The 204615-nt window shown below is 43.1% G+C and carries 215 protein-coding genes, 1 tRNA gene, 1 riboswitch and 1 other annotated feature (1 of these 218 cut by a window edge); of the genes, 148 read left to right on the forward strand and 68 right to left on the reverse strand.

The features are described from left to right. From ACTWPX_RS14585 to ACTWPX_RS14600, 4 genes are all read left to right on the forward strand, one after another. Positions 1-234, forward strand: partial view of an AzlC family ABC transporter permease gene (locus ACTWPX_RS14585; RefSeq protein WP_443120377.1) — the 3' end only. The gene continues 507 nt to the left of window position 1, outside the view; 234 of the gene's 741 nt are visible here — the last part of the coding sequence; the start codon falls outside the window, past its left edge; the stop codon is at positions 232-234. Next, complete coding sequence (locus ACTWPX_RS14590; RefSeq protein ID WP_443120378.1) at positions 231-524, forward strand: AzlD domain-containing protein; 294 nt, start codon at positions 231-233, stop codon at positions 522-524. Before ACTWPX_RS14585 ends, ACTWPX_RS14590 begins: the two co-directional genes overlap by 4 nt. Before the next feature lie 61 nt (positions 525-585). Next, complete coding sequence (locus ACTWPX_RS14595) at positions 586-1071, forward strand: hypothetical protein (RefSeq protein ID WP_443120379.1); 486 nt, start codon at positions 586-588, stop codon at positions 1069-1071. 84 nt (positions 1072-1155) lie between these two features. Further along, positions 1156-1689 (forward strand): GNAT family N-acetyltransferase, encoded by a 534-nt coding sequence (locus tag ACTWPX_RS14600; RefSeq protein WP_443120380.1) that lies wholly within the window; start codon positions 1156-1158, stop codon positions 1687-1689. A 42-nt stretch (positions 1690-1731) separates the two neighbouring features. Here ACTWPX_RS14600 and ACTWPX_RS14605 read toward each other — a convergent pair whose 3' ends face one another. After that, positions 1732-1866: a hypothetical protein gene (locus tag ACTWPX_RS14605; RefSeq protein ID WP_443120381.1), complete on the reverse strand. Its 135-nt coding sequence runs from the start codon at positions 1864-1866 to the stop codon at positions 1732-1734. 155 nt (positions 1867-2021) lie between these two features. Beyond that, positions 2022-2891 carry a cation diffusion facilitator family transporter gene (locus tag ACTWPX_RS14610; RefSeq protein WP_443120382.1) on the reverse strand — a complete coding sequence of 290 codons (870 nt, stop codon included), beginning with the start codon at positions 2889-2891 and terminating at the stop codon, positions 2022-2024. A gap of 354 nt (positions 2892-3245) precedes the next feature. Here ACTWPX_RS14610 and wrbA point away from each other — a divergent pair, with 354 nt between their 5' ends. From wrbA to ACTWPX_RS14625, 3 genes are all read left to right on the forward strand, one after another. After that, entirely contained in the window at positions 3246-3851 is a 606-nt protein-coding gene (gene wrbA, locus ACTWPX_RS14615) for an NAD(P)H:quinone oxidoreductase (RefSeq protein WP_443120383.1), read from the forward strand. A gap of 400 nt (positions 3852-4251) precedes the next feature. Further along, on the forward strand, positions 4252-4488 hold the full coding sequence (locus tag ACTWPX_RS14620) for an IDEAL domain-containing protein (RefSeq protein ID WP_443120384.1): 237 nt from the start codon (positions 4252-4254) through the stop codon (positions 4486-4488). 279 nt (positions 4489-4767) lie between these two features. Beyond that, a complete protein-coding gene (locus ACTWPX_RS14625) occupies positions 4768-5595 on the forward strand; it encodes a M15 family metallopeptidase (RefSeq protein ID WP_443120385.1) in 828 nt (275 codons plus the stop codon). Positions 5596-5639: 44 nt separating this feature from the next. Here the strand turns inward: ACTWPX_RS14625 and ACTWPX_RS14630 are convergent, their stop codons facing one another. Further along, complete coding sequence (locus ACTWPX_RS14630) at positions 5640-6260, reverse strand: NAD(P)-dependent oxidoreductase (protein ID WP_443120386.1); 621 nt, start codon at positions 6258-6260, stop codon at positions 5640-5642. Positions 6261-6361: 101 nt separating this feature from the next. Here ACTWPX_RS14630 and ACTWPX_RS14635 point away from each other — a divergent pair, with 101 nt between their 5' ends. Then, complete coding sequence (locus ACTWPX_RS14635) at positions 6362-7657, forward strand: MFS transporter (RefSeq protein WP_443120387.1); 1296 nt, start codon at positions 6362-6364, stop codon at positions 7655-7657. A 162-nt stretch (positions 7658-7819) separates the two neighbouring features. Here the strand turns inward: ACTWPX_RS14635 and ACTWPX_RS14640 are convergent, their stop codons facing one another. Further along, positions 7820-8734, reverse strand: coding sequence for a zinc dependent phospholipase C family protein (locus ACTWPX_RS14640; protein ID WP_443120388.1), 915 nt, complete (start codon positions 8732-8734; stop codon positions 7820-7822). A 291-nt stretch (positions 8735-9025) separates the two neighbouring features. Here ACTWPX_RS14640 and fumC point away from each other — a divergent pair, with 291 nt between their 5' ends. From fumC to ACTWPX_RS14655, 3 genes are all read left to right on the forward strand, one after another. Then, positions 9026-10417 (forward strand): class II fumarate hydratase, encoded by a 1392-nt coding sequence (gene fumC / locus ACTWPX_RS14645; RefSeq protein ID WP_443120389.1) that lies wholly within the window; start codon positions 9026-9028, stop codon positions 10415-10417. A gap of 126 nt (positions 10418-10543) precedes the next feature. Beyond that, entirely contained in the window at positions 10544-10753 is a 210-nt protein-coding gene (locus ACTWPX_RS14650; RefSeq protein WP_128523709.1) for an alpha/beta-type small acid-soluble spore protein, read from the forward strand. Positions 10754-10817: 64 nt separating this feature from the next. After that, on the forward strand, positions 10818-11051 hold the full coding sequence (locus ACTWPX_RS14655; protein WP_443120390.1) for a hypothetical protein: 234 nt from the start codon (positions 10818-10820) through the stop codon (positions 11049-11051). Positions 11052-11094: 43 nt separating this feature from the next. On the opposite strand, the gene ACTWPX_RS14660 is transcribed toward ACTWPX_RS14655, so the two are convergent. From ACTWPX_RS14660 to ACTWPX_RS14670, 3 genes are all read right to left on the reverse strand, one after another. After that, entirely contained in the window at positions 11095-11247 is a 153-nt protein-coding gene (locus ACTWPX_RS14660) for a hypothetical protein (protein ID WP_443120391.1), read from the reverse strand. A 255-nt stretch (positions 11248-11502) separates the two neighbouring features. Next, positions 11503-12600 carry an ABC transporter ATP-binding protein gene (locus tag ACTWPX_RS14665; RefSeq protein ID WP_443120392.1) on the reverse strand — a complete coding sequence of 366 codons (1098 nt, stop codon included), beginning with the start codon at positions 12598-12600 and terminating at the stop codon, positions 11503-11505. A gap of 130 nt (positions 12601-12730) precedes the next feature. Next, positions 12731-13627 carry a PucR family transcriptional regulator gene (locus ACTWPX_RS14670; RefSeq protein ID WP_443120393.1) on the reverse strand — a complete coding sequence of 299 codons (897 nt, stop codon included), beginning with the start codon at positions 13625-13627 and terminating at the stop codon, positions 12731-12733. Between the two features lie 112 nt (positions 13628-13739). Here ACTWPX_RS14670 and ACTWPX_RS14675 point away from each other — a divergent pair, with 112 nt between their 5' ends. Continuing rightward, the gene (locus tag ACTWPX_RS14675) at positions 13740-14021 is read left to right on the forward strand and encodes a metal-sensitive transcriptional regulator (RefSeq protein ID WP_128523702.1); all 282 of its coding nucleotides are present in this window, start codon (positions 13740-13742) and stop codon (positions 14019-14021) included. Between the two features lie 396 nt (positions 14022-14417). Here the strand turns inward: ACTWPX_RS14675 and ACTWPX_RS14680 are convergent, their stop codons facing one another. Beyond that, positions 14418-14591, reverse strand: a complete 174-nt coding sequence (locus tag ACTWPX_RS14680; RefSeq protein WP_443120394.1) for a hypothetical protein — start codon at positions 14589-14591, stop codon at positions 14418-14420. Positions 14592-14704: 113 nt separating this feature from the next. On the opposite strand from ACTWPX_RS14680, the gene ACTWPX_RS14685 reads away from it, so the two are divergent. The 4 genes from ACTWPX_RS14685 to ACTWPX_RS14700 all read left to right on the forward strand — a co-directional run bounded on the left by ACTWPX_RS14685 (position 14705) and on the right by ACTWPX_RS14700 (position 18057). Further along, entirely contained in the window at positions 14705-15115 is a 411-nt protein-coding gene (locus tag ACTWPX_RS14685; protein WP_443120395.1) for a ferritin-like domain-containing protein, read from the forward strand. A gap of 218 nt (positions 15116-15333) precedes the next feature. After that, entirely contained in the window at positions 15334-16470 is a 1137-nt protein-coding gene (locus ACTWPX_RS14690) for a DUF445 domain-containing protein (protein WP_443120396.1), read from the forward strand. Between the two features lie 84 nt (positions 16471-16554). Then, positions 16555-16914: a YlbF family regulator gene (locus tag ACTWPX_RS14695; protein WP_443120397.1), complete on the forward strand. Its 360-nt coding sequence runs from the start codon at positions 16555-16557 to the stop codon at positions 16912-16914. A 372-nt stretch (positions 16915-17286) separates the two neighbouring features. Next, a complete protein-coding gene (locus ACTWPX_RS14700; RefSeq protein WP_443120398.1) occupies positions 17287-18057 on the forward strand; it encodes an enoyl-CoA hydratase in 771 nt (256 codons plus the stop codon). Positions 18058-18134: 77 nt separating this feature from the next. Here ACTWPX_RS14700 and ACTWPX_RS14705 read toward each other — a convergent pair whose 3' ends face one another. Next, positions 18135-18320, reverse strand: coding sequence for a YhzD family protein (locus tag ACTWPX_RS14705; protein WP_443120399.1), 186 nt, complete (start codon positions 18318-18320; stop codon positions 18135-18137). Between the two features lie 335 nt (positions 18321-18655). Between ACTWPX_RS14705 and ACTWPX_RS14710 the strand changes: the two genes are divergently transcribed. The 7 genes from ACTWPX_RS14710 (at position 18656) to ACTWPX_RS14740 (ending at position 27231) form a co-directional block, all read left to right on the forward strand. After that, complete coding sequence (locus ACTWPX_RS14710; RefSeq protein ID WP_443120400.1) at positions 18656-19555, forward strand: ABC transporter ATP-binding protein; 900 nt, start codon at positions 18656-18658, stop codon at positions 19553-19555. Then, the gene (locus ACTWPX_RS14715; RefSeq protein WP_443120401.1) at positions 19548-20801 is read left to right on the forward strand and encodes an ABC transporter permease; all 1254 of its coding nucleotides are present in this window, start codon (positions 19548-19550) and stop codon (positions 20799-20801) included. The genes ACTWPX_RS14710 and ACTWPX_RS14715 overlap by 8 nt, the downstream gene beginning before the upstream one ends. 810 nt (positions 20802-21611) lie before the next feature. Continuing rightward, positions 21612-21764: a hypothetical protein gene (locus tag ACTWPX_RS14720; RefSeq protein WP_164908446.1), complete on the forward strand. Its 153-nt coding sequence runs from the start codon at positions 21612-21614 to the stop codon at positions 21762-21764. A 278-nt stretch (positions 21765-22042) separates the two neighbouring features. After that, positions 22043-23335 (forward strand): metallophosphoesterase family protein, encoded by a 1293-nt coding sequence (locus ACTWPX_RS14725; RefSeq protein ID WP_443120402.1) that lies wholly within the window; start codon positions 22043-22045, stop codon positions 23333-23335. Then, on the forward strand, positions 23322-26240 hold the full coding sequence (locus ACTWPX_RS14730) for an AAA family ATPase (RefSeq protein ID WP_443120403.1): 2919 nt from the start codon (positions 23322-23324) through the stop codon (positions 26238-26240). Before ACTWPX_RS14725 ends, ACTWPX_RS14730 begins: the two co-directional genes overlap by 14 nt. A gap of 85 nt (positions 26241-26325) precedes the next feature. After that, on the forward strand, positions 26326-26886 hold the full coding sequence (locus tag ACTWPX_RS14735; RefSeq protein ID WP_128523683.1) for a GbsR/MarR family transcriptional regulator: 561 nt from the start codon (positions 26326-26328) through the stop codon (positions 26884-26886). A 147-nt stretch (positions 26887-27033) separates the two neighbouring features. Beyond that, complete coding sequence (locus ACTWPX_RS14740; RefSeq protein WP_443120404.1) at positions 27034-27231, forward strand: sporulation YhaL family protein; 198 nt, start codon at positions 27034-27036, stop codon at positions 27229-27231. A gap of 41 nt (positions 27232-27272) precedes the next feature. On the opposite strand, the gene ACTWPX_RS14745 is transcribed toward ACTWPX_RS14740, so the two are convergent. From ACTWPX_RS14745 to ACTWPX_RS14755, 3 genes are all read right to left on the reverse strand, one after another. Then, positions 27273-28211, reverse strand: coding sequence for a peptidylprolyl isomerase (locus ACTWPX_RS14745; protein ID WP_443120405.1), 939 nt, complete (start codon positions 28209-28211; stop codon positions 27273-27275). Between the two features lie 173 nt (positions 28212-28384). Next, positions 28385-28567 carry a hypothetical protein gene (locus tag ACTWPX_RS14750; protein ID WP_128523678.1) on the reverse strand — a complete coding sequence of 61 codons (183 nt, stop codon included), beginning with the start codon at positions 28565-28567 and terminating at the stop codon, positions 28385-28387. A 134-nt stretch (positions 28568-28701) separates the two neighbouring features. Continuing rightward, positions 28702-29253, reverse strand: coding sequence for a DUF3267 domain-containing protein (locus tag ACTWPX_RS14755; protein ID WP_128523676.1), 552 nt, complete (start codon positions 29251-29253; stop codon positions 28702-28704). 228 nt (positions 29254-29481) lie between these two features. On the opposite strand from ACTWPX_RS14755, the gene ACTWPX_RS14760 reads away from it, so the two are divergent. Further along, positions 29482-29814 (forward strand): DUF1878 family protein, encoded by a 333-nt coding sequence (locus ACTWPX_RS14760; RefSeq protein ID WP_443120406.1) that lies wholly within the window; start codon positions 29482-29484, stop codon positions 29812-29814. Positions 29815-29889: 75 nt separating this feature from the next. Here ACTWPX_RS14760 and ACTWPX_RS14765 read toward each other — a convergent pair whose 3' ends face one another. Continuing rightward, complete coding sequence (locus tag ACTWPX_RS14765; protein ID WP_443120407.1) at positions 29890-30462, reverse strand: HTH-type transcriptional regulator Hpr; 573 nt, start codon at positions 30460-30462, stop codon at positions 29890-29892. Between the two features lie 424 nt (positions 30463-30886). Beyond that, positions 30887-31411, reverse strand: a complete 525-nt coding sequence (locus tag ACTWPX_RS14770) for a GbsR/MarR family transcriptional regulator (protein ID WP_443120408.1) — start codon at positions 31409-31411, stop codon at positions 30887-30889. Positions 31412-31696: 285 nt separating this feature from the next. On the opposite strand from ACTWPX_RS14770, the gene proV reads away from it, so the two are divergent. The 3 genes from proV to ACTWPX_RS14785 all read left to right on the forward strand — a co-directional run bounded on the left by proV (position 31697) and on the right by ACTWPX_RS14785 (position 34746). After that, positions 31697-32899 (forward strand): glycine betaine/L-proline ABC transporter ATP-binding protein ProV, encoded by a 1203-nt coding sequence (gene proV / locus ACTWPX_RS14775; protein WP_443120409.1) that lies wholly within the window; start codon positions 31697-31699, stop codon positions 32897-32899. Then, positions 32883-33728, forward strand: coding sequence for an ABC transporter permease (locus tag ACTWPX_RS14780; protein ID WP_443120410.1), 846 nt, complete (start codon positions 32883-32885; stop codon positions 33726-33728). Before proV ends, ACTWPX_RS14780 begins: the two co-directional genes overlap by 17 nt. Before the next feature lie 73 nt (positions 33729-33801). Continuing rightward, positions 33802-34746 carry a glycine betaine ABC transporter substrate-binding protein gene (locus ACTWPX_RS14785; RefSeq protein ID WP_443120411.1) on the forward strand — a complete coding sequence of 315 codons (945 nt, stop codon included), beginning with the start codon at positions 33802-33804 and terminating at the stop codon, positions 34744-34746. Positions 34747-34938: 192 nt separating this feature from the next. Here ACTWPX_RS14785 and ACTWPX_RS14790 read toward each other — a convergent pair whose 3' ends face one another. The 3 genes from ACTWPX_RS14790 to ACTWPX_RS14800 form a co-directional block, all read right to left on the reverse strand. Then, a complete protein-coding gene (locus tag ACTWPX_RS14790; protein WP_128523663.1) occupies positions 34939-35346 on the reverse strand; it encodes a YtxH domain-containing protein in 408 nt (135 codons plus the stop codon). 144 nt (positions 35347-35490) lie between these two features. After that, positions 35491-36045: a tryptophan transporter gene (locus ACTWPX_RS14795; RefSeq protein WP_443120412.1), complete on the reverse strand. Its 555-nt coding sequence runs from the start codon at positions 36043-36045 to the stop codon at positions 35491-35493. Between the two features lie 124 nt (positions 36046-36169). Further along, positions 36170-36598: an HIT family protein gene (locus ACTWPX_RS14800; RefSeq protein ID WP_443120413.1), complete on the reverse strand. Its 429-nt coding sequence runs from the start codon at positions 36596-36598 to the stop codon at positions 36170-36172. A gap of 141 nt (positions 36599-36739) precedes the next feature. Between ACTWPX_RS14800 and ACTWPX_RS14805 the strand changes: the two genes are divergently transcribed. The 3 genes from ACTWPX_RS14805 to ACTWPX_RS14815 all read left to right on the forward strand — a co-directional run bounded on the left by ACTWPX_RS14805 (position 36740) and on the right by ACTWPX_RS14815 (position 40114). Then, positions 36740-37483: an ABC transporter ATP-binding protein gene (locus ACTWPX_RS14805; protein ID WP_443120414.1), complete on the forward strand. Its 744-nt coding sequence runs from the start codon at positions 36740-36742 to the stop codon at positions 37481-37483. Continuing rightward, the gene (locus ACTWPX_RS14810) at positions 37476-38690 is read left to right on the forward strand and encodes an ABC transporter permease (protein ID WP_443120415.1); all 1215 of its coding nucleotides are present in this window, start codon (positions 37476-37478) and stop codon (positions 38688-38690) included. The genes ACTWPX_RS14805 and ACTWPX_RS14810 overlap by 8 nt, the downstream gene beginning before the upstream one ends. Positions 38691-39412: 722 nt before the next feature. Continuing rightward, positions 39413-40114 carry an EcsC family protein gene (locus tag ACTWPX_RS14815; protein ID WP_443120416.1) on the forward strand — a complete coding sequence of 234 codons (702 nt, stop codon included), beginning with the start codon at positions 39413-39415 and terminating at the stop codon, positions 40112-40114. Here ACTWPX_RS14815 and ACTWPX_RS14820 read toward each other — a convergent pair. Both ACTWPX_RS14820 and ACTWPX_RS14825 read right to left on the reverse strand, forming a co-directional pair. Continuing rightward, positions 40111-41292, reverse strand: coding sequence for a M20 metallopeptidase family protein (locus ACTWPX_RS14820; protein ID WP_443120417.1), 1182 nt, complete (start codon positions 41290-41292; stop codon positions 40111-40113). The genes ACTWPX_RS14815 and ACTWPX_RS14820 overlap by 4 nt on opposite strands. A gap of 206 nt (positions 41293-41498) precedes the next feature. Continuing rightward, positions 41499-41936 carry a ferritin-like domain-containing protein gene (locus ACTWPX_RS14825; protein WP_128523647.1) on the reverse strand — a complete coding sequence of 146 codons (438 nt, stop codon included), beginning with the start codon at positions 41934-41936 and terminating at the stop codon, positions 41499-41501. 224 nt (positions 41937-42160) lie between these two features. Here ACTWPX_RS14825 and liaF point away from each other — a divergent pair, with 224 nt between their 5' ends. From liaF to ACTWPX_RS14850, 5 genes are all read left to right on the forward strand, one after another. Continuing rightward, complete coding sequence (liaF, locus tag ACTWPX_RS14830) at positions 42161-42919, forward strand: cell wall-active antibiotics response protein LiaF (protein ID WP_443120418.1); 759 nt, start codon at positions 42161-42163, stop codon at positions 42917-42919. 14 nt (positions 42920-42933) lie between these two features. Then, entirely contained in the window at positions 42934-43995 is a 1062-nt protein-coding gene (locus ACTWPX_RS14835; protein WP_443120419.1) for a histidine kinase, read from the forward strand. Beyond that, positions 43996-44625 carry a response regulator gene (locus tag ACTWPX_RS14840; RefSeq protein WP_128523641.1) on the forward strand — a complete coding sequence of 210 codons (630 nt, stop codon included), beginning with the start codon at positions 43996-43998 and terminating at the stop codon, positions 44623-44625. Positions 44626-44896: 271 nt separating this feature from the next. Next, positions 44897-45313, forward strand: coding sequence for a disulfide oxidoreductase (locus ACTWPX_RS14845; protein WP_443120420.1), 417 nt, complete (start codon positions 44897-44899; stop codon positions 45311-45313). 6 nt (positions 45314-45319) lie between these two features. Beyond that, on the forward strand, positions 45320-45817 hold the full coding sequence (locus ACTWPX_RS14850; RefSeq protein ID WP_443120421.1) for a thioredoxin family protein: 498 nt from the start codon (positions 45320-45322) through the stop codon (positions 45815-45817). A 37-nt stretch (positions 45818-45854) separates the two neighbouring features. Here the strand turns inward: ACTWPX_RS14850 and ACTWPX_RS14855 are convergent, their stop codons facing one another. Then, positions 45855-46361, reverse strand: coding sequence for an antibiotic biosynthesis monooxygenase family protein (locus ACTWPX_RS14855; protein ID WP_443120422.1), 507 nt, complete (start codon positions 46359-46361; stop codon positions 45855-45857). 68 nt (positions 46362-46429) lie between these two features. On the opposite strand from ACTWPX_RS14855, the gene ACTWPX_RS14860 reads away from it, so the two are divergent. The 5 genes from ACTWPX_RS14860 (at position 46430) to ACTWPX_RS14880 (ending at position 52610) form a co-directional block, all read left to right on the forward strand. Further along, on the forward strand, positions 46430-48619 hold the full coding sequence (locus ACTWPX_RS14860) for a transglycosylase domain-containing protein (RefSeq protein ID WP_443120423.1): 2190 nt from the start codon (positions 46430-46432) through the stop codon (positions 48617-48619). Between the two features lie 103 nt (positions 48620-48722). Continuing rightward, entirely contained in the window at positions 48723-49760 is a 1038-nt protein-coding gene (gene hemE, locus ACTWPX_RS14865; protein ID WP_443120424.1) for a uroporphyrinogen decarboxylase, read from the forward strand. Between the two features lie 13 nt (positions 49761-49773). Further along, on the forward strand, positions 49774-50703 hold the full coding sequence (hemH, locus tag ACTWPX_RS14870; RefSeq protein ID WP_443120425.1) for a ferrochelatase: 930 nt from the start codon (positions 49774-49776) through the stop codon (positions 50701-50703). Between the two features lie 7 nt (positions 50704-50710). Continuing rightward, positions 50711-52117, forward strand: coding sequence for a protoporphyrinogen oxidase (gene hemY / locus ACTWPX_RS14875; RefSeq protein ID WP_443120426.1), 1407 nt, complete (start codon positions 50711-50713; stop codon positions 52115-52117). 217 nt (positions 52118-52334) lie between these two features. Next, positions 52335-52610: a hypothetical protein gene (locus ACTWPX_RS14880; protein ID WP_443120427.1), complete on the forward strand. Its 276-nt coding sequence runs from the start codon at positions 52335-52337 to the stop codon at positions 52608-52610. Between the two features lie 114 nt (positions 52611-52724). Here ACTWPX_RS14880 and ACTWPX_RS14885 read toward each other — a convergent pair whose 3' ends face one another. Then, positions 52725-53666: a nucleoside hydrolase gene (locus ACTWPX_RS14885; RefSeq protein WP_443120428.1), complete on the reverse strand. Its 942-nt coding sequence runs from the start codon at positions 53664-53666 to the stop codon at positions 52725-52727. A gap of 183 nt (positions 53667-53849) precedes the next feature. Between ACTWPX_RS14885 and ACTWPX_RS14890 the strand changes: the two genes are divergently transcribed. Then, entirely contained in the window at positions 53850-54863 is a 1014-nt protein-coding gene (locus tag ACTWPX_RS14890; protein ID WP_443120429.1) for a LacI family DNA-binding transcriptional regulator, read from the forward strand. Positions 54864-55566: 703 nt separating this feature from the next. On the opposite strand, the gene yhfH is transcribed toward ACTWPX_RS14890, so the two are convergent. Next, positions 55567-55695, reverse strand: coding sequence for a protein YhfH (yhfH, locus tag ACTWPX_RS14895; protein ID WP_128523625.1), 129 nt, complete (start codon positions 55693-55695; stop codon positions 55567-55569). A 121-nt stretch (positions 55696-55816) separates the two neighbouring features. Between yhfH and ACTWPX_RS14900 the strand changes: the two genes are divergently transcribed. The 5 genes from ACTWPX_RS14900 to ACTWPX_RS14920 all read left to right on the forward strand — a co-directional run bounded on the left by ACTWPX_RS14900 (position 55817) and on the right by ACTWPX_RS14920 (position 61746). Further along, the gene (locus tag ACTWPX_RS14900) at positions 55817-56548 is read left to right on the forward strand and encodes an MBL fold metallo-hydrolase (RefSeq protein ID WP_443120430.1); all 732 of its coding nucleotides are present in this window, start codon (positions 55817-55819) and stop codon (positions 56546-56548) included. 67 nt (positions 56549-56615) lie between these two features. Continuing rightward, the gene (locus ACTWPX_RS14905) at positions 56616-57617 is read left to right on the forward strand and encodes a lipoate--protein ligase (RefSeq protein ID WP_443120431.1); all 1002 of its coding nucleotides are present in this window, start codon (positions 56616-56618) and stop codon (positions 57615-57617) included. Between the two features lie 246 nt (positions 57618-57863). Next, entirely contained in the window at positions 57864-59402 is a 1539-nt protein-coding gene (locus ACTWPX_RS14910) for a fatty acid--CoA ligase family protein (protein WP_443120432.1), read from the forward strand. A 255-nt stretch (positions 59403-59657) separates the two neighbouring features. After that, complete coding sequence (locus tag ACTWPX_RS14915) at positions 59658-60593, forward strand: hypothetical protein (RefSeq protein WP_443120433.1); 936 nt, start codon at positions 59658-59660, stop codon at positions 60591-60593. A gap of 406 nt (positions 60594-60999) precedes the next feature. Continuing rightward, positions 61000-61746, forward strand: coding sequence for an SDR family NAD(P)-dependent oxidoreductase (locus ACTWPX_RS14920; RefSeq protein ID WP_443120434.1), 747 nt, complete (start codon positions 61000-61002; stop codon positions 61744-61746). A gap of 118 nt (positions 61747-61864) precedes the next feature. Here ACTWPX_RS14920 and ACTWPX_RS14925 read toward each other — a convergent pair whose 3' ends face one another. Beyond that, positions 61865-62329: a DUF3939 domain-containing protein gene (locus ACTWPX_RS14925; RefSeq protein ID WP_443120435.1), complete on the reverse strand. Its 465-nt coding sequence runs from the start codon at positions 62327-62329 to the stop codon at positions 61865-61867. A 319-nt stretch (positions 62330-62648) separates the two neighbouring features. Here ACTWPX_RS14925 and ACTWPX_RS14930 point away from each other — a divergent pair, with 319 nt between their 5' ends. After that, positions 62649-63173, forward strand: a complete 525-nt coding sequence (locus ACTWPX_RS14930; protein ID WP_443120436.1) for a competence protein ComK — start codon at positions 62649-62651, stop codon at positions 63171-63173. Here ACTWPX_RS14930 and ACTWPX_RS14935 read toward each other — a convergent pair. Next, positions 63097-63510 (reverse strand): hypothetical protein, encoded by a 414-nt coding sequence (locus tag ACTWPX_RS14935; protein WP_443120437.1) that lies wholly within the window; start codon positions 63508-63510, stop codon positions 63097-63099. The two genes, ACTWPX_RS14930 and ACTWPX_RS14935, sit on opposite strands and share 77 nt — an antisense overlap. Positions 63511-63726: 216 nt before the next feature. Here ACTWPX_RS14935 and ACTWPX_RS14940 point away from each other — a divergent pair, with 216 nt between their 5' ends. The 5 genes from ACTWPX_RS14940 (at position 63727) to ACTWPX_RS14960 (ending at position 72627) form a co-directional block, all read left to right on the forward strand. Further along, on the forward strand, positions 63727-64374 hold the full coding sequence (locus ACTWPX_RS14940; RefSeq protein ID WP_128523609.1) for a TVP38/TMEM64 family protein: 648 nt from the start codon (positions 63727-63729) through the stop codon (positions 64372-64374). Positions 64375-64428: 54 nt separating this feature from the next. Then, entirely contained in the window at positions 64429-64968 is a 540-nt protein-coding gene (gene lepB / locus ACTWPX_RS14945) for a signal peptidase I (protein WP_281975433.1), read from the forward strand. Between the two features lie 168 nt (positions 64969-65136). Then, a complete protein-coding gene (gene addB, locus ACTWPX_RS14950; RefSeq protein WP_443120438.1) occupies positions 65137-68637 on the forward strand; it encodes a helicase-exonuclease AddAB subunit AddB in 3501 nt (1166 codons plus the stop codon). After that, on the forward strand, positions 68637-72356 hold the full coding sequence (addA, locus tag ACTWPX_RS14955) for a helicase-exonuclease AddAB subunit AddA (protein WP_443120439.1): 3720 nt from the start codon (positions 68637-68639) through the stop codon (positions 72354-72356). The genes addB and addA overlap by 1 nt, the downstream gene beginning before the upstream one ends. After that, complete coding sequence (locus tag ACTWPX_RS14960) at positions 72340-72627, forward strand: HNH endonuclease (protein ID WP_443120440.1); 288 nt, start codon at positions 72340-72342, stop codon at positions 72625-72627. The genes addA and ACTWPX_RS14960 overlap by 17 nt, the downstream gene beginning before the upstream one ends. A gap of 474 nt (positions 72628-73101) precedes the next feature. Here the strand turns inward: ACTWPX_RS14960 and ACTWPX_RS14965 are convergent, their stop codons facing one another. From ACTWPX_RS14965 to ACTWPX_RS14990, 6 genes are all read right to left on the reverse strand, one after another. Beyond that, the gene (locus tag ACTWPX_RS14965; RefSeq protein WP_128523600.1) at positions 73102-73320 is read right to left on the reverse strand and encodes a spore germination protein; all 219 of its coding nucleotides are present in this window, start codon (positions 73318-73320) and stop codon (positions 73102-73104) included. Between the two features lie 63 nt (positions 73321-73383). Then, on the reverse strand, positions 73384-73752 hold the full coding sequence (locus ACTWPX_RS14970) for a spore germination protein GerPE (RefSeq protein WP_128526819.1): 369 nt from the start codon (positions 73750-73752) through the stop codon (positions 73384-73386). Continuing rightward, positions 73745-73948, reverse strand: coding sequence for a spore gernimation protein GerPD (locus ACTWPX_RS14975; RefSeq protein ID WP_443120441.1), 204 nt, complete (start codon positions 73946-73948; stop codon positions 73745-73747). The genes ACTWPX_RS14970 and ACTWPX_RS14975 overlap by 8 nt, the downstream gene beginning before the upstream one ends. Further along, positions 73945-74499 carry a spore germination protein GerPC gene (gerPC, locus tag ACTWPX_RS14980; RefSeq protein WP_443120442.1) on the reverse strand — a complete coding sequence of 185 codons (555 nt, stop codon included), beginning with the start codon at positions 74497-74499 and terminating at the stop codon, positions 73945-73947. The genes ACTWPX_RS14975 and gerPC overlap by 4 nt, the downstream gene beginning before the upstream one ends. Positions 74500-74542: 43 nt before the next feature. Then, on the reverse strand, positions 74543-74770 hold the full coding sequence (locus ACTWPX_RS14985; RefSeq protein ID WP_128523594.1) for a spore germination protein GerPB: 228 nt from the start codon (positions 74768-74770) through the stop codon (positions 74543-74545). Positions 74771-74781: 11 nt separating this feature from the next. Continuing rightward, entirely contained in the window at positions 74782-75003 is a 222-nt protein-coding gene (locus ACTWPX_RS14990; RefSeq protein WP_443120443.1) for a spore germination protein, read from the reverse strand. Between the two features lie 87 nt (positions 75004-75090). Between ACTWPX_RS14990 and ACTWPX_RS14995 the strand changes: the two genes are divergently transcribed. From ACTWPX_RS14995 to ACTWPX_RS15005, 3 genes are read left to right on the forward strand one after another with little or no spacing between them, the layout of a single operon-like run. Beyond that, positions 75091-76281, forward strand: coding sequence for a DUF418 domain-containing protein (locus tag ACTWPX_RS14995; protein WP_443120444.1), 1191 nt, complete (start codon positions 75091-75093; stop codon positions 76279-76281). 18 nt (positions 76282-76299) lie between these two features. Continuing rightward, a complete protein-coding gene (locus ACTWPX_RS15000) occupies positions 76300-77499 on the forward strand; it encodes a DUF2157 domain-containing protein (RefSeq protein WP_443120445.1) in 1200 nt (399 codons plus the stop codon). Continuing rightward, the gene (locus ACTWPX_RS15005) at positions 77496-77999 is read left to right on the forward strand and encodes a GDYXXLXY domain-containing protein (protein WP_443120446.1); all 504 of its coding nucleotides are present in this window, start codon (positions 77496-77498) and stop codon (positions 77997-77999) included. The genes ACTWPX_RS15000 and ACTWPX_RS15005 overlap by 4 nt, the downstream gene beginning before the upstream one ends. 91 nt (positions 78000-78090) lie before the next feature. Here the strand turns inward: ACTWPX_RS15005 and ACTWPX_RS15010 are convergent, their stop codons facing one another. Continuing rightward, on the reverse strand, positions 78091-79287 hold the full coding sequence (locus tag ACTWPX_RS15010) for an ornithine--oxo-acid transaminase (protein WP_443120447.1): 1197 nt from the start codon (positions 79285-79287) through the stop codon (positions 78091-78093). Between the two features lie 157 nt (positions 79288-79444). On the opposite strand from ACTWPX_RS15010, the gene ACTWPX_RS15015 reads away from it, so the two are divergent. Together ACTWPX_RS15015 and asnB are read left to right on the forward strand one after the other, a co-directional pair. Beyond that, the gene (locus ACTWPX_RS15015; RefSeq protein WP_443120448.1) at positions 79445-79804 is read left to right on the forward strand and encodes a YisL family protein; all 360 of its coding nucleotides are present in this window, start codon (positions 79445-79447) and stop codon (positions 79802-79804) included. A gap of 318 nt (positions 79805-80122) precedes the next feature. Beyond that, the gene (gene asnB / locus ACTWPX_RS15020) at positions 80123-81967 is read left to right on the forward strand and encodes an asparagine synthase (glutamine-hydrolyzing) (RefSeq protein WP_443120449.1); all 1845 of its coding nucleotides are present in this window, start codon (positions 80123-80125) and stop codon (positions 81965-81967) included. A gap of 149 nt (positions 81968-82116) precedes the next feature. On the opposite strand, the gene ACTWPX_RS15025 is transcribed toward asnB, so the two are convergent. Further along, entirely contained in the window at positions 82117-83514 is a 1398-nt protein-coding gene (locus ACTWPX_RS15025) for a sodium:solute symporter family protein (protein ID WP_443120450.1), read from the reverse strand. A gap of 546 nt (positions 83515-84060) precedes the next feature. Here ACTWPX_RS15025 and ACTWPX_RS15030 point away from each other — a divergent pair. After that, a complete protein-coding gene (locus ACTWPX_RS15030) occupies positions 84061-85473 on the forward strand; it encodes an alpha-amylase family glycosyl hydrolase (RefSeq protein WP_443120451.1) in 1413 nt (470 codons plus the stop codon). Between the two features lie 189 nt (positions 85474-85662). Here the strand turns inward: ACTWPX_RS15030 and ACTWPX_RS15035 are convergent, their stop codons facing one another. Further along, positions 85663-86544 carry a DUF4349 domain-containing protein gene (locus tag ACTWPX_RS15035; RefSeq protein ID WP_443120452.1) on the reverse strand — a complete coding sequence of 294 codons (882 nt, stop codon included), beginning with the start codon at positions 86542-86544 and terminating at the stop codon, positions 85663-85665. A gap of 103 nt (positions 86545-86647) precedes the next feature. Continuing rightward, on the reverse strand, positions 86648-87508 hold the full coding sequence (locus tag ACTWPX_RS15040) for a DegV family protein (protein WP_443120453.1): 861 nt from the start codon (positions 87506-87508) through the stop codon (positions 86648-86650). Positions 87509-87691: 183 nt separating this feature from the next. Between ACTWPX_RS15040 and ACTWPX_RS15045 the strand changes: the two genes are divergently transcribed. Both ACTWPX_RS15045 and ACTWPX_RS15050 read left to right on the forward strand, forming a co-directional pair. Next, positions 87692-88540, forward strand: a complete 849-nt coding sequence (locus tag ACTWPX_RS15045) for a YitT family protein (RefSeq protein ID WP_443120454.1) — start codon at positions 87692-87694, stop codon at positions 88538-88540. A gap of 59 nt (positions 88541-88599) precedes the next feature. After that, entirely contained in the window at positions 88600-89511 is a 912-nt protein-coding gene (locus ACTWPX_RS15050) for a BsuPI-related putative proteinase inhibitor (protein WP_443120455.1), read from the forward strand. 99 nt (positions 89512-89610) lie between these two features. Here the strand turns inward: ACTWPX_RS15050 and ACTWPX_RS15055 are convergent, their stop codons facing one another. After that, a complete protein-coding gene (locus tag ACTWPX_RS15055) occupies positions 89611-89874 on the reverse strand; it encodes a NifU N-terminal domain-containing protein (RefSeq protein WP_128523567.1) in 264 nt (87 codons plus the stop codon). Positions 89875-90003: 129 nt separating this feature from the next. On the opposite strand from ACTWPX_RS15055, the gene ACTWPX_RS15060 reads away from it, so the two are divergent. Both ACTWPX_RS15060 and ACTWPX_RS15065 read left to right on the forward strand, forming a co-directional pair. Next, positions 90004-90831 carry a DUF2785 domain-containing protein gene (locus ACTWPX_RS15060; RefSeq protein ID WP_443120456.1) on the forward strand — a complete coding sequence of 276 codons (828 nt, stop codon included), beginning with the start codon at positions 90004-90006 and terminating at the stop codon, positions 90829-90831. 16 nt (positions 90832-90847) lie between these two features. After that, on the forward strand, positions 90848-91273 hold the full coding sequence (locus ACTWPX_RS15065) for a hypothetical protein (protein WP_443120457.1): 426 nt from the start codon (positions 90848-90850) through the stop codon (positions 91271-91273). Between the two features lie 225 nt (positions 91274-91498). Here ACTWPX_RS15065 and ACTWPX_RS15070 read toward each other — a convergent pair whose 3' ends face one another. The 3 genes from ACTWPX_RS15070 to ACTWPX_RS15080 all read right to left on the reverse strand — a co-directional run bounded on the left by ACTWPX_RS15070 (position 91499) and on the right by ACTWPX_RS15080 (position 92775). Next, the gene (locus tag ACTWPX_RS15070; RefSeq protein ID WP_443120458.1) at positions 91499-91711 is read right to left on the reverse strand and encodes a DUF3813 domain-containing protein; all 213 of its coding nucleotides are present in this window, start codon (positions 91709-91711) and stop codon (positions 91499-91501) included. 2 nt (positions 91712-91713) lie between these two features. Continuing rightward, positions 91714-91860 carry a hypothetical protein gene (locus tag ACTWPX_RS15075; RefSeq protein ID WP_164908487.1) on the reverse strand — a complete coding sequence of 49 codons (147 nt, stop codon included), beginning with the start codon at positions 91858-91860 and terminating at the stop codon, positions 91714-91716. A gap of 96 nt (positions 91861-91956) precedes the next feature. Further along, positions 91957-92775: a Cof-type HAD-IIB family hydrolase gene (locus ACTWPX_RS15080; protein ID WP_443120459.1), complete on the reverse strand. Its 819-nt coding sequence runs from the start codon at positions 92773-92775 to the stop codon at positions 91957-91959. Between the two features lie 181 nt (positions 92776-92956). Between ACTWPX_RS15080 and ACTWPX_RS15085 the strand changes: the two genes are divergently transcribed. The 5 genes from ACTWPX_RS15085 (at position 92957) to moaD (ending at position 95418) form a co-directional block, all read left to right on the forward strand. Further along, entirely contained in the window at positions 92957-93721 is a 765-nt protein-coding gene (locus tag ACTWPX_RS15085; RefSeq protein WP_443120460.1) for an alpha/beta fold hydrolase, read from the forward strand. Between the two features lie 104 nt (positions 93722-93825). Then, complete coding sequence (locus ACTWPX_RS15090; RefSeq protein WP_128526818.1) at positions 93826-94110, forward strand: metal-sulfur cluster assembly factor; 285 nt, start codon at positions 93826-93828, stop codon at positions 94108-94110. A 101-nt stretch (positions 94111-94211) separates the two neighbouring features. Next, positions 94212-94736 carry a molybdopterin-guanine dinucleotide biosynthesis protein B gene (gene mobB, locus ACTWPX_RS15095; protein WP_443120461.1) on the forward strand — a complete coding sequence of 175 codons (525 nt, stop codon included), beginning with the start codon at positions 94212-94214 and terminating at the stop codon, positions 94734-94736. Next, positions 94733-95188, forward strand: a complete 456-nt coding sequence (locus ACTWPX_RS15100; RefSeq protein ID WP_443120462.1) for a molybdenum cofactor biosynthesis protein MoaE — start codon at positions 94733-94735, stop codon at positions 95186-95188. The genes mobB and ACTWPX_RS15100 overlap by 4 nt, the downstream gene beginning before the upstream one ends. Further along, positions 95185-95418, forward strand: a complete 234-nt coding sequence (moaD, locus tag ACTWPX_RS15105) for a molybdopterin converting factor subunit 1 (protein ID WP_128523553.1) — start codon at positions 95185-95187, stop codon at positions 95416-95418. Before ACTWPX_RS15100 ends, moaD begins: the two co-directional genes overlap by 4 nt. Before the next feature lie 255 nt (positions 95419-95673). Here the strand turns inward: moaD and ACTWPX_RS15110 are convergent, their stop codons facing one another. Together ACTWPX_RS15110 and ACTWPX_RS15115 are read right to left on the reverse strand one after the other, a co-directional pair. Continuing rightward, positions 95674-96483, reverse strand: a complete 810-nt coding sequence (locus tag ACTWPX_RS15110) for an undecaprenyl-diphosphate phosphatase (RefSeq protein WP_443120463.1) — start codon at positions 96481-96483, stop codon at positions 95674-95676. A 164-nt stretch (positions 96484-96647) separates the two neighbouring features. After that, on the reverse strand, positions 96648-96821 hold the full coding sequence (locus ACTWPX_RS15115; protein ID WP_281975419.1) for a YjzD family protein: 174 nt from the start codon (positions 96819-96821) through the stop codon (positions 96648-96650). Positions 96822-96955: 134 nt separating this feature from the next. Between ACTWPX_RS15115 and ACTWPX_RS15120 the strand changes: the two genes are divergently transcribed. After that, positions 96956-97477: a hypothetical protein gene (locus ACTWPX_RS15120; protein WP_443120464.1), complete on the forward strand. Its 522-nt coding sequence runs from the start codon at positions 96956-96958 to the stop codon at positions 97475-97477. Between the two features lie 94 nt (positions 97478-97571). Then, positions 97572-98513: a BMP family ABC transporter substrate-binding protein gene (locus tag ACTWPX_RS15125; protein ID WP_241655987.1), complete on the forward strand. Its 942-nt coding sequence runs from the start codon at positions 97572-97574 to the stop codon at positions 98511-98513. 109 nt (positions 98514-98622) lie between these two features. Here the strand turns inward: ACTWPX_RS15125 and ACTWPX_RS15130 are convergent, their stop codons facing one another. Further along, positions 98623-98805 (reverse strand): hypothetical protein, encoded by a 183-nt coding sequence (locus ACTWPX_RS15130; protein WP_128523546.1) that lies wholly within the window; start codon positions 98803-98805, stop codon positions 98623-98625. 214 nt (positions 98806-99019) lie between these two features. On the opposite strand from ACTWPX_RS15130, the gene ACTWPX_RS15135 reads away from it, so the two are divergent. Together ACTWPX_RS15135 and fabF are read left to right on the forward strand one after the other, a co-directional pair. Then, entirely contained in the window at positions 99020-99958 is a 939-nt protein-coding gene (locus ACTWPX_RS15135; protein WP_128523544.1) for a beta-ketoacyl-ACP synthase III, read from the forward strand. An 18-nt stretch (positions 99959-99976) separates the two neighbouring features. After that, positions 99977-101218, forward strand: a complete 1242-nt coding sequence (fabF, locus tag ACTWPX_RS15140) for a beta-ketoacyl-ACP synthase II (protein ID WP_128523542.1) — start codon at positions 99977-99979, stop codon at positions 101216-101218. Between the two features lie 40 nt (positions 101219-101258). Here the strand turns inward: fabF and ACTWPX_RS15145 are convergent, their stop codons facing one another. Further along, a complete protein-coding gene (locus ACTWPX_RS15145) occupies positions 101259-102257 on the reverse strand; it encodes an LCP family protein (protein WP_443120465.1) in 999 nt (332 codons plus the stop codon). A gap of 157 nt (positions 102258-102414) precedes the next feature. Between ACTWPX_RS15145 and ACTWPX_RS15150 the strand changes: the two genes are divergently transcribed. Together ACTWPX_RS15150 and ACTWPX_RS15155 are read left to right on the forward strand one after the other, a co-directional pair. Further along, positions 102415-102615, forward strand: coding sequence for a hypothetical protein (locus ACTWPX_RS15150; RefSeq protein ID WP_443120466.1), 201 nt, complete (start codon positions 102415-102417; stop codon positions 102613-102615). Positions 102616-102704: 89 nt separating this feature from the next. Next, complete coding sequence (locus ACTWPX_RS15155; protein ID WP_128523538.1) at positions 102705-103466, forward strand: YjbA family protein; 762 nt, start codon at positions 102705-102707, stop codon at positions 103464-103466. Between the two features lie 80 nt (positions 103467-103546). Here ACTWPX_RS15155 and trpS read toward each other — a convergent pair whose 3' ends face one another. Both trpS and ACTWPX_RS15165 read right to left on the reverse strand, forming a co-directional pair. Continuing rightward, positions 103547-104545, reverse strand: coding sequence for a tryptophan--tRNA ligase (trpS, locus tag ACTWPX_RS15160; RefSeq protein ID WP_443120467.1), 999 nt, complete (start codon positions 104543-104545; stop codon positions 103547-103549). Between the two features lie 58 nt (positions 104546-104603). Next, positions 104604-104802: a binding site (T-box leader), on the reverse strand. A gap of 50 nt (positions 104803-104852) precedes the next feature. Beyond that, positions 104853-105218: a DUF3899 domain-containing protein gene (locus tag ACTWPX_RS15165; RefSeq protein WP_443120547.1), complete on the reverse strand. Its 366-nt coding sequence runs from the start codon at positions 105216-105218 to the stop codon at positions 104853-104855. Between the two features lie 415 nt (positions 105219-105633). Between ACTWPX_RS15165 and ACTWPX_RS15170 the strand changes: the two genes are divergently transcribed. The 9 genes from ACTWPX_RS15170 (at position 105634) to spxA (ending at position 114869) form a co-directional block, all read left to right on the forward strand. Beyond that, positions 105634-107325: a peptide ABC transporter substrate-binding protein gene (locus ACTWPX_RS15170; protein ID WP_443120468.1), complete on the forward strand. Its 1692-nt coding sequence runs from the start codon at positions 105634-105636 to the stop codon at positions 107323-107325. Positions 107326-107503: 178 nt separating this feature from the next. Further along, positions 107504-108430, forward strand: coding sequence for an oligopeptide ABC transporter permease (opp3b, locus tag ACTWPX_RS15175; protein WP_443120469.1), 927 nt, complete (start codon positions 107504-107506; stop codon positions 108428-108430). A gap of 6 nt (positions 108431-108436) precedes the next feature. Further along, positions 108437-109567: an oligopeptide ABC transporter permease gene (gene opp3C, locus ACTWPX_RS15180; RefSeq protein ID WP_443120470.1), complete on the forward strand. Its 1131-nt coding sequence runs from the start codon at positions 108437-108439 to the stop codon at positions 109565-109567. A gap of 16 nt (positions 109568-109583) precedes the next feature. After that, the gene (locus tag ACTWPX_RS15185) at positions 109584-110642 is read left to right on the forward strand and encodes an ABC transporter ATP-binding protein (RefSeq protein ID WP_443120471.1); all 1059 of its coding nucleotides are present in this window, start codon (positions 109584-109586) and stop codon (positions 110640-110642) included. Next, positions 110639-111577, forward strand: coding sequence for an ABC transporter ATP-binding protein (locus ACTWPX_RS15190; protein ID WP_443120472.1), 939 nt, complete (start codon positions 110639-110641; stop codon positions 111575-111577). Before ACTWPX_RS15185 ends, ACTWPX_RS15190 begins: the two co-directional genes overlap by 4 nt. A 193-nt stretch (positions 111578-111770) precedes the next feature. Then, on the forward strand, positions 111771-112991 hold the full coding sequence (locus tag ACTWPX_RS15195; protein WP_443120473.1) for a putative glycoside hydrolase: 1221 nt from the start codon (positions 111771-111773) through the stop codon (positions 112989-112991). Positions 112992-113007: 16 nt separating this feature from the next. After that, entirely contained in the window at positions 113008-113145 is a 138-nt protein-coding gene (locus tag ACTWPX_RS15200; protein WP_443120474.1) for a hypothetical protein, read from the forward strand. Between the two features lie 448 nt (positions 113146-113593). After that, the gene (locus ACTWPX_RS15205) at positions 113594-114190 is read left to right on the forward strand and encodes a GNAT family N-acetyltransferase (RefSeq protein ID WP_128523519.1); all 597 of its coding nucleotides are present in this window, start codon (positions 113594-113596) and stop codon (positions 114188-114190) included. Positions 114191-114473: 283 nt separating this feature from the next. After that, positions 114474-114869, forward strand: a complete 396-nt coding sequence (spxA, locus tag ACTWPX_RS15210) for a transcriptional regulator SpxA (RefSeq protein WP_128523517.1) — start codon at positions 114474-114476, stop codon at positions 114867-114869. A 160-nt stretch (positions 114870-115029) separates the two neighbouring features. Here spxA and ACTWPX_RS15215 read toward each other — a convergent pair whose 3' ends face one another. Continuing rightward, complete coding sequence (locus tag ACTWPX_RS15215) at positions 115030-115695, reverse strand: TerC family protein (protein ID WP_443120475.1); 666 nt, start codon at positions 115693-115695, stop codon at positions 115030-115032. Between the two features lie 296 nt (positions 115696-115991). Here ACTWPX_RS15215 and mecA point away from each other — a divergent pair, with 296 nt between their 5' ends. The 3 genes from mecA to pepF all read left to right on the forward strand — a co-directional run bounded on the left by mecA (position 115992) and on the right by pepF (position 119803). Further along, a complete protein-coding gene (gene mecA, locus ACTWPX_RS15220; RefSeq protein WP_443120476.1) occupies positions 115992-116687 on the forward strand; it encodes an adaptor protein MecA in 696 nt (231 codons plus the stop codon). A 92-nt stretch (positions 116688-116779) separates the two neighbouring features. Next, positions 116780-117928, forward strand: a complete 1149-nt coding sequence (locus tag ACTWPX_RS15225; protein WP_443120477.1) for a competence protein CoiA — start codon at positions 116780-116782, stop codon at positions 117926-117928. 66 nt (positions 117929-117994) lie between these two features. Continuing rightward, the gene (pepF, locus tag ACTWPX_RS15230; protein WP_443120478.1) at positions 117995-119803 is read left to right on the forward strand and encodes an oligoendopeptidase F; all 1809 of its coding nucleotides are present in this window, start codon (positions 117995-117997) and stop codon (positions 119801-119803) included. Positions 119804-119843: 40 nt separating this feature from the next. Here pepF and ACTWPX_RS15235 read toward each other — a convergent pair whose 3' ends face one another. The 4 genes from ACTWPX_RS15235 to ACTWPX_RS15250 all read right to left on the reverse strand — a co-directional run bounded on the left by ACTWPX_RS15235 (position 119844) and on the right by ACTWPX_RS15250 (position 122109). Continuing rightward, positions 119844-120020 carry a hypothetical protein gene (locus ACTWPX_RS15235; RefSeq protein ID WP_164908486.1) on the reverse strand — a complete coding sequence of 59 codons (177 nt, stop codon included), beginning with the start codon at positions 120018-120020 and terminating at the stop codon, positions 119844-119846. A 170-nt stretch (positions 120021-120190) separates the two neighbouring features. Beyond that, entirely contained in the window at positions 120191-121078 is an 888-nt protein-coding gene (locus tag ACTWPX_RS15240) for a ClpXP adapter SpxH family protein (RefSeq protein ID WP_128523506.1), read from the reverse strand. Beyond that, complete coding sequence (locus ACTWPX_RS15245) at positions 121075-121473, reverse strand: globin domain-containing protein (protein ID WP_443120479.1); 399 nt, start codon at positions 121471-121473, stop codon at positions 121075-121077. Before ACTWPX_RS15245 ends, ACTWPX_RS15240 begins: the two co-directional genes overlap by 4 nt. Before the next feature lie 54 nt (positions 121474-121527). Beyond that, complete coding sequence (locus ACTWPX_RS15250) at positions 121528-122109, reverse strand: CYTH domain-containing protein (protein ID WP_443120480.1); 582 nt, start codon at positions 122107-122109, stop codon at positions 121528-121530. A gap of 132 nt (positions 122110-122241) precedes the next feature. On the opposite strand from ACTWPX_RS15250, the gene ACTWPX_RS15255 reads away from it, so the two are divergent. The 3 genes from ACTWPX_RS15255 to ACTWPX_RS15265 are packed head-to-tail and all read left to right on the forward strand — an operon-like array spanning position 122242 to position 124584. Next, positions 122242-122880, forward strand: a complete 639-nt coding sequence (locus tag ACTWPX_RS15255) for a GTP pyrophosphokinase (protein ID WP_443120481.1) — start codon at positions 122242-122244, stop codon at positions 122878-122880. A gap of 14 nt (positions 122881-122894) precedes the next feature. Beyond that, positions 122895-123701: an NAD kinase gene (locus ACTWPX_RS15260; protein ID WP_128523499.1), complete on the forward strand. Its 807-nt coding sequence runs from the start codon at positions 122895-122897 to the stop codon at positions 123699-123701. Continuing rightward, positions 123685-124584, forward strand: a complete 900-nt coding sequence (locus tag ACTWPX_RS15265) for an RluA family pseudouridine synthase (protein WP_443120548.1) — start codon at positions 123685-123687, stop codon at positions 124582-124584. The genes ACTWPX_RS15260 and ACTWPX_RS15265 overlap by 17 nt, the downstream gene beginning before the upstream one ends. A 110-nt stretch (positions 124585-124694) precedes the next feature. Here ACTWPX_RS15265 and prpE read toward each other — a convergent pair whose 3' ends face one another. Further along, positions 124695-125426, reverse strand: a complete 732-nt coding sequence (gene prpE / locus ACTWPX_RS15270; RefSeq protein WP_443120482.1) for a bis(5'-nucleosyl)-tetraphosphatase PrpE — start codon at positions 125424-125426, stop codon at positions 124695-124697. 310 nt (positions 125427-125736) lie between these two features. Between prpE and mgtE the strand changes: the two genes are divergently transcribed. Beyond that, positions 125737-127101, forward strand: coding sequence for a magnesium transporter (gene mgtE, locus ACTWPX_RS15275; protein ID WP_128523495.1), 1365 nt, complete (start codon positions 125737-125739; stop codon positions 127099-127101). 16 nt (positions 127102-127117) lie between these two features. Then, entirely contained in the window at positions 127118-128980 is a 1863-nt protein-coding gene (locus ACTWPX_RS15280; protein ID WP_443120483.1) for a monovalent cation:proton antiporter family protein, read from the forward strand. 44 nt (positions 128981-129024) lie between these two features. Here the strand turns inward: ACTWPX_RS15280 and ACTWPX_RS15285 are convergent, their stop codons facing one another. Further along, positions 129025-129177, reverse strand: a complete 153-nt coding sequence (locus ACTWPX_RS15285) for a hypothetical protein (protein WP_443120484.1) — start codon at positions 129175-129177, stop codon at positions 129025-129027. Positions 129178-129528: 351 nt separating this feature from the next. Here ACTWPX_RS15285 and fabI point away from each other — a divergent pair, with 351 nt between their 5' ends. Both fabI and ACTWPX_RS15295 read left to right on the forward strand, forming a co-directional pair. Continuing rightward, on the forward strand, positions 129529-130308 hold the full coding sequence (gene fabI / locus ACTWPX_RS15290; RefSeq protein WP_128523491.1) for an enoyl-ACP reductase FabI: 780 nt from the start codon (positions 129529-129531) through the stop codon (positions 130306-130308). A 371-nt stretch (positions 130309-130679) separates the two neighbouring features. Beyond that, complete coding sequence (locus ACTWPX_RS15295; RefSeq protein ID WP_443120485.1) at positions 130680-131210, forward strand: CotO family spore coat protein; 531 nt, start codon at positions 130680-130682, stop codon at positions 131208-131210. A gap of 110 nt (positions 131211-131320) precedes the next feature. Here the strand turns inward: ACTWPX_RS15295 and ACTWPX_RS15300 are convergent, their stop codons facing one another. Further along, a complete protein-coding gene (locus ACTWPX_RS15300; protein ID WP_443120486.1) occupies positions 131321-131830 on the reverse strand; it encodes a CotY/CotZ family spore coat protein in 510 nt (169 codons plus the stop codon). Between the two features lie 190 nt (positions 131831-132020). On the opposite strand from ACTWPX_RS15300, the gene ACTWPX_RS15305 reads away from it, so the two are divergent. The 5 genes from ACTWPX_RS15305 (at position 132021) to ACTWPX_RS15325 (ending at position 134201) form a co-directional block, all read left to right on the forward strand. Beyond that, positions 132021-132242 carry a hypothetical protein gene (locus ACTWPX_RS15305; RefSeq protein WP_443120487.1) on the forward strand — a complete coding sequence of 74 codons (222 nt, stop codon included), beginning with the start codon at positions 132021-132023 and terminating at the stop codon, positions 132240-132242. Between the two features lie 101 nt (positions 132243-132343). Continuing rightward, a complete protein-coding gene (locus ACTWPX_RS15310) occupies positions 132344-132673 on the forward strand; it encodes a DUF1360 domain-containing protein (protein ID WP_443120488.1) in 330 nt (109 codons plus the stop codon). Further along, a complete protein-coding gene (locus tag ACTWPX_RS15315) occupies positions 132666-132881 on the forward strand; it encodes a hypothetical protein (RefSeq protein ID WP_443120489.1) in 216 nt (71 codons plus the stop codon). Before ACTWPX_RS15310 ends, ACTWPX_RS15315 begins: the two co-directional genes overlap by 8 nt. 82 nt (positions 132882-132963) lie before the next feature. Beyond that, positions 132964-133263 carry a hypothetical protein gene (locus ACTWPX_RS15320; protein WP_443120490.1) on the forward strand — a complete coding sequence of 100 codons (300 nt, stop codon included), beginning with the start codon at positions 132964-132966 and terminating at the stop codon, positions 133261-133263. 26 nt (positions 133264-133289) lie between these two features. After that, positions 133290-134201 carry an MBL fold metallo-hydrolase gene (locus ACTWPX_RS15325; RefSeq protein WP_443120491.1) on the forward strand — a complete coding sequence of 304 codons (912 nt, stop codon included), beginning with the start codon at positions 133290-133292 and terminating at the stop codon, positions 134199-134201. Here the strand turns inward: ACTWPX_RS15325 and ACTWPX_RS15330 are convergent. The 4 genes from ACTWPX_RS15330 to ACTWPX_RS15345 all read right to left on the reverse strand — a co-directional run bounded on the left by ACTWPX_RS15330 (position 134181) and on the right by ACTWPX_RS15345 (position 136685). Continuing rightward, positions 134181-134858: a DUF421 domain-containing protein gene (locus ACTWPX_RS15330; protein ID WP_443120492.1), complete on the reverse strand. Its 678-nt coding sequence runs from the start codon at positions 134856-134858 to the stop codon at positions 134181-134183. The two genes, ACTWPX_RS15325 and ACTWPX_RS15330, sit on opposite strands and share 21 nt — an antisense overlap. A 117-nt stretch (positions 134859-134975) precedes the next feature. After that, the gene (locus ACTWPX_RS15335) at positions 134976-135401 is read right to left on the reverse strand and encodes a GNAT family N-acetyltransferase (protein ID WP_443120493.1); all 426 of its coding nucleotides are present in this window, start codon (positions 135399-135401) and stop codon (positions 134976-134978) included. 4 nt (positions 135402-135405) lie between these two features. Beyond that, a complete protein-coding gene (locus tag ACTWPX_RS15340; protein ID WP_443120494.1) occupies positions 135406-135921 on the reverse strand; it encodes a YjcG family protein in 516 nt (171 codons plus the stop codon). A gap of 35 nt (positions 135922-135956) precedes the next feature. Further along, positions 135957-136685, reverse strand: coding sequence for an alpha/beta hydrolase (locus ACTWPX_RS15345; protein WP_443120495.1), 729 nt, complete (start codon positions 136683-136685; stop codon positions 135957-135959). A gap of 251 nt (positions 136686-136936) precedes the next feature. On the opposite strand from ACTWPX_RS15345, the gene ACTWPX_RS15350 reads away from it, so the two are divergent. The 18 genes from ACTWPX_RS15350 (at position 136937) to ACTWPX_RS15435 (ending at position 158744) form a co-directional block, all read left to right on the forward strand. After that, positions 136937-137009: transfer RNA gene (locus ACTWPX_RS15350), tRNA-Val, on the forward strand. A gap of 572 nt (positions 137010-137581) precedes the next feature. Further along, complete coding sequence (locus tag ACTWPX_RS15355; protein WP_443120496.1) at positions 137582-138718, forward strand: GntR family transcriptional regulator; 1137 nt, start codon at positions 137582-137584, stop codon at positions 138716-138718. A gap of 404 nt (positions 138719-139122) precedes the next feature. Next, complete coding sequence (locus tag ACTWPX_RS15360; protein ID WP_443120497.1) at positions 139123-140277, forward strand: family 43 glycosylhydrolase; 1155 nt, start codon at positions 139123-139125, stop codon at positions 140275-140277. A 51-nt stretch (positions 140278-140328) separates the two neighbouring features. Beyond that, complete coding sequence (locus tag ACTWPX_RS15365; protein WP_443120498.1) at positions 140329-141384, forward strand: arabinan endo-1,5-alpha-L-arabinosidase; 1056 nt, start codon at positions 140329-140331, stop codon at positions 141382-141384. A 363-nt stretch (positions 141385-141747) separates the two neighbouring features. Further along, positions 141748-142440, forward strand: coding sequence for an L-ribulose-5-phosphate 4-epimerase (gene araD, locus ACTWPX_RS15370; protein ID WP_443120499.1), 693 nt, complete (start codon positions 141748-141750; stop codon positions 142438-142440). Positions 142441-142461: 21 nt separating this feature from the next. After that, positions 142462-144162, forward strand: a complete 1701-nt coding sequence (locus ACTWPX_RS15375) for a ribulokinase (RefSeq protein ID WP_443120500.1) — start codon at positions 142462-142464, stop codon at positions 144160-144162. After that, positions 144149-145624: an L-arabinose isomerase gene (gene araA, locus ACTWPX_RS15380; RefSeq protein WP_443120501.1), complete on the forward strand. Its 1476-nt coding sequence runs from the start codon at positions 144149-144151 to the stop codon at positions 145622-145624. Before ACTWPX_RS15375 ends, araA begins: the two co-directional genes overlap by 14 nt. Positions 145625-145894: 270 nt before the next feature. Further along, complete coding sequence (locus ACTWPX_RS15385) at positions 145895-147226, forward strand: ABC transporter substrate-binding protein (protein WP_443120502.1); 1332 nt, start codon at positions 145895-145897, stop codon at positions 147224-147226. Between the two features lie 427 nt (positions 147227-147653). After that, positions 147654-149165, forward strand: coding sequence for an arabinosylfuranosidase ArfA (gene arfA / locus ACTWPX_RS15390; RefSeq protein WP_443120503.1), 1512 nt, complete (start codon positions 147654-147656; stop codon positions 149163-149165). Between the two features lie 116 nt (positions 149166-149281). Next, entirely contained in the window at positions 149282-150163 is an 882-nt protein-coding gene (locus ACTWPX_RS15395; protein ID WP_443120549.1) for a carbohydrate ABC transporter permease, read from the forward strand. Continuing rightward, positions 150164-151003 (forward strand): carbohydrate ABC transporter permease, encoded by an 840-nt coding sequence (locus ACTWPX_RS15400; RefSeq protein ID WP_443120504.1) that lies wholly within the window; start codon positions 150164-150166, stop codon positions 151001-151003. A 96-nt stretch (positions 151004-151099) separates the two neighbouring features. After that, positions 151100-151738 carry a YesL family protein gene (locus tag ACTWPX_RS15405; protein WP_443120505.1) on the forward strand — a complete coding sequence of 213 codons (639 nt, stop codon included), beginning with the start codon at positions 151100-151102 and terminating at the stop codon, positions 151736-151738. A gap of 217 nt (positions 151739-151955) precedes the next feature. Beyond that, positions 151956-153440, forward strand: a complete 1485-nt coding sequence (locus ACTWPX_RS15410; RefSeq protein WP_443120506.1) for an alpha-N-arabinofuranosidase — start codon at positions 151956-151958, stop codon at positions 153438-153440. Positions 153441-153499: 59 nt separating this feature from the next. Continuing rightward, complete coding sequence (locus ACTWPX_RS15415) at positions 153500-154681, forward strand: sn-glycerol-1-phosphate dehydrogenase (protein ID WP_443120507.1); 1182 nt, start codon at positions 153500-153502, stop codon at positions 154679-154681. After that, positions 154671-154931: a DUF6171 family protein gene (locus tag ACTWPX_RS15420; RefSeq protein WP_443120508.1), complete on the forward strand. Its 261-nt coding sequence runs from the start codon at positions 154671-154673 to the stop codon at positions 154929-154931. The genes ACTWPX_RS15415 and ACTWPX_RS15420 overlap by 11 nt, the downstream gene beginning before the upstream one ends. After that, positions 154928-155983 carry an aldose epimerase family protein gene (locus tag ACTWPX_RS15425; protein ID WP_443120509.1) on the forward strand — a complete coding sequence of 352 codons (1056 nt, stop codon included), beginning with the start codon at positions 154928-154930 and terminating at the stop codon, positions 155981-155983. Before ACTWPX_RS15420 ends, ACTWPX_RS15425 begins: the two co-directional genes overlap by 4 nt. Before the next feature lie 2 nt (positions 155984-155985). Further along, entirely contained in the window at positions 155986-156807 is an 822-nt protein-coding gene (locus ACTWPX_RS15430; protein ID WP_443120550.1) for an HAD-IIA family hydrolase, read from the forward strand. Continuing rightward, on the forward strand, positions 156807-158744 hold the full coding sequence (locus tag ACTWPX_RS15435) for a glycoside hydrolase family 127 protein (protein ID WP_443120510.1): 1938 nt from the start codon (positions 156807-156809) through the stop codon (positions 158742-158744). The genes ACTWPX_RS15430 and ACTWPX_RS15435 overlap by 1 nt, the downstream gene beginning before the upstream one ends. A 719-nt stretch (positions 158745-159463) precedes the next feature. On the opposite strand, the gene ACTWPX_RS15440 is transcribed toward ACTWPX_RS15435, so the two are convergent. Continuing rightward, entirely contained in the window at positions 159464-159709 is a 246-nt protein-coding gene (locus ACTWPX_RS15440) for a DUF2164 domain-containing protein (RefSeq protein WP_443120511.1), read from the reverse strand. Between the two features lie 111 nt (positions 159710-159820). Then, positions 159821-160006, reverse strand: a complete 186-nt coding sequence (locus tag ACTWPX_RS15445; protein ID WP_443120512.1) for a Spo0E family sporulation regulatory protein-aspartic acid phosphatase — start codon at positions 160004-160006, stop codon at positions 159821-159823. 854 nt (positions 160007-160860) lie between these two features. On the opposite strand from ACTWPX_RS15445, the gene ACTWPX_RS15450 reads away from it, so the two are divergent. The 3 genes from ACTWPX_RS15450 (at position 160861) to ACTWPX_RS15460 (ending at position 162393) form a co-directional block, all read left to right on the forward strand. Next, positions 160861-161424, forward strand: a complete 564-nt coding sequence (locus ACTWPX_RS15450; protein ID WP_128523466.1) for a hypothetical protein — start codon at positions 160861-160863, stop codon at positions 161422-161424. A 137-nt stretch (positions 161425-161561) separates the two neighbouring features. Further along, positions 161562-161852, forward strand: a complete 291-nt coding sequence (locus ACTWPX_RS15455) for a hypothetical protein (protein ID WP_443120513.1) — start codon at positions 161562-161564, stop codon at positions 161850-161852. A 208-nt stretch (positions 161853-162060) separates the two neighbouring features. Then, positions 162061-162393 (forward strand): DUF4257 domain-containing protein, encoded by a 333-nt coding sequence (locus tag ACTWPX_RS15460; protein ID WP_128523463.1) that lies wholly within the window; start codon positions 162061-162063, stop codon positions 162391-162393. A 303-nt stretch (positions 162394-162696) separates the two neighbouring features. Here the strand turns inward: ACTWPX_RS15460 and ACTWPX_RS15465 are convergent, their stop codons facing one another. Next, entirely contained in the window at positions 162697-163962 is a 1266-nt protein-coding gene (locus ACTWPX_RS15465; RefSeq protein ID WP_443120514.1) for a DUF2254 domain-containing protein, read from the reverse strand. A gap of 252 nt (positions 163963-164214) precedes the next feature. Between ACTWPX_RS15465 and ACTWPX_RS15470 the strand changes: the two genes are divergently transcribed. Continuing rightward, on the forward strand, positions 164215-164394 hold the full coding sequence (locus tag ACTWPX_RS15470; RefSeq protein ID WP_128523460.1) for a hypothetical protein: 180 nt from the start codon (positions 164215-164217) through the stop codon (positions 164392-164394). Positions 164395-164570: 176 nt separating this feature from the next. Here ACTWPX_RS15470 and ACTWPX_RS15475 read toward each other — a convergent pair whose 3' ends face one another. Next, positions 164571-165059, reverse strand: a complete 489-nt coding sequence (locus ACTWPX_RS15475; RefSeq protein WP_443120515.1) for a hypothetical protein — start codon at positions 165057-165059, stop codon at positions 164571-164573. Between the two features lie 169 nt (positions 165060-165228). After that, positions 165229-166092 (reverse strand): SDR family oxidoreductase, encoded by an 864-nt coding sequence (locus ACTWPX_RS15480; RefSeq protein WP_443120516.1) that lies wholly within the window; start codon positions 166090-166092, stop codon positions 165229-165231. A gap of 192 nt (positions 166093-166284) precedes the next feature. On the opposite strand from ACTWPX_RS15480, the gene ACTWPX_RS15485 reads away from it, so the two are divergent. From ACTWPX_RS15485 to ACTWPX_RS15520, 8 genes are all read left to right on the forward strand, one after another. After that, positions 166285-167757, forward strand: coding sequence for a CoA-acylating methylmalonate-semialdehyde dehydrogenase (locus ACTWPX_RS15485; RefSeq protein ID WP_443120517.1), 1473 nt, complete (start codon positions 166285-166287; stop codon positions 167755-167757). A 312-nt stretch (positions 167758-168069) separates the two neighbouring features. Next, on the forward strand, positions 168070-168960 hold the full coding sequence (locus tag ACTWPX_RS15490) for a nitrilase-related carbon-nitrogen hydrolase (protein ID WP_128523450.1): 891 nt from the start codon (positions 168070-168072) through the stop codon (positions 168958-168960). A 335-nt stretch (positions 168961-169295) separates the two neighbouring features. Continuing rightward, the gene (locus tag ACTWPX_RS15495) at positions 169296-170669 is read left to right on the forward strand and encodes an NAD(P)-dependent oxidoreductase (protein WP_443120518.1); all 1374 of its coding nucleotides are present in this window, start codon (positions 169296-169298) and stop codon (positions 170667-170669) included. 27 nt (positions 170670-170696) lie between these two features. Continuing rightward, positions 170697-171983 (forward strand): NAD-dependent dihydropyrimidine dehydrogenase subunit PreA, encoded by a 1287-nt coding sequence (gene preA, locus ACTWPX_RS15500; protein WP_128523446.1) that lies wholly within the window; start codon positions 170697-170699, stop codon positions 171981-171983. Positions 171984-172002: 19 nt separating this feature from the next. Beyond that, positions 172003-173418 (forward strand): dihydropyrimidinase, encoded by a 1416-nt coding sequence (gene hydA / locus ACTWPX_RS15505; protein WP_128523444.1) that lies wholly within the window; start codon positions 172003-172005, stop codon positions 173416-173418. Positions 173419-173530: 112 nt separating this feature from the next. Continuing rightward, complete coding sequence (locus tag ACTWPX_RS15510) at positions 173531-175024, forward strand: NCS1 family transporter (RefSeq protein ID WP_443120519.1); 1494 nt, start codon at positions 173531-173533, stop codon at positions 175022-175024. A gap of 18 nt (positions 175025-175042) precedes the next feature. Beyond that, positions 175043-175279: a hypothetical protein gene (locus ACTWPX_RS15515; protein ID WP_443120520.1), complete on the forward strand. Its 237-nt coding sequence runs from the start codon at positions 175043-175045 to the stop codon at positions 175277-175279. A 183-nt stretch (positions 175280-175462) separates the two neighbouring features. Next, positions 175463-177055 carry a PucR family transcriptional regulator gene (locus tag ACTWPX_RS15520; RefSeq protein ID WP_443120521.1) on the forward strand — a complete coding sequence of 531 codons (1593 nt, stop codon included), beginning with the start codon at positions 175463-175465 and terminating at the stop codon, positions 177053-177055. A gap of 71 nt (positions 177056-177126) precedes the next feature. Here ACTWPX_RS15520 and ACTWPX_RS15525 read toward each other — a convergent pair whose 3' ends face one another. Beyond that, positions 177127-177654 carry a GNAT family N-acetyltransferase gene (locus tag ACTWPX_RS15525; RefSeq protein ID WP_443120522.1) on the reverse strand — a complete coding sequence of 176 codons (528 nt, stop codon included), beginning with the start codon at positions 177652-177654 and terminating at the stop codon, positions 177127-177129. 229 nt (positions 177655-177883) lie between these two features. Between ACTWPX_RS15525 and ACTWPX_RS15530 the strand changes: the two genes are divergently transcribed. From ACTWPX_RS15530 to ACTWPX_RS15540, 3 genes are all read left to right on the forward strand, one after another. Next, positions 177884-179224, forward strand: a complete 1341-nt coding sequence (locus ACTWPX_RS15530; RefSeq protein ID WP_443120523.1) for an aspartate aminotransferase family protein — start codon at positions 177884-177886, stop codon at positions 179222-179224. A 20-nt stretch (positions 179225-179244) separates the two neighbouring features. Then, on the forward strand, positions 179245-180375 hold the full coding sequence (gene ald / locus ACTWPX_RS15535) for an alanine dehydrogenase (RefSeq protein WP_443120524.1): 1131 nt from the start codon (positions 179245-179247) through the stop codon (positions 180373-180375). A gap of 567 nt (positions 180376-180942) precedes the next feature. Beyond that, complete coding sequence (locus ACTWPX_RS15540) at positions 180943-181191, forward strand: hypothetical protein (RefSeq protein ID WP_443120525.1); 249 nt, start codon at positions 180943-180945, stop codon at positions 181189-181191. A gap of 225 nt (positions 181192-181416) precedes the next feature. On the opposite strand, the gene ACTWPX_RS15545 is transcribed toward ACTWPX_RS15540, so the two are convergent. Further along, positions 181417-181608: a hypothetical protein gene (locus ACTWPX_RS15545; protein ID WP_443120526.1), complete on the reverse strand. Its 192-nt coding sequence runs from the start codon at positions 181606-181608 to the stop codon at positions 181417-181419. A gap of 438 nt (positions 181609-182046) precedes the next feature. Between ACTWPX_RS15545 and ACTWPX_RS15550 the strand changes: the two genes are divergently transcribed. Next, positions 182047-182199 carry a hypothetical protein gene (locus ACTWPX_RS15550; protein WP_443120527.1) on the forward strand — a complete coding sequence of 51 codons (153 nt, stop codon included), beginning with the start codon at positions 182047-182049 and terminating at the stop codon, positions 182197-182199. A 329-nt stretch (positions 182200-182528) separates the two neighbouring features. On the opposite strand, the gene rlmN is transcribed toward ACTWPX_RS15550, so the two are convergent. Next, the gene (rlmN, locus tag ACTWPX_RS15555) at positions 182529-183614 is read right to left on the reverse strand and encodes a 23S rRNA (adenine(2503)-C(2))-methyltransferase RlmN (protein ID WP_281975397.1); all 1086 of its coding nucleotides are present in this window, start codon (positions 183612-183614) and stop codon (positions 182529-182531) included. 441 nt (positions 183615-184055) lie between these two features. Here rlmN and ACTWPX_RS15560 point away from each other — a divergent pair, with 441 nt between their 5' ends. Then, positions 184056-184535, forward strand: coding sequence for a site-2 protease family protein (locus ACTWPX_RS15560; protein WP_443120528.1), 480 nt, complete (start codon positions 184056-184058; stop codon positions 184533-184535). A 51-nt stretch (positions 184536-184586) separates the two neighbouring features. Here the strand turns inward: ACTWPX_RS15560 and ACTWPX_RS15565 are convergent, their stop codons facing one another. Both ACTWPX_RS15565 and ACTWPX_RS15570 read right to left on the reverse strand, forming a co-directional pair. Then, a complete protein-coding gene (locus ACTWPX_RS15565) occupies positions 184587-184859 on the reverse strand; it encodes a hypothetical protein (RefSeq protein ID WP_443120529.1) in 273 nt (90 codons plus the stop codon). Between the two features lie 59 nt (positions 184860-184918). After that, the gene (locus tag ACTWPX_RS15570; protein WP_443120530.1) at positions 184919-185779 is read right to left on the reverse strand and encodes a thermonuclease family protein; all 861 of its coding nucleotides are present in this window, start codon (positions 185777-185779) and stop codon (positions 184919-184921) included. Positions 185780-186019: 240 nt separating this feature from the next. Here ACTWPX_RS15570 and ACTWPX_RS15575 point away from each other — a divergent pair, with 240 nt between their 5' ends. Both ACTWPX_RS15575 and ACTWPX_RS15580 read left to right on the forward strand, forming a co-directional pair. Continuing rightward, a complete protein-coding gene (locus tag ACTWPX_RS15575) occupies positions 186020-186259 on the forward strand; it encodes an indolepyruvate ferredoxin oxidoreductase subunit alpha (RefSeq protein WP_128523421.1) in 240 nt (79 codons plus the stop codon). Positions 186260-186477: 218 nt separating this feature from the next. Continuing rightward, the gene (locus ACTWPX_RS15580) at positions 186478-186657 is read left to right on the forward strand and encodes a hypothetical protein (protein WP_443120531.1); all 180 of its coding nucleotides are present in this window, start codon (positions 186478-186480) and stop codon (positions 186655-186657) included. 524 nt (positions 186658-187181) lie between these two features. Here the strand turns inward: ACTWPX_RS15580 and ACTWPX_RS15585 are convergent. Further along, the gene (locus ACTWPX_RS15585) at positions 187182-187298 is read right to left on the reverse strand and encodes a YjcZ family sporulation protein (protein ID WP_128523417.1); all 117 of its coding nucleotides are present in this window, start codon (positions 187296-187298) and stop codon (positions 187182-187184) included. Positions 187299-188014: 716 nt separating this feature from the next. On the opposite strand from ACTWPX_RS15585, the gene ilvE reads away from it, so the two are divergent. From ilvE to ACTWPX_RS15645, 12 genes are all read left to right on the forward strand, one after another. After that, positions 188015-188917 carry a branched-chain-amino-acid transaminase gene (gene ilvE, locus ACTWPX_RS15590; RefSeq protein ID WP_443120532.1) on the forward strand — a complete coding sequence of 301 codons (903 nt, stop codon included), beginning with the start codon at positions 188015-188017 and terminating at the stop codon, positions 188915-188917. Positions 188918-189315: 398 nt separating this feature from the next. Next, entirely contained in the window at positions 189316-191031 is a 1716-nt protein-coding gene (gene ilvB, locus ACTWPX_RS15595) for a biosynthetic-type acetolactate synthase large subunit (protein ID WP_443120533.1), read from the forward strand. Further along, complete coding sequence (gene ilvN / locus ACTWPX_RS15600; protein ID WP_128523409.1) at positions 191028-191549, forward strand: acetolactate synthase small subunit; 522 nt, start codon at positions 191028-191030, stop codon at positions 191547-191549. Before ilvB ends, ilvN begins: the two co-directional genes overlap by 4 nt. 23 nt (positions 191550-191572) lie before the next feature. After that, positions 191573-192604 carry a ketol-acid reductoisomerase gene (gene ilvC / locus ACTWPX_RS15605; RefSeq protein WP_281975393.1) on the forward strand — a complete coding sequence of 344 codons (1032 nt, stop codon included), beginning with the start codon at positions 191573-191575 and terminating at the stop codon, positions 192602-192604. Continuing rightward, entirely contained in the window at positions 192591-194135 is a 1545-nt protein-coding gene (locus tag ACTWPX_RS15610) for a 2-isopropylmalate synthase (protein ID WP_443120534.1), read from the forward strand. The genes ilvC and ACTWPX_RS15610 overlap by 14 nt, the downstream gene beginning before the upstream one ends. Positions 194136-194153: 18 nt before the next feature. Next, complete coding sequence (gene leuB, locus ACTWPX_RS15615; RefSeq protein WP_443120535.1) at positions 194154-195260, forward strand: 3-isopropylmalate dehydrogenase; 1107 nt, start codon at positions 194154-194156, stop codon at positions 195258-195260. Between the two features lie 23 nt (positions 195261-195283). After that, a complete protein-coding gene (gene leuC / locus ACTWPX_RS15620) occupies positions 195284-196702 on the forward strand; it encodes a 3-isopropylmalate dehydratase large subunit (RefSeq protein ID WP_443120536.1) in 1419 nt (472 codons plus the stop codon). After that, on the forward strand, positions 196702-197307 hold the full coding sequence (gene leuD / locus ACTWPX_RS15625) for a 3-isopropylmalate dehydratase small subunit (protein ID WP_443120537.1): 606 nt from the start codon (positions 196702-196704) through the stop codon (positions 197305-197307). Before leuC ends, leuD begins: the two co-directional genes overlap by 1 nt. Before the next feature lie 14 nt (positions 197308-197321). After that, positions 197322-198281, forward strand: a complete 960-nt coding sequence (ilvA, locus tag ACTWPX_RS15630; RefSeq protein ID WP_443120538.1) for a threonine ammonia-lyase — start codon at positions 197322-197324, stop codon at positions 198279-198281. Positions 198282-198688: 407 nt separating this feature from the next. Continuing rightward, entirely contained in the window at positions 198689-199111 is a 423-nt protein-coding gene (locus ACTWPX_RS15635) for a DUF1801 domain-containing protein (protein WP_443120539.1), read from the forward strand. A 189-nt stretch (positions 199112-199300) separates the two neighbouring features. Beyond that, on the forward strand, positions 199301-200113 hold the full coding sequence (locus ACTWPX_RS15640) for an STAS domain-containing protein (protein ID WP_443120540.1): 813 nt from the start codon (positions 199301-199303) through the stop codon (positions 200111-200113). Between the two features lie 230 nt (positions 200114-200343). Then, the gene (locus ACTWPX_RS15645) at positions 200344-201171 is read left to right on the forward strand and encodes an STAS domain-containing protein (RefSeq protein WP_443120541.1); all 828 of its coding nucleotides are present in this window, start codon (positions 200344-200346) and stop codon (positions 201169-201171) included. 478 nt (positions 201172-201649) lie between these two features. On the opposite strand, the gene ACTWPX_RS15650 is transcribed toward ACTWPX_RS15645, so the two are convergent. Then, on the reverse strand, positions 201650-201946 hold the full coding sequence (locus ACTWPX_RS15650; RefSeq protein ID WP_128523388.1) for a hypothetical protein: 297 nt from the start codon (positions 201944-201946) through the stop codon (positions 201650-201652). A 91-nt stretch (positions 201947-202037) separates the two neighbouring features. Here ACTWPX_RS15650 and ACTWPX_RS15655 point away from each other — a divergent pair, with 91 nt between their 5' ends. Both ACTWPX_RS15655 and ACTWPX_RS15660 read left to right on the forward strand, forming a co-directional pair. Next, the gene (locus ACTWPX_RS15655; RefSeq protein ID WP_443120542.1) at positions 202038-203045 is read left to right on the forward strand and encodes a glycerophosphodiester phosphodiesterase family protein; all 1008 of its coding nucleotides are present in this window, start codon (positions 202038-202040) and stop codon (positions 203043-203045) included. Between the two features lie 182 nt (positions 203046-203227). After that, positions 203228-203331: riboswitch (purine riboswitch) on the forward strand. Between the two features lie 203 nt (positions 203332-203534). Continuing rightward, a complete protein-coding gene (locus ACTWPX_RS15660; RefSeq protein WP_443120543.1) occupies positions 203535-204425 on the forward strand; it encodes a 5'-methylthioadenosine/S-adenosylhomocysteine nucleosidase in 891 nt (296 codons plus the stop codon). Positions 204426-204615 lie beyond the last annotated feature (190 nt).

A 204615-nucleotide genomic window follows, 5' to 3' on the forward strand; every position in this document is an offset into this window, starting at 1 on the left:
TCCAGGCTGAGTGATAGTATGGGAATTGCGCTTTATGCTATGTTCATCGGTTTGCTTATTCCTTCAGTTAAAAAAAATGTCCGCATTGCATTGATAGCCATTTTAGCGATGTTGATTAACTTTATGTGTCAGACTTTCGGGATGAACCAGGGTTGGGCGATTGTAATTGGAACTGTTGTCGGAGGGTTCAGCGGGATTTGGATCTTAGATGATGGAGAGGAGGTTGAGGGATGATTATTTGGATGATCATCGGAATGGCTGTTGTTACCGCGATTCCCCGTTTGGTTCCTGCGCTGATAGTGGATTTCATTACATTCCCTAAGTGGATGGATCGGTGGTTGAATGCTATTCCTTATGCTGCTCTGGGAGCTTTAATCTTCCCGGGGATCATGAGTGTAAAACCAGATGCCCCCCAAATAGGTGTGATGGCTGGTTTAGTGACGATTTTTTTGGCTTGGTTGAATATTCATATCATTTTCGTCGTTCTTGGTGCCATCGGCTCTGTTTTTTTTCTGACGCTGTAATCACACCTGCCTATGTGGTGCATATCGTATAGGGATACTTCCGAGAAAGGAATTGATCGTTATGGACCGACAGCAAGGATTTCCTTTTGGGCAGATATGGCCTGGGCAAGGACCGCCATTCGGGGGAGGCCCTGGCCGACCACCGCAAGGACCGCCATTCGGGGGAGGCCCTGGCCGACCACCGCAAGGACCGCCATTCGGGGGAGGCCCTGGCCAACCGCCGCAAGGACCACCATTCGGAGGAGGGCCTGGCCAACCGCCGCAGGGACCCCCACCCGGAGGAGGACCAGGCGGACAATTGCCGCCACCTCCAACATCGCCACCACAAGCACAAAATGCTACGCTGTTTGCCGTGGATCCAGGGTCATTATTCGGATGTTTGTACCGGTACACATGGATTCGTCTTGAAAATGGGCGTTCATTCTGGTTCTATCCGACATTCATAGGCAGAACTTCGGTAGCAGGGTACCGCTGGCAACGGCGACAACGCCAGTGGATATACACAGGGTTTGACACACGCCATATCTCCAGTTTTCAATGTAGATGAACAAATGGGTGAAAAGATGATGCCATACGAGCATCGTCTTTTTTTGTTACAATATAAAAAAAGAGGATGGAAGGGAAGAGGGAAATGCCTGAAGTAAGAGTTGCCCATTTTGAAGATGCAGAAACCATCGCTGAAATTCATGTGAAAAGCTGGAAATCCACTTATAAAGATTTGATTGATGAAAGAGACTTAAGCAACACGACAGTAGAACACCGGATTGCATTATGGGAAACGGTATTGCGGACGCCTGTGAATGGTCAAATCGCTTTCGTTATCGAAAACGATGAGAAGGAAGTCGTCGGTTTCGTCTCTGGCGGAAAAGAGCGCACGAAAAACTATGGATTTGATGGAGAAATCTATGCGATTTATTTATTGGATGAGTATCAAGGTCAAGGGTATGGTAAGCAGTTATTAAAGGTGTTTGCAGAAGGAATGGAAAAAGCGGGTTATGAGTCACTACTTGTATGGGTGCTTACCCATAATCCTTCCAGCAGGTTTTATATAAAGTATGGAGCAGATCCGATTGAAGCTGAAACGGTGACTATCGGGCAAGGAACCTATGAGGAAACGGCCTATGGTTGGAATGACCTGAAGGAACTGATACATAAATTCTCCTGATTAAAAAATGCCATTTCTAGCGAGACCATTGAAAAGCCCTTTTCAATCTAGTGGAGCTGTTAAATTTTGTTGTTGCTTCTCACGAATCACCTGTCGGTTGATGCTTGCTGTGGGTATGCGTGGACAAAGGAGGTTGGCGATATTCACCATCAATATCAAACGATAAGTAAAGCTCATGGAGGAGTAAGACCCCAAATGTCTCATCGAAATGATAAAAGAAGCCGAGTTGCACTATAAAATCGTGCAACTCGGCTTCTTTATTTGCTGCATAGCTCAAAAGTTGCGGTTCTTCAGTGGCATCCTTCTAGCAGGTGCAGTTTTTTGTGGTTTTTTTATTTTTCATAGGGTTCAATATGAAGGTGGGCGTAACCGATGTTCTGTTCTTTTTCAAGAAGCTCTTCTACTTCATCAGTAATATCATGCCCTTGTTGGATGGTAATGTCTGGATTGACATGAATAGTCGCTTCCACAAGTGTCTGGTTCCCTTGCATTCTCGCTTTGACATCTTTCACAGACCATACACCAGGATGGGCAGCAATAGTTTCCCGGATATGTTCAATTTCTCCTTCATCGAATCCATCTGTCAAACTGTGTGTTGATGTTTTAAAGATGTCCCATGCTGTCTTGCAAATTATCAAACCTACCACCAATCCTGCTAAAGGATCCAGCCAGAAGACACCAAATTGAGCACCGAAAATTCCAATGCTTGCCCCAATACTTACCAAGGCATCCGAACGGTTATCCTGAGCAGCGGCGTAGATAGCACTACTGTTGATTTTTTTCGACAAATTCAAGTTGTAACGGTAGACGGCATACATGACAAATGCAGCCACTAAAGCAGTCCATGCGGTCACCATGGCCGGTTCTCCAGCACGCTGGTTGATAATATCTTGCACCGTTCCGATAATGACCTCGATTCCAACTGTCATCATAATGAAAGCGGCGATTAAAGAAGCGATGGTTTCTGCGCGGAAATGTCCGTAATGGTGGTCTTCATCCGGTGGTTTTCTCGATATTTTCAATCCCACTAAAACGGCCACAGAGGCGATGACATCGGTAGTATTGTTAAGACCATCTGCACGCAGTGCCTCTGAATTTCCGAAGGAGGCGATAATCAGTTTAGCCGTTGCAAGAAGCAAATAGGCAATAATACTGACCCAGGCTCCGCGTTCCCCCATTTTCAAATTTGAATATTCACTCATCCAAGTACCCCCGAATAAATCAAATAAAAGCAAATCTAAGCTTATCAGACAGGCTTTCAGTAAGTCTAGAGAAAAAAAGCTTTCCTTATTCATATAGCTTGGTGCAGGTAATCATAATTGCCCATGGTCAAAAAAGGTAATCCTCATGAAGATAGGACGAGAATATGAAAAGTGGATCAATTTTGAGTATTATGTTTTGAATAGAAAAGTTTTCTCATATATCTCGAATTAGAGAATCTTTTGTTTGAGTGTTATTTCTCACGGGTATATACTATTTGTGAATCCAAAACCTACTCTTTGGCAACAATAATGGAGGAATCGTAGGTGGAAAAGGAACGAAAAGGAGAGATGAATATGGCAAATGTAAAATTAGCGATTATTTACTACAGTTCGACAGGTACGAACTATCAAATGGCTCAGTGGGCAGAAGAAACGGCCAAACAAGAAGGAGCAGATGTGAAATTAGTCCGTGTTCCTGAATTGGCTCCAATGGAAGCGATTGAACAGAACCCTGCCTGGAAAGAACACTACTTAGCAACTAAAGATGTAGTAACAGAAGCGCAAGTAGATGACCTGGATTGGGCAGATGCTATTCTTTTCAGTATCCCGACTCGTTTCGGTAATGTGCCCGCACAAGTGAAACAGTATATGGATCAAGCAGGTGGGCTATGGTTCCAGGGTAAGCTTGTCAATAAAGTAGTAAGTGCCATGACTTCTGCACAAAACCCACATGGTGGTCAAGAATCCACTTTATTGAATTTCTATACGACGATGTTCCACTGGGGCGCGATCGTTGCTGCACCTGGCTATACAGATGATGCGATTTTCGCTTCCGGAGGTAATCCTTATGGAACAAGCGTAAGTGTTGATGGTGAAGGTAACATGCAAGAGGATGTCGAAGGTGCTGTTCGTCACCAAGTGAAACGTACTCTTGATGTTGCAAATAAATTTGTAGAGTAACAAAAAAGCAGTTCCCTCTTTTAAGGGAGCTGCTTTTTTTGGTCAAGAAAATCATTTGACCAAGTGGATCTTCGGCTCGCGCTGTTCCCAAAGGCGTCACCACTGAACGCCCATCGTGGAATCGACAGTGGCTCATCTTTTCTTTGATTTATAAATGTCTTATCGAAATAAAGTCGACCGGAAAAGAAAGGTTATTGGAAATAGACTACAAATGTCTTTACCAGAAAACTCACTATTAAAATTTACATATTCATTAATCCGCTTTATTTCCCTACATAAGAAGGCTTAGCAGGTTTAAAAATCTTAAAAACGGGAATCATATAACTAAATATTCAGAAAACTTGTTGCGAAATTCTATTAAATCCTGCATAATGAAAAAAAGCATGAAGGGGGTATTCTCATGAGAAAGCAAAAGATTGATTATGTTATCCGTCGCGACCCCGAATACAAAGGGAAAGAGATTACGGCAAAGAGAGAATTGTCCTTTGGAATCCAGCTAGCCTCACGTCTGCTTTTAGATCACTTGAGTTATCAATTTAATAAAGAACGTCTTGATGAGAAAATTAATCTGGCTATTGATAACGGTGATCGTGAAGAATTTGAACGTTTAAGTCAACTGTATCAATCCTACTCATAGGAATAGATGATAGAGCCACTGCCGCTGCAGTGGCTTTTTATTGTGATTAATACCACTCTGTCATCGACGTTATTGTCATAGTAGAACGCTTTACAGCCCCTGCAAGAGAGTAGAGAGGGATTTGCTCTTGATCAAAGTTCATTAGCTCAGCAGATTTTCACCAACATCAAAGAATCAAGTGAAAGAAAAACGGCATCTTGATTTGATGTATCAATATACAACATCTTCCTGAAAATGTTATAGTGATGGTAACAACATAGATTTAGGAAGGTAATTAAATTGAAAAAAGCACTTTTATTAACATTATTAAGTCTTTTATTAGCTGCTTGTTCTCCCGGGTCATTTTCTGCGGAAGAGCCGGAGGAAGAAGTGCCAGCATCATCTACGGTCGACGATGAAGAAGTGAAAGAAAAAGAAAGTACAGAAGCAGATCAAGAAACTGGAACTGAAGAACAAACTGGAGAAGAAGGCGCAAATGAACAGAAAGAAGAAAAAGTCACAGAAGATGGATTGATACAAGTAGATAAGCCGGAGAGCATGACGGTTGTCGTCAATAAAAATCGTAAATTACCTGGTGAATATGTACCACCTGATTTAACTGTGCCTGATGTACCTTTTTACTTCAACGAAGATCACCCAAAAAAACAAATGCGAGAAGAGGCAGCGCGTGCCTTGGAAGAGCTTTTTGCAGCAGCTGAAAAGGACGGATTGGATTTAGTAGCCGCTTCTGGTTACCGCTCTTATGATCGTCAGAAGGAAATTTACGAGCGTAACGTAGAAATATATGGGGAAGAAGAGACGAATACTTTTTCTGCTAAGCCTGGGACGAGTGAGCACCAAACCGGTTTGGCCATGGATGTCACTTCAGCTGAGATGTCTTTTAAGCTAGAGCAATCCTTCGGGAATACGTCAGAAGGTGAGTGGCTTGCTGAACATGCCCATGAGCATGGTTTCATCATCCGCTATATTAAAGGGATGAAAGAAGTGACAGGTTACATGTATGAGCCATGGCACCTCCGCTATGTCGGGGAAGAATACTCCACAGATGTGCATGAACGAGAAGTGACGTTAGAAGAATTTTTCGGATATTATCCATCAGATGAATAAAAAAACTTGAAGCCATTTCTCTTCTGCAAGAGAAATGGCTTCTTTTAATAACAAATTCCTACACGATGGTGTAAGAAACGTTTATGAGTAAGTTCCTCAAAGGCAAATTGGGCTGTATCTTCCACGGTGACTTTTTTTCCGCCTTCTGGTAATAAATCTATTTCATATCTGAGGTTGGTGTGCTGGTCACCGTCTGGTAAATAGGTGGGGCAGACGATGGTCCAATCCAAGTGACTGCCACTGAGGAGCTGGTAGACCTTCACGTGTTCCTTAGCTGCAAATGTCTTCCTCCTTTTCGATTCATCTGTCTCGTACCGATACTTCCCTTGCTCATATCGACTATTCAAAATTCCGGCTGTTCCTATTGTGACGATTCGGCTGATTTGCTGCTTTTTCATTTCGTTGATGATTTTTGGGTACGCGTTTGATAGTGTATCGGTTTTATCTGTACTTAATCCGCTGAAAACCATATCACAGCCCTCGAGGGTCGCGCTGATATCTTTCTCATTAGTCACATCACCGATCACATGCTCAGCTTCAGGAATCACTTCTTCTGCTTTTTTTCGATCTCTGACGAGTACTTTCACTTGCATTTTATTGCTTAAAGCTAACTTTACAACGCTCGATCCGACTCTTCCGGTACCACCGAATACAGCTAGTTTCATGAAATCACCTCTGTAAATTTTTTATAAAATATTGACCGTTTTGAGAATGGTTTGAACATCTTCTGATATGCTTACTTCAAAGGGTGAATGGGGGGAGATATATGAAAAAGAAACCAGTATTGAGTTGGTTATTCTATGATTTTGGTAATTCAGCCTTTGCTACGACGATCATGGCAGCCGTGCTGCCTGTCTTCTATTATGATGTGGCTGCCAAAGGTGTACAGGAATCGTTAGCAGCCAGCTACTGGGGATATTCCCAATCGATCGCTGTTTTAATCGTTGCCATACTTGCACCAGTGTTAGGTGCAATCAGTGACTATTCTGCAGCAAAAAAGAAGTTTCTAATGTTCTTTGCATACATGGGCATGGTAGCGAGTGTGCTGCTAGCTTTCGTTGGTGAAGGTGATTATCTATTCGCATCCCTTTTATTAATCATCGGTACGATTGGTTTCTCAGGGGCGAATGTGTTTTATGACGCTTTTTTACCCGAAGTAGCGGATGAAGACAATATCGACCGGGTTTCAGCGACTGGATTCGCCTTTGGGTATATCGGCGGAGGAGTTCTGTTAGCTATCAACTTACTAATGATCATGAAATATAACTGGTTCGGACTGCCGAATAGCTTAGTCGGTACTCAATTGGCCTTTGTTTCCGTAGGTCTATGGTGGTTTGTCTTTTCCATTCCATTAATCAAAAATGTCGTAGAAGAAAAGAAAGTCCAGCCTGGGAGAACGCAGTCCTATGTAAAAATCGGCTTCAGTCGTCTTGGGCGGACATGGAAAGAATTAAAACACTTCAAACATTTACTTCTGTTTTTGTTAGCCTTTTGGCTATACAATGATGGGATTTCTACGATAATAAAAATGGCTACCATTTATGGACGTGATATTGGCATAGATAGTTCTTCATTGATCATAGCACTTCTGATCACTCAGTTCGTCGGGATTCCTTGTACTTTCTTTTTTGGGTGGCTCGCAGGTAAGATCACCGCTAAACGGGCCTTGATCATTTCCTTGTTCATATACTTAGCCATCATAGGTTTAGGATATTTCATGACAACAGCGTTGCATTTTTATATTTTAGCGATTTGTGTTGGCTTCGTCCAAGGAGGGGCGCAGTCATTAAGCCGTTCGATTTTCGGACGGATGGTCCCGGGCGATCGTCATGCAGAGTTCTTTGGGTTTTATGGTATTTCTTCCAAATTTGCAGCTATTTTCGGACCTTTTGTCTTTGCACTCGTCGGTCAATTGACTGGCTCCAGCCGGTTAGGGATTTTATCACTCATTGTATTTTTCGTGATCGGAATCATCCTTTTGTTTAAGCTGGACGTTGAAAAGGGTGTAGAACAAGCGAAAGCCCATACGAATCCGAATGATGAACCGGTCATCCGATCGTAAGGGTTTTGAAGTGTTGATTGCCGTAACTTCCCCAGTGTGAAAGAAGAGGGGGACGGGGAAACTTTACATTATCCATATTCCCGATCCCTCTCCAATCTTTATAGAAACGTCGATGGAATGCAGCAGTATCGATCAAATACTCAGTAAGTGCAACTCTTTAAATCAAACGATTGGGCGACTGTACTTGTTGGTCAATTTTTTATCCAAAGTTTCTCCTGTGTCATAAGAAACATTGCCGATGATTTCTTGAATCTTAAACCAATGTGCTTCCTCGAGGGTCTCCCAATAGTTGAAAATTTGTTTGAAAAGCATTTCTCCTTCGTCAAGCGCCTTTTTATAAAGGTCCAAAAAAGAGTCATCGCGAACTTTGTTAGTAGCCGGGTGATTCCAGTCTGTACGATTTTCATTCAAATAATCTTTCGGCTGACTGATCGGTTGATGGGAGAAGGAGGATACGAGCGGACCGAAGCATTTATTTTTCCATTTCCAAGGGTCATACAAAACCCGTTGTGCGGCTTGTATATGCTGCAAAGATCGTGTGACAAAGGAAGGGGAATACGCTTCCACAATGCCTGGATAATGAGTATCAATCAATGTATACATCATGTCGGCAATCGCTGTGGTGTTTTTTTTGATTCTGATTTCTTTATGGACAGGGGTATGCCATGATTTCCTATTACGTTCACGCTGAAGCATCAATGTATCAATGATCACCTCAAGTTTTTGGTGCTTATTTCCCTCATAGCCAGCATGATAATGGATGTAAGGGTGTGTATGCCGGTCGAGGATATGGTGACTGACGAAGCCTAAAATATAGGCTTGTAAATGATGCTTTGATTGACTCCCGATCTTAATCATATCCAGTAAAAAGGGTCCGCAATTTTCTGTGTGCAACTGCATTCCTACCTCAGCGACTTTTTGATCTGGAAGAAAGGGCAGAAAATTATGATAAAAAAACGGATCAGGACCTTGGGCTCCCATATGAAGGGACGCATAAGAAGTGTCCAACAAAGCTTCGTGCCCGAGATCGTGACAAAGTGTGTCGACGAAAATGATATGGGTCCAAATATTCGGCATACCGATTACCTCCGTATTTTTAGTTGAATAAATTTACAGCGAAAAAAAAAGAGCCCATTAAAAGGCTCTTTTTTTTACCACTTTATACCCAAATGAGAGATCAAGCAATGTCAGATGATATGTACAAGTTGCTTGATAGACTTATTATACATAAATATCAGAATAATGTAAATAATCAGAATCGGGAAAGTGGGGGGGATTTGTCAAAATTAAAAGAGCTGTTAATGATTGTTCAAAAGATTCTTGATACAATGAATAAGGAAACAATGAACTGATAAAGGGAGGATTTCTATGGATTACCGTATTGAAAAAGATACTATTGGTGAAATCAAAGTTCCAAGTGAAAAATATTGGGGTGCTCAGACACAAAGAAGTAAACAAAACTTCCCGATCGGTGATGAGAAAATGCCGCGAGAAGTAGTGGAAGGGTTCGCCATTTTGAAAAAGAGTGCAGCCAAAGCGAACGCTGCTTTAGGTTTATTGGAAGAAGAAAAAGCGGAAGCCATCGCATTTGCTGCTGATCAAATTCTTGCTGGTGAATTGGAAGAACATTTTCCACTGGTCGTTTGGCAGACAGGGAGTGGTACCCAATCCAATATGAACGTAAATGAAGTCATTGCTTATGTTGGAAATCAGTGGTTGACAGAACAAGGAAAAGAAACACGTCTCCATCCTAATGATGATGTCAATAAATCGCAAAGCTCCAATGATACGTATCCGACGGCCATGCATATTGCATCTGTAAGAAAGATAGAAGATGTCGTCTTGCCAGCTTTGATTCAGTTCAAACTAACTTTGAAAGAAAAAATGGAAGCGTTTAATGAGATCGTCAAAATCGGCCGAACCCACTTGCAGGATGCAACTCCTTTGACACTAGGTCAGGAAATCAGTGGCTGGCACCGTATGTTGGAAAAAACAGAAAAAATGTTGATTGAAAGTACGGAATATGTAAAAGAGCTGGCCATTGGCGGTACCGCTGTTGGGACAGGGTTGAATGCACACGAAGACTTTTCAGAGCAAGTAGTGGCTCAAATTAATGAAGCTACAGGTAAAGGCTTCGTTTCTGCCCCGAATAAATTTCATGCGCTTACCTCTCATGATGAGCTTGTCCATACACATGGAGCATTGAAAGCCCTTGCTGCGGATGTAATGAAAATTGCAAACGATGTCCGCTGGCTTGCAAGCGGTCCTCGTTGTGGCATTGGTGAAATAACGATTCCAGCCAATGAGCCGGGAAGTTCTATTATGCCAGGTAAGGTCAACCCTACTCAAAGTGAAGCTGTAACCATGGTAGCTGCACAGGTCATGGGGAATGACGCGACCATTGGTTTCGCAGCAAGTCAGGGGAACTTTGAATTGAATGTATTCAAACCTGTCATCGCTTATAACTTCTTACAGTCTGCTCAACTTCTTGCAGATAGCATCGTTTCCTTTGATGAGCGCTGTGTAAGCGGACTTGAGCCGAACCACGAGCAAATTGAAAAATATTTGCGTGATTCCCTGATGCTTGTGACAGCACTTAATCCACATATCGGATATGAAAATGCAGCAAAAATCGCGAAAACCGCATTTGAAAGAGACCAGACCTTAAAGGAAACCGCTGTTGAACTTGGTGTTTTGACAGAAGAAAAGTTCGAAGAATACGTTGATCCTAAAGCAATGACGAAGCCGAACGCGAAATGATTTTATTGTTGTTAGCCAAATTAATTGTCTTATAAAAAAATCTCCATTAATTTCCACTAATTTTTTTGACATAAAAATTAAAGGTCCGACCCATACTACAATTACACAGGACAGGAGGTGAGACACATGGCTAACAACAACAGTTCAAACGAGTTGGTTGTACCTGGTGTACAACAAGCTCTAGACCAAATGAAATACGAAATCGCTCAAGAATTCGGCGTAGCACTTGGTGCTGATTCTACTTCCCGTGCTAACGGTTCTGTAGGTGGAGAAATCACTAAGCGTCTTGTACAAATGGCTGAACAGCAGTTCGGTGGACAACAACAAAAACGATAAATATTGTGAAGAAGGAGAAAGGGTGCGCCCTTTCTCCTTATTTTTTTGAAAGAAGTGGCTTTTTATGCAAGAATGTGGGTTGTGCAATGGCTGGGCTGAATCTGAGCGCCATTGCCCAAGATGTAATGGAACGATGATGGACCAGGGGCGTGTAACAGATTTTCTTGATGATTACAGCCCCTATTTGGATCAGAAATACACAGATCTTGTTGATGGAGAGTCATATTCGTCTGTGGCGGAGCAATGTGTCCATTTATTCGTTTGCGAAGACTGTGGATTTAATGACATCCAAACATGATGAAAATAACGCAGCCTCGAGGGAGGCTACTGAAAAACCCTTTTCAATCCAGAGTAGCTGTTAAAGTTTGTAGTTGCTTCTCACGAATCGCTTGTCGGTGGATGCTTGCCGCGGGCACGGCCTCAGCTAACTTGGTCAAGAAGGTCACTTGACCAAGTGGATCTTCGGCTCGCGCTGTTCCCGCAGGCGTCACCACCGACCGCTCATCGTGGAATCTGCGTGTACAAGGGCAGGTGGCGATATTCACCGTCGATATAAATCGAATGCTAAAGCACCTGGAGAGGAAGCCGCCCGAATGTTTCCTCGAAATAAAGAAGCCGAGTTGAACGATAAAATCGTCCTGCTCGGCTTTTTCTTTGATCCATGACCTCAATAAGTTGCAGTTCTTCAGTATCCTCTCTCGAGGGGCTGTGTTTTTCTGATTTATTCTGGGTAGATCATCTGAGTTCAATTATCGGATGCGTAATTCAGATTCTTTATCAAAGAAGTGGACTTTGTTCATATCAATCGCCAATTCAATGCGATCTCCACCTTTTACATCTGAACGAGAGTCGACCCGGGCAATGAATTCTTGATCGTTAAGTTTGGAATATAGATAAGACTCTGAGCCCATCAATTCCGCTACTTCAATATCTGCTGTGATTTTTTTATCTTGATTTGCATCAATGAAAACCGGCTCATCATGCATATCTTCCGGTCTTACACCGAGAAAAATATCTTTCCCGATATAGTTTTGTTCGCGTAATGGCTTCATTTTTCCTTCAGGGACTGCCAGCTTGATCTCACCTAGTTCGATGTGGCCATCCGCTAATTTGCCATTAAGGAAGTTCATAGCAGGGGAGCCGATGAAACCGCCGACGAAAACATTTTCCGGCTTATCATACACTTCTTTTGGTGCTCCTACCTGTTGGATGATTCCATCTTTCATAACGACAAGACGTGTAGCCATCGTCATCGCTTCTGTCTGATCGTGTGTAACGTAAATCGTCGTTGTTTGCAGACGCTGGTGCAATTTTTGAATTTCAGCACGCATTTGTACACGAAGTTTGGCATCAAGGTTGGATAAAGGCTCATCCATCAAGAAGACTTTTGCATCACGCACGATAGCACGTCCAAGTGCGACACGTTGTCTTTGTCCGCCTGACAGAGCTTTAGGTTTACGGTCAAGTAATGCTTCAAGACCGAGAATTTGGGCCGCATTGTTTACACGTTTCTCAATTTCACTTTTGTTCATTTTCCGGAGTTTCAAACCAAATGCCATGTTGTCGTAAACGTTCATGTGAGGGTAAAGGGCGTAGTTTTGGAAGACCATTGCGATGTCACGGTCTTTTGGTGCTACATCGTTCATACGTTTCTCATCGATGGTAAAATCGCCGCCTGTAATTTCCTCCAAACCGGCAATCATCCGTAACGTAGTAGATTTACCACACCCGGATGGTCCAACGAACACAACGAATTCTTTATCATTGATATGCAAATTGAAATCATCAACCGCTCTTACATTTTTATCATAAACCTTTTCAATGTTATTCAGTTTCAATTCTGCCATATAAATAGCCCCCTATGTAAATTTTGAAATCGCTTTCTTGATTGATTTAAGTGTATCGAAGTTCACTATTCCGGTAAATGGACAAAGTGCACAAAAGTAGCTTAGAGGCTTTGTGCACTTTGTCGAAAGATCAGTGATCCATATTCAATAATGCGAGATAGGTAATGACTGCACCTTCAAATTGTTTCACATCCAGACCTGTCTTCTCAATGAACTTATCCACCCGGTATTGCAGGCTGTTGCGGTGCATATACAGCTTCTTAGCGGCAAGTGTGGTATTTGATCCAGATTCAAGGAAAACTCGGATCGTCTGCAGTAAATCAGTTTCCTGCTCGATCCCTTGAAAAACAGAGCGCTTGATATGCTGCCACTTATCCACTGAAAGAGAATCAAGGTAAATATAAGGCATGATATCAATATACGTGACAACGGAATCCAACCGACGTTCTTTTGCGAGACGCGCCCCATCTTCCGACCATTCCAATATGAAAGGAGCATATTTCACATCTGAGGAGAACTCACTGATAAAGAACTGTATTTTCGTATAAAAATCACTCATTAATACATCAGGAATTCCTTCAAATGACAAAGTTTCCTGTTGTTCTGAAAAAACCTCTTCTATAATGAAGCCATCTCGATCAGTTTTCCATAAAATCGGCATTTCTTGAGGGAAAAGGGATTGGAATGCTTCTTGGACGATTTCTTTATCTGTCGATGAGTCTTCAATGGAAAACAACACGAACCGATAAGAGTCAGGAGATTCGATTTCACCGTTCCATTGACCTTCCTGAAGTAAAGAAGACCAGTTTTTTTCCCGGATAGTCATTGCAGGCTGGTCCAAAGAGACGGGCGTCAAAAACACGGAGAGCAGCTCGGTAGAATGGGCATCCAATTCCTCATGCCTGATCCCGATAGTCTCCATCTCATTAGTCTCAAACCATACATAGTCGGAAAATATTTTGTGGTCCTCAGGCTTCCTGGTAATGATTGATGGGTACATTTGTTTTAGCTGGTCTATGACTGTCATGAATCTCTTCCTTTTTGGTAGGATATTTACTATTATAGTAGTACAATGTAGAAATTCCGCAAAGCGGTGTATGTATAGAAATTTGTGCGTACAGGTGAAAGGGGTAAATAAATTGGACCATGTAAAAGATCAGAGCATTTATGGACCAGAAACGAAAAACCGCCTGAAACGAATTGAAGGACAAGTCCGAGGCGTTTTAAAGATGATGGATGAAGATAAAGATTGCAAAGAAGTCATCACTCAGCTTTCAGCAGCCCGTTCAGCCATGGATCGTGCCATTGGATATATCGTAGCAAAAAACCTGGAAGGTTGTATCCGGGACGCTCATGAAGAAGGCGAATCCGCTGAAGAATTGATCAACGAAGCAGTACAAATGATAGTTAAAAGCCGGTAGTATTAAAAGCGGATGCACCCGGAAAGCCCCGACAAGCTTAAGAACAAACGTGCAGGGAAGCGGCCTCCTTCCCGCAAGGTTTGGACTTAAGACCTCGAGGGGCTGGGTGCAGGAGCTGGATAGAATAAAAGCGGATGCACCCGGAAAGCCCTGACAAGCTTAAGAACAAACGTGCAGGGAAGCGGCCTCCTTCCCGCAAGGTTTGGACTTAAGACCTCGAGGGGAGTGCCCTATCCACCTAAACCAAGTTCTGGCACCTTTTAATAGAGCTTATAAATAGTAGAGGGGATGCCTTCCATTAACAATCAAATGACAAAGTTGAAAAGTATGAAAGCTGTCTCTGCAAGTGTCTGATCGACCATGCGGAGACAGCTTTTTATATAACTGCCAATGGCTTTATTGGTATCGGTTACTATCTTCTTCAGGTATTTTATGGCCTTCCCCGATTTGCTCTCTTCCATAAACCGGTTTTACAGTTCCTCCAGCCATTCCTTCATTGATCATGCGATCGACATCCACCTCAAACTTATCTTTTCCCTCCGGTGCCTGGTGCTTCTTCTTTTTAGGCATGTCTTCACCTCCTTTTTTCTCATTTTGCCCTGAATATTGAAAAAGATGAGAGAAGAACATGTCATAAACTTGTCTCTCCCAAACATATTTATAAGAATAGAGGAGGGGATTGAATGCAAAATCAAAATCAGTCTTTTATCCAAATGTTAGCACAGGCGATTGAAAATGAATGGAACGCCCATGACTTTTACAAACGTTTAGGCGGGGACACAAGTAATCGTCTATTCCGTGATTACATCAAGCATGCAGAAGATGATGAGTTGAATCATTATCAAATGTTCCAGCACCTTTATTTTCAACTGACAGGTCAATACCATGAATTCGAGCCCGAGCCTGTTTCCTATCGTTCATTTGAGGAAGGTGTCATTAAAGCACAAAAAGATGAGTTTGAAGCAGCAGAAATGTACAGACAAATGTTGTTCATAATTCCGACTCCGTTGGCCTACCAGCCTTTGTTCATAGCGATGACCGATGAGATGGAGCATGCAACCAGATTTGGAACGATATATGGACGCTTAAAATGAGCGTAGGGAGGTCCTAGATAAATCTGGACCTTTTTTTGTTTTTCTGAGTTGATCGTCATGAAAGACCAACAGTAGCTTACTACTGCTTAAGATGCTTTTGTTGAATGTGGATTAGTTTTATCCAACTCATGCAATCAGCTATTATAACTGCCTGTTATTGGCACAACATTATTATTTCAATTATACTTGGTACACAAAGATCAGAAAGAGGTTGTATCATGAATCCAGTTATGCTTATATTACTTATGGTTGGGGTCGGTGCACTTATTGGCGGATTAACCAACTCGTTAGCGATTAAAATGTTATTCCGTCCATACAGGGCGATTCATATAGGGAATTACCGGCTCCCATTAACACCGGGGCTGATTCCGAAACGACAAAAGGAATTGGCTCAGCAATTAGGGAAGATGGTAGTCAATCACCTCCTTACGCCTGAAGGGATCAGGAGAAAGCTTGCTCACCCGGATTTTCAAAACCAAATGACAGGTTGGGCACAAGAAGAAGTACGAACAATGATTCAGCAAGACAAAACAATCGAACATTTATTAGAGTCCTTTAATATCGAGGTTACTTCAGACAAATTGAAAGCCAATATAGCCGAGTGGGTAGAAGGCCGCTATCATTCTTTTATTAAGGACTATCGCGGAATGAAAGTGGAAGAACTTTTATCTCCAGAGTGGAGAGAAAAGTCGGACGAGGGAGTCGATCTAGTTGCTGATCATATTCAGCAGAGTATCGAACAATATTTCCGGAGCACGGAAGGTAGAGAGAAGGTGGCTGCCTTAATCGACAACTACCTGGATAACCAGGGGTTTCTAGGTAACATGCTTACTTCCTTTATGGGTTCTGATGGCTTGACCGAACGAATTTATCCGGTTATTCTCCGTTATGTCTCAGATCGAGAAATGAACGAGTGGTTGAAAACGATGCTCCATACAGAAAAAGACAAGCTTATGCAGCAACCCATCGGCTTTTTTGAAGAAAAAGTAGGGGCTGAAAACATCAGTCATGTACTTGGACAAGCAGTAGCTAAATCACTGCCTGTCGAGGAATGGATGTCTCGATCCGTCGCTGAATGGTCGAAACCCTATGAGCAAAAAATCCTGCAACAATTTGTGCCACTTATCGTTAAACAGTCAAGCGAAGTACTTTCATCAAAAATTGAAAATATGATGAGTACTATGCGATTATCTGAAATTGTCCAAGAAGAAGTGGAAGCATTTCAGGTCGAACGTCTCGAGGAAATGGTACTTGGCATTTCCAGGCGGGAGTTCAAGATGATTACTTATTTAGGGGCTCTATTAGGTGGTATGATCGGATTTCTACAGGCTATTATTGTGCTATTTTTCGGATAATGACCAATTCCTATACAGAGCTAGGTGAGTTTGTTATAGTGGGGGAGGAGTAAAAGAACGAAATCTTAGGAGGTTCTAATCTTTATGGCAAATCTATATGATTACGCGTATGATCTAGAAAAAGCAATCCGTAACAGTGAAGAGTTCAACGGGTTGAAGGAAGCATATGAAACAGTTATGAATGACGAAGCTGCGAAGAAAATGTTCGACGATTTCCGTCAAACACAAATCACACTTCAGCAAAAACAAATGCAAGGTGAAGAAATTTCTGAGGAAGAAGTAGAAGAAGCACGCAAAGTCGTTGAACTTGTACAACAACACCCAGAGATTTCTAAGCTTATGGAAGAAGAACAGCGCCTTAACACAGTGATTAATGATGTAAGCAAAATCATCACTAAACCACTTGAAGAACTTTACGGTACCCCTGAAGAACCACAGCAATAATAGAAAAGTGAATGCGCCTTGCGTAAGTCGGGCGTTCCTGAACGACAAGAAAACCACCGGGATTCCGGTGGTTTTCTTGTCGTTCAGGAAATTTAAAGATACAAGTCTAAAAAGATGTTGTGCATGAGACATAGGATTCTTTCACTGGCTAAATTCCACCTGATCCGTTTATGGAAATTGCTTCACGATACGTTTGTTCTTAAGCTTGTCGGAAGGGTCCGAGTCGCTTATGTTTGTCCAGCAGTGATTGTATTTTCTTTATGTCATTGGTATAGGCGGAGTGTATATTTTTTTGTCGAGGCATGCAGGAAAGTGCCCTGGATTTGACGAAAGACAACAAAAGAATAATTTTTCCATTAAAGGGGAATGAACATGAAGCATTTTATTATCGAAGAAAAAGAGAATGTCGTCCACTTAAGGATAGCTCGTGGTGAAAAATATAATGCCTTGGATGGAGAGCTGTTGGAAGAGTTTGCTTCCGTACTTGAAACAGTAAAGGAAACAGACGCCCAACTCCTTGTATTATCTGGGAAAGGAGAAGGGTTTTGCGCTGGCGGAGATCTCAGTATGATGAAAGATTTCACAGACAGTCAAAAATATGATCAAGTGATGGATCATATAGAAAAAATTGTTACGACGATTTATACAATGCCGAAAGTCGTCATTTCTGCACTTCATGGTCCTGTAGTAGGTTTGGGCTTGAGTATCGCCTTGGCTGCGGATTATGTAGTAGCCGAACCTGATGCCACCTTATCAATGAATTTCATCGGGATCGGGCTCGCACCAGACGGTGGGGGGCATTTTTGGCTGCAGGAGCGTTTAGGGACTCATCGAGCTAAACATTTTGCATGGGAAGGTCAGCAGATGAGAGCCAAAGAAGCTTATGATCATAAATTGGTGGATATCGTAGTCAACGGTTCTGTTTTTGAAGAAGCGGATCAAATCGCCCAAAAGTGGAGCAAACGTCCATTGAAATCTATGATCGCAACGAAACAGATTTACCATCAATATGGACTGGATCGATTGTTACAGTATCTGGCGAAAGAAAGGCAGGCTCAGTGGCAGTTGCGCCAAACCAATGATCATATGGAGGGAGTGCAAGCGTTTTTAGAGAAACGAACACCTGATTTTCGAGGAGAATGAAGAAAGGTCGCGCAGTGTTGGCGCGACCTTTTTCAAAGTCAAAGAAATTTAAGACGATTGTACAATGGTTCTATCAATTATCTGTGGAACAAAACGAGGTGGCCTTCAGGAGCGGCACATCGATGTGTATGCTCACCGTAACCCTTTTCTTCCAGTGTTTGAAAACCTATTTTTTTAGCTTCGTCGTCATTTTCAGCTTCGAATGATTCATCAAGTACATTTGTCCCGTCTTTTTCGAATACAGTTAAGTAGTATTTTTTCATCGATGTTCCTCCTTGAATGAATAGGTGTTCATTACACTACTTTTGTCATGAAAGGTAGAAAATCCTGCAAAGAATCAAATCTTTTTATTGAAAAACTTTTTAGACGTTGGTGTTTATATGTTCACTTTGTGATTTCTTCAGTTTTACAGCAGTTTTCTGTAAGAGTTGGTTTCGAGGTTCCAAGGATAATTCTGGATGGAGGATAAGCGAATTATTCTCCATCCAACCTGCGCTCTTATACTTTAAAGGGCCTGAATAATCTTGAAGCTCAAAAAAATGAAACGGACCACTGTTATAAGTCGTATAAGAGATGGTAAGAGAAGGGAGAGGAAAGAATGACGTTACGTTTAAAAGAAGTAACCAAGAAGTTCGGATCGTTTACAGCAGTAGATCACCTGTCTATAGAAATTCCTGAAAAACAGATTTTCGGCTTCTTAGGAGCGAATGGTGCTGGGAAAACGACAACATTTCGGATGATCCTGGGTTTACTTGACCAAACAGGAGGAGATATTTCCTGGAATAATGGAAATATCGGATATGGAGAAAGTCATCTTATCGGTTATTTACCTGAGGAAAGGGGGCTCTATCCAAAGCTGAAAGTTCAGGATCAGCTCGTTTATTTAGCAAAGCTGAGAGGGATGAAGAAAGCGGATGCCCTGAAAGAAATAGATGGGTGGCTTGAGCGTTTCAAAGTTCCTGAATATAAGCATAAGAAAGTAGAAGAATTGTCCAAAGGGAACCAACAGAAAATTCAGTTCATTTCTGCTGTTCTACATAAGCCGAAATTACTGATTTTGGATGAGCCGTTTTCCGGCCTGGACCCTGTCAATGTAGAAATGTTGAAGAAAGCAGTGGTGGACCTTAAAGAGGCAGGAACATCGATTGTGTTTTCTTCTCACAGGATGGAGCATGTTGAAGAGCTTTGTGAGCATTTATGCATTTTACATCATGGGACCCCTGTGGTTCATGGAAGGTTAAAGGAAATCAAAAAGTCTTTCGGCAAAAAGAATATCCGCGTCCATGCTGACTTTGATACTTCCTACCTTGAAAACATCAGTGGGGTAACGAAGTATAAACCTTTATCAGAAGGATGCGAACTCCAGATTGAATCAGAGGAGATCGCTCAAGATATATTCGGAGAACTCCATGGAAAAGGGTTTGTACGAACTTTTGATCTCGAAGAGCCGACACTGAATGATATCTTTATCGAGAAAGTGGGGGCTTCTTATGAATAAGTTTTTCATTATGATGGCGCATACTTATAAAAACCGCGTCAAATCCAAATCGTTTATCATTACTACCATCATTACGATTGCTCTTATTTTCGGGTTATCCAATTTACAATCCATCATAGAAACGTTCAGTGATGGAGAAGACGAAAAGAAAGTTGCCGTCATAACGGAAAATGAAGGCTGGCTCCAATCTTTACAGCAGATACTGGCTACAAATGATGATCTGTCTATTGAAGCCTATGAAGGCAGTTTGGAAGAAGCAAAGGCTTCAGTAGAAGAAGAAGAGCACAGCTCTGTAGTGCAGATAGAGGAAGGAGAAGAAGGGCTTCCTCAAGCGACTTATTATGCAAATCAAATTGCCAATACAGGGGATAGTGAACCTGTCCGCCAGGCTCTACAGCAACTGAAGGCTCAACAAGTGACACAGCAGGCGGATGTTGATCAAGAGACTCTCCAACAGATCTCTGCTCCTGTCAATTTCGAGCTGGTCGCATTGGAAGAGAGTGCTAAGACCGCGGAGGAACTGAACCAAACACGTGGGCTTGTCTATATTATGTTATTTTTCATGTACTTTTCTGTCATCATGTATGGCAATATGATTTCAACAGAAGTGGCCACAGAAAAATCAAGCCGCGTTATGGAAATCTTGATTTCCAGTGTGTCACCAGTCTCGCAAATGTTTGCGAAAATCATCGGAATCGCCTTTTTGGGCTTAACCCAATTTGCCATTTTCATTTTAGTCGGATATTTCGGCATCCAGCAGAGTATGCAGTCAGGCGAGGGGTCCATGCTTGAAGCATTCGGACTTACAGAAGTTCAACCATCTACCGTTGTATTTGCCGTTGTCTTCTTCTTGCTGGGGTACCTGTTATTTGCAACGTTAGCCGCAACCCTCGGCTCTCTAGTCAGCAGGTTGGAAGACGCTCAGCAAATCGTGGCACCGATGATGATGTTGATCATCGCAGCTTTCCTTATTGCCATGTTCGGACTGGGGATGCCTGAAGCTAAATTCATTACGATAAGTTCCTACTTCCCATTCTTCACTCCTTTAATCATGTTCCTGCGGGTAGGTATGCTTGATATTCCTGTCTGGGAGATCGCTTTATCCATAGGAATTTTAGTCGCTTCTATTGCTTTGCTCGGATGGCTGGGAGCCAGAATTTATCGCGGAGGGGTCCTCATGTATGGTAAATCATCGTCTTTGAAGGACTTGAAAACTGCATTGCAGCTATCTAAAAAAGAAAAATGATGATAACGTTTCTGGCTATTCCTTTTTGTATTCGAGTACAAAAATAAAATGATCGACCACTTCAGCATTCCAACCGATGTTCCGGTTGGAATGCTTTTTTAAAATGGCTTTGTTAAAGGTTGTTTTTCATATGAGAGTTATTCATTTATATGGCAGGATTCTTGAAGACACGATTTCGAGATGTTTGTGAGATTCTAGGGGCTGCGGGAAAAGGTTCGCGTTCCATGGGGCGGGCGCTGAGCCTCCTCGGACTTCGTCCTGTGGGGTCTCAGCTGTCCCGGCACATCCCATAGGAGTCTCACCGTTTCCCTCCGCCCCTTAGCCGTATTAAGCATCTCGAAATCGATTTGTACGCTATCTGACTGATAATGGAAAAAAGTGAGAAAACCTTCTTGTAAAGCCTTTTCATTATAGATCCCTGTGCTGTTCGTCCGGCAGTTTCGACATACTCATTGAAGTAATGGGGGATGGGAAGCTGCGAGACTCCTGCGGGAAAGGATAGACTGGCGAGACCCCACAGGGCGCAGGGAGGCCACTGAAGAACTGCAACTTTTTGAGTTATGCAACAAATAAAAAAGCCGAGTTAGACGTTTTTATCGTTCAACTTGGCTTCTTTTATAATTTCGATGAGACATTTGTGCTCTTATTCTTTGAATGCCTTCATTTACTGTGTAAATCATCTTGCGTACAGATTTAGATCGGTAGCGAAGTACTTCTTCAGGAGAAGAATGATTATAGCGATATTCTTTAATAAATTAAAGAAAATCACTCTTTTTAGATGGGCCTCGTTGATTCCACGATGAGCGTTCGGTGGTGACGCCTGCGGGAACAGCGCGAGCCGAAGATCCACTTGGTCAAGTGATCTTCTTGACCAAGTTAGCTGAGGCCGTGCCCGCGGCAAGCATCCACCGACAAGCGATTCGTGAGAAGCAACAACAAACATTAACAGCCCCTCTAGATTAAAAGGATTTTTCAGTAGCTTCTGCGTTAGCCCGAGGAGGCTTGCCGCCTTCCCCGCGGAAAGCGAGTAGCTTCCAAGACCCCATTCGCACTTCCAGATATCTCGAAACTGAGTCTTACACAATAGGGAGCTTATATCAAAAAATCAACACTGAAATTTAACAGAGCCTTTATAATAAGTGTCTTTTTTTGTGGATATCATTCTGATTTATAAGTGAGCCTTATCGTCCAATATAATTTAGTAAGTTACGAACGTGCATTCGATTGAGGGGTTTGTTAAAATGAAGAAAACGAGAACGGAGGTGGGCCACATGAGCTCAGCAATAAGGTTTATTCATAGTGCTGACTTGCATTTGGACAGCCTTTTCAAAACAAAAGGAGACTTGCCTGCAGCCTTACTGGAGAAGCTCCGTGCCAGTACTTTCGAGGCTTTTGATAGGCTCATAGAGGCTTGTCTCTATCATGAAGTCGATTTTCTATTGATTGCTGGTGATTTATATAACGAAGAAATGAGGAGTTTGAAAGCACAAGTGCATCTTCGGCGTGGGTTTGAACGCCTCAAAGAGAAAGGCATCCACGTCTTTATGTGCTATGGAAATCATGACTACACCAAAGGAGCAAGATACCCGATTACTTTTCCTGAGCATGTTCATATTTTTTCCGGGGAGACCGTGGAGTCCTTTGTTTATGATAAGAAGGGCGAACAGCTGGCCCGCATTTATGGCTTCAGTTATGAGAATAGAGAAGTCCGAGGGCGTAAAGTGCAGGAATACCAGCCTGTGGGAAACTCTTATTATCATATCGCCATGCTGCATGGAAGCCTTGAAACGAATACAGACCATGATGTATATGCCCCTTTTTCGATGGAGGAATTGAAAAATAAAGGGATGGATTATTGGGCGCTCGGCCATATACATAAGCGCGAATCTTTATCTGAGGATCCTCCGATCATCTATCCAGGGAACATCCAGGGACGTTCAAGGAAAGAGCCAGGAGAGAAAGGGTGTTACTTGATTGAACATCAAGAAGGCAGCTGGACAACTGAGTTTCTTCCTCTTCACAGTATCACTTACGAGACAGCCAGAGCCTCCTGTGATCATATTGAAGAACCACAAGAGCTTGAAGGGGTACTGGAAGAAATAAAAAAACGTTTCCTAAAAACAGAGACCGCAGTAATGCTCACCATCACCTTGAGTTCGAAGGCAGGGAAGTTGAGGTACTGGTGGATGGAAGGGATTGTCCAGGAGTGGATGGACCTTGTGAATGAAGCAGAAAATTTAGATCGACAGGATTGGGTGTGGATGGAGCAAATAATCATCGAGGACCGTCCTGCATGGAATGAGGAAGAATTGGTAAATAGCCATCACTTCACTGGTGAGCTATTACGAACAGTGAATCAAGTCGATGAGGAGCAATTGGAAGAATGGCTTACTCCTTTATTTTCTCATCGGAAAGTATCGAAATATGTGCAGCCATTGTCTGAAGAGGAAAAGCAGGAGGCGATCGATATGGCCAAGTCGCTGACTGTCGAGCGTTTATTAGGCAGTGAGGGGGGAAATCTTGAAAATAGCTGAGTTAAGAGTTCATGGTTTTGGAAAGTGGAAAGATTTTTCTATATCACCAGCCGCTAACAAGGTAAACCTTCTGATTGGTGAAAACGAAGCGGGAAAATCGACATTGTACCAATTCATTCTGTTTATGCTTTTCGGGATGTCCCCGAAGCAAAGAGAGTTTTATCTACCTAAGTCCGGTGGTGCGCTTGGTGGGCGAATCCTCTTGAAAACCGAAGATTATGGTGATGTTTGGGTGGAACGGCTCCATGACCGTTACAACGGCCGGGCAGTATGTCGTTTAGAGTCGGGCGAAGAGCGTGAGGAAGAATGGCTGCACCACCTCTTAGGAAGCACGGACAGGAAAGTGTATGAATCCATTTTCAGTTTCAGTGCAGACGATTTGCTGCGCTTACAAAATCTTACTGGTGACGAATTGGGAGAAGTACTACTCAACATCGGTTTGACAGGATCTGATCAGATTTATCAAACAGAAAAATGGCTTGAAAAGCATATGGATGAACGGTTCAAGCCAAAAGGGAAAAAGCCTGAAATTAATGAACAAATCGAACGTGTTGAACGTTGGCACCAAAAGAAGCTCGCAGTGGAAAATGATGAAGAAGACTATGAGAGGTTGCAAAAGGAAAAAGAGGAATGGATTCAAGATCTTAAACAAATAGAGAAAAATGCTACCGAAAATATCAATCGACTTCACAGGACTCAGCAAATGCTGAAAACAAGACCCGTCCTCGTTCAATATCACCAAATGAAAGAAGAGGCAGAGAGCGTCGACTCCTCTTTGATATTTCCTGAGTCAGGCATAGAACGATGTCAACAAATGAAAGAAGCGATTCTTCCATTAGAATCTGAGAAAAAGATGTTAGCGAATAATCTTGATGAATGGCAGCGCAAGTTAGAGAAGCTTCGAGAAGAATTGGACAATGAGGAAGAAGAAAATGCCCGTCTTTTGTTGAATAAAAAAACGGACTATGACCAGGACGCTAATGAGTCAATTCAACTCACTAAGCAGGCTGAACGGATCCGGGAGCAATTGCAAAAGGACTTGAACCATATGGATGTTCCTATCGAAGAAGATGATTTGGATGATTATCCGCTTCCTTTCTACATAGAAGAAACGTGGAGGGACTTGAGAAGTGAATGGAATAATGTCAATCGCGAAGAAGAACATCTCCACGAACAGGAACTGGATATAGGCCGGGAGTTCGAGAAAATCGAAGCACAGCAGGCTTCAATAGAACATGAACAAATCAGTGAAGAACAGGTAAGAGTTTATGAAAGGCAAATAGAAGATGCATATCAGTCGGCAACAGCGCCTTCAGACCGTCAAATACGAACTTCCAGAGCAGATATGATAAAGCGTAGGAAGACCGGGGCAGCGGGGGCTGTCGGTGCTCTTGTACTAGGTTTGATATTCCAGTCCTTCCTGCCTGGAATAGAAGTGGTCTTACTTACAATTCTTGCTACGGTAGTTTTTGCAGTACTAGCGTATAAAAGTCATAAAACACTACAAGCACACACAAATTCTCAAGGAACACAAAAAGATGATCATGTTTCCTATCAAAACCTGGACAAGGCACGTAATCAGCTGCAAAAGTATGAAAAGCTTAAAACGGAGTTGGAACATCTTCATGATCAATGGAGACAATTAAACCAGGAAGAAATACGTCTGGAAGAGAAAAGGAATCATTTGAACCAAAGGAAGCTCAGATTTGAATCAGCAAAAGCTGAACAGGAAAGTCTTTATCCATTTCTGAAGTCGTTAAAAATCGATTATTGGGAAAAGTTATATCATTTATTAACACAAGCAAGGGAAAAGCGGTTGGAACACCATCGAATCGTGCAGGATCTTGAATTACACCAAGCCAGGTCAAATACGATTATAGAGGAAATGAAAGGGTTTTACCTACGCAACAATTGGGAATTCTATAAACGGAACGTAGAACTTCATTGGCGTGCCTTAATGAGCTGGCTGAACGGACAAGACAAAAAGAGAGAGCAATGTAAACAAATCAAAGAGTCTTTACGTGAGATAAGTCGACACGCCAAAGAAAATGAGATGAAACTGCAAACGTATATAAATAAGAGAGAGGACCTTTTTTACGAAGCCGGGGTGACTACTGAAGGTGACTTCTATCAGAAAGCACGGCAAGTGGAAGAAAAAGATCGTACCTTGTATGTGCTGAAGGATCTCGAACAACAGCTGAAGGGGATGTTATCAGAGGAAGAACAAGAAGAGTTCGGTGTGTGGGAGCGAGTGGCGGATGAATCGGACCTCCAAGCCCAACTTGATCACATTAAGAAAGAAAGGCAGCATCTGGAAGAAAAAAGAAGCAAGGCTCAGCAGTCTTTAGCGGATGTTCATAGCAGCATCAGCCGCTTGGAAAATTCAGAAGAACGATCTGAAATCACTCATCGTTTTCAAATGGAAAAGGAACGCCTTCAAGAACAAGCGAAGGAATGGGCTAAGTATAGAGTTGCCCTCCAAATTTTAAGAAAAACGAAGCAAACGTACAAGAAAAAATATTTACCTCAAGTCATGAGTGTAGCCGAAACGCACTTCCTGAAGTTGACAAAGGGAAATTACACCCGAATCCGGCTGTTGCCAGAGAGTGAACGAATCATCGTAGGGCACCATGATGGTACGATCTATAGCCCTGAAGAACTTTCACGCGGGACGAGGGATCAGTTGTATGTGGCTTTCCGGTTAGCTTTAGGAGAAACGATGGCAGAATCCATGCGCCTTCCATTTCTAGTAGATGATGCATTTGTCCATTTTGACCAGACACGCCTTCAAGTGATGTCAGAGATATTAGAGGAAGTGTCGACTCGCCATCAAGTGATATTATTTTCTTGGAGAAGCGACCTGCCTTCATTGTTTCAAAGCCCACAAGTACAAGAACTTCAATAAAATGATGGATAAGGTCGCAAATTATAAGCTTTAATGATAAAATGTTCTAAGATTACTTGAGGAATAAGCAAATGGAGGGTTTCCATTGCAACAAGCACACAAAGAAGATTGGACCAAATATGAAGAGACAATTGAACAATTCATCCAGGTGATTGCTAAAAATATGAATTTGTATGGGGTGACCCCTTCCATTGGGCGTCTGTACGGAGTGTTGTATTTTTCTGAAGATCCGATGACTTTGGATGATATGAGAGAAGCATTGGAAATGAGCAAGACCAGCATGTCGACAGGGGTACGTGCTCTGTCAGATATGAAGATGGTGGAACCTTCTTTTAAGAAAGGTATACGTAAAGACTTATACAAATCAGAAGAGGATTGGTATAAATCCTTCACGTCCTTGTTCGGCAGTCGCTGGAGACATCATACTGAAACGAATATCGAGGAAGCAGATGAAGCTATCCAGGAGCTGTTAGAATTAAAAGAAGAGACTGCTGATGATAATTTGAAAGAAAAAATCAATCACGACATTGAGCGGTTAGAATATGCGCAGAACTATTATCGCTGGTTGATGAAATTCATTCATGTCGTTGAATCCGGTGAAATCTTCCAATATGTACCTAAAGTCGAACAACAAAAGAAAAAATAAAGAAACTGTTCCTAATTCCAGACGCGGGCGCGCTATGTTTGGCCGTTGTTGGAAAGGAGCAGTTTTTTTGTGTTCCATGGAGGCTTGTTCATATTTCTACGTTACTTCTCATAAGATAGTTACAAATGGAGTAGGGAGGATGCATCCATGATATTCGGTCTGCCGGTTTGGGTTTTCTTTTGTATCGTATTCATATTTGTTAGTGGGTATATGGCGATTCGTGCGATGAGAGCGGAACATCATTTAGAACAGGAGTTTATAGAACGTGAAGGACAAGTGTATTTGAAACGGATGGAGAAAGAGAAAGAACTCCGCGGAAAAAGAAAAGCTATGATGTCAGAATAAAAGCCAGGTGAGTGGCCTCACCTGGCTTTTTATATACTTGATTATTTTTCTTCTTTGCTTTTTTCTTCTTTACTTTCTTCTTCTTTGCTTTCTTCTTCAGCAGGTTGTTCGCCTTCAGCAGGTTCACTGCTGAAAAGATCTTTGAAGTCTTCATCTTTCACATCAATTTCAGCATCCTGCATCAATTGATCCATTTTACTTTGAAGTTCTGCCTGATCGATCTTTTGGCTGATCAGTGTACGTTTGATTTCTTCTTTCGCGTCTTCATATGACTCTACATCTTCTGCATCGCGCTTATCTGTCACTTTGATGATGTGGAAACCGAACTGTGTTTGAACAGGATCACTCACTTCACCAGCTTCAAGACTGTAAGCTGCATCTTCGAATTCCGCAGCCATTTCGCCAGGTCCGAACCAACCGAGTTTACCACCTTGTTGGGCAGAACCGTCGGAGGAGTATTCACTAGCTAATGAAGCGAAGTCCTCACCATCCTCCAGCTTCTGTTTCACTTCTTTTGCTGTTTCTTCGTCTGAAACTAGAATATGACTTGCTTGAACCTCCGTCTTCATGCGTTCGTAATAATTTTTCATTTCTTCTTCAGATATTTCAATATCTTCAGAAGCTGCTTTTTCTTGCAGCAGGCTTAGGCGAATAGTCTCTTTGAATTCCTCTTCATTAGAAAAACCGCTTTGTTGAAGGACCATTTCGAACTGGTCTCCATACTGCTCTTTTAGGGATTCTACTTCTTTATTCACTGCTTCATCAGAGACCTCGTATTTATCAGAAAGGACTTCTTTCATTACGAGTTGTTGAAGAATCTGCTCCCCATGCTTGGCCTTCAATTCTTGATAGAACTCTTCTTTCGTAACTTCTCCACCACTAGTCTCGACAACCGCTTCTGATTCATCTGCATTCGATGAACAAGCAGATAGTGTGAATACGCTTGCTGCAAGTGCAGCTGTAATGACCAATTTTTTCATATTCCTGACACTCCTAAACCTTATTGTATTTTACATGACGTAGAGATTTATTTAACAGCCCATGAGTTAATATAACATATTTTGCCTCGTTTGTTCTATATTGTCCTGTGGAACCAGATAAAGTTAAGGAAAAAAACAGGCCGGTTTAGGAGTTTGGCAACCGGCCTGTTCGCTTAAAGTGTATTAAGGACTTCCACGTATGATGAAATGAGTAAAATCGTAATCAGCACATTTATAGTTCGGAAGACACGTGTTTGCTTTTCAGTCGACATTTTCGTTTTTGAGCATAAGGAATGTGTGAGTAAGTTAAACACAAATAAAATGACGAGAGCGTACAAGCTGAATCCAAATGCCATGTTGAAGAACCTCCTTTATTCCCTATGAAACTACTCTATCAAAATTTAGGTGAATTGAACAGAAAAACATCGTCCCTATGAAAAAACAGCGCTCATCGGAATGAACGCTGTTCAAGAAATAGTTTAATCACAATCTAAGCTTTTGGTTGGTGGATCAAGATATCGTAACCCTCTTTTGCATTTTCGATCAAGCATCTTTTCGGTGCTTTGGCAAAATAGTTCAGATAAAGGAAATCTGAAAAAGAAAGACCGAGATTCACTGATGCAAAGAGTACGAGATAGGCAAAATAGTTAGGGAAGACATAGCCCATGACGAGTGCTGGGAGAGTGATCAACATTGTCGGCGCTAAAGCCATTAAGATCGATGTCTTCTTAGAAAGTTTAGATTTGCATTGGTAAGTGAACGTTGGTACAAAACGCTTTCTGAAGTTGAACTTCACGCGCAGCCGTTTATAACTAAGCATCAATGGAAGCATATGCATTAGTCGATGCATCGCTGGCAGGAAGAACAAAATAATCAACAATGGAAGGAACCCGTGATCTTTCATGTCGTGCGTTCCATGGAGCATTGAAAACGGAACGTACAGAATCAAAAAGGATAGCAATCCTGTTAAAAAAGACATAAGATAGATACGATTCAGACCGAATTCTTTATTGATGTTGACTGTTTTCCAGCAGTTCATCATAAGAATCCCCCCTCACTACAAAAAATACTGTAAATTTATTTAGAATACCGATATGATAGTAGTACATTACAAGTTTGAATTGGTTGGCACAAGAGGAATAATAGTATGTTTAACAGGAAAAAGCAATAGGTTTTCTGTAAAAAAAATATTTGTATCGTAAACTTCTGGGAATGGGAGAAGAAAACCTTGATATGACAAGGGTGATGCCCTGGCAATGGGGGGAAGATTTTGAAGAAGGAAAATCAATGTGAACAGTATTCATTTCAGCTCAAGCTTTTGATGAATGTAGAGGAAATGAAGAAGTATCCATTTACAAAAATGGTCATAGAGAATGGCATGACTGAGCAGGAGTACAATGAAACCCTGAGCCTGTTAGAATTATTGGATGATACATATAAAGAGGAGCTTGAATATGGCTTGATCGACCATTCTTCGCTGTTGCTCCATTATGCGGGGATGTTGTGCAGCAAACTACCTGTGGAAGGTTCTCTGCAAGCGTTGGAGGGAGAGGGGCTTTATCCAGAGCTCGCAAAAAAATTATTACAGCTGAAAGACATATAAAAAACCCTTTCCGAATGGGCGGCCACGGAAAGGGTTTTAGTTATTCGTTAACAAATTGGTCTTCCGTTAATGATATTAGGAAGATTTTGTTTTCTTTTTATAACTTTCAATATCAGTCGGTTGACTGATAGTAGCTTCTTCTTCGATGTTTTCTAACGAGCGTTCAAGGATTTCCATATATTCGTCTCCATAAATCTCTTTGATAAGGGCAGATAAGTCCAAAAACTCAGGTAATTTTCCGTACATTTCGGTCATAGGCATGACTCCGCGCAGCACTGAATTATCCTCAGGGTTATATTCATTCAGCGTTTCCTCTAACAATTCAACCCCTGCTTCAGTCAGCTCAACATACGTGTTTCTTTTGTCGTTTTCACGTTTGGAAAATTGAAGAAGACCACGGGCCTCCATCTTTTTGGAAAAATTGAAGGCAGTAGATACATGCATGACTCCATATTTAGAGATTTCTGAAATGCTCGCACCCTTCAGGTGGTACGCAATCCATAAAATATGGTGTTCATTTATGTTCAACTGGAAAGGTTTAATCCATTCTTGCCAATCTTTTTCGATGGCTTTCCAAAGCGCTTTCGATAACTGGGCCATTTTATGGCTATAGAAAATAGCATCTCGCTTGGAAATCTTATCCTTCATTTCATCTCACCTTCTTTAGGTTTTGTCTTACTTCCCATTGTGACAGGTTTACCTAGAATATGAAAGGATTAAAGCGTTTATAATCAAAGTTATTCCTGCCTGCTGACTGTAATATGAACCTTATTAACATTATCAAGAAATAATTTCCTGGAATAATAAAGATAATGTTCTTAAAAAACAGGGCTCCTTTCCCCGGACATACGCGTTCTTAATAATGGAAGAAATGGGAAGGGATTTGTGAGGCATCTAATGGTTGAGCCTAAGGAAATAGTGAAGAAAGTTTCAGGGTCTCCGAGGGTGAGAGGTAGAATCACCGGGAAATAGGAGTGGGATAAGCATAACGTGTTTGCATATGGCCGTGCTTTATAATAATCATAATTAATGAAAAACGGATGTACCTAACTAGGCGCATCCGCATAGGGGGCTACTGGGTTGAAGAGTGATGGTCAGGGTCTAATTCATAAAAAGCTTTTGCAATCATTTCGTGGAACTGGATCATATCTTCCATTCGTCTATATAAATCATTCGCCAGCTGCATCTGATTATCTTTCGTGAAGTCTTTGTATTGGACTTCCAACTTATCCTCCATCGATTTCAACGTTTCTTTTTGTTCATCTGCAGCGATTTGCCACTTCTGTATATAGGAAGACATGAAATTCTTATATAAATTTTCATTTGCTTGATAGAGGTCTTTCCGGAATCCTTTTTTCCACACCCGTTCCACTAACCCTTGTTCCAGAAGCCCACGGACTCCAGTGCTCATGGAGGTTTTACTTTTTCCTAAAGCTTCACTCATATCATCTAATGTCATTGGATCTTTATGGAGATACAACGTGACGAATAATCGTGCATCTGCTGGTGTAAGGCCGAACATTTCTAGGGTTTTGGAAAACTCATGCATGACTTTTGTATGGATATCTTCGAATGTGTGGTGATCTGTTAATACCATAAGATCCTCCTTCTATTTGTTGCTAAGACAACATTACTATAAATGGAATTTTTATAAAAACAGAGGAAAGGGTAGAGAATTGTCGCTATTTAATGAAAAAATAAGCATACTATCACTTTTATTCTGTACAGTTTAAACTGTACGTAAATTTTATTCTTAAATTTAAGTATTTATCGTTTGAACTTTGTGTTACAAATGAGTTACAGTATGTAAGGTGATTGATTGAGTGCGGAAATAAAAAATACAAAACGTACCATAATAAACAAAAAAGAAGAGGTGAGAGACGTGCCGATCATTCAAGTGGAAAACTTGTCTAAAATATTCGGAAAGAATGCCAGGAAGGCAACCAAATATTTAGATGAAGGTTTATCAAAAGATAAGATATTAGAAAAAACAGGAAATACAGTCGGAGTAAACCGCGCGTCCTTTGATGTAGAAGAAGGAGAAATCTTCGTAATCATGGGACTCTCAGGAAGTGGTAAATCCACGCTTGTCCGATTGATCAACCGATTGATCGAACCAACAGAAGGCAGTGTTCTGATAGATGGACAAGATCTTGCGAAAATGGATAAAAAGAGTCTTCGGGAAGTCCGTCGTGAAAAACTGAGCATGGTCTTCCAACGCTTCGGTTTATTTCCGCATCGTACCGTGCTGGAAAATGCTGAGTTTGGCTTGGAAGTTCAGGGCATTGATAAGGAAAAGCGCGGAGAAAAAGCGAAAAAGTCTCTGGAAATGGTTGGATTAGGTAATTATATCCACCAATTTCCCGGGCAGCTCTCCGGTGGTATGCAGCAGCGTGTCGGTTTGGCCCGAGCTCTAGCCAACGACCCTGAAGTATTGCTGATGGACGAAGCGTTCTCTGCATTGGATCCGCTGATTCGTAAAGAAATGCAGGATGAACTTCTGGAGCTTCAAGAGTCAATGAAGAAAACGATCCTGTTCATCACACATGACTTGGATGAAGCTTTGAGAATAGGTGATCGAATCGCCTTGATGAATGATGGACGTATCGTACAAATTGGTACTCCTGAAGAAATTCTAGTGAATCCAGCAAATGATTATGTTGAGAAATTCGTTGAAGATGTGGACCGTTCAAAAGTCTTGACCGCAGAACATGTCATGAAGCGTCCTGAAACAGTGGATGTTGAAAAGCATGGACCAAGAACAGCTCTTGAGCGTATGCGTAAAGAAGGCCTTTCAAGTATCTATGTAACAGACGCGAAACGTAACCTGCATGGTTTCGTAACCGCAGATGACGTCTCGACTGCTGCGAAACAGGAAGTGAAGGATCTTAAAGGTATTCTGCGTACAGATGTACCTAAAGTACAGAAAGATACACCAATGCAAGAGATTTTCGATATCATTCATGATGCTCCGGTCCCAGTAGCGGTCGTAGAAGATGGCAAGCTGAAAGGGATCATTGTAAGAGGAGCAGTAATCGCGGCATTAGCTGGAAATGAGGTGAATTTAAATGGGCTTGATTCCTAAAATTCCTGTAGCAAAATGGATTTCTGATGCAACAGAGTGGACGACAGATACTTTCGGGTTCTTATTTGATTTTATTAAAAATGATTTCGGTGATTTCATTGAAATCGTAGCGGAAGACTGGTTGATGAATATACCGATCTGGTTGTTCATCTTGGTTATTGGTGTGCTCGCCTTTTTCGTATCTGGTAAAAAGCTTGGGCTGACCGCGTTTTCTGTAATTGGTCTATGGTTCATCGCTAACCAGGAACTTTGGAGCGAGCTGATGAACACATTTACCCTCGTTATATTTGCCAGTTTGATTTCCGTGATCCTCGGTGTTCCATTCGGAATTTGGATGGCTAAAAACAAGATGGTGGAAAAAATTCTCACTCCGGTGTTAGACTTCATGCAGACAATGCCGGCCTTTGTTTACTTGATTCCGGCTGTTGCGTTCTTCAGTATCGGTATGGTCCCGGGTGTATTCGCATCTGTCATTTTCGCAACACCGCCAACCGTCCGTTTTACAAACCTTGGAATTCGTCAGGTCGCACATGAATTGATTGAAGCATCTGATTCATTTGGTACAACAGGGACACAGAAATTGTTCAAAGTTCAGTTACCGATGGCTAAGAAAACTATCATGGCCGGCATCAACCAAACGGTCATGCTCGCCCTTTCCATGGTTGTTATTGCATCTATGATCGGTGCGAAAGGTTTAGGACAAACGGTAATTACCGGTCTGCAACGTGCCGAAGTAGGTACAGGCTTCGTAGCTGGACTGGGAATCGTAATCTTGGCAATCATTATCGATCGTTTTACACAAAACCTGAATACTCAACGCGGGGAATAATATGACTCGTTAGAAAAGGGCTGACATGGTCCTTTTACTATAAATATATATTTATCAAAGGGGAGAGCTTTACATGTTTAATTTAAACTGGAAACGTTTCGGCATGGTTGCTGGACTTTCTTTAACACTGGTAGCTGCAGGGTGTGGATCATCAGATGATGAAGGGAATGAAACCACAGGCGATAGCGAAGGTGGAGATTCTTCTTCTGAAGAAGTGAACTACGGGGAAGAACTTAATTACGAAATTACTGGAATTGAAGCAGGCGCCGGTGTTGTAGCTGCAGCAGAAACTGCTGTAGAAGAATATGAAAACTTGAGTGGTTGGGAAGTTTCCACATCATCCTCAGGTGCGATGGCTACAGCATTAGGCGAAGCGGTTGAGAATGAAGAACCGATTGTTGTTACAGGCTGGACGCCACACTGGAAATTCGCCAAATATGACCTGAAATATCTGGAAGATCCAAAAGAAGTATTCGGTGGTGAAGAGCAAATCAAGACAATGGTCCGTCAAGGTCTTGAAGAAGAAAAGCCGAACGCTTATAAAATCTTAGACCAGTTCAACTGGACAGCTGCTGATATGGAATCTGTAATGCTTGAAATCGCAAACGGTACAAGTGAACAAGAAGCAGCACAAAACTGGATTTCTGAAAACCAGGACAAGGTGGATGCTTGGACAGAAGGTACAGAAGAAGTTGACGGTACAGAAGTTGAACTTGTTTATGTAAACTGGGATTCTGAAATTGCTTCTACAAACGTAATTGCAGAAGTGATGAGAGAGCAAGGCTTTGATGTAACGATTACACCACTGGACAATGGCCCAATGTGGGAATCAGTTGCTTCCGGTGAAGTTACAGGTATGGTAGCTGCATGGTTGCCAGGAACTCACGGTGATCTTTACGAAGAACATAAAGACAGTCTTGAAGACCTTGGTGCAAACCTTGAAGGTGCGAAAATCGGTCTTGTCGTTCCAGAATACATGGATGTTGATTCCATTGAAGATCTGAAACCAGCTGAATAACTTATACAAAAAACGAGCAGGGGATCCTCCCTTGCTCGTTTTTTTATTACCTGACTATGGATTGAAAAATTATTTTGCTCTGAGTATAAATAGACTAGACTTAAAGTGACATATAAGAGGGGATAGCGCATATGGTTTTACAAGGACAACCATAAAAAAACCCGCACAACGGCGGGTTTTTTTATGAATCATTTATTGGTGATTGATTACTTCATGGTTCGGCTGGGTGTTATGATCCTTCTGTTCAGCTTTTGCTTTCTCTTCAAGTTCTTTTAGGCTTTCTTCAATCTGTTCCAAGTATTTTTGGATGTTTTTTTGGTGGGGTTCCACGGTGCTCTTCCAGCTTTCAATAGAGCTTTTCACATCTTCAGAAAGCTCTTTAATAAGCTCTGCACCTTCTTTGGATGTTTGGGCAATTTGATCTTTCAGCTGCATGCCGTCTTCTTTCAAACTGAGGACAGTATTTTTCAAATTCTCACTTTTCAGTTTGGCATTTTCTCTGAAATCACGTCCTGAAGAAGGAGTGCTCAATAAAGTGTAGGCTGCACCTGTGACGCCACCTACAATAAACCCTAATACTAATGATTTTCCGTTTGGCATAACCAATCTCCTTTCGAATCCATCTCATATTTGTATTTTCTCTTAATATGTATGAATCAAACCTCAAAAACAATAAAAAATGATTTTCAATTGGTAAAAGTAAACCAAAGGCACTACAGTTTTGTAGTGCCTTTGGGGTGGGTTTCAATCAGCTTTTGTGGCAACCGCCGGAGCAGGCTGGGCCACTTTCGCTAAGGATGTTCGTTGCAGTATTTTGCTTGCAATTGGATACATGATGGCTACGAAGATGAAGTTGAACGCTGCTGCCGGTAGAACTACCGTAGCGAACATGACACCGAAGCTTGCTTCCATCAATCCGATGATATATAAAACTACGCTTAAGAATATGGAACCGCTGATCATCGTACCGATTGCAGCTAATACAGGCTGGGTGAATTTATATCGGGAAAGCTTCTTAGTCAACAGAACAAGTCCGAAAAAAGCGAAGGCTGTCAAAGGCTTGTCTATGATATTTGCCAGTTGCCCTCCCGGAACGGTCGTGGTCAATGCAGCGATGAAACCTGTAGCTAATGATAATAACAAAACATAAGGTGCCTTAGGGAATAGTGTAATTCCTAAGAACATCATCGCAAGCATCATATCCGGACGCATTCCAAAGAAGAATGGGGGTGCGACAGTGTGAAGAACTGCTCCAATCCCTACTAACAAAGATAACATGACTAATACTCGAATATTCATTTTATATCTCTCCTCAACTATACTGGGCTCTACTGAATTTACGTTCCAAACGTGCCCTCATGACCGTTTGCGGACGCATAAAGATATTATAGCAAAACTTCCTTCATAAAATCAAAACAATCGGTCATCCGGGAATGTTTTGATGAATCTCCCCTGCGATGGCTTGTAGATCTTCAGGAGAATATTCATCAGCATGAACTTCCCACTTCGGATTGAATCCATCCTGATTACCATATCGGGGAATCAGGTGGATATGTAAATGGAAGACAGACTGTCCAGCTGGTTCCTCATTGTTGTTCAAAACATTCAAGCCTATTGGTGCATAGGTCTGTTTAATTGCATTGGCGATTTTAGGAACTTTTGCAAATAGTTTCTCTGCCGTTTCTGGATGTGTGTGATAAATGTCTTTAGAGTGCTGTTTCGGTATCAGAAGTGTGTGTCCCTTGGTCACTTGGCTGATATCTAAAAAAGCATATACCTCTTCGTCTTCGTAAACTTTCGCTGAAGGTATTTCACCATCAATGATTTTACAGAAAATGCAATCCTCTGCCATACTCAAACACTCCTTCCTCTTTATTAGCATTGTACCATAATAGACGAGGGGAACTCGATGATCTTGTCCTTCTAAAAAGTGTATCCGAGGTTGAAATATGATAAAATTTAAGAATGGATGTTCAAGAAAAGAGGGGTAAACATGCAGTCTTTATTACATATCGAAGATCTCCACGGGGGATATACACATAAAAACGTCTTACACGGAATATCGTTCGATGTTCAGCCTAAAGAGATTGTCGGTTTGATCGGCTTGAATGGTGCAGGTAAAAGTACGACAATCAAGCATATCATCGGCATGATGCAAGCGAAAAAAGGCAAAGTGTCGATCAATGGCACTTCTTTTGAAGAGAATCCGGAGGTCTACAGACAACAGCTCGGGTATATACCGGAAATGCCGATTTTATATGATGAGCTGACTTTATACGAACATCTTCATTTGACAGCAATGGCCTACAACATACCACAAGAAGTATTTAAAAAGCGGTTGGATCCTTTATTAAAAGAGTTCCGCATGGAGAAGAAGCTAAAATGGTTCCCGGTTCATTTTTCCAAAGGGATGCGGCAAAAGGTAATGATCATGTGTGCTTTCCTCATTGAACCTGAGTTGTATATCGTAGATGAACCTTTCGTAGGGTTGGACCCACTAGGGATTCAGTCGTATTTGCAGATGATGGATGATATGAAAGAAAAGGGTGCCGGAATCCTGATGTCTACCCACATCTTAGCGACCGCAGAAAAATATTGCGACCGCTTCATCATTCTCCATGATGGGGAGATCCGGGCAAGGGGGACGCTTGATGAATTACGTCGTTCTTTTGGAAAGCCAGGAGCTTCGCTTGATGATATTTATGTGCAGCTGACGAAGGAAGAACACTATGATTAATTCCAGAGATTTTTGGACACGTCGGTTTTCCGAACATATGAAAGAGACAAGCCGTTATTTGAAGTATATTTTCAATGGTCACATCGCGGTGGCTATGCTTTTCTTTATATCAGCGCTTGCTTACTATTATCAGCAATGGCTGCAGGATTTACCAGAGGACTTTCCAACTGCGTGGATCATTGCGGCCGCATTCGGATTTATGGCAAGTTACAGTCCTGTAAGAACTTTACTGCAAGAACCGGACTTAGTTTTTTTACTGCCAGCGGAATATCAGCTTGGTGATTACTTTAAACGGTGTCTGTATTACAGTTATGTCGTTCAACTTTATGTGATTTTTCTTATTTCGGCGGCGTTGGGCCCGCTTTATTTCGCCTCCTACCCACAGCTTGGGACACAGCATTACCTCATGATGATCGGGATTGTTCTCATTGTGAAGGTTTGGAATATGATTTCGAACTGGTGGATGCTGAAAGAGAGAAATCCACGTACACGTTTAGTGGACCAAGTGGTCAAAGCTCTCCTGAATATTGCTATTTTTTACTTTTTAGCACAAGGGGAGTGGATTTTTGCTAGTATTATTACGGTTCTTCTGGTCGGTGTCGTCATGTATACGTACACACTGGCAAGGCGAAAAGCCGGACTAGCCTGGGATTTACTAGTCGAAAAAGACCAACAGCGAATGAGGACGTTTTATCGTATTGCTAATATGTTCACAGATGTGCCGCATTTAAAGAATACAGTCAAAAAACGTCATGCTCTTGTTACCGCCCTTGTCAAGGGAATGACGTATCGCCAAGACCAGACTTTTGCATATTTATATAGAATTACTTTCATACGCAGCAGTGACTATTTAGGGATGTACCTAAGGTTAATCGTGATTGGTGGACTCGCGATTTGGTTTGTGCCTAACATATGGGTTAAAATTTCATTTGCAATTTTATTCCTATATCTAAGTGCTTTCCAAATGATGACGTTATGGAATCACCACCGTACGATCGCTTGGCTTGATTTATATCCTGTGAAGAATGAGTGGAAAAAGAAAGCATTGCTTACATGGCTGCAACAAATCATGTTTTTCCAAACTTTCTTGTTCGGACTGCTTTTTCTTGCCCAGTGGAACTTGCTTGGTCTTGTAATCGTTTGGGTCGGTGGTAGTGTGTTCAGTTATTTATTCATTCAAAGCTATGTGAAGCAGAAATTGACTTGATAGAAATATCAGGGGAGGCTGGATGATCAGCCTCTCTTTTTTATAAAGGCTTTGTTTAAGGTTGTTGTTGCTTTCATGTGAGAGTTATTCAGTTATAACAGTATTATGGAAGACTCGATTCCGAGACTTTTGTGTAAGTGGATGGAGCTGCGGGGAATGGGTCGCTTTCCGCGGGAGCGCGGTGAGCCTCCTGTAATGAACGAAACTGGCAACCCCTTACCATGTGAGTGTCTCGAAACACTTCTGGAATAAGCTGCTTTTCACTCAAAGTAAATGTGGAGGGATATAGACTTCCGTGGCCGCTATTCTGGATGTGAAAGCTTGATATAGAGCGTTTTATGTCCGCTTCCGAGTGGGGGTGGAAGACCGCCCATCTTGGTAAAGGGAGTCGTTATTCTTCTGCATGTAATGGGGTGGTTAGGAAGCTGCGAGACTCCCGTGGGAGAAGGAGATAGGCGAGACCCCGCAGGACGGCAGTCCGAGGAAGCTCGGCGCTCCCCCACAGGAAAGCGAGTAGCTTCCCAACCACCCCGACTCCAAATACGGCAACGAATCCCGAGAACATCTCGAAACTGAGTCATACACAATAGGGAGCTTCAAAAAATCAACACTGACATTTATCAGAGCCTTTATAAATGGGCGAAATTAACTCTAAATCCATGAAAGCACCCAAAACGAGAGTTCTTTACTTTTGCAGAATCAATCAATAAGGAGGAAGATTCATGACATATGAAGAGACAGCGAAAAAAGAAGCATTACGCTGGAGTAAGTCATTAGATAAGCGGGCTTCAGTCATACAGCGAACGTCTAAAAGGTTTCAAACATCGCTTAATGAAAAAATCCCGGATCGCGTGCATGGGGTGGTGACAGAAAGTGTTCGTTCTATGGTAGAAATAGCGTTAACTTCATCTGAATATATCAGGCCGATTGAAGTGGACCCTTCCTGGACATTTGAACAACGTGAGGAGAAGGTGAGGGGACTTATAAAGCAGTATAAGCGTACGGCTTCATTTGAAGGGGCTGGAACTGGGCTTGGTGGATTTTGGTTAGGTTTAGCAGATTTTCCTCTTCTTCTTAGCATTAAAATGAAGTTTTTGTTCGATGCAGCACAAATCTATGGTCTTAACGTGCACTCTTACCAAGAGCGTGTTTATGTATTGCATGTATTCATGCTTGCTTTCTCGAGTGATGAAGCACGTGGCGGTGTGAAAGAGAAGGTGTTGAATTGGGAAGAGCTCTCTGTTTCTGAGAAAAATGTAGACTGGAAGAAGTTACAAATCGAATATCGGGATACGCTGGACTTCGTGAAGTTATTCCAGCTCTTACCGGGGATTGGAGCCGTTGTCGGCTATGTCGCTAATGGAAGGTTACTAGGACAATTAGGAGAGACGACAATCCAATCTTGCCGCCTCCGTTTTCTTTAAGAGATCATATGCTTTTCTTGGTAACTGATGAATGCTTGCAGCAGTGTTTTTGCTGCATGCGGAAGAGCTTTTTCATCAAAGTCAAACTTAGGATGGTGGTGAGGGTAGTAATGATCAGGAATTTGAGCGCCTGTAAAATAGAAGGTACCAGGCTTTTCCAATAAATAATAGGCAAAATCTTCACCGGCCATCACGGGCTCGATTTCTTCGGTTCTCAACGAAGGGTCCGCGTGGTGGGCGTTTTTTAAGATCAACTCTGCCTCTTCGGGGTGATTTTCCACTGGTGGATATCCTTTTTCATACAAGAAGTCATACTCCGCATCATGCCCCGTGCAAGTTCCTTTGATGATCTTCTCCATCTCATCCATGATTAATGTTTGTACTTCAGGATCGAATGTGCGGACGGTTCCTGTCAATTTCGCAGAATCTGCAATAATATTGAATGTCTGACCAGCTTCGAATGTGCCGACTGTCACAACAGCTGTCTTCAAGGGATCGATTCTCCTGCTGACCACTTGTTGAAGTGATGTGACCAGTTGGGAAGCGATGACGATAGCGTCTTTGGTCTGGTGAGGCTGGGCGCCATGACCTCCCTTCCCTTGGATAGTAATTTCAAAGCGGTCAGCGCCTGCCATGAAAGGACCTTTAGCAGTCTGAATCACTCCTGTAGGCGCATTCACCCATAAGTGAGTACCAAAGACGGCATCCACATGACTCAATGCTCCGGATTCAACAATTGGTTTAGCCCCTCCTGGTGCATATTCCTCTGCGTGTTGATGTAAAAAGACGACTGTCCCGGGAAGTTCCTTTTGAAACGGGAGCAGTGCTTCTGCTAAACCGAGCAGGGAAGCTGTGTGTCCATCATGCCCACATGCGTGCATGGCTCCATCATTTTTTGAGGCGTAGGAAACTGTATTCTCTTCCTGAATCGGCAAGGCATCAAAGTCCGCTCTCAGTGCTACTGTTCGACCTGGTTTTCCGCCTTCCAAAGTAGCAATTACGCCGTTTCCTCCCACATGGCTTTCATATGGAATGCCCAGCCTTTCATATGTATCGGTGATGAAACGGGATGTTTTTTCTTCATAAAAAGAAACTTCCGGATATTGGTGTAAATAACGTCTGGTTTCTACCATCTTTTCGTACTGCTCATCAATTGCTGCAAAAATATCCTGCCACATTACTACATTCCTCCTGCAATTCATTTTGTTTTATAAAGTGTAATACACCCTTCAGTAATTCTCAAACATATACGACTATTCAGAAAAAAAGAAGATCCCCCTAACGAAACGAAGGAGCGCAAGGGTTTGAACGATCAGGTTATTTTAAATTCACCGGGCAAGACCACAAAAAAAGCCTCTGGAGCTCTTCCAGAGGCTTTACGTATTCAGTCTTGTAAGCGGGAATCTTGTAACAAGCGCCCGATTTCTTCCATATGGCCAGTTTCATCTGCAATCATATCGTCCAGTTTTACTGATAATTCAGTGAGTCCCAGTTCTTCTGCTTGTGTTTTGCGTTCTTCATATCGTTTAATCGTTTGTCTTTCAGCTTCCTTAGCTTCTTCCAGCATAGGTCTTACTTCTTTTAACTGCTTCACTTCAGCGGGAGTTGTCGTCGGTGTACCGCCTAGAGTACTGATTTTTTCCGCTAAGTAAACGGCATGTTCCTGCTCATCCGTTACTTCACTTTCGAAGAAGGGTTTGAGTACAGAACGATATAAACCAGTTACGACTGCTGCATTATAAGTGTACATGATCGAAGCGGCATATTCATGAGCCAAGTCTTCATTGAGTCCTTCAATTAATGCTTTCATCTTTTCATCCATACAACAACATCCTTTCTTTATCCTAGTCACTTTATCAATGTTCCCTGCTATTAGCTCTTTAAACATGATTTCTCCGTCTGGAGGCGGAGAAGATTCCCACCCGAGGGTTGTTCCTCCTTTTCGGAAAGACAGGTAAAATAGTGGTAAGAGATTGGAAACGAAAAGGGGTTCATAGGACTTTTGTCGAATTGTATTTATGTTAGATACGAAAAAGGATGAGTGTAATGAGAAAGAAAGTATTTCATATAATATTAGCCGTACTATTAGTAGTTGTCGGGGTTGTTCTGCTTTTGTCGAATTTGAACATTATTTCCCTGGAAATGAAATTATCCTGGGTTAATATTTACCCTGTTATTTTTATTATTCTTGGCTTGAAAATCTGGATGGATGCAATTTTAAAGCAGGGTGGCAGTTGGATTTTCGGTTCTTTTCTGACAATATTCGGCGGCCTGCTTTTCTTAGACAGGTTGGATGTATTCGGTTTCAGTTTCAGCCAAGTATGGCAGCTGTGGCCACTTCTCTTCATTTATATCGGTTTCAGTATTTTTCTTGGGAGGAGTAATAAGAAGTATATTTTTGAGTATGATTCAGGCACCTCCCACTCCCGAGGGCGTAACAAATCAAAACGGATGTTCGTCGGTGACCATTCCTTCAATCAGGATAATTGGAAGGTCGAACCGATGAGTTTGTGGAATGGAGTCGGGGATTATAAATTCGACTTCACACGCGCCTTCATTCCTGACGAGGATACACCAATCGCTGTCCGGGGGTGGGTAGGGGATGTGAAAGTCATCATTCCTAAGCATGTCCCATTTCGTGTGGAAGCTGTAATCAAAGTGGGAGACATTAAGGTAGTTGGTCACAATGCAGAAGGAGTGAATCGGACATTACAATATGAGACAGAAGACTATGCCTTAGCCACACGTCGATTGACATTCCAGATCGATCTTGGTATCGGCGATATTAAAGTAGTTCAGGTGTGAAGGGTGGAAGGCACATGTTGAAACAGTTGAATAGTATTCGTTATATGTATATCCGCTCTCACTTATATGGATTGATATTGAATACTTTTATTTTAGCCGCCATCATACTATCTATATATGTATGGTTCCAACCGGCCTGGTTGAGCGCTGGAGCCATTCTACTTTTCATCATGTTATATCTGGGGATAGGTTTTTTCATGGCGATTTATGCAGGGTTCAAATCCAGTGGTGATTTGAAGCAGCGGATGGATTATATCTCAAGTATGATTACCCAGCTGGCACGTGGTAAATTTTCTGCAAAGATTTATTTCAATGAAAATGATGAAATAGCTGGACTTGGTGATGAGTTGAATGAGTTGGGAGAAAAGCTGCAACAGCAAAAAGAATCGCTCTTGAAATTGGCTGATGAAAAAGGGGAGCTTGCCCGAACCGCCCATAAAGCGGCGACAATCGAAGAAAGGCAGCGACTTGCACGAGACCTGCATGATGCTGTCAGTCAACAATTGTTCGCTTTGACAATGATGGCACAGGCAACAGAAAAAGTGTTTGAAAAGAACCCGTCACACGCAAAGGAGCAACTTCGGGAAATTACAGAAATGGCCCTGCAGGCACAAACGGAAATGAGGGCACTGCTTCTTCATCTCCGACCTGTCCACCTTTCTGGAGAGCCTCTGACAGAAGGTATTGCCTCTCTCGTGGAAGAACTGAAGAAAAAATGTCAAATCGATTTTGATCTTCAGATGGAAGAAATTCATGGACTTTCCAGAACGATCGAGGAACAACTATTCCGCATTATACAAGAGGCGCTATCGAACATCCTGCGTCATGCTAATGCGACAGAAGTGAAAGTGGAGGTTTCCCGAGGAGGCGAAGAAGTGTTTTTACATATCGCTGACAATGGGGTTGGATTCAATACAGAAGAGAAAAAAGGAAATAAGACGTCCTATGGTTTGAAAACTATGAAGGAACGTTGTGAAGAAATTGGTGGTACATACGCCTTACGTTCACGGCAGGGAGAAGGGACGCACATCGATCTTCGCGTGCCCATGCAAGTGTCTATGAAGGGGGAAGAATAGATGATACGAGTGGTAGTCATAGATGACCATGATGTAGTTCGGAAAGGAGTCATCACTTATTTGAACACTGAAGATGACCTGGAAGTTGTCGGAGAAGCTTCCAGTGGCTTTGATGGGGCAGCGTTGGTAAAGGAAAAACAGCCGGATGTCGTTTTGATGGACTTGATTATGGAGAACGGTACAGGAATAGAAGCGACTGAAGAAATCATGAAGACAGAAACCTGTAAAATAATCATTTTAACTAGTTATTACGATGATGAAAAAGTGTTCCCGGCTCTCGAGGCAGGAGCCTTCAGCTATATGCTGAAAACATCTTCAGCTGATGAAATTGCTGATGCGATAAGAAAAGCAGCGCGGGGAGAGAATGTCATCGAATCAAAAGTAGCTACAAAGATGATGTCCCGCTTCCGCCAAGAGAAGAAGCCGCATGAAGAATTGACGAAGCGGGAGTTGGAAGTGCTGAAGTGCGTCGGTGAAGGGATGACAAATCAAGAGATCAGTGATTCTCTTTTCATCGGTGTCAAAACGGTGAAAACCCATGTTAGTAATGTTCTGGGCAAACTAGGTGTTCAAGACCGGACACAGGCTGCTGTTTATGCGCATCGGAACGGATTACTAAAAAAACTATGATTGGTTTGAGCTGCTCTTTTAAAGGGCAGCTTTTGTTCTGTCTATGAAAAACCGTTATCCTGTTCTTTGGCTGTGACAAAAAACAGTTCAAAATTTGTGGAAGCTTGTCAGGCAGGAGGCATGTGTTCGTTTCTCATATTCAAGGCTCAACTTGATTGATGAAGAAAGTATTTCTCCGGCTTGAAAGACATTTCATGACTATTAAACTACTTTGTTTTCAAGACAATTCCTAGTATAATGGCAGAAGAGAGAGGTAGAAAGGATTTAACTTATGAAGAAGAATATTGAATCATGGCTATTTCTGTTATGGGCAATATCGCTCGTAGCGACAGCTGGAAGTTTGTTTTTCTCTGAAGTGATCGGTTATGAACCGTGCGAAATGTGCTGGTATCAGAGAATATTGATGTATCCGCTTGTCATCATCTATGGTGCCGCTCTATTGAAGAAGAACATGGATATCGGACTGCCAGCACTTATTTTAAGTGGAATCGGAGGGATGGTTTCTATCTATCATTACTCTGTCCAGAAAATTCCCGCTCTTTCATCGGGGGATGCTTGCGGACTGGTGCCTTGTAATGTCCAGTATATCAACTTATTCGGTTTTGTAACGATTCCGTTTTTGGCGGGAACAGCTTTCATTATCATTTTCATCGTTCATTTGATGTTATTTAAGAAAGAAAGGAAGTAAAGGTTCATGAAAAAGAATATGATCATCTTCGCAAGCGTGCTTGCTATACTTATTGTTGTACTAATTTTTGTTGTGAATTATCAGACTTCACAAAAAACCGCAGATAATCCATACGGGAAAGACAATCTTGATCCAACGACCGTCGAGCAGTTGGACAACCCGGATTATCAGAATCAAATTCAACCAGATGAATTGGAAGACCAGATTCAGTCTGGTGATCCGACTACTGTTTATTTTTATGATCCGAACTGTGCCCATTGTCAAAGAGTCACACCAATCTTAGTTCCCATTGCAGAGGAATTCGAGGTCGATATGAAAAAGATGAATTTAGAGGAATTCAAAGATCAATGGGGCAAGTATGGAATAGAAGGGACCCCGACACTTGTCCATTATGAAAACGGAGAAGAACAGGCCCGTATAGCTGGTGAACAATCTGTCACAGCTTATGATGAGTTCTTTCGCAGTGAAGTGTTGGATGAGGCCCCTGAACAAGAAGAAGAATAAAAAAGGTGAGCGGCTCAGGCCGCTCACTTTTCCTATGCTATTCTTCTAACTGTATCGTTTGGTATTTCGTAATGTACGCGTCTCCATCTATGAAAGAAGGCTTCTTCTGATGTTTCGGTCCGGATTTTTTGTGAGCGTCTTCGAAGGATTGAGAGTTTTTCCAGTCTTCAAAGTCCTGCTCACTTCTCCATTGGGTGAAGACGACGTAGGTGTTGCCTTTTAAGGGACGTAAAATACGGATCGCTTGGAAGCCTTCACGGTTTTCAACGTTTCCGGCGCGATTTTTGAAGCGATCTTCAAAAACCGGTCGACCTTCGTCACTGACAGGGATATTGTTCATAACCACATATCCTTGGGGCTGGATGGTGCCGACGTGGTCCACAGTTTCGTACTCCCGTCCTTCTTCAAAAATGGAGGTATCTTCCCCCTCATAATAGGCGACGGTTTTGTCTTGGTCCTGCAGTAAGAACAGAGATGCTTCTGGATGCTGCTTCTTGAGTTTTGATAAGTAATTCAATGTACCATTCGTCATCGATACTTTCATAGCCAATCTCTCCTTTCCTTCCATACATTCAGTTTATCAAGAGGAAATCATTGGGGGCAAGTTTGAAGGTGACGGACAGAAAGGATGCACGATACTTGAACATCAAAGAATTATCTAAACGGTTACCGCCCTGGACGAAACGTTTGAAATGGCCGGGTATTGTCATAATATCGCTCACTTTATTGGCTTTGATCAGCTTTTTGGTGATTATCTTTGGCGGGCGCTTTGTGGTGGATGAAGAAGATTTGATTTTAGATGAAATGACGACAGTTGAAACAGAAGAAGGAGAAGTCATCGAGAGGATCTACACGAAAAATCGAAAAGTCGTGCCGATTTCATCTATTCCGGAACACGTGCAAGATGCATTTATAGCTATTGAAGATGGGCGTTTCCGTGAGCATTCCGGTGTTGATTTCAAAGGGATCATGAGAGCAGTCTACAAGGATATCATCGCGATGAAAAAGGTTGAAGGTGCAAGTACGATCACCCAGCAGTTAGCGAAAAATTTGTTTTTGTCTAATGATAAAACGTGGATGAGAAAGACGAAAGAAGTCATGGCTGCGATTTATTTGGAGCGGAACTATACAAAAGATGAAATATTAGAGCTTTATCTGAACCGAATTTATTTCGGGGAAGGAACCTATGGAATTGAGGCAGCTTCCCAGCACTATTTTCAACTCTCTGTCGATGAATTGAGCGTGGCTCAGGGAGCTTTGCTTGCAGCCATGCCGAAAGCGCCGAATACGTATTCTCCTTTTGAAAATCCAGAAGCGGCTGAACAAAGAAGAAATATCGTTTTGTCTCGTATGTATGACATGGGCAGCATTAGTGCTGAAGTGATGAAACAAATGCAGGGATCGACTCTTGCCGTGGAACGGGCAGAAGAAAGCGCTGATACATGGTCTAACAGTTATGTGGATCTCGTCATTGATGAAGCCGCTGAGGAGTATCATATTTCCCGTGACGAATTGAAGCGGGGAGGATACAGGATCGTTGTTGAAATGGATCCCACTATCCAACGCATTGCCGCTGAGGAGATGAAAAACGGAGAGTTTGTTCCAGGAACAAAAGGACCTGTCGAGGGAGCTTTTACATTGATGGAACATGATACTGGAGCGCTCGTTTCTGTTGTCGGCGGGCGGGATTTTAAGCATGGTGATTTCAACAGGGTCAAGGCTAAACGTCCACCGGCCTCTGTCATTAAACCGCTTGCCGTGTATGGACCAGCGATGATGAGCGGGGAGTATGATCCTTTTTCTTTGCTATCTGATGAACAGCAGGTGTTTGGTAAGAAAGATTGGAAACCATCGAATCATGACGATCAATATGACGGACAAGTGTCGATGTATCAAGCTTTGATCGAGTCGAAAAATGTCTCTGCTGTGTGGTTGCTCGACAAAATAGGGATCAATTACGCAAAAGATTACCTGGATAAATTAGGGTTGACGACTGATGATAAAGGATTGGCGATAGCTCTTGGAGGGCTTTCAGAAGGCTACACCCCCCTTCAGCTGGCAGAGGCTTATGGTACATTCCCTCAAGGAGGAACAAAAAAAGACAGCTATACAATCCGTCAGATTTTTGACCGTCATGATGAGGTTATCCACGAGCATGAAGTCAACGAGACGGAAGTGTTCGATGCCCAAACCTCCTGGTATATGACAGAAATGCTCAGAACGACAGTCGAAGAAGGTACAGCAAAGGCGGGCACCTATAATAAAGCATTGGCAGGGAAAACAGGGACGAACCAAAACCTGGATGTCTGGTTTACAGGTTACACACCTCAATATGCTGGTGCGTTGTGGATGGGCTATGACCGCTCTGGCAATGAAGGAGCGGAGCTTGAAGGAAGCAGTGTTTATCCGACTCGGTTGATGAAGTCGATTTTGACACGGATCGATCAACAGAAGGATTTACAAACAGCTTTTGAGAAGCCAGAAGGAGTCGAAAGCCTCCCGGAACCGGTGGATCTCCCAGTGATCACTAACGCCCGTGGAGATTTGGATTTGACTGGCCTCGCTTTGTTACGAGGGACGATCAGCTGGTCAGCACCAAAAGATGAACGCATCGTCTACCGTATTTTTAGAGAAGAAGACGGAGAAGATGTTAAAGTCGGTGAAGTTACGGGAAAAGGTGAATTTAAAGTAAGTGCTTTCAGTATTTTCGATCAGACGAAATATTATATTGTTCCATATGATCCGCTGACCGGTAAAGAAGGAACACCTTCTAATACGGTGACTTTAGAATGGGACCTGTAAAAACGCACAAAAACGTGACAAATGAATCATTATTCTATACAGAAGAACGATTAATCGTTATAGTGGAAAGCGGATGAATGAACGTGATAAAGGAGCCTTAATGATGAACAAAATTGAGAACGATACGATACTCAGAGCTTTTCGAGGTGAGGAAACAGAGCATACACCCGTCTGGTTTATGCGTCAGGCTGGAAGGTCACAGCCGGAGTACCGCAAGCTGAAAGAGAAATATTCCTTATTTGAAATTACTCATGAACCTGAATTATGCGCATACGTCACACGTTTACCTGTAGAACAATACGGTGTCGACGCAGCGATTTTGTACAAAGACATTATGTCACCACTGCCGGCACTCGGCGTGGATGTCGAAATTAAAAAAGGCATTGGACCTGTCATCCATAACCCGATTCGCTCAAGAGCGGATATTGAAAATCTAGGAACAATCGATCCGGAAACAGATGTTCCGTATGTACTTGATACGATCCGGCTGCTTACAAAAGAGCAGTTGACTGTGCCGTTGATCGGTTTCAGTGGGGCGCCATTTACACTGGCTAGCTATATGATCGAAGGGGGACCTTCGAAGAATTACAACAAGACGAAATCTCTCATGTACAGTGAACCAATGACTTGGTTTGCTCTGATGGATAAACTTGCGGACATGGTGATCAGCTATGTAAAAGCACAGATTTCGGCAGGGGCGAAGGCGATTCAAATATTCGACTCGTGGGTCGGATCTTTGAATGTTGAAGATTATCGTACTTTCATCAAACCGGTCATGCAGCGCATTTTCTCTGAATTGAAAGAAGAGAATGTACCATTGATCACTTTTGGTGTAGGTGCTCGTCATTTGCTTAACGAGTGGGACGAGTTACCAGTAGATGTCATCGGTCTTGACTGGCGGACTTCCATTACAGAAGCGAGAAAAGCCGGGATTACGAAGCCGCTTCAGGGCAATCTTGATCCTTCCACTTTGTTAGCAGACTGGGATGTAATTGAAGAACGGGCAAAACGTATCCTTGATGAAGGAAAACAGCATCCAGCACATATTTTCAACCTTGGGCATGGTGTAACACCAGATATCCAGCCGGAAACCCTGAAGAGGTTGACCAGTCTAATTCATGATTATTCAAAAAAGAACTAAGAGGTGAATGAACATGGCGAAAAAACAAATGGGACTCCTTGTGATGGCATACGGCACACCCTACAAAGAAGAAGATCTGGAAAGGTACTATACTCACATCCGCAGAGGGCGTAAACCATCGGATGAAATGCTGCAGGATTTGCGTGATCGTTATGATGCAATCGGCGGTATTTCTCCACTAGCCAGAATTACAGAAGACCAGGCAGAAGCATTGAAAGATACACTGAATGAAAAGCAAGAGGACATTGAATTCAAAGTTTACCTTGGTTTGAAGCATATCGAGCCATTCGTGGAAGATGCAGTAGCTCAAATGAAGGAAGATGGAATTGAGGAAGCGGTAACGATCGTTCTTGCTCCCCATTACTCGACTTACAGTGTGAAATCCTATAATGGACGTGCGAAAGAAGAAGCGGATAAACATGGCATCTCGCTCCGTTCGGTTGAAAGCTGGTACGATGCTCCCGGTTTCATCGATTTCTGGAAAGAGGTCATCAATGCAGAATATAGCAAAATGGATGAAGCAGAAAAAGAGAAAGCATGCTTGATTGTTTCTGCCCACAGCCTTCCTATGAAAATTTTGGATGGTGGAGACCCTTACCCTGATCAGCTTAAAAAGACGGCTCACCTCATTTCCGAGGCTACTGGCATATCACAATATGAAATCGGCTGGCAAAGTGAAGGGAATACACCTGATCCCTGGATTGGACCGGATGTCCAGGACCTGACGAGTGAACTTTACAATGAGAAAGGTTACCGCAGCTTTGTTTACGCGCCGGTAGGTTTTGTTTCCGACCATTTAGAAGTCCTTTACGACAATGACTATGAATGTAAGGTTGTCTGTGAGGAAGTCGGAGCGAATTACTATCGACCAGAAATGCCGAACACAAACCCGAAATTCATCCAAACACTCGCCGATGTTGTTTTGGATAAAGTGAAAGAGTAGGGATTCTATGACTGAGCGAAAACGAGTCATCGTCATAGGTGGGGGCATTTCCGGTCTGACATCCGCCTATTACTTGCAAAAAGAAGCTCGGGAAAAAGCTCTGGACTATGATGTCCAGCTCCTTGAATCAAATGAAAGTCTCGGAGGCAAAATCAGTACTATACAAAAAGATGCTTTTACAATTGAGCGTGGACCTGATTCCTTTTTAGCACGGAAAGAAAGTGCAGGAAGGCTGGCCCGAGAAGTCGGACTAGGCGACGATCTGGTCCCGAATGGTACAGGGCAATCATATATATTAGTAGACGGTAAACTGCACAAAATGCCGAGTGGCTCCTTTATGGGGATTCCTACTCGTATCCGTCCTTTCTTATTCTCTGGCTTGTTCACCCCTCTAGGAAAACTGAGGGCAGCGTTGGATTTGGTCAAATCGAAGAAAACGGTGGAGGGTGATCAATCACTCGGATTGTTTTTCCGGCGTCGTCTCGGTAATCAGGTAGTCGAAAATTTGATTGAACCTCTTTTGTCAGGTATTTATGCTGGAGACATCGATCGTCTCAGCTTGCAATCCACCTTTCCGAACTTTTATGACTTGGAACAGGAACACGGAAGTCTAATTAAAGGCTTGCGTAAGACCTATCCGATCAGGAAGCCGAAAAAAGGCGAGAAGAAGCCAAGCATGTTTCGTACGCTCAAACATGGACTGAGCTCTCTTGTCAAAGCCATTGAAGAACAATTGGAACCTCGTTCTATAAGGACAAGTATCCAGGTCGATCATATTGAAAAGAAAGAAAATGGCTATCATTTACTGTTGAGTGACGGGACCGTTGAAGAAGCGGATGCCATCATAATGGCAACCCCGCATTTTGCTGCTCAACGTATGCTTTCTCAATACGAGTTCTTAGAAGCATTTAAAGAAACGAATGCAACATCTGTAGCAAATGTTGCGATGGCATTTGATGCTTCAGCGATCAAAAAAGATATCGACGGCACAGGCTTTGTCGTGTCGAGGAATAGTGATTTTCGAATTACAGCCTGTACATGGACCCATAAAAAATGGCCCCATTCCACACCGGAAGGGAAAGTGTTGCTTCGTTGTTATGTAGGTAAGCCATCCGATCAAGAGGTGGTCGATATGTCTGATGAAGAAATTCAAGAGATCGTATTGAAGGATTTGAACAAAACGATGGATATCACTGCAAAACCCGAATTTTCCGTAGTGACTCGCTGGCATGATGCCATGCCGCAATACAAGGTAGGCCACAAAGATCGACTTAATGAAATCACTGAGCAAATGGAAAAGGAATTACCCGGTGTTTATCTGGCAGGTGGCTCTTATCGTGGGATTGGTTTGCCTGACTGCATAGATCAAGGGGAAGCCGCTGTTCAAAAAGTTTTACAATATTTGAATCAATAATAGGAAATGGGCCTTTAGAAACATGTGAAATTTTTCGAGTGCAGCATGTAAAGAATAAAGTCGGAGTTCTGAATCGGGTGCGATTCAGAACTCCGACTTTTGTTATTACGAGATGATTTGCGACGGAGAAAGGTTAGGGAAACACTAGTGAGTTGAAATGGAATAATATGTTAAAATGAAGTTGTCAGAACTAGTAATGGAGGTGGGAGATTCGGCAGTGCTAAATTCAATTCGAGCAGGAATCGGACTGCAAGCAATCTTTTTTATATTATTTTTCGGAACGCTCCTACCAAGAATGAATAATGTAATCGGTGCGATTATTTGTTTGACTATTGGTTTATTAAGTCTTTTCATTGGTATAAAATCTTTTTTACATCAAAAAGAAGCCGTTCTTCCCACACTAATTATAGGTACTTCCGTTATTATTATTGCATTTACGATTTTTGCTTACTTTATGGGGGAAGGTGGCTACCTTCCATTAATATTGCAATAATTCTAGAGCAAAAGGTGGAGGGATTCATGCCTTTTTTATGCTTTCCCCATTTATTTATGAGCTGATTTCACTTCACTATAAGGAGATCGCAATACTAAAAGTAGTGGACATTTTTTATGAAGTGGTCGACATGATTTCAATGAAATCGTCGATGAATGCCTCGATGTTAAAATCGATGATGATTTGGTGCATTGGATAATTTTTAATATACTCTGGATTGGGGCGGAAATCCGCATAGGTTAAGCCTTTTGAATGCCCGTCGGTAGTGATCAGTACTTGACGGTCAACCACATGGAACAATTCCGGTTTCATCAAGTAGGAAAATAGGGTGACATCATGTAATGGTGCTCCATTAATAGAAGGGAGAAGGGTTTCATATTGTTTGGAATAGTAATTCATAATCGGTTGAATGATCTTTGAAAAAGGGGTGTCGTTTTGCGCTACAATTTTTTTCGTCACTTCCGGGGAAATGACTGCATGGTTACTTATGTTCAGTGGAACAAATGTGACTTGCCCCCCGTAGGTGGCTATGATTTTTGCAGCTTGAGGATCCCCATAAATATTAGCTTCAGCCACAGGGGTCCGATTCCCAGGGACGAAAAAAGCTCCTCCCATGACAAGGATCTGCTTTACTTGCTTGATGTTGGTTTCTGCCTGAATGAAGGTTAGGGCTAGCGAAGTAAGGCGTGACAGGTTGATGATAGTAAGGTCCCCCTCATGCTCTTCGATCAGTTGATAGACCATCTTGAAGGGGTGGATATATTCGGGAATTTCTATCGCTGGCACGAGATCTCCTAATCCATGCAGGCCATGGATATTATAAAAAAACTCCGGAGGGGCTGCGGTGAGAGGGGAATCTGCACCAAGAATAAGAGGAATATCATTTCTTCCTGCAAGACCTAACAAGTAAGTAGTATTCTTTAAAGCGATGTCTTGACTCACATTCCCGTATTCGCATACGATCCCGAGAATTTCTATTTCGGGGTGAAGAAGGGCGTACATAATCGCAAAAGCATCATCAACGCCAGGATCTGCGATAATCAGTACTTTTTTCAAAACATCGACTCCCTTAATTTTCCTTTTTTTTATAGTTTATTATAATAAATCCACTCATATCACTGCATTTAAATAAAAATGGTAAGATTCATACAGGTTTATGAAAGGGCTTGCAAGAAGGAGGGAGGATTAGTATTATTAGAATTGGAAACGTTTTCAAGATTACATCAAGGGGGAGTACGAATGGCTACGATTGAAGATGTAGCAAAGCTGGCTGGATTGTCAAGAACAACGGTGTCTCGAGTCATTAATGACCAGCCTTACGTGACGGAAGAAAAGAGACACCGAATCATCCAAGCCATGAACGATCTCGGTTATGTCCCCAATTCTTCCGCTCGTCGCCTACGCAGTCAACGAACAGAAACAATCGCCGTCTTGCTGCCTCGCCTGACGAATCCTTTTTTTGGCAATTTGATTGAAGCAATGGAAGAAAAGGCATCCGAATGGGGCTACCAAGTGATTGTCTGTCAAACACATGATTCCAAGAAAAAAGAACTGGACTATTTGCAGTTGCTGAAAACCAAGCAGGTTGATGGCGTCATCATGGCATCATTGGTCAACGATTGGGAAGTAGTGGAGCCTTACCTCGAGTCTGGTCCGATCGTTTTTTGCAATGAATATATGGACGAGTCCTCCATTCCTATGGTTCACATGGATCATAAGCAAGCAGCATATGAAGCGACCGTTCATCTTTTAGAACAAGGGTGTAAACAAATCGCCTATGTTACCGGGGGGCAAGAGAGTCATTTATCAAAAGAACGCAGAAAAGGATTCACTTCAGCCCTTTCCGAGTATAACCTGCCTTTTATAGAAGAGATGACAATTGACTGGGCTATGGACGTGAGTGATGGACAAAAAGTTTTTCATATGATCAGCAATGAGTTCACGCAAGTCGATGGGATATTTACAGGTTCAGATGAAGTCGCGGCAGGATTGATCTATGAAGCTGCTTCTTCTGATTGGAGTATTCCAGATGACTTAGCTGTAGTCGGTTTTGATAACCAAATGCTTTCACTGTTGATGGTCCCATCTGTGACAACGATTGAACAGCCAGTCAAACAGATGGCGGATAAAACCGTAGAGGTTCTCATTCAACAACTGCTTCATCCTGGAGCGTTACCAGCACAGAAATATGTTTTTCCTCATCAGTTGTTGATTCGGAATTCTACAAAAAGAAAAAAACTAACCATCCAGTAGAGACTTCTACCGGATGGTTTTTTTATGTAAAGTTCGTCAACAAACGTGCAGGATATTTGAAGATATGATTTCGAGGCTTTTATTGAGATTATAGGGCTACGGGGAACAACTCGCTTTCCGCGGGAGCGCGATGAGCCTCCTCGAGCTATACGCTCTGCGGGGTCTCATCCTGCACTCTTGTCCCTCAGGAGTCTCCTTGTCCCCCTCCGCCCCCCTGCCATATAGTGTTATCGAAATCACATTAGGGAGCTCCTGCGCTTGGATGGAGGGGGAGTCCTGTGAAAACGCAAAGTTCTAGCCCATCCAGGTGCATAAACGCTGCTATAGAACCATCCGGAAAAGGTTCAGGGTAATCCTCTATCCCTATAGAAAGGTCCTTTCACCAAGTTAAAGATGGGTTGGCTGGTAAAATGACGAGACTCCCGCGGGAGAAGGAGCCAGGCGAGACCCCACAGGGAGTGTGAATGAAGCGACCGAGGAGGCTTGCCGGTTCCCCCGCAGGAAAGCGAGTTGTTTTCCAGCCGACCCACACTCTTATACCGTAAAGGACTTACTCGAAGCTGAGTGAAGCAGATATGGGGTATTGAGTGGGGATACCAATTTATTTTAGCAGGGCAAATCTAAAAAAACACAAAAAATAGCAGCCTGTGACAGCTGCTCCAAATTTCATGTTCTTTCAATTGATTTTTGTGGAATACTAGAATTAGCGTGCGGGATGGTCGCAGTCGTCACAAACGTTACCGTAGCAGTCAGCTTTTTCCTGAATGACATTTCCGCAGCTGGAGCAGTGTTTTCTCGGAAGGTTACGAAAGAATTCAAGTACGTTCATCATTTGTAAATCGCCTCCAATTAATTTTTAATGTAAAGCCATTGTATTATAACAATATTCAGAAATCAACAAACTGTTATAAAACAATGATAAAATAGGAAAAAAGATACAGGGAGTGAAGGAAATGAAAGTTACAGTAATTGGCTATTGGGGTGCATACCCTGCTGAAGGAAGTGCTACATCTGGCTATTTATTCGAAAAAGACGGTTTTTCAATGCTTGTAGATTGTGGCAGTGGGGTCCTGTCACGCCTGCAGCAATTCAAAAAGGTCAATGACATCGACGCTGTCATTCTGTCGCATTACCACCATGATCATTTTGCAGATATCGGTCCACTGCAATACGCCTGGTTGGTACAGAATACGATTGCTGAGACTGAAGAAACCCTTCCAATTTACGGACATGAGGAGGATAAAGGGAAGTTTAAAGCGTTGACGCACCAATATACAGAGGGGGTCGCATATGATCCTGAGCAATCTCTGCAAATCGGTCCTTTTACCATCGATTTTGAAAAAACACTCCATCCGGTCCCATGTTATAGTATGCGTATTACAGACGGAGATGCGACTATTGTTTATACAGCGGACACGAGCTATTTCTCCGGTTTGTCCAACTTCGCGAAGGGGGCAGATCTTCTTATCACAGACACTAACTTTTATAAAGGGATGGATGGCGAGGGCCCCGGGCATATGACTAGTCCAGAAGCGGCAACGATTGCAAAGAATGCTGAGGTTAAGACATTATGGCTGAGTCACCTGCCTCATTTCGGGAAATTGACGCTTTTGCGTCAGGAAGCGGAAGATGTATTTGAAGGCACCATTCAATTAGCGGAAGAGGGGTTATCATGGAGTAAATAGATTGTCTATCCATGTCGAAACCATTACAATATAGAGTGGAGACAACGGACTAGAAAGGATGAGAAGAATGCTGTTTATCGATCATGAGGGGATCAATGACCCGCGAATCAATTTAGCGATCGAAGAGTATGCGTTGAAAAACCTCGATATCAACGATACTTATTTACTGTTCTATATCAATAAACCATCTATCATTATCGGAAAAAACCAAAACACGATTGAAGAAATTAACACGAATTATGTTGAGGAAAATGGTATTCATGTTGTACGTCGCCTGTCTGGCGGGGGAGCGGTATATCATGACCTTGGAAACTTGAATTTCAGTTTCATTACGAAAGATGATGGAGACAGCTTTCATGATTTCGCCAAGTTCACCCAACCGGTTACAGAAGCGTTAAGTAAGTTGGGCGTCAATGCTGAGCTTTCTGGGCGGAATGATATCGTCGCGGAAGATGGACGAAAAATTTCCGGGAATGCTCAGTTCACTACCAAAGGGCGGATGTTCAGCCATGGAACGCTCATGTTCGATTCTGAAATTGAGAATGTGGTTTCCGCATTAAATGTAAAAACAGAGAAAATAAAATCGAAAGGGATCAAATCGATTCGCAGTCGTGTAGCGAACATATCAGAATTCCTTGAAGAAAAAATGTCAATGGAAGATTTCAAAGAGTTGGTCTTACGCTATATATTTGATGTGGAAGATGTGAAAGATGTCCCGCAGTACAAGTTGACTAAACAAGATTGGGAGAATATTCATGAGCTGGCTGACGAGCGTTATAAGAACTGGGATTGGAATTATGGGAAATCTCCGAAGTTCAATATCCAGCACACTAAACGCATTGAGGGCGCTGGCAGCTATGATATTCGTCTGGACGTTGCAAAAGGATATATTAAGAACGCGAAAATCTTCGGAGATTTCTTCGGTATCGGTGATATCAATGAGATAGAAGAGAAGTTGATTGGGACAAAATATGATCGTCAATCCTTGTCGGAGGCTCTTGGGGAGACAGATATCCCTCATTATTTAGGAAAAATCAATAAAGAAGATTTCCTTGATATGTTGTACTAGTTAATAGAGGCCGATCCAACAGCTGGCTCGGTCTTTTTATATTCGGTCCCAGCCCCTCGAGGTCTTAAGTTCAAACTTTACGGGAAGGAGATCGCTCCCCATAAGGATTGTTCTTAAGCTTGTCGGGTCTCCCAGGGCACTTGCGCTTTTATTCTACAAATGTTGCTAATTAATTGTCAGTATTTTATAATTAGAGTGAAAATTATAATTATGAATGATTATTCATTCATAAAAGGGGGAGCATTCATGAATTTAAGCGAACAATTGTCGCTGACGGCGCAGCAGCATCCTGCCAAAGTGGCCTACATATTCCAGGGTCAGCAGGTAAGTTACCGTGAGTTTGATGCGTCAGTCACAAAATTCGCTTCAAAATTGTCTGAGTTAGGCTATGGTAAAGGGGACCATATTGCGCTTGTAAGTGGAAATAGTCCATTATTCATGATCGGCTTATATGGTGCGCTGCGAGCTGGGGCGACGGTTATACCGGTCAATCCTACGTATACGGTTGATGAAATGAGCTATATTTTGAAAAATGGCGATGTCAAAGCAGTTATGACGATGGATGTCTTAATGGAGAAATTCGAGCATATGGACGGGATGCTTGGGGTGTACCATTATTTTGTCGCTGATACTGGCATGGGAATCGATCTGGAGAAATCTTCACTCTACTTAAAAATGAAATCGTTTACAAAGACTGTAGCTGAAGGAGAGCTTGTATATGAGGCAGCACCGATTGATGAAGAAGAAATCGGGGTGATTCTATACACCTCTGGGACGACTGGCAAGCCTAAGGGAGCCATGCTCACCCACAAAAACTTGTATTCCAATGCTACAGATGTTGCCGAATACTTACAAATCAATGCAGATGATCGTGTGATTGCTGCATTACCGATGTTCCACGTGTTCTGTCTCACAGTCTGCCTGAATGCTCCTGTCATGAATGGGGGAACAGTCCTTATCGTTCCTAAATTCTCACCTCAAGAAGTGTTTGCAACAGCCGAAGAACATCAAGCGACTGTGTTTGCCGGGGTTCCGACGATGTACAACTATCTTCTGCAAACTGGCAAAGACCAAGTTGAGACCTTCCGCCGTATCCGTTTGTGCATCTCAGGTGGTTCTTCCTTGCCTGTCGCTCTGCTTGAATCTTTTGAGAAGCAATTCAATGTCCGGGTTTCTGAAGGTTATGGATTATCCGAAGCTTCTCCGGTAACCGCATTCAATCCCCTTGACCTTCCTAGAAAAGCCGGTTCCATCGGGCGGAATATCAAAAATGTGGAAAACAAGGTAGTTGATGAGCTTGGTGAAGAAGTGCCGGTCGGAGAAGTCGGGGAACTGGTCGTTCGTGGTCCGAATGTTATGAAAGGATACTACAAACTTCCTGAAGAAACCGCTGTCACGATTCGTGATGGATGGCTTTATACAGGTGACATGGCCCGGAAGGATGAGGACGGATATTTCTATATTGTAGATCGCAAAAAGGATATGATTCTGGTCGGTGGATACAATGTATATCCGCGCGAGGTCGAAGAAGTCTTGTATAAACATGAAGACGTGACAGAAGTAGCTGTAGTCGGTGCTCCTGACCCGGAGCTGGGAGAGACGGTAATCAGTTTTGTCGTGTCGAAAAACCCGACTTTGAATGAAGCGGCACTCGTAGAATATTGCCAGGATCGGTTAGTGAAGTATAAACTTCCTACCCGAGTGGAGTTCATGAGTGAATTGCCGAAAAATACGACCGGTAAGATTTTAAGAAAGAATTTAAGAGAACAATTAACTCAATCATGATGAAAAGCGCTCAGTGCCCCTGAGCGTTTTTTCGTTAAGCTTGTCGAGGCTTCCCAAGGCGCTTGCGCTTTTGTTTCATCCAGCTCCAGCGCCTAGCCCCTCGAGGTCTTAAGCAAGCCCTTTGCCGTGGCAAAAACCCACCACTTCAAAGGTTTGCTTAAGCTTGTCGGGGCTGACCAAGGCGCTTGCGCTTTTGTTTAAAAACTTTGAAACGTAATGCTTTTTCGTCCGTAATGATAGGAGGGGGATTGATATATGATGAAAAAATTACATGAGTCTCTTCTGGAAGCCAGGAAAAAGGTGTTGGAGCAAAATCGATTGCACAGGGAGTTAAGCCAGTTAGACACTGAAAGAAAGGCACTACAGGATAAAGAGCAGGTATTTTTGAAGAAATTGAACGAAGAAAAAGAAGATGTTGAAAAGTTGAAGCGTATGAGCTTGACGAATATTTTTGTCACTCTCACAGGTAAGAAAGAAGAGCGGATAGAACAAGAAGAAAGAGAAGCTGTTGAAGCACGTTTGAAATGGCTTGAGGCTCATAACTCAATCAAAGACATTGAGCAGGAAATGGAAGCGATACAGTCACGGAAGCGGGAACTTGGAGAAACTGAAGTAGAGTATGAAGCCCTCTACCGTAGAAAAAAGCAATACATAATTCAAAATGGGGAAGAGAAAGGGGAGCGGTTGCTTGAGATAAGTGAGCAGCGCTCCCAAATCCAGGCGGAACTTATAGAATTGGAAGAGGCAATAACAGCAGGTAAGGAAGCGAAGTCGTCTCTTGAGGATGCTTCTAAGTCTCTGAGTTCAGCAGAGAATTGGGGAGCACTTGATATGGTGGGTGGGGGTTTGCTGACAACAGCAGTCAAACATTCGCGTATCGATGATGCGGACTCTGCCATTCATAACGCGCAACGCCATTTGCGGAAGTTTGCAAATGAGATTGAAGATCTTGGTGACCATTATCATGTAGAGGTTGAAATTTCCGGAGGATGGACGGTTGCTGACTATTTTTTTGATGGGTTGATCGTCGACTGGTTTGTGCAGAACCGCATCCAATCTTCCCATGAAGAAGTACGTGAAATCCGTGAGAAAACCCATCAAGCACTTTTGGATTTAGAATCCTTGCAGCGGCAATTTAATAAGGAAGACGAAAATTTAAAAGCGATTCAGGATGAAATGGTAGGTGTGTGATGAAGAAAACGCAGGAGAGGTAAGTATGTCATTTAATAGCAATTTCGCAACCTGTTGCGGTTCTCCGCAACTTTTTTTCGGTGAAGGTAGCCGGAGAATATATTACAATAGAAACAGATAAGCGGTGATGCTTATTTATCTCAATACTATTTATGATTGGTTGTCATAAATAGTTCAGTAATTTTCATTACTGGTGAGTGTAACAGTTGAAAAAGCATCTTTCCTCTCAGAAGTGTTTTTTCAAGCAATTTATTCCCTCACTCAAAAGTTAACCAGTCGTCTCTTTTGGCCAATGCTCAAAGTAGCATTGGCACTTTTTTTGTGTCTATAAATTTACGGCGGCTTTGTCAAGATTGCCTTTATCTATGGTAAAGTAGGCATACAAAGATGTTGAAGGAGAGAGAGTATGGCTGGTTTAGATAATAAAGTCATCCTGATCACAGGAGCGAATAGAGGCCAGGGGAAAGCTATTGCTGAGCACTTGGCTTCTTTAGGTGCAAATGTGGTGGTCGGTTCCCGTAGTTACGAGCAAGCGGAAGAGGTAGCCGGTCAGATCGGTTTGGCGCGGGCTTTGCCTGTGAAGCTGGATGTTACGGTGGAATCTCAATGGACCAATGCAGTGGAAAAGACGATTCGGAAGTACGGAAAAATAGATGGCCTCGTTAACAATGCCGGAATTCTAAAGCGTAAACCCTTCACAGAAATTACGGCCGAAGAGTATCAACAGTTGATTGATGTGAATCAAATCGGTGTGTTCACTGGAATGCAATCCGTCATACCATATATGGAAAAGCAGAAAAAAGGATCGATTATTAACAATTTATCGATTTCAGCATTCGCTCCTATCAGTAAATCTTCTGCCTATGCTGCAACGAAGGCATCCGTCGTAGCGATGTCTAAAGCGGCGGCGATTGAATTGGGACCAAAGGGTATACGTGTCAATATGGTGCATCCAGGCGGAGTGGAGACAGAAATGGCTACAGAAGGCAAAGGTGTTCCTGATTTTTATGACACGATCCCACTTGGACGGATCGGTCAGCCGGTAGAAATTGCCAAAGCTGTAGCGTTTCTCGCTTCAGATGAAAGCTCCTATTGTACGGGGACAGAGATTATTGTAGATGGTGGTATGACTTTAGGGACAACTGATCAATAATGGATGGAAGTCTTAAATATGAATACGTGCTCTCATAGAAAAAGCAAGCGGCCTCTCCGCTTGCTTTTTCATTATGTCGTTATTGAGCCGAGACTGTTTCAAACCTTAGATCTGGATACTACTCAGGTTTTTTATAAGTGATCATGAATTCCTCATTCGTGAGGTAAAAGTCACGGCTTGGTCTATTTTGTAACAAATGGAGGCGCTCGAGCTTATAATAATTTATCCGCTTATAAGGATCATTGTCTATGATAGGGGGTTCCTTGGTCTGTTTCATATACTGATCGACGGCATGCTGCACAAGGTCGATCTCAATGGCTAAATCCCGGTCCTGTTCCTCGAACAATTCATACGTTTCACGGGACATATAGAAGGGCTGCTTCGGGATGGCTTGTAAATAAGGGGCGAGGAGGTCATAATCGAGCGTTAAATCTTTTTTTATGAGGACGCTGAGAGGAACTTCTCCTGGTTTGTCATCTGCATAGGAGTGGATCGCTTTCCGAACATCATGAATCGACAGGTCGCGGATTTCTAAAGGTTCTTGATCTTGGTTGTTCGATTTCTTCTTTTTGCGTTTCCACACATTCATTCCTCCTTAAAGTAAAAATCATAATCGTTGAAGAGGTGTTTCTATATGAAAAAAAATCCTATACCTCAGCCTGAACTTGAGTTTTTCACTTTACTCAATCCGGATTTCGGTCAGGAAGACCAGATAAAAGCAGAGAGTGATAGTAAAAAAGAAGGGCAAGTGTAACTGTAGTATAGCAGAATTGAGAAAATTGTACATTTTTTAAGAATGTTTAGACTTTTTGCGTGTCTTTTGGTAAATTAAAGAAGATGAGCGGTTAGTTCGACCTAGAGGGAGGGCTGCCGCCACATGAAAGGAAAGGATGTTGAAGTGGATGACCTATGTTCAAAATAAAGAATATGAAATCAACCCGCAGACGATGGCGCTTGTGGCTAAGCAAGGAGAAAGAGGACAAGTTTTCACTGAAGTGATTGAGCGCATTGAATCTTTTGAGCTTCCGAAATGTCCGAGTGAAGTCGTCGATGATTCGTGCCGCTATTTTGCCAGCAGTTTGGACGGGCGTCTTTCTGGTACGAAGCAAGTGACCAGTTACACCCATAAACCTCCGATTGTCATTTCTGAAGCTATGGGTATTTATTTCTTCCCGATCATATCTCCGAAACGTAAAGACTGCTCCTGGATCGCCCACAAATATATCCGCTCTTACAAAGGTGAACCGGATAACACCACAACTGTCCAGTTTGCCAATGGGACTTCCATCAATTTTCCTGTCTCCGATGGGATGTTTGCCAATCAAGTCCAGCGGACAGCCCATTTGCGGGTCATTCTTGAAGACCGCTTCCATTCGTCTCCAGTTGTGGATGCTCGTGGGGAGCGTGTTGCTGAGACCTTTTCATAAGCTCGAATAGAATGTTTTCCACCTTCTTCCGGATGGCGGGATTGAAGTAGTTGCGTTTTTCTTCATATCCTTGAGCTAAAAACAGGAAAGAGGTGAACGAATCATTTCTTCCTGATTCTACAACTTGCAGCTTCAATTGATCCATCTGTTGCCTGAGCTCCTTCCGCTCCTTACGTGCCTCGAGCTCCATCTTTCCGAACATCTCCATATATGGTTCCTTGATTTTGAATTTCCCCTGCTCCATGTGCTTACGGTCTTGCCGGATGACGGCGATGGCCATGGATAAAAATAAATAACGGGAAGCGAGATCCAATTCTTTTTGTTTTAAATACCTCATGTCATTCCCCTCCGAAATACGAACGTTTGTTCTTGTTGTTATTATATCATGGAACTCCCTTCTTTATGCAAGGAAGTTTTGGGAAAAGGTTAAAAGTGGCAAAGAGGGGAAAAGATAGCCATAAGAGAAGCTTCTGGTAGGCAGGGGACTGGATTATCAGTTAAAATAGAGGAAAAGCGATGCACTGGGCCAGCAGTGTACATAAGGAGCCGCATCATGGATTCAGTGACAGGAAAAATCGATCAATGGCGCAGTATGGCTGAAAATGATCAGCTATTTGATTATGCAATCAGACAATTGGAAGACTTGGAACGCTTTGGACCATTGCCGGGGATTTTGCTTCCTTTATTGGAGGCATTTTTGCCGATTCTGCCTTTAGTTGCTTTCGTATTGGCGAACTCCGTCGTATATGGCTTGTTCCGTGGTTTTCTCTACTCCTGGATAGGAGCGGTGGTAGGGGCGATTGGTGTTTTTCTTATCATCCGCCGTCTAGGGGACAAGCGTTTTTTTCAGGCGATCACTAGACAGAAACAGGTGAAAAAGGTGATGGTGTGGGTAGAGGAGCATGGATTCGGCCCGCTATTCCTGTTGATGTGCTTTCCTTTTTCTCCTTCTTCTATCATCAATATTGTCTCCGGCTTATCTAATGTCAGCCGCCAGCAGTTCATTCTAGCCGCTCTGCTCGGAAAGTCGGTGATGATTTTCACCATCGCATATGTAGGGTCGAGTATAGCATCATTCGCTCAAAACCCGATTAAATCCATAGTCGTAGGGATTTGTATTTTGCTGTTTTGGATGCTCGGTAAATATCTTGAAACACGGATACAGCGAAAGGCGGAACGGAAAGCTTATAGTGAGGATTAAGTTTGTCCCGGGAAGGGTAGAATGGTGATAGAACCAGACCTGGAGGATTAAACAATGAAAAAAAAATATCGCAGAGCTATCCGGACCATCGTGCTCGCTTTATTGTTAGCTTTCGTATTCCGTTCTTACTTGTTTGCTAGTTATATCGTGGATGGAGAATCAATGGAACCGACTCTTTATGACGGGAATCTATTGATGGTCAATAAAGCCGTCTACGATTGGCAGGACATCAATAGACAGCAGGTGATCGTCTTTCATGCCAATGAAAGAGAAGACTATGTGAAACGCGTGATCGGAGTCGGTGGAGATGAGATTAAGGTGAAGAATGATCAATTATATATTAATGGAAAACTTATGGATGAAAGTTATCTCGATCCCTTACGTCCAAATGACGGTCTCCCTTTTACTGAAGATTTCACACTTGAAGAAATGACAGGGGAATCCACTGTTCCTGAAGGTCATTTATTCGTAATGGGGGATAACCGACGGGACAGTTTAGACAGTCGTTACTTCGGTTTTGTGCCGGTAGAAAGTGTTGTCGGGAAAGTGGATGTCCGTTATTGGCCATTCAACCAATTAGGTGTCCAGTTTTAAGTGAAGAGAAGTCGTCCTGGAATGGGCGGCTTTTTTTATGGTGTTTTTGAGGTGGGAAGGCACTGAATGGTGATGGGGGTTCTGCCACCATGGAGCATATCAGCCCGCATATCCTGCTGAAAGATGATAAAATGTGAAGTAAACGAGAGATAGAAAGGAGCGACCGGTATGGGCATGCGCTTTTTGCTTGGACGTTCAGGAGCAGGAAAAAGCAGTCGCTGTTTAGATGAAATCGAAACGAAATTGAAAGATGATCCGAGAGGTCCGGCGATTATGTATATCGTTCCTGACCAGATGACGTTTCAGCAGGAATATGGTTTGTTGAAGCGTGAAGGCGTTGAAGGGTCGATCCGTGCGCAAGTGTTCAGTTTTTCAAGGTTGGCATGGCGTGTTCTCCAGGACACGGGAGGCGGAACGAAGAAGTTCATCACTTCTACTGGTGTACAGATGATGTTGCGCAAAATCGTTGAAGAACGTACCTCGGATTGGCGGGTTTTTCAAAAAGCGGTAGAAAAGCAAGGGTTTACTGAACAATTGGAGGGAATGATCACTGAATTCAAGCGGTATCGTATTACGCCTGAGGATCTGCATTCACAAATGGATGCCCTCGATCAGTTTGTCCATTCCACGAGTCAAGAACAAGGGTTACGTGAGAAACTTGATGATTTGGCATATATTTATGATCGTCTGGTAGATGCCTTGAGAGAACAGTACATAGATAGTGAAGACCAGCTGCAACTGTTGGCAGGCAAAATTCCGGATGCGGCTTTTTTAGAAGAAGCTGAAGTATATATTGATGGGTTCCACAGCTTTACACCACAAGAGTATGAAGTGATTGAAGCCTTATTGAAAAAAGTGAAGACAGTGCACATTACGTTGACAACCGACTTGCCTGAAGATGACCAAAACCCCGAGTTGGACCTTTTCCACGAAACGAAGCAGACGTATTTGGATTTGAAAAAGGTCGCAGAAGAAGCAGGGGTTACATTCGATGGGGCGGAAATTCTCGACCATACGCAAGGAAGGATGAAGCAACAACCAGCTTTCCTTCACTTGGAGAAGTATTTTGATGAGCGCCCGGCCCTTTCGTATCCAGGAGATGTCCCGGTACAAATTGCAGAAGCGGTACACCCGCGTGCTGAGGTCGAGGGAATGGCGCAGGAGATTTTGCACCTCGTCCGTGATCGGGGGTACCGTTTCAAGGATATCGCCATTTTAATGCGGGAACCAGAGGTATATCACAGTTTAATTGAAACATTGTTCGAAGACTATGAAATCCCAGTCTTCATTGATGAGAAGAGGACGATGCTGAACCACCCGATGATTGAACTTGTCCGTTCAGGGCTCGATGTGATTGAAGGGAATTTCCGCTATGACGCAGTGTTCCGCTTATTGAAAACAGGTTTTATCCCGGCATCGGACCGAAAGTATCCCCTTACTGAAGATGCGATCGATGAACTGGAAAACTACGTGTTGGAATATGGGATCCGAGCCCGCACCCAGTGGTTTTCTGACCAACCATGGATCTACCAGCGCTTCCGCGGTTTTGAACAGTCGTCTCAAACGGATGAAGAAAAAGAAAAGCAAGTGCGTATCAATGCTTATCGTGAGCAGGTCCGGCATGTGCTGGAACCCTTTGATGCACATCTGCGTGAAGCGGAAACGATTGAAGAGCGGGCCCGGGCGATTTATCTGTGGCTTGAGGAAATGCGTGTGCCGGATCAGCTAGAGACGTGGCGTGATTTTTATGATGAAAAAGGAGAAATCGAACGTGGGCGTGAGCAGGCACAGGTGTGGGATGCATTCTTGCAATTGCTCGACGAAATGGTCGAAATGGCCGGTGAAGAAAAAATGTCGCTCCAAGTGTTCCGGAATACAATCGATAGTGGTCTGGAATCGCTGACTTTTGCTCACGTGCCGCCAAGTATGGATCATGTCATCGTCGGGAGTGTCGACAGGTCCCGTGTGACAGGCATCAAAGCAAGTTTTCTCCTTGGTGTGACAGATGGAATGTGGCCGATGAAACCGCCAAGTGATGGGATGATTTCGGAACAGGAACGGTCTTTGCTGGCAGAACACGGTTTGCAATTGGCAGATGGCAGCAACCGTCAATTGTTGGACGATCGTTTTTATGTGTATCTGGCATTGACGATGGCGTCAGATCAATTGTGGATCAGTTACCCGCTCAGCAATGAGGAGGGGAAGTCGAAAGTGCCCGCAACACTCATTCAGCGGCTAGAAGAACTTTTCCCGGCGTGTCAGGAACACGTCCTGCTCCAGGACCCGGATGATCTCCATGATGCTACACGCTTCATTACGAATCCCTCAAAAACGAGATCTGCACTCACGGCTCAGTTTGCCCGCTATTTGAAAGGGTACATGATGCAGCCGGTCTGGTGGGAATTATTGAATTGGTACATTGAACACGAACCATCCAATGGGTTGACGAACCGCGTGCTGCACAGTCTCTTTTATAAAAACAAACCAGTCGACTTATCGGCGGAAACGACAGGAAAGCTGTTTGATCAAACGGTGAAAACGAGTGTGTCACGGTTGGAAACTTATCACCGTTGTTCTTACCAATATTTCGCGCAGCACAGTCTGAACTTGGATGAGCGCCGGACCTACAAGCTGGATGCACCGGATATTGGACAACTGTTTCATGAAGCGTTGAAGCAGATTACCGAATGGGTACAAGCAGAAGGACGCGACTTTTCCCAATTGGCCCGACAGGACACGGACCAGTATGCAGCCAAGGCGACGAATGAATTGGCACCGATTCTGCAAAATCAGATTCTCCACAGCTCGAACCGTTATCAATACATTCAAAAGAAGCTGCAGCAAGTGATTGCACGGGCAACGTTCGTGTTGAGTGAACAGGCGCGAAAAACAAATTTTTCACCTGTTGGACTTGAACTTGGTTTCGGCACAGGGGATGATGCGAAGCTGCCGCCATTATCGCTGGATTTACCGAACGGGTATGAATTGATGCTGCGGGGGAGAATCGATCGTGTCGACAAAGCTCTATCGGAAGAGGATTTGTTTTTGCGGATTGTCGATTACAAATCAAGCAGTAAAGGGTTGAACCTTGTTGATGTATTTTACGGTTTATCTTTGCAGATGCTTGCTTATTTGGACGTCGTGCTGACGAATGCCGAACAGTGGCTGGGCATGAATGCATCTCCAGCAGGTGTGCTTTACTTCCATGTCCACAACCCGATGATCACAGGCAAACAACTGCTCCAAGACGAACAAATCGAAGAGGAGATTTTCAAGAAGTTCAAGATGCAAGGCTTGCTGCTTGAAAATGAGCGTGTCGTTCAAATGATGGATACAGGACTGGATAAAGGATACAGCCAAATCGTACCTGCTGCTCTTAAGGCGAAGGGTGGTTTTTATAAGGGTTCTAAAACCGCCGATGCGGAAAAGTTTGACCAGTTGAAACAATACATTCGCGGGTTGATGACCGAAGCGGGGACGAAGATTACGGATGGGAAGGTTCATTTGGATCCCTTCCAGAAGAAACAGCAGGTCGCCTGTGAGTTTTGCTCCTACCGATCGGTCTGTCAATTCGATCCGACGCTTGAAGAACACAATTACCGCAAGTTGCAGGAACTGAAAGATGAAGATGTACTCAATCGATTAGCTGAAAGGGAGGGGGATGTGTGATGGTCAGTTGGACGAAAGAACAGGAGCGAGCAATCTACTCACATGGATCGAATATACTGGTCGCAGCGGCAGCAGGCTCAGGGAAAACTGCAGTACTTGTCGAACGGATCATCCAGAAGCTTTTGCACAAAGACGATCCCGTCGATATCGATTCGTTACTTGTCGTGACATTTACGAATGCAGCAGCCCAGGAGATGCGGAACCGTGTCGGCCAGGCGCTTGCAAAAGCTCTTGAGGAAAATCCAGATTCTCATCATTTGAAAAAACAGCTCTCATTATTGCAAAACGCTTCCATTTCCACTCTGCACTCATTTTGTATGGAAGTCGTAAGGCGCTATGCTTATCTGCTGGACCTTGATCCAGGATTCCGGATCGCTGATACGGTCGAGGCGGATTTGATTCAACAAGAAGTGCTTGAGGAATTGTTTGAGGACTGGTACGGCAAAGAAGGAGAAGAGCAGCAGCGATTTTTTGACGTGGTCGAACGTTTTTCCAGTGATCGCAGTGATTTGGATGTTGAAAAATTAGTGCTCGATCTTTATACTTTTGCGACCCAAAACCCCTGGCCGGATGCTTGGCTCGATCAAATGGTCGAGATGTATAATGTGGCACACGATGCAGAGGAGGCGGACTTGCCCTGGTTAGCGCTCCTCAAGCACGAAGTGTCAAGCCAATTAAAAGCGATGGAAGCGGAAGCACGGCAAGTGCTCGATCTCACCCGTGAACCAGATGGACCATACGCTTATGGGGAGACGGCAGAAGCTGACCTGGAGTTGATCCAGCAGGCCCGGGGCGCGATTGCTCATTCCTGGTCGGAAATGCAGTCGTTCATGAATGATCAGAAATTTGCTGTGTTATCCCGTAAGAAAATGGAATGCAATGAAGACAAGAAAGAAAAAGCGAAAAAAATCCGCGATCGCTATAAAAAGCGGTGGAATGAAGTACGGGACGAATGGTTTTCCCGTTCCTTGAACAGCTATTTAAAAGACATGGTGGATTTACATCCCGTGATGGAACAGTTGGCAAAAATCGTCAAAGATTTCAAACAACGTTACGAACAGTTGAAGAAAGAAAAAGCGATCGTCGACTTTTCTGATTTGGAGCATTATTGTTTGCACATTTTGCTTGGTGAAACAGCTACCCCGGCTGAACTGGTCCCTTCCAATGTAGCGGAAAGTTTCCAGAAGCAGTTTTCCGAAGTGTTGATTGATGAATACCAGGATACGAACCTCGTGCAAGAAACCTTGCTCCGTTTGCTGACAGATGGAAAAGAGGCGGGCCATTTGTTCATGGTCGGTGATGTGAAACAGAGTATTTACCGTTTCCGCCATGCAGAGCCCTCGCTGTTCTTGAATAAGTACAAAATGTATGGGACAGAAGAAAGTGAAGGGGAACGCATCGATCTAGCCCGCAACTTCAGGAGCCGCAAACAAGTCCTGGATGCGACGAACTATATTTTCCGTCAAGTGCTAGATGAAGAAGTGGGAGAAATGGAATATGAGAAAGAGGCTGAACTCATTTACAGTAACAAAATTTATGATGAACTGACGTCAGAGGATGCTGACGCAGAGCTTTTACTCATTGACAGGGAAGCTAAAGAGGACGAGTCGGAAGAAGATGAAGCCTACAAAGATTTAGAAAAAGCGCAGCTAGAAGCCCGGGCATATGGCAAAAAGATCCGCAAATGGCTTGGGTACGATGGAGATGAACCGCTGCAAGTCGTCGATAAAGAAACAGGGACAAAGCGTTCGCTTCAATATCGGGACATCGTCATTTTGATGCGTTCGATGACATGGGCTCCCACTATCGTTGATGAACTGAAGCAGCAAGGGATCCCTATTTATGCTGAGCTTTCCACTGGATACTTTGAAGCCATCGAAATCAAAGTGATGCTTAGCTTTTTGAAAGTGATCGACAATCCGATGCAGGATATTCCACTTGCGTCTGTGCTGAAATCACCGATTGTAGGATTGAATGAAGATGAACTTGCCCAAATCAGGCTTGCGAAGAAGAAAGCCACTTATTATGAAGCCATGAAGGCTTATGTGGTGAAAAATGAGCTCGGGCGTAAAGTCGATGCCTTTTTGGAACAGCTGAAAAGCTTCCGTGAACGTGCAAGACAAGGGGCGTTATCTGAACTGATCTGGGATATTTTCCGTGAGACCGGTTATTACGACTTCGTCGGAGGCATGCCGGGCGGCCGGCAGCGTCAGGCCAATTTAAGGGCATTATACGACAGGGCACGTTCCTATGAAACGACCTCATTCCGTGGCTTGTTCCGGTTTTTGCGGTTCATCGAACGTATTGAAGAACGCGGCGATGACCTTGGTGCGGCCCGGGCCCTCGGGGAACAGGAAGATGTCGTCCGCATCATGACTATTCACAAGAGTAAAGGACTTGAGTTTCCTGTTGTGATTCTCGGAGCGATGGATAAACAATTCAATATGATGGATTTGAAAAATCGTTATCTTTTGCATAAAGATTATGGGTTCGGTTCACGATACATCAATCCAGATAAACGAATCATGTATCCGACTCTTGCCTATCACGCCCTTAAACAAGCAAAACGAAGAGAACTGTTGGCTGAAGAAATGCGCGTTTTATATGTAGCATTGACGAGGGCGAAAGAGAAGCTCGTCATGGTTGGGAACGTGGCCTCATTCGAGAAAAAACAGGAAAAATGGCAAAATTACGTGGAGACGCGTGATTGGGTGCTCCCACCTCATGAACGTCTGGAAGCAAAATCGTACTTAGACTGGGTGGGTCCGGCACTTATCCGTCACCATCATACCGGTGACCTTCGTGGGGATTTGGAAGTGATGACAGCTGAAGAAATCCAATACGATGAATCACAATGGAGAGTGAGTATTGCCCATGGAAGTGAGTTTGCTATTCTTGATGAAGTGAAAGAACAGCGCGATGAACAGTTACAGGAAGCAGTAGAAGAGTGGAAGACTGTCGAGGTGGATGCAGAGGTCGATGATCATTATGTACGACGTCTGGACTTTGTTTATCCACACCGACAGGCTGCCTATACGAGAGCAAAGCAAACCGTTACCGAAATCAAACGCCAGCGAGAGACGAAAGATGAATATTCGAGTGATCAGCTGCTAATTCCTTATCGCGCCCCAATCGTGAAGCGACCGCGATTCATGCAGCAGGAGAAAGAATTGACTGCTGCTGAACGAGGGACAGCGATGCATACCGTCATGCAGCATCTTCCTTTTACAAAAGTATGGACTGCGAAGGAAGTAGAGGAATATGTAGAGCATCTCGTCTTGAAAGAAGTCCTTCTTCGTGAAGAAGCGGATCTCATTGATTTTTCTGCAGTGGCCGATTTTTTCCAAACGTCAATTGGACAGTTTGTGCTTGAAGCAGGTCATGTCGAGCGGGAGGTGCCTTTCAGTTTGACGCTCCCTGCGCATCAGGTATATGCGAATTGGGAAGCAGAAACTGATGAGCAAGTGTTCATCCAGGGAGTCATCGATGCCATGGTTCCTTTTGAAGACGGATGGATGATCCTTGATTATAAATCTGATGCAATACCGGACGGTGGAGAAGACGTGGAAACACAATTGACCGACCGTTACCGCACACAACTGAACTTATACCAAGTAGCTCTCGAAAAGATATGGAAGCAACCTGTCCGGAAAAGCTGTTTGTATTTCTTCAGTGGATCGCTCGTTGTGGAGGTCGACACTCATGGGGAAGACCTGTGATTTATGCAACCGGTCCCCTGTGAAAACGACGGAACATCATCTTATTCCAAAGCAATACGGTGGTGTGGAAGGGCCGACGGTAATCCTTTGTCATGCATGTCATCGCCAAATCCACGCCTTGTTCACAAATGAAGAGTTAGCGGGGTTCTACAACACCATGGAACGCTTGCAAGATCATCCGGAGATAAAGAAATATTTGCACTGGGTGAAAAAGCAGGATCCCGAGAAACGGATCAGCACAAGTAAACCAAATCACAGGAAAAGGAAATAAGGTATATAGAGGCCCATTAAAAAAGAGTGATTTTATTTGATTTATAAAAGAAGCCGAGTTGAACGATAAAATCGTCCAACTCGGCTTCTTCATTTGATCTCCACACTTCATCTGTCCGGTTCCAGCGTCCAGACACTCGAGGTCATAAGCAACATCGCAATGTGACAAAGAACGCCACTTTGCGATGTTGCTTATGCTTTTCGTGTCTCCCAGGACGCTTCCACACTTCATCTGTCCGGTTGCGAGGGGCAGACCTTCGCGACATAAGCCAATCATTTACGTGAAGATAATTCGCTTCACTTCAATGCTTGGCTTATGCGTGTCAGGTCTGCCAGCCCCTCTCCACACTTCATTAGTCCGGTTCCAGCGTCTAGCCCCTCGAGGTCTTAAGCAAGCTCTTTGTTGTGGCAAAGGGCGCCACTACAAAGATTTGCTTAAGCTTGTCGGGGCTGCCCAAGACGCTTCCACACTTCATTACGCATTGGCGGTTATATTCTGATCGGCAATATCCGGGTCGAATGGGTTGGTGGAGCTTAATCCGTTATTTGTTATGATCCAGTTGCCTGTGTTGAGTGCTCCTGATCCTGCGTTGGTTTTCGAGGTGCTTTTCGGGGAGAGATAGAATGAATCTCCAAAGTTTACAACTCCGCCACCTACACTGTTGATACTGATGGGACCGACGATAGCCGGCATCGCAATCGCCTCCTTTGTGGTGCGATTCTAGCATTATAATTACAACCTATGCGGGCTGGGCCATTATTGTTCATCTTCCAGGAGTCGGAAGTGTTTGGTATAGTTGAGGGAATCAATATGATCAATGCCTCCCATTTGCACTACTGCAGCAGTGGAGGCTCCTATGATCCGGACATCATCAACTTGAATGGGGCGGTTTTGGTAAAAGAAAGATTCAACGTTAACAGGAGCCAGGGGCGGGGTGGGTTTCAATGAAAAAATAGGATAATCTTCAAAGTTGAATGTATCAGACACGAAATTGGCTCCTTCTTTTTGGACAGCCAGAACTTTGGAAAAAGGTGCCGCCCGGTGAACATCCCCAATTTCAAATGTCGACGCAATAGCGATGGATTGTACTTCTACGTTGTCAACGTAAACCATTCGTTTAATCATTCGGGACCACGTCGACTTGGCCATTTTCCTCTACATCTTCAAAAGGGCCGATGATCAATGATTCTGGCGGAGTGTCGAAGAATGAGTGCATCCGGATGGTTTTATTATCACCAATCAGGAAGACGGAAGAAGAAGAAACGCCTGTCACGCGAATACTTCCTACGTGCAGGCCATAGTTGTGGACAATATGATTCATCGATCATCATCTCCTTGAAAAGTTTCAAAGTACTGCGCCATGGAATGCTGGACCTCTGTTTTGATTTGGTGGAAAAGGGTTTCCGGCGGTGCCTCCGGATTTTCATGGCGGTAATATTCCATGCGGTGAGGCAATTGTTTGCGAACATCTTCAATCATTCGTTCTTTATGGGTGTCACTGACCTGAATGTCGTGATCGCGAACATATTGATTCATCCAGGATGGAACATCAGATGTCATGTATTCTTGTAACGCATGCAGTACTTGGTCATCATTCTTAGGCAGTTGCTGTCCTTGGTTGCTATATAAATCTCCGAGATCAGATAGTTCGGAGCCATTTGGTGTGAGTCCGATTTGCAGGGTTCCTTCGAGCGTCTCGATTTTCAATTGATCGAAATGATACTCGATTTTTTCTATGACGGTTTTGGGTGGGTGCTCCGTCGTCTGCAGCCGATCGATTTTTTTTTGCAACTGTTCAATCATTTTCTGCTGCTGCTCCATCTGCTGCATCATTTGTTGGATCCACATCTGCCATGATTGATTGTAATTCAAATGCGCTCACCCCCTATCTTACTTTATGAGAAGCAGGGGCCGTCTATGTTATCGAAAGTGGAACAAGCGAGGCTGTTCCAGGTTCAGGAATAATGATTTCACCATCTTTCGGTTGTGCTTCTGGAGCAGGTTTTTTGTAAGCCCCAGTATTTAGAAGGTCGGATTTCGCTTGAATGACCCCGGAACTTCCTATTTGGACAATCGACGAATTGGCAACAGTTCCGATCCGCAGGACGTGAATGTAGATCGACTGATGGACGGTGAGATTCATTTGTACCCCTCCTATGCATTATTGATCAGGGATTGATCAATAAGTTCTGAATCATTAACGAACGTGTCAGCTCGGTTCAGATTGATTCTGATGCCATCTCCTGTATTGAAAGATCCACCTCCAGCAAAAGTTTTGGCAGACGCTTGCGGAGCCATGTTGTACACATCACCTATATTGAAAATGCTTGAAGTGGAGAGGGATATGACTTTGACGGCTCCCACTTTTGCTGGCATATGAAAAAACTCCTTTCTACATCTTATGAAACTTGATTGTCTAAATGACGTAAGAAAAGTAAAATAACTATCATAGGGGGAATACATATGAAAATGACTGCTTCACCTCTGGGTGAATCGGAACGGCTTGATTGGGTCGACGCAGCACGCGGTCTGGCTATCCTTGGAATCTTCATGGTGAATGTGCCAGCCTTCAATGCTCCATATTTTATATATGGAGGGGAAGAGATGTTCTGGCCTTCTTCTCTCAGCCATAATGTACAAATGATGATTGATATATTTTTCCAGGCCAGCTTCTATACATTGTTTTCTTTCATGTTCGGTTTCGGCATCCAAATGATGAAGGATCGGTTAGTTGAAAAAGACATACCGTTTCGACCGGTTATCTTCAGAAGGTTGCTCGTGTTGACAGGATTCGGCTTCATTCACGCTTTTCTGATCTGGCATGGAGATATTTTATTATCATATGGTGTGCTTGGATTGATTTTACTCGCTTTTTTCCAAACGTCGCCCAAAACTTTACTGGCATGGGCTTACGGGATGTTAGCCTTTCTAATAATCCCTCTCACCTTTTCGATGTTTGTGATGCGAGGCCAACTGCAGGGAGTTGTAAATCATCAAGCGATTGAAGGTGCTATCACTAACTACAGCCAGGGGACGATTCTAGATATATGGTCGCAAAACTTGGCTGATTGGAGCTATGCCAATTATTATATGAACCTTCCACTTCTAGCGTTAAGTTTAATCCCGATGTTTTTATTCGGGATGTACGTCTGCCGGAAACGTTGGCTTCATGAACCATCCCAGCATTTGAAGCCGATTAAGAAGATTTGGGTAATGACAGGTTTGTTGTTTCTTGTATTCAAAGCAGGGCCGCACTTATATGGCAATCCAGAGTGGTTCCAATTAGCGCAGGACAGTGTCGGCGGCACGGCATCTGCCATCTTTTATGTGTTGTCGATCACTCTATTATTCAGAACCGAAGTTGGTGCGCGGATTGTTCATCCATTGACATGGGTGGGAAGAATGTCGCTTTCCAATTACATTTTGCAGTCGATCTTTTGCTTTATCCTCTTTTACTCTGTCGGATTCGGTTTTTACGGTGAGGTACCGCCGATTGTAAGCGTGCTGATTGTGGTAACTTTCTATACGCTGCAGGTGATTTTAAGTAAAGCGTGGCTGAAGCGGTTTCGATATGGACCGCTTGAGTGGTTATGGCGGACATTGACATATGGCAAGAAGCAGCCATTGAAACGAAAGAGTAAGGCTGCTTCATAATTGAAGGGGGCGGGGATCTTGAACCGTGATCAACTCATCAAGGAAAGTGAAAAATGGGTGGACGAAGCAATAATTACTGAAGCTCAACGGGAACAGCTGCTTGGAAGATACCCGAAAAAGCAGAACAAACCGATGCTGCTGAGTTTTGCGGCTATCTTCATCGGGTTAGGTTTTTTGACTTTTGTTGCATCCAACTGGTCGTACTTGACTGATATCGGACGGCTGGCCATTCTTCTGACTTCGTTTCTGAGTTTTTATATCATTGGAGAATGGGTATACCGTAAGCGTTCAAAGCGGGTGGGTGTCAGTTTGATTCTGATTGCGTTGCTCGTATTCGGTTCAAGCATTTTTCTCGTCGGTCAAATGTATCATTATACAACCTTCAGTGCGTTTCCTTTTTTCCTTTGGTCTTTAGTAGGCTTCGGGTTGTATATGATTCTCAAGGAGACCACATTTTTTCACGCTACACTCATTATCATGACCGTCGGACAGTTGTATAGTGGTATCGTCTATCAGGATTTCCATTTATGGCTGGGCTTATTATTCATACTGGGGATGGGAGCTGTCGTTAAACAGACAAGAGCTGTCCCTCACATCATGGCGTTCAGTATCAGTTACGTGCTTCAAGCGGTCATCCTTGTGTTCAGTGAAGGGGTGCCATCCTATTGGCTGATTGCTTTCTTCCTGCTGCTTTATGTTATGGATGACTTTTTGATAGAAAAAGGGAAGCGCCGTATTTTCAAGACATCAAGCATCCTATCCATTTTTACGATGCTTTTATTACAAGTCTTCTTTCTCGGCAACGAATATGTCGGCGAACTGACGGAATCCTCTTTGTACTTTTTCTTGGCCTGGGCGATTTTGTTCGTTTTTGCAGTCATTCGTTCTGCGATGAGCTCGACCAATTATTACTGGATTGATCTGCTATTGTTCGTACCTGTGTTCCGGTTCGAATTCGGGGATGTACTGTCACTGGTCATCTTATTCTTGTATGCATTGCTGTGGCTCGTCTCCGGCTATCAACAAGAAGTTACCCGCTGGATCAATAAAGGGACCGTCGCTTTTTTATTGACGACATTCGTCGCCTACTTTCAGCTTGCCTGGGACTTTATGAATCGCTCGCTCTTTTTCTTCGTCGGCGGATTGCTTTTGTTTGTACTCAGTTATTTTCTGGAGAAGAAAAGACGTACGTTCCATAAAGGAGGCGAGGACAAATGAAAAAGCGCTGGGTATTTTACACACTTGTGAGTTTGCAAGTCCTATTCATTGTTTTGATGTCCGTTTCCTATTATGCAATGGACTTATGGGGGAAATCGATTACATTACAAACAGCCCCTGTCGATCCCCGCGATCCATTCTATGGAGATTACGTAACACTCTCCTATGAGATAGAGGAAGTCCCGGAGGACAAATGGACGGCAGAGACGGAGGTCGATCGTGGAGAACGTGTCTTTCTTTTGTTAGAAGAAAATGAAGAAGGAATCCACGAGCTTGTAGAAGCTTCAACATTGTTTCCGGAACCAAATGGAGAACAAGTCGTGTTGACGGCTAAGCATAACTGGTCAGATCCATCTACCGGACAGCATAGGGTCGAAATCGGCTTGAATCGATACTATATCGAAGAAAATACCGGGTTGGACTGGGAAGAGAGGAGAGAAGGACTTGTTGAGATTGTCCTGGCGCCATGGAAGCAGAAAAAAATTGTTTCTTTGAAGTGAACAGAGGCAGACGGTCGTTCGATGAAACATGTATCCATTTAAAAAAGGTGCTGTTCCTCAAATGAGGAAGCAGCACCCTTTTTTAAATAATTCAGCTCAAGACTTCTTTGATCTGGGCGATGGCCCAGTCTAGATCTTCTTTTTCAATGACAAGTGGTGGTCCAAAGCGAATGACGTTTTCGTGTGTTTCTTTACAGAGTAAGCCTTTCTCTTTCAACTCTTCGCAATAGCTGCGAGCAGGCTCAGTCATTTCTACGCCTATAAAGAGCCCTTTCCCGCGAACCTCTTTGATTTTCGGATTGTCAATAGATTTAAGCTCTTTCATCATGTAGTTTCCAAGTTCTAGAGAACGGGAAGCTAATTTCTCTTCTTCCAACACCTCCAGGGACGCCACAGAAACGGCACATGCAAGTGGGTTTCCGCCAAACGTACTACCGTGGGATCCAGGGTTGAAGACGCCGAGTACATCTTTGTTGGCGACAACACAGGAAATCGGAAATACACCGCCGCCTAATGCTTTACCAAGAATAAGCATATCAGGGCTGACATTTTCCCAATCGCATGCGAACATTTTTCCGCTGCGGCCTAGCCCTGCCTGGATTTCGTCTGCGATGAATAAGACATTCTCATCTTGGCAAACTTCGTAGGCTTCTTTCAGGAAACCTTCTGGAGGCATGACGATTCCTGCTTCTCCCTGGATAGGTTCAAGCAGGAAGCCTGCTGTATTTTCTGTGATGGCTTCCTTCAGGGCATCGACATCTCCGTATGGAATCAATTTGATACCAGGAAGCATCGGGCCAAAACCACGTTTATATTCTTCTTCAGAAGAAAGAGAGACGGCTGTCATCGTCCGGCCGTGAAAATTGCCGGTACAGGCGATGATTTCCGCTTGATTCTCGTCCACTTTTTTGACATCATAAGCCCAGCGTCGAGCCGCTTTGATTGCTGTTTCGACAGCCTCTGCCCCCGTGTTCATCGGAAGTGCCATTTCTTTGTTGGTCAGTTTACAGATTTTTTCATACCAAGGACCGAGCTGATCGTTGTGAAAAGCACGGGAAGTGAGCGTTACACGGTTGGCCTGATCGTTGAGGGCCTGAATGATTTTCGGATGACGGTGTCCCTGGTTAACCGCTGAGTAAGCGCTTAACATATCCATATAGCGATTCCCTTCAGGGTCCTCTACCCAGACGCCTTCCGCTTTTGCGATGACGATCGGAAGTGGGTGATAGTTTTTCGCTCCGTATTCTTGCGTTTGGTCAATAATGTTCTGACTGCTGATTACAGACATGCTATCCCTCCAATTTCATTTCAATCTTTGTTTATTATAACAGGTTTTGTTTTCATTTTCTCACTATTAAAAAAATAGGGTGGTAAGCTTTTGATAGGAATCAATCATTCAATCGTGGTATCATATTCGTAGATTCATTTGAAAAGGAGGAAACATTTTGGCACACTTACATATCACTTCATGGGTTATCGCCCTCATTCTTGTTGTCCTTGTTACATCATTTACAAAGAGCGGAAAGGAAAAAGCAGCGAAAATCTTACACATGATCCTTCGTCTGTTTTATTTGCTCATCCTTTATTCCGGAGGTTCGTTGTTTGCCAGCTATAATGAATATGGCGTACTCGTCATCATCAAGCTGCTGATCGGGCTCTGGGCAATTGCTGCAATGGAAATGGTTGCAGTGAAAACCAAGAAGAGAAAACCAGTGGGCATATGGTGGGCGCAGTTGATTATAGCTGTAGTCATTGCCATGATTCTCGGTTTCGGATTTTTAGGCGCGGGTATTTCACCGGCATAAAAAATGCTGCATGCGGACTTCCGCATGCAGCATTTTTATGTTGAAAAAAGGGGGGCTGTATTTTCTGTCTGATGTTCTGTCCGTTACTTGGGGGATAACGGTGATAACTATTTTCAATTACAATGATAATCATTCTCAATCGAAAAGTCAACACATATCTCTGCTTTTTTTCATATGGAAAATAAGACCGTCATATAGTGAGTCATGATGGGTTTTTTAACGTAAGCAAAGGCATGGATGAAAGGCTTTCTCATAAAAGTGGCATCCAGCCTGGGAGTATGGTTTGCGTATTTGCTATGAAAAGGATGGTGAAGGCAGATGTGTGGAATTGTGGGATGGATCGATCATACTCAAAGATCAGAAAAGAAGGCTTCCATACTGGATCAAATGGCGGACACGTTAAAACATCGTGGGCCGGACGATTATCAAAAATGGATGGATGGGCCGGCTGCATTCGGTCACCAGCGATTGATCGTTGTCGATCCTGCTGGAGGCAGACAGCCGATGATCCGGAAAGCCCGGGATGAAGAATACATCTTGTGCTACAATGGAGAACTTTATAATACAGACGAAGTAAGAGACAAGTTGAAGGCTGAAGGATGGACCTTCGATTCCCATTCAGATACAGAAGTGGTCCTTGTCAGTTACATGGCGTGGGGCAGTTCATGTGTCGATCATTTGAATGGAATCTTCGCTTTCAGCATTTGGGAGAAAAATCGGGAGCGATTATTTTTGGTACGTGATCGTCTGGGAGTCAAACCGCTTTTTTACAGTGACAGAACTGATGGGGTTATGTTTGCTTCTGAGATGAAGGCTATTCTTGCCCATCCCGATGTAGAGCCGACAGTGGACCTTAATGGAATTCATGAAATCCTCTCATTAGGGCCATCACGTACACCTGGAGAAGGGGTGTTTAAAGAAATTCATGAACTGCGCCCTGGCCACCGGGCCGTTTGGGAAAAAGGAAAACTGTCGATCGATCGGTATTGGAATGTCCAAAGCACCCCACATGAAGATGATTTTGTTGAAACGGTCGCTAGGGTCCGCGAATTATTCATGGATGCTTCTCAGCGCCAGCTTGTTTCAGATGTGAAACTCGGGACGTTCTTATCCGGGGGAGTTGATTCAAGCGCCATTACCGCAATTGCTGCTGAGCAATATGAACAAGAACAAAAGGGAGCGTTGCAGACGTTCTCGATTGATTATAAAGACCAGGAGAAATTTTTTAAAAAGAATGCCTTCCAACCGGACCGGGATGAAGCTTTCATCAAACTGGTCAGCGATCAAAATCAAACCCACCATCTTATAATGGAAGCAAAAACCGAGGATTTGGTCAGTCGCTTGAAGCGGGCGGTTGAACTCCGTGATTTACCGGGGATGGCAGATGTCGATTCATCCCTGCTCTGGTTCTGTGAAGAAATCAAAAACCATGTGACCGTAGCTTTATCAGGGGAATGCGCCGATGAAATCTTCGGAGGCTATCCGTGGTTTTATAGGAAAGAAGATAAAGACAGGAAAGGCTTTCCCTGGATCCGCTCCTTGAATGAACGGGTAACTCTTGTCAGGGATGATTTAAAAGACGACATCGATATCGAATGGTATATGCTGAAACGTTATCAGGAAACGGTGGCAGAGACACCACTTCTGGATGGAGAAGATGAAGACTCAAAAAAACACCGGCAAATGTTATATTTGAATATGAACTGGTTTATGCAGACATTGCTCGAGCGGAAGGACCGGATGAGCATGGGAGCGAGCTTAGAGGTCCGTGTCCCATTCAGTGATCATCGGCTCGTGGAGTATGTGTGGAATGTACCTTGGAGTATGAAATTCCATAACAACCAGGAAAAAGGATTACTGCGAGAGGCGTTGCGTGGCATTCTTCCGGATAAAGTGCTGTTCAGAAAAAAGAATCCTTATCCCAAAACGTTCCATCCTGATTATACCAAAGCCGTCTGTACGTGGATGAATGAGATCTTATTCGATCCAAACGCACCGCTGTTCGATATTTTTGACCGTGAACAAGTGAGGAAATTGAATGCATCTGAAGGGAAGTCTATTGATACGCCCTGGTTTGGTCAATTGATGACAGGTCCTCAATTGATTGCCCACCTTTGTCAGATTGACCATTGGCTGCGTACGTATAAAGTCAAATTGTTATGAAAGCTGCCTTAACGGGCGGTTTTTATTTCAGGAATGAAAAGAGGATAGATCAAAGTTACCCATAAAAGTCATAAGAATAGGCTTCAAAAAAGGGTGCGTCTCCTTAGTTGGGAGCGCACCCTTTTTTGAAGCCTAATTCGGACTGTATGTTATGCGGTGGAGTGAGAGTTATTCTGAGTCATTAGTGTAACGATGATTAATACTAGAACCGCAACAGGCAAGGCAATTACAACGCTGTTCAAATCGAACGGTTTTGCTAAAGGGATTTCCCAAACCAGTGTGGTGACCACTCCGGCAATCATCGAAGAAAGTCCCCCGGCTTTATTGACTTTTTTCCAAAAGAATACGGCCAGTAATGCAGGGGTGAGTCCGGCTCCATATACTGTGTAAGCATACATTTGAACCGATAAGACAGTTGGGAAATAACTGATTAGGAGATATGCCAGAACGCCTAGCACGATAATGAATATTTTGGTCATCCTTAGCAGCTGCTTATCATTTGCTTCTTTATTAATGTATTCGCCTATTATATCGTAAGTCACGTTGGTCGCTGCTGATAATAGGTAGGAGTTACCTGTGGTTACGATGAACGCCGTGGCTGCAGCCAACAAAATCCCGCCGACTACTGTCGGCATAGCCAAAGTTGTGGCCATGAGTGCCATACCAGGGTCGATATCTGGAAACATTGATAGAGAAGTGAAAGCGATAAATGATATCGCGGGAGAAATAATCAACATACCCACGAGCCATCCGATTTGCGCTTTCTTAGACGATTTATCGCCACTGGAAGACGCCAGACGTTGATACATGTTCTGGTCTCCAAGCAGTAAAAACAATGAAGGTAAAAGAAAACCTAATAATTGGATGGTCGATAAAGAACCGGTAGCTGTCAAATGATCGGCAGGAACGTTTGAGGTGATGGTGTCCCAGCCACCAGCAATGACAATAATCGTCGGAAGTGTTATTAATAGAGCAGCAATCGCGAGGAATGCGCTCAAAGCATCCGTTGGTGCTACAGAGCGTAATCCGCCTATCGAAGCAAGAAAAATAATCATTACAGCTCCAATGATCGTGCCGGTTTCCACAGAAATTCCTGTCGTCAGGTTTAAAATGAATCCAAGACCGGTCATCTGATAAGATACAATACCGACAAAAGCGAGAATGATGATGATGCTGGCAATTGTTCTTGATGTCTTCCCGTACTTTTCTTCTAAAATACCTGAGACTGTGTATTTTCCAAATTCACGAATTTTAGGTGCTATTAAATAGAGGATGGCAATACCTACAAGAGTAGGAAGCATCATAAGCAGAGCGGGGATAATTCCATAGCTGTAGGCCATTGAAGTTTCTCCACCTGAAATACTTCCGCTGCCTGTCCAGGTAGCGAGGAGTGTCCCTGTTAACACAAATGTACCCAGCCCTTTTCCAGCCAAAATGAAATCTTCGCTGTTTGAAATCTTTCTGGAGAAATAAATGCCCATCAGAATCATAATTACACCATATATCCCTACGTACCACAGTAGGGTTGGATTATGTGTTAATTCCATAATGTGAAACCTCCTAAATGAATTTCTTTTTGATTAGTGTGGACTTAATCAAATTACTTATCCATTTTAGGCGGCCTTTTAGATATACATGGAAGCATGCATCATCGCTTAAATGAATTTAATGCATTAGAGCCAGAATAGAGTCCAGTGCTTAATCCTGTCGGGTCAACCCAAGGCGCTTCCACACTTGAACTATCCAGTTCTGGCTCCCAGACACTCGAGACATAAGCAATCCAGCTTTGTGACAAACCCCGTCACATCGCTGTTTTGCTTATGCTTGTCGTGTCTATCGGGTCGCCGCCACATTTAAATTATCCAGTTCCAGCGCCTAGCCCCTCGAGGTCTTAAGCAATTCGTTTACGTGAAGAAAGTCCACTTCACTGCAACGCTTTGCTTAAGCTTGTCGGGGCTTCCCAGGCGCCTCCACATTTAAAACTTGTGTCAATTTTATGGATGTTTTTTAAAAGTGCTGGATTGAATTGACGGCTGAGGGTTTGAAGGGATACTCTAGAAGGGTTACCACATTATCAGTAAGGAGGACGGATGATGAGAAAATCAGTGATAGGTCTCATGGTCATCCCGTTCTTTCTTTTATGCAGCTTTTCGGTAAGTGCAGCAGAAAGAGAAGAGCGACAATGGCAAGATGAAAGCATTTATTATATAATGATCGACCGTTTCATGAATGGGGAGATGGGCAATAACGAAGGGGCGAACTTAGAGGATCCAGAAGCTTATCATGGGGGAGATATTAAGGGTATCATTGAACAGCTTGACTACATAAAAGAGTTAGGATTTACAACGATACAACTTTCTCCGATTATGGCCAATGAAGATGAAGGTTTTCATGGTTTTCGAATCTCTGATTTTCAATCAGTTGAAGAACACTTTGGTACAATCGCCCAGGCTCAGACATTAGTGGAAGAGGCGCACGCAAGAGATTTAAAAGTCATTTTTGATCTGCCGGTGGGTTTTACTGGAGAAAACCACTCTTGGCTTGATGAACAATCGAAAGGCGATTGGTTCGCTGAGGGTCAAGTAGCAAGTGAACTCAGTTGGATTGATGGTATGCCGAAGCTTGATACATCGAATACAAACTTACAGCAGTATTTCCAAGAAACGATGGACTTTTGGCAGCAGGAAACAGGGGTTGATGGATTCCGTTTGGTTTCTTCTTCTCAAGTTCCTGAGGAATTACTACAGACAGCTAGCGGGGATAGGATCATCATTGCTGAAAATCTTTCAGATAAGGAAACCTTTCGTACTCAGAGCCGTGAAATTTTCAGTGAGGCGGGTAATCCGTTAGATGAGTTAGTAACACAACAAAGCGTTGAGGAAGTCAATCGATTGGACGGCTTTGGTGTTGGGCGGTTCACTCATCTAGCTGTAGAAAATGGTCAAAACCCAATTACAAGGTGGCAGCTTGCCTTGACGTATCTGTTTACGGCACCTGGTATTCCACAACTTTACTATGGTTCGGAAATTCCACTTGATGACGGTGGAAATCTTCACAACCTGCCAATGATGAATTTCAAGGCAGGGGATGAAAAGTTGAGAAAACGAGTAGAAAAGCTGACTTCTATGAGAGAGCAGTTTCCTGCCTTGACACGCGGCAACTATGAAGAATTGTACAATCAAGAAGGACTTGCTGTGTTTAAACGGACAGAGCAGGAGCAAACGATGATTGTTGCGATAAATAATGCGGAAGAAACGAAAACGATGGAGATTGAGAATTTGGAAGATGATCATCAACTGAGAGGATTACTGCATGATGGTCTTGTCCGGCAACAAAATGATGGTTCTTATCGCCTCGGCATGGAACGCGAGACAGCAGATGTTTTCATTGTCGAACAGAACAGTGGGTACAATTGGATGTTCATCGGTTTTGTAGGCGGCGTTTTAGGCTTGTTCGTTCTAGCTGTAATCATGATCAGTTTGAAAAATCGTAAAGAAAAAAGTTGATGAACAGAAGCCAGCCCCTGTGGTGTCAGCACCCAGGGCCTGGCTTTACCTATGTGGATCTTAAAGGTGCTTTCAAGCATAACTGTTCAATATCAGCTATAAGAGAGTGAACATCACAAGGTAATTAACAGGTTGAAACGTTTTTGAATTATGAAAAACATTCGAAAGCGTAATCTTTGAGAGACTAATTCAGGACTCTGAACCAGCTTTTTTCTTTCTTCTCCACCAGAATAATGCCGCGATGAGCAGGATGGGCAAAAGGACCGGAGAATATCCGATGAAGAATATCGCTAACCATGAGAAAAAGCTGTTGATTCCATTGATTGAGGTAAAGAACGCTTGCTTCGTTTTTCCCCAAGTATTTAAATCTTGCTGATCGACTTCCGGGACGACGACTTTCGTTTCTTTAATGGAAAGGGTTATAGTGGAGAAGTCACTTTGGTTCGATAAATAATTCATTTCGCCTTTAATGGTTTCAATTTCTGATTGGACTCTTTCTAAGTCTTGAGAGATTTTAATTAAATCTTCCGTGGCCTCTGCTTCATCCAGAAAGCTGAGAAGACGTGCTTCAATTTCCTCTTTCGCTTTTAAGCGTGATTCAAGATCGACAAAATCTTTCGTAACATCCCGACTGTTGATGTTTCTGGACTTGATGTTATCTGTAATGTCCTCAAACCCACCAAGGAGGGCGTCAAAATTCGGCTGGGGAACCCGGAGGCGAAGATGACCTTCGCGGTTGCCGCGCTCGGTCTTATGGATGTTGGTTTCTACCATATAAGCGTCATACTCATTCATTCGTTTTTCTAAACTTTGATAGAATTGGTCATAGTCATCTGTTTCCAATTCGATATGCGCCTCATAGATCATCATTTTTTCTGTCTGGTTATCCTGGGTTTCTTCGGCAGCGTCATTTTCTGCTTCAGGTGTCTCCGATAAACCATTTGTCTTGCTTTCCTGTGTGGTTGATGCATCCTCATTACTTTCCGTGGATTCCTGACTGTCTTCATTGCTGCAAGCAGCAAGAAAGAAGATTAAAATGAGTACTCCCAACCATGTACTTTTTTTCCGCATAAAAAGACCCCCTCTAATTAGACTTATAAAACGGCGCAGGATGTTCCCGCCTTTCTTTATAAGTCGTAATTAGGGGAGTAGGGTTACACTTTATTGGGAATATTTATTTATAACTGTCATTCAAAAAGAATAGGGCTATAGTTCCAGGTCCGGCATGAGCGCCAATGGTAGCGCCGACAAATTCGATTTGGATTTCTTTAGTGCCATGTTCTTCACGGATCATTTCGGCCAGTTTTTCAGCTCGCTCCTGGTCATCTCCGTGACTGATGGCAATTCGTTGGTTTTGCAGGTCTGTCCCGCGCTCTCCCATCACTTCAAGCATTCGTTTCAATACTTTTTTCGTCCCGCGGATTTTTTCTAATGGGACAAGTTTTCCGTCTTTCATATGTAGAAGAGGCTTGATTTTCAGCATTCCACCAACGAAGGCTGCGGTACGGCTTACCCGGCCTCCACGTTGTAAGTAAATGAGGTCATCAACAGTGAAGATGTGTTCCATATGAGTGGCATGATACATACCAAGCTTGAGGATTTCTTCAAAACTTCCTCCAGTTTCAGCGAGTTCAGCCGCTCTCTTCACTATCAGGCCTAAACCTAGAGAGGCTGCTTTCGTATCAATGACTTCGAAGCGGGCATCTTCATATTCTTCTTTGATTTCCTGCTCAACCATTTTGGCTGTCTGGTATGTTCCTGATAGTTCAGAAGAGAAAGCGAAATAGATGAAGGGCTGACCGTTTCTCGCAAACTCAGAAAATGCATCACGAAAAGCCTGGGGAGAAACCTGAGCCGTTTTCGGCGCTTCTCCCTGACGCATACGGTCATAAACCTGTTGAGGCTTGATGGTAAGACCGTCTTCATACTCTTCTTCATTCATGATGACTTTCAAAGGAAGTGAATGGATCGAATGTCTTTCTAACGTTTGCTGATGCAGATCGGATGCTGAATCACAGACGATTTTTACATTCATTAGCGTCACCTACTGTCTTTTGGATTGTACCTTAAGTTTAGGCACATTCACACAGATAGTCAAAACAAATCGAACGTCCTGTGAGATTCGACATATATTTACATGAATCTTCCATCTTTGACTTGATTTTGCCATCGCCCGGTGATAAAAATGAATAGACGATATAGGTAAGGAGGTTGGCATGTGTTTACAGTTGAAATAAAGCGTATATTAATCGTTCTGTTAGGGGCGATTTTAAATGCGATTTCCCTTAATTTATTCTTGATTGAAGCAAATGTTTATGCAAGTGGATTTACAGGGGTAGCACAATTACTCACAAGTATTTTAAATGACTTTGCCGGGATACCCGTGAGTACAGGTTTGCTCTTATTCGTACTTAACATACCAGTAGCTATTTTAGGGTGGTATAAAGTAGGCAGAGGCTTTACCGTCTACAGCGCGATTTCTGTCGCCTTTACTACTCTTTTCCTTGAACTAATACCGGTCCAGCAATTATCCACCGATATCATACTGAATGCCGTATTTGGTGGCGTGATTGGTGGGATGGGCGTCGGTATTACATTGAAGTGGGGTGCATCCACGGGTGGTCTCGATATTATAGCCATGGTCCTTTCACGGATGAAAGACCGTCCGATCGGCATTTATTTTCTTTTCATCAATAGTGCGATCATCGCTATCGCGGGTCTTTTGTATGAACCGGAAAACGCACTTTATACTTTGTTGACATTGTATGTGACGACAAGAGTGATCGATGCGGTTCATACTCGCCACGAGAAACTTACGGCTATGATTATAACGACAAAGGCAGCCGATTTGGAGAAAGCCATCCACGGGCACATGGTGCGTGGTATCACGACCCTGCCTGCTAAAGGTGCTTTCACCCAACAGGATAAAAACATGCTCGTCATGGTCATCACACGTTATGAGCTTTATGATCTGCAGCACATCATCCAAGATGTAGATCCTCAAGCGTTCACAAACATCGTGCAAACGACTGGGATTTTCGGATTCTTCCGAAAAGATGATAAATAATGTAACGTTTTCCATTCGAAGGCGACTCATTAGATAAATAGAAAAAGAGGAGTGGCGAAATGAAAAAGTTCTTAGCCATTATGATGGGGGTCATGTTGCTTACCTTAGCTGCATGCGGAAGTGATTCAGAAACCGGTGAAGCAAGTGGTGAGGAAAAGGAGGATCAGGCGAATGAAGGAACGTCAGAAGATCAAGAGGCTGAAACTGATATGCAATCATTGATTGATCAATTGAAATTGGATGCCACAGTTGATGCGACTTCAGAAGCGGCTGCATTCAACTTTTCCATTGAAAATACCGGAGAAGAACAAGTCAATCTAGGTTTTTCTTCAAGCCAGAAATATGAAATCAAAGTAGAAAATGCAGATGGTGAAAATGTGTACACCTTCTCAGCAGACAAAATGTTCACTCAAGAACTGACATCTGAAGAACTGGATGCTGGAGAAGCTTTTGAAGCAGAAGAAACGTGGACAGGAATTGAAGAGCCAGGAAAATATGAAATGACAGTAACAATGCTAGTGAAGACGATCAATGATCAATCTCTAGAAGAGAATCCATTCCAAGTGACGGAAAGTTTCACAATTGAAAGTGAAGAAACGGATGAATCCTCAGAGTCGGATGAAGAAGCATCTGATGTTGAAAAGCACGAAGGTGATGGACAGGCGTTCCGTGAGATCGAAGTGACGGGTGAGAACGGTCAATACGTCATTAAAGGGGAAGCGCGTGTTTATGAAGGCAGCTTCCTATACCGTGTCGAAGATGGCCACAACGTTCAGGTAGAACCAACGGTCGTCCAGGTGGATGAAGGCGCTCCTGCGTGGTCAACATTTGAAATCGAACTCGATATTCCTGAAGAAGATTTACCGCAGTTCGGTACATTGACTCTATCCCTGTATGAAGAAAGTGCAAAAGACGGGAAAGAGACAAATGTGAATTATATTCCACTAGAAAGCTTCCAAATGGAAGAGTAAAACATAAAAAATCCTCTCTACACATTGTAGAGAGGATTTTTTATTTACAATGATAAAGCATAAGCTAGTCGGGTCTCCCCGGACGCTTCCACTTTTATATTAATAACCGTATTCTTCTAATGTGCTTTTTACTTTTTCGGAAAGCTCGTCCCAATCTGCTTGGGGGAGTTTGTTGACTGTTATGAAGTTTTGGAAACCGAAGACGTTGTCAACGCCGTCCAATTCCATCAGATCGTTCATGATTTTATGTTCACTGGTTTGACCAGGCATGACAGAGACACTGCCTTCTCCTTGGAAAATCATTGATTCTGTTGTGAATTTACGTGCATTCGGGTTTGGTGTTTCTTGTACTTGTATAGTCATATTATTATCCTCCTCTTTTACATCTCTTCTTATTTTACCAAAAAAATGCGCCTATCAAAACTGTAATCTCTTCTTTACATGAGGAATGGAAAATTGTGATACAATGAATACAATTTTAGGAGGTGTGCTATGGAGTCGAGATTGATAGATGTGTTACAGCCGATCAAAGACAATGATTATATATTGCCGGAAGGCCAGAACCTACAAGAGCTCACCACGATGATGCTCCAAAAAATCGGGTCAGTCCATCCCGTTTTGAGGGATGAATTGATTCATATGATTTTTACGACATTCATCGAACGTGGTCACTATACAAATGAACAATTGAAGAATATCCTCCAATCAATTTTAAATAAAAATTACTTATTTTACCGTATTGGAATGTCAAAAAACGAAGAAGATGCCGTTTTTAAGCGGAGCTTTTCTGTATTGCTGATTCCACCCATCATGCAAAAACATAGGAAATCTCCTTTTTTGAAAGAAGAAGAAATCCACCGAGTATGGAAAAACCTGAAAAAATATATGCAGCAAGAGAAGGATCACCGCGGGTACGTAAAAGAGAAAGGGTGGGCGCACGCGATGGCCCATGCGGCAGATGCAATCTACAGTGTAGCTGCTTGTGAAGAAATAACCAAAGAAGAAGTGCTCGAGATGTTACCAGTCATCAGACAACAGTTTATGATTGATCAGCCATATCTTTTCGATGAAGAAGAGCGGATGGTGACAGCAGTGCTGATGATGTTCAGAAAGATTGAGCATGCGGAGCGTATTGAATGGCTGGAAACATTGCTTTACATTCGTGACAGCTGGCAGGATCCTGATGAAGACATCATCATCAACAATAGTAAACACTTTATGAGAGCGATGTACTTCCGTATGATCGAAGGGGATTATCGAGAGCTTCGCCAGGTTTTAGAAAATTTGCTGAGGGAACTTAGAAAACAGGAAGCCTACTAAAACCTGGAGGAAATTTATGATTCGATGGGGTCTTTTCATTGGAACATCCTCGGGAATCGTTCTGGGACTTTATATGTGGTATGTGGAAATGGTTACAGGAAAGAAAGTTTATACACTTCTGATGAACGTCGATTTCATACCTATTATTGGAGGAATCGATTGGCCGGTTTCACTGGAATGGTTTTTCCACTTAGTCATTTCCTGGATGATCGGAATTCTTTACGCTTATGTGTTCATGCACAAGTGGAAAGAGACGAACCGTAACCGTTGGTCGCTCGCCATCGTTTTGACAGCCATTGCAGCATCCACCTACGTTCCACTGACGATTTTTGCGATTAAAGAAACGCCCGCTCTTACGGATGGGACGGCGATTCTTTATTGGTTAATCGGTCATGTGCTTTACGCGATTACTTTGAAAAAATCATATGATCGATTTTACTGAAAAAGCCGGGGAAACGTCTTCGGCTTTTTCTTAATCCGGGAAATTTTGATACTTATTTATGGTGAACATTTCAAAAAACAAAGAAGCGCCCGATTGTGCACTCAATCAGGCGCTTCTTTGTTTTAGAAAATCATTAGGGGGTTACTTACTATATACCCAATTCATCAAAAAGATAACGTAAAATAGAAAAAAAGATCAGGCCGGAATTTCCGACCTGACTTTTTGTTATCGCAAATTGTTGTGATGAGATTCAAGCTCTTGTTCCAATTGCTGTAGCTGTTGTTTCTCCTGTTGTGAACATTGGCTATAGGCAGATTGGATTGCTTGTTTAGCGGCTTGCATATCTTCCTGGTTCGCCGGGGCTTGTCGGCCCTCACCACGATTTTGAGTGAAACGGTTGACTGCTTCTCGCGCGTTTTCAAAAAGGTTTCTCTTCATAGTTAAAACCCTCCTACCGTATGCTGATCAGCTTCGATTTCTTTACGTTTCGCTTCTGAAAGCCTTTTGGGCTCCATCTCGCTTTCGTCGAACCTTCGAACTTCTGTCCAGCTTTTGTCTTTGCGATTGGTTTTCTTTTGCTGCTCCATGACAAGACCTCCTGTCATAAAAAAGCCTGAACGAACGCTTTCACGTTCAAGCTTAGTATGGCAAGAGCCTTCTTTTTTACACAAGGAAAAAATTGTTTATATAGCCCGTTGGTTGATTTTTAAATAATCATTTAAAAATTCGCCGATGCCGTTTTGTTCATTTGTATGAGTGACATGATTGGCAATATCCTTAAGTTCGTTGATCGCATTGCCCATAGCAACACCGACACCAGCATATTCAATCATTTCAAAATCATTGTCCTCGTCTCCAAATGCGATGACACGGTCCTTTGGTATATGGAAATAGCGGGCGATTTTATCCAAGCCGACAGCTTTGTTCATCCCCGCCCGGACTATCTCAATCACATGCCATGGTGCACCCCATTTGCGGTGATCGATTAATGATGCATGTTCATCAAGCTGTGCACGAAGCTGTTTGATTTTTTCTTCTTCAGGATGGATCAAGATAGATGTTGGATCTTCCTTTAAGTTTGCTTGTAAACGACCAACTGTGATGGTGTTGTTTTCTGTGTGGAAAATGCTCATGATTTCTTCATCATACTGATCTAAGTAAACCTCATCCATTACCTCTGCCAGGATGTTTTTCACTCCGAGTTCTTGGCATGTATGGATGATTTTATGGGCGGTACGGATACCTAGAGGAGAATGGACTGCATCCCACCGCTGGTCTTTCGGATGGTGGATCAAAGCCCCATTGAAATTGACCATTGGTGTTTCCAAACCGAGATCATGGTAAAAGTCGATACTCGCCCTGTGAGGCCGACCTGTCGCAATTACGACAATGTGTCCTTGCTCCATAGCACTCTTCACTGTGTTTTTCGTCTTCTCATTAATTATTTTTGCATCGGTTAGAAGGGTTCCATCTAAATCTAATGCGATTAAGTGTTGCTTCATTTTCTTCACCTCATTTGTATGTATAGTTTATCGGGAAGGCATGTTAATTGTAAAGAATTACCCGTTCTATTACCTAACTCTTTCCAATCGATATTGGCAGTGTTACGATGAGTATTATATAAAATTAATATGAAGGCCATTTAAAAAGCAAGTAAAGATATTAAGAAAGGAAACAGAAATAATGATTGGCATTTATCGGAATACCTTGAAGAACATCCCCGTACTGACAGTAGTCGACGCTGCAAAACAAGAAGAACCACTTCCAGTTTTTATTTATTTCCATGGTTTTACATCAGCGAAAGAGCATAACCTGCCCCAAGCGTATTTACTCGCTCAAAAAGGTTACCGGGTCATCTTGCCGGATAGTGCTTACCATGGGGAACGAGAAAAAGAATTGTCCAAACAGGATTTGAATTTTAAATTTTGGGATATCGTGTATCAAAACTTAAAAGAACTCCAAGATATGAAAGATGAACTTGATCGAATCGGTTTAATCAAAGATAGAAGGTTCGGTATTGGTGGAACATCGATGGGAGGGGTCACTGCAAGTGCTGCCCTGACGATGTATCCATGGATTCAGGCGTCCACGATCATGATGGGTTCACCTAAACCGGTGGATTTCGCAAAAAAACTTATCAAAGATGTGGAACAAACCGGTATCGTACTCCCGATTGACCAAGACGAGTTGGATGAACTCTTCAATTCGTTGGAATCAATCGACCTCTCCAGGCAAATCGATAAACTGTATGGTCGACCGCTCTTCTTTTGGCACGGGGATGCCGACCCTGTTGTCCCATTTGAACATTCATATGATTTTTATAATACAGCTATTGAGCATTATAAAAATCCAGAGAATATACGTTTCCTGCGTGAAGTCGGTAAAGATCACAAAGTAAGTCGTTTTGCCGTGATCGAAATGGTCAATTGGTTGGAATTAGTATTGTAATAAAGGGGAATATTTTATTCTCATTGAATTTTTGTTTATAATAGAGTTTGAAGAAATGTGAAGGGGGAACTAATGTGAGTACAACTGCACTTGAAGAAAATGCAATGGGCGCCCTTGAAAATGTCATTGACCCTGAACTCGGCATTGATATCGTAAACTTAGGTTTGGTTTACGGCGTCGATATAGATGATAATGGCGATGCTACAGTGACGATGACATTGACAGCAATGGGCTGCCCACTAGCAGGTCATATTGAACAAGACGTGAAGCGTTGCATGGCCGACCTTCCGGAATTAAATGAAATAACAGTTAATATCGTCTGGAATCCGCCATGGACGAAAGATCGTATGAGCCGTTACGCGAAGATTGCTCTTGGTATCCCAGATTGATTTTGTTCGATTATTTGTAAGAGATGCCCCTGCCGTTTCACTGCGGTAGGGGTTTTTATATAACTAAAATCAGGTAACATTCAGGAAAAGAGGGGAGAGTCATGAGCCGTGCACCAGTATTTCAATTTGTCGGTTATAAAAATAGCGGGAAAACCTCACTATTGTCAGACTTGATCGCTTACGGCGCCGAAAAAGGCGAACGTGTAGCAGCAATTAAACATCATAGCCACGAAGAACCTTTGAAGGTGATGCATCTGGAAACTGACAGTTACCGATTACATGAATCAGGTGCATTTTTGACGGGCGTCGATAGTCCAAGAAGATTTCAACTGGAATTGTCGCATGAGGATGACTTCCCACTAGAGGAACTCGTCTCCATTTATCGTCATTTTTCACCGGATTTAATAGCTGTCGAAGGTTTTAAAGAAGAGGAGTATCCGAAAGCTGTCATCATTAAAAGGGAAAAAGATTTGCCATTACTTAATCAACTGTCAAATATTCAACTTGTGATCACTTGGGATGAAGTGCAGACAGGTCATGTCACTTACCCGGTAATCAAACTGGATGATTGGAGAGAACGTTTGCCTGAAGTGTTTGAGATTGCCAAAGGAGGCGCAGGAAGATGAAGAGATGCTGGATAACAGACAAGCCGCTCGAGGTGTCCTCGATGGTTGATCTCGTTACGAGAAGAGAAGCAGGGGCTATCAATACATTCATCGGAACAGTCCGTGAATTTACAGAAGGAAAACGGACCCTCTTCTTGCAATACGAAGCCTACACATCCATGGCAGAAAAGAAACTTGAAGAAATAGCTGAAGAAATCGACCGGAAGTGGCCTGATGTCAAAATCGCTATCGCCCATCGGATCGGCCGTCTTGAAATCTCCGATATTGCTGTGATCATCGCTGTTTCCACTCCCCACAGGGACGACTCTTTCGAAGCAAGCCGTTATGCTATTGAACGGATGAAAGAAGTCGTGCCTATCTGGAAGAAGGAACATTGGGAAAATGGGCAAGAGTGGATCGGTAATCAAAAAGAAACAAAACAAGGAATACCCAGGGAGGAGGAGATTCGGTGAATCGTGTGTTGTTTTTCGCAGGTTTACGAGAACGTGTCGAAAAAGAAGAACTTGAAATTGATGTGACTGGCCGCACGGTTGGAGAGGTAAAAGAGCTGGTTAGTGAAAAGTACGGCCTGGACCAAATCCAGTCGTGTATGACGGCGGTCAACGAAGAGTTCGCATTAAATGACATGAAAATCGAAGAAGGCGATACCATCGCTTTCATCCCGCCAGTTAGTGGAGGATAAATCGCCCTCATATCCAGAAGGATTGATTTCGAGATGTTTTTTGAGTTGAACAGGGCGGTGGGGAATGGGTCGCTTTCCGCGGGAGCGCAGTGCACGCCCACGGAAAGCGACTCCTTCCCCAAAGCCCCTTTCTCTATCCAATATCTTGAATCGTTCAACAATGTTAAAAAAGGCACTTATTTGGCTCCAAAAATATCCTCATATATAAAAAAAAGGGAACGATATCTTAGACGATTTCGTTCCCTTTTTAATCAATTATAGAAATAGGATGACAAGGCCACCGACGATGAAACAATAAAACGCGAAATACTTCAGGTTTCCTTGAGCCATGATGTTCATGAACCATTTCAAAGAGAAATACGAAGCGACGACAGAACCAGCAAGTGCTATAGCATAGGCGGCCCATATGGTAGCAGAGGTGGCATTTGCGATTACTTCTTCAATTGAAAGAAGCATTGTGCCAAGACTGACCGGTATGAAAAGCAAGAAAGAGAAGCGCAGGGCGGTTTCTTGTTTCATTCCTAAAAACATAGCAGCGACAATAGTCGCTCCGGAACGACTGATCCCTGGAATTAAAGCGACGGCTTGTCCAATCCCTACGATCAAGGCGTCTTTCCAAGTCATTTGACTATCGCCTTTTCTTCCCCGCATATTGCGGATCAACCATAAGGCGATCCCGGTAATGATGAGGGTGATTCCAACGGTTTGTACAGTAGATAAACCTTCAATAGCATCGCCCAGTAATATCCCTAGTACACCTGCAGGGATTGTTCCGATAATCAAGTAAATGATGAAGTCAAAGTCATCTTTTTGGCGTTCATCACGGCTCAATAGGTACCCGGTCCCGTTTTTGACCAGACGAATCAAGTCGTCCCTGTAAATGATCAAGACAGCGATCAGAGAGCCGAAGTTGACGAGTACTTCGAAGCTCAGCCCTTTCAGATTCAAATCCAATAATTCTTGGGCAATCACTAAGTGACCGCTGGATGAAATCGGGATCGGTTCTGTAAACCCTTGGAAAATCCCAAGAAATAAATATTTGATCAATAACCATAATTGTTCCATTTAAAATCCTCCTGCTCATGCGAACTAGCTTTCCTAAATATATCGTTGATTGATTTTTATGTACAATAAGCCAAGTTATTCATTTTATCAAAGAATAGTCCAGTTTTGTGAACAAATGAAAAACGCTGCCATCGCTAGATAGCAACGTTCCATGTTAAAAAGGCTTAGGCTTCCTCTTTTATGAGTCCGTCTCCAAGTACCACGGCGGCCAAAGTGAATAGGATGGTCATAGTGATAACTTGGGAGAAAGCGAAACTGCTTCCTGCCATATTACTGACTACATAAGCGGTCATAAAGCTCAATAGAAAGGCCCAAATGATTGTCCAAATCATTCGCATCGTTACTCACCTCATTTATACGCAATCTATTTCTATATTAGCAGAACTGGGAAGAAAAAGAAATATGAAATCGCTTCATGATTTGTTTTGATTATGAATAAAATATAAGAAGTGATGAAGGAGGGGGAGGTCCTATGATGGTAACCGTTCATCCGTGTTTCCATTGGATCGGGTATCATATCAGTACTGGTCTTCTTCAAGAAGGGGTTGAAGTGGTCGGTATCGATCCGATTATCGATGAGCGAAGTGATTTATTATATATGTACGTCGGAAGGAATAGTAATTTTCAGCACTTTTTTCGGAAAGAGGAAAAAGAAAATCATGTACAGCAGAAAGATGATGAAGTCATGATTGAATTTGTGGAAGATTGCATACTGATCAAAAGAAATGATAGAGACAAAGAACTTGTCAAATTACCTCCGCTTTACGGGGAATGGATGAACTTTGAACGGTTAGGGATCGGGGATAAAGAGAGCCTCCAACAATGGGTGGAAGAGCATGAAGCCGTTTATATAGAAGATTTTCTGAAAGAGCTATTACCTATTGTGCTGAGAGATGAGGGTTTTTACTGGACGGCAACAGAGCAGGGAGAAAGTGTGTTGAAAGAAAGGTTGGAGGAGATCTGGCGTTGCCAGCGTTTATTGGCAGAGGCATAGTGCTCTGATATCAGTATATTTACTTTTTTACTGAAAAACATGTAGAATAAAGGAGGATACAAGTAGTGGTAGTTTAGGAGTGCTTAGTGTGAAAATGAGATTCATCATGATATTATCTCTAATTTTTTATCTAGCAGGATGCCAGGCGTTTCCCGGCTATGATCAAGAAACCCAAGTGGGGATGCTTGTGGAAACAACCATTCATGATCAAGCATGGGGGCAGCAAGGATATAAAGGACTGCAGACGATTCAGGAGGATTATGGTGTAGATATTTACTTTAAAGAAGGTATCAAGAACTATACCCAGACTGCTGAGGCAGTAGAAGATTTAGTTAATAAAGGTGTCGATGTCATATTCGGGCACAGCAATATCTATGGCAACCATTTTCGTGAAATCCATCAGGCTTACCCTGAGGTGGATTTCATTTATTTTAATGGAGAATTCTCTGCGGAGAATGTAACCAGTTTAAATTTCAGTGCAAGAGCCATGGGCTTCTTTGCTGGAATGGTCGCGGGGGAAATGACAGAAACCAATCGTATCGGCCTGATCGGTGTTTTTGAATGGCAGCCCGAAGTGGAGGGTTTCTATGAAGGTGTGATTCATCAAAATCCTGAGGCTGATGTTGATATAGCTTTGACAAACAGTTGGGAAAATACCCAGATGGCGCTTATGTTTTATGAAAACATGAGTGAAGAGGGGGCGGATGTATTTTACCCGGCGGGTGACATTTTTAATGTACCTGTCATTGAACAGGCGCAAATCGATGGAAACTATGCCATCGGGTATGTGCAAGATCAATCTTCTGTAGCAGAAAACACAGTATTGACAAGCACAGTGCAAAAAGTGGATGAAGTATATAGGATTGCAATGGAAAGATATATGAATGACAATCTGCCAGGAAAAGCATTGATGTTTGATTTTCAAGAGGGGGCCATTGAAATGGGCGAATACAGTCCTGCTGTCCCTGCTGATTTTCAAAAAGAAATGAGGGCAGCAGTCGAACAGTATATAGAAACAGAAGAGCTACCCAATTGAAAAACTCTTGAGCCTGCGTTTGGCTTCAGAGTTTTTATTTGTAGAAACCCACCATTATATGGTGGCCCCAAGTTTGCAGGTCCTGCCCCGCCCTCAGTAAAAGTGAATGTTACTTCTTGAAACGATCGATCATCGGTTTGATCATCGGAGACACGGATTTCCATGTTTTTGATGCTTCTTCGAACAATTCCGGCCATTTTGGTTGTGATGATCCCTCTTCTTTCTCCTTGCGATCTTCCTGTTGATTGAATCCCCAGAAATTATCGAAAGGAGAAGACTTTCTTTCTCCCATACCAGAACACCTCCTGTACTACCAATTTATGATACTAAAGCCTGTTTTCTGTGGGCTGTCTACAGGAAACTTTTCAGTTGTATGGCCATTTGCCTATAAGAGACTGACTCGTTTACTACCTATTCGAAAACTTGCAGAATGAAACAAGATGAATTAAAATTAGTACCAAGTCATAAGAATTGATATTAGATATTACCTTTAAGGGGATGAATATATGAACGCAGGATTCATTGGCGTAGGACACTACGCACCGGAAAAAGTTCTGACTAATCAGGATTTAGAGAAAATGGTGGATACCAGTGATGAGTGGATCCGGACGCGTACAGGGATAGAAGAGCGCCGGATTGCAGCAGATGACATGGATACTTCTGATATGGCATTCCGTGCAGCTGAAGAGGCGCTGAAGGATGCGAATCTTGAAGCGAAGGATTTGGATATGATCCTTGTGGCTACAGTCACTCCTGATACACCTTTCCCTTCCGTTTCAGCAATGCTCCAACATCGATTAGGAGCAAACAAAGTGGCTGCAATGGATGTAAGTGCTGCCTGTGCCGGATTCATGTATGGTGTCATTACTGCGAAACAGTTCATTGAATCCAATGATTATAAAAACGTTCTAGTAGTCGGTGTAGAAAAACTTTCTAAAATCACGGACTGGGATGACCGTAATACCTGCGTACTCTTCGGAGACGGAGCAGGTGCAGCAGTCATCGGGCCAGTCAGTGAAGATAAAGGAATTCTTTCATTCGAACTCGGTTCAGATGGAAGTGGAGGGTCTCACCTTTACCAGAATGAACTTGATAAATTATTTATGAATGGTCGTGAGGTTTTCAAATTTGCGGTCAGACAAATGCCGGAATCCTCTGTCAATGTCGTTAAGAAAATTGGTCTAAGTGAACAGGATGTTGACTACTTAGTACCACATCAGGCGAATATAAGAATAATGGAAGCTGCAAGAGAGCGTTTAGGAATTTCTGAAGATAAAATGTCAACCACCATCAAACGGTATGGCAATACATCATCAGCTTCGATTCCAATCGCTTTGTCAGAAGATGTGAAGGCAGGTAAAATAAAAGATAATGATCTAGTCGTTCTTGTCGGATTCGGTGGCGGACTCACTTGGGGAGCCGTTGCCCTTCGATGGGGGAAGTAATCAAGGAGGAATACAATGATGGATAAACGTCGTGTCGTCATTACGGGTATGGGGGCTGTGACCCCTGTCGGTAATTCAGTAGAAGAAATGTGGAAAAATATTAAAAGTGGTGTTTCAGGTGTAGGAGAAATCACCAAAGTGAATAAGGAGGATTATCCTGTTCATGTAGCAGCTGAATTAAAAGATTTCGATCCCTCTGGTTATGTAGATCGAAAAGATGTGCGTCGGATGGATCCTTTCGTGCAATACGCAATGGTCGCTTCTCACATGGCGGTCGAGGACGCCGGACTTGATATTAATGATGACATTGCTAATCGTACAGGTGTTTGGATCGGTTCTGGCATCGGTGGAATGGGCACATATGAATCTCAGTTCGAAACGTTCCAGAAAAAAGGCTACCGTCGTGTCAGTCCGTTTTTCATTCCGATGATGATTCCTGATATGGCAGCAGGGCAAGTTTCTATTTCACTTGGTGCGAAAGGAATCAACTCTTGTACAGTTACCGCTTGTTCATCTGGGGCGAACTCCATCGGGGACGCCTTCAAGGTTATTCAGCGCGGCGATGCAGATATTATGATTGCCGGTGGTACAGAAGCGCCCATGAATAAGATGTCATTCGCTGGTTTTGCTGCCGCTCGTGCTCTTTCTTTAAATGAAGATCCAAGCACAGCGAGCCGTCCTTTTGACAAGAACCGTGATGGTTTCGTCATGGGTGAAGGTGCAGGAATACTGATTATGGAAACACTTGAATCAGCGAAAAAACGTGGAGCGAAAATCTACGGTGAGTTGACTGGTTATGGTTCAACAGGAGATGCGTACCATATTACCTCTCCAGCACCAGAAGGGGACGGAGCTGCAAGAGCGATGAGACAAGCCATTGATGATGCTGGAATTCAACCTGAAGACATTGATTACTTGAATGCTCATGGTACTTCCACAGATCTAAATGATAAATTCGAAACTCACGCAGCGAAAACGGTTTTCCAGGAGCATGCGAATAAGCTTGCGATTTCATCTACAAAATCGATGACAGGTCATTTGCTGGGGGCTGCAGGAGCGATTGAAGCGGTTATTTCCTTGCGGGCAATCAACGAAGGAATTATTCCTCCAACCATTAATTACGAAACGCCAGATCCAGAATGTGACTTGGATTATGTACCGAATGAAGCACGTGAGCAAACGATCAGCGCCGTCATGAGTAATTCTCTCGGCTTTGGTGGTCATAATGCCAGTCTTATATTCCAAAAATACGAAGAATAAAACGAATCCCCCGATGGCCACTTTGGTATCGGGGGATTTTTTATTCTTCATTATCAAAAAACTGTTGTAAAGTGTTTCTTGTTTGTTCTTCATCATGGTTGAGAACAAGACCGATCGGGTAAGCTTTTCTTTCGTCCCACACGTTATCCGTGGTAGGTATACTCAACATGTCAACATCTTCCATAGGATTCATGAGGAGTTCTTTCCCTAACTGTAGAATTTTGCTTCCGCCAATGTTGGTATCAATATATGGTTGTAATGTACCGATCAAACGCGGTGCTTTCAAGACACCTTGGAATGAGACGAGTTCATCTTTCAAAATGCCGATCACTTTTTGCTGGCGTTCCACACGAGCGAAGTCGCCGCGAGCGTCCCCGCGAAAACGCACATAACCAAGTAAGTCCTCACCGTCCAATGTTTGATTTCCTTCCTTCAGGTCGATGTTAGTGTCTCCCCCACCTGATACGTAGTGCATATCCTTTTCAATATTCATTTCTATCCCATCAGGAGAGAGGGTGTCGATGATATGTGTAAAACCTTTAAAGTCGATAATTGAATAGTACTCTGCTTCAATTCCGAAATTCTCAGCAATTGTTTCTCGCAGGAGTTCAGGACCTCCAAGGGCGAATGCAGCATTTAACTTGTTATAGCCATGATCCGGAATGTTTACATAGGTATCTCTCATTAGAGAAGCGATTTTCGTGCTTTCGGATTCAGGGTCGTACTCGGCAAGCATGATCGTGTCGGTCCTGGCAAGCTCTGTTCCTCTTTGGTCGATGCCCAGTAATAACACCATCATTCTGCTATCTCCATTGTCCTTTCCTTGGAAGGTATCTTTGTAAGGACTTGCGGCGGCTTCGATGGAAGAGCCGCTTTCTTCTGCCGAAGCCTGGTTATTCATAGCTTGATGTTTACCAAGTAAATATTCATATCCAGCATATCCGAGGACTATTAGAAAAAATAAGCAATAAAGTGCGATAAAAACCTTACGTTTTCTGCGCTTTTTCTGCAGTTTACGTACAGAACGTTTTTGGGACAACAATCATCATCCTTTCAATGATAAAGCTTGTACTTTATTTAATGTACCTGTATTTGGAAAGGAAGTAAAGAGTAGGATTTAAAGGCAATTCGCCGCATGTCCAAGCGTGCAGTTTCATAAGATAACAATAGGAGGACAAGCCGAAGGGGATATGCTTATGCGGTATTGGCTGCTGCTTTTGACAGGTTTCGGGTTCGCTGTCGCAGGGGGAACGGTGACGATCACTTACTTGAATCTTGTCCCTGCTGGGCTAACGTGGATAGAATTTATCATTTTTATTAGGACAAGGTTAGAGTGCTACTTATTTCCAACAGGTATTTTGATGATCACAATTGCTTTGATTCTCATGGAAGATTAATTTTCTAAATTATGGATTGAAAGAATAAAAAAGCCAGTAATGGTCATAATGTAACCAAAAGAGATCACGAGTGAAAGTGAGGGTCCGAAATGTTATACATGCATGATCTGTGGGTGAACTGGTTTGAAGGTGAAGAGAATGGGTATAACGTGTGTCGTTTTCATGAATGGCGCAAAGAGGATGGCATTGAGTTGGTTGATCAAATCCCTTTAATTCTAGTGAGTGAAGAAATGTTTAATTTTATTGAAAATGATTTGCAGGATCTGCCGGCATCATTACTCCAGGACATACATCGAAAAACGTATATAAAGAAAAACCAGGAGCGTCACACTGTTGAATACGCAGCAGTTGTCACTGATGGAAAAGATGTCATCGTATTTGATACTATCGGTTACACACTTCCGGTTAAGAAAAGCCGCCTGATACCAAGACAGGAACGGTTAGTATATGAAATGGTCCAAGGAAAGCAGCCAGAAATCTATTTAATAGAAGAAAGTGTTACAAAAGAACACCATATCCTTTCGCTTGAACCTGATAAAATGTCTGGATTGACGCGAAGAGAAAGACAATTGAAGCAGTTGTTAATGATGGTGCTCGATCAATTGAAGCATTCCGACCATCCAGAGGAAATTCGTTACTGGTTAACAGAATGGGATCCGGGGCAATATTCGAATATCAAGCAATTTTCAAATGGAGAAGCATGGGACCGTTTATATGAAGGAACATGTCATGGATGGTCTAAAATGCACGAGGAATTATGCAAGAAAATGGTGAAAGGGCAGCCATTCTTTGAGACGATTTGGCACGGAGAGAATGAGCGTGTCTCAGAACATATGAAAAGCCAGAATTGAGAAGTGAATCTCAATTCTGGCTTTTTCATTGTCTGGGTTATATAACGGCCGGACAGTTTTTTCGCGTTTGTTCTGACCAGTTATTTTTTCTTTACCCGGCCAAGACCCATGGCTTTTTTCGCTTTGCGCAGCATTTTGTTTGCTTCAAAAGAAGCTTTTTCTGCGCCTGTATCTAAAATATTATCGAGTTCCTCAGAATCAATTAACGTTTTGTAACGTTCCTGGATTGGTTTTAATATATTGATGACTGCTTCTGCAACTCCTTGTTTGAAGTCCCCATATCCTTTACCTTCATATTTTTGTTCCAACTCATTGATTGATAGGCCGCTACATGCTGATTCGATAGTCAGCAGATTCGAAACTCCAGGCTTATGCTCTTTATCATATTTAACGATGCCATCCGAATCGGTTACTGCACTCTTGATTTTTTTCAAAATTTTCTTCTCATCATCCAACATAGAAATGAAGGCTTTCTGGTTTTCATCGGATTTGCTCATTTTCTTAGTCGGATCCTGAAGGGACATAATGCGGGCGCCTTCTTTGGGAATACTCACTTCAGGTACAGTAAAGATGTCATTGAACTTGTTGTTGAAGCGCTGGGCAAGGTTACGTGTCAACTCTAAATGCTGTTTTTGGTCATCTCCGACCGGGACGATATCAGTCTTATATAAGAGAATATCAGATGCCATCAATGGGGGATAAGTGAGAAGGCCTGCTGAAACCCCTTCTTTTTCTCCACCGGCTGACTTCTCTTTGAATTGAGTCATACGTTCAAGCTCGCCAATATAACTGACACATTGTAACATCCACCCTAATTGGGTGTGGGCACTGACTTCGGACTGGATAAACAAAGTGGACTTCTCAGGATCGATTCCTGAAGCTAAGTATAGAGACGCCAACGAACGAATGTTGTTCCTTAAAGCCAGGCGGTCCTGCGGGACGGTGATCGCATGTTCGTCTACGATGCAAAAATAGCAATTGTTATCCTCCTGCATTTCTGTAAAATGTTTCATAGCTCCAATGTAGTTTCCTAATGTCAATGTACCACTTGGTTGAATTCCGGAAAAAATTGTCTTCATCACAATCACCTCATTTAATATTTTCACACAAAAAAAGATCATTCATCGCTTCCAAAATGGAAGGGACGAATGATCCGCGGTGCCACCCTTGTTACTCTCGACTAATACGAAAGTCAACTCTACATCGTTAACGCCGATATACGTCCGAAGAAGCTCCGAAAGCCCAATTCCGTTTGAGGTTCTTAGCTGTTCACAGCAAACACAGCCTCTCTGAGAAGAACTCATCAAACGTACTTATCTTTCATCTCTGCCTTTCGTTCAATAGTAGTAATTTTGTATTATAAAGTATTCTTATTTTACTTGCAAGTTATTTAAGTAAGTAATAGAGCAGTAGTAAGACCAGTAAACCAATACTTAGCACCATCCCATGATATAAAAAGAACTTGGGGACTGAGCTTGATATGTTCTTGGAAGGCAGCGGCTTCTCCTTCCAGTCATCCAGATAATCTTTCTGTTTGGACATCTGGTTTGTAAATCTTCGAAATCCGTATGTAATCCCGTCGAAAAATCCTCCGCGGACGACCCACATGATAATACCGAAGAATAAGTAGAAGTACGCAACGTAAAATAATTGATTTATGTAATGAAACAAATCGTAAACAGGTGCCAAAACAGCAAATAGCAGCGTTACGACAGCTATGTTGATAAGGATCATTACCCATTTGTTTCTCATGATGCTCAAACCATCTCCACCTTTCGTCAAAAACTGTATATATTATAGCATGTCTTAAGCATCCGAGGAATTGTTAACACAATCAAATAAACTGAAAATTCAACATTGAAAAAATATTGAATAGCCTATGCAAACACTTTAACGGATAAACGCGATAAATAACATTCTTAGAAAATACCAAATCATTTTTATGCATAAACGCTTATAATTAATAAAATATAAACAGTAAATTTGTAAAATAAACTAGGTAAATAGTCACATTTTATGTTACTGAAACGTAATAATGATGGGAATCCTGAAATTATTCAGAAAAAAAGGTAATGCAAAATAGTTAGAAAACTTGTATAATTCGATATGTGGACAAAGTGCCACAACAAATTTTTTTAGAAAATAATTAGGGGAGGTCATTTTCTACATGAAAAAGACAAATTGGTTACTGCTGGTACTTGCACTAGTACTCAGCATGTTCCTCGTAGCATGTTCTGGTGGATCAGACGATACATCTAATTCCACAGATGATGCTGACTCAGAGGACACATCAGACACTGAAGGCGAAGCTTCAGGAGACAGCGAACAAGTACTTAATCTTATCGACAGTGCAGAAATTCCAACAATGGATTCATCCATGGCCACGGATGCTGTTGCATTCCAATGGTTAGGTTCGACAATGGACGGTCTTTATCGTCTAGGTGAAAATGGACAACCTGAAGCAGGAATTGCAAAGGATCACGAAGTGAGTGAAGATGGACTCACATGGACTTTCAACCTTCGTGAAGACGCTGTTTGGTCAAACGGCGATCCTGTTACAGCAAACGACTTCGTTTATGCATGGCAGCGTGCGGTTAACCCGGATACTGGTTCTGAATATGGCCCTTACATGATGGGTGGCATCATCAAAAACGCTGCTTCCATCGCAGAGGGGGAAACACCAGTTGAAGAGCTGGGTGTAACAGCAACTGATGATTACACATTAGAAGTTGCACTTGAAAAACCAGTACCATACTTCGAATCTCTGACTACATTCGGTACATTCTTACCATTGAACCAGGCTTTCGTTGAAGAACATGGCGATCAGTATGCGCTAGAAGCTGACACACTGCTTTCTAATGGTCCATTCGTTATGACTGAATGGAACCATGGAGAAGGATGGAAAGTGGAAAAGAATGAAGATTACTGGGATGCAGAGAATGTAAAACTTCAGCAAATTAACGTTAAAGTCGTTAAAGACACGGCTACAGGCGTAAATCTATATGACACTGGTGAAACCGATCGTGTTAATCTTTCTTCTGAATTCGTAGACCAATACCGTACATCTGAAGAGTTCCAAATCAATGAAGAACCAACATTGTTCTACCTTAAGATGAACCAGGAAAATGAAATCCTGTCTAACGTAAACGCTCGTAAAGCGATTCAAATGGTGATCGATCGTCAAAGCATGGTAGACGTTATTTTGAATAACGGGTCTCTACCTGCTGTCGGTGATATCCCGCAAAACTTTGTATCTCACCCTGAAAGCGGGGAAGATTTCCGTGAACTGAATGGCGATCTTGTCGAGTACAATGTAGAAGAAGCGCAAAAACTTTGGTCTACTGCTAAAGAAGAACTTGGTATTGAAGAAGCTGAACTGAACTACCTTGGTGGGGATACTGAAGTTGCTCAGAACCTTGATGCTTATATCAAAGACCAATTACAGCAGCTTGAAGGCTTGACTGTAAACGTTCAATCTGTACCTTTCCAGGAGCGTCTGGACCGTGACACAAACATGGAATATGAGCTTCAAAACTCTGGTTGGGGTCCTGATTACATCGACCCGAACACGTTCTTGAACATGTGGGTTACAGATGGTGGAAATAACAAGACTGGCTACTCTAGTGAAGAGTATGACAGCATGATCGAAAAAGCGAATACTGAGCTTGCTCAAGAGCCAGTTGAGCGTTTCGAATTGTTCCTTGAAGCAGAGAAAATGTTGATTCAGGATGATGCTGTTCTAGCACCTCTTTATCAGCGTGCAAGAGCTCAGCTTTGGAAGCCATACCTTAAAGGTGTAATCGTCAACCCGATGGGACCTGACTACACTTACAAACATGCTTATATTGAAGGTAAATAATTGAACTGACCAATTCCAACCACATATAGGCTTGCTTTATAGGGAAGAGAGTATATGTCCAACGTGTTGGCGTATGCTCTCTTTTTCCCTGCAATCAAAATATTCTAATTATAGACAAATTTCTGTCAATTTCAACAATGTATAGTGACATAGGGTTTAAACAAACGGAGGTGTTAGTGTGACACGTTATATACTTCAACGACTAGTTTATATGCTTATAACGATGGTTGTGATCGCTACCGCTACTTTCTTCTTGATGAAGTTTTTACCAGGTACTCCCCTAAGTGCTGCAGATAAATTATCAGAAGAACAGCAGGCGGTTGTTTTAGAGAAATATGGATTGAATGATCCGGTTCCTGTGCAATATTTCAATTATATGGTCAACCTGACTCAAGGTGATCTTGGTATCTCGTTCCAATTCGACAACCGTGAAGTTACGGATATCATTATGGGGCGTATCGGTCCATCTATGCAGCTTGGGGTTCAGGCTATGGTGATCGGGACGATACTCGGGATGCTGTTAGGATTGGTTTCTGCGATATATCATAATGGACCATTGGATTATACATCGACATTTCTTGCGGTATTGGGACAATCGATCCCTTCATTCGTATTTGCAGGTCTACTCCAATACTACATCGGTGTGAAGTTAGGCTGGTTCCCAGTTGCCTTGTGGGAAGGTTGGGAGTATACGGTATTACCAACTGTTTCGTTGGCGATCTTCCCACTTGCAATTGCAGCCCGCTTTATGAGAACCGAAATGTTAGAAGTTATGGGATCAGATTACATCGTTACGGCTCGAGCGAAAGGAGTCAACAAATTCGGTGTTGTCTTCAAACACGGTTTGCGTAACGCTTTGATTCCATTGATTACAGTCTTAGGACCCTTAGCAATAGGTCTAATGACAGGTACTTTAGTAATTGAGAACATTTTTGCTGTTCCTGGAATTGGTGAACAGTTCGTTAAAGCAATTAACGTCAATGACTTCCCAATCATTATGGGTACAACATTACTGATTTCTTTCCTATTTATTTTCATCGTACTGGTCATTGATTTGCTATATGGAGTCATTGATCCTAGAATTCGACTGGCAGAAGGAGAGTAATCATTTATGGATAACAATAAACCATCGAAAGATTTATTCGTACCGGTAGACACGAGCAGCAATGATAGTGAAAAGATAGCGAGGCCGAGTCTTTCCTTCTGGCAGGACTCTTTCATCCGCCTTCGTAAAAATGTCGGTGCGATGATCGGTTTGGCTGTATTAATTATATTGGTTATCATGGCGGCCTTCGGACCGTACATGAATGAATATGGCGAATTTGAACAAGATTTGTCCAGAGCTAAAATGCCGCCTAAAGTAGAAGCACTTAGCTGGTTAGGCATGGACGGAACTTTGACTTCCGTACAAACGGCGGATTCTTTGGAGAAAGCAGAGCAGAATGCCTTGATGCGCTTCAACAATCAAGAGGATTATATTAAGACAAAGGTTTTAAACGATGGTTCTAATGGGGAGCCGGCGAAAGTAGAAGCTACGTATGATGCTTATGGAGCGAAAAATATGGAAGAGAATTTCTGGTTCGGTACAGACGGACTTGGGCGTGATTTATGGACACGTACCTGGATGGGAACAAGGGTTTCTCTTTACATTGCTGTTTTAGCTGCAGCCATTGATATGTTGTTCGGTGTCGCTTATGGCGGTATTTCTGCTTACTATGGCGGAAGAGTCGATAACATCATGCAGCGTATCATCGAAGTCATTGTCGGTATTCCGAACCTTGTTCTCGTTATCTTGATGATCCTGATCCTTGAGCCGGGAATACTCTCGATAACCATAGCATTAGCGATAGCCGGCTGGATTGGAATGGCCAGGATTGTCAGGGGACAAGTATTGAAACTGAAGAACCAGGAGTTCGTCCTCGCTTCTCGTACATTAGGTGCCAAGGATAACCGTATTTTACGTAGACACTTGATTCCGAACGTCCTAGGTTTGATCATCATTAATACGATGTTCTCAATACCTGCGGCGATTTTCTTTGAAGCTTTCTTAAGCTTTATCGGTTTAGGTCTGCCGACACCACTGGCATCACTAGGTACGTTGATTAACGATGGATTTAATTCACTGCAGATCTATCCACACATTTTGTTATTCCCGGCAATTATAATCTCTCTAATCATGATTGCTTTTAATGTCTTAGCTGACGGTCTTCGTGATGCATTCGATCCGAAGATGCGCGAATAGGAGGTAGGTGTACACAATGGAAAAACTTCTTGAAGTCAAAAATATGCACGTATCCTTTGACACCTACGGTGGTGAAGTGAAAGCTGTACGTGGGGTCAACTTCGATGTGAAAAAAGGGGAAACACTTGCCATTGTCGGAGAATCAGGTTCCGGGAAATCTGTAACGACGAAAGCTCTTATGCAATTGATTCCTAAGCCACCGGGTCGAATCAAAGAGGGAGAGATCCTTTTTGAAGGACGCGATTTGGCAAAAATGACTGAAAAACAAATGCAAAAAATACGCGGTAAAGAAATTTCGATGATTTTCCAAGATCCGATGACATCATTGAATCCAACGATGAAGGTCGGTAATCAGATCATGGAAGGTTTGATCAAACACCAGAAAATGAGCAAAACACAAGCGAAAAAACGTGTTTTAGAGCTTTTAGAACTTGTTGGAATACCAGATGCAGAAAACCGGATCAAACAATACCCACACCAATTCTCTGGTGGGATGAGGCAGCGTGTTGTCGTTGCGATAGCTCTTGCTTGTAATCCGAAGCTGTTGATTGCAGATGAGCCGACAACAGCTTTGGATGTTACCATTCAAGCACAAATTCTTGAGCTTATGAAAGATATTCAGAAGAAAACGGATTCTGGTACGATTTTCATTACACACGACCTTGGTGTGGTTGCGAACGTAGCAGATCGAGTAGCTGTTATGTACGCGGGTAAAATCGTAGAAGTCGGTACCGTTGATGATATTTTCTATAATCCTCAACACCCTTATACATGGGGACTGCTTGGCTCAATGCCTTCTTTAGATAGTGCAGATGAAGAGCTTTTTGCGATTCCTGGTTCGCCTCCAGATTTGCTGAACCCGCCAAAAGGGGACGCCTTTGCCGCTCGTAATAAATATGCTATGAAAATCGATTTAGAAGAAGAACCACCGATGTTCAAAGTTAGTGATACCCATTACGCAGCTACTTGGCTGCTTCATGAGAATGCACCGGCCATCGACCCGCCAGCGTCTGTCAAGAAGCGTATGGAAGGTATGGCGAATGCATCCAGCAGTTCGGAAGGTGATCGCAAATGAGTCAAGAAAAATTATTAGAAATCAAAAATTTAAAACAACACTTCAAAACAGGGCGGCATAGTGTCGTGAAAGCAGTAGATGGCTTGAACTTCGATATATACAAAGGAGAAACGTTCGGTTTAGTCGGTGAGTCCGGTTGCGGAAAGTCGACAACTGGCCGTACAATCATCCGTTTGTATGATGCAACAGAAGGTGAAGTTTTCTTCGAAGGCGATAATGTCCATGGGAAGAAAAGCCGTGATCAGTTGAAAAAATTCAACCGTGAAATGCAAATGATTTTCCAGGATCCCTATGCTTCTTTGAACCCTCGTATGAAGGTTGAAGATATCATTGCAGAAGGTATGGATATTCATGGTTTGGCAAAGGACGCAAAAGCTCGTAAAGCTAAAGTCCATGAATTACTGGAAACCGTGGGATTGAACAAAGAACACGCTAACCGTTATCCTCACGAATTCAGTGGCGGACAGCGTCAGCGTATCGGTATTGCACGTGCGCTAGCTGTAGATCCAAGCTTCATCATCGCCGATGAGCCGATTTCAGCGCTGGACGTATCGATTCAGGCACAGGTTGTCAACTTGCTCAAAAAGTTGCAAGAGGAAAAAAATCTGACCTATTTGTTCATCGCCCACGACTTGTCGATGGTCAAATACATCAGTGATCGTATTGGTGTCATGTACTTCGGTAAAATGGTGGAGCTTGCGGATTCAGAAGAGCTATACAAGCATCCAATCCACCCATACACACAATCGCTGCTTTCTGCGATTCCTCTTCCTGACCCGGATTATGAGCGTTCCCGTGAACGGTTCACGTACGACCCGAGTCACCACGATACGAGTGAGGAGCCTGAGTTCCGTGAAGTGCGCCCAGGACATCATGTTCTTTGTACAACTAAAGAATTTGAACAATATCAAAGAGAACATGGTACAGGTGAATAATACGTAATTATAGAGAGGCCCTGTTTCAAAGCAGGGCCTTTTCTTTTTTTGGAAAGGTTGTTTGTGGCTTGAAAATAGGTAAATGGTAACGATATGCAAATTCATAGGAAAAAATGTATTCCAAGACTGTTATATCATGCCAACCTCTTTTATAATGAAGAAGAAGAAAATAGGAATAGGAGTAGGATGTATAATGGGGGAAAAACAACTTTGGATGCTGGTCTTCACTGGTATTCTCCTTTTAGGTATGGCACTACCATTACATAATGTTAAAGCTGAAGAAGGAGAAGGAACAAAAGATGCAGGAATCATGACGAAGAAGCAACTGGGACTTAAGGAGTTGGTAATTCCGAGCCCGGCTGCTCGTTTTACTTATAATTCCGGATTGAACTTCGAATACCCGGATGCTGTCAGAGGAATTTATGTCACTGGTCCATCAGCTGGTGGAGCTAAAATGGCCGAATTGACAAAGCTTGTAGAAAATACAGAGCTTAATGCGATGGTGATTGACATTAAAGAAGATCATGGAAACATTACATTTGAGCCGGAAGAGGGTTCTCCTTACGCTGATGTAGCTGAACCGTTCATTGATGATCCGCGTGCGATGCTGGAAGAATTAGAAGCGAAAGGAATTTATCCTATTGCTCGGGTCGTCGTTTTCAAAGATACTCTTCTAGCTGAAAAGCGTCCTGATCTTTCTTTCACGAAAAATGGACAAGTTTGGAAGAATGGCAAAGGAGAAGCTTTTGTCAGTCCATTCTCAGAAGAAGTTTGGGAATATAATGTGGAGCTTGCGAAAATAGCAGCGGAAATGGGATTTGAAGAGATCCAGTATGACTATGTCCGCTTCCCGGAAGGCTTTGACAGCCGTGATGACGTCTTGGAATATGACCAGGGCAAATATGCAGATTTAGAAAAGAATAATGTACAAAAGCGTGTCCAAGCGGTTACGGATTTCGTAGAGTATGCTCGGAATGAGCTGGAGTATTATGGGGTGGATGTTTCTGTAGATATCTTCGGATATGCCGCAACAATTCCTGAAGCTCCGAACATCGGGCAGAACTTCTCGAAGATTTCTTCAAACGTTGATGTCATTTCCTCTATGATTTATCCAAGTCATTGGGGGCCATATTTCGGAATTACAAAACCGGATACAGAGCCATACCGTCTTATTGATGAGTATGCGAAGGTAGAGAATGAAGTATTGAATAAGCTTGAGAATAAACCGACTTCCCGCCCCTGGTTACAGGATTTTGAAGCACCATGGCTATACTCGGGTGCTACCAAACAGTATGGGAAAGCAGAAGTAGAAGCTCAAATTCGTGCTTTGAATGAGAATGATATCAATGAATTCCTTCTTTGGAATGCTGGAAATAATTATACGAAGAATGTTGATTATACACCGATGAATTAATGAAAAGAGTGTTGGGATGCCGAGGTCACTAAAAACTTTTTTTCCCCACCTAGAGGAACTGTTGAAGTTTGTTGTTGCTTCTCACGAATCGATTGTCGGTGGAGGCTTGCCTGCGGGCACGGTTTCAGCTAACTTAGTTAAGAAGATCACTTGACCAAGTGGAGGAGGAGTAAGATCCCGGATGTCTCATCGAAATAAAGAAGCCGAGTAGAATGATAAAATCGTTCTACTCGGCTTTTTCTTTGATGCATAATTCAGAAAGAATTTTTTTGATGGCTCTCGCATGGTTTTATTCGTTTAGTGGTCATCAGTGTGTGGAAAACTCATTTACGAGATGTCAGGGCTCCTTACCGTATGGCTGGATGGTTGTTGATTGAAAAAAACTTCCTGCGCAGGCTGAGGCCTTGTTGAACACTAGGCGGATAGTTGAATTCCGGAAGGTCCCAGCCAGTGAAGGTGGTGTCAAAGTGGATAAATTCATATTAATTTCATATCCTATGGACAACTGCAGAAGCAGGGGAATATCTCCTGTAAAGAATAGATTTAACAAGTGAATCAATATTCGGTATAATAGAAGTGACTAATGATAAGGGAGTAGATCAATGAATTGGTATGAGAAGTTGAACGAGTACTTTCCTGTAGAGGAAATGAAATCAAAAGAACACATGGAAGCACTATTGAAAGAGAAAGGTGACGTATATTATAAGGATGAAGGCGAACATCATGTATTAATGTATGCGGAGTTCGATGCTTTCATTTTCATTGATTATGTATACGTTTCCACTGCTTCACGTGGTCAGGGACTTGGTCATAAACTCATTGAAAAAATGAAGGCGAAAGGAAAACCGATCATCCTTGAAGTAGAGCCGGTCGATTATGAAGATTCGGACTCTGAAAAACGGCTGCGCTTCTATCAGCGTGAAGGCTTCAAGCATGCTCTTTCCATCGGCTACACGAGACGATCTGTTGTAACGAATGAAATGAATACGATGGAGATTCTTTTTTGGTCACCAGAGGATGCTTCTGAAGAACAAATTTATGAACAAATGAAAGAGATGTACACGGAAATCCACACCTATAAAGACGAACAATTTTATGGAAAATCCTATCAGCCTGTCGACGAGGTGCTCTCAAGGGATGAAGATCGTGATGATACCGAAGACATCTTGAACGAATTGGATAAAATAAAAAATTCTTAATTTACATACCCACCGTGCTTAGGTGGGTATTTTCAATCAAACAGGCATAGTTGAAAATAGAAAAAATTAAAAGAATTGTTTTCTTTAGGTTTGAAAAGGGTAAAAAAGAGGTATTGATATACGGAAACGATAAAACGATTGCTTTGTACAATGATTGTCCAAGTTACCATAGAAATTTCTTGACAGTTGTGTTATAGTAGAATCATGGTTAGATTATATTGATTACAAATAAATAAGTAATTGAATTTTCACTATAAATTATATCGAGGAGTGAAGTTTCTGTATGGTCACACTTTATACCTCACCAAGTTGTACATCATGTCGAAAAGCAAAAGCTTGGCTTGAAGAGCACGATATACCTTACACAGAACGCAATATATTTTCTGAGCCATTAACGTTGGATGAGATCAAAGAAATCCTTCGCATGACAGAGGATGGAACTGAAGAAATCATTTCCACACGTTCAAAAGTATTCCAAAAGTTGAAAGTGGATTTCGATCAGCTGCCAATGCAGGACCTTTTCGATTTGATTCAAGAGAATCCTGGTTTGCTCCGCCGTCCAATCATCATTGATGATAAACGTTTGCAGGTAGGATACAACGAAGATGAGATTCGTCGTTTCTTACCGCGAAGTGTACGCACCTTCCAGTTGAAGGAAGCGCAGCGTCTGGTCAATTAATACAAATAGAAAGCTGTGACGGGGTTTCCCGGTCGCAGCTTTTTTCATTTTTTTAGAAAGTTGAGGTTTGTTTCACATGTCCGCTTGGTGTGGCTGCAAAAGTGTGGAGATAGATCGCCTAAGCCAGCTATTGTTACTTCCATAAGGTTTATTCTTTTAGTTATAACGCCGTGCCTTTTTTCTTATTAAATAAATAACCTAATGTAATGACTACGATTACCATTACAACTGAGAACCACTGATGGATGATAGGGTAGTCCTCTATATACTGAAAGAAGTAACGATCTTCCATGATCATTTCCGCTGCTGTATAGGCTAAGATTCCGGCTCCGAAATAGATGAGAAGTGGATACTTGTCCATGAGTACAAGGATGATACGACTGCCCCAGACAATAATCGGTACGGACACGAGCAATCCGATGATGACAAGGATGATATTGTTATGAGAGGCTCCAGCGATGGCTAACACATTATCGAACCCCATTACAATATCAGCGAACACAATGGTTTTTACTGCAATCGCTAAGCTGTCACCTGCTTTAATATTTTCTGTTTCGCCGTTGTCTGTCAGCAGTTTCATCGCGATATAGAAAAGAAGTAGTCCACCGACTAATTGAAGGAACGGAATTTGGAGAAGATAAAGAGCAACCATCGTCAACAGAACTCTTGCTGCAATTGCCAGACCTGTCCCGAGAATTATCGCTTTGTTTCTCTGCTCAGGAGGTAAATTGCGGCTGGCCAGGGCAATGACAACGGCATTATCTCCCCCTAGAATGATATCAATACTGATGATGATGAGTAATGGCTCAAGCAAGTCCCAATTCATTGAAAAATCCTCCTGCTATGTAGTGACAAACCTTAGGGAATAAGCTAAAATGAGAACTCAACCACCCTGATTCGGGGGCCTTTCTCCATAATATTCAAGTCCTGAATGGTTATATGCTGAATTCAAGCAATTTGTTTTCCATTTAGAGTACACTGTCATACAATAGGAGTACATCAACCCCTACTTCTACACAACATGACGGTTGAAGCTTAGGCCTAACGGGTAAGGTTCTATAAGCGAAAAAAGGGTGAGTGTTCCCTTCCCCCTTAAAACATGACAAGAAGGGAGAGAAATGTATGGAAATCGAAAGAATAAATGAAAACACCGTTAAATTTTACGTAACATATCAAGATGTAGAACAACGAGGATTTGACAGAGAAGAAATTTGGTATAATCGTGAACGCAGCGAACAGCTTTTCTGGGAAATGATGGATGAAGTCAATGACCAGGAAAACTTTCAGGCGGATGGACCGCTATGGATTCAAGTTCAAGCGATGGATAAAGGACTGGAAGTTATAGTCACGAAAGCACAGGTTTCCCAAGATGGCCAAAAGCTTGAACTGCCGGATGAAGAAGGTAAGGCAATTGATGTACCAGTAGACGAGAAACTGGAATCACTGCTTGACGATAAATTCCATGATTCTGAAGAAAAATCCAAAGATGACGATGATGAGGATCAGGAGGAGTCAGACGAACCGTTGACATTTACACTTAAATTCAATGATTTCGAAGACATTATTCAACTTAGTCACTATGTTTCACCTGAGGACTCTATGGAACAGCGCTTATTCCATTTCGAAGATCGATACTATTTATATATTCAGTTCACTGATGAAAATATGAGTGATGAAGTACAAGAAAATATTCTTAGTCAATTGATGGAATACGGGCATGAATCTTCTTTAACGATTCACCGTTTAGAAGAATATGGTAAAGTGATCTTTGCTGAACAAGCTTTAACTTCTGTGAAAGAATATTTCCCCGTTGAGTAATCAACGAGCACACAATCACGTGTGCTTATTTTTTTGTTTGTGCAGGAAAAATATGGATTTTTGTCGAATGATAAAGAGGAGGTGATAGTCTGGTGTTGTATGCTCTTAATACCGAAGGAAAATTACAGTCCCTATATCAAATGTCTAAGCAGGAGATTTCAGCTATCAAACGGCAAATGTTTCGTTGCCCTACATGCAATGAACCACTGCAAGTCCGGGCGGGTTTGAAGGTGATTCCTCATTTTTCCCATCCTCCCAAAAGTGATTGTGCCTCTATAAAAAAGGGAGAGAGCTTGGAGCATGAAACAGGGAAATGGGCGTTATACGAATGGCTTTTCGAACAAGGATACGAGGTTCATCTGGAGCCTTATATTGAAGAGATTCAACAAAGAGCTGATGTTTTGATGAAGCATAATGGTAAGAAGCTTGCCCTTGAATATCAATGTTCGACCATCCCTATCCGTGAAGTGCGCAAAAGGACCGCAGCCTACAAGAAAATAGAAGTCTTCCCTTTATGGATCCTCGGTATGAAACACTTCCAGCGATCCGGCCCCGAACAAATTCTCCTCAATGATTTCATCCGTTCCTTTCTTTACTACTGGCACAATAGTTATCACCTGCTGTTTTTTGATACCTCCTCTAAAAGAATAATCCGCGTGTCACATATAAGAAGCATAGGTATGCGTCAAAATTATGGTTCCATCCACTCTACACCGATAAGTGAAGCATTATTCCCTCAATTTTTATCTCCAGACAACTCTTCAGATACATTAAATTTATTTTTTGATTTAAAGCAGAAATGGTTCGAAAACCGTACCGTTTATAGGAAACAGGTTGGTTCTGAAGAAAGAAAGTACCGCCAATATCTTTATTTGAACGGGTATCATTTTTCCTTGATTCCAAGTGTGTGTTTCCTTCCATTAGCTGGACAAGTACAGTTGATGACAAAGCCCTATATATGGCAGACCCGCTTGTTGATCGATCATTTTATATCTCTTCCCATAGGAGCTTTCATCAGCTTTCCTGAAATAAAAATCCAATCTACTATCAATGGATACACCCCATCTCTTTCAACCCAATATTTAAACTTATTGGCCAAATTAAATATCGTTGGAAAAACAGGGAATAATACATGGGTGAAAAAGAAACAGGTCTCTTTTCATAAGCGGATGGAAGATGGGCTGGAGGATGACCGGAGAACGTTGGCACAGTTGAAAAGTTTACAAAGAATTAAGATTTAGGAAGGGATTATCACACAAACCGAGAAACTTTTAGGGTGACGAATTATTTTGAAGGAGGATGTTTGGATGTCGTCTACGAAAGAACTGCCAAAAAGAGAAGAGGTACCTGTAGAAAAGACGTGGGATCTGGAGTCCATGTTTGCTACAGATGAAGCTTGGTATCAAGAGTTAGAAGAAACGAAAGAGTTGCTTCCTGAATTAGAAAAATATCAGGGGAAATTGGGCGAATCTGCCGAGCAGCTTTACGAGCTGCTTTCTTTTCAAGATAAAATATCTAATAAAATCGGTTTACTTTATACTTATGCACATATGCGTAATGACCAGGACACGACCAATTCCCATTACCAGGAATTGAATGCGAAAGCGGAAACATTGTACACGAAAATCGCTTCGGCAATGAGTTTTGTCGTACCTGAAATTCTGGCGCTTCCTGAAGGAAAAGTGAAAAGCTTCATTGAGTCGTATGAACCGCTTGAACTCTATGAACATACGCTTGATGAGATTACACGCCAGCGTGCACACGTCCTGAGTGAAAAAGAGGAAAAACTTCTTGCGGGATTCTCGGAGATTGGTTCAAACCCTTCTCAGACATTCGGCGCTTTGAATAATGCTGATATTACTTTCCCGACAATTAAAAACGAAAAAGGGGAAGAAGTGGATCTGACCCATGGCCGTTACATCAACTTTTTGAAATCTGATGATCGTGAAGTTCGCAAGGCAGCATTCAAAGCTATGTACGATACATTCGGTTCGTTCAAAAACACGTTTGCATCAACGCTGAGCGGCCATGTGAAGAAAAATAATTTCAATGCGACAGTAAGAAAGTACGACCGGGCGCGCCAAGCCAAGTTGGACAATAATAACATTCCAGAGTCGGTTTATGACAACTTGATCGATGCTGTAAATGATCGCTTGTCCCTTTTGCATCGCTATGTAGAGTTGCGTAAGGAAGTATTAGAGCTTGATGAAGTCCATATGTACGACCTTTACACACCACTAGTGAAAGAAGCTGAGATGGAAGTAACTTATGAAGAGGCGCAGGAGCTCGTCGTGAAAGGTTTAGAGCCACTTGGTGAAGAGTATGTGAAACTACTGAATGAGGGCTTTGAAAACCGCTGGATTGATGTAGTGGAAAACAAAGGGAAGCGAAGCGGTGCGTATTCTTCCGGACATTATGGCACGAATCCTTATATCCTAATGAATTGGCAGGATAACGTCAACAATTTATTCACCCTTGCCCATGAGCTCGGACATTCACTGCATAGTCACTACACTCATGAAAACCAGCCCTATCGCTACGGTAACTATTCAATTTTCGTCGCTGAAGTGGCCTCCACTTGTAATGAGGCCCTGTTGAATGATCATATGCTGAAAAATACCAACAGTGATAAAGAGAAACTTTATCTGCTCAATAACTTTTTGGAAGGGTTCCGCGGCACTGTCTTCCGTCAGACGATGTTCGCTGAATTCGAGCATGAAATCCATGTCCAGGCCCAGAACGGTGAAGCGTTAACCGCCGATAAACTGACTGAACTCTACTACGGCCTTAACAAGAAATATTTCGGCGAGAATATCGTGGTGGATGATGAAATCGGGCTTGAATGGGCGAGAATCCCACACTTCTACATGGGCTACTATGTTTATCAGTATTCCACAGGGTACGCGGCGGCTCAAGCTTTAGCCGGGCAAATCCTTGAAGAAGGCGAGCCTGCTGTGGATCGTTATAAAAGTTTCTTGAAAGCGGGGAGCAGTGATTACCCGATTGAAGTATTGAAGCGGGCTGGCGTCGATATGACATCAAAAGATCCAATCCTAGCTGCTCTGGATGTGTTTGAGGAGAAACTGGATGAAATGGAAGCCTTGTTGAAAAAATAATCATAACAAATGCCCACGTGGAAACTCTCGCGTGGGCATTTTATTTGAAGCCGCGGAATGTCTTTTTGTAAGAAGTAATCGATAAACCCAGATAAATGGCGATGAAAAGTAAGGGAGAAGTGATGTATAAAGGATAGAGATGCATAAGGGCGAACAGATGGAATAAGCCAAGGATAATGATTAAAAACAAGCAGGTTAGAATTGACCAGACTTTCATTTTAAGCTGCCCCCTTTTTGTACAGTTTATGAAAGGGAGAAGCTGAGCATGACTTTCACCGGGTGAGAGTCGTGGTGCTTAAAGAAAATACGAGGTTCACTGAATGAGTAGAAGAAATGACCATCCAGTTCTCTATAACAAAAAAAGCTCCCCAATGGTGGAGAGCTTTTTCATGATTCGATATATTGCCAAAAGGCTCCGTGTTTCACGGGGACTTCTTTGACCTTTTGCTTCAAAACCAGCTTTTTCATTTCCCGTTTAGCTTCTTGTTCTGTCCAGTCGTAGACGACGGCAATCTCTTTATTGGCGACAAAGCGATAGTGGTGCAAGAAATCCTCCAAAGCGGGTTTGATTCCAGGCTTTGGATCTTTTTGCAGCATTTCTTTCAACACTTTCACATAGACCTCGTAAGAATAAGAACCGGTGATTTTAAGTCCTGCGTCTTCTTCGGATTCATTAAAAATGACCAGGGTCGGGGTAGAGTCCACTTCCATTTCATGGGCCAATTTCAAATCACACTGTAAAGCACGGCGGGCAGCATCTGAATGAAGGTCATTTTTGAATTCTTTCACATCAAGACGACTTTTTTCAGCGCATTCAATCAGGACAGCTTCATCAGAGATATTTTGTTTTTCAAGGAAAACATATTCCTGGACTTTGCGAAGAAAACGCATGCCTGCTTTTTTCCCCTGCAGTTCTGCTGCTTTGACAGCGAGAGAGGTTGCAAGAGGGGAAGAGACAGGGTTTTCCAGCCAGACATCCCCGTCACAGCACATGCCGGTACGGGAACCTGTTTTATCCCAAGCTTCTTTCAGGTTTTCAGGCTTTTTCATTTTATTCTGGTGCAGGGAGGCTAATTTACCGCTGATAATCGGGCGGATGGTAAAGAAGCGTCCATATTCGATCGTGAGCTTTTTGAGAAAAGGTTCAAGTGACCAACATTCGGGACAGAGGGGATCGATGAAAACGTAAATCTCAATCGGTCTTTTCAATATATTAAAGAAACCGCTGGCTGTACCGTTTGTCTCTTTGTCACTGCTCAAGCTGTTCCAACTCACATCGATTCTCCTTTCTCATCCTCTGGTGTATTCATCATATGATTCGCTGTCATCGTCAAGCGCTCAAACATGTAAGATCGGTAAGGTTCTTCGATCTCCACTTCGGTCATAGCCCCTGACATGCACGACAGCCAAGCATCTCTTCTCGTGGGTGTAATTTTGAAAGGCAAATGCCTTGCCCGCAACATCGGGTGTCCATGTTCTTCGATATACAGTGGCGGACCACCGAAAAATTGCGTTAAGAATTGTTTTTGTTTGCGGATTGTTTCTGTGAAATCATCGGGGAAAATCGGAATCAAATCCGGATGTTTGCTTACTCGTTCATAAAAAGCATCTACAAGTTCATCGATTTTTTCTTTTCCGATTTCATCGAAAATCGTATCTCGTTGTGGCATTAAATCCCTTCCTGTCTGTTAATCCATTTTAGCAACGGAGGGTGTCGACGGCAACTATTCTGATTGTACCTTCGCTTCATAGAAGCGTTTGATCTTATTATCTGTCTCTCGTTCAGGAATATTGCATGCTTCAAGAATTTCTCTGATGACTTTTTTTCCTGCCGTTTGCGAGCTTGCTTCTACTTCTAATTCGTAATCTTCTTTATCATAATAAAGGCTGTGATCGAGGACGACAGTAGTTTGTTGATATTCGACCTCTTTGCGCCTTGTGGTCAATGAACCTAAATAATGAAGGTCTTCAATGGAGATTCCAAGCTCATGAAGTTGTTTGAAGACATTGGTTTTCACCATCATTTTGTTCTGGATCCAAAGATTCGCTTCTTCTTCTGTTAATGAATCATGTGTTTCTAACAGTCCTTCTTCATGAGGCTGCTTTAAAGTCAACGTCCATTGATCATTTTTCTTGCGTATTCTTAATGCGGCCCCATGTGATTTCAGTTTCAAATCACCTGCTTCAAAATAATAATTGGTTTGTTCAATAAGTTCAACTGATTTGAATGGTAAAAATTGATAAATCCGATCATACTCAACCTCAGTCAGTAAATTCTTGAATTCGATTTCGATCTCCTGAGACATATTAAAACCTCCTGTAAGTGAAATAGGGTCAGTCGCTCTGCTTATTCCAAAGGGTAACTTTATGATACAATGAATGGGAGCGAAAACGCACATATTTACTATGAAGATTGGATACATAAAGGTGGGCGCTAGATGAATTGGGATATATTTATAGCACCTTATACACAAGTGGTAGAGGAATTGAAAATCAAATTGAAGGGGATGCGCCGTCAGTTCGAATACGAAGAGGAGCATTCCCCGATCGAGTTCGTTACCGGGAGAGTCAAGCCGAAGTCGAGCATCATAGAAAAAGCAAGACGTAAGGCGATCAATCCTGAGAACATTGAATATGAATTGCAGGATATCGCTGGAGTGAGAGTGGTCTGTCAATTTGTAGATGATATTTATGCGGTTGCAGATATGCTCAAAAACCGGCACGATTTGGAAGTTGTCGAGGAAAAGGATTATGTTTCACGGAAAAAAGATAGCGGTTACAGGTCTTTTCATGTAATTATCCGTTATCCTGTCGAAACCATCCATGGTGAGAAACATGTCCTCGCCGAAATTCAAATCCGTACTTTAGCGATGAATTTCTGGGCGACCAATGAACATTCGTTAAACTACAAATATTCGGGTAAAATACCAACAGAGATCCAATCACGTTTGAAGCGGGCGGGAGAAGCCGCTTTCCAGCTGGATGAAGAAATGTCCAAAATCAAAAACGAAATCCAGGAAGCCCAAAAAGCTTTTCTAAGACGTGAAGAAAAAAAGAAAAACCCAAAAAAACCGTAGAGGAGTGGTGACCGATGAAGTTCTCGATCTTATCTAAAGGTGACAAAAAATCGAATGAAATACGTTCCAAAATCAAGAATTACTTGACTGAATTCCAATTGGAATACAACGAGGATGAACCTGACTTAGCTATTTCGGTCGGAGGCGATGGAACTTTATTGGAAGCCTTTCATACGTATGTCCATCGTTTAGACAAAACCGCCTTCATCGGAATCCATACCGGTCACCTTGGCTTCTATGCCGACTGGATGCCGGAAGAGTTAGAAAAACTGATCATTGAAATCGCAAAAACTCCTTTCCAAGTCGTTGAGTATCCACTGCTTGAAGTGACGATCAGACCGAAGAGTGGAGGAGAAGAAGATCGTTACTTAGCCCTTAACGAATGTACGATCAAAACATCGGAAGGATCTGTCGTCATGGATATTGAAATCAAAGGCGATCACTTTGAAACGTTCAGAGGTGACGGTCTTTGCGTATCCACCCCGTCCGGTAGTACAGCTTATAATAAAGCACTTGGCGGAGCGATTCTCCATCCTTCACTTGAGGCTTTCCAGGTGGCTGAAATGGCATCGATCAACAATCGGGTTTTCCGTACCATCGGTTCACCACTCATTTTGCCGAGCCATCATACATGCATGTTTAAACCGAAACACGACCGCAGTTTTTTGTTCACGATTGACCACATCACACGCACCTACAGTGATGTCAAGTCGATCCAATGCCGAGTAGCTGAAGAAAAAGTCCGATTTGCCAGGTTCAGGCCGTTCCCGTTTTGGAAACGTGTCCACGATTCTTTCGTTGCAGATGACTACACTGACTGAAGCCAGGAAAACTTGGCGGGTATCTCACGCTTTTCATGGTCGATCAATCAAAGATTTTCTTCTGGAAGTGGCCGAGTTCTCACGGCAAATTTACAAGAAAGTGCGAATGGGCGGTCAGGTGCTTGTCAACGGCGAAGAATGCGAATTACGGAATCTGTTACGAGCAGGTGATCTTCTCACTGTCATTTTTCCTGAAGAAGAAAGAGGGAGGATTGACCCTGCAGAGGGACCATTGGCGATCGTTTATGAAGACGAGGATGTTCTGGTTGTTGATAAACCTTCAGGACTTCCGGCCGTGCCCCCTTTTGACCATTCGACACCTTCCCTTGCCAGCTATTTGCTTCATTACTATGAGCAAAGAAAATACCCTTTCACTGTGCACATTGTCACCCGGCTCGACCGGGATACCTCTGGTTTAATGCTGGTCGCAAAACATACGTATAGCCATATGTTGCTGACTAAAGAATTGAAAAAGGTGGAACGGAGGTATCAGGCGATCGTCGAAGGGAACATGGAATTGGAAAAAGGAAAAATCGATGAACCGATCGCAAGGGAAATGGACTCGATCATAAAGCGGAAGGTGGCTGAAGATGGCAGACCTTCACAAACCTTATTCCAAATTGAGAAACAACTGAAGGACTATACATGGATCAGGCTGCAATTGCTTACAGGGCGTACACATCAAGTCCGTGTCCATATGTCTTATCTAGATCACCCGTTAGCAGGTGATACACTCTATGGTGGGAAAGAAGTAGAGGGCATTGCAGGACAAGCTCTTCATTGCTACCAGCTTCATTTCTTTCACCCGTGGACTAAAAAGAGGATGACTATTGTATCTGATCCCCCTGCAGCGTGGAATGTTTTCAGCGAGATAGAAGCTTGAGATCTTTATAGATCTCAAGCTTTTTATATGCCTCACCTCAGAGTGATCTATGTGATTGCCTATCGAGGTTCAAATAAAAAAACGGGACCTTTATCGATCCCGCTCTAACTTCAATATCTGAACTTTTCTTCTACTAAAGGCATGGTGGAGGGGATACTGACAATTTCTTCTTCCGGAAGACGGAAGGCTGTCAATTTTCCACCAAAAACACAACCGGTATCAATGTTCACTGTTTTATTGATGAAGCGGGGTTCTCGCACTGGTGTGTGGCCATAGACGATCCAACGATCTCCTTGATATTGCTGAGCCCAGTCACGACGGACCGGTCGACCATCGGGAAGTTTCTCCCCTGTAATATCGCCATACAAAATAAAGGTTTCGATACTTTTGCTTTTATGACCGATGTCCTTTTCAAGAATGCCCGCATGAGCTATGACTGCTTTCACATCTTTTAATATCAAATGAAGCGGGGATTCTTCATATAATTGTTTGAACTGTTTTTTTACCTCTTTTTGTTTGTCAGAAGGCAACGCTCGAAATTCGGATGCTGTCGTTTCAAGACCGTGTTTTTCCTGGACCGGGTTACCAAGGAAGAAACGGTAGAGCTTATTGCAATGATTTCCCGGGACATATAGACCTCCTTTTTCCGTGATTATTCGGTAAACGAATTGAATACATCCGATGGAATCAGGCCCGCGGTCTGTGATATCACCAAGGAATACTGGGATCCGTCCATCAGGATGGTCAGGTAAGCCTTCATGCCATTCGTAGCCGAGATCGGTGAACAGCTGCTGCAGTTCATCTAAGCATCCGTGTACGTCTCCGATGATGTCATAAGTCATATTCATTCTCCTTCAAAAGAGCATGCGCTCCTTTTTATGCTGGGCTAAGTAATTACTTGAACAGACACTTTTGATCCTTAGCCTCTTATAATATGCTTGATATTTTTCCCGAGCCTTCAGATACTAAACATAGTCAAGTCTATTCCCATTCCCTTAAGCCATCTGTTAAACTACGGTTATGCCTTATGGAACGGCGAATGGTTTTGATAATTGAGCATTTGTATAAAAAAATAACTTTCGTTGACAAACATAATCATCGCGATTAAGATTAAACGGTCAAAAACGAAATAGACGCTGGGGAGGGTTGCTTGTGGAACACTTAGATGACCAAGAGCGCCAAGAGGTTTGGGCCAATATCAAAGATGCCCTGTTCAATGATCATATCGATCAGTTCCGTGCCGAGTTTCTGGAACTTCACCCATATGATCAAGCGAGGATTTTCGAAGGGCGCGACGTTGATGTACGGATGCAGATTTATACGTATTTGTCTCCAGAAGAAGTGGCCGACTTTATGGAACATATCGATTACGATGAAGTCGAACCTTTTTTCACAGAAATGGACCCGCGGTTTGCCGCCCAAGTCTTTGCTGAAATGTCTGCCGATGATGCGGTCGATATTTTCAATGAATTGGATAAAGCTAAAGTAGCGAGCTTTTTGACGATCATGGATGGAGAAGCAGCAGAGGAAATTAAGGACCTGCTTCACTATGAAGAAAAAACAGCCGGGTCGATTATGACGACAGAATTCGTTGTGGTCAAGGCTGGCATGACGATCAAAGAAGCGATGGTACATTTGAGAACCGAAGCTCCCGATGCCGAGACGATTTATTATACGTATGTGATAAATGAAGATAAACGTCTGGTAGGTGTCATTTCCTTAAGGGATTTGATTATCTCTGAGGAAGAGTGGATGATATCTGACGTTATGAATGAACGGGTGGTATCGGTATCAGTAGGAGAAGACCAGGAGGAAGTCGCTCGTATGGTACGTGACTATGACTTTCTTGCCTTACCTGTTGTTGATTTCCAAGATCACCTGCTCGGAATCATAACGGTCGATGATATCATGGACGTCATGGAAGAAGAGGCGAGTGACGACTACTCCAAACTCGCTGCGATTTCTGATGTCGACAGTCCCGATGATAACGCCTTTGCTTCAGCGAAGAAGCGTTTGCCTTGGCTGATCATCCTTCTGTTTTTGGGAAGTTTGACAGCAAGCTTAATCGGACGCTTTGAAGAAACATTGGATAAAGTAGCTATATTAGCTGTTTTCATACCACTGATTGCCGGAATGGGTGGTAATACTGGAACGCAGGCCCTGGCCGTAGCCGTTCGCGGAATCGCAACAGGGGAGATCGAGAAACAAGGGAAATGGAAAATGATGGGGAGGGAAGCGGGAACAGGCTTGATTACGGGCTTGTCCTGTGGAATACTCATCACCATTATCGTATATATATGGCAAGGAAATTTATTTCTTGGTTTGCTTGTCGGATTATCGATTCTATTGACTTTGATTGTAGCCACTCTGGCTGGCTCACTCGTTCCTCTTCTTATGCATCGATTGAATATCGACCCTGCTGTTGCTTCAGGACCGTTCATCACGACGGTTAATGATTTAATATCAATCCTGATATACTTCGGCATGGCAACGGTATTCATGAATTTATTGATCTGAAGGAAGGAGGGCGAGTATGGAACATGGTGCTTCAGTAACTTCCTTAGTTATTGTCATTATCGCAGCATTCATTACTCCCATTTTACTACACCGTTTCAAATTGAATATGATTCCGGTTGTCGTTGCAGAAATCATCGTAGGCTTGATCATCGGTCAAAGTGGATTTGACTTGGTAGAGCACGGAAGCTGGTTGGAAATCTTATCGACCCTCGGGTTCATCTTCCTTATGTTTTTGAGTGGCTTAGAGATTGATTTCTCTATTTTCGCAAGTAAAAAGAAAAGAGCCAAACCAGAGAACAAAGGAACAGGAGCACCCAATCCTGTATGGGTAGCGACCATCGTCTTTTTAGGTATTTTCGCTATCTCTTTAGCTTTGTCTTATATGTTCGTCTGGGCTGGATTTATTGATAATGCATTCTTGATGACTTTGATCATTTCGACAATATCTCTAGGTGTTGTTGTTCCAACGTTGAAAGATGCCCAAATGATGAAAACCACCATCGGGCAGACAATCTTGCTCATTGCCGTAATTGCGGACTTGGTCACGATGATCTTGTTAGCGGTCTTTGTTTCCATCTACGGGGAAAATGGTGGAAACACTTGGCTGTTGCTCCTTCTTTTCGTAGCAGGTGTCCTGTTTTATTACATCGGCAAAAAATTCCGCGATCAATCATTCGTGGAAACGATGGCCAAAGGGACGATCCAAATCGATACCCGGGCAGTGTTCACTCTTATATTACTGCTTGTCGCCCTTTCTGAAACAGTCGGCGCAGAGAATATCCTGGGCGCTTTCTTAGCGGGTACATTGGTCTCTTTGTTGTCACCGAACCCGGAAATGGTGAAGCGGTTGGACAGTTTCGGTTATGGATTCCTGATTCCGATTTTCTTTGTAATGGTCGGGGTGGATATTGATATTTGGAGTTTGTTCACGGATTCTAAAGTCATATTATTGATTCCGCTATTATTCATTGCGCTGTTGATATCAAAGATACTACCAGCGCTCATTTTGAGTAAATGGTATGACAAAAAGACAGTCTTCGGTTCAGGATTCATTCTGACGTCGACATTGTCGCTTGTTATTGCAGCAGCTGCAATCGGAAAGCGTGAGGGAATGATTGACGATCAAATGGAAGGCGCACTTATCCTTGTTGCCGTCTTGACATGCCTCGTCGCCCCGATCGTGTTCAAGAAGGTTTATGGTCGCTTTGAAGAAGAAGACCACCGCACCATCGTTTCTTTCGTAGGGTCCAACCGGATGACAATGCCTGTCGTAAGAGAACTTGACAGTCAGTCCTATGAAACACACTTGTACCATACTAAAATTGAAAAAATCGATGAACGTATAAGTCGGAATTGTTTTGATATCAAGGAGCTTGACGGGTATGATGTCGAGAAAATGAAAGAATTCGGTGTATTCGATGTCGACCTGGTTGTCGCCTCTACAGGGGAAGAAGAACGAAACGCAGAGATCGCCCGGTTTGCTAAAGAACAAGGGGTTGAACGTGTAATTGTCCGTGTGGAATCACCGGAGCTTTCCCAGGAAATGAGAGACTTGAACATCAGCGTATTCTCTGTATTCCTGTCTTCAAAAGCTTTACTGAAAGCGATGATCGAAGCTCCGGACGTGCTCGATATTTTGACAAAAGAAGAGAGTGCCCTCTATCAAATCAACATGAACAACTCTGTGTACAATGGCATGCATCTGCGTGAATTTCCGTTTACAGGGGACGTAATCATGGTCCGTATTTTCCGTGGGAAAGATTCAATTGTGCCCCATGGAGATACAGAACTGAAGATGGGTGACCGTCTGATTGTCACGGGGTCTCATGAATACGTGGATGAATTGAAAATGGAGCTCGAATATTGTGAATGGTGTTAATGAAAAATTCCCTCTTAAAGAAGACGCAACTGAAAAAAACCTTATCAATCTAGAGGAGCTGTTAAAGTTTGTTGTTGCTTCTCACGAATCGCTTGTCGGTGGGGGCTTGTCGCGGACACGGCCTCAGCTAACTTGGTCAAGAAGATCACTTGACCAAGTGGATCTTCGGCTCGCGCTGTTCCCGCAGGCGTCACCACCGAACGCTCATCGTGAAATCAAAGAAGCCGAGTTGGACGATTATACCGTTCAACTCGGCTTCTTTGTTTGATGCATAACTCAAAAAGTTGCAGTTCTTCAGTGGCCTCTTAAAAAGAGGTTTTTTGTGTTTGCTGCAATTGGCGGAGAGAATTTCTGATGAAGGCGTGGCCGTGCCTGTGTTACTATGAATTCTCCATGGTTAGAGCACGCGGCGTTTTTCAGGGTTGGTCGGTGAAAAAAAGGGGAAAGCATAAAGTGTGATTTGTTTTTCAAAAGATGATGGTTTAAAATAGGAGCAGGTACTAATAACAAATACTAATTAATAAAATCAACCTCAGGGAGGGTATATAATGAATTTTTCATTAGAAGGACGTACGTATGTAGTCATGGGTGTTGCCAATAAACGAAGCATTGCTTGGGGCATTGCAAGATCATTGCATGCTGCTGGAGCACGTCTTATTTTCACAGTGGCTTCTGAACGTTTCAAAAAGTCAGTCCAGGATCTTGCTGCCACATTAGAAGGTGGAGAAGAGTCCCTTGTTTATGAATGTGATGTGACAGATGATGAAGCGATCATTAAAACCTTTGAACAGATTGGACAAGATGTCGGAGTCATCCACGGACTTGCCCATTGTATCGCCTTTGCAAATCGTGAAGAGTTGAAGGATGAATTTTTGAATACCAGTCGTGATGGCTTCTTGACAGCTCACAATATCAGTTCTTACTCACTGACAGCAGTGTCCCGTGCAGCCCAGCCATTGATGACTGATGGTGGTAGCATTATGACGCTCACTTATCTTGGCGGCGAGCAAGTCGTGAAAAATTACAACGTCATGGGTGTAGCGAAAGCTAGCTTGGATGCGAGTGTGAAATACTTAGCGAACGACCTTGGTAAGCACAACATCCGCGTAAATGCTATTTCTGCTGGTCCGATCCGTACATTGTCTGCCAAAGGTGTCGGTGACTTCAACCAGATCATGAAAGTCATTGAAGAACGTGCGCCATTGCGTCGACCGGTCACACAAGAAGAAGTGGGTGACACTGGCTACTACTTGATGAGTGATCTTTCTCGAGGAGTAACAGGTGAAATTATCCACGTGGACTCCGGGTTCAGTACAGTCGCTTATTAATTGATTGATTATCATTACTAAAAAAGAAGGATCCCTTTTCTACAAGCATATAGTAGAAGAGGGATCTTTTTTTATCTAGTCTTAATGAGCACTTCAAAGGTTTGCTTAAGCTTGTCGGGAGTGAACAAGGCACTTGCGCTTTTGTTTCGTCCAGCTCCAGCGCCTACCCCCTCGAGGTCATAAGCAAGCCCTTTGCTGTGGCAAAAACCGCCACTTCAAAGGTTTGCTTAAGCTTGTCGGGGGTGAACAAGGCACTTGCGCTTTTGTTGTAAAAAACACAGAAGTTTTGTCGAAAGGATGGAGAAATGAACATGAGCCAGATTCTGGGCATATACATAGAATGATGACCGAATGGAAAAGGAGAGATTCCTATGGCCGAAGAGAAGCGACTTGCTAAGCAGCCGATGCTTTATATTGTACAGCCGAATTTCAAGCCTGCAGAAGTTCCGATGCAAACGAGCTTCCGCACACAAAGACCGACTGAATCGGGCTCGTCTCAGGAGCCAAACTTGAAGGAAACACCGGTTCAAGAAAAAGAAGTACGGATGCGTAGACAGCAAGCCCCTCATCTGGAAGAGTTGTCAAAGCTGAAAACTGAAGGTGCAGCTGAAGAAGTACAAACCAAGGTGGAGAAATCTGCACCTGATGCAAAAAGAACTTCTTCAAGAGAACGCCGTCAAAGGTTCCATGATTTATCTCTGGAAGAGAAAGTGAATTACTTTTTTAATCTTTCTCCGCATGTGCCTAAGATGAAATGTGAAGTGACGACAGATGAAGAACAGCACAGGGGGTATATCACCGATTATCAAGAAGGCATTGTCCACATGAAGGTATTCCAGCGTCCGTTTCAACAAGAAGTGCCGTTTGAGGCGATCAAGGAGATTCGTTTGCTTGGATTTTAAGGCAGTAAGTGTGTGGATGGCGACAGGCTCCTGATTTGAAACAAAAGCACTTTTGCGAAAAGTTGACGACAAAAAAACCGCGCTACTCCGCGCGGTTTTTCTGACTGCAATTATAAAGTTGCTGCTGCAGGAAGACAAGTAACGTGGCAGAAGCAGTTCAAATCTACAGTGATACAGATTCCTGAAGCACGTAGGTTTCTGCAGCTTTGGTCTGCTGGTGAGTTAGGATCGTGACCTCGGTGATGACGGGAGGCTTCAACTTCATCCTCATCGTCTTCTGAGTCAACGCGACCCCAACGGTCTGCTAAAAGAAGCTCAAGTATCGCACATCCATCGTTATCGACGGATTTGACGCGGAAGAAAAAGCTTCCTCTCACTTCACAGTCGTTTCCACTGCGTGTCGATCCGAACCCTTTGAAAGGTTTGCATCCATCTTTACAGTAAAGGATGACAGGAACTGTATCGAAGCCTGAGCCTCCACCAGTGTCCCCAAGAAGGTCGGCGATTGATTGCTCACAGCTTGTCGTGCAGTCGTGCATGACGTCGTTTTGAGCATCGACGATATCTTTAAGAATATCAATCACACAAGAGCCTGAATTATTATTTTTACCACAGCTCATTAAAATTTTCCCCTTTCCATACGTATTGACGTATTGTCTTTACTAGAATATGTATCATGCCTGCGTCGGTGTGGGCATTTGTCTCTTTTCTTGGAATCGGAAATTATTTTCGAATGAATAGGCAGACGACTATACCTAATTAGGGCGAACACCATAGATTAACAGTGAATTCGATTAAGGAGTGAGTGGAATGTCTGAAAAGAAAAAGGTTATTCATGTGAAGGACCTTGTCATAAAAGCGGATAACGTTGTAATCGAACCACAGCGTGACGACCGCCATCACCGACGGGAAAATGAAGATCGGGTCGATCCATTCTTCGGCGGCCAGAGACGTAGAGAAGACGAAGAGAGCAGCTCACGTCGTCAGGATGATGAAGGTTCTGAAAAACGTGGAGGGTTTCGCTGGTTTTAATGAATAAGGAGTAAGCCACTACGAGCAATGTAGTGGCTTTTTCTTGATGAATCGGTCAAGAATAGAGCCTTGTGCTTTTACTTAAGAAAGGATGGATGAGAATGTTGAATATATTTGAGTTTCTTCTATTAGGATTAGCAAGTTTCCGCCTCACGCGATTGATCGTCAGGGATTATATCATGGAGTGGCTGCGCCGGCCATTTATCGAAGTGAGAATCGAAAAGAATGAAGATGGAATTGAAGAAGAGTGGATAGAGCCGAAAGGGTTTATTGGTGAAGGCCTTGGCTGTCAATGGTGTGTCGGAGTCTGGTCATCGTTAATTATGGTTTTCTTCTATATAATGGTTCCTTATGGGGAATGGATCGTTTTTATTCTAGCTCTCGCAGCTCTTCAGTCAATCATTTATTCCTGGAGTAATCTTCTTGAGTGAGAAAAAAGAAAAGAGTCTGTTTCAAGTTTTGAAGGAGATTGATGAAGAAACGTCGAAAATGAATGGAATCATAAAACAACCCGAGAAGAAATTCAATGCTTGGGAAAGAGATTTTCAAGCATGGGATCGTCGGTTCACAAAACGGATGACAGATATGGAGAAGTTCTTGAATAAACAGATGGGAAAAATGGAAAACTTTTTTGAGTAGTGGAGTTTTAATGACGTAAAAATGGGAAGCGGACGTATACCTATTGAAGAAACAGGGTATAGAATACCAAGGAGGAGTCGATATGGGATACATTTTACCTGTCAATCAATTTCAATATCAGGATTATCAAGCCCGCACAATCCAGACGGAACGTTCACCATTTGCGTTAGAGAGAGTGTTCAAGGCAAGCCTGGACAGCAAAATGAAGCATGATCAACCACGCGAACGGGACCGGCTTGACTATCAACAAATGAGTGGACTCCATACTTCTTCCGAATTCCACGCCTCCACTCAGCCTGTTTCCCCTGTAAAAAAGGTCATCAGTGAAACTGTTTATTCAGAGGTGACAGGAAAAGGGGGCAACTTTAGTGAAACTATATAATAAAAGCTAAAGGAGCCGTGTAGTTTATGTCTTTTCACCAACTCAATGACCATTGCTACTATTACCATAGTTCTGTCAATATCGGATATGTGAATCAAGGGACACGCGGGGTGCTGATAGATGCTGGCATTGACCGTTCGTCTGTTAAAAAGGTGCTCAAAGAGCTTAAGAAACGGGAGCTCCCTTTGACGCACCTTTTTATTACGCATGCTCATGCGGACCATTATGGTGGAGCCGCCTATATTCAAGAGCAATATGACGTCCATACGATAGCGCCTGTATTTGAGGAGGCTATCCTGCGAAATCCATCTTTAGAACCGTTGTACCTTTTCGGTGGAAATGATCCGCTCCCGGAATTACAAAACAAGTTTTTACAGGGGTCGCCCGTACGCATTGATGAAGTGGTGAATGAGGGACCTTTGGAAGTAGGATCGATCACAGTGGAAGCATTTTTATTGCCTGGCCACAGTTACAATCAGATTGCCTTGAAAATAGATGGCATTTTATATGCCGCAGACAGTTATTTCAGTAAAGATACGTTACATAAGCACAAAATACCTTATATCACAGATGCCTCCATGACCATGGAAAGTCTTAAACGGCTTTTGACGATTCCGTGTGAAGGTGCTTTGCCGGGACATGGTGAATTTGAAGAGGACCCTTGTGAAACGATTGAGCAAAATATCGTCTATCATCAAAAGCTTCTGGACTGGTTACACAGCTATATTAAAGAAGCAAAAGCTGTTACGCAAGAAGAAATTGTCGCGGATATGTGCGCACACTATGACGTCCAGGCCCCTCAATTATCTCAATGGCTCCTGTATCGCACGGCAGTGACCGCATATCTTGTCGGATTAAAAAAAGCAGCCCTCATCGAGGACCGCATTGTCGACAACCGTTGGATGTTTTATCCGATCTTACATACCGAGGATATATAAATCTTTATCCCCTGTTTTATATTCGGCATACATCACTTCCGCTGGTTCGTTATAATCTTGTGCTTTCAGTTGTTGTTCAATCCATTTCTCATCAAAGCCCGTTTCTAGTAAATTGTCCCATAAGATTTCCCCGTCACTGATGATTGTCCGTGGAAGAGGTACGTCCTCTGGTGTCAAGTTCATGTCTTTGCGATTCACGGTTTGGTACTGGGAGGTTTTCAACACGGAAATTGTACCATCAGTTTCCAGCACCGCATACTGAACTTCCCGGAAAGAGAAAACATCTTTGGAACGAAGCAGGTGCTGGAGCTGATTGATATCCAGTTTGCTTTTCTTTAATTGGCTCCGATCAACTTTTCCTTCATAAATGACGAGGGAAGGGCTTCCTTCTAATAATTTACGGCTGCCTTTGAATTTCTCTGTAACAATTTCTGTTCCATAAATCAACAGAGTCCATAATAAAACCGCAAAGCCGATATCAAGGATACCCACTTCAGGGTCATAAAGGGCGTTTCCTACTAATTCACCAAGAACGAGGGCAGCAATGAAGTCGAATGCAGTGATTTGAGTGATTTGCGATTTGCCGAGCACTTTTGTCATTACAAAAAGGGCGGCGAAACCGAATATAGTCTCCGTCGTAATTTGTAAATATTCCATGGAAGCTCACGATCCTTCTCTCAAGTCCTATACGCTACATTCTAGACAAAAGAATTTTATTCTAAACGAAAACCCCTGCCTTTTATATGAAAATTAGGCAGGGGTTTCAATATTTATTCATGAAAGACTTTTTGTCATAGTTACATGAGGGATTCCGGCATCGAGAAATTCATCAGAAACAGTCAAATAACCGATGGATTCATAGAACGCTTCTGCATGGGTCTGCGCGTTCAGTTTGGCTTTGCTATATCCATGCTCACGGATGACTTCTTCCATGGCTTTGATAATCTGCTTGCCATATGATCGGCCACGCTGTTCTTTTGTAACACAGATGCGCTCGAGCTTTCCATATCCTTCGACGAAGCGGAGGCGGGAAGCCGCAACAGGCTGCTCTCCTTCGTAACCGACTAAATGAATCGCGGTATCATCGAACTCATCAATTTCCAATTCCTCAGGTACTTTCTGTTCGTCGACAAAGACGACGCGTCTAACATGGTACGCGTCGTCTTTTTGAACACTATTTGAAACCTTCAAAATATCCATGGAATCACCCTTTACCAAGGCGGAACGTTTCATAAACACTCCAAGCACCGTTCTCAAGCTGGTAAAGAAGCTGGAAGCGGTCGACATGATCCTCAAGATCGAAGTTCAACATCCGCATACTGCCAAAGACATCGGAAAACTCTTCATCAGAAAGTTTCTGGGCAATGGTGATGTGAGGAACGAAAGAAAAATACCGTTCTTCAGGAAGCTCACCCGCATGAAGCATATCATTCAATTCAAAAATCTCATCTGAAGGTTCAATCTTTAAGTAAATCGTGTTGGTTACTGGTGAAAAAGAGCTTACTTTGTAAACACCATAAGAAAAGGGCTCTGTGTTTTTTGCGATTTCACTTAATTCAGGGATGATTTTACTCTCAATTTCACTCTCATCCGCTTCAAAAGGCTCTTTCATCGTAATATGTGGGGGAATCAACGCGTAATGGGGATCATAACGTTTGCGGTAAGAATTCGCCACATCCTGTACTTTTTTTGATGGAAAAACTGCTATTCCGTATCTCATTGGACTAAACCTCCTGATTCTTCCTATATATTACGTTACTCCTTACTAAACATTTTCAATAAAGCACGTTCAAAATCCTTCTGCCACGTTCCCCAGGTATGGTCACCATCGAGTTCGTGGTAAGTATAAGCGAGCGGTTGACGATTTAAAAAGTCACGAAGCTCACGGTTCGGCGCTAAGAAATTCTTCCGTGTACCTTCCGTCCCTTCAACATCCGTCTCTTCATTTCCGATCGTATGATAAATCGTCAGAGAAGAGAAATCCTTCGTCGATTCTACAACCTCTCTCACATGTTGGTCGATATAAGGACTCTGCATAATCACATTACCAAAGATATTCGGGAACTTCACCGCCGTCATCAACGCAAGCGTTCCTGCCAGCGAATCACCGACAAGCGTACGGCCGCGTCCCATGCAGTACCCAGGAAGCTCCTCATCTAGGAAAGGGACGACCTCGCGGATCAAAAAGTTCACATAATCCGATTGTTTTTTCCCATCTGGATGATACTTGTCTTGCCTGTCGTACTTGTCATTATAATGAATGCCGATGAAAATCGTGTTATCGATTTTCTCATCTTTATGCAACTTATCACTCAGCGTGGCCGCACGCCCCATTGAGTAATAGTCATTTCCATCCTGCATGATACAGAAATGGTACTTATACAATGGAGAGAAATTTTTAGGTGTGTACACTCTTAATTTCATCGTTTCATTCAAATATTGGCTGTCTATCGTATATTCTGTCATGGATCCATCTCTACCCATGTTCCGAGCACCTCCTCACAGCATGGAAATTCATTATAAAATTCCCCTAATCCTATACATGTAAACGTTCCATTTTCTATTTTATCATAGAATTGTGCAAAAAGTTGAACAGATGGGTTTTAGCCAAAATTAGATAGGGAAAAGTGTGGTTTACAATTACTTAAAAAAATCTTTATATTCTGTTGACACCTTTTTCGATCCGTAGTATATTATTACTTGTCAGCAAGAAAAGCCGACAAATTCCTACATACGATTCCGTAGCTCAGTTGGGAGAGCGCCACCTTGACAGGGTGGAAGTCGTTGGTTCGAGCCCAATCGGAATCATCCATACAAAGTGCCGAAGTGGCGCGGTTTCCTAGCATAGGGGAGGCCGCGTCACTTCTTTTATTTTTTAGGAAAAGTGTACCGATTGTGGACCAAAAGGAAAAACTAGCTGTTTGCCCTTTTGTAAAATGCTTCATCCATTTTGTTAGTTGCTTTCTGATATGCTGTTCTAATTGCATGACCATAAATAACCATTGTGATCCGAATGTCAGAGCATTAGAAAAGTACAGAGTGATAATCCTTTTCATTCCACAATTCTCCAGCCTCCATTTACTTCTTCATCCCTCCATTATGTACTTAATGCTCTTAATTCTAATTCACACGCTAAAGCTAAAGATAAGAAAAGCCTCTAGTGATGCGGCTGTTCTTTAGCTGCTTCAAATAGTTGCTGAACTTATTAAGGTCGCGACAAAATTACCATAGATGAAGAAGTGTAGATGATCAATGGCCAAGAAGTCCTCTGAACAAGAAAATAAATACATAGATCAACAACGATTTTTCCAGTGATGTGAAATTACCTGCTAAAATGTGATATGCTTACTTATACGAATATGTTGGAACGAGGTGAAGGAATGGAAACCAAATATAGCATCGTCAAAAAATCGATTAAATCGAAAATCTTAGATGGTACGTATGAGCCGCATCAAAAGATTCCCTCAGAAAGCGAAATGATGCGTCAGTTTAATGTAAGTCGACATACGGTCAGGCTGGCGGTTGGGGAGCTTGTCAGTGAAGGCTGGCTCTACCGCGAGCAAGGGGCTGGGACTTTTTGTGCGGATCGTACAGATCAGCAGAGAAAGGAAGCCGGCTCCAGGAAGAATATTGCGATTGTGACGACGTACATTTCCGACTATATCTTTCCTTCGATCATTCGCGGAGCTGAAGCGTACTTGAGTGATCAGGGCTATCATGTCACATTGTTCAATACAAACAATGACCATGAAAAAGAGAGAATTTATCTTGAAAAGATTATCACGCAGGGGTTTGATGGAGCGATTATTGAGCCGACCCAGAGTGCCTTCACAAATCCGAATATCAATTATTATTTAAATCTTGAACGCCTTGATATTCCTTACATCATGATAAATGCCTATTATGATGAACTGGAGCCCGTAAGAGTCGTCGTGGATGACGAACGAGGGGCATTTCTGCAGACAGAGCATTTGATCGAAAATGGCCATAAGGAGATCCTTGGCTTTTTCAAAACCGATGACATGCAGGGAACGCTTAGGATGAAGGGATACTTGAAAGCCCACCGGGAGTATGGGGTGCCGATTACTCCGAAGCATATAGTTACCTATAATACCTCCGGAAAACATACGAAGCCGATCGAAGAATTTGAATGCTTCTTAAATCAGCAGGGACCTCATCCGACAGCGGTTGTCTGCTATAACGATGAACTGGCCATGAAGCTATTGCATATCATTCGCGAGCATCAGCTTCGAGTACCGGACGATATATCAATCATTGGATATGATAATTCTTTTTTGGCAGAAATGTCGGAAGTCAAGCTTACGTCCATTGAACATCCGAAATCAGATTTAGGAAAGACGGCTGGAAAGTTAATCTTAAGCATGATTAGCCGGAAACAAATGAACAAAGATGCGGGGGAAGAAGTGCAAAGCGTGATTTATTCCCCGGAATTGGTGTTGCGCCAATCGACTAAAAAAATCAGCACGCCAAGTAAAAGCTTACAGGATGCAACATAATAATGGAAAGAAGAGGCTGTTACAAAGAATTTTCCCGCTAGAAAACCCGAACGAATTCGTTCGGGTTTTCTTTATGAATCAATACATGCATACGCCGCTCCGGCAACATTCTTCGCTTTCCGCGGGCACGGCCTCAGTCTCCTCAGAAAGCAAAGACCGCTTTTACTTCTGGGGTCTTTGCCTCGTGCTGTTCCCACAGGAGAGTCTACGTATGTTGCCTACGCTCCATTCGAGCCATTCCACCCTATTGTTCGTCTTTTCTAGTGGCAGTTAGTGTTTTGCCCCACCCCCTTCTTTATTTTTTAGTTTTCTTATCAGTATGAGTATCAGTAAAATTTACTGAATATTTTAACTTGTATGGATAAGTTAGTGTATGTATAATGATGTCAAAAGGAGGGAGAAACATGAAAGTAAAAACGATTCCTAACATTGACGTCCATACTAGTCGAGGCGTTCCACCTGATTTGCCATCTAGAGTGAACATCACTATTGATGAAGAGGTAGAGGCAGATGTCGAGGTCAAATGGAACGCCGTGAAAGAACAGGATTTTCAAATACCTGGGAGCTTTAAAGTAGAAGGGACCATTCAGGACAAAGATTACCCGAATCCGTTGATTGAACAAAGAGCGGATCCCTATATTTATCTCCATGAAGATGGTTTCTACTATTTCACTGCTTCCCATCCGCTTTATGACCGCATTGTCCTACGCAGAGCAAGCTCGATTGAAGGATTGCCTGATGCCGAGGAAGTGGTTGTTTGGGAAAAGCATGAGAGCGGCATAATGTCAGAACATATTTGGGCCCCTGAAATACATTTCATTGATGGCAAGTGGTACATCTACTTTGCAGGAGGAGAAAAAGGGGATGTGTGGGCGATACGTCCGTATGTTTTGGAAAATGATCAAGCCAATCCATTGGAAGGTGAGTGGGTGGAAAAAGGACAGATCAATACGGACTTCCAAAGTTTTTCATTAGACGCAACCACTTTTGAACATAATGGTAAGCGCTTTCTTGTGTGGGCGCAAAAAGTTCAAGAAGATACGATCTCTAACTTGTACATCTCAGAAATGGCCAACCCATGGACCATCAAAGGACCGCAGGTGTTACTAGCTACTCCTGAGTATGAGTGGGAAGTACAGGGGTTTGATGTCAATGAAGGCCCGGCTATGATCAGCCGAAATGGCCGCGTGTTTATCAGTTACTCCGGAAGTGCAACGGATGATCGATATGCGATGGGGCTGCTTGAGATCGGTGAGCACAGTGATTTATTAGATCCTGACTCATGGATCAAACATCCCGAACCAGTTTTTGTGTCCAGTGAAGAGACAGAAGAGTACGGACCAGGGCATAACTCGTTTACAACAGATAAAGATGGCACCGATTTGCTTGTATATCATGCCCGGCCCTACAAAAGGATCACAGGTAATCCGTTGTACGATTACAATCGTCATGCTCGGACTCAGAGGATGTTCTGGAAAAAGGATGGAACACCGTACTTTGGATATCCAGGTCTTCGTTTGGAAAAAAGAAAAGTACGAGCAACCGTTCATGTCAAATAAGATACAGTTTTTGGTGCTTAAAGAACCTATTTCAAATAAAGGAGAGGTTTCATGACATTGAAAAAAAGGTTGGGGGAAGGTTGGATTATTGCTGCCTTTAGTCTGGCTGCTTTGTTAGTATTTGCCGTGGGGAATGAGGTTGGGTTGGCGAAAAGCGATGCGTCTCCCCCTGAAGGGAAAATTGAGATGACAGGCGATATTGGAGATTTTGTGCCAGAAGAAATTGATGACCCTGTTCATGATCCATCGATATTTAAGGATGGGGATACGTACTATGTGGTATCCACAGGAGCGTTGAGAACAACGGATGAGCCTGGCGGTATTTTTATCCGTAAGTCAGAAGAAACCATTGGAGGCGAATGGGAAGCGATTGGTGAAATTCCCACACCTGAGTGGACTCAAGCCTATAATGTCGCTCACCTGTGGGCGCCGCATGTTGTGAAGAAAGGCGACACCTTTTATCTTTATTATGCTGCATCTATTTTTGGTACGAACAACTCCGCGATCGGGGCTGCCAAAACGAAAACCCCGGGAGACGTGAATTCATGGGAAGACCTTGGTCCTGTATTAACATCAGAACCAGGGGAGGTCAATTACAATGCTATTGACCCGATGGTCGTAAAAGATAAAGGGAAATGGTGGATGGTCTTTGGCTCTCATTTCAGCGGGATTCATATGCAGGAGCTTGAAAATATGACTGAACCAGTCGGGCCTGTCTATTCAATCGCAAGCCGTGATCAGACGACGGAACATAATACTGTCGAAGGACCAACTGTGTTCAAAAAAGGGAAATATTATTATTTAGTGACTTCATGGGATCGCTGTTGTGCGGGTTTAGATAGTACGTACAAGATGGCTATCGGACGCTCGGAATCTATCACCGGTCCTTATGTAGATAAAGAAGGTGTACCGCTTTTAGAAGGAGGAGGAACAGTAATCTTAACGAATGATGGCAACCAAGTCGGTCCAGGCGGACAGGATTATATCAAAGACCGTGGACGCGACTATTTGCTTCACCACTACTATGACGGCGATGCGGATGGAACCATTCGTATGCAGGTGAGAAGCTTGTCCTGGGAGGACGGCTGGCCGGTCCTGACGCAATAAATGAATGGGGAAAGACAGGAGTTTGAGAGAGGCTCCTGTCTTTTTTATAGTCTAGGAAATTATAGGATATTTAATTGTAGATAAGTATTATTTAAGCTCCAACGCCCACCCCCCTCGCGACATAAGCAACCCGTGCTTTGGAAGGAAATATCACCTTCCTCCAGGGTGACTGAGCTTTTGTTCTACAACTTATTAAAACTTATGGAGGACAGTTGAATGTTGTCATAACTGTATTTTGAGGCAAAGTTAAATAAACTTATTAATTTTCTGTCAAATTTATTCTTGAACGTACGTACGAATTGGTTTAATATAAAATCAAACACCAATAAATATACGTATAAGTTGGAAGGAGTGTGGCTCACAATGCTGGAGGATTTAAAACAGCAAGTACTTGAGGCAAACCAAGATCTTCCCAAACATCATCTTGTTACATTTACATGGGGAAATGTAAGCGGTTTTAATCAAGAAAAGCAGCTTGTGGTGATTAAACCGAGTGGAGTACCTTACGAAGAGCTGACGCTTGAAGATTTAGTTGTGGTCGATCTTCAGGGGAATGTAGTGGAAGGAAACTTGAAACCATCATCAGATACACCGACACACGTAGCCCTATACCGGAAATATCCGTATCTAGGCGGCGTTGTACATACCCATTCGCCTTGGGCAACGAGCTGGGCCCAGGCAGGAAGAGATATTCCTTGTTTGGGAACTACGCAGGGAGATTACTATTACGGGGAGATTCCTTGTACGCGTAAACTGACCCCTCAGGAAATTAATACGGATTATGAAGAGCAGACAGGAAACGTCATCATTGAAACATTTGAGAAGAGAGGGCTTCAGCCGGGACAGATACCTGGTGTACTTGTTCATAGCCATGCCCCATTTAATTGGGGGTATGATCCGAAAGACGCGCTACACAATGCCGTTGTCTTAGAAGAGGTAGCGAAAATGGCCTTGCATACCTATCAAATCAATCCGGATACTCCAAAAATGGATCAAGCTTTATTGGATAAGCATTATTTGCGGAAGCATGGTATCAATGCGTATTACGGTCAATGATTGAATAAGGAGGAACGTTGAATGTCAACAAAATATGCTATTGGAGTCGATTATGGCACAGAGTCAGGAAGAGCGGTATTAGTGTCATTGGCCAATGGGGAAGAGGTCGCTGATCATGTGACTCCTTACCGTCACGGTGTCATTGATGAACGTCTGCCCGCGACAAATGTTGAACTTGGGCATGAATGGGCCCTTCAGCACCCGAATGATTATATTGAAGTTCTAGAGCAATCGATCCCTGCTGTGATCAAGACTTCTGGTGTTAATCCTGAAAATATTATTGGTCTGGGGATTGATTTTACCGCCTGTACGATGCTCCCGATTGATGCAAAAGGCTTACCACTATCGTATAGTGAGGCATGGAAAAACCATCCGCATGGATGGGTGAAATTATGGAAGCACCATGCGGCCCAGGATGAGGCTAATAAGCTGAATGCTATCTCTGAACAGCGCGGGGAAGAATTTTTGAAACGGTATGGAGGAAAAATATCCTCGGAATGGATGATCGCAAAAATCTGGCAGATTCTTGATGAAGCGCCGGAAATCTATCAAGCTACTGATCAATTTGTAGAAGCAACAGACTGGGTTATCTCCCAACTGACGGGAACCCTTCTAAGAAACAGCTGTACGGCTGGTTATAAATCGATATGGCATAAACAAGAGGGATATCCAAGCAGAGACTTTTTTCAGGCATTGGATCCTCGCTTAGCAGATATAACAGCTACAAAGCTAAGAGGGAAAGTTGTCTCGTTAGGCACTAAGGCTGGCGGCGTAACAAAGGAAATGGCGAAAAGGACTGGTTTATTGGAAGGCACTCCTGTAGCAGTGGGAAATGTCGATGCCCATGCAGCTGTTCCTGCTGTTGGAGTGACATCACCTGGAAAAATGGTCATGGCTATGGGGACATCCATTTGCCATTTACTGCTAGGGGAGAAAGAAAAACATGTCGAGGGCATGTGTGGTGTGGTAGAAGACGGGATTATTCCTGGGCTGTACGGATATGAAGCAGGGCAGTCGGCAGTCGGAGATATCTTTGCCTGGTATGTCGATAATGGGGTTCCATCCTCTGTGCAGGATGCTGCTCATGACCAAGGTTTGAATGTTCATCAATATTTAGAACAAAAAGCTTCGGATTATTTCCCAGGGGAAACGGGCCTTCTTGCTTTAGATTGGTGGAATGGAAACCGTTCTGTCCTTGTTGATACAGAATTAAGCGGACTTCTCATCGGTGCTACCCTGCAAACGAAACCCGAAGAAATCTACCGTGCGCTTATTGAAGCAACCGCATTTGGAACAAGGAAAATCGTCGATGCTTTCCATCAGAATGGTGTACCAGTAGAAGAATTGTATGCGTGCGGCGGCCTCCCGCAAAAGAACAAATTATTGCTACAGATTTATGCGGATGTAACGAACCGGACGATCAAGGTTGCGGATTCCAAGCAAACACCGGCTTTGGGCGCAGCAATGTTTGGAGCGATTGCGGCCGGCAAAGAGCGAGGTGGATTTGATCATGTCGTTGATGCTGCCGAGCAAATGGCACGGATAAAAGAAGAAACGATTGAGCCGATTCCCGAGCACGTTGAAATCTATGAAGAATTATACAAGGAATATTCGACTCTTCATGACTACTTTGGCAGAGGAGAAAATCAAGTCATGAAACGATTGAAAGCGCTTAGAAAGCCGGCGAACACGGGGAAGGGGAATTTGTATGTTAAAAACTAGGCCTTATGAATTTTGGTTTGTGACAGGGAGCCAGCATTTATACGGAGAGGAAGCACTAAGAGAAGTCCAGGCTCACTCCGAAGAAATCGTAGATCAGTTGAATGAATCCCAGCACTTACCCTTTAAAATTGTCTTTAAATCCGTCTTAACCTCATCTGAAGACATCCATAAAGTGATGGGGGAAGCAAATAGGAATGAACAATGTGCCGGTTTAGTGACCTGGATGCACACCTTTTCACCTGCAAAAATGTGGATTGCTGGTTTGAAGGCACTACAAAAGCCTTTGCTTCATCTGCATACTCAATATAATCGGGAAGTGCCTTGGGACTCGATCGATATGGATTTTATGAACTTGAACCAGTCAGCTCACGGAGACCGGGAGTTTGGATTTATGGTTTCCCGGCTGGATATCGCTCGCAAAGTGGTTGTAGGTCACTGGCAGGATGAGGCTGTTGTCCAAAAAATATCCGACTGGATGAGAACATCAGTCGCTCATACAGAAGGAAACAGCATTCGCGTTGCTCGTTTTGGGGATAACATGCGTCATGTAGCTGTAACCGATGGAGATAAAGTGGAAGCCCAAATGAAATTCGGCTGGACGGTAGATTATTATGGAATTGGAGATTTGGTAGAGGAAATCAAAACAGTTACTGAACAGGAAGTGGATGATTTATATCATACTTATACAGAATTGTATGAGTTTGATGGGGATGGAGAAGAGGTGAAAGAATCCATAAAGGAACAGGCCCGTATAGAGCTTGGATTGAAGTCATTTCTATCTTCAAGGAATTACAATGCGTTTACAACCAATTTTGAAGACTTGCATGGTATGAAGCAGCTGCCGGGGTTAGCTGTGCAAAGGTTGATGGCGGAAGGCTATGGCTTTGCCGGAGAGGGAGACTGGAAAACAGCTGCCCTTTTAAGGATGATGAAGATTATGGCCGACAATAAAGGCACCTCCTTTATGGAAGATTATACGTACCATTTAGAAAAAGGAAAGGAAATGATTTTAGGCTCACACATGCTTGAAGTGTGCCCGACGCTCTCCGCAACGAAACCTACCATAGTGGTTCATCCGTTAACAATGGGGGACCGGGAAGACCCTGCAAGACTTGTGTTTGATGGCCAAGGGGGAGAAGGCATCAATGTGTCCCTTGTCGAAATGGGCGGCCGCTATCGATTGATTATCAACGAAGTGCAGGCTCATCAGCCGGAATTCAGCACTCCGAACCTCCCTGTTGCAAAGCTCATGTGGGAACCTAAACCATCGCTGTCTCAGGCTACAGAAGCATGGATTCATGCCGGCGGTGCTCATCACACGGTATTTTCCTTCCAAGTCACCACGGAACAATTATGTGACTTTGCCGACATGGCAGGTATCGAGTGTCTGGTGATTGATGAAGATTTGAATATGAGGCAGTTTCGCAATGAATTAAAGTGGAATCAAGCGGTATGGAGTTAATTGGTGAGGATTCGTGGACAGCGGATCCCCTGTTTCTCCGATTTTAGACGGGGGAGGTAAGGTGGGATTTTTCATATGTACGTATAAGTTATTTGGTTTGTCAATAAACTTATTGACCACTTATAAAGGAAGTGATACTATTTTATATAACCAACCTATCAAATGATTTTCAATTTTTGTATGCGCTATCATTTTCGATGCTTTAGACTTCAAGAGGAAAATTTAAAAGGAACAGTATCAGCATTTCACTAACCTGGAGGGGGAAATAAGATGAAGAAAGGTTTGTTAGTTTTATTGTTTTCTCTTATGGCACTTGTATTGATCGCATGTGGGGGAGGAGATGAAGCATCAGGAGACGCGGAAGAAACAGAAGTCATTGGAGAAGATGTGGAAGGAGCCACGGAACTCACCTTTTGGACATTCGTTGGTCAGCACGTCGATTTATTTCGTGATTCAGCTGAGCGATGGAATGAAGAAAACCCGGATCGCCCTATTAAATTAGTAGCTGAAACTTATCCTTATGACCAAATGCATAACAATTTATTGCTGGCTTTACAATCGGGAAAGGGCGCACCCGACATTGTTGATATTGAGCAGAGCAAATATGCCAACTACATGCAAGGGGAACCGCAGCTTGAGCCTTTGAACGAATATGTGGAACCAGTCTTGGAAGACTCCGTCACATCTCGTTTTGAAATGTATGCAAAAGATGGAAAATATTACGGAGCTCCTACCCATGTCGGGGCAACGGTCATGTATTATAATAAAGAAATCATGGATCAAGCAGGTGTGGATATCGATTCAATTAAAACATGGGATGATTTCGTTGAAGCAGGTAAGAAAGTAGTAGAAAACACCGATGCTGTCATGTGGAATGTCGGTACGACAGATTACTTAATGGACTTCTTCCCGATGGTTTCGCAGCAAGAGTCCGATTTCTTCAATGAAGATGGAGAAGTAACGCTTGATAATGAAACTAACGTTGATACGCTCCAGTTCCTTAACGATGTCCTTTACAAACATAATATTGCAGAATTAACTCCAGGTGGTATGAATCAGACGGAAGAGTTTTATGGATATATGAATGAAGGAAATGCAGCTACAGTCTTAGCGCCACTTTGGTATATGGGACGTTTTATCGATAGTATGCCTGACTTGAAAGAGAAGATGGCAATTCGTCCGCTCCCTGCTTGGGAAGAAGGCGGAGATCGAACAGCTGGTATGGGAGGAACGGGTACGGTCGTCACGAACCAAACGGAAGATGCAGAGCTTGCTAAAGAATTTTTGGCTTTCACCAAGCTTTCAGAAGAAGGAAATGTGAATTTGTGGCAAGTCCTAGGATTTGATCCTCCTCGCTGGGATGTATGGGAAAGCGATGCTGTAAAACAAGACAATAAATATTATGATTACTTCGGAGATGGCATCTTTGATATGCTAATCGATGTCAAAGATGAAATCAACGAAATCCACTTAACCGAACATACCCCAGATGTAGCGACAGAATACAATACAAATGTTGCGGAGAATGTATTAAGACAGCAATCTCAATCACCTGAGGAAGCATTAAATGAAGCAGCTGATAAAATAAGAGACATGCAATAAAAAGAAGCGGCAAGGAGTAATTCTCCCTTGCCGCTTTCTTATGGTCTAGGAAATCATAAATAAATTATCTTGGATAACTTTTATAATAGGTATGTCCAGCTACAGAGCCAGACACGAAACGGATAAGCAACCCGTCCTGTGGAAGGGAGATCCCCTTTTTGCTTATGCATTTCATGTCTTTCAGGGCGCTTGCGCTTTTGTTCTGCAAAAAAAATCGGTTAAAATTCAGATTATTCTACAAAATAAATAAAACTTATTGAAAACGCATCCAAAGTTAGCTATACTTTAAACAACAGCTTATACGTACATCTTTTGTTAATTGATAGGTTGGCAGTTGAGACGTTCGTATATCAAGAAACTAAGTAAAGGTTGGTAATCTTGGAAGCGTATACAGGAAGGTTAAAAATTACTTGAGGAGTGATCATGTATGTCTCAATCTTTAAAAGCGACGATGATACTTGATAAAAGTTATCAAATCGCACCCGTAGATGAAAGAATCTATGGATCATTCGTTGAACATTTAGGCAGAGCCGTCTATGGAGGAATCTACGAACCGGGTCATCCCGAAGCCGATGAACAGGGGTTTCGTAAAGATGTAATCAATCTAGTGAAGCAACTTCAAGTCCCGATCGTCCGGTATCCGGGCGGAAATATGGTATCCGCTTACAATTGGGAAGATGGGGTCGGTCCAAAAGAAGAGCGTCCACGCCGGCTGGAGCTCGCTTGGCGGACGATCGAAACCAACCAAGTTGGAACAAATGAATTTGTTGATTGGGCTAAAAAAGTAGATGCTGAAGTAATGATGGCTGTAAACCTTGGTACAAGAGGGATTGATGCGGCAAGAAACATTATTGAATATACGAACCATCCTAAAGGAACCTACTGGAGTGAGCTTCGTAGATCTCATGGGTATGATCAACCGCATAACATAAAAACATGGTGCCTGGGCAATGAAATGGATGGGCCTTGGCAGGTGGGGCAGAAGACAGCTCAAGAATATGGGAAAATTGCCAAAGAAGCAGGGAAAGCTATGAAACTGGTAGATCCGACTATTGAATTAGTGGCCTGCGGCAGTTCAAACACGGACATGCCGACATTCCCTGAATATGAGGCGACAACATTAGATATCGCCTATGAAGAGGTGGATTTCATATCTCTCCACCAATACTACGGCAACCGCACCAACGACCCTGCCAATTACTTAGCGAAAAACTTGGACATGGATCATTTTATCAAAACCGTCACCGCCACCTGTGATTACATTAAAGCGAAACATCGTAGTAAAAAAACCATTAATCTAAGCTTTGATGAGTGGAATGTCTGGTACCATTCCAACGAAGCGGACAAGCAAATAGAGCCTTGGTCGGTAGCACCTCCACAGTTGGAAGATGTGTATAACTTTGAGGATGCCCTCCTTGTAGGCAGTATGCTGATTACCTTTTTACAGCACGCTGATCGGGTGAAAATGGCCTGTATGGCTCAACTCGTTAACGTCATCGCTCCAATTATGACCGAGAATGGTGGACGTTCCTGGAAGCAAACCATTTATTATCCATACCTGCACACATCTATTTACGGCAGGGGAGTCGCATTAAAGCCAATATTATCTTCTCCAAAGTATGATAGCAAAGATTTTACTGATGTTCCTTATGTAGATAGTGCAGCAGTTTTTAATGAAGAGGAAGAAGAAGTTTCAATCTTTATTGTTAATAAACATTTACAAGAGTCGATCGATTTATCTGTCGACCTGCGCAGCTTTGAAGGCTTTCAACTACAAGAACATGTGGTATTAGAACATGAGAATTTGAAAGCCGTCAACACATCTGCAGAGGAATCAGTGAAACCCCATTCCCATGGAGCTTCTGAGTTTCAGGATGGATACTTGACTGCGCGTCTGTCTAAAACGTCCTGGAATGTTATTCGTTTAAAAAAATCATAACGTTTCTGTTTGTTGGAAGAAATGAGCTATTTACTTAGGAGGAGGATCCTATGAACACAATGTCTAATAGCGGTGCAAGAGTACGTTCGAAGACTAAAAGAGAGTCCAGAAAGGTTATGAAGTTCTTAAACTCCAAAAAAGTCGTTCCTTATATTTTTGTTACACCGTTCATCCTTTCTTTTCTGGTCTTGACACTCTACCCTGCCATTCAGGGAATCATTATGAGTTTCCAAAGCGTGCTACCAGGTCAAGTGGAATTCATCGGGATGCAGAACTATACTAGGGTCCCGAATGGCACCTTTTATAAAGCTTTGACCAATACGACGGTCTATGTCATATTGACTGTGATTATCCTGACGTTTATCCCGATGCTTATTGCAGTGTTTTTAAATTCAAAAGTTATAAAATTTAAGACTCTATTTCGTGCATCGTTATTTGTGCCAGCTTTAACCTCTACAATTGTCGGTGGTATGATTTTCCGTTTGATGTTTGGTGAGCAGGAAACAGCAGCAGCAAACCAATTTATTAGTTTGCTTGGATTTGATCCTGTCAACTGGCGATTCACACCCTGGTCCGGGATGCTATTAATGGTCTTATTAGCTTCCTGGCGATGGATTGGGGTTAATTTGCTCTACTTTTTAGCCGCTTTGCAAAACGTTCCAGAGGAGTTGTACGAAGCAGCTGATATTGATGGTGCTTCTCGTTTCCAAAAGCTGTGGTACATCACTTTGCCTCAATTAAAACCCATCATAATTTTCGTAAGTACGATTACAATTATAAACGGTTTTCGGATGTTTGAAGAAAGCTTTGTATTTTGGGAAGCCGGATCACCAGGGAATATCGGTCTGACGGTGGTTGGCTATATTTATCAGCAGGGCATTCAGCAGAATGATATGGGATTCGGTGCCGCAGTTGGAGTTGTTCTAATGTTGATCATTTTCGTAGTGAGCTTCATTTACCTTATTATGACAGGCACCTTTAAGAAGGGGGAAGCGTAAATGAATAATGAGAAAAATAAAGGCCTTGTCTGGTTTGCAAATGGAGCGTTTGTGCTTATTTCTTTGATTGCTTTATTCCCGATTATCAGCTTATTGATTTCTTCCTTTATGCCTTCCTCTGTTTTAATGAGAAACGGCATCACTTTTAGCATTGATACGGAATTATTAGGTCTTGATAATTATACGTACATCTTCACTCAATCTGGTGAATATTGGGCATGGTATGGCAACAGTTTGATCATCTCAGCTATAACCATCATTCTTTCCTTGTTCTTTTCATCGATGGTAGGATATGCATTAGCCATGTACCCTTTTAAGGGAGGAAACTTTTTCTTTGTCCTTGTGTTGTTCATTCTGATGGTTCCCTTTGAGATCCTGATGCTACCGCTTTACCAGTTGATGATTGATACGCAATTGATCAACACTTATTTTGCCGTGGTACTTCCTATGATTGTGGCCCCGGTAGCCGTCTTTTTCTTCAGGCAATATGCGTTAGGGCTTCCTAAAGCATTGATGGATGCAGCGAGAATCGATGGGGCGACGGAATATGGGATTTTCTTCAGAATTATGCTGCCTCTCATGGGCCCTTCTCTTGCAGCGATGGCTATACTGCAAGGTCTGGCAAGCTGGAATAACTTCTTGTGGCCGCTACTAGTACTCAGATCGAATGATATGTTTACACTGCCGATTGGTTTAGCTACCCTACTTACTCCTTACGGCAACAATTACGACGTCTTAATTGCCGGTTCTGTAATGACTATCATTCCGATTATCATATTGTTTATTTTTTTCCAACGATACTTTGTTTCTGGTCTGACTGTCGGGGGAGTAAAAGGCTGATTATTACCGGGCTCTGGTTTAGTCCGGTTATTTTCTAATCAAAGGTTTGTATTATAATAGACTTGACTGACTGTTAACAAAGGGGGGGTGTAAAAAATGAATGCAAATGGTCTGGTTTCTAAGCTCAATGAATATTTAAAATGGATGACACGATTAGCAGGGTTGAATGCTCTGTTTCTCATTGGCATGCTTTCGGGGTTGGTATTATTCGGTCTTTTCCCATCCATATCCGCAAGCCTGGGTCTGGCAAAAAAGTGGTTTAGCGGTAACACAGCTGTGCCGCTTTGGCGTACCTATTGGCAGCTGTATAAGCAGGAATGGAAAACCGCTAACCTCATGGGACTGCTATTATCAATAACGGGCGGGATTCTATATATCAACTACCTACTTCTAAAATCCGTGGAGGGTTCGATCTTTTTCCTCGTCCCTTTTGCTTTTATAGCTCTTGTCTTTTTGTTCGGATTGGTCGTTCTGTGGGTTTTCCCACTGATGGTTTATTACAAAGCATCCCTCCAGCAACACATGAAAAATGCATTCATTTTGGGGCTGACTAAAATCCACCTGTCATTCGGGATGGCTGTGGTATGGTTCGCAGCTGGATATTATTCCTTACAGCTACCTTCGTTGATCCCCTTCTTTTCTTTTGCCTTGCTCTTCCTGGGCTGGATGTGGCTTGCTTATCAAGTGCTTGAGAAAATCAGAACCAATCCTACCGCTTATAAAAAAGCTGTCTGATCTCTATCATTTAGAGACAGGCAGCTTTTTTTATTCAAAACTTTCTGAATGATTATTGACAAATAGTGATGAGTTCCTTAATCTAAATATACGTATAAGTTAATAGTGTATACCTTTTTCAAGTTATCATGTACGATTGAGTTGACTAGCTTGGCGTTTAAATTTCAAGCGTCTTAAATGGATCTATGGCAAAGAATAATGGATGAGGTGGGGTTGCATGGGAAATCGAATGGTACTAAATACAGACATCTCCAAAGGCAGAATCAACCGCAATATTTATGGACATTTTGCCGAGCATCTAGGCCGTTGTATATATGAAGGAATTTGGGTGGGGGAAGATTCCTCCATTGCCAACCAGAACGGTATTCGTACAGATGTTTTGGAAGCGCTTCGAAACATTAATATTCCAGTCCTTCGCTGGCCGGGAGGCTGCTTCGCTGATGAATATCATTGGAAAGATGGCGTAGGGCCACGGGAAGGTCGAAAGCGAATGGTCAATACGCATTGGGGCGGGGTTATCGAGAATAACCACTTTGGCACCCACGAATTCATGATGCTCTGTGACTTTCTGGGAGCCGAGCCGTATATTTCCGGGAATGTCGGCAGCGGGACTGTGCAGGAAATGTCGGAGTGGGTCGAGTATATGACTTTCGATGGAGAATCTCCAATGGCAGATTGGAGAAAAGAAAACGGCAGAGAGCATCCGTGGAAGTTAACTTATTTTGGAATTGGGAATGAAAATTGGGGATGCGGTGGTCATATGAGACCACAATATTATGCCGACTTATACCGTCGTTTTCAAACCTATGTTAGAAATTATGGAGACAATACTATTTACAAAATAGCCTGCGGACCTAACATTGATGATTATAAATGGACAGAAGTGCTGATGAAAGAAGCTTCCGATTTAATGGACGGGTTGAGTCTCCATCATTATACATACCCAGGAGAATTTTGGAAGAAGAAAGGTTCCGCCACAGACTTTGACCAAAATGAATGGGATATCACGATGTCAAGAGCGCTTTATATGGATGAATTAATTACAAAGCATTCCACGATTATGGATCATTATGATCCTGAAAAGCGCGTGGGCTTAATTGTTGACGAATGGGGAACATGGTTCGATGTTGAGCCTGGCACCAATCCCGGGTTTCTATATCAGCAGAATACGATCAGAGATGCTTTGGTCGCAGGCGTTTCGTTAAATATTTTCAACCACCACTCCGATCGAGTTCAAATGGCTAATATAGCCCAGACGGTTAATGTGTTACAATCAATGATTCTCACAGAAGGGGAGGAAATGGTTCTCACCCCGACTTATCATATTTTTGACATGTACAAAGTGCATCAGGATGCAGAAAACCTTCCTATCGAAGTAGAAACAGAACAGATCATCAATGGAGATGTGAGTATCCCTAAAATCCAAGCTTCGGCATCCATAGCTAAGGATGGAACCGTAAATATCAGTTTGTGTAACTTAAGTACACAGGGAGAAGGGACTATTGAGATAGACCTCCGAGGAAAAAGCTATCATGATGCAGATGGAAGAATTCTCACCTCGGACCATATGAGCGATCATAATACCTTTGAAAACCCGGATAAAGTGAAACCACAAGACTTTCAAGTCTTCTCTATAGCGGAGAATCAATTAAAGGCAACCATGCCGGCAATGTCTGTCGTTCTATTATCCCTAAAACCTTAAACCAGTGCTTCCGTCTAGGAGTGGGAGGTCAACGGAACCAATAGATAGGAGGAAAACGTATGTATGATTTACAAGAGATGAAGCAATTGGCTTTTGAACTAGAGCAAGACCCTGACATACTGCCTTATATAAATATGGAAAAAGGCTCGATTGAAGCTTTACCTGAATACCTCGACCACCTGGGCTTCAAACATGCCACTCTCATTGCTGATCAGCATACATGGAAAGCAGCGGGAAAGGAATTATCTTCTATCATAGAACAAGGCGGTTGTGAGGTGACCCCTGTAAAGATAACTTCCAATACCAATGGTCAGGTGCTTGCTGATGAAGCGTCCATCGTCCAAGTGCTCGTTGAAACGCCACCTCAGACGGATGTGCTCCTGGCAGTAGGATCTGGAACGATTCATGACATCACCCGATTCTGCAGCTACAAAATAGATGCCCCCTTTGTTTCTGTCCCTACAGCTGCCTCGGTGGACGGCTTCACTTCCAAAGGGGCACCCTTGATTTTGCGGGGATTCAAGCAGACGATCCAAACTTCTTCCCCTATAGCTGTATTTGCCGATATCGATATTCTTAAAGAAGCGCCCCTTGAAATGACGGCCGCCGGTTTTGGAGATATGGTTGCTAAAATGACTTCTCTGCTAGACTGGAAGATTTCTTATTGGGTGAATGATGAACCTTATAATGAGATGGCGGCAAATTTGACAAGACGTTCTCTTTACAACTGTGTAGATCACGTGAATGAAATCGCTAAAGCTGAGGATGAAGGCATTCGAATCTTAACGAAGGCACTGATTGAGTCAGGACTTGTGATGCTGCTGCTCGACTTTTCAAGACCAGCATCCGGAGGGGAACACCATTTATCACACTATTGGGAAATGGATTTACTGAAAAAAGGAGCACCGCAAGTATTGCATGGAGCGAAAGTCGGAGTCGCTACTGCCCTCCTGATCCAACTCTATCAATCTTATGCCAATGATGAGAGAGTATTCGGGGCGAACACTTCTAGAATTACAGAAGAAATCTCACGTCTCCCCGACTATACTAAGGTTTTAGACTGGTTACAATTAACAGGAGGTGCTCAATTACCTTCCGATTTGGGGATAGACAGCGAGCTCGTTCATGAAAGTCTTAACAAAGCATTCACGATTCGGGATCGGTGTACAGGTTTGTACTTGATCAATCACGCGAAAAAAGAAGACCTCTCGCTTTCATGGAGGAGCGGACATGAGTTGTAAAGCTTGTCCGCCCCACATGTCCCGAGAAGATGTAATGGAACAAATCGAAGATCAGCTCGCTCTTGAGACCGAATTGGTTTCAGACAGCATTTATAAAAGCAGGTTGACCAAGTGTGCTTCATGCCCCTCGCTTCATGAAAAAAACACCTGCATGCATTGCGGCTGCTTTGTCCAATTCAGAGCAAAGTTATCTTATAAACACTGTCCTCATCCAGAGGGCAGCCGTTGGGAAGAAGGAGACGGTTTATGAAGATGAAGTCAAAAGAGATTCAAGTAACAGGTCAAGAAACTTGGACCTTATTTCGTTTGGAAAATGACCAGGGGATGAGTGTTCATTTTCTGAATTTTGGCGGCATAATCACAAATATTTCCGTCCCTGATTGGAATGGGGATTCTGAAAATGTTGTGCTCAGCTATAAAAATTTCGAGGAGTACATGGAAAACCCAGGGTACCTCGGGGCATTAATCGGCCGGGTTGCTGGCCGTATTAAGCAAGCCTCTTTTCAATTAGAAGGAAAAGAGTATCAAGTCGAAGCGAATGAAGGGGAACATCACCTTCATGGCGGGGAAAAAGGCTTTCATCAACAAATTTGGGAAGCTTCCCCGTTCGAAAACGATGGGGGAATCGGTGTCACGCTTTCTCACAAAAGTTCTGACGGTGAAGGAGGATATCCGGCGACTATTGATGTTACGGTAACCTACACTCTGACTGATGATAATCGCCTGGTCATCGACTATTTTGCAGAGACCGACCAAACAACAGTGCTGACATTGACCAATCACACCTATTTTAATTTGAGTGGACAGGCCGATACTACAATTCATGATCATACTTTACGATTGAACAGTTCACGATTTGCTGAGCTGGATGATGAGCTTATCCCTACAGGAGAATGGATCAACCTGAATGATACACCGTTTGATTTTCGTGAGCAGAAACTTCTGGGTTCTAGCCTTTCGTATGAAACAACACAACAAAAAGCTGCGAATGGCGGAATCGATCATTTTTTCCTCCTCGATGGGAAACGCAAGCCGGACATTCGACTGGAGGAGGAAACGTCCAGGCGTACACTGGAAGTAGAAACAGACCAGCCAGGTGTTGTCATTTATACTTCAAACAATCTTCCAGAAGGCAAATTCTTGGTTGAAGGGAAAACGAGGAAGTACTCAGGTGTCTGTATCGAAACACAAAGTTCTCCTGCATCTATACATGAAGCAGGATTTCCTGAGATTACTCTCTCCCCTGGTGAACCTTATCAATCCCGCACGGTGTTCAAGTTCGGGATAGGAGCAACTCCATGAGTATGTTTGATGAAATGTCAGGATTCCTGCTTGATTTAGACGGAACCGTATGGAGAGAGCTGGAGCTGATTGAAGGAGCAGCAGAATCCATCCGGGAACTTCAAAAGGCAGGGAAACGAGTAGCAGCTTTGAGCAATAGGGGAACACATTCACGCAGACAGGTGGCATCTATTTTACAAGACAAAGGCGTGGACCTTGATCCAAAAGATATCATACTCACTTCCTTCGTGGCAGCTGAGTATTTACGAAAACATCATCCAGGTGAAGCGGTTTGGGTGTTAGGGGAATCAGGACTAATCGAAGAACTGCAAGAAAGTGGTATTCCATTAGCTTCATGCCCAGAGGATTCTTTTTGGCTTGTGGTTTCCCTTCATACAGGGGTTACCTATCATGACTTGGATCAGGCATTTCAAGCAGCTGCTAATGGTGCAAGAGTGATTGCTACGAATAATGATCGTGCCTATCCTAGTTCCCGTGGTGTATCGATAGATGTGGCTGGAATGCTGGGAGCGATTGAAGCAACTACTGGAAAAACACCTGAGGTCGTGGTGGGTAAACCATCTGTTCACATGTTTGAATGTGCCATGGATTGTCTTCAAGATACAGTAGAAAAAACGATGATCATTGGCGATAGTCTTGGTTCAGACATCGCGATGGGTAAATATGGCATCAAAACGGCACTCGTACTGTCTGGAAATACCACCCTGGAAATGATTTCTGATGCGGAGAGAACCCCTGATTATGTGCTTCATTCCATTAAAGATTTAATAGGTACATTAAAGAGGGATTGTATATCTTTGGAATCTATTAAAGGAGACTTGTGATGTACCAGGGAAAAATAGCGAATAGTCCTATGAAAATCACCGACAGCTTCTGGAAAGAAAGAATGGACATCGTCAAAAATCAAATGATCCCTTATCAATGGGATGCATTAAATGATCGATTGACTGATACAGAGCCCAGTCATGCGATTGAAAATTTTCGTATTGCTGCAGGGGAATCAGACGGAGAATTTTATGGCATGGTTTTTCAAGACAGTGATGTCGCCAAATGGCTGGAGGCTGTGGCTTATCTACTGGAAAATGAACCTGATGATAAATGGGAAAACACAGCGGATGAAGTCATTGACCTCCTCGAGAAAGCGCAAGGGGCAGACGGTTACTTAAATACCTATTATACCGTCAAAGAACCTAATAGGCGCTGGACGAATTTACGTGACAATCACGAATTGTATTGCGCAGGTCATTTGATCGAGGCAGCCGTTGCTTATTATCGAGCGACAGGAAAAGGTAAATTCCTAAATATTATGATCAGGTACGCCGATTATATCGACGAAATGTTCGGGCCTGAAGACCATAAAATAAACGGATATCCAGGACATCAAGAGATTGAACTCTCACTGGTGAAGCTGTATGAAGTCACCAACAACGAAAAATATTTGAAATTAAGCAAGTTCTTTATAGATGAACGAGGCAAGCAGCCCCATTATTTTGATATGGAAAAACAATCCAGAAAGGAAGGGAAGCCTTATTGGTTTTCAGGAGGACATAGGTATAGTCAATCCCATCTGCCTGTTCGGGAGCAGGAAACGGCCACAGGTCATGCGGTACGTGCGGTATATATGTATTCAGCGATGGCTGATCTAGCTGCTTACACCAATGACTCTTCACTAAAAGAGACTTGTGAAAAACTTTGGAATAATGTAACCAACAAACAAATGTACTTGACCGCTGGGATAGGCTCCATGGAATATGGAGAAGCTTTTTCTTTTGATTACGATCTTCCCAATGACCTATCTTATACGGAAACGTGTGCCTCTATCGGCTTGATTTTTTGGGCTAAGCGAATGCTTGAACTGGAGGCTCACCATAAATATGCGGACGTGATGGAACGGGCGCTGTACAACGGAGCTATCAGCGGGATGGATTTGGAGGGGCAGAAATTCTTTTACGTCAACCCTCTTGAAGTAGTTCCACAGGAAGTGGAAAGTCGGAATGAAAAGAAACATGTCAAGCCTGTCCGGCAGAAGTGGTATGGATGTGCCTGCTGCCCGCCGAATCTGGCGCGCCTCATTGCATCGATCCACCATTATATTTATACAAAAAGTAATGAAGAAATTTTTGTTCATTTATATATGGGTAATGAAACAACCATGGAAATCGGCGGTCACCAAGTGGGAATCACGCAAAAGACTAACTATCCTTGGGATGGAAAAGTCGCTATTGAGCTATCACCTGAAGTTGATACGACGTTAACGCTGGCTCTTCGAATTCCGGGGTGGGCTGTAACAGCTGAAGTGAAAGTAAACGGTGAGATCATAGATTTCCAACCTATAATGAAAAATGGATATGCCTTTCTCTCACGCACGTGGAAACAAGGGGATACAGTCAAATTGAACCTGGACATGCCGATTCAAAGGGTTCGGGCCCATCCTGCAGTAAGACATAGCTTTGGAAAAGTGGCACTACAAAGAGGACCGCTTGTTTATTGCCTGGAACAAGTGGATCATGGTGAGCAACTACACTCGATATATCTCCCTAAAGATGCTGATCTTAAAGCTGAGTATGAAAGGGATCTGCTGGGTGGTATCGTTACGCTCTTCGGGGAAGCCGAAAGGGTGGACGAGAGTGAGTGGCAGGATGGCTTGTACGGCACAAGTGATCCGGAAATAAAGCCGATCCAACTAAAAGCTATCCCCTATTATGCATGGTGTAACAGAGAGCCAGGCGAGGTGGTTGTTTGGATTAATGAAAAGCTCTAGAGATATAAGGTCCAATAAAATAATCTTTCAGAGCAGATAAAAAGTGACCCGGAGCTGAAGATTTCGACGACAGAGGAAGCAACTTACAGAAGAACAGCAATGGTATAAGGTTCGTCTTGTGTTAAAGATTGCAGAAGATGTTTGGGATTAATGTTATGAATATATAAAAGCGATAGAGGTTAAGTATCATAAAGGGTTTGTGTACAGCGTTAAGAAAGTTAAAGTGATGCGTTTGGATGCGAACACACGAAAAATCCATTGCACTAATATAGATGATACATGTTTCATATAAATAGGCTGATTCATTCTTGATGAATTTTTAAAAAACTGATATAACAGTATTCACTACAATATTTTTGGAAGCGCTCCTCCAGGGACATTCACTTTGACAGGGTGGAAGTCGTTGATTCGAGCCCATTCGGAATTATCCATACAAAGTGCCGGAATGGCGTGGTTTCCTATCCAGGGGAGGCCGCGTCATTTCTTTTTGTTTTGGGCACATGTTGCCGAATTATTAATTTAATCTTTTTTTTGCTTTGTGAATAGAATATCGATTGTGTTTGTTAAGAGAAATGCACATGGAAAAAGACGCCTGGATTAGACGTCTTTTTACTTTCTGTATTGATCAATTTTTTAATGCTTTATATTAGAGAATACTGAATCGGCTTTACTAGCTTCCTGATCAGCAGATCATAAAGCAAGGCAATAAGCACTGGTTGCTAACGACGCATAGGACGTTCAAGCGTGCGAACCTCTTCTTCAATTGAAGAGTATTGTGTTTGCAGTACTGTAATTGCATCGTTTACCGCATGATTATAAAAGTGTGGGGCTAGCGAGTCTTTGAAGAATTCCAGGATATTATCAGCTACAAACTCAGATATTTCTTCTCCTCTTTCGTTTAAGTAGAAGTATTGGATATCTTCGACCATCACTTGTCTCTGTTCTTTAGTTAATTCAATTTTCATATGATCACTCCTTTAAATAAGCAACAGGAGTATTATACAACGGTAGAAAAGTGGATTGCAGTCTTTTATTTAAGAAAAAATTGTGTACAAGATTGTTGCTTTATAAGGCACTTAAAATATCAAAACACCCAGAGCCAAAATAAACGATTTTAGGCAAAGCTTTCTGAATTTATTAAGCATAGAATCTAATTCACTGGATTTTTTTAGCGCTGCAGAATAGTCTTTCTCAACCAAGTAGGCATGGTACATTTCTTTTCTTTTAAATTCAATTCTGTCTCGTAATTGATCACAGCTCATGGTACCACTCCTTTTAAAAAGGATTATACTCTGCTTTAAAGCGAATAAATAGCAGACCATGATTAGTTCAAAAACATGTCACAATTCTAGTACGAATGAAGTGAGTCATTAGTTGTCAGATAGAAGCTATGATATAAGAAAAGCCTGGGCAAGAAGAACAGTATTTAAGTGAAAATAAATGAAGAAAGTGCCAAAGCGAGAGCCTTGACACGTTAACTGCTGGTATAACCATGCTTACTGATTCAGAATCAGTTATTAATTTGTATGAAACGAGTGTGGTTTTGTCCACACGATGTACATTGAGTCCAAAGTGTATGGACTACTTTTTCAGAGAACTCTTTGGGAACAATCTTAATAATTCTTTGTTCATCATTATAGCAATTCTTACAGTGATTTTTTATTAAGGAGCCCACTTCATAATGTTTCAATTTTTGCCTCCTCTCTAAGGTGGGGAGGCAACAGTAGGAACTTAATTTTAGTATATCTAAGTCATAGTTTCAAGGGATTCATGATTGCTAAGTTGATGGTGGTGTAAGTTTGTGTGAAAGAGAGTTGAGAAGCCGCTACATTATTGATTGAGAATACACTGCGTGATCATAACTGAGTTATCAACGAGGTTAAAAGGGCGGAAGGAGAAGTCCTTGGTTTGTTCCCAATCGAACCATCCGTACAAAGTGCTGGAATGATGCAGTTTCTCATCCAGGGAGAGGCGGCGTCATTTCTTTTATTGACTTAAGAAAATGCTTGTTCTCAAACGTCTCTGTTTAAGGCCAAGTATTTTTTGTTTAATTTTACATCTCCCTATATAGGTACGAATAGACTGAGTTTACCAACAAGTATAAGGGGAGAGGATAATGAGTGAAATAATTATTAATCTCTTCAGGGACACGACCTTTTGGGGGTCCTTGATAGGGACGGGACTGTCAGGAAGTATTGCCATCTATATAATGAGAAGCAGGATTCGCTATGAAGAAGCAATCAGAAGTAAGGAATCGATAGAAAATTTCTTGAAGGTGAACAGTGAATTAAACAGAGAACTGCAGAATGCCATCTCCAGCCTTGATTTTTACAATGATGCTTTCAACAAAAAGAAAACCCCTGATGCTAATTTGAATATGTTACAAGAAAGTTTAGAGAAAGTCGTGGAAAGATTGGAAGCTATAGAACTTAAGGGAGTGGAATATAGAGTAGAAGTAATTCATTCGGCTATCCTCAATGATTTGAAGTTCGTACTTAGAATGGATTATTCTGCTTTTTTTGAAGTTTTTGAGGTGGATAAGAATTTTTATGAGAAGCATAAGGCTTTGTATTATAATCAAATTGAAAAGAGATTAGAGGATTTGAAACAACAGTTAGATGTGTATAATGAGGAACAGGTGAAAAAATATAAAAAGATAAAGAATATCACTGATCTGTAAACCTTCACTATTTTAACAGGCTGGTGGTTCCTCGAAAAAGTTTTCTTTTTTTAAAATTACTTGTGTGAGATATACAATTAAGTGGTATTAAAGTCATAGAAGATACAGCCAAATAAATGTGAAGGAGGTGCGAGCTTTTGTTCCAGATGAATGAATCACAAAAGGAAGAATTCGACAAGCTTATGCATTCTTTGAGAAATGCTGAATCCATAGAAGAGACGCGTTATTATTTTGCTGAAATCCAACAGTATTTAGATTCATTGCAGGCGGAGAGTGGATCATTTATCCAAAAGGTGGATGATTCACATTTGAAAGAATATGAATCTTTAAAGAAGAAAATGATTGATGCCAATACCAAAAAGGAGGTTCACTTTTATGAAAATAAGATCCACGAATTGATTGATGAATTAGATGTAACAAAAATGTAATAAATTGTTAAAAAAGTATTTATTTTCAGAAAAATTAAGTGTATACTAATAACATGGTGTTCATTATAATGTTGTAGCTTCCTTCTAAAAGAATAACAGACTTAAAGCTTCTAGCGGTCTCTGGTCGATGATTAGTGCATATTAGCCTATGTTTCTAAGTATCTTCCGGGAGCCGCTTTTTTTAAGCTATTTTTAAAGGGGTGTGTCTATGACGAATACTGTGTTGATCGCTGGTTTGATAGGAGGTCTGACAGGGGTGATCGCTCATTTGATGAGGAATGGGAAGGTATTGATCTTTCCTAAAAAGAGAGTACGGCCTAAAGGTATATACCTTGGTTTTTTAGCAGATTTCTTCATCGGTAGTGCGGCCGCTATATTTGCGGTTACCTATTTAGTTCCAGAGCCTGAAGTTTTGAGAACATTGATAGGTATTTCCATTCTTGCGGGGATGACCGCTGAGAATGTGTTACTGAAAAGAGAATTGTCTACAGAAAAAGCAAAAACCGAGGGATTGGATCGTATTAATCAGAGACTTAAATAAACGTTGATACTCCAATCCTGTTTTTTTATGATGATCACCTTCTCCTTAACAAATCCTCTTACTCCCACTCCCTTTTCATGGTTTATTAAGCCTGCCGAGCTTAGTAAGCATCCCTATGAATTGATGATTAATCATACCCCTGGATGTGTGGGGGAATGGCTGATTTCAGGCTGGGTCGTTCACTAATATTGTCTTGTTTCAAAAAGCAGGGTGGAATCGGGAACACAGTTATTATATAGCAGATATACATAGTAAAAGACAGCTCCCTGAATGTAAGGGGGCTGTCTTTATAAGGTTCATTTATTAAGCACAAGCAGATGACAACTTATCAACTTGCTTCTTGAAATACTTATAATCCAATCCGTTTCGGTCAACTTCCACTGCTTTTATCAGAAATTCAGCAAATTCCCATAAATCTTTTTTTACCTCATTACCATTTACGGCTGCTACTTGATATAAAGCTTCAATCACTCCGTTCATCACGGAAACATCATTGCTTCCATAGATGCGGATTTGGTAAAAGCTCATGTAGAGGTATTCTTCGAACGGTTTTGGTTCCATAATCACTCTCAGATGCCCCTTATCATCGGAATAGTAGCGAATCGGTTGATATTCACTTCCAAGATCAGCGAGAAGTGAGCCGATCCTGTTGATACAGTTGATTGCCGTATGGGGGTCATTGATTCCAGGAGAGATCGCCTTCACAGCGATTTCTACCAGTTTCTGGATGGAGAATTCAATATCTTGAGTATCTACGCGTTCATTTCCGATCAGCAAGTACTGCTGACATTTTTCTTCTGCTTCCATTTCCCTGGCGCACCAGCATTTGAAAATGGGCATTCCTTTTTGAATGTAGTCTCCAATTTGGAACTCTGATTCAACAATCGCATCTTCATTGGCGGCCCATTCAATCAAATTCTTGAATTGCAGCTGCTGAATATAGCCGGAGTGACTGGCTGCAATCACTTGAGGTTCCTGTTGTCTTAAATCATTGATAACTTCCTGATCCCAGTCTGTTTCTTCATGAAAGCTTTTCTCTGCATAAGTGGTTTTAATGACGGTTGATGTCCGATTGCGTATTTCACTGATCAAATTATTGACTTGGACGAACCTTGACGAATGGTGGATGAAAAGTACAAAAAAGGCTAGACAAACAATCGAGATGAGGACAGTGAAAAATGGGCTTGCCATTACTTTCTTTTTATCTTCTGTCAAAATAAGCAAGTTAAGCAAAACGAAAACGAAACTGAAAGAATAAACCCCTAATACGTGTTGTGTGAAGCGGTTTTTCATAAAATCTTGTAACGTACGCGGAGAGAACTGTGTCGTGTAAGTAGTCAATACTACCATGATGGTGGAGAAGCTGATCGTCGTCATGGTGAGAATTGCTGTAATGAGTGCGCTGTATAAAGATTTGGCAATGTCCTGATTTGTTAAAACGATATTAGGTACAAAATCCTGTATGATGGGGAGCAGGAAGAAGTCTGCAATCGTAACGATAATCACAGCCAGGATAGAAATCAATCCATAAATAGCGGGTAAAAACCAAAAGCTATCTCGAACATTCACCCAGAATCTTCCTGAATTTGATGTGGCTCTCATGGTGTATCAACTCATTTCATATATAGATATACCTCTCAGATTTTCCTTTTTTCGCTGTACTTAAACTAGTTAAATCTGCCATTAGCTGGAATTAGGTAAAAAAGACGGGGTGAAAAGAACTTAACATGTTCATTATCGGAGAAATCAATCCGTGAAAAGTTCAAGTTACGAAAAAAATGTCGAAAATAGTAGTAAAAGGTAAAGAGGAGCTAATGTAAAGTGATATCGAATGTAGAAGTATACCTGGAAGTAATCGAACAGACGCTTGATTATGAGTGTGAATGTTGTGCTGGAACCATGAATCATCGCAGAATTACATTTGTGAATAAAAGTACCCCGAATGTCCTGTTAGAATGTAAACCTTGTGGTACAGCTGTATCATTTATCATGAACCGATAATCGGGGGAGTCACAATATGGATTTTATCAGCTACACCATCCAACAATTAATTCATTCACAATCCAATGTGCTGGCCGCAAAACTTCTGGTATGAGATTACCTTTATATAAAAGGAATCATTCATTTTTTAAAAGTTTACCGAGAGCACTGGTCTGGAAAAAGAAACCCAATAATCATCAATCGATAAGAACTAAAAAATCTTCACCATCCACTTCAGAAACATCTACTTTGAAGATATTCGCATAGATGGCTTTCATTTCATCAAAAAGCTCTTTTGAATAAATTGTCCTATGATAATCATCAGCATTGTCGTGCAAACAACGAAACTTATGTAAAGGAAGATTGATCGAGTAGGAATAATAAAGGTCAGTGTTACGCAGGAAGGGCTTTTCCTCCGGTTGTTGATTGTCCTGGGCTAGAGGACTTTTACTGTGTATTCTCACTTTTTTTGGTGTGGTCTGATCGTCTTCAAATGCATCGGATACACGATAAAACCTTGTTTTTGTGGATTGGGAAGGATTATCAACATAGCTTGTGCGAAAACTGAACTCAACCGCCCCCTTATTGCCATGGAGAACAGCAAATGCAAGGTAGGATTTTTGAGTTGCGACCCCGTGATCGATTTCTTCTTGATTGCTGAAGCAGTGGCAATAACTCTGGACCATTGCCTACACCATCCTTTCTGGTCCATTATAACACGGTTTTCCTTTAGTCATGGCCTGTTTCATCAAAACCGTAGGAGAGGTAGTGGGAATCGATTCGTAAAAAGATAAAAGCGAGCTACCGATTCACGGAAGCTCGCTTTTATCTTTTTTTAAATAGGAAAGAGAATGTTTATCCATTGACGGCCACTCCGCCATTTACGTGAATCATCTGCCCGGTAACATAACTTGAATCATCACAAGCAAGATAAACGAATGCCCCAGCCACTTCCCTTGGCTGACCTGGACGTGCCATCGGATTGTCGGATCCGAATTCAGCGACTTTCTGTTTATCGAAGCTTGCCGGAATCAGTGGTGTCCATATCGGACCAGGAGCGACACCATTCACCCTGATTCCTTTACTGACCAACGATTTAGCAAGCGATCTTGTAAAAGCAGTGATGGCACCTTTCGTTGAAGAATAATCAATCAGTTGTTCATTACCTTCATATGCGGTTACTGAAGAGGTGTTGATGATGGTGCTCCCTTTCCTCAAATGAGGGAGCACGGCTTTTGCCATGTAGAAATAGGAAAAGAAATTCACGCGGAATGTTTTTTCCATCTGCTCGTTCGTAATGTCCGTGAAATTTTCTTGTGGGTATTGCACGGCAGCGTTATTCACGAGCACATCGATTCTTTTGACGCTTTTGATGACTTGGTCGACCGCCCCTTCACAAAAGTCAGGATCTGCTAGATCGCCGTTGATCAACAAACACTTTCTACCTTCCGCTTCTACGAGTTGTTTGGTAGCTTCCGCATCTTCATGCTCATCTAAATAGATGATGGCAATGTCGGCTCCTTCTTTGGCGAAGGAAAGACTCACAGCCCGGCCGATGCCGCTGTCCCCTCCAGTAATTACAGCGACTTTTCCTTCTAACTTGCCGCTTCCGTGATAATTTTCGTCAACAAACTCGGGAAGAGGTTTCATTTCAAACTCAAAGCCGGGCTGTCGTTCCTGATGCTGTTTTGGCTGAATTTCTTTCTTTTTGTTCGACATTTTCTACCTCCTATGTAAAAAATCATCAAGTTTTAGCATGCCCCAATGAAAGGTTTTCACCCTAATAAAGGTCATATTGTCAATTTTAGTCTCCATTCATTTGACATTTCGTCCATTGATGTTGAAATATTCTGAATTTATAATATATTTGAAGGTGTTCAGAAACAGAATCTACCAATTGAGGTGAAGAAAATGGAGACAACTTTCTCAAAATCGAATCAGGTGGTCATTCAGAATTTCATTAATGGAGAATGGATTGCGTCTGAAGAAGGGCAAGTGGAGGAAGTGCCCAATCCCGCTACAGGAGAAATAATTGCCAGAGTTCCGATTTCATCAAAAGAGGATGTAGATAAAGCAGTCCAATCCGCGAGGGAAGCATTCAAGGGTTGGAAAAAGACCCCGGTACCGAAACGTGCGCGTATCATGTTCAAATACCACCAGCTCCTGGTGGAAAACCGTGAGGAGTTAGCAAGAGCACTATCACAGGAAAATGGAAAAACGATAAAGGATGCGACAGGTGAAGTGCAGCGGGGCATTGAGTGTGTCGAGTTTGCCGCTGGCGCACCAAGTCTGATGATGGGGGATGTCCTGCCTGATATTGCAGAGGGAATCGACTCTGGAATGTACCGTTATCCCGTTGGAGTCGTAGGGGGAATTACGCCTTTCAACTTTCCGATGATGGTGCCATTATGGATGTTCCCGCTTGCATTAGTTTGTGGAAATACATTCGTTTTAAAACCGTCAGAACGTACACCGATTTTAGCGAAGATGCTTGTGGAGCTATTGCACGAAGCAGGGCTTCCTAAGGGTGTGATGAATATAGTCAATGGTGCTCACGATGTCGTTAATGGATTGCTTGAACATGAAGATGTCGACGCCATTTCTTTTGTCGGATCCCAGCCTGTTGCGGAGTACGTTTACAAAACGGCAGCAGACCATGGCAAACGCGTGCAGGCTCTTGCAGGTGCAAAAAACCATTCGATCGTCTTACCTGACTGCAACCTGGATAAATCTGTAGATGGGATCATCAATGCAGCATTCGGCAGTGCAGGGGAACGGTGTATGGCATGCTCCGTAGTTGTAGCTGTAGGAGATGTTGCCGACGATCTTGTTGCTAAATTGAAAGAAGCTGCTGATCAGCTTAACGTCGGAAACGGCTTGGAAGAAGAAACGAGTCTCGGGCCATTGATTCGCGAATCTCATAGAGAACGTGTACTTGGTTATATTGAAGCAGGCGAAGGTGAAAACGCGAAACTCGTCCGCGATGGAAGAGTTGAATTAAGAGAAAATGAAGAGGGCTACTTCCTTGGTGCAACGATTTTTGACTATGTGACAGAAGATATGAAGATTTGGAAAGATGAAATTTTCGCCCCCGTTCTCAGTGTTGTCCGTGCTGAAACCTTAGATGAAGCGATTGAAACGGCTAATAAATCTGAGTTTGCCAATGGTGCGGTCCTATACACATCCAGCGGGAAAGCGGTCCAGCAATTCAGGGAAGAGATGGATGCCGGCATGTTAGGTGTGAACGTCAATGTACCAGCACCGATGGCTTTCTTCCCGTTCTCCGGAAACAAAAAGTCGTTCTATGGCGATCTCCACGCCAATGGAAAAGATGGCCTCAATTTCTATACGAAGCGGAAAATGCTTACTCAACGCTGGTTTTGATCTTATCGGGAAAGCTGAAACCCTGAATGGGATTTTCAGCTTTTCTCCTATTCCCACCCCTACAAGGAAATCCTACCATTTCAAAATATTTCTTGTACAAAACGCAAAAACGTATAAAAAAACATTTTACAAAATGTATAATGGCAAATTTGTAATATTAGTGTAAAGTATAGATTAAATTACAAAATATTCTGTATATTTCAAAAAAATTGAGGAGGTGTTGAAAAAGGGGAAACATTTTTTGGGGAAAATGTTGAGAAGGAGCAAACGTATGAGTAAACAAAATAGAGCGCTACATAAGGAGGAAATGAGATGTCCGATAAAGTGCAAATTGGTTTGATTCAAGCTTCTCACGATGTGGATGGCAATGAACCCGTGGACGTTCATAAAGAACAATCGATTGAAAAACATATCAAACTGGTAAGAGAAGCCGCAGACAAAGGTGCTCAAATCATTTGTCTTCAGGAAATCTTCTATGGTCCATACTTTTGTTCTGAGCAGAACTCGAAATGGTATGAAGCTGCGGAAGAAATTCCGAACGGTCCAACGACCATCCGTTTCCAGCAGCTGGCGAAAGAACTTGGGGTCGTAATCGTTCTGCCAATCTATGAAAGAGAAGGAATCGCAACTTACTATAATACGGCAGCAGTGATCGATGCCGATGGATCCTATCTTGGAAAGTATCGTAAACACCATATTCCTCAGGTCGGTGTAGGGGACAAGGGATATGGATTCTGGGAGAAATTTTACTTTAAACCTGGCAACCTGGGCTACCCTGTATTTGATACGGCATTTGCGAAAGTCGGTGTGTACATTTGTTATGACCGCCACTTCCCAGAGGGTGCAAGAGTACTCGGTCTGAACGGAGCGGAAGTCGTCTTCAATCCATCCGCAACTGTGGCAGGTTTATCTGAATATTTATGGAAGCTGGAGCAGCCTGCGCATGCTGTGGCCAATGGTTACTATTTAGGAGCAATCAATCGTGTCGGGTATGAAGGGCCTTGGAACATGGGCGAGTTTTATGGTCAGTCTTACCTTGTGGACCCACGCGGAAACTTTGTCGCAACAGCCAGCCGAGACAAAGATGAAGTGATTATCGGGGAAATGGACAAGAAATTCATTCGGGAAGTTCGGGATACGTGGCAGTTCTATCGCGATCGCCGTCCGGAAACGTACGAGAAAATGGGAGAGCTGCTTCCGTAACAAAACCCAGACACACGTAGAAGTTCTGCATAGAGCAAAGGAAAATATATATTATTTTTCTCTATGTGGAACTTTTTTATTTAGCACTTTGATTCGGTCCTGTATTCATACAGTGCTTTTCTGTAAGTGTAACGGTGGTAGCCGTTTGGTTGGATGCCAAAGGAAGCTTGATGATTTTCTTATGAGATCAAGCATTTTGAATCATCGAGTACCGATGGGCAAAACCATAAGATCGTTTTGTAGGAAGACCAAGCAGTCACTTATTTCTCGCTTAACTTTGTTGGAGTTATCCTGGTATCTCCATGTTTGCAGCTATAAAAAGGAGGTTCATTGCATTGACCACGTTAAAAAGTAAAGGGATATCCTTAGAAAACTTGAAAGTGAATTTCGAGGAAGTGCATGATGGGCTGAATGCTCAAGAAGCGATGGAAGAGTCCAATCGCTGTTTGTATTGTTATGATGCGCCATGTATCCAGGCCTGTCCTACGGGGATTGATATTCCTAAGTTCATTAAGAAAATCGCTTCCGGCAATTTGAAAGGGTCTGCAACAACAATCATGTCATCAAACCCTGTCGGAGCGACTTGCGCCCGTGTCTGTCCGACAGAGGAATTGTGTGAAGGTGCCTGCGTCCTGAACCATTCTACAGAGCCGATCGTCATCGGCGATTTGCAGCGCTTTGCTACGGATTGGGCGATAAAAAATGAGCAATTGTTATTCGAACCTGGTGAAAAGAATGGAAAAAGAATAGCTGTCGTCGGGGGAGGACCTGCAGGGTTATCCGCTGCTCGGGAACTGGCACGTTTCGGATATGATGTGACAATCTTTGAAGCCGAAGCAGAAGCTGGCGGGTTAGACACGTATGGAATTGTCTCGTTCCGCCTTCCTCAGGATATTTCCCGTTGGGAAGTCGATCAGGTTAAACAATTGGATGTCGAAATCCGGACCAATACGAGAGTGGGGAAAGATGTAACATTTGAAGAGCTTGCAGAAGACTTTGATTCTACTGTACTTACAGTCGGTATGGGGAATGTTCCGATGCTCGGCATTGAAGGAGAAAATCTTGAAGGTGTCCATGATGCGATTGAGTTCGTGAAAAGCACGAAATCCGGACCGATCACTGAGGAATTACTTGGGAAGAAAGTGGTGGTCGTGGGCGCTGGTAATACCGCCATTGATGCAGCGACGTGTGCCGCTCGAAAAGGTGCTGTCGATGTGAAAATCGTATACCGTCGTACAGTGAAGGAAATGACAGCCTACGAATTCGAATATGATTTTGCGAAACAGGATGATGTTGAATTCAATTGGCTCACTCAACCAGTAGAGATCATAGGGGATGAGAACGGAAAGGTCACCCATCTCAAATGTGTGAAGATGGCACTTGGTGAGCCGGATGCTGATGGACGACGCCGACCTGCACCAGTGGAAAACTCGGAATTTGTCATGGAAGTTGATGCTGTAATCAAAGCGATCGGCCAGACACGTTATTCTGATTTAATAGAGGGGTTTGGACTGGAACATGATGGCGGTGTCGTAAAAGTAAACCCGGAAACATTGCAGACGTCGAACCCGGACGTTTATGCAGCAGGGGATGTCATTTTCGCCAAAGGGCAAGGAGAAGCGATGGTCGTAACCGCTGCGCAGCAAGGGAAAGAGGTTGCAATGGCCATCCATAAACAGCTTGCTCCAGCACCAACCGCAACCATTTAATAAATACTTACTAGGAGGCATTTCTATATGGCTGATCTCAGTTTGAATCTTGCAGGCATAAAATCACCCAACCCTTTTTGGCTAGCATCGGCTCCTCCGACAAATTCGGGGTACCAGGTGCAACGGGCTTTTGAAGCAGGTTGGGGCGGCGCCGTGTGGAAAACATTGGGCGAGCCGATCTTGAACGTATCGTCCCGTTTCGCTGCAGTTGATTTTAACGGAAAAAATGTGGCGGGCTTCAATAATATTGAATTGATCACCGACCGTCCATTGGAAGTCAACTTGAAAGAAATTTATGAAACGAAAAAACGATTTCCAAACCATGCCATCATCGCATCACTTATGGTAGAACCCACACAGGAGAAGTGGCATGAAATCGTCAAGAAGGTCGAAGATGTAGGTGTCGATGGGTTAGAACTCAACTTCGGCTGTCCGCACGGGATGGCGGAACGTGGGATGGGGGCTGCTTCTGGACAAGTACCTGACCTTGTTGAAAAACAGACGATGTGGGCGAAAGAAGTCGCTGAAACACCAGTAATCGTTAAGCTTACCCCGAACATAACAGACATTACCTTTACTGCTGAAGCTGCTGTCAATGGCGGCGCAGACGCAGTCAGCATGATCAATACAATCAATAGTTTAGCAGGAGTGGATATCGATACATGGGATACGATCCCGAATGTCGCTGGAAAAGGAGCGCACGGAGGTTATTGCGGTCCTGCTGTTAAACCGATTGCGCTTAACATGGTGGCTGAGTGTGCCCGTCATCCTAAAATCAATGTACCTATCTCCGGGATGGGCGGGGTATCAAGCTGGCGGGAAGCTGTCGAGTTCATGTTGATGGGCGCCACTGGTGTTCAAGTATGTACAGCAGCTATGCATCATGGCTTCAGCATTGTTGAAGACATGAAGGATGGATTGAATAACTATTTAGATGAGAAGGGCATCGATTCGGTGATGGATCTTGTCGGCAAATCGGTTGAGAAGTATTCGGATTGGGGTAATTTAGATCTAAATCATCAAGTCGTCGCCAAAATCAATAATGATGTGTGTATCAACTGTAATAAGTGCCACATCGCTTGTGAAGATACATCGCACCAGTGCATCGATATGCTGAAAGATGCGGATGGAAATGACATCTTGAAAGTCCGCGAAGAAGATTGTGTCGGGTGCAATCTCTGCTCGATCGTATGTCCGGTCGACGGCGCGATCGATATGGTGGAATATGCGAATGGCAAACCTCCGATGACATGGAATGAAAGACAAGCCGCCATCGGAGCCTCAGCTTCTTGTGATGTAGACTTAATCAAATAAATCCAAATGGAGGGTTAAAATGAAAAAAATCATTAAAAATGGACTCATTGTCACGGCTGCAGACACGTACAAAGCGGATATCATGGTCGAAAATGAAAAGATCGCCCTGATAGGTCAAGACCTCTCAGACCCATCAGCAGAAGTCATCGATGCGAAAGGCCATTACATTTTTCCAGGCGGGATCGACCCGCACACGCACTTGGAGATGCCGTTTGGCGGAACGGTCAGTAAGGATGACTTTGAAACAGGAACGATTGCTGCTGCACACGGCGGAACCACTACCGTCATCGATTTTTGCTTGACGAACAAAGGGAAGCCCCTGCAAAATTCCATCGATCAGTGGCATGCGAAATCGAGAGATAAATCCGTCATCGATTATAGTTTCCACCTGATGATCAGTGAAATGAACGATAGTGTGCTTGAACAGCTTCCTAGTGTCATTGAAGATGAGGGAATCACTTCATTCAAAGTGTTCATGGCCTACAAGAACGTCTTCCAGGCGGATGATGAAACCTTATTCCGTACTTTGGAAGAAGCGAAAAGACTCGGAGCGCTGGTCATGGTGCATGCTGAGAACGGTGATGTCATCGATCACCTAGTGAAGAAGGCACTCGACGCAGGACAGACCGACCCGATTTATCATGCCTTGACGCGTCCTCCTGAAGCAGAAGGAGAAGCGACTGGCCGTGCAGCACAGCTGACAGGTCTAGCGGATTCCCAGCTTTATGTCGTCCACGTCTCCTGTGAAGACGCCGTCAAAGAAATTTCGGAAGCAAGGAAAAAAGGCTACCACGTGATTGGTGAAACGTGCCCGCAGTATTTAGTCCTTGATCAATCCTATTTAGAAAAGCCGAACTTTGAAGGGGCGAAATACGTATGGTCACCACCACTGCGTGAGAAGAAGAACCAGGAAGTACTTTGGAACGCACTGAAAACAGGTGAACTGCAGACTCTCGGCTCCGATCAATGCTCCTTTGATTTCAAAGGACAAAAGGATTTAGGGAAAGGGGATTTCACAAAGATTCCGAACGGGGGCCCGATTATCGAAGATCGCATGAGTATCCTTTTCTCCGAAGGGGTGAAAAAAGGAAGAATCAGTTTGAATCAGTTTGTTGATATCACTTCGACCAGAATTGCAAAAACGTTCGGGATTTTTCCACAGAAAGGAACGATCAGTGTAGGTGCTGATGCAGACCTTATCATCTTTGACCCGAATATCGAACGAACGATTTCTGTAGAAACGAGCCACATGGCGGCAGACTACAATCCATTTGAAGGGATGGAAGTGACGGGGCAGCCGGTCAGCGTCCTATCCCGCGGAGAATATGTCATCCGTGATAAAGAATTCGTCGGTAAGCTCGGTTCCGGTCAATATTTGAAACGAGCCCGGTTCGGCGAATTGAAAACCTCTCAGGAAGAACTTTACCAAAACTAGTCACACCAATGTCCAAAAGCCAGAGATAGATAACAGGCACGCAAGGTTTTGGCTGACAAAACCTTGCGGATGCTTCAAAAAATTATAGGTATCATTAGGAGGCTTCCTGTCTATGGACAAAAAAGATAACCATTTGATGTCACCTGACCTCATGCCGATCCCTCATCATGAGAAGAAGATTGGAACATTAGGTTTTACATTTATGTGGGTCGGGATGGCTGTTGTGTTAGCTGCTTTTGCCATTGGTGGTGCAGGTGTTCAGTCCATTTCGCTTATTTGGGTGGTTCTCGGTACGTTACTGGGAACTTTATTAATAGGTTTTGCCATTACATTGACTGCCGATATCGGTATTGAACACGGGATTTCATTTCCTGTCTATATGAGGGCTCCGTTTGGAACTTTAGGTACGCATTTTCCGTCTATTGTCAGAGGTGTAGCAGCCTCGATGTGGTTCGGGATCAACACATTCTTCGGATCCACGGCAATCAATGGGATTTTGAACATTTTGACAGGCTTTGATAATTGGTTCATATGTTATGTCCTTTTTGCTTTATTCCAATTATTCAACACTGCACTGGGTATCAAGGCCGTCGAGAAATTCGCTGATTTGGCAGCACCCATCATCATTCTCATCGGGGTTTGGATGTACTTCAATTTGGCTGGAACAGCTTCTGGTCAAGGCAAGGATATTTGGGCATGGGTGGAGAGCCCTGTCACGGGGGGAGCCGCTTTTACAGCCTTTGTTGTCGTCGTTGTCAGTAATATGGGCTACTGGGCGACACTGGCTGCTGATATTTCATCTATTTCCCGTTTTATTAAAGCTCCTAAACACGAAAGGAATTGGTTTAAGCGGAACAAGGGTGCGATGGTCGGTAGTTTAGTCGGTTTGCCACTGACCCAAACGTTCATCGTAGTGCTTGGTGCCGTTTCTTATATTGCCGTTTCTAACTTTGACCCAGTGGTCGCCTTGCAGGAATCGGCAAGCGGTTTAGTTTTGGGGATTTTATTGTTAATGATTGTCTTGGCACAATGGTCGACGAACGTTTCGGCTAATATCGTCCCTGCCGCTACCATTTTCTCCAATGTAGGTGGCCCGAAGCTTCCGTTCTGGGCCGGTGTTTTCATTGCTGGACTTGTCGGGACAGTAATCCAGCCGTGGAGCATCTTCAATCTTTTGATTCCTGTTTTATTAATTGCTGCAGCGATCCTCTCTGTGATTGTAGGGATCATTTTTGCCGATTATTATTTATTGAGGAAAAGGAGAATGAATGTCTATGACCTTTATAAAAGCGGTGGACAGTTCCGTTATGATGGGGGCGTCAACTGGGCGGGGATTATTTCCTGGGTGATAGGGAGTGTCTTCGCGTACACGTTCAGCACCTACTCATTTTTTGTAGGATTTGGAATCGGTGCTTTATCTTATTATCTTTTAGCGAAGTACTGGTATTTCAAGAAACACCCGCAGGCTGAAATCGAAACACCGGATGATCAACAGTATCTCGGAATCACTGTAGGAAGAGACTGGCATATCGGTGAAGGGTTTACGGAAGAAAAACTCGGGAAGAAAACAGGCACCGAAACCGCTGCTACCAAAGCGGATGCCTGAAAATAGAGGAGGAGAACTATGTCATCCTATCGTGAATTTGAGGCGGAGCGGGAAAAAATCGATTTCCTGCTCGAACAAGGCTACATCATTAAAGGTGTGACGGAAAATTTGAGTGGTGCTTTTCTGGAATTCGAATACCAGGGAAGCGATCCGGATCGGAGTAAGCGGGAGATGCTGCACATTCTTCATCCGGATTCCCGGAAATATTTTTCTACTATTCTCGTACAGCAGCAGAAAAAACAAAAAGTACAATAGGCAGTGGGTAAGAGGATCAGCTGAGTCTGATTCTCTTTTTCTATGTACTCGAGGGTTCCCGGTCCATCTGCAGTCTTGTTGAACAATTAAAGTCAGCCTGGTTAATTCCAGTTATGTAATATTATCTCACAATATATTAGATTTTTCTGAAATTTTATAGTACCTTTGAAGGGGGGTATTTCAATGAAGTATCGCGTTTCGATTGGAAACATTTTGGAAAGAAAGCACTTTGAATCTGCGCGGGTTGTGGCTGGGCAAGAGGGGATCGACAAACTTGTGAAATGGGTGCACGTCTTCGAAATGATTGAGGTCAGGGGGAACCTCAAAGGTGGAGAATTGGTGCTGTCGACAGGTTTTGGGTGGAAAGATGATGAAGAACTTTTCCTTACTCTCCTGGATCAGCTCATCAAACGTAAAGTCGCAGGCATCTGTATTGAACTAGGCAGCTTCATCAATGATATTTCAGCTGAAGCGAAAGAACTTGCTGACCAGAACAACTTTCCTATTATCGTATTTGAAGAGGAAGTGTCTTTTGTAGAAATTACCCAGGACATTCATGCGGATTTGATCAATCAGCAGTATGAATTGATTTCAAATCTCGAAGATTACTCGCAGCGCCTGAATAAAAGGCTGCTGTCGATCGACAACCATTTTGAAATCCTTAAAAATTTACAGCAGTACATAAATTGCCAGCTTGTTTATATTGCAAAAGATCATACTGTCGTGACAATTCCGGCTTTAAGGGAAAAAGAGAGGGAAAGTATTCTGGCCCGCTTGAATAATCCTGATCGATGTCCTGCCAAACGTGTATTGAAACAGCCGGTGCAAGTATTTGAACGTGAGTTTGCCACAATCTATTTGGTTACCTACAAGCGTGAATTCGGAGAGTTTGAGTCACTGTTATTGGACCGCACGGCAACTGCTCTTGCTCAATATCTGCTGCGTGAACTTTACACGGAAGAAAAGAGAAAGGCAAGGGAAACAGAATGGCTCATCCAATGGCTTCAAGGCGAGCATGATCACGAAGAAATCAAGCATCATCTCGCGGTTTATAAAATCAACCAAACGATTACGGGTGCGGTCGTTCTGAACGTTAAACTGAACATGGCTGAAGGGCAGAAAATCGATCCGGATATCACCTATTTGAATATGCTTATCCATAACATCTTTGACCAGAATGGCTATTTTGTTTTTCCTGTGGAAAAACGCCATTTACTGACATTCATCCTGTTAAATAAAAAAGGGGAAGAGGACTGGAAGCCAAGGATTGAAAAAGGAATAAAAAGATTAGAGAAAATCAGTCTTCTCAATGATTCCAGCATTACGTCATTTCAAGTAGCAGGTGGAAAATTCGTCAAAGAACTTGACCGGCTGCATGAAAGCTTCCAGACTGCGCAAGAGACGCTGACGATCCAGGATAAATTACCGCCAGATCATCAAAAGTATTTTTATGAAGATATGCATATGTATCGGTTGATCTCCCTTGTACATAAACATAGTAACCTGGAGGGGCTGGTCCAAGAGTATTTAGAGCCGATCATCAAGTATGACGAGGACCATAAGGCCAATCTTTTGGAAACTTTGAGGGTGTATTTGGCCTGCAATGGTTCAAAAAAAGAAACGGCGAGCAAAGTATTTGTAGTCAGGCAAACACTCTATCACCGGTTGGAGAAGTTAGAAAAGCTTTTAGGTGCAGACTTTATGGCACCTGAGAAAAGACAGGTCATCGAATTTGCCCTTCTGGCCCACGAATACCAGCAAACCGTCTATCAATAAAAGAATAAAAGTAACCGCCGCTTATTCGTTTAGAATAAGTGTTTTTTTTATGACTCTCCTGTAATACACTTTCAGCTGTCGAATCTTTTTTCCATACGAATATCGGACCACAGTCGTTGATTCCAATAGGTGAAATCAGGAATACGGCCGATTTCATTGTACCCTAGCTTTTGGTACAGCTTTTGCGCCTGGGTGTTGAATTCAAACACGCCGAGTTCAATGCGTTTTAGCCCATGCTGTTCGATTTGTTGTTCTAAATATTGAATTGCATGGTATCCGATCCCTTTGCCGCGGCCTTCTTCCTCCCCGATCGTAATTCCTATCCAGGCAGTATCCGGTTCTTTTTTATAAAGGTGAGGTGGATCGACCATGTAATTCATTTCTCCAACCAGTTTATCATCGGAGTAAATGAGGTAAGTGGGGTGGTTCTTTAGACGATCGGTTAAGTCGTCTATTGTAATGAGTGTGTTTCCTTCTATTTCTTTATTGCTTTTGTTAGGACGTGTTAAAGGTACTAACATCGGGTCGTTCTCCCATCGGTTAAATGCGTTTATGATCGATGGATCAGGTGCTTTAAGTTCAGTGAAATGAATGTTCATGGCGGGCTCCTTTGATTTATTCGTTTCTTAAAGCAAGCTTATCATAAGGTTAATCGATTGCGTAAGCTGAAACCTTTGAAGAAAACAGTCCTCTCTTAAGTGTTGTCATTATGTGTAAGTTGAATTATTAAGGTTTGACACAATGTCTAATGAAAGTTACTTGTAAATATTAGATAATTAAGATAATTCAAAAAAATAATACCTTAAACCCATAAGGGAGGGCTCTCCGTTGACAAAAGCTGATGTGAAAAATGAAATGCTTGCGAAAGATGAAAAATATGTGTGGCACTCAATGAAACCCTATTCTCCTGATGATACGATGGTCGCTAAAAGCGCAAAGGGATCCTGGATTACAGATGTGGACGGAAATAAATACTTGGATGCTATGTCGGGATTATGGTGTGTGAATATCGGTTATGGCAGGGAAGAGCTGGCGCAAGCTGCCTTTGATCAACTGAAGGAATTAGCTTATATGCCTTTGACACAAAGTCATGAATCTGCCATTCAGCTCGGGGAGAAAATCAATCAACTGCTGGGCGATGATTATGTAGTTTTCTTTTCGAACAGTGGATCAGAAGCCAATGAAGCGGCATTCAAAATGGTGCGCCAATACCATCAGCAAAAAGGAGATCACTACCGCACCAAATTCATTTCCCGCTACCGCTCGTATCACGGGAATTCTACGAGTGCGCTTGCAGCGACCGGTCAAGCACAGCGGAAATATAAATATGAACCGCTCGGGCCTGGTTTCCTTCACGTTTCTCCACCTGATGAATACCGTAACGATCATAGTGAAGCTGATCAATGGGGGGCAAAGGAAATTGATCAGGTGATGACATGGGAGCAAAGTGAATCCATTGCTGGAGTCATCATGGAACCAATCATTACAGGAGGCGGCGTCATTGTCCCACCTGAACAGTATATGAAAGAAGTAAAAGAAATCTGTGAACGCCATGGCGCTTTATTAATCGTCGATGAAGTCATTTGCGGGTTCGGGCGCACGGGTAAGCCGTTCGGATTTATGAATTACGGTGTCAAACCCGACATTATCACAATGGCTAAAGGGATCACGAGTGCCTATTTGCCATTGTCCGCGACAGCTGTGAAGAGGGAGATTTATGAAGCTTTTTGTGGGGACGAAACCTATGACTTCTTCCGTCATATCAATACTTTTGGCGGGCACCCGGCTGCTTGTGCGGTCGCTCTGAAAAATATTGAAATCATGGAAAAAGAAAATTTATTCGCCCGCTCGGAACAATTGGGAGATGAAATCAGAAGTGAGTTGAATAGCCGCCTTCAAGCACATGAAAATATTGGAGATATTCGTGGGAAAGGACTCTTGATCGGTATCGAGCTGGTGGAAAATAAACAGACCAAAAACCCGCTGGACACCGCTAAAGTCAATCAAGTAATCGGCTATTGTAAAGAAAAAGGCATCATCATCGGCAAAAATGGTATGACAGTGGCCGGCTTTAATAATGTGCTCACACTCGCACCACCACTGACCATTGAAGATGAGGACGTGAACTTTTTACTGGATACACTAGTCGATGGAATCCATACAATCTAAGTAGCTGGAGGGCACAGATCATGCGAATTGGAATACCCAGAGAAATAAAAAACAACGAAAATCGGGTGGCCCTCACCCCGGCGGGTGCGTTGACTCTCATCCAACAGGGACACCGGATTTTCTTAGAAAAAAATGCTGGAGAACGGTCAGGTTTTATGAATGAGCAATATGAGCAGGTAGGAGTAACCATAGTGGATTCTCCTGCAGAAGCCTGGGCCCAGCAGATGGTGATGAAGGTGAAAGAGCCGATTAAGGAAGAGTACACTTATTTTTATGAGGGATTAATATTATTTGCTTTTCTCCACTTAGCTGCAGACAAAGAATTGACGAAAGCATTGGAGCAGAAAAAAGTCGTTGCTATTGCTTATGAGACAGTTCAATCCAATGATGGTCATCTGCCCTTATTGACACCAATGAGTGAAGTGGCAGGAAGGATGGCTGCCCAAAAGGGAGCACAATTTTTGGAACGTACTCATGGTGGAAAAGGGATTTTGTTAGGCGGGATCCCTGGCGTGAAGCGGGGGAAGGTGACGATCATCGGTGGAGGTGTCGTCGGTACAAATGCAGCTAAGATCGCCATCGGGTTAGGGGCAGATGTGACGATCATTGATTTGAATCCAGAAAGGCTCCGGCAGCTCGATGATATTTTTGGAACATCTGTCAACACGTTGATGTCTAATCCTCTCAATCTGAGCGAAGCAGTGAAGGAGTCGGATTTGGTGATTGGAGCGGTCCTCATCCCGGGAGCAAAGGCTCCGAAGTTAGTAACGGAAGAAATGGTTAAAGGGATGAGTAAAGGATCGGTGATTGTCGATGTGGCAGTCGACCAGGGCGGGGTCGTCGAGACTATCGATCATGTCACGACCCATGATGATCCAACATATGTGAAACATGGGATCGTTCATTATGCCGTCGGGAATATGCCTGGAGCTGTCCCACGGACATCTACCGTCGGTTTGACGAATGTAACGATTCCTTTTGCTGTTCAGATTGCGAATAAAGGGTTTGAAAAAGCTTGCTTTGATCAACCTTCTTTACTTAAAGGGGTGAATACAGTAAACGGCCATGTGACATACAAGCAAGTGGCAGAAGCTCATGACATGGATTTTGTGGAAGTAGAACAGGCTTTGAATACGAAAACGGTGGTATGAAAGGATCAATGAAACACAGCTTCCAAGATGGACGGATGGCCGCTGAAGAACTGCAACTTTTTGAGCTACGTATTAAATATAAAAGCCGAGTTGGACGATTTTTTATCGTTCAACTCGGCTTCTTTTATCATTTCGATGAGACATTCGGGCTCTTACAACTCCATGAGCTTTAGTAGTCGTTGTACTTACAATGTACAAGAAAATCACTCTTTTCAGATTGGCCTCTGTTGTTTCCACGATGAGCGTTCGGTGGTGACGCCTGCGGGAACAGCACGAGCCGAAGATCCACTTGGTCAAGTGATCTCTTGACCAAGTTAGCTGAGGCCGTGCCCCGCGGAAAGCATCCACCGACAAGCGATTCGGACAGCTCTTCTAGATTGAAAAGGATTTTTCAATGGCCACGTGGAGGGGGAAGTTTTCAAGGAGTCAATAGTGAATATCCGTGTGCCTCGGACTGTAAGGACATACATATATCTTTTGTTAGAATTCGTGTACTTGATGAACGACCTGGATAATAAACTAATAAAGAAGCGGTTCGTGTTAAATATAGACAAGGGAGAGTAAACCATGGACTTTTTAACTGATTTTACACCTTATGCTGGTTTAGCCGTCTTATTGTATGCCATTCGTCAGACGAAACGGGTACCTAACCGTTTCATTCCGATTATCGCTGTAATTTTAGGAATTGCTTTCGCTTTTTGGCAAAATGGAATCACACCTGCTGCTACCATCACCGGACTTCAATATGCACTTCTGGGAATAGGAACGGTCGCAGGAATCAAGTATTTCCTTGAAAAGAATGAAAAGGAATCGTAATGAATATTTGGCGTAGTTCGTTATAAGAGTAGAAGACAAAAACAAGCATCTTCAGTTTTGAAGAGGCTTGTTTTTATATGCCCTATGTTAAAGTTATTGTAGCCCTTTATTTTAAAAAAAAGAATAAACTGGAACGATGAGCAATGCGCCGGTGCTCGTTTATATGGGAGTCGGGTAATGGATAATTCTTGTTCGTAAAGCCAAGAGGAGGGCTTTTTTTGTTGACTATTCTTTCAGCAAGACGATGTCCTTAAGTTCTTCCGTATTCAGCATACTCCACGAAAATTCAATCCAGTAATCTGTCCATTCAACTCCGGCTATCCACCCGGAAATGAGAATCCCACCAAATAAAACGACATAGATGGAGAGTGCGGTCAAAAAATATGCCGTCCTCTCACTTAATAGATGTCTTTTCACTTTTTACTCCTTCAAATTCGTGATATGAAACGATTGTAAGCTTCCTCATCTTGGTAGATTGATTATAGCAGGTAGATCGTCGATTTGATATATAAAATTAGGGAGCTTCTTCTAACAAAAAAGTCTATCTAATCCTATATAAGGATTGGGATGAACTTGATCGGTGAGATCCCGGAAGGCAAAGCCTGATGAAGCTCACCACATGCCCAAGGAAAATGTTTAAAAGCGTATTCGCATGGTGGACACCACTGGCGTAAGCGGAACGCCAACGGGATGAGGCTACTGAAGAACTGCAACTTTCTGAGTTATGCATCAAAGAAAGGCCGGGCAGGACGATTTTATCGTTCAACTCGGCTTCTTTATTTCGATGAGACATTAATAAATCATAGAAAATCACTCTTTTCAGATAGGCATAGTTGCTTCCACGAAGAGCGTTCGGTGGTGACGCCTGCGGGAACAGCGCGAGCCGAAGATCCACTTGGTCAAGTGATCTTCTTGGCCAAGTTAGCTGAGGCCGTGCCCGCGGCAAGCACCCACCGACAAGCGATTCGTGAGAAGCAACAACAAACGTTAATAGCTCCTCTGGATTGAGAAGGGTTTTTCAGTGGCCATGGCGGGATGTGCTTTTCACTCCGCTGACGTTCTGCTTATGACGCGAGTGTCTGGCCGATGGAGCTGGACGAGTGATTTCCCGGACCTCTAAGCTCCACCCTAAGTCACGGAAACCTTAAAACTATCTTGAAATGGACTATTTAAAATAAGGTAGCTTATATGTGTGATCAATATGGAGGTTAAATAGAGTTAATAATAAAAGAAAAAACAGGATCAATGTAAGGGTGAAAGCTATTGAAAAACTCCGTATAAAAAAGCATGAGGCCAGTGTCTCATGCTTTTCTTTGTCGTTAAGGAAATCATTTAATTCAGTTGCTTGGAAGAACTTTCTTTTTGCGTGCTTTTTCTTTCTCGATCTGCTTACTGCGAAGCTGACCGCATGCCGCATCAATGTCGGTTCCGTGTTCGGTACGGACACCACATCTGATGCCACGGTCCATCAAGGTTTGATAGAACGTGAGAATGGCTTCTTTTTCACTTCGCTCGTATGGGTTGTCCGCGACCGGGTTGTATGGAATCAAGTTGACATAGGAAAGGTGTCGCTTATCCTTCAGCAAGTCTGCCAGCTCTTCGGCTTCTTTTTTGTGATCGTTGACATCTTTGAGCAGAATATACTCGAAGGTGATTCTTCTGTTTGTTTTTTCTAAATAATAATCGATGGCCGGCATCAGTTTTTCCAATGGATAGGCACGATTGATTTTCATGATCTTTGTACGTAACTCGTTGTTCGGAGCGTGAATGGATAGGGCAAGGTTGATCTGAATGCCTTCGTCCGCGAATTCGTACATTTTCGGCGCAATACCACTCGTAGAAACAGTGATGTGACGAGCACCGATGGAGAGCCCTTGTTTATCATTGACGACCTTCAGGAAGTCGATCAAGTTCTCATAGTTATCGAATGGTTCGCCAATTCCCATGACAACAATGTGGCTGACACGCTCGTCCTTGCCTTGTTTATCCAGGTGCTGCTGCACTTGCATGATTTGTTCGACGATTTCACCGCTTGATAAGTCACGATTCTTGCTCAAGATACCACTTGCACAAAAGGAACAGCCGATGTTACAGCCGACCTGTGTCGTTACACAAACGGAAAGACCATAGTTGAAACGCATGAGGACAGTTTCAATTATGTTGCCATCGTCCAATTTAAATAAGAATTTAACCGTTCCGTCAGTCGACTCTTGCTTGATCTCTTCTGATAACGTTTCGATCGTGAAGTGTTCATCAAGAAGGTCGATACAGGACTGGTTAACATTTTTCATTTGCGAAAAGTCTGTCACGCGCTTTTGGTAGAGCCAGTTCCACACTTGTTTTGAACGGAACTTTTTCTCACCGTGCTCCGTAATCCAATCAGTCAGTTGTTCAAACGTCAATCCGTAAATGGATCGTTTCATAAATACGCTCCTCTTTAAAAAAAATCGCTATTCCCATGATAATCGATTTGAAGCGGGGAAACAACCGTAGAGTGGTTGTTATTATATTACAAAATCTCTTATACGCTAGTATTTATGAAGTGGGTGGGGAGATTATTGGAGGGAAAGGGAATTTAGCTGATTGGAGTCCAGGGAATTTCTCTTTGCATGAAAAAGAAAGATTGATAGAGGACGGAATCATTAATGAATAAATTCCATAGCCGCGTATGTGAGTGGATGCAAGAGCTGAATGTTCGTAGAATTGGAAAGTAAATGTAATTATTAGTGGGAAAAAGTGATGGGGGCGGGCATTCATTATCAGATTGCTTCTAGCAACCTGAAATTATTATGGTTATATAATGTTAGAGTGGGGTATGTAGAGTCTAGCAAACATAAAATTACATTTGAGCTGGAGGTCCCCGTATGTTCACTTTAAACGATATCCCGATGTTTATCATAAATTTCTTTATCATTTTACCGCTGGTTACTTTAGTACACGAGGCTGGCCATGTTTTGGTCGCTAGGGTGTTCGGAGGTAAAATCAAATTTTGTATTGGTACGGGAAAGAAGCTATTTGATATTGGTCCGTTGGAAGTTAGGCGCATGTATTTCATGGAAGGCTGGTGTCAATATGAAAAGCTTTCCTACAATAAAACTTGGGCGCATGTTTCCATTTATATGGCGGGCAGTATTTTTAATATGATGATGATATTATTGCTGAATTTACTTATTATCCAAGGAATTCTTCCTGCCGATTTATTTTTCTATCAATATTCATATTTCTCTATGTATTTCATTTTTTTCTCCTTGTTTCCATATCGGAATGGGGACGGGAAGCCAAGTGATGGCATGGCGATCCATGATGTCATCCGCCATGGTAAAGCAGCAGATCCAATCGATTAAAAAAAGAAGATGTCCTGCGTGGACATCTTCTTTTGGCGATAGTGGAGATGGTCAATTTTTTTTGAGGTTTTCTTTATGCCATTTTTGGTGCATCAGTTCCAACTCAGTCATACTGGCACCGTGATGTTCCGTTAAAGAATAGACGGTATCGAAAATTTCAGCTAATTTAGCAAATGCTGCACGGTTTTCTTCAATATCGAGGTATTCCTGCGTTTCATGTAAAAGTCTAGCTTTCAAGTCCTTATGTTTTTCACTCGTCTTCACTTCTGAAGGTACGGGGATTTCTGTAGAATCGATTTGAGAGTCGTCGTGTTGTTTGTTCATGGAAACTCTCCTTTCTTTACAATCATATTTCCGTTATCCATTGATGATAAACAATAAGTTTATAAGCTCTCGCAGACGCTTCCATCGTTATCATTACCATCAAGGCGATGGGGATCGGCATCAGGTCCGCCAGCTGCCTCATAAAAGGCTTGAGCTTCTTCTTGGCTTGAGAAGTCTCTACAATCCCGGTCTGGACCATCAGGGGCGTATGGCAGTTCGCCATTATTGGAAGGAGGAGGGGGTCCTTCGTTTTCTGGGCTTTGTGCTTGGAAGCCGTCTTCTGTCACATAGCCTTCGAGGCCCCAAATCCCTTTTTTCTGTTGCTTAGCCCGGCTTTCGGCTTTCTGCATGGCTTTTGCATGGGCGTACGGTGGATCATAGACGTAGGCGTAGCGGGCAAGTCCTTTTTCCAGTAGTTCTTTGTTAAAATTTTCACCTTCAATCCATATGTAGGCAAGCAGGCGATCATATTTGTCGTATTTCGGACCATCGTATTCGATGCGCACATTTTCACCGGTCAAAGTTTTTTTCGCGTATGTACTCGCTTCTGGGCCTAATGGCTGTACGGGTTTAGACGGATGAACCGTTTCCGGTGTATCTACGAGTAATAGTCGGACTCTCTTTTCTTTCCCGTTCAGCTGGATGTCGATTGTATCGCCATCCACAACGTTTGTTACTTTAGCGTTGGCGTCGCCTTGCTTTTCTTGAGGCTCTTCAGTATTGGTGTTTTCATTTTCCCCTGAGGCAGAAATCGATTCTTCAGAGGAAAGCTTATCATTTGATGAGCTTTCAGATTTTTGTTGTTCTGTTTCGGGTTCATCAGCTGTAGTATACCCCTCTGAAGTACATCCTGTAATGGTTAAAGTAATACATATGATCAAACAGAGAATCGCAGCCTGACTTCCCCATCGTAAAAACATCGAATCCCTCCTATGTATTTGAAAAGACTCTGGTCCGATATGCCAGGGAGAGTTAGGGGCTAAGGTAAGTGGTCCGCTTTCCGGGTTCTCACCTGTCTTGCTGACTCCAAAGGTGATTCCCATTTTGATCGATTTTACTAGCTCACGGTTATATTGACAACTGATCCCCTGTTCTACGTTGACAACATACCTGTTCATTAGAGACACTAGGGATAATCTATAAAACAGGGAGAGGTATTTATGGCATTTGTCATTACACAACCATGTCAAGGTGAACAAGCAGGCGAATGTGTGGAAGTCTGTCCAGTCGACTGTATTGAAAAAGGGGAAGACCAATATTACATTAATCCAGACATATGTATAGATTGCGGAGCGTGTGTGTCCGTTTGTCCCGTTGACGCAATTGTGGAAGAATATGAAATGACTCCGGAACAGGAGCCTTTTCTGGAAAAGGCTGAAAAGTTTTTCGGAAACGTATGAACATGGAAAGGCTGTCCTTTGGGGCAGCCTTTTTTGTTTGGGTATTTCTGATAAAGGACATCAAGGGTGAGTTTTGTCTTAAACCTGCAGAGGAGGAACAAGGTGTTTGCGTTATTCTCTAATATTTTCCTGATAACATCAGCTTAAAAGAAGGATTTTCCGGGAAGAGAGTAGAAAGAACTTATTAATATACAAATCTTTGTTCAGGAGTTGATTAGATGCTCATGTCTTCCTATTCACCATTGGAGAGGGACAGGCACTTACTGATCGATCGATTGAGTTACTTAGGATATACGGAAGATGCTTGCGGAAAGCGTACGGATGAAATGACGTTACCGGAACTCGAGCAAACAATGATCAACTTGGAGTATCAAAGAGAAACTGCGTTAGAAGGATAGAAATATTTCAAGCCGGAGGCCGCCCCTCTGGCTTTCGTCATGGCGGACTGCTGAAGAATGACGTCAGGTCCCCTGAAAAAAAGTGTATCGCTATATAGTTATAATAAAGAACGAAGACTGAACATCTTGACGGGTAGACGAGTTTAAGCACATGAAGTAGTGTGCTTCTGCTGAATGTCCAATGTGGGGCGCGCCAAAAGTCCTCTTAAGATGACTTTTTCTGATTTCCAATACAAAAAAAGCCAGAGCAATAGCTCTGACTTTGAAAGAGGGAGACATACTACAGGTAGAAAAATATTCTCTACATATGTCTCATTGGTATTATAACCATTCCTATACTACAAAAACAATCGCATTATAGAATTCTTTATTTTATGAAAAGAACGAACAATGAACCAGAAGGTGGTGAGTGCCTCTGGTTCTTTTAATTTGCTCTTTTTAAAAAAAGCGAAGATGCCTCATAGGACACCAGCGCTTTATTAGTGAACCATTACGGGTAAAGTTGGCTCACAGATTGGTTCAGATTAGTTGTAGAAAGAAGCTCCTACAATAATCAAAAGGATGAACAATACAACGATCAAAACGAAAGTGCTACCGCCGCCATAACCGCCGCCATAACCGCCACCGTAACCACAGCCCATATCTTTCACCACCTTTTTTGTCCTATACCACAAATTATGTCGAGTAAGGATACTATGGAAGGGCGAATGACCATGTAGAAAAAAGAATCCTATGATTACAAGAAAGTCTGCACGTCTAAAATTAAGATGAATAACCTGCAATTTGCTTTGCCACGTGCTCATTTTGATAGGTGAGAAGTGCTATCTGAACCGCGTCTATATACAACTTCTCTTTACTATATCTGTGCTGATAGTACTCCTACTACTATGTTTCGTTCTTTATGAATGTGCATACTTGGGGGAAAGGTACTGACTAAATGAAAAAATCACGTAACTAATATCTATCTGAGGAGAAGAGATTTTTTCTGTGTGAACGCTTCCTGTTTCAGAGAAAAAGGTCCAGCAAAAGTCTGTGAATTTAAGATAAAAAAGAAAAAAATAAATACGCTTGAAATCCTGTAAGCCAAGTGTCTCAAGCATGTAAGCGCTTAACGAATTCAGTGAATAATCGGAGTGTTCAGAAAATTTACTTAAAACCTGTTGACCTTCTGTGAGAATCGGTTTAAAGTAGTCCTCAATCAACCAAATCGATTGCAACAAATCGGGACGTTGGTTCATGTGGAAAGACCTGACTGGGACCCTGAAAATGTAAGAGTGCATACTGCCAGGGTCCACATTTTCTTAATGAATCTTTAATCATTTCCAACATTAAACTATAAAAGAAAGGAGTGCTGAGAATGAGCAGCCAATGGATTTACCTGAGCGGCGAATATGTGAGAAAAGAAGAGGCAGTCGTTTCCGTTTATGATCATGGTTTCTTATACGGAGACGGGGTGTTCGAAGGCATTCGTGTTTACGAAGGCAATATATTCAAACTCGAAGAACACTTGGGTCGCCTATATGACTCTGCGAAATCAATCATGCTTCATATCCCATATGACAAGGAGGAACTGGAAGAAATTATTGCGGAAACGGTCCGACGTAACCAGTTGGAAACGGCCTATATTCGCGTAGTAGTTTCCAGAGGAGCCGGCAATTTGGGACTTGACCCAGCCAGCTGCGCACAGCCTCGTTTGGTTGTCATTGCTGAAGCACTTTCTTTATTCCCGAAAGAATTATATGAACGCGGTGTCCGACTCGCTTCGGTTTCAAGCCGGAGGAACCGCCCGGACGTATTACCGCCACAAGTGAAATCATTAAATTATTTAAATAATATTCTTGTAAAAATGGAAGCCAATCAAGCTGGTGTGGATGAAGCCCTCATGTTGAATGATCAAGGGTATGTGACAGAGGGATCCGCCGATAACATTTTCATCGTTAAAAACGGTACGATTCTTACTCCCCCTACTTATTTAGGAGCTCTAGAAGGAATTACACGAAACGCGATCATCGATTTGGCAGAAGAGAAAGGCTACAACATCAAGGAACAACCGTTTACACGTCACGACGTATATGTTGCGGATGAAGTGTTTTTGACTGGAACAGCCGCCGAAGTCATCGCTGTTGTGGAAGTCGATCAACGCAAAGTAGGTGATGGCAGACCAGGTGTTGTTACAAACCATTTACTATCTGAGTTCAGAAAAATCACAACGACAGATGGACACAAAGTATATAGCGAAGATCAAGCACATGTAAGTTGAGGAGTTTGAAAATTGAATCGAATGAACACGATGATAGGAATAAAGGAATAAGTTCTTGTATTTACAGAGAGCCGGGGTTGCTGGAAGCCCGGAAATACATCTTATTCTGACATCATCCTTGAGTGTCCTTGCTGAAAGGCTGACAAGTAGGCAGGACCAGGTGTTTCACCGCACCTGTTATCAAAAGGAATTCAATGCGAATTCCATAAGATGAAGCTTAGCTGCTTCATGAATGAGGGTGGTACCGTGGAAACAGAGACCTTTTTCACCCCTCACTTTCTTGCTGCCGAATCGTGCAGGAGGAATCTGAGGAGGAAGAAGGTCTTTTTTTATTCGACAAAAAGTAAGGGAATACCGCTTTGAACGTATGATCAAAACCAATGCAGGAGGGATTAAAAATGAAGGCACAGGCAAGTGTGGAAGAGCAGACCGCAACTAAGACAGGAGCCGATTTGCTCGTAGAAGCTTTGATCGAGCAAGATGTTGAGACGCTATTCGGATATCCAGGTGGAGCAGTTTTACCGATTTATGATGCGATTTACCGAGCGGAAGGGAGCTTTGATCATGTGCTGCCACGGCATGAGCAAGGGGCCATTCACGCCGCTGAAGGTTATGCACGTGTTTCGGGCAGAGCTGGTGTAGTGATCGGAACTTCCGGACCGGGAGCGACCAACTTAGTCACAGGTATTGCCGATGCGATGATGGATTCCATTCCACTCGTCATATTCACAGGGCAAGTTGCAAAAGGGGTCATCGGCACAGATGCTTTCCAGGAATCCGACATCATGGGGATTACAACACCGATTACGAAGCACAATTATCAGGTGCAGGAAATTGAAGAGCTCCCAAGAGTTGTGAAGGAAGCTTTCCATATTGCCACAACCGGACGTCCTGGCCCTGTTGTTGTCGATATACCGAAAGATATCAGTTCAACCGTTTATGCAAAAGACGTGAATAACCAATTTCATCTGCCGGGTTATCAGCCGACGATGAAACCGAACCCGCTGCAAATCAGCAAATTGCATGATGCGTTAGTTGAAGCGAAAAAACCCGTCGTTCTTGCAGGCTCAGGAGTCATCCATGCAGGAGCATCAGAAGAACTGAGAACGTTCATACGTAACTACAAATTGCCAGTAACGACAACACTTCTTGGACTGGGCAGTTACCCCGGGAGTGACGAGTTGTCTCTAGGCATGGCGGGTATGCACGGAACTTATTCAGCGAACATGGCCCTTTATGAATGCGACTTACTCATCAACATCGGCTCTCGCTTTGATGATCGTCTGACAGGAAATCTAAAGCATTTCGCACCAAATGCCAAGGTTGCCCACGTGGATATCGACCCGGCAGAAATCGGAAAGAATATCCCGACTCAAATTCCGATAGTATCCGATGCTAAAGCAGCGTTAGAATCTCTCAACGGTAAGCCGGTTAAAGGACTCCATCACAAAGGGTGGATGGAGACGATCAGTCAGAACAAAGTGGATTACCCACTCTGGCATGATCAGCCGGATGCCGATATCGTTCCACAGTGGCTGCTGCAAAAAGTCTATGAATATACGAAAGGGGAAGCGATCGTCACGACAGATGTCGGACAGCATCAAATGTGGGCTGCGCAGTATTACCATTTCGATAAGCCGAATCGTTGGGTGACATCCGGAGGCCTTGGAACCATGGGTTACGGATTTCCGGCAGCCATAGGAGCACAGCTTGCCGATATGGATGCCACCTGCGTCGCTGTAGTCGGAGATGGGGGCTTTCAAATGACTCTGCAGGAGCTATCAGTTTTGCAGGAACGCAGACTCCCGGTCAAAATCCTCATCGTCAATAATCAGGCGCTTGGCATGGTCCGCCAGTGGCAGGAGAAGTTTTACAGTGAACGCTACTCCCAGTCGATCATCGATACACAGCCTGACTTTGTGAAGCTTGCTGAAAGCTATCAAGTGCCCGGCTATAAAATTGAAACACAGGACCAGCTGCTCGATGTTCTGCCGGGAGTGCTTCAGGACGATCAACCGGCGGTCATCGATTGCCGCGTCCTTCAAAAAGAAAATGTATATCCTATGATCGCTCCAGGCAAAGGATTACACGAAATGATTGGGGTGAAACGATGAGGCGTATCGTCACAGCGATTGTTCATAATCGCAGCGGTGTTCTGAACCGGGTCACCGGTTTACTTGCCAAAAGGCAATTCAACATTGAAAGTATTTCCGTCGGACGTACGGAAACAGAAGGCGTATCTAAAATGACCTTCGTGGTGGAGGTGGAAGATGATCGTAAATTAGAACAGCTCACCAAGCAGCTTAACAAACAAATCGATGTACTGAAAGTGTCAGACATCACGGATAAAGCGATTGTCGCCCGCGAACTCGCGATGGTGAAGGTCATCAGCAACCCGCAAATCAGAAATGAAATCCAGGGGATCATTGAACCGTTCCGAGCATCGATCATCGATGTAAGCAAAGAAAGTGTGACCGTCCAAGTCACAGGAAAATCCGACAAGGTCGATGCCCTGATTGAACTGCTTCGACCTTATGGCATCAAAGAACTCGCCCGGACAGGGCTGACCGCTTTCACTCGTGGTCACCAACCACAGGTAGCAGAATTCAAATCTTACTCACTACTAAAATAATTTCTTGAAAGGATGGATGAATAATGGCACACGTTTACTATCACAACGATATCAAAGATGAGGTACTGAAGAATAAAAAGGTTGCCGTTGTAGGGTATGGATCTCAGGGTCATGCTCATGCACAAAACTTGAAGGAAAGTGGTCACGATGTAGTTGTCGGCCTTCGTAAAGGGAAGTCCTGGGATAAAGCGGAGCAAGATGGACTGGAAGTGAAAGTTGTAGCAGAAGCAGTGGCGGATGCAGACGTCGTTATGGTTCTATTGCCAGATGAGCATCAGCCAAGTGTTTATGAAGAGCATATCAAGCCTAATCTGAAATCGGGCGCAGCGCTGGCATTTGCCCACGGTTTCAATGTTCACTTCAATCAGGTGGTTCCTCCATCAGATGTCGACGTATTCCTGGTAGCACCGAAAGGGCCTGGACACCTTGTCCGCCGCACATTCGAAGAAGGAGCAGGAGTGCCGGCATTGATCGGGGTCGAACAAAACGTAACAGGTGAAGCGAAAGAAATCGCACTGGCTTATGCCAAAGGAATCGGCGGCGGTCGTGCCGGTGTACTCGAAACATCCTTCCAGGAAGAAACGGAAACGGACCTATTCGGAGAACAAGCGGTCCTATGCGGTGGTCTTACAAGCCTTGTGAAAGCAGGTTTTGAAACATTGACTGAAGCCGGCTATCAGCCAGAAGTCGCGTACTTCGAATGTATGCACGAACTGAAACTGATTGTTGACTTGATGTATGAAGGCGGTCTTGAAGGGATGCGTTATTCCATCTCTGATACCGCTCAATGGGGTGACTTCGTTTCAGGTCCACGTGTCATTGATGAAGAAACGAAGGCCCGCATGAAAGATGTATTGACTGATATTCAGACAGGGAAATTCGCCAAAGGCTGGATCCTTGAAAATCAAGTGAACCGTCCGGAATTCAATGCAATCAATTCCCGTGAAAGTAATCATCAAATCGAGAAGGTGGGTAGAGAGCTCCGTGAACTGATGCCGTTCGTCAAGAAGTCCCAATCCAAAGAAAAGGATGTGGTCACACATGGCTCACGTTAACGTTTTCGATACAACCCTTAGAGACGGTGAACAATCCGCGGGTGTCAATTTGAACCGTTTGGAGAAAATTGAAATTGCCAAACAGCTGGAACGTCTAGGTGTAGATATCATGGAAGCAGGCTTTCCTGCTTCCTCCCAAGCTGATTTTGATGCGGTGAAAGAAATCGCAGATACCGTCAGAGGTTGTTCGGTGACAGGCTTAGCGAGAGCTAACAAACGTGATATCGACATTGCTTGGGAAGCATTAAAAGGCGGAGCGGAGCCGAGGCTGCATATTTTTCTTGCCACCTCACCGATCCACATGACACATAAGTTGAAGAAAACCCCTGACGAAGTCGTTCAAACGGCTGTCAACATGGTTGCCTATGCGAAAGAAAAATTCACACATATGCAATGGTCCGCTGAAGATGCGCTTCGTTCCGATTATGACTTCCTTGTTCATATCATTGAAAAAGTCATTGATGCAGGGGCTACTGTCATCAATCTTCCGGATACAGTGGGTTATACGACACCAGATGAAATCGGCAGACTTTTCCGCTATGTACAGGAAAATGTTCCGAATATCGACAAAGCGATCCTGTCTACCCACAACCATGATGATCTTGGGATGGCGGTCAGCAATTCGCTGGCAGCTATTGAAAGCGGCGCCCGCCAAATTGAAGGAACGATCAATGGCATCGGCGAACGTGCTGGAAATGCGGCTCTTGAAGAAATCGGTGTAGCACTGACAATCCGTCAAGATCGGTACGACTACCAAACGAATCTTGTTTTGAAAGAAATCAAACGTACGAGTGATTTGGTCAGCCGCCTGACAGGGATGATGGTCCCTGGGAACAAAGCAGTCGTCGGCCGGAATGCATTTGCTCATGAATCCGGCATTCACCAGGACGGTGTCCTGAAGGAGTCTTCCACTTACGAAATCATCACTCCAGCGATGGTTGGCATCGATTCCAATCGAATGGTGCTAGGGAAGCACTCTGGACGTCATGCCTTCAAACAAAAAGCAGAATCGCTTGGCTTCGAGTTGAATGAAAGTAAATTGAAAGAAGCATTCGAGTCCTTCAAGAACCTTACTGGTAAGAAAAAAGAGGTCACAGATGATGACTTGTTCGCAATCTTGACTGATACGCAAACCGAACACGAAGATCAGCTGAAATACGAATTGAAAGCTTTCCAAGTCCAATATGGAAGCATAACCCGTCCGACAGCTACCATCATTTTGACTCGTCCGGATGGAAAAGAGGTAGAAAAAGCGAACACGGGTGAAGGAAGTGTCGAAGCGATTTACAATACGCTTGATGACTTGATTGATGGGGATGTCCACTTGCAGGACTACCAATTGAGTTCGATTGGAAAAGGCCGTGACGCTCTAGCTGAAGTCCACGTTCAACTGACCGTCGACGGAATGAAAGCATCAGGGCGTGGATCCGCACAGGATGTGTTAGAAGCTTCGGCCCATGCGTTTCTGAACGCCGTCAATCGTACACTTTATCAAAGTTACCGCAAAGCTTACCAACAAGTTCAAGTATAAAAAAAGAGGGGGATGTAAATGGAGAAACATATCGTTCTTTTGCCAGGAGATGGCATCGGTCCAGAAGTGACAAAAGCCGCAAAAAAAGTACTGCAAGCCGTCGCAGACCGTTACCAGCATTCATTCACATTTGAAAGTCATGACATAGGAGGAGTGGCGATTGACCAGCAAGGGACGCCACTCCCGGAAGATACCGTTAAAGCAGCAAAGAAAGCGGATGCCATTTTTCTCGGAGCGGTAGGTGGACCGAAATGGGATCAACTTCCTGGCCATATGCGCCCGGAAAAAGGGTTGCTCGGTATTCGGAAGCAGCTCGGATTGTTTGCGAACCTCCGTCCGGTCAAAGCATTCCCACAGTTGCTCCATGCATCTCCATTAAAACAGGAAGTAGTTGCAGCAAGCGATCTCCTGATTGTACGTGAATTGACAGGCGGGCTTTATTTCGGGCAGCCGAGTGAACGTCGTAATGGCGGAAAAGAAGTCGTAGACACTCTTGCCTACGAACGGAGTGAGATCGAAAGGATTGTCGATCAGGCTTTCAAAAGCGCCCGTGTCCGTAGAAAGCAGGTAACATCTGTTGATAAAGCGAATGTGCTTGAATCGAGTCGTATGTGGCGCGAAGTAGTAGAAGAGAAGAGCAAGGAATATCCGGATGTCCTTGTTGAGCACATGCTTGTTGATGCTGCCGCAATGAAGCTCGTCACCAACCCGGCGTATTTCGATGTACTTGTAACTGAAAATATGTTCGGTGACATATTGAGTGATGAAGCCTCTGTCCTGACAGGATCGCTTGGAATGCTGCCATCAGCAAGCTTGAATGAACATGGGGTCGGTCTTTACGAGCCTGTTCACGGCTCTGCGCCGGATATTGCCGGACAAAACAAAGCCAATCCACTTGCCAGTATTCTATCTGTTGCTATGATGCTGAAGCATTCATTCGGGATGGAAGAGGAAGCGGAACAGGTCGAGGCAGCTGTCCATGAAGTATTGGATGAAGGGTATCATACTTCTGACATTGATCTCGTCGGTGGCATCCAGGTGAGCGGCAGCGGACTGGCGACGAAGGTAGTCGACCAGATCAGCACCAGTGATACAACTGAAAATATTATGCGTTGTTATGTATAAAGGAAAGAAGGGAGCGGAACGGAATGAGTCAGCCAAAAACGATTGTCGAAAAAATTTGGGATCAGCATGTCGTCCACGAAGAAGAAGGGAAGCCGAATCTCCTCTATATCGACTTGCACTTGATTCATGAGGTGACCTCTCCCCAGGCGTTTGAAGGGCTGCGGATGGGTGGGCGGAAAGTACGCCGTCCTGACCTCACTTACGCGACGATGGATCACAACGTGCCGACGATCCACAGAAATGTCATCAAAGACGCAGTGTCAAAAAAGCAGATGGAGACTCTCGAAGAAAACTGTAAAGAATTCGGTGTCCACTTAGCTGATATCAATCATCCAGACCAGGGGATCGTCCACGTCATCGGTCCAGAATTAGGCCTGACCCAGCCAGGGAAAACCATCGTTTGTGGAGATAGCCACACTTCTACACATGGAGCTTTTGGAGCTTTGGCATTCGGGATAGGAACGAGTGAAGTAGAACACGTGCTCGCAACTCAATCGCTATGGCAGGCACGGCCCAAAACCCTGCAGATAAAAGTAGATGGCAAATTAGGTACGGGTGTAACCGCTAAAGACTTGATCCTGGCCATCATCGGAAAATATGGTGTGCGATTCGGTACTGGGCACGTCATTGAATATACAGGAGAGGCTGTCCGTAACTTATCGATGGAAGAGCGGATGACTGTCTGTAACATGTCCATTGAAGCAGGTGCGAGGGCAGGCTTGATCAGCCCGGACGCAACTACCGTCGATTATTTGAAAGGCAAACGCTACGTTCCAAAAGGGAAAGATTTTGAAGAAGTGGCAGACCAGTGGTTGGCGTTAGCTTCTGATGAAGGCGCTGAATATGACCAGACGTTGACTATTCATGCCGATGAAATTGAACCTCAAGTCACTTGGGGAACCAATCCATCGCAATGCGTCCCCGTCGGTGGGCATGTTCCGGATCCTGAGGCTGCTGAAGATGATCGAGACGGTATCGAGCGTGCAATCGAGTACATGGGACTTGAGGCCAATCAAGACATTGAATCCATTCCGATTGAACATGTGTTTATCGGTTCCTGCACCAATTCAAGGTTGAGCGACCTTCGGAAAGCAGCTGAAATCGTCAGGGGCGGCCGTGTTCATAAAAATGTGAAAGCCCTTGTAGTTCCGGGATCGAAATCTGTTAAAGATGCGGCTGAAGCAGAAGGGTTGGACACGATCTTCCTTACAGCCGGGTTCGAATGGCGTGATGCTGGGTGCAGCATGTGTCTGGCGATGAATGATGACATTGTTCCACCAGGCGAACGTTGTGCATCGACTTCGAATCGTAATTTTGAAGGCCGGCAGGGTAACGGGTCCCGTACACATTTGGTCAGTCCGGAAATGGCTGCCGCCGCTGCATTGGAAGGCCGATTTGTCGATGTCAGAAAATATGCAAGTGCAGTAGGAGGGTTTAGCTGATGGAACCGATCAAGCAGCACCAGGGGCTAGTCTATCCCTTAAACCGAGCAAATGTCGACACAGACCAAATCATCCCGAAGCAATTTTTGAAGCGGATTGAACGTCAGGGGTTCGGGCAGTTTCTTTTCTATAACTGGCGTTTTCATGACGATGGGACGCCACGGGAGGAGTTCTCTTTGAACGACTCCAAATACGACGGGGCTTCAATCCTGGTCGGAGGCGAAAACTTCGGGTGCGGATCCTCCAGGGAACACGCACCGTGGGCGATTCAGGACTTCGGATTCAAAGTTGTCATCGCCCCGAGTTTTGCCGACATTTTTTACAGCAACTGCTTCAAAAACGGGATTTTACCAATCCAGTTACCGAAGCCGGTTGTCGAGCAGCTGATGGAAAAGGCGAGTGAAGAGAAGTATGAGCTGAATGTCGATTTGAAGCAACAGGTCGTCGATGACGGTGATGTAGAGGTATCCTTCGATATCCAGTCCTACCACAAAGAAATGCTTTTGAATGGGTGGGACGAGATCGCTGTTACGTTGACGCACGAAGACAAAATCGACAAATACGAAAAAAAATCAAAAGGAGTGAAGACGTTGGGGATTTCTTAACGCTAGCAAAAGTAATGGATGCACAGGAACAGTTGAAAGAGGTGGTGCACCGCACACCGCTTGAAACATCATCAACCTTCAACGGAAGGACCGGCCAGCACGTTTATTTGAAAATGGAAAACCAGCAGAAAACAGGTGCCTTCAAGGTGCGGGGAGCTTCCTATAAAGTTGCCTGCCTGACCGATGAGGAAGCATCACGGGGCGTCATCGCTGCCTCAGCTGGCAACCATGCACAAGGTGTGGCCCTGGCCGCGTCCAAACGTGGGATTACAGCAAAAATCTTCATGCCGGAGGCGACCCCACGGGCTAAAGTAGAAGCTACGGAAGGGTATGGTGCTACTGTCGTATTGACAGGAGAATCGTTCCAGGAAGCATATCAAGCAGCTTTGATCGAACAAAAACGGATGGGAGCGACTTTTCTTCATCCGTTCGATGATTATGACGTAATGGCTGGCCAAGCCACTGTCGTCGTTGAAATGCTCCAACAACAGCCTGAATTGGATACAATCTACGTTCCGATCGGTGGAGGTGGCTTGATCAGCGGTGTCGCATTTGCAGCCAAACAGTTGAAGCCGGACATTAAAGTCATCGGAGTTCAATCAGCAAAAGCTCCTTCGACGTACAATGCTCTTTACAAAAAAGGGCCTGAAAAACTGACATCTGTTTCAACGATTGCTGACGGAATAGCTGTGAAGGAAAAAGGTAAGCTCACCTATTCGTGCATCCAGAAATACGTGGATCAGGTAATCACTGTGGAAGAACACGAAATCGCCAAGGCGATGCTTTTGTTACTTGAGCGGGAGAAGACACTTGTTGAAGGTGCTGGAGCTACAGCGCTCGCTGGCCTTCTCAGTAAATGTGGCACGCTCAAAAGTGAACATTGCGGCGTTATTTTGAGCGGTGGCAACATGGATCTATCCCGGTTACCGCTGGTCCGCAGGCTAGCCAATCCAAAAAAGATGGTCATCGCGTAAGGTGACAGCCAAGAAGAGAGACATGGACTCTCTTCTTGGCTTTTTTATTTTGCTCTGTTAAATCTCTTTGTTGATTTGATTTCGAGATGTTTGACGAGTGAATAGGGTCGGCGGGGAATGGCTCGTCCAGTTCCATTGCCCAGACACTCGCGTCATAAGCAGAACATCAACGGAATGAAAAAGCACATTCTGTTGATGTTCTGCTTATGCCAGTCGTGTCTCCCAGGGCAATTCCGCATTTGAACACTTTCCGCGGGAGCGCGGTGAGCTTCCTCAGGCTTTCGCCTTCCTACCGAGCCTTCAATAATCCGGTCGCTTTGTTATGGAAAAAAGGACTCTGAGGATAGAAGTGGAAGTATTTATAATAGAGGATTTTTAATATAACGAAGGAAAAGGAGAGGTTGTGATTGGCTTATGAACAGAAGACGAAAGAAAACGATAAGGATGTCATGGAATTCATTGAACAAGTCGACCATCCAAGAAAAAAGGAAGACGCTTATAAATTAATCGATATCTTTACGGAAACCACTGGTTATGAAGCGAAAATGTGGGGAGAAAGCATTATTGGTTTCGGTTCCTATCATTACAAATATCCTACAGGTCATGAAGGGGTAGCTCCACTGGTCGGCTTTTCTCCTCGTAAAGCTAAAATCAGTTTATATTTTGCCACAGGTGATCAGCAACGAGAGAAATTATTAGCAGACTTCGGAAAACATAAAAGCGGAAAAGCTTGTGTTTACATTAACAAAGTGGATGATATTGATGTCGATGTACTTAAGGCCTTAATACGCCAATCGGTCACGTTTTTGCGAGAAACATATCCAGATTGATAAAGTAAGAGGATCTGTCAGGTCGGCAGCTTCGGTCTATTATATTCTCAAGCATCTTATCAGAGGGTGAGTGTAGTAAATAGAAATTGGCAATATTTTATACGTCCTTGTCCATCCAACTGTTGTATAATGTAAAAAGGTTCAAACCGACTATTTGAGCTCACTATTCTTCGATGAGGTGACTATGAAGTGCATGTTGATATGAAAGAAAAAGAATTGATAGTAATAGGAAAGAAAATCGAGGAAAGTAAATATAGAATTTCTGAAGCTATGAAGGTAGAAGGAGAAGGCGATCAAAGCGGACAAATCCGGGTTGAACTGATTCAACTGATATCTGACGGTTTGCAGCATGGTGTCGATACGACATTAGCCAATGTAACAGATTGGGCTGGAAAGATTGGAAATCTGGCCATAGAGTGCGGGTTTCAATTAGATGAAACCTTAAAAGGGACTGGTATTATCCGTTCTTTTTTATGGGAGGAGCTTGAGCAAATCATCAAGGAAGATGACCGCTTCAACGTGGATACGGTTTTCCGTGTCACACGGACCATCGATCCCCTTCTCGATCAGGCGATCTACGCGTATAGTACCTCGTTTGTTCAAGCACATAAAGCTTCTATGGATGTAGCTCAACAGGAATTCCTGAAATTATCCGCTCCCGTGGTACCGCTCATGGAGGGCGTGGCCGTTCTGCCGATAATAGGGAGCGTTAATGATGAGAGAGCCTATTATCTGATGGACACGACTTTGGATGAAGCGACACGTCGACAGCTGAATTATCTGCTCATCGACCTTTCCGGTGTGACAGTGATCGATACGATGGTAGCTAATAGTATCGGCAATATCATCAGTTCTTTGGAATTGGTCGGGGTGACGGCCATCTTAGCCGGCATCCGACCTGAAGTGGCTCAAACTATGGTCACATTAGGAATCGACTTTTCTGACATCAAAACTTACAATTCTTTGCAGCAGGCACTCTCTGTGCATGTATTTACCAAGTAGAGAATTGCCTGACCTCGATAAGTTAATTCGCGGTCAGGTGTTTTATTTTCCTCCTATAATAAAACAGCGGGAGTTCCTCTTCCTTTTTCAAATTACGTTTACACTTATTTTCATCACACTTCCCATCCTGGATTTAATAAAAGTATCCTGAATTTACCGTAGCAAATCCAACCACATTCGCTAAGATTAATGATATAATTTTTTTAAAAATAGAGGGGAGAAGATTTTATATGGCACCGACTTACGACTATTCAAGTCACCTGAAACAATTTTTCGAAAAAAACAGTCAAATCTTTGAACAAACCCTTTTATCTGAAGCGGTGAATGTCAAAGATAAGATCGAGGAAATACTTAGAGTAGGGAACATCGACCTTGTTACAAATGCTCACCATTTAGTTGTTTATATTATAGATGGAGAAGATGAGGCACTGAAGAAGTTTGCTGAAAAAGAAGGAATCGCCTGGGCGACCCACTCTATTGCTTTATCCTTCAAGTTGGAATGGGTGCAAGCGATCCGGAGAACATTGTGGGATCTAATCGAGAAATATAATAAAGAGAATAATAAGTATGAAATTGGTGATTTTTTCAGATTAGAAACAGAGGTCAATAATCGTGTGGATGAATTCCTGAATACATTCTTCATCAGCTATTCTACATATAAAGATTCGCTGATCAATGCGCAACGGGAGTTGGTCGAAAATCTATCCGTCCCCATCATACCGATCGACTCTTCAGTCTTTATTCTCCCTCTTATAGGCTCAATGGATACTCACCGTACTGAGATCCTGAAAGAGAAAGTTCTGACTGAAGTGTCTGATTTGCGAATCGAGACATTGATTATGGATTTATCTGGAATCGCATCAATGGATAGCGAGAGTATTGTTGATTTATTGAAGAGTATTGACGGCATTGCCATGATGGGATGCAAAACCGTAATCACAGGTTTGAGGAAAGAAATCGTTAGAGAAATGACGAACGCGGGAGTCAATTTCAATCAGCAGACAGAGACCTTAGGCACTCTGCAGCAGGCTTTAAATGAATATTTCGTCACTCAATAATGAAATTCTGAAAAATGGCCGCCCCTTTTCTGGAGCTGCTGAAAAAACTTTTCCATCTAGAGGAGCTGTAAAAGTTGTTGTTGCTTCTCACGGATCACTTGTCGGTGGATGCTTGCCGCGGGCACGGCCTCAGCTAACGTAGATCAAGGAATAAAATCCCGAATGTCTCATCGAAATTATAAAAGAAGCCGAACTGAACGATAAAATCGTCCAACTCGGCTTCTTTATTTGATGCCTAACTCAAAAGTTGCAGTTCTTCAGTGGCCTCGCTTTTCTGAAGGTATGTGGCCATTTTTTGCGGACGATCTATTTCAGTCCTTATTGTTTATTATTAAAGTAATCCAGGAAAGCATGGAAAATTTCCGACCCTTGATATGAAAAAAGAGAAAGGGCAGTCAGAGAAAACATGCCGATCATAATCATTCGAAACCATAACATTATTGGTATCCTCCTTTGAATTAAATGATTGGGTATTTAATCAAAGGTCTGCAATCACGAAATTGGATTGGAAGAACACGGGAGTGAGAAATATCAGGTTTCGCTTTATCAGCAAAGACGTGTATAAAAACATCAGAATGACAAGTGGCGCGATGATATAGGTTTGAACCTGTGTAAGTGTGAAGCTGGTGTCTTTAAGGTCATCCTGTGGTGTTGAATTGTCCAGAATGATCATTTCCTGGGCATCTGTCTTATCGAAAGGCCCTAAGTCGGCTTTGAAGAAAAGAGGTGAGGAAACCATCATTAAGATGAGCATGAAACTATTGAACTTGCGCATCACCAATCTCCTCCTCTTAAATTAATAGTTTAATTGTACAAGAAATTTTCATTATATGAAACCTTGAACTATATGAAAAGGAGGGAATGAGTTGTCAAAGGAGCAGAAGGCAGTGGGTAGATCAAAGAAAAAATGGAAGAAAGTTATTAAGATAACCGGTATCATCGCTTTTGTACTTATCTTATTCATGTATTTGAACAATACATCCCTTTTTGCGAAAAATGAAGGAAAAAATCCAACCTTGCTGGCACACCGGGGGATGGCGCAGACATTTCCAATGGAAGGGATAAAGAGCGACACCTGTACAGCGGAAAGAATTCAAGAACCTGAGCATTCTTACCTGGAAAACACCATTCCATCGATGGAAGCTGCATTTGAGGCGGGGGCAGACATTGTCGAGTTTGATGTTCAGCCAACGAAAGATGGGCAGTTCGCCGTTTTTCATGATTGGACACTGGATTGCCGTACAGATGGCAGTGGAGTGACACGGGAGCATACGATGGAGGAATTGAAACAACTGGATATCGGATATGGCTATACAGCTGATAACGGAAAAACATTTCCTTTTCGTGGGGAAGGTGTTGGTTTGATGCCTTCACTTGAGGAGGTGTTGCGTACTTTTCCTGATGAAGAATTTCTGATTCATATTAAAAGCGATGACCCAGCGGAAGGTAAGAGGCTTGCAGAGAAACTGGCCGCACTTCCAAAGAAGCGGTTAGAGCTTTTATCGGTGTATGGCGGCGATCAACCGATAAAACAATTGCAAACACTATTACCGAATTTGCGTGTGATGTCGATTGAAACTATGAAAAGCTGTTTGCTTCCTTATATTGCGACAGGGTGGACGGGCCATGTTCCAAGAGCATGTCACAATACCCAAATTCATCTTCCTGAAGGATACGCGAAGTGGATGTGGGGCTGGCCGGGGAAATTCGTGAACCGCTTCAATGATGTGAATACACGGGTGATTTTAGTAGCAGGGGATGGACAGTGGTCAGAAGGCTTCGATCGTAAGGAAGACGTAAAGCGAATCGATCAATCCTATCATGGTGGAATATGGACGAATCGGATCGATAAGATCGCACCAATGTTTGAGTAAGAAGAGAATGGAGCTTGTTCGAGGCACTTTCCTTATTTACCTCCTTTTTGTAATAGAGCTTTCCATATATGAGTGATTTCCCAATACTTTACCGTCTAAATACGAACGATTAATAAAATGAATTAATAATAATTCGTTTTTTTGTTTGAAGTGACGCCGTGTTTTTGATATAGTAGCACAGTAAACAAATTAAATGAATTTCTCGTATATCCTCAGTAATAAGGTCTGAGTGTCTCTACCTGGTTCCCATTGAAAGAACTAGACTACGAGTTGGAGCATACCAGCTGACAAGCTTATTTGACTGCAACTGCATTCAGTATGGGTTCTATGTGCAATGTTTCAACTCCTAAGGTCTGGAAGGTAGATATCATTCTGCTTTTCAGGCCTTTTTCTTTTGGCTTTATAAGGAGGTTATATACATCAAGGAGGGTAGCAGGAAGCAACACAGGGAAAGTGTCCACACGAACATACACAAAGGAGATGTCATTCATGAAAAGCATCAGATCACTAAAAGTAGCAACAGCAGCCTTAATTACAGTCCTTTTATTATCTTTACTTTCCGGCTGCACTTCCACAACTCAGGGAGAAGGCGGAGCTGAGGAAGCAGACAAAGCAACAGAACAAAAACCGATCATCGTGCAAGGTCCGATGCCGATTGAAGCCGAAAATTTCGCTGAAAAGTTGAACAATGTGGAAGAAGAAAAATCGGGAACCTTTGTTTTTTATAAAGGAACGGTTGATGATTATCCTGTCATCGTAACGAAGACCGGAAAAGGGATGGAAAACACAGCAGCTGCCACAGCGGTGGCTATTGAAAAATATGACCCTGCAGCTATCATCAATCAAGGAACCTCTGGTGGACACGATCCCGAATTGCACGTATTTGATATTGTTTTAGGGAAAAGAACGACTAATATCGGATCATTAAAAACAGCCCATAAAGAGGACGGAGAAGGAATCGAGCCGAGAGATTGGATCCCAATGGATTTAATGGCTTCAGAAGGAAGTGCCGGAGAGGACCCGGACGCTGAAAACATTCGCTACTTCGAAGGCGATGAAACTTTACTGGAAGCAGCTGATGCTGTGAAAGATACCCATGAAAAAGGGAAAGTTGTCGAAGGGACCATCGGATCCGCTGATGTTTGGAACAATGAAGTCGACCGGATTCAATGGTTCCATGAAAAATACGGGACATCTGTAGAAGAGATGGAAGGAGCAGCGGCAGCTCAAATCGCCAATGCTTATGAAACTCCATATCTCGGCATACGTATTTTATCTAATAATAAAGTGAATGGCGGGGAATATAACCCGAACACGGCAGAAGCGAATCAAGATTATGTTTATGAAGTCGTAAAAGAATACATTTCTACTATACAGTAGGAAAGGCACAGCCTGACCACGTCTTCTTGGTCAGGCTTTTCTTTTAAGGTATATGCTTTGTTCAAGTTTGTTGTTGCTTCTCACGAATCGCTTGTCGGTGGATGCTTGCCGCGGGCACGGCCTCAGCTAACTTGGTCAAGAAGATCACTTGACCAAGTGGATCTTCGGCTCGCGCTGTTCCCGCAGGCGT

Origin of the sequence: Halobacillus sp. H74 (assembly GCF_052246715.1) — a bacterium.
Lineage (GTDB): Bacteria > Bacillota > Bacilli > Bacillales > Halobacillaceae > Halobacillus > Halobacillus litoralis_A.

Bases quoted from the DNA above. Each gene is read 5' to 3' on its own strand.
- ACTWPX_RS14590 (WP_443120378.1), top strand. From the start codon at position 231: ATGATTATTTGGATGATCATCGGAATGGCTGTTGTTACCGCGATTCCC.
- ACTWPX_RS14595 (WP_443120379.1), top strand. From the start codon at position 586: ATGGACCGACAGCAAGGATTTCCTTTTGGGCAGATATGGCCTGGGCAA.
- ACTWPX_RS14600 (WP_443120380.1), top strand. From the start codon at position 1,156: ATGCCTGAAGTAAGAGTTGCCCATTTTGAAGATGCAGAAACCATCGCT.
- ACTWPX_RS14605 (WP_443120381.1), bottom strand. From the start codon at position 1,866: ATGAGCTTTACTTATCGTTTGATATTGATGGTGAATATCGCCAACCTC.
- ACTWPX_RS14610 (WP_443120382.1), bottom strand. From the start codon at position 2,891: ATGAGTGAATATTCAAATTTGAAAATGGGGGAACGCGGAGCCTGGGTC.
- wrbA (WP_443120383.1), top strand. From the start codon at position 3,246: ATGGCAAATGTAAAATTAGCGATTATTTACTACAGTTCGACAGGTACG.
- ACTWPX_RS14620 (WP_443120384.1), top strand. From the start codon at position 4,252: ATGAGAAAGCAAAAGATTGATTATGTTATCCGTCGCGACCCCGAATAC.
- ACTWPX_RS14630 (WP_443120386.1), bottom strand. From the start codon at position 6,260: ATGAAACTAGCTGTATTCGGTGGTACCGGAAGAGTCGGATCGAGCGTT.
- ACTWPX_RS14635 (WP_443120387.1), top strand. From the start codon at position 6,362: ATGAAAAAGAAACCAGTATTGAGTTGGTTATTCTATGATTTTGGTAAT.
- ACTWPX_RS14640 (WP_443120388.1), bottom strand. From the start codon at position 8,734: ATGCCGAATATTTGGACCCATATCATTTTCGTCGACACACTTTGTCAC.
- fumC (WP_443120389.1), top strand. From the start codon at position 9,026: ATGGATTACCGTATTGAAAAAGATACTATTGGTGAAATCAAAGTTCCA.
- ACTWPX_RS14650 (WP_128523709.1), top strand. From the start codon at position 10,544: ATGGCTAACAACAACAGTTCAAACGAGTTGGTTGTACCTGGTGTACAA.
- ACTWPX_RS14655 (WP_443120390.1), top strand. From the start codon at position 10,818: ATGCAAGAATGTGGGTTGTGCAATGGCTGGGCTGAATCTGAGCGCCAT.
- ACTWPX_RS14665 (WP_443120392.1), bottom strand. From the start codon at position 12,600: ATGGCAGAATTGAAACTGAATAACATTGAAAAGGTTTATGATAAAAAT.
- ACTWPX_RS14670 (WP_443120393.1), bottom strand. From the start codon at position 13,627: ATGACAGTCATAGACCAGCTAAAACAAATGTACCCATCAATCATTACC.
- ACTWPX_RS14680 (WP_443120394.1), bottom strand. From the start codon at position 14,591: ATGCCTAAAAAGAAGAAGCACCAGGCACCGGAGGGAAAAGATAAGTTT.
- ACTWPX_RS14685 (WP_443120395.1), top strand. From the start codon at position 14,705: ATGCAAAATCAAAATCAGTCTTTTATCCAAATGTTAGCACAGGCGATT.
- ACTWPX_RS14690 (WP_443120396.1), top strand. From the start codon at position 15,334: ATGAATCCAGTTATGCTTATATTACTTATGGTTGGGGTCGGTGCACTT.
- ACTWPX_RS14695 (WP_443120397.1), top strand. From the start codon at position 16,555: ATGGCAAATCTATATGATTACGCGTATGATCTAGAAAAAGCAATCCGT.
- ACTWPX_RS14700 (WP_443120398.1), top strand. From the start codon at position 17,287: ATGAAGCATTTTATTATCGAAGAAAAAGAGAATGTCGTCCACTTAAGG.
- ACTWPX_RS14705 (WP_443120399.1), bottom strand. From the start codon at position 18,320: ATGAAAAAATACTACTTAACTGTATTCGAAAAAGACGGGACAAATGTA.
- ACTWPX_RS14710 (WP_443120400.1), top strand. From the start codon at position 18,656: ATGACGTTACGTTTAAAAGAAGTAACCAAGAAGTTCGGATCGTTTACA.
- ACTWPX_RS14715 (WP_443120401.1), top strand. From the start codon at position 19,548: ATGAATAAGTTTTTCATTATGATGGCGCATACTTATAAAAACCGCGTC.
- ACTWPX_RS14725 (WP_443120402.1), top strand. From the start codon at position 22,043: ATGAAGAAAACGAGAACGGAGGTGGGCCACATGAGCTCAGCAATAAGG.
- ACTWPX_RS14740 (WP_443120404.1), top strand. From the start codon at position 27,034: ATGATATTCGGTCTGCCGGTTTGGGTTTTCTTTTGTATCGTATTCATA.
- ACTWPX_RS14745 (WP_443120405.1), bottom strand. From the start codon at position 28,211: ATGAAAAAATTGGTCATTACAGCTGCACTTGCAGCAAGCGTATTCACA.
- ACTWPX_RS14750 (WP_128523678.1), bottom strand. From the start codon at position 28,567: ATGGCATTTGGATTCAGCTTGTACGCTCTCGTCATTTTATTTGTGTTT.
- ACTWPX_RS14755 (WP_128523676.1), bottom strand. From the start codon at position 29,253: ATGATGAACTGCTGGAAAACAGTCAACATCAATAAAGAATTCGGTCTG.
- ACTWPX_RS14765 (WP_443120407.1), bottom strand. From the start codon at position 30,462: ATGAAGGATAAGATTTCCAAGCGAGATGCTATTTTCTATAGCCATAAA.
- ACTWPX_RS14770 (WP_443120408.1), bottom strand. From the start codon at position 31,411: ATGGTATTAACAGATCACCACACATTCGAAGATATCCATACAAAAGTC.
- ACTWPX_RS14780 (WP_443120410.1), top strand. From the start codon at position 32,883: ATGGGCTTGATTCCTAAAATTCCTGTAGCAAAATGGATTTCTGATGCA.
- ACTWPX_RS14785 (WP_443120411.1), top strand. From the start codon at position 33,802: ATGTTTAATTTAAACTGGAAACGTTTCGGCATGGTTGCTGGACTTTCT.
- ACTWPX_RS14790 (WP_128523663.1), bottom strand. From the start codon at position 35,346: ATGCCAAACGGAAAATCATTAGTATTAGGGTTTATTGTAGGTGGCGTC.
- ACTWPX_RS14795 (WP_443120412.1), bottom strand. From the start codon at position 36,045: ATGAATATTCGAGTATTAGTCATGTTATCTTTGTTAGTAGGGATTGGA.
- ACTWPX_RS14800 (WP_443120413.1), bottom strand. From the start codon at position 36,598: ATGGCAGAGGATTGCATTTTCTGTAAAATCATTGATGGTGAAATACCT.
- ACTWPX_RS14805 (WP_443120414.1), top strand. From the start codon at position 36,740: ATGCAGTCTTTATTACATATCGAAGATCTCCACGGGGGATATACACAT.
- ACTWPX_RS14810 (WP_443120415.1), top strand. From the start codon at position 37,476: ATGATTAATTCCAGAGATTTTTGGACACGTCGGTTTTCCGAACATATG.
- ACTWPX_RS14815 (WP_443120416.1), top strand. From the start codon at position 39,413: ATGACATATGAAGAGACAGCGAAAAAAGAAGCATTACGCTGGAGTAAG.
- ACTWPX_RS14820 (WP_443120417.1), bottom strand. From the start codon at position 41,292: ATGTGGCAGGATATTTTTGCAGCAATTGATGAGCAGTACGAAAAGATG.
- ACTWPX_RS14825 (WP_128523647.1), bottom strand. From the start codon at position 41,936: ATGGATGAAAAGATGAAAGCATTAATTGAAGGACTCAATGAAGACTTG.
- liaF (WP_443120418.1), top strand. From the start codon at position 42,161: ATGAGAAAGAAAGTATTTCATATAATATTAGCCGTACTATTAGTAGTT.
- ACTWPX_RS14835 (WP_443120419.1), top strand. From the start codon at position 42,934: ATGTTGAAACAGTTGAATAGTATTCGTTATATGTATATCCGCTCTCAC.
- ACTWPX_RS14840 (WP_128523641.1), top strand. From the start codon at position 43,996: ATGATACGAGTGGTAGTCATAGATGACCATGATGTAGTTCGGAAAGGA.
- ACTWPX_RS14845 (WP_443120420.1), top strand. From the start codon at position 44,897: ATGAAGAAGAATATTGAATCATGGCTATTTCTGTTATGGGCAATATCG.
- ACTWPX_RS14850 (WP_443120421.1), top strand. From the start codon at position 45,320: ATGAAAAAGAATATGATCATCTTCGCAAGCGTGCTTGCTATACTTATT.
- ACTWPX_RS14855 (WP_443120422.1), bottom strand. From the start codon at position 46,361: ATGAAAGTATCGATGACGAATGGTACATTGAATTACTTATCAAAACTC.
- hemE (WP_443120424.1), top strand. From the start codon at position 48,723: ATGAACAAAATTGAGAACGATACGATACTCAGAGCTTTTCGAGGTGAG.
- hemH (WP_443120425.1), top strand. From the start codon at position 49,774: ATGGCGAAAAAACAAATGGGACTCCTTGTGATGGCATACGGCACACCC.
- hemY (WP_443120426.1), top strand. From the start codon at position 50,711: ATGACTGAGCGAAAACGAGTCATCGTCATAGGTGGGGGCATTTCCGGT.
- ACTWPX_RS14890 (WP_443120429.1), top strand. From the start codon at position 53,850: ATGGCTACGATTGAAGATGTAGCAAAGCTGGCTGGATTGTCAAGAACA.
- yhfH (WP_128523625.1), bottom strand. From the start codon at position 55,695: ATGATGAACGTACTTGAATTCTTTCGTAACCTTCCGAGAAAACACTGC.
- ACTWPX_RS14900 (WP_443120430.1), top strand. From the start codon at position 55,817: ATGAAAGTTACAGTAATTGGCTATTGGGGTGCATACCCTGCTGAAGGA.
- ACTWPX_RS14905 (WP_443120431.1), top strand. From the start codon at position 56,616: ATGCTGTTTATCGATCATGAGGGGATCAATGACCCGCGAATCAATTTA.
- ACTWPX_RS14910 (WP_443120432.1), top strand. From the start codon at position 57,864: ATGAATTTAAGCGAACAATTGTCGCTGACGGCGCAGCAGCATCCTGCC.
- ACTWPX_RS14915 (WP_443120433.1), top strand. From the start codon at position 59,658: ATGATGAAAAAATTACATGAGTCTCTTCTGGAAGCCAGGAAAAAGGTG.
- ACTWPX_RS14920 (WP_443120434.1), top strand. From the start codon at position 61,000: ATGGCTGGTTTAGATAATAAAGTCATCCTGATCACAGGAGCGAATAGA.
- ACTWPX_RS14930 (WP_443120436.1), top strand. From the start codon at position 62,649: ATGACCTATGTTCAAAATAAAGAATATGAAATCAACCCGCAGACGATG.
- ACTWPX_RS14935 (WP_443120437.1), bottom strand. From the start codon at position 63,510: ATGAGGTATTTAAAACAAAAAGAATTGGATCTCGCTTCCCGTTATTTA.
- ACTWPX_RS14940 (WP_128523609.1), top strand. From the start codon at position 63,727: ATGGATTCAGTGACAGGAAAAATCGATCAATGGCGCAGTATGGCTGAA.
- lepB (WP_281975433.1), top strand. From the start codon at position 64,429: ATGAAAAAAAAATATCGCAGAGCTATCCGGACCATCGTGCTCGCTTTA.
- addB (WP_443120438.1), top strand. From the start codon at position 65,137: ATGGGCATGCGCTTTTTGCTTGGACGTTCAGGAGCAGGAAAAAGCAGT.
- addA (WP_443120439.1), top strand. From the start codon at position 68,637: ATGGTCAGTTGGACGAAAGAACAGGAGCGAGCAATCTACTCACATGGA.
- ACTWPX_RS14960 (WP_443120440.1), top strand. From the start codon at position 72,340: ATGGGGAAGACCTGTGATTTATGCAACCGGTCCCCTGTGAAAACGACG.
- ACTWPX_RS14965 (WP_128523600.1), bottom strand. From the start codon at position 73,320: ATGCCGGCTATCGTCGGTCCCATCAGTATCAACAGTGTAGGTGGCGGA.
- ACTWPX_RS14970 (WP_128526819.1), bottom strand. From the start codon at position 73,752: ATGATTAAACGAATGGTTTACGTTGACAACGTAGAAGTACAATCCATC.
- ACTWPX_RS14975 (WP_443120441.1), bottom strand. From the start codon at position 73,948: ATGAATCATATTGTCCACAACTATGGCCTGCACGTAGGAAGTATTCGC.
- ACTWPX_RS14985 (WP_128523594.1), bottom strand. From the start codon at position 74,770: ATGAATCTCACCGTCCATCAGTCGATCTACATTCACGTCCTGCGGATC.
- ACTWPX_RS14990 (WP_443120443.1), bottom strand. From the start codon at position 75,003: ATGCCAGCAAAAGTGGGAGCCGTCAAAGTCATATCCCTCTCCACTTCA.
- ACTWPX_RS14995 (WP_443120444.1), top strand. From the start codon at position 75,091: ATGAAAATGACTGCTTCACCTCTGGGTGAATCGGAACGGCTTGATTGG.
- ACTWPX_RS15005 (WP_443120446.1), top strand. From the start codon at position 77,496: ATGAAAAAGCGCTGGGTATTTTACACACTTGTGAGTTTGCAAGTCCTA.
- ACTWPX_RS15010 (WP_443120447.1), bottom strand. From the start codon at position 79,287: ATGTCTGTAATCAGCAGTCAGAACATTATTGACCAAACGCAAGAATAC.
- asnB (WP_443120449.1), top strand. From the start codon at position 80,123: ATGTGTGGAATTGTGGGATGGATCGATCATACTCAAAGATCAGAAAAG.
- ACTWPX_RS15025 (WP_443120450.1), bottom strand. From the start codon at position 83,514: ATGGAATTAACACATAATCCAACCCTACTGTGGTACGTAGGGATATAT.
- ACTWPX_RS15030 (WP_443120451.1), top strand. From the start codon at position 84,061: ATGAGAAAATCAGTGATAGGTCTCATGGTCATCCCGTTCTTTCTTTTA.
- ACTWPX_RS15035 (WP_443120452.1), bottom strand. From the start codon at position 86,544: ATGCGGAAAAAAAGTACATGGTTGGGAGTACTCATTTTAATCTTCTTT.
- ACTWPX_RS15040 (WP_443120453.1), bottom strand. From the start codon at position 87,508: ATGAATGTAAAAATCGTCTGTGATTCAGCATCCGATCTGCATCAGCAA.
- ACTWPX_RS15050 (WP_443120455.1), top strand. From the start codon at position 88,600: ATGAAAAAGTTCTTAGCCATTATGATGGGGGTCATGTTGCTTACCTTA.
- ACTWPX_RS15055 (WP_128523567.1), bottom strand. From the start codon at position 89,874: ATGACTATACAAGTACAAGAAACACCAAACCCGAATGCACGTAAATTC.
- ACTWPX_RS15060 (WP_443120456.1), top strand. From the start codon at position 90,004: ATGGAGTCGAGATTGATAGATGTGTTACAGCCGATCAAAGACAATGAT.
- ACTWPX_RS15065 (WP_443120457.1), top strand. From the start codon at position 90,848: ATGATTCGATGGGGTCTTTTCATTGGAACATCCTCGGGAATCGTTCTG.
- ACTWPX_RS15070 (WP_443120458.1), bottom strand. From the start codon at position 91,711: ATGAAGAGAAACCTTTTTGAAAACGCGCGAGAAGCAGTCAACCGTTTC.
- ACTWPX_RS15075 (WP_164908487.1), bottom strand. From the start codon at position 91,860: ATGGAGCAGCAAAAGAAAACCAATCGCAAAGACAAAAGCTGGACAGAA.
- ACTWPX_RS15080 (WP_443120459.1), bottom strand. From the start codon at position 92,775: ATGAAGCAACACTTAATCGCATTAGATTTAGATGGAACCCTTCTAACC.
- ACTWPX_RS15085 (WP_443120460.1), top strand. From the start codon at position 92,957: ATGATTGGCATTTATCGGAATACCTTGAAGAACATCCCCGTACTGACA.
- ACTWPX_RS15090 (WP_128526818.1), top strand. From the start codon at position 93,826: ATGGGCGCCCTTGAAAATGTCATTGACCCTGAACTCGGCATTGATATC.
- mobB (WP_443120461.1), top strand. From the start codon at position 94,212: ATGAGCCGTGCACCAGTATTTCAATTTGTCGGTTATAAAAATAGCGGG.
- ACTWPX_RS15100 (WP_443120462.1), top strand. From the start codon at position 94,733: ATGAAGAGATGCTGGATAACAGACAAGCCGCTCGAGGTGTCCTCGATG.
- ACTWPX_RS15110 (WP_443120463.1), bottom strand. From the start codon at position 96,483: ATGGAACAATTATGGTTATTGATCAAATATTTATTTCTTGGGATTTTC.
- ACTWPX_RS15115 (WP_281975419.1), bottom strand. From the start codon at position 96,821: ATGCGAATGATTTGGACAATCATTTGGGCCTTTCTATTGAGCTTTATG.
- ACTWPX_RS15120 (WP_443120464.1), top strand. From the start codon at position 96,956: ATGATGGTAACCGTTCATCCGTGTTTCCATTGGATCGGGTATCATATC.
- ACTWPX_RS15125 (WP_241655987.1), top strand. From the start codon at position 97,572: ATGAGATTCATCATGATATTATCTCTAATTTTTTATCTAGCAGGATGC.
- ACTWPX_RS15130 (WP_128523546.1), bottom strand. From the start codon at position 98,805: ATGGGAGAAAGAAAGTCTTCTCCTTTCGATAATTTCTGGGGATTCAAT.
- ACTWPX_RS15135 (WP_128523544.1), top strand. From the start codon at position 99,020: ATGAACGCAGGATTCATTGGCGTAGGACACTACGCACCGGAAAAAGTT.
- fabF (WP_128523542.1), top strand. From the start codon at position 99,977: ATGGATAAACGTCGTGTCGTCATTACGGGTATGGGGGCTGTGACCCCT.
- ACTWPX_RS15150 (WP_443120466.1), top strand. From the start codon at position 102,415: ATGCGGTATTGGCTGCTGCTTTTGACAGGTTTCGGGTTCGCTGTCGCA.
- ACTWPX_RS15155 (WP_128523538.1), top strand. From the start codon at position 102,705: ATGTTATACATGCATGATCTGTGGGTGAACTGGTTTGAAGGTGAAGAG.
- trpS (WP_443120467.1), bottom strand. From the start codon at position 104,545: ATGAAGACAATTTTTTCCGGAATTCAACCAAGTGGTACATTGACATTA.
- ACTWPX_RS15165 (WP_443120547.1), bottom strand. From the start codon at position 105,218: ATGAGAAACAAATGGGTAATGATCCTTATCAACATAGCTGTCGTAACG.
- ACTWPX_RS15170 (WP_443120468.1), top strand. From the start codon at position 105,634: ATGAAAAAGACAAATTGGTTACTGCTGGTACTTGCACTAGTACTCAGC.
- opp3C (WP_443120470.1), top strand. From the start codon at position 108,437: ATGGATAACAATAAACCATCGAAAGATTTATTCGTACCGGTAGACACG.
- ACTWPX_RS15185 (WP_443120471.1), top strand. From the start codon at position 109,584: ATGGAAAAACTTCTTGAAGTCAAAAATATGCACGTATCCTTTGACACC.
- ACTWPX_RS15190 (WP_443120472.1), top strand. From the start codon at position 110,639: ATGAGTCAAGAAAAATTATTAGAAATCAAAAATTTAAAACAACACTTC.
- ACTWPX_RS15195 (WP_443120473.1), top strand. From the start codon at position 111,771: ATGGGGGAAAAACAACTTTGGATGCTGGTCTTCACTGGTATTCTCCTT.
- ACTWPX_RS15200 (WP_443120474.1), top strand. From the start codon at position 113,008: ATGCCGAGGTCACTAAAAACTTTTTTTCCCCACCTAGAGGAACTGTTG.
- ACTWPX_RS15205 (WP_128523519.1), top strand. From the start codon at position 113,594: ATGAATTGGTATGAGAAGTTGAACGAGTACTTTCCTGTAGAGGAAATG.
- spxA (WP_128523517.1), top strand. From the start codon at position 114,474: ATGGTCACACTTTATACCTCACCAAGTTGTACATCATGTCGAAAAGCA.
- ACTWPX_RS15215 (WP_443120475.1), bottom strand. From the start codon at position 115,695: ATGAATTGGGACTTGCTTGAGCCATTACTCATCATCATCAGTATTGAT.
- mecA (WP_443120476.1), top strand. From the start codon at position 115,992: ATGGAAATCGAAAGAATAAATGAAAACACCGTTAAATTTTACGTAACA.
- pepF (WP_443120478.1), top strand. From the start codon at position 117,995: ATGTCGTCTACGAAAGAACTGCCAAAAAGAGAAGAGGTACCTGTAGAA.
- ACTWPX_RS15235 (WP_164908486.1), bottom strand. From the start codon at position 120,020: ATGAAAGTCTGGTCAATTCTAACCTGCTTGTTTTTAATCATTATCCTT.
- ACTWPX_RS15245 (WP_443120479.1), bottom strand. From the start codon at position 121,473: ATGCCACAACGAGATACGATTTTCGATGAAATCGGAAAAGAAAAAATC.
- ACTWPX_RS15250 (WP_443120480.1), bottom strand. From the start codon at position 122,109: ATGTCTCAGGAGATCGAAATCGAATTCAAGAATTTACTGACTGAGGTT.
- ACTWPX_RS15255 (WP_443120481.1), top strand. From the start codon at position 122,242: ATGAATTGGGATATATTTATAGCACCTTATACACAAGTGGTAGAGGAA.
- ACTWPX_RS15260 (WP_128523499.1), top strand. From the start codon at position 122,895: ATGAAGTTCTCGATCTTATCTAAAGGTGACAAAAAATCGAATGAAATA.
- ACTWPX_RS15265 (WP_443120548.1), top strand. From the start codon at position 123,685: ATGACTACACTGACTGAAGCCAGGAAAACTTGGCGGGTATCTCACGCT.
- prpE (WP_443120482.1), bottom strand. From the start codon at position 125,426: ATGACTTATGACATCATCGGAGACGTACACGGATGCTTAGATGAACTG.
- ACTWPX_RS15280 (WP_443120483.1), top strand. From the start codon at position 127,118: ATGGAACATGGTGCTTCAGTAACTTCCTTAGTTATTGTCATTATCGCA.
- fabI (WP_128523491.1), top strand. From the start codon at position 129,529: ATGAATTTTTCATTAGAAGGACGTACGTATGTAGTCATGGGTGTTGCC.
- ACTWPX_RS15295 (WP_443120485.1), top strand. From the start codon at position 130,680: ATGGCCGAAGAGAAGCGACTTGCTAAGCAGCCGATGCTTTATATTGTA.
- ACTWPX_RS15300 (WP_443120486.1), bottom strand. From the start codon at position 131,830: ATGAGCTGTGGTAAAAATAATAATTCAGGCTCTTGTGTGATTGATATT.
- ACTWPX_RS15305 (WP_443120487.1), top strand. From the start codon at position 132,021: ATGTCTGAAAAGAAAAAGGTTATTCATGTGAAGGACCTTGTCATAAAA.
- ACTWPX_RS15310 (WP_443120488.1), top strand. From the start codon at position 132,344: ATGTTGAATATATTTGAGTTTCTTCTATTAGGATTAGCAAGTTTCCGC.
- ACTWPX_RS15320 (WP_443120490.1), top strand. From the start codon at position 132,964: ATGGGATACATTTTACCTGTCAATCAATTTCAATATCAGGATTATCAA.
- ACTWPX_RS15325 (WP_443120491.1), top strand. From the start codon at position 133,290: ATGTCTTTTCACCAACTCAATGACCATTGCTACTATTACCATAGTTCT.
- ACTWPX_RS15330 (WP_443120492.1), bottom strand. From the start codon at position 134,858: ATGGAATATTTACAAATTACGACGGAGACTATATTCGGTTTCGCCGCC.
- ACTWPX_RS15335 (WP_443120493.1), bottom strand. From the start codon at position 135,401: ATGGATATTTTGAAGGTTTCAAATAGTGTTCAAAAAGACGACGCGTAC.
- ACTWPX_RS15340 (WP_443120494.1), bottom strand. From the start codon at position 135,921: ATGAGATACGGAATAGCAGTTTTTCCATCAAAAAAAGTACAGGATGTG.
- ACTWPX_RS15345 (WP_443120495.1), bottom strand. From the start codon at position 136,685: ATGGGTAGAGATGGATCCATGACAGAATATACGATAGACAGCCAATAT.
- ACTWPX_RS15355 (WP_443120496.1), top strand. From the start codon at position 137,582: ATGGAAACCAAATATAGCATCGTCAAAAAATCGATTAAATCGAAAATC.
- ACTWPX_RS15360 (WP_443120497.1), top strand. From the start codon at position 139,123: ATGAAAGTAAAAACGATTCCTAACATTGACGTCCATACTAGTCGAGGC.
- ACTWPX_RS15365 (WP_443120498.1), top strand. From the start codon at position 140,329: ATGACATTGAAAAAAAGGTTGGGGGAAGGTTGGATTATTGCTGCCTTT.
- araD (WP_443120499.1), top strand. From the start codon at position 141,748: ATGCTGGAGGATTTAAAACAGCAAGTACTTGAGGCAAACCAAGATCTT.
- ACTWPX_RS15375 (WP_443120500.1), top strand. From the start codon at position 142,462: ATGTCAACAAAATATGCTATTGGAGTCGATTATGGCACAGAGTCAGGA.
- araA (WP_443120501.1), top strand. From the start codon at position 144,149: ATGTTAAAAACTAGGCCTTATGAATTTTGGTTTGTGACAGGGAGCCAG.
- ACTWPX_RS15385 (WP_443120502.1), top strand. From the start codon at position 145,895: ATGAAGAAAGGTTTGTTAGTTTTATTGTTTTCTCTTATGGCACTTGTA.
- arfA (WP_443120503.1), top strand. From the start codon at position 147,654: ATGTCTCAATCTTTAAAAGCGACGATGATACTTGATAAAAGTTATCAA.
- ACTWPX_RS15395 (WP_443120549.1), top strand. From the start codon at position 149,282: ATGAAGTTCTTAAACTCCAAAAAAGTCGTTCCTTATATTTTTGTTACA.
- ACTWPX_RS15400 (WP_443120504.1), top strand. From the start codon at position 150,164: ATGAATAATGAGAAAAATAAAGGCCTTGTCTGGTTTGCAAATGGAGCG.
- ACTWPX_RS15405 (WP_443120505.1), top strand. From the start codon at position 151,100: ATGAATGCAAATGGTCTGGTTTCTAAGCTCAATGAATATTTAAAATGG.
- ACTWPX_RS15410 (WP_443120506.1), top strand. From the start codon at position 151,956: ATGGGAAATCGAATGGTACTAAATACAGACATCTCCAAAGGCAGAATC.
- ACTWPX_RS15415 (WP_443120507.1), top strand. From the start codon at position 153,500: ATGTATGATTTACAAGAGATGAAGCAATTGGCTTTTGAACTAGAGCAA.
- ACTWPX_RS15420 (WP_443120508.1), top strand. From the start codon at position 154,671: ATGAGTTGTAAAGCTTGTCCGCCCCACATGTCCCGAGAAGATGTAATG.
- ACTWPX_RS15425 (WP_443120509.1), top strand. From the start codon at position 154,928: ATGAAGATGAAGTCAAAAGAGATTCAAGTAACAGGTCAAGAAACTTGG.
- ACTWPX_RS15430 (WP_443120550.1), top strand. From the start codon at position 155,986: ATGTTTGATGAAATGTCAGGATTCCTGCTTGATTTAGACGGAACCGTA.
- ACTWPX_RS15435 (WP_443120510.1), top strand. From the start codon at position 156,807: ATGTACCAGGGAAAAATAGCGAATAGTCCTATGAAAATCACCGACAGC.
- ACTWPX_RS15440 (WP_443120511.1), bottom strand. From the start codon at position 159,709: ATGAAAATTGAATTAACTAAAGAACAGAGACAAGTGATGGTCGAAGAT.
- ACTWPX_RS15445 (WP_443120512.1), bottom strand. From the start codon at position 160,006: ATGAGCTGTGATCAATTACGAGACAGAATTGAATTTAAAAGAAAAGAA.
- ACTWPX_RS15450 (WP_128523466.1), top strand. From the start codon at position 160,861: ATGAGTGAAATAATTATTAATCTCTTCAGGGACACGACCTTTTGGGGG.
- ACTWPX_RS15460 (WP_128523463.1), top strand. From the start codon at position 162,061: ATGACGAATACTGTGTTGATCGCTGGTTTGATAGGAGGTCTGACAGGG.
- ACTWPX_RS15475 (WP_443120515.1), bottom strand. From the start codon at position 165,059: ATGGTCCAGAGTTATTGCCACTGCTTCAGCAATCAAGAAGAAATCGAT.
- ACTWPX_RS15480 (WP_443120516.1), bottom strand. From the start codon at position 166,092: ATGTCGAACAAAAAGAAAGAAATTCAGCCAAAACAGCATCAGGAACGA.
- ACTWPX_RS15485 (WP_443120517.1), top strand. From the start codon at position 166,285: ATGGAGACAACTTTCTCAAAATCGAATCAGGTGGTCATTCAGAATTTC.
- ACTWPX_RS15490 (WP_128523450.1), top strand. From the start codon at position 168,070: ATGTCCGATAAAGTGCAAATTGGTTTGATTCAAGCTTCTCACGATGTG.
- preA (WP_128523446.1), top strand. From the start codon at position 170,697: ATGGCTGATCTCAGTTTGAATCTTGCAGGCATAAAATCACCCAACCCT.
- hydA (WP_128523444.1), top strand. From the start codon at position 172,003: ATGAAAAAAATCATTAAAAATGGACTCATTGTCACGGCTGCAGACACG.
- ACTWPX_RS15510 (WP_443120519.1), top strand. From the start codon at position 173,531: ATGGACAAAAAAGATAACCATTTGATGTCACCTGACCTCATGCCGATC.
- ACTWPX_RS15515 (WP_443120520.1), top strand. From the start codon at position 175,043: ATGTCATCCTATCGTGAATTTGAGGCGGAGCGGGAAAAAATCGATTTC.
- ACTWPX_RS15520 (WP_443120521.1), top strand. From the start codon at position 175,463: ATGAAGTATCGCGTTTCGATTGGAAACATTTTGGAAAGAAAGCACTTT.
- ACTWPX_RS15525 (WP_443120522.1), bottom strand. From the start codon at position 177,654: ATGAACATTCATTTCACTGAACTTAAAGCACCTGATCCATCGATCATA.
- ald (WP_443120524.1), top strand. From the start codon at position 179,245: ATGCGAATTGGAATACCCAGAGAAATAAAAAACAACGAAAATCGGGTG.
- ACTWPX_RS15540 (WP_443120525.1), top strand. From the start codon at position 180,943: ATGGACTTTTTAACTGATTTTACACCTTATGCTGGTTTAGCCGTCTTA.
- rlmN (WP_281975397.1), bottom strand. From the start codon at position 183,614: ATGAAACGATCCATTTACGGATTGACGTTTGAACAACTGACTGATTGG.
- ACTWPX_RS15560 (WP_443120528.1), top strand. From the start codon at position 184,056: ATGTTCACTTTAAACGATATCCCGATGTTTATCATAAATTTCTTTATC.
- ACTWPX_RS15565 (WP_443120529.1), bottom strand. From the start codon at position 184,859: ATGAACAAACAACACGACGACTCTCAAATCGATTCTACAGAAATCCCC.
- ACTWPX_RS15570 (WP_443120530.1), bottom strand. From the start codon at position 185,779: ATGTTTTTACGATGGGGAAGTCAGGCTGCGATTCTCTGTTTGATCATA.
- ACTWPX_RS15575 (WP_128523421.1), top strand. From the start codon at position 186,020: ATGGCATTTGTCATTACACAACCATGTCAAGGTGAACAAGCAGGCGAA.
- ACTWPX_RS15580 (WP_443120531.1), top strand. From the start codon at position 186,478: ATGCTCATGTCTTCCTATTCACCATTGGAGAGGGACAGGCACTTACTG.
- ACTWPX_RS15585 (WP_128523417.1), bottom strand. From the start codon at position 187,298: ATGGGCTGTGGTTACGGTGGCGGTTATGGCGGCGGTTATGGCGGCGGT.
- ilvE (WP_443120532.1), top strand. From the start codon at position 188,015: ATGAGCAGCCAATGGATTTACCTGAGCGGCGAATATGTGAGAAAAGAA.
- ilvB (WP_443120533.1), top strand. From the start codon at position 189,316: ATGAAGGCACAGGCAAGTGTGGAAGAGCAGACCGCAACTAAGACAGGA.
- ilvN (WP_128523409.1), top strand. From the start codon at position 191,028: ATGAGGCGTATCGTCACAGCGATTGTTCATAATCGCAGCGGTGTTCTG.
- ilvC (WP_281975393.1), top strand. From the start codon at position 191,573: ATGGCACACGTTTACTATCACAACGATATCAAAGATGAGGTACTGAAG.
- ACTWPX_RS15610 (WP_443120534.1), top strand. From the start codon at position 192,591: ATGGCTCACGTTAACGTTTTCGATACAACCCTTAGAGACGGTGAACAA.
- leuB (WP_443120535.1), top strand. From the start codon at position 194,154: ATGGAGAAACATATCGTTCTTTTGCCAGGAGATGGCATCGGTCCAGAA.
- leuC (WP_443120536.1), top strand. From the start codon at position 195,284: ATGAGTCAGCCAAAAACGATTGTCGAAAAAATTTGGGATCAGCATGTC.
- leuD (WP_443120537.1), top strand. From the start codon at position 196,702: ATGGAACCGATCAAGCAGCACCAGGGGCTAGTCTATCCCTTAAACCGA.
- ilvA (WP_443120538.1), top strand. From the start codon at position 197,322: ATGGATGCACAGGAACAGTTGAAAGAGGTGGTGCACCGCACACCGCTT.
- ACTWPX_RS15645 (WP_443120541.1), top strand. From the start codon at position 200,344: ATGGCACCGACTTACGACTATTCAAGTCACCTGAAACAATTTTTCGAA.
- ACTWPX_RS15650 (WP_128523388.1), bottom strand. From the start codon at position 201,946: ATGCGCAAGTTCAATAGTTTCATGCTCATCTTAATGATGGTTTCCTCA.
- ACTWPX_RS15660 (WP_443120543.1), top strand. From the start codon at position 203,535: ATGAAAAGCATCAGATCACTAAAAGTAGCAACAGCAGCCTTAATTACA.